This window comes from Paraburkholderia rhynchosiae, from assembly GCF_002879865.1.
In the GTDB taxonomy this organism is placed as follows: Bacteria; Pseudomonadota; Gammaproteobacteria; order Burkholderiales; family Burkholderiaceae; genus Paraburkholderia; species Paraburkholderia rhynchosiae.
In genome coordinates this window covers 111,016-341,701 of sequence record NZ_PNXY01000006.1, presented here as the reverse complement: position 1 = coordinate 341,701, position 230,686 = coordinate 111,016, and the positions used below count along the sequence as shown (strand labels likewise).

The following is a 230,686-nucleotide window of genomic DNA, read 5'->3' as shown; positions in this document are numbered from 1 at the left end:
ACGATCTGATCGCGCAGGCAAAAACCGGCAGCGGCAAGACCGCGGCGTTTTCGCTGGCGCTGCTCGCGCGTCTCGACACGCGCAATTACGCCGTGCAGGCAATGGTGCTATGTCCGACGCGCGAACTCGCCGATCAGGTCACGCAGGAAATCCGCCGTCTCGCGCGCGCGGAAGAAAACATCAAGGTGCTGACCTTGTGCGGCGGCACGCCGATGCGGCCGCAAACCGCGAGCCTGGAACACGGTGCGCATATCGTGGTCGGCACGCCGGGCCGCATCATGGATCACCTCGAGCGCGGCAGTCTGCCGTTGCAATCGCTTAACACGCTCGTGCTCGACGAAGCAGACCGCATGCTCGACATGGGTTTCTTCGACGACATCGCCACCGTCGTGAAGCAATGTCCCAAGGAGCGCCAGACGCTGCTTTTCTCGGCAACGTATCCTGAAGGCATCGTCAAGCTGAGTCAGCAATTCCTTCGGAACCCGAAAGAAGTGAAGCTGGCCGAGCGGCACGACAATACGAAGATCCGTCAACGCTTCTATGAAGTGACCGAAGATGAACGTCTGCATGCGGTCGGCCTTTTACTGAACCACTATCGTCCGGTGAGCACGCTCGCGTTCTGCAATACCAAGCAGCAATGCCGCGATCTGCTCGACGTATTGCGCGCACAGGGTTTTCATGCGCTCGCGCTGCATGGCGAACTCGATCAACGCGAACGCGATCAGGTATTGATCCAGTTCGCAAACCGCAGTTGCTCCGTGCTGGTCGCTACCGATGTTGCCGCGCGCGGTCTCGACATCGCGCAACTGGAAGCGGTGATCAACGTCGACGTGACGCCGGACCCTGAAGTGCATGTGCATCGTATCGGCCGCACCGGTCGCGCCGATCAGGAAGGCTGGGCGTTGAGCCTCGCGAGCATGAACGAAATGGGCCGCGTCGGCAGTCTGGAGCAGGCGCAAAAGCGCGACGTCGAATGGCACAAGCTGTCGGAACTCACCGCAGCCAGTAATGAGCCGCTCTTGCCGCCGATGGAAACGCTGCAGATTCTCGGTGGCCGTAAGGAAAAAATCCGTCCTGGCGACGTGCTCGGCGCGCTGACCGGCGACGCTGGTTTTGCCGGTTCGCAGATCGGCAAGATCAATGTGACGGAGATGTCGACGTATGTGGCGGTCGAACGCAGCGTTGCGCGCGACGCGGTGCGCAAGCTCAGCGCGGGCAAGGTGAAGGGCAAGAAGGTCAAGGTCCGTTTGATGGATGACGCCTGACCTCGCGGTCGCGGCGGTGAAGGCGGCGCGCGCGACCTTCACCGCATTTGCCGCGTCTTTTACCCTCGCAGCCGCCCACTGGCTCCATCACATTCCGTCATACCTCCGCAAGTTCCCTCCGCCTCCGCGGGTTCGTCTTTCCTCCCCTGACGCCTCGACAGTCCAAGCCCCATCCACGCCTGCCTGCTTTCCCGCGAGCCATGACATAAACGCATGCCGCGCATGACAAAGTTTCGATTGTGACGGTTCTTTGGCTGATGCCTAATCATTCAACCGGAATGGACGGCCACGCACCCGGCGTCCGCGAACCGCTGCCGGATGGAGAAAGGGAGAAGCCTTATGCAGAGCGCCATGCAAGCCCGCTCGAAATTGCCTGATGTAGGCACGACGATTTTCACTGTGATCGGTCAACTGGCCGCGCAACACGATGCACTGAACCTGTCGCAAGGCGCGCCGAATTTCGCGCCGGACGCCAAGCTGATCGACGGCGTCGCGCAAGCCATGCGCGCCGGCCATAATCAGTACGCGCCGATGGCCGGCATCGCAGCCCTGCGTGAAGCACTCGCCGACAAGGTAGAAACGTTGTACGGCGTGCGCTACGACCCGACGAGCGAAGTGACCGTGATCGCCAGCGCGAGCGAGGGACTTTATTCGACGATCAGCGCGCTAGTGCATCCGGGCGATGAAGTGATCTACTTCGAGCCATCGTTTGACAGCTACGGACCGATTGTCCGTCTGCAAGGCGCAACGCCCGTTGCAATCAAACTGTCGTTGAGCGATTTTCGCGTGAACTGGGACGAGGTCGCCGCCGCGATCACGCCCAAGACTCGCATGATTATCATCAACACGCCGCACAATCCGACCGCGACCGTGTTCAGCGAGGCGGACATCGCGCGGTTGAAGGTCATCACGCGTAATACGGATATTGTGATTCTCGCCGACGAGGTCTACGAACACGTGGTGTTCGACGGCGCGAAACATCAGAGCATGGCGTGCCACAGCGAACTCGCGGAGCGCAGCGTGATCGTGTCGTCGTTCGGCAAGTCGTATCACGTCACGGGTTGGCGCGTCGGCTACTGCCTCGCGCCCGCCAACCTGATGAACGAGATCCGCAAAGTCCATCAGTTCATGGTGTTTTCCGCCGATACACCAATGCAGTACGCGTTCGTCGATGCATTGGCCAATCGCGAAAGCTACCTCGGCTTGTCCGCGTTCTATCAGCACAAGCGCGATCTGCTCACCCATGCGCTTTCCGAATCGCGCTTTGAGTTGTTGCCGAGCGAAGGCAGCTTCTTCATGCTCGCGCGCTTTCGCGGATTCTCCGAAGAAAGCGACAGCGACTTCGTGTTACGCCTGATTCGCGATGCGCGCGTCGCAACAATTCCGCTCTCGGCGTTTTACAGCGACGGCACCGATTCGGGACTGATTCGCCTAAGCTTCTCAAAGGATGACGCGACGCTGATCGAAGGCGCGCGCCGTTTGTGCGAAATCTGAAAAGTGCACGCCCGCCCGCGCGCCCATGCGCCGACGGCATTTTTGAACGCAGTATGATCGTCGCGCCGGTAAGCATCGCACGCTGCATATTGGCATTACAACGAAACGGAAGGGAAGGGAGCTGCTATGAAATTGCTCAAACCTCTATTGGCGCTGGCCTGCGCATTCGCAGCGGTGGCGGCATCGTCTGCTGCTGTCGCCGCCGATACATCGACGCTGCGTTTCGGGCTCGAAGCGCAATATCCGCCGTTCGAATCGAAGGGCCCGAACGGCGAGTTGCAAGGTCTCGACATCGACGTCGGCAATGCTGTCTGTGCTGCCGCGCATCTGACCTGCAAATGGGTCGAGACGTCGTTCGACGGTTTGATTCCCGCGCTGCAGGGCCGCAAATTCGACGCGATCAATTCGGCGATGAACGCGACCGAACAGCGCCGTCAGGCGATCGATTTCACGACGGTCGTATATCGCGTGCCGACGCAACTCATCGCAAAGCGCGACAGCGGTCTGCTGCCGACGCCCGCGGCGTTGAAGGGCAAACGCGTGGGCGTGCTGCAGGCGTCGATCCAGGAGACGTTTGCGAAGACGCATTGGGAACCGGCTGGCGTGACGGTCGTGCCGTATCAGGACCAGAACCAGGTGTATGCCGATCTTCTCGCGGGCCGTCTCGACGCAACGCTCGTGTTGGCGCCAGCGGGACAAACGGGTTTTCTGTCGAAGCCGAACGGCAAGGACTACGCTTTCGTCGGCCAGCCGGTGCGTGACGACAAGATTCTCGGCAGCGGTATCGCGTACGGCATCCGCAAAGGCGACACGGCACTGCGCGATCAGTTGAACGCGGCGATTGCGAAGCTGCAGGCCGACGGCACCGTCAAGACGCTCGCCGCTAAATATCTCGGCAATATCGACGTGTCCGCGAAGTGATGACGCGCGGCTCGCAGCTCTAGCGCAGCGTGAGCCCGCTTGTTGATCGAAGGTTTGGCGGCTACGATAAGTGGCTTCGCCAGGGTTGCCGCTATGTTCGCGGCTCAGGCGAAGTCCACGGAAAAATCGGAGGGCGCGCGAATGAGCGGCATCACACAGGCGGCAACTCACGCGAAGCGCGCTTGCGAGCCGCGATTCTGGCGTAGCGAAGCATTGCCGTTCATCGAGGCACGCTCCATCGAGAACGGCCGCGAGACCTGCTACGCGAAACACTCTCACGAAACGTTTTCCATCGGCGCCGTCACCGCCGGACGCAGCCTGTACGTGAATCGTCACGCGCGCGAATGGACCGGCGCGGGCGCGATTGTCCTGATGAATCCCGACGATGTCCACGCGTGCAATCCCGTTGCCGACGAGCGCTGGTCGTATCGAATGCTTCATGTGGACGTTCTATGGCTCACTGGCCTGCAACATGAACTGGGCTTCAGCGAAAACCACGCGTTCCGCGCGTTCTCGCAGACCATGACGACAGACGCGGCACTGTTCAGCGGCCTTGATCGGCTGCATCGGATTCTCGTCGACACGCACGCGGATCTGCTGCGCAAGCAAAGCGCGGCGATTACGTTTTTCTCCGAAGTGCAGCAGCGTCTGAACCCCGCACCTCTCTCGCACGACCACGCAAGTCGCCAGCTCACGCGGGCGGCCGAGTTCATCGCGGAGAATTGCACACGTTCGTTGAAACTCGAGGACGTATGTAACGCGGCCGGCCTTTCGGCATCCCACTTGATTCGCGCATTCAAACAGCGCTACGGCATGACGCCGCACGCGTATTTGATCAATCGCCGGATTCAGTACAGCCGCGCGCAACTCAGACGCGGCCGGCTGATCGCCGACGTCGCGCTCGACGCAGGCTTCGCCGATCAGGCGCATTTGCAACGCACTTTCAAGCGGCTCGTCGCAGCGACGCCCGGCCAATATCGCAGTTGAGTTTGCGTCCGCGTTTGCAGATGTTTTCCGCGTGGCGAGTTAGGACGCAAGCAGGTACAGCGCGCTCGCGGCAAGCAACGCGGCCATGATCCGATTGAATACCCTGACGCGCTTTGGCGCCTGCAGGTATTTGCGCAGGAATGTGCCGGCATAAGCCCAGCTCGCGATCGACACATAACAGATCACGAAGTAAATCACGGTGAATTGCCAGATCAGTTTGCCGTCGCCCTCGGCTGCATAGGCGCCCATGCCGGCCAGCGACGCGAGCCACGCTTTGGGATTGAGCCATTGCATCGCCGCGCCATAAGCGAACGACGGACCGCGAGACGGTTTGTCGGCGCCGAGCTGGCCGTCATCCACAGCGAGTTTGTAGGCCATATACAGCAGAAACGCGACGCCCGCCCATTTGACGATGGCGATGAGGTTAGGGAAATGCACGAGCAATTCATGCAAACCCAAGCCGATGAGCAGAAGCAGCAATGTAAAACCGACGGTCGCGCCGCTGACATGACGCATGCTCGCGGCGAATCCGTGCTGCGCGCCGGCGCTTAGCGCGACGACATTGACAGGCCCTGGCGAAATCGACGAGGTCAACGCGAACGCGGCCATGGAAAGTAAAGCGGACATCGGGTGCCTCGATACGTGAATGCGCGGGATTGGCGCGACTCAACCGTATCGGCGGCGGGGCGGGATGTATTGAAGGAAATTGCTTTGTGACGGCTACATACCGGCGTTTTCGACCACGCGGCCTTCCGCGCGCCAACGCAGCATGCCACCCGCAAGATTGGCCACTTCGTTGAATCCTGATTGCCGCAGTATCACCGTGGCTTGCGCCGAACGTCCGCCAGCGCGGCACACCGTCACGATCGGGCGCTCCTTCGTGAGTTCGGCGGTGCGCCCGGCGAGATCGCCGAGCGAAATCAGTCTGGCTGCGGGAATGCGTCCGAGCGGTCCGTCGAACTCGTCGGGCTCGCGGACGTCGACGATCTGCACCGTGCGGAGATTGTCCTCGAGCCATTGCGGGCTGATTTCCCAGATGCCCGCAAAGGTGTAGACCAGCGGCGCCCAATCGGGCTCGGCTGTCTGCGTCGGATCGGTTGCGGCGACACCGCACTTCAGGTTCGCCGGCACCGCGATGTCGATCTGCTTCGGATGCGGCAGGCGCAGGTTCGTCAAGTATCCGACGAAATCGTCTTCGCACAGCTCACCGCCCAAGCGCGGATTGAAGCGCCGCTCTTCGCCGACACTGGTGACCGTCAAACCGCGGTAGTCGTGGGCGGGATAAAGCAGGCAGGTCTCCGGCTGGGTGAAAATTTCGCTGTGGATTGCGCGGAACATCGCGCGCGCGTCGCCGTGCTGGAAATCGGTCCGGCCCGTGCCTCGGATCAGCAGGCAATCGCCGGTGAACATCATCGTGCCGTCGTCGAGCGCGAGGCTGATGCAGCCATTTGTGTGGCCAGGTGTCGCGCGCACTTCGAGGTGACGTGCGCCGAATTCGCAGCGCTCGCCACGGTTCAGATAGCGGTCCGCGCCTTCCGCGCCGCTTGCCGCCGATATCGCAATCTGACTGCCTGTGCGGCGTTTGAGCATCCACGCGCCCGTCACGTGATCGGCGTGTACGTGCGTGTCGATCGTATAAAGCAGGCGCAGTTCGAGTTCCTGGATCAGCGCGGTATCGCGGCGTACCTGCTCGAATACCGGATCGATCAGGATCGCCTCTCGCGTCGTGCTATCGGCGAGAAGATACGTATACGTGGACGATTGCTGGTCGAATAGCTGCCGGAAGATCAACACGATTTTGCTCCGTGGCTTGCATGGGCGATAAACCCTTCTGCACGCAAGCGATTGGCCGACGCGAGTCAATAGAAACCGGGCGCATGAATGCGCCCGGTTTCGCTTCTGACGCCGGGCTGGGAACTGCCCGGCGTCTTCTTCACTGCAGCGCAATTTTCACTGCGGCTGTGTCACGTACCGCAGATAAGGCTTCACGGTCTTGAACCCTTCCGGATACTTTTTCATTGCGTCATCGTTCGAAACGGATGTCGGAATGATGACATCCTCACCCGGCTTCCAGTTCACAGGTGTTGCCACCGTATGCTTCGCGTTGAGCTGGAGTGCATCGAGCAGGCGCAGCACTTCGTCGAAATTGCGTCCCGCGCTCATCGGGTACACCAGCATGGCTTTGACCTTCTTGTCCGGCCCGATGATGAACACCGAGCGCACGGTAGCGTTGTCCGCCGCGGTGCGCGTGCCGCCGCCCGCGTTCGGGTGAATCATGTCAAAGAGCTTGGCGACAGTCAGGTCCGCATCGCCGATGAGCGGATAGTTGACCGCGTGGCCCTGCGTCTCTTCGATATCCTTCACCCAGTTCTGGTGATCGCTGACCGGGTCGATGCTCAGGCCGATAATTTTCGTATTGCGCTTGTCGAATTCCGGCTTGAGGCCGGCCATGTATCCGAGCTCAGTGGTGCATACGGGCGTGAAGTCCTTCGGATGCGAAAACAGAATCACCCAATGGTCGCCGATCCATTCGTGGAAACGGATCGTGCCTTCGGTGGTTTCAGCAGTGAAATCTGGAGCTTCTTCTCCAAGTCGAATCGACATCGTCATCCTCCATGAGAGTGCGCCGGGCACTGGCGCCGCTTGTCGAAGAGGCGGTCCCCGGGCTGCCTGAATGTTTTGATCAGGCGATTGCTTGACTCACGATCAGCCTCCAGCCGCCTGGACTGTATTTGCGCGGGAGGACCATGCGGACGCAGCGAATCCAGAAGTTCTCGCCAGATTGCTGTGATGCGGGAAAAAACACCGATGCGCTACGCGTCGCGCTTAAAGCCTAGGACAAAAATGCGCATCGCTCTAGCCAGCTTGCAGGGTAAATCCGCCGTTTAGTGCAAATTTACGTATCGCTCCACATGCGCAGCAGGTTGTGATAACAGCCGACGAGCGTGCGGCGCGCGGCGTCGTCCGCGTTCGACGCGTTCAGACGCTGGATCGCGCCGTCGATATCGAACAGCATCGCACGCTGCGTATCGTCGCGCACGAGGCTCTGTGCCCAGAAGAAGCTCGACACGCGTGTGCCGCGCGTTACCGGTCGCACCTGGTGCAGGCTCGTGCCGGGATAGACGATTGCATGGCCGGCGGGCAGCTTCACTTCCTGCACGCCGAAGGTATCTTCGATCAGCAGTTCGCCGCCGTCGTATTCGTCGGGCGGCGTGAGGAACAGTGTGACCGACACGTCGGTACGCACGCGCGCGCTGCTGCCGGGCACGAGGCGAATCGCGCCGTCGACATGACTGCCGAAATGCATGCCGCCTTCATAGCGGTTAAAGAGCGGCGGATACACCTTGTTCGGCAGTACGGCGCTGATGAAAAGCGGATGCCGCTCGAGCGCCGCGATGATCCGGTCGCCCAATTCCAGCGCGATCGGCGAGCCTTCCGCGATCTGCTGGTTGCGCTTGACGGGCGCGCCCTGATAGCCGGCCGTCGCGCGGCCATCCACCCACGCATCCGTCGACGCTTCGAGATGCGCGCGCATCGCGGCGGCGTCGGCGGGACTGAATACGTCCGGGATCGAGACAATCATCGTTAGGCTTTCCTGCGAGACCGTGCGCTTTGCCGCTGCGTGAGAGAGCGGTCAGCAGCAAAGCGCGTGGCGTGCGTGACATGGGTCGCCGGTTCTGGCGCTCAGAAGAACCGATAGTTTAACGTCGCGAGGAACGTACGGCCGTTGCCCGGCACCGCGCGTCCGCCGTCCGATGGAATCAGTGCGTCGTAGTAGTTCTTGTCCGTGATGTTCAGCACGTTGAACTGCACGTCGTACTTTTTCGCGTGATACGCGGCCATTGCATCCCAGCGCGTGTAGCCGCCGACCTGCACGAAGTTGTTGTTTGCCGCGTAGCGCGACGACGTATAAATCGGACCGCCGCCGATTTCCCAATGCGGCGTGAATGCGTAGGTGGTCCACAGCGTCAGCATGTTGCGCGGCGTGTTCGCAGGCGTCTTGCCGGCCGTGCCGTCGAGCGCCTTGAGAATCGTGGCGTCCATGTACGTGTAGCCGCCGAACACTTGCCACTTGTCCGTGATGTGGCCGGCGAGGCCGAGCTGGTAGCCACGCACACGGATGTCACCATCGAGCGTGTAGCTGCCGTCCGCGTTCAGCGTGCGCGCGTTCGTCTTCTCGATATTGAAGAGCGATTGCGTGACCGAGAGACCGCCTCCGAGCAGATCCCACTTCGCGCCTACTTCATACGACTTGTTGTGCTCGGGCGGCAGATTCTGCTGTCTGTTCGTAAGCGTGAGCGCTTCGAGCGACGGGTTAAACGACGTGCCGTACGACACGTAGTAGGACTGCCAGTCGGTCGGCTGCCAGATCACGCCACCGCGCACGCTCGTGAAGTAGTTCGTCTGCGTGGCATACGACGGCAAGTTGATCGAGTTATGAATCGACGCTTCATAGCGATCCCAACGAACGCCGCCCACGACCTTCCAATGTTCGCCGATCGAAACAGTGTCATTCGCATAGACGCCGACGCCGTTCGCGCTCGACTCCGCGAGATTGGTCGCGACGGTTTTCGCATTCGACGGACGCGTCGTATAAGACGGATCGACGAGCGGCACGATCGCAATCGTGTTCGATGGCAGGCCCAGCGTAGTCGTCGCGAAACTCTGGTTGCTGTACGTTTCGTGGCTCAGATCGACGCCCGCAACGACTTCATGCTTGATGAGCCCGGTGTTGAACTTCGCCTGAATGTCCGTCGAGTTGTAGACCGAATGGTCGTTGATGTTGCGGTCCTTGCCCTGCAGCTTCACGAACAGTCGCGACGGGTCGATCGTCGTGTAGTTGCCGTTCGTCAGCGCCGCCGATGTTGGCAACGGACCTGTCAACACCGACGCCGCATTCGTCGCGCGCGCTTCCGTGCTGTAGTGGCTGAACTGGGTCTGGTTGCGCAGCTTCAGATTGTCGTTGAAGCGGTGCTCGATGCGGGCGCTGAGCGTCTGCACGTCCTGGATCGTGCGGTCGTCGGTGAAGCCGTAGAACGTGCCGCGATTGACGGGTGCCGGATGGCCGTTGAGCGCCGGAACGCCGTAGTCGGGCTGATCGCGGTTGTGCTGGATCAGCGCGGACAGCGTGATTTCCGTCGGCGTGCCGATGCCGAATTTCACTTCTGGCGCGACGCCGTAATGCTTGCTCTTCATCACGTCGCGCGACGAACCCAAGCTTTGGCCAAACGCGTTGATGCGAAACGCGGACGTCGATGTGAGCGGTGTGTTGATGTCGACGGTCGTGCGGTAGCGGTCGTGCGTGCCGGCCTGCACCGAGACATCGGCGCGGGGCTTAAGCGTGGGCTGCTTGCTGACCTGATTGATCACGCCGCCGGTCGAGCCTCGTCCGAAGTACAGCGACGACGGACCGTACAGCACATCGATCGATTCGAGGTTGAACGTGTCGCGATAGTACTGGCCGCGATCGCGGAAACCGTCCAGGTAGATATCGGTACGCGCCGAAAACCCGCGCAAGTTGATGTTGTTGCCGATCTGACCGCCTTCCGCTGCGCCGATCGTGATGCCCGGCACGTTGCGCAGCGCGTCTGTGAAGGAACTCACAGCCTGCGATTGCAGCACGGCCTTGGGCACCACCACGGCGGCTTGCGGAATGTCGCGCAGCGCGGTCGGCACTTTAGCGCCCACGCTCGACACGTCAGGCGCGAAATCCGCAGTCGTGTTGTTTTGGCTCGTCACTTTGACTGTGGGCAGAGTCGCGCTGTCGGCCGGCTGGCTGGAAGTCGATTGGCCGGCGACGGGTGTCGATGACGCTGGCTGGCTAGCGGTTTCGGGCGTTGCGGGCGTTGCGGTCGTTTGAGCGTAGAGCGGCGTCGCGAACGCGACCAGAACGGCCGCCGCGAGTGGCGTGTTTCGGAACATCTCGATACCCTGTCGTTGTCGCTATTTTTTCTGATTCGACGGACGCCAGCGCCGTCGCAGCACCGACACAGCGGACTGTCTGCGCGAGGCGTGATGGACCCATCGTCTTGTTCTCAAATGAGAATCAGTATCATTACACGAACGATAACAGTTCGCAATATCTACGGGGCATGGGAAGTTTTTGTGCGGAGGCGGCGGCGGGCGCTTTTGTAGGTTAACGCGGTGTTTGTGGGCGGCGGCGCGAAGGAGGCGTGGCTACAGCACTTGCTCGTGGAGCGCACGCAAAGATGTGCGGAACAAACAAAAAGGCCGGTTAGCTTTCGCTAACCGGCCTTTTAAATTCTTTGGTGGGGCGTGAGTGACTCGAACACTCGACCTACGGATTAAGAGTCCGCTGCTCTACCAACTGAGCTAACGCCCCAACAGAAGCGAAATTATGCAGCATGTTCCCACGGTTGCCAAGTCCCCTTTCGCAGATTTCTTAAAAACACCGCGCTGGCCGGATCGAGTCATCCTTCTCCAAAAGCATGCCGCCAGAAACACGCCGCCTTCGGCGTCCCGGTATCATGTCGCGACACTTGCCGCTCATGCGCCGCGCGGCTTTCGACTGGGAACCGCCATGAATGACAACGAGATCACCGAACTACTCGACCGCGTCCTCGCGCCGTGGGTCCGTGCGCTGACCCTAACCCCGGTCAAGGTCGATGCCGACAGTGCGACGCTTCGTCTGCCTTTTTCCGGCGAATTGCGCCATTCGGGGGGCGTCATCTGCGGACAGGTGTTTATGGCGGCCGCCGACACCGCCATGATTGTGGCCATTTCGGCCGCGCTCGGCGGCTTCAAGCCGATGACCACCGTGTCGCTCAACATCAGCTTCATGCGCGCCGTGCGCAACGGCGATGTGCTGATCACCGCCCGCGTGCTGCGCCTGGGCCGCAATCTGGTATTCGGCGAAGTGGAACTATTCGACGAGGCCGGCAAGATGGCGGTACACGCCACCACGACTTACGCATTGCTCGAATAAGCGGACCGCCAGCCGGCATCAAAGGAAAATCAGAATGTTCGATCAGGTCGTATTCGCGGGCGGGGGCAATCGCTGCTGGTGGCAGGCCGGCTTCTGGGACGTCGTGCAACCGGAGTTGCGCATCCGTCCGCGTGTGATTGCCGGCATTTCAGCAGGCGCAGCCACCGCGTGCATGCTATACACGCGCGATTCCGAATGGGTTATGCGCTATTACGAAGAGGCGCTGCGCCACAATTCTCGCAACGCCTATTGGGGGAACCTGCTGCGTGGCGAGTCGGTATTCCCGCATTACCGGATCTATCGTCAGGCGCTACTCGATATTTACGGCGAGAACTTTTCGTCGCTCGCCGAGGCGCCCGAAATTCGCATCGGCGTTTCGCATCTGCCGCGCTGGCTTGGCGCTCGCAGCGCCGTCGCGGCTGGCCTGATCGCGTACAACATCGAAAAGTATGTGCGCAAGACGTTGCACCCTACGCTGGGTCAGACGCTCGGGTTTCATCCCGAATTCGTTCGCGCGCAGGACTGCGCGACCGTCGAGGATCTCGCGGATCTGATCCTGCAATCGTCGAGTACGCCGCCTTTTACGCCGGTGTTACGGCGCAACGGCCGCCCGGTGCTCGACGGTGGAATGGTCGATAACGTGCCCGTCGGCGCGCTCGATGCCGAGGCGCCCGGCAACGTGCTCGTGATGGTCACGCGCCTCTATCCGCGCCCGCAGATTTTCGTCGTGTCGCACGGTGTGCAGCAACGGCTTTACGTGCAGCCGTCGCGCAAGGTGCCAATCTCAAGCTGGGACTACACCAACCCTTCGCAGATGGTGCATGCGTACAATCTCGGCCGCGCGGACGGCGAGACTTTCCTCGAGCGCATGCCCGATCTGCTCGAAATCGCCGCTTAACGGCGGCGTCCGCCGTGCAACGCTTCGGGATTCGCCACGCTCGCGGTGTCCCCTGCGTCGAAGGCCAGGATGTTCTTGAACGCCGCGCTGAAATACACCTCGTAGCTCTCGCGCTCCACATAACCGATGTGCGGCGTGCAAATCACGTTTTCCATGCGCAGCAGGCTGTAGCCCTGCAGAATCGGCTCGCTTTCATACACGTCGATGGCGACCATGCCCGGACGATTGTGCGACAGCGCGTTGACCAGCGCATTTTCGTCGAGCAACTCGGCGCGGCTCGTGTTCACGAGCAACGCGGTCGGCTTCATCAGCATCAGGTCTTCCTGCTTGACGATGCCGCGCGTGTCGTCGTGCAAACGCAGATGCAGCGACAGCACGTCGCTCTGTTCGAACAACGCTTCACGGCTTTCGGCCACGCCATAGCCGTCGGCGCGCGCCGCTTCGCGCGAATGCTCGCGGCCCCAGATCAGCACGTTCATGCCGAACGCCTTGCCGTAGCCGGCGACGAGGCGGCCGATCTTGCCATAGCCCCAGATGCCCAGCGTCTGACCGCGCAACACCTGGCCCAGGCCGAAGTTCGGCGGCAGCGCCGAAGTCTTCAAACCCGACTGCTGCCAGGCGCCCTGCTTAAGGTTTGCCACGTATTGCGGAATGCGCCGCTGCGCCGCCATGATGAGAGCCCACGTCAACTCGGCCGGCGCGATCGGCGAACCGCTGCCTTCGAGTACAGCGATGCCGCGCTCCGTACAGGCCGCCAGATCGATGTGGCTGGACACTTTGCCGGTTTGGCTGATCATGCGCAAACGCGGCAGTTTATCTAGGAGTTGCGAGCTGATGCGAGTGCGTTCGCGAATCAGAACAAGGGCGTCGACCTCGGAAAGACGGCTCGCCAGCTGGCCAAGCCCCCGGACGGTGTTGTTGAAAACTTTGACCTCATGGTCGGCCAGCAATTGAAAGCAGTCGAGCTTGCGAACGGCGTCCTGATAATCGTCGAGGATGGCAATCTTCATGGTATGTGTCTTGCGCCGCACCAGGGTGGTGCGGAACTGGGTGTTATGCTGACTGTCCCATCATGTGACCCAGGTCACATGCCGGTCTGGCTGAATGCCTTACCGTAGAAACTGCCGTGGAGAACGACAGCTTACGGCAAAGGCCGATTGACATCGTTTTTAACAGTTTGTTGCGTGTTGAGGCAAGCCGCTTTACAGACGGTTGCAGACACCCGTCCCGCTGGCCTGTGCCCGGCAAGCTGTGTTGAAGCCCGTGATGACCTGCGCAATTGCGCGTCGGTTTGTAGAAACTGGCGCAACGGATTGAATGCCTCTCGCATGCAGCGTCACGGGCTTGTACCGTTTTTCTATTGCCTATAAACGGAGACAAGTCGATGAATCTTCCATCATTCGAAGGACAGCCCACAGTCAAAGCGTCCGTAGGGGCGCCCGCGTGGGTCAAACATCGGAAACTGATCGACTGGGTCCAGCGGGTGGCCGCTATGACCAAGCCCGACAACATCGTCTGGTGCGACGGCTCGCAGGAAGAGTACGACCGCCTTTGTGCGCAGATGGTCGAAGCCGGCACGCTCAGGAAGCTGAATCCCGCCAAACGCCCCAACTCGTTTCTGGCGTGCTCCGATCCATCCGACGTGGCGCGTGTGGAAGACCGCACCTTCATCTGCGCGCAACGCCGCGAAGACGCGGGCCCGACCAACAACTGGGTCCCGCCGGATGAAATGCGCTCTACGCTCAACGGCCTGTTCGACGGCGCGATGCGCGGCCGCACCATGTACGTGGTGCCTTTCTCGATGGGTCCGCTCGGCTCACCGATTGCGCACATCGGCGTCGAACTGAGCGACAGTCCATACGTGGTCACCAACATGCGCATCATGACGCGCATGGGTCGCAAGGTGTACGACGTGCTCGGCGAAGACGGCAACTTCGTGCCATGCGTCCACTCGGTCGGCGCGCCGCTCGAAGCGGGCGCGAAAGACGTGCCCTGGCCATGCAACGCGACCAAATACATCGTCCATTTCCCTGAAACCCGCGAAATCTGGAGCTACGGCTCGGGCTACGGCGGCAACGCGTTGCTCGGCAAGAAGTGCTTCGCGCTGCGCATTGCATCGACAATGGGCCGCGACGAAGGCTGGCTCGCCGAGCATATGCTGATTCTCGGCGTCACATCGCCGGAAGGACGCAAGCATCATGTCGCGGCCGCGTTTCCGTCGGCGTGCGGCAAGACCAACTTCGCGATGCTGATACCGCCGGAAGGGCTGAACGGCTGGAAAATCTCCACCATTGGCGACGATATCGCGTGGATCAAGCCGGGCAAGGACGGCCGCCTGTACGCGATCAACCCGGAAGCCGGCTACTTCGGCGTCGCGCCGGGCACGAGCGAAAAGACCAACTTCAACGCAATGGCCACGTTGAAGGAAAACGTCATCTTCACGAACGTGGCGCTGACCGACGACGGCGACGTCTGGTGGGAAGGCATGACCGACGAACCGCCCGCGCACCTGATCGACTGGCAAGGCAAGGACTGGACGCCGGCCAGCGCGAAGGAAAGCGGACGCAAGGCGGCGCATCCGAACGCGCGCTTCACGGCGGCGGCGTCGCAGTGTCCGTCCATCGACGCGGAATGGGAGAACCCGGCGGGCGTGCCGATCGACGCGTTTATCTTCGGCGGACGCCGCTCGACCACGGTGCCGCTCGTCACAGAGGCGCGCAACTGGGTCGAGGGCGTCTACATGGCGGCGACCATGGGTTCGGAGACGACCGCCGCGGCCGCCGGCCAGCAGGGCGTGGTGCGGCGCGATCCGTTCGCGATGCTGCCGTTCTGCGGCTACAACATGAGCGACTACTTCAGCCACTGGCTGAAAACCGGCGAGCGCCTCGCGCAACTGAACGCGAAACTGCCGAAAATCTTCTGCGTCAACTGGTTCCGCAAGGGCGCGGACGGCAAGTTCGTCTGGCCGGGCTTCGGCGAAAACATGCGCGTGCTGGGCTGGATGGTCGGCCGCATCGAAGGCACGGCGCAGGGCGAGGAGCATGCGTTCGGCGTGTCGCCGCATTATGACGACATCGACTGGAGCGGTCTGGACTTTAGCCGCGAGCAATTCGAGCAGGTCATCTCCGTCGACGACGCAGCCTGGCGTGCCGAACTCGCGTTGCACGCAGAGCTGTTTGACACGCTGCAGCAAGGCTTGCCGCCCGCCTTGGCGCAGGCGAGAAGCCAGCTCGAAAGCAAGCTGGCCGCCTGAACATGTGAGTGTTCACTTTGCATCTGGAAGCCGCCTTCGGGCGGCTTTTCGTTTTTCGGCGGCGGCCGGCCGTCAGCGTTCGCGCATTCAGAAGCTCGGAAACGTTGTCGCGGCTGTTCCCGCAAACGCCGCTCTCAAGCTGCATTGCAGCACATTGTTTCTTTTCTCGGAACAATTCGTGGTCCAGCCCCACATTCGGGCGCATAGTCGCATGAAAATTGACGAAATTTCCGCTTTTACGGGCAACTTCTGCACGATCGCGCCAGTCGTAGGAGAATCCCTAGTTCGCTTCACTGGTTATCACCGATTGTCAGGAAGCCGTAACACGGCAGGAGTTGTCATATGGACCATTTGCAGTCGATGCGAGTTTTCGTCAAAGTGGCGGATCTCGGCAGTTTTGCCCGCGCTGCGAGCGCGATGGATATTTCCAACGCAGTTGCCACCCGTCACGTTGCCGACCTCGAGGGACGTCTTGGTACGCGACTGCTCAACCGCACCACCCGGAGCCTGTCTCTGACCGAATCCGGCCAGGTTTATCTCGAGCGCGCGCGCCAGATCCTCGACGAACTCGAAGACGTCGAGCAGATGGTGGTCGCGCGAAACCACGAGCCCGTCGGCACGCTGCGAATCGTCGCGCCGGTCGTGTTCGGCTTGCACAACCTCGCTCCCGTGCTCCAGACGTATGCGGAGCGTTATCCGAAAGTCATTCCCGATGTGACGCTGGTCGACCGCCAGGTCGATCTCGTCGAAGAAGGCTTTGATGTGGGCGTCGTGATTGCTCGGCAAATGCGCAGCGCGAGCATCGTCACGCGGCGTCTGACCACGGGCTGCATGACCGTGTGCGCGACGCCGGCGTATCTGAAGAAGCACGGCACGCCCACGCGTCCTGAGCATTTGCTGGAACATCCGTGCCTGAGCCTGCCCTCCGAGTATTGGGGTGACGAACGCGTGTTCACGGGTCCCGAAGGTGAAGTGCGCGTGCGTCCGTCGAACGTGATCGTGGCGAACAATACGGAGATGCTGCGTCAGTTCGCGCTGCTCGGCATGGGAATCGCGATCCTGCCGAGTTATCTGATCGGCCGCGACATGACGCGCGGCAGGCTGGTGCGGCTGCTTGGCGATTATCGTTTGCCGCAGGTCGAGATCAACATTGCGTATCCGAGCCGCCGTCACTTGCCGGCGAAGGTACGTACGTTCATCGACCATCTGGTCGAGCATTTCAGCCAGACGCCGAACAGCCTGCTTGGCGAACAGTGGATCAAGGACGGCGTCGGGCGGCCCGCGTCGCAGGCGTCGTTCGAATCGGCGGATTCGATGCCCCCGGAAGCGTTCGACGGTGCGGAGCCGTTGTCGCGGCTGCTGGACAGCGAGTTATCGCCGCTGCCAAATGCGTTGGCCAAAACGTCGAACCGCACGCGGCCCACGGCGTTGACGCCGCTGTAAAGCGCGGTTTGCGAATACCGGCCGCGCGATAACAAGCGCGTTCCGGAAGAGCGTAAAAAAGCGCGGTCACCTTGGGTGATCGCGCTTTTTTATCGTGAGGTTTCGATCAAGCAGGCCGGTGCGGAGAATTTGCCGGCACGTCGCCGCCTGCCCGCTCGGTCAAGAGCCCGTTTTGCGTGCTACCGCTTTTTTGGCAGCCGCTTTCTTGGCCGCAGCGGTTTTGGTCGCAGGCGCTTTCTTGGCCGCGGCCTTTTTGGCCGCCGGTGTTGCCTTCACCGCGACCGCCGCTTCATCTTCGTCCGACTCGAATTCCGACCCTGCCTTCGCAGCGGACTTCGCCGCCGCCGCTGCTGTTTTCGCGGCAGTCTTGGCCGACGGCTCTTTCTTCTCGAATTCGAAGCCGATCTTGCCGTCGTTCTGCTTGACGAGGAACGCCTTGAAGTTGCGGCCGGTCCGCGACGACTTGAAGTTCGTCAGCAGGTCGGTGCGTCCTTCTTCGAGCAGCTTTGCCATCTGCTCACGGGCGATTTCCTGCTGCAGGATCACCTTGCCGGAGCGGAAGTCGCACGTCTTCGGACTCGCGACCGAGTTCTCGCAGACGTAGCTCATGCCGTGTTCGAACACGCGGCCTTTGCACTTGGGACATGCGCCCACCGACTCCTGATCGGAGAAATCAGGCGGTTCGCCGTCTTCACCGCCCGCGTCCTGACCGAAGTCGAACTCGAGCTTGTAGTTCTTGATTTCATCGTCGAGCGAAAGCTTGAGGATCGCCGAGAACGGACGGCCCATCTTGCTGCGGAAACCCGACAGCGGCCCGATCGTCTTGTTCTTCAGCAATTCCTCGACCTCCTCGATCTCAAATTGCCGGCCGCCCGGAATCTTCGAAATCGAGAACTCGCACTTCGCGCAGGCAAAGCGACGGTAATTCTCCTTCACCTGGCCACCGCAATTCGGACACGGCGTCTGCAACGTCGCGTAATCGCCCGGGATCGTGTCGGAATCGTATTCCTTCGCGCGCTTGACGATGGTCTGCGTCATGCGGGCAATTTCCTGCATGAACGCGTCGCGCGGCAGATTGCCTCGTTCCATTTGCGAGAGCTTGTACTCCCACTCGCCGGTGAGTTCTGGCGCGGTCAATTCCTTCACGCCGAGCCCGCGCAGCAGTGTCATCAACTGGAATGCCTTCGCGGTCGGAATCAGATCGCGGCCTTCGCGAATCAGATACTTTTCGCCCAGCAGACCTTCGATGATGGCGGCGCGCGTGGCTGGCGTACCGAGACCCTTCGCGGCCATCGCCTCACGCAGTTCGTCGTCTTCCACGAGCTTGCCCGCGCCTTCCATGGCGGACAGCAACGTGGCTTCGTTGTAGCGCGCCGGCGGCTTCGTCACCAGTTGCTGGGCGGCGATCTTGTCGGTCTTGACCTTCTCGTCCTTCTGCACCGGCACGAGGTTGGCGTCTTCACCGCTGATTTCGCGGCCATAGATCTGTAACCAGCCGGGTTCGACCAGCACCTTACCTTCAGTCTTGAAGTGATGGCCGACCACTTCCGTGATGCGCGTCGTGACCCGGAATTCGGCCGCCGGAAAGAACACCGAGAGGAAGCGCTTCACCACGAGGTCGTAAAGCTTTTGTTCTGGCTCCGACAGATTCTTCGGTGCTTGCAGCGTCGGGATGATTGCGAAGTGGTCGCTGATCTTCGAATTATCGAAGATGCGCTTATTCGGCTTCACCCAGCCCTTATCGAGCACCTGCTTGGCAAACGGCAGATAGTTGTTGCTCTCCTTGAGCATGCCGAGCGTCTGCTTGACCGTATCCATATAGTCTTCGGGCAACGCGCGAGCGTCGGTCCGCGGATAGGTCAGCACCTTGTGCTTTTCGTACAGCGCCTGGGCGAGCCCCAACGTATTCTTGGCCGAAAAGCCGAAGCGGCCGTTCGCTTCGCGCTGCAAGCTCGTGAGGTCGAAGAGCGCCGGCGAGAGTTGCGTGGAGGGCTTCGATTCTTCGCTTACCGTGCCGATCTGGCCGCGGCAGGCGGCGACGATCGTCTCGGCTGCGGGCAACGCCCACAGACGCGAGTCCCGCTTCTCCGGGTCGAACTCGTCTCGCTTGAACTTCGGATCGAACCAGCGGCCCTCGTAGAAGCCGGCCGCGCAGACGAACTCCGCTTTCACTTCCCAGTAGTCACGCGGCACGAAGCGGCGAATCTTCTCTTCGCGTTCGACCACGATAGACAGCGTGGGCGTTTGCACTCGCCCGACGGTGGTCAGGAAGAAGCCGCCGCCCTTGCTGTTAAATGCGGTCATCGCCCGCGTGCCGTTGATGCCGACGAGCCAGTCCGCTTCCGAGCGGCAGCGTGCTGCGTCGGCGAGCGGTTGCATTTCCTCGTCGCTGCGCAGACGCGCGAAGCCGTCGCGGATCGCGGCCGGCGTCATGGATTGCAGCCACAGGCGTTGCACCGGCTGCTTTGCTTTCGCATGCTGCGCGATCAGGCGAAAAATCAGCTCGCCTTCGCGTCCCGCGTCGCATGCGTTGATGAGGCGGTCGATATCCTTGCGCTTGAGCAACCTGGTCAGCACCTTCAGGCGCGACTCGCTCTTCGCGATCGGATTCAGATCGAAATGCGGCGGAATAACGGGCAGATTGGCGAAACTCCACTTGCCGCGTTTGACCTCGTATTCTTCGGGCGCGGCGATTTCCAGCAGGTGACCCACTGCCGAAGAGAGGACGTATTCGTCGTTCTCGTAGTATTCGTCATGCTTGGTAAAACCGCCCAAAGCGCGCGCGATGTCGTTCGCGACGGAAGGCTTTTCGGCGATGATCAGTGCTTTGGACATGACTCGATGTGAGGTTGGTATATCCGGGTTGGTGGCCTTGAGCGCGCCCAATTGGCGCGACCCTCGTTTGCGACCTTGTGACCCATTAACGACCGCTTTATAGCACACGGCGTGAAAGCGGCGTCTCAAGTGCCATAAAAGCGCGCCGTCATAATTGCGCGCTCAGCAATTGGGCAAGCTGCGGCAAACGCGCTGTGCGGCGGCCGCAACCGCCGTGCCGCAAGGGCTCAGACGGCCGTCAGGCAATCCTTAGGCGACCGTCAGCGCGGGCCGCAATTTGGGCGCGCCGCTCACGCCGGGCAGAGCGGTCAGGTCCGACAACATCCGCTCGACGATCGCTGTCTGCGGCAAAACGGTGCCGAAGAATCGTGTCGTTACCGAGTCTTCAATCAGGATGGTCGGAAAATTCTCGACGTCCAGATCGTCGAAGCGGTCCGCGTGCGTCTCGATGTCGATCCATGCGAAACAGATTTCCGGGTGCCGCTCGGCCAGCTTGTCAAACGCATCGCGATACTCGCGACAGGTTCCGCACCATTCCGCGCACAGGCAGGCCACGAACAGCGTGTCGGGTTCGTTGACACGCTCGGCGATCCGGTCCTGGTCGGTGTCGAGGTTCAGCGCGGGCATGGTGGTTCCTTAAGTGCTTTGTCGAATGCTTGGCGCGAATGTAGCATGGCCGATCGCGGAGAGTGGTCGAGCTGCGTCAATGCGGGTCAGCCATGGCTTGCCCGCGCATAGCGGCCGCCGGGCAGTGCGTTGACATGACCGGCGAGTTCCAGTTGGAGCAGCGTCGTTTGCAGGACGGCGTAGTCCATCTCGGTGCGCGTGGCAAGAATTTCAAGGGTCGTGGGGGCGTAACTCAGCGCGGTGAGGAGCCGCTGCGCATCGGGGTCGGACGAGTCAATAGCGTTCGATGCGCACGCCTGAACCGCGGCTTGCTCCGGCTCTCCGCACTCCGCCGACTCCATCGCGGCGCAACCGGCTGGCGCGGTGGAAAACGCCCGCGTCCCCGCCTTTTCCCGGCGGACGCCCGCAGCGACGGGCGCGGGCTTCGCAAAACGCAGCTCCTCCAGCACTTCGTCGGGCGTTTCAACGAGCTTTGCGCCTTGCTTGATCATGCGATGACATCCGCGCGACAACGGCGCATGGATGGAACCAGGCAACGCAAAGATGTCGCGGCCCATCTCGTTGGCGAGGCGCGCCGTGATTAGCGAACCCGAGCGCATGGCCGCCTCGACGACCAGCACGCCGCTCACGAGTCCCGCAATCAACCGGTTGCGCTGCGGGAAGTTGGCGGCACGCGCTGGCGTGCCTAGCGGCCATTCGGAGAGAATCGCACCTTGCACCGCGATTTGCCGTGCGAGCGCGTGATGCGCCGCCGGATAGACGAGATCGGCGCCGGTGCCGATCACGGCGACAGTGCTGCCGATGCCTTCCACCGCGCCCCGATGCGCGGCTCCGTCGATGCCCAGCGCGAGCCCCGACACGACGGTCACGCCCGCCGCCGAAAGCGCCCGCGCAAAGCGCTCCGCATCGTCGATGCCTTGCGGCGTCGCGCTGCGGCTGCCCACCAGCGCGACGGCTGGCGTGTGCAACAGGCCCAGCCGCCCCTTTATATATAGCAGCGGCGGCGGATCGGGCATGGTGAGCAGCGCCGGCGGATAGGCAGGGTCGTCGAGTGTCACGACCTGGTTGCCGGGCAGCGCCCGCCACGCGATCACCGCGTCGAGTTGCGCGTCGAACTCAGGCCCCGTTGGAGCCAATACGGCGCGCGCCGCAGCGTCGCCGACGACGGCAGCAAGCGTTTCATGTTCCTGCTGAAGTATTGCTTCTGGCAGTCCGAAACCAGTCAGCAGATGGCGCAGCGCCGCGGGTTTCAGGCCCGGCGCGAGAGAGAGCCGCAGCCACGCGGCGAGTTCAATGTCGGTTGTGGGCAAGGTGTGCATTGCGGGTCGATCCTCGTACAGGGCCAGCGGGCAGGCGGGCGCCATGCTAAAATTTTCATCATCCGAAATAACTGCAGCGCCGCGCCCACCCGCGCGGGCTCGTCGTCTGGCGCATGTGGCGCGTTGAATCGAACCGGTTCGATACCATCTATCGTGTGCGTATTACGACGGGCCGACAACCTGGCCGAATGGCCAACGCATGCCGTTCCACGGTCAGCGGCGCCGAAAAATCACACTCGAAATCATGGCTTTACTGAACATCCTCAATTACCCGGACAAACGGCTGCATAAGGTTGCGAAGCCGGTGGAAGCGGTCAACGACCGTATCCGCCGCCTGGTGGCAGACATGGCCGAAACGATGTACGCGGCGCCGGGCGTTGGCCTCGCCGCAACGCAGGTGGACGTGCATGAGCGCGTGATCGTGATCGACGTCTCCGACGCGCACGATCAACTGCTCGCCTTCATCAACCCGGAAATCGTCTGGTCGAGCGACCACAAGAAGTTGTCGGAAGAAGGCTGCCTGTCGGTGCCCGGCATTTATGACAACGTCGAGCGCGCCGAGAAAGTGCGCGTGCGGGCGTTGAACGAGAAGGGCGAGATCTTCGAAATGGACTGCGAAGGGCTCCTCGCCGTGTGCATTCAGCACGAGATGGATCACCTGATGGGCCGCGTGTTCGTCGAGTATCTGTCGCCGCTGAAGCAGACGCGCATCAGGAGCAAGATGAAGAAACTCGCCCACGCGATGTAATGCGCGCCCGTTCCGCTCCCCGCTTCCTGCCCCGCTCATGAGCCATTCGTTGCGAGTTGTCTTCGCCGGTACGCCGGAATTCGCCGCGGCTGCGTTGGCCGCCATCCATGGCGCCGGCTTTCCGATACCGCTCGTGCTGACAATGCCCGACCGCCCCGCCGGGCGCGGCATGAAACTGCAGGCGAGCCCCGTCAAGCGTTACGCCGAAGAGCATGGACTTGCCGTCGCGCAGCCGACTTCGCTGCGCCGCGCCGGCAAGTATCCCGCCGAGGCGGCAGCCGCCATCGACCAGTTGCGCGCCACGCCGCACGACGTCATGGTGGTGGCCGCCTATGGCCTGATCCTGCCGCAGGAAGTGCTCGACATCGCGCCGCTCGGCTGCATCAATATTCATGCTTCGCTGTTGCCGCGCTGGCGCGGCGCGGCGCCGATTCATCGCGCGATCGAAGCGGGCGACGCCGAAACCGGCATCACGCTGATGCAAATGGATGCCGGCCTCGACACCGGCGCGATGATTTCCGGAATACGCACACCCGTTTCCGCCGACGACACCACGGCCACCTTGCACGACCGCCTCGCGCAAGACGGCGCGAGGCTGATCGTCGAGGCGCTCGTCGAACTGGAGCGCAGCGGCAAGCTGGCCTCCACGCCACAACCAGCCGAGGGCGTGACCTACGCCGAAAAGATCGGCAAGCACGAGGCCGCGCTCGACTGGCGTCGCCCGGCTGCAGTCCTCGCCCGCCAGGTACGCGCGTTCGATCCATTCCCTGGCGGCGTGGCTACGCTCGAAGACGGCACGTCGGTCAAGATCTGGGCGGCCGCGGCTGAACCCACGCGAGGCGGCGATGCGCCCGGCACAATCACCAGCGTTTCACCCGAGGGTGTTGTGGTGGCCTGTGGCGAAGGCGCGCTGCGTCTCACGCAATTGCAGAAACCCGGCGGGAAACGTCTGCCGGTGCGCGAGTTCCTGGCCGGCTCGGCGCTGGCTGCCGGGCAGCGTTTCCAACTTCCGGAAGCAAAGTAGCATCGATCGGCGGCGGTTGAGCATCGTCCGTTCGGCCGATGTTCAACCGCCCCGCCACACGCTCGCCGCGCGCTAGAATCTTTAATGCAACGGCTCAGGTTTCGAGGATTCCCATGTTCGGCATCACCCATTTCGAGCTTTTCGTCGTCGCGGTTTTTCTGCTGAACGTCACACCGGGGCCAGATACGGCTTATATCGTCGGGCGCAGCGTCGCGCAGGGCCGTGGGGCGGGACTCATGTCCGCGCTCGGCATTTCGGCCGGCTGCTGCGTTCATTCGCTGGCTTGCGCGTTCGGCCTGACGGCGCTGCTCGCCGCGTCGGCCACGGCGTTCACCGTCATCAAGTTCGTCGGCGCGATTTATCTGATTTATCTGGGCGTGCGGCTCATTTTCGCGAAACCTGCCGTCGACGAAGCCCGCGGCGAAGCACGCGCGGCCGGCACCCCAAAATCGTTTCGCCAGCTCTTCCTGCAAGGCTTCTGCACAAATGTGCTAAATCCGAAGGTCGTGCTTTTCTTCGTCTCGTTCTTCCCGCAGTTCGTCACGGCCGCCACCGACCACAAGGCGCTTGCCTTTCTCACGCTCGGCGCCGTATTCGTTGCGATGAGCATGGTGTGGAACAGCTTCGTCGCGTGGATTGCGGGCAGCGTGACGCGCCGTTTCTCCGGCAAGCCGTCGGTGAAGAAGTGGCTGGACCGCGGTGTCGGCAGCGCCTTTGTCGGCTTGGGAATCAAGCTCGCCACCGCATCAAGATGATTGAATTTTCCGCGCGCGCCCATATCTAACATTTCGCTTACAATCAGTCGCCGCAATCGTGCGGCACGGATAGGAACCCCGCGCTAGGACAAGGAGTGGCAGACATGTTCAATTGGGTCAAAACCGCGATGTTGATGGCCGCGATCACGGCCCTTTTCATCGTGATCGGCGGAATGATCGGTGGGTCGCGCGGCATGATGATCGCGCTCGTCATCGCTCTCGGTATGAATTTCTTTTCGTACTGGTTCTCGGACAAGATGGTGCTGCGCATGTACAACGCGCAGGAAGTCGACGAAACCAGCGCGCCGCAGTTCTACCGGATGATGCAGGAACTCTCCACGCGCGCCGGCTTGCCGATGCCGCGCGTCTATCTGATCAACGAAGACGCGCCGAATGCGTTCGCTACGGGCCGCAATCCCGAGCATGCAGCGGTTGCCGCAACCACGGGCATTCTGCGCGTGCTGTCCGAGCGCGAAATGCGCGGCGTGATGGCGCACGAACTGGCGCACGTGAAGCACCGCGACATTCTCATTTCGACGATTTCGGCCACCATGGCCGGTGCGATTTCCGCGCTCGCGAACTTCGCGATGTTCTTTGGCAGCCGCGACGAAAACGGGCGTCCTACGAACCCGATCGCCGGCATTGCGGTCGCGTTGCTTGCGCCTATCGCCGGTGCGCTGATCCAGATGGCGATCTCTCGCGCGCGTGAATTCGAAGCGGACCGTGGCGGCGCGCAGATTTCCGGCGACCCGCAAGCGCTCGCGTCGGCGCTCGACAAGATTCATCGTTATGCGAGCGGAATTCCGTTTCCGACCGCGGAGCAGCATCCGGCTACCGCGCAGATGATGATCATGAATCCGCTCGCGGGTGGCGGCATAGCGAATCTGTTTTCAACGCACCCGGCCACGGAAGAACGCATCGCGCGTTTGATGGAAATGGCCCGCACAGGGCGTTTCGAATAACGACCGATGCGAGCGGCATAACGAAAGGCGAGTCCGCGTACTCGCCTTTTCTATTTGGCCAAACGCACGCGCACCGACTGCCGACGCGCGGTGGCGGCCGGCACGCCGCGCCACGCTACAATGTGTGCTCAATGTGCCGCGCGCACCGCGCGGCCTGCCTTTGCCTTCCCATGATCTCAAAGTCTTCTTCGCGTTCTGCTTCCCCGCCGGCGCGTCCGCGCGAGTCCCGTTTGTCCGTATTGCATCTGGCGCCGGAATCGCTCGGCTTTGCGCTCGATTGCGCCGCGCAGGCGGTTGGCGCCGTGCGCCTCGGCGCGGCTTTGCCGGCTGCGTTGCAATCCGTTTTCGTATCCGCGCCCGAGGGCAGCGCCGCCGCTGCGCGCGGCGCGGTGCAGGACATCGCCTATCGAACAATGCGGCGTCTCGCTACAGCCGAATGGCTGATCGCGAGGTTGGTCAAGAAGGCGCCGCCACCGCATGTAGGCCATGTGCTCGCCTGCGCGCTCGCGCTTTTGATCGACGACGAAGCCAGCGCCGCGTACACGCCCTTCACGGTGGTCGATCAGGCGGTCAGCGCGATTTCCTCGCGTCGCGAGTTCTCGTTCGCGAAGGGTCTCGTCAACGCCGTGCTGCGCAACTTTCAGCGTGAACGCGCGGCGCTGCTGAGCGAGGCGCAGGCCGATGAAGTCGCGCGCTGGAACTACCCGTCATGGTGGATCGACGCGGTAAGACGCGCATGGCCCGACGCATGGCAAGACGTGCTCGCGGCCGGCAACACGCAAGGTCCACTGACGCTACGTGTGAACGCCCGTCATTCGACTGTCGAAGCGTATCTGCAGGTTCTTGAGGACCATCACATTGCCGCCAGCAAAGCCGGCGACTACGCCGTGAAGCTCGCCACGCCGATGCCGGTCGACCGCATTCCCGGGTTCAACGAGGGCGTGGTCTCCGTACAGGACGCCGGCGCGCAACTCGCGGCGCAACTGCTCGGCGTGCGCGACGGCATGCGCGTGCTCGACGCGTGCGCGGCGCCGGGTGGCAAGACGGGGCATCTGCTGGAGCTGGCGAACCTGCAACTGATTGCGCTCGAAAGCGACGTGTCGCGCGCGCGGCGCATCGGCGAAAATTTGCAGCGGCTCAAACTCGAGGCGGAAGTGCGCATCGGCGACGCTGGCACGCCGTCGAAATGGCATGACGACATCGACCAGCCATTCGACCGCATTCTCGCCGACGTGCCGTGCTCGGCGTCGGGCATCGTGCGGCGTCATCCAGACATTCGCTGGTTGCGCCGCGCGTCCGATATCCCTGCGCTCGTCGACGAACAGCGGCGCATTCTCGACGCGCTGTGGCCGCTCGTGAAGCCGGGCGGCGAACTGCTCTACGTTACCTGCTCGATCTTTCCGGAAGAAGGGGAGTTGCAGGCGCAGTGGTTTGGAAACAAGCATCAGGATGCGGTACGATTGGACGCGCCGGGGCAACTTTTACCCTCAGTCGCCCGCGCGCCCGCCGACACATCGGCCGGTTCCCATGCCGGAGAATTCGCTGACATCAGCGCCGGCGCGAACTCAGACCACGACGGATTTTTCTACGCGCGCTTTCAGAAACGGTGACCATCAAACGCTTCTTCCCGCTTCGGCTCGCTGCCGTGCTATGGATCGCGCTGGCCGTCTGGCTTGTCGCGCCTGGCGCGGCGCACGCTGACCCGATCGCCGTGCAGCGCGCTTCGCTGCAAGCCGACAATACCGGTTGGAGCCTCGACGCGCGTTTCGACTTCGAGTTGAACAGCAATCTCGAAGACGCGGTCAACAAAGGCATTCCGCTTTACTTCACAACCGACTTTGAATTGAGCCGGCCGCGCTGGTACTGGTTCGACGAGCAGCCGGTCAACGTGTCGCAGAGCATTCGCCTGTCGTTCCAGCCGCTCACGCGGGAATATCGCGTATCGAGCGTGTCGTCCGGCGGTTTGCAGCTTGGCTTCACCACGCTCAAAGATGCGCTCGCGGTCATCAAGCACGTCACGTCGTGGCATGTGATCGACCGCAATGAGGTGCATGCCGGCGAGACGTATAACGCGTCGGTGCGCATGCAACTCGACATCGCGTTGATGCCCAAGCCGTTCCAGATCGACGCGGTGAACAACCGCGACTGGAACCTCGCTTCCGAATGGAAGCGTTTTACCTTCACGGTGACTGAACGTGCTAAATAAAGTGCGCTCCGCCACCAGTGTCAGCAGCATCGTCGTGCGCGTGCTGGTGTCGACGGTCGCGGTGACGGCCGTGTTGCTGCTCGTGCTGCTCGCCGCGGCAAGCGCGAATACCGAATTCTTCGACCGCTATTATCAGTGGCTATACGCCGCCAACCTCGTGGTCGCGATGATCTTTCTGCTGGTGGTGGCGACGCTCGTCATCATCATCATTGCGCGCTTGCGAAAGGGTAAGTTCGGCACGCGGCTTCTCGCGAAACTTGCGTTCTTCATGGCGCTGGTCGGCGTGGTGCCGGGCGGCATTATCTATGTGGTCTCGTATCAGTTCGTGTCGCGCAGTATTGAATCGTGGTTCGACGTGAATGTCGAAACCGCGCTCACGTCCGGGCTGAATCTTGGGCGCGGCATGCTCGACGCGTCGCTGTCCGATCTGCAAACCAAGGGCCGACTGATGTCTGAGCAGCTCGCGAGCGCGGATGCCGCCGGCACCACGCTCACGCTGCTGCGTCTGCGCGATCAGTTCGGCGTGCAGGATGCGACGATCGTCGAGCCCACGCGCAGCATGTCCGGTGCGACGCCGGACATGCATGTGGTCGCGCAGGCAACGGGCAATTACGCGATGCTCATGCCGAACGACCTGCCCACGCCGCTGATGATCGACCAGGCGCGCGGACGCGGCTATGCGGCGATCGAAGGCGAAGTCGACGGCGATCCTCACGCGCATGGCAGCAAGGGCGCGCTGCGGCTGCGCGTCGTGCAGCGCATTCCCGATTCGAACGCGGCGCTGCTGCAGCCCACCGAGCGTTTCCTGCAACTCACGCAGCCGGTGTCGCAATCGCTCGCGCGCAATGCCGACGCCGTGCAGCGCGCGTATCGCGAGTATCAGGAGAAAGCGCTCGGACGTACCGGTTTGCGCAAGATGTACATCGGCACGCTGACGCTCGCGCTGTTTCTCGCGACCTTCATCGCGATGATGCTGGCGCTTGCGCTCGGCAATCAGCTCGCGCGGCCGCTGTTCCTGCTCGCGCAGGGCACGAAGGAAATCACCGAGGGTGACTACACGCCGAAACGCGAAATCAAGTCGCGCGACGAACTCGGCTTTCTCACGCAGTCGTTCAACGCGATGACGCGGCAGTTGTCCGAAGCGCGCGCTGCGGTCGAGAACAATCGCATTGCGCTCGAGCATTCGAAGGCGTATCTGGAAAGTATTCTCGCGAACCTGACGGCGGGCGTGTTCGTGTTCGACCGACAGTTCCGGCTCACTACCGCGAATCGCGGCGCCGAGCGGATCTTCCGTCAGCAGTTCCAGGAGGTGCTCGGTTCGGCGCTCGAACAGATCGGCGTACTGAGCGAATTTGGCGGCATGGTGCGCAAGGCGTTTGCCGATCGGGAAGCGGCAAGCGGCGACGGTCACGACGACGGCGGCCATTGGCAGCAACAGTTCTCTGTTCAGGTGGCGGGCGAAAGCGAGCCGCTCACGTTACTCGTGCGCGGCGCGCGCCTCGTGTCGGCGACCGATCGCGACGCGCAAGACATGCAGACGTCCGGCTATGTGGTGGTTTTCGACGACATCTCCGACGTCATTTCCGCGCAGCGTTCTATCGCGTGGGGCGAAGTCGCGCGGCGGCTCGCGCATGAGATCAAGAATCCGCTCACGCCGATCCAGCTTTCGGCCGAGCGTTTGCAGATGAAGCTCGCCGACAAGCTGTCGCCGTCGGACGCGGATGTGCTCAAGCGCGGCGCGACCACGATCGTGAACCAGGTCGCCGCGATGAAGCAGATGGTCGACAATTTCCGCGACTACGCGCGCACGCCTCCAGCGGTGCTCGCGCATCTGCAATTGAACGATCTCGTGAGCGAAGTGCTGACGCTGTACGGTATAGAGGAAGGCAAGGGCGCGATTCAGGTCGAGCTATCCGAGTTGCCCGCCATCCGCGGCGACGCCACACAATTGCGCCAGGTGATTCACAACCTGCTGCAAAATGCGCAAGACGCGGTGGCCGAACTCGAGCGCCCGCGTGTGCTGCTGGAGACGAGGACAGTAGAATACGGAGACCCCGACGCAGAAGGCAAAGCACGCGTCGCGGTACGTCTGACAGTGTCGGATAACGGACCGGGTTTCCCGACGCGTATCCTCACAAGAGCATTCGAACCTTACGTGACGACCAAGGCTAAAGGCACGGGCCTGGGTCTTGCGATGGTCAAGAAGATCGTCGACGAACACGGTGCGCGCATCGACATTCGCAATCGCATGAAAGCGGGCGATGTGATCGAAGGCGCGCAGATTTCGATTCTCTTCCTTCAACTGGCAGACGACGCCGCGGCTCCGGAAACGGGACCGCGTCCTGCGCACGGCGGTACGTCGCAGGGAAAGACAAAAGCAACAGTGCAGACAAGGGCAGCGTAAATGGCAACCATCCTGGTGGTAGATGATGAAATGGGCATCCGGGAATTGCTCTCGGAGATCCTGAGCGACGAGGGGCATGTCGTGGAGGCGGCGGAAAACGCGCAACAGGCGCGCGAATTCCGTTTGCGTCAGGCGCCGGACCTAGTGCTGCTCGACATCTGGATGCCCGATACCGACGGCGTCACGTTGCTTAAGGAATGGGCTGCGCAAGGGCAGCTCACCATGCCGGTAATCATGATGTCCGGTCACGCGACGATCGACACGGCAGTCGAAGCGACGAAGATCGGCGCGCTGAATTTTCTCGAGAAACCGATTGCGTTGCAGAAGCTGCTGAAGGCCGTCGAGCAAGGTCTCGCGCGCGGCACCGCGGCGGTTGCGTCGGGTGGCACGGCGGTGAAATCGCCGTCGCCGATGAGTTCTTCGACGGTGGCTTCCGCGGCGGCATTGCCGATGCTGTCGGCCGACGGCATGGGCGGTAGCGGTGTTCTCGCAGCGCAAACGGCATCGATCTCGTTCGATATTCCGCTGCGCGATGCGCGCGATGCATTCGAGCGCGCGTACTTCGAATATCACCTCGCGCGCGAGAACGGCAGCATGACGCGCGTCGCGGAAAAAACCGGACTGGAGCGCACGCATTTGTATCGCAAGCTCAAGCAGCTCGGCGTCGATCTCGGGAAGAACAAAGGCGAGTGAGCACTGCATCACGTGCGCGGATTTCACCTCGACGGATTTTTTCGGGAAGGGGCTTGCCCAGTTGATGACCCTTTGATATCATTTCGTTCTTCGTTGGCCCGGTAGCTCAGTTGGTAGAGCAGCGGATTGAAAATCCGCGTGTCGATGGTTCGATTCCGTCCCAGGCCACCAGGATTTAGCCCCAGGAAATCGCAAGATTCCTGGGGCTTTTCCTTTTGCGGTGGGTATTCGTTGCTTGCGCGTATGCGTGTGGTGCACTTGGGTGGGCGTCCGGCGAGGTTCGGCGTCGCGTGATAAAATCGCGCCAGTTCAAGGACTTGCATGCGAACGCGTGGCCCGCCGAGTGACGCGGGGTCAAGCGGCGATCCGCACCGAACCCCTCGCCCGACGATTAACGGTATAAGCGCCCAGCGACTTCGTAGGCGGAAGGCGCGGCCTATACTGCTTTGGGCCGGCAACAGTGCCGGCACGCGTCGCGCCGCGTTGCTTGCATGGCGCACCTCGCGCAGCGCGACGTGGCACTCAAATTCACGGAGTTTCACGGTGATCCGCAAAGACGCTAAACGTAGCGCTCTGGTGCTGTTTTCCGGCGGCCAGGATTCCGCCACGTGCCTCGCATGGGCACTTGAACGTTATGAAACGGTCGAGACGCTCGGCTTCGATTATGGCCAGCGGCACCGCGTCGAACTCGAATGCCGCGAAGGCTTTCGCACCGCGGTAGCGCGTACCTTCCCCGCATGGGGCGAGCGTCTTGGCGACGATCATATGATCGATCTGTCCGTGCTCGGCGGGATCAGCGAAACCGCGATGACGCGCGAAATCGAGATCGAGGCTACGGCCAACGGTTTGCCGAATACGTTCGTGCCGGGTCGCAATCTGATGTTCATGACCATCGCGGCGGCCATTGCTTACCGGCGTGGTCTGCAGGTGCTGGTCGGCGGAATGTGCGAGACGGATTTCTCGGGCTATCCCGATTGCCGCGACGACACCATGAAGGCGTTGCAGGTCGCGTTGAATCTCGGCATGGACTCGCGCTTCCTGCTTGAAACGCCGCTCATGTGGCTCGACAAGGCGGACACGTGGCGCCTTGCGCATGAGCTGGGCGGCGACGAACTGGTCGAACTGGTGCGCGTCGAAACGCACACCTGCTATGTCGGCGAGCGCGCGGAATTGCATGCATGGGGCTTCGGGTGTGGCGAATGCCCGGCCTGCCGCTTGCGCAAGCGTGGTTATGAAGCCTATCTGACCGGTCAAAAGGTAACCGAGCCGGTCTGAGAAAACCACGCAGCAGCGGGGCACCAGCAATCATTTGTAGGTACACAAAGTACCTAAGGTACAAATCAGGGCAGAAAGCAGCATGACGTACGCGGTCAAGGAAATCTTCTACACGTTGCAGGGCGAGGGCGCGAACGCCGGACGCCCGGCCGTCTTTTGCCGCTTCGCCGGCTGCAATCTGTGGTCGGGCCGCGAAGACGATCGCGCCGAAGCCGTATGCCGTTTCTGCGATACGGATTTTGTCGGGACGGACGGCGAGAACGGCGGCAAGTACCGCACGGCCGAAGACCTCGCGCAAATGATCGCGTCGCAATGGCCCGAAGGCGAGGGCCAGCGCTTTGTCGTGTGTACGGGCGGCGAGCCGATGCTGCAGATCGACCAGCCGTTGGTCGACGCGCTGCACGCGGCCGGCTTCGAAATCGCCATTGAAACCAACGGTTCTTTGCCGGTGCTCGAGACCATCGACTGGATTTGCGTGAGCCCCAAAGCCGACGCGCCGCTCGTCGTCACGAAAGGCAATGAACTGAAGGTCGTGATTCCGCAGGACAACCAGCGTCTGTCCGACTATGCGAAGCTCGACTTCGAATATTTCCTCGTCCAGCCAATGGACGGCCCGTCGCGCGACATCAACACCAAGCTCGCGATCGACTGGTGCAAACGCCATCCGCAATGGCGCCTGTCGATGCAGACCCACAAGTATCTGAACATTCCCTGATTTGCCGTGCTGACGATTACACGAAAACTCGAATTCGACGCGGGTCACCGCATCCCCGATCACCGCAGCCAGTGTCGTAACCTGCACGGCCATCGCTATGTGCTCGAAATCACGCTGCAAGGCGATCTGGTCGACACGGAAGGCGCGCCCGACCGCGGCATGGTGATGGATTTCGCCGACGTGAAGTCGCTCGCCGTCGAGCATCTCGTCGACAAGTGGGATCACGCGTTCCTCGTTTATGAAGGCGACACGCAAGTGCGCGGCTTCCTTGAAACGATGGAGGGCCACAAGACTGTGGTGCTCGACCGTATTCCGACCGTGGAGAACCTCGCGGCTGTCGCGTTCGACATCCTCGCGAACGTTTATGACGCGCACTATGGCGTGAATCTGCGCCTCTACAAGGTGCGTCTGTACGAGACGCCGAATTGCTGGGCCGACGTGGTCCGCGACTAAAGCTCAGGCTCGTTACGCGGTACAACCGTCGCGTTATTGTCACGGTATGATCGCTCCGATAACCACACGGAGCGAGACATGTCGGTCACCGCATTGCATCGCAGCAGGCACTCGGGCCGTCAGCGTCCGCGCCGGGCTCTTTGCCGGACACGCCTGACAAGCACGCTTTTCCGCCAGTCAGGCAATGAAGTTGGCCATCGTCAAGGACCCCGGCGATGAGCACCTTTACCAATCCCCTCAAGCAACGTCTGAAAGAAGCCGATCCGTTGTTCGGGCTATGGCTGTCCCTCGGCAGCGAGGCCGCCGCGGAGGCGCTCGCGCACGCCGGCTTCGACTGGCTGCTGATCGACATGGAACACGCGCCTAACGACAGCGGCGACGTCACCTCGCAATTGCGCGCGATTGCCGCCGCGCACCTGCCGAGCGAACCCGTGGTGCGCTTGCCGGCGAGCGAGGCCTGGCTGGTCAAGCGTGTGATGGACGCCGGCGCGCGCACGCTGATGTTCCCGAACATCGAATCCGCGGAAGAAGCGGCCCACGCGGTGCGCCTCACGCAATATCCGAGCACGGAGGCGCTCAATGGTCTGCGCGGCGTCGCCGGCGCTGTTCGGGCCGCGGCGTACGGCATGCGGCGCGACTACGTGCAAACGGCCAACGCGCAGATCTCGACCATCGTGCAGATCGAGTCGGCGCGCGGCCTCGACGAAGCCGAAAAAATCGCGGCGACGCCGGGCGTCGATTGCCTGTTCGTCGGACCCGCCGATCTCGCCGCGAGCCTCGGTCATCTCGGCGATTCGAAGCATGCCGATGTTCAAGCGGCGATGGCGCGGATCGTCAGCGCCGCGGACAAGGCGGGCATTGCCGCCGGCATTTTTTCTATGGACGTCGCGAGTGCAAAACAGCATCGCGATGCCGGTTTTCGTTTTATCGCTCTGGCCGCCGACGTCATGTGGATGTTGCGCGCAACCCGCCAGGCGTTGCAGGAGGTCAGGTCATGAAGTGGATGGTGCAAGGCGTCGTCGCACGCATGGTGGTTACGGCTACGTTGATGACGGGTGCGGCAGCGCATGCGCAGGACCGCCTCGCAAAGCCGAACGATCCCGAGACGCAAAGCGCGGTTGCCGATTACAACGCCGGCAATCTGAGCGCGGCGCTTGCCGAATTCCGTAAGGCCGCCGAGCGCGGCAGCCGGCTCGCACAGTTCAATTACGCGATGATGCTGCTCAACGGCGAAGGCACCGCGGTCAACGTCGACGAAGGCAAGAAATGGCTGCGCAAGGCCGCCGACGCCAACATGTCGCACGCGCAATATGTGTACGGCAAGATGTACGACGATGGCGAGTTTGTCGGGCGCGATCCGGTCGAGGCACACCGCTGGTTTCTGAAGGCCGCGCAGCAGGGACACGTGCAGGCGGAACTCGCGCTGGCGAATCAGTTCCTCGATGGCCGCGGCACCGATCGCGACAACAAGCAGGCGTTCGTCTGGTACAAGAAGGCGGCGGAGGGCGGCGACATGACCGCGCAGTACGTGACCGGCTCTTTCTACGAGCGCGGCGGCGACGGCGTCGACAAGAATCTGAACGTAGCGCGGGCTTATTATGCCGCGGCGGCGGCGCAAGGCGATCCGGCGGCGCGGCTGAAGTATCAGCAACTCAGCACGCAGTTGCGGGATCACAAGGAAGTGAAGCCGCAGTAAGCGAAAGGGGCGCACTCAACGATGCGCCCCATCTGTTTTTCAGTTCTTGCTGTGCGGCTTGTTTGCCGCTTTTTGGCCACTTGTCTTGCCGCCCCGGCAGCTAGCTCTGCATCAACCGCTTCTGCCGCGCGACGCTCATGATGAGGCCGATTGCCACGCCGAGCGTCGTCAATGCCGTGCCGCCATAACTCATGAATGGCAGGGGCACGCCGACCACTGGCAAGATTCCGCTCACCATGCCGATATTGACGAACGCGTAGGTGAAGAACGCCATCGTCAACGATCCGGCCAGCAAGCGTCCGAACAGTGTCGCGCCATTTGCCGCGATATAAAGTCCGCGCGCGATCAGCAGCATGTAGAGCGTGAGCAGCACGACGCCACCCGCAAGCCCGAATTCCTCGGAGAACACCGCGAAAATGAAGTCGGTGTGCTTCTCGGGGATGAACTCCAGATGCGCCTGCGTGCCCTTCAGCCAACCCTTGCCGAGCGGGCCGCCGGAGCCGATCGCGATCACCGCCTGAATGGTGTGGAAGCCTTTGCCAAGCGGATCGGAAGTCGGATCGAGCAGCGTGCAGATGCGGTGCTTCTGATAGTCGTGCATCAGCGGCCATTGCACTTCCGGCTGGCAGATCTTGTCCTGGAAGGCCGCGACCGATCCGACAGCGATCACGCCGGCAATCAACACCGGCACGATCAGTTTAAAGCTCAAGCCCGCGAAGTAGATCACGAAGAGACCGGCTGCGAACACCAGCACGGCGGTGCCGAGGTCGGGCTGTTTGGCGATCAGGCCGACGGGCACGGCGAGGATCAGCAGACCGACCAGGTAGTCGTACCAACGCATTACGCCTTCGCGTCGCTGGTAGTACCAGGCGAGCATCAGCGGCGTGGCGATCTTCAGAATCTCCGACGGCTGAATGACCACGCCCACGTTAATCCAGCGCTTCGCGCCCTTGCGCGTGAGCCCGAATAGCGCGACCGCCACGAGCAACGCGATCCCAAATGTGTAGAGCGGAACTGCGAAGCGCATCAGCGTGGTAGGCGGGACGTTGGCGAGCGCCCACATCAGCACGAACGTCAGCAAGATGTTGCGCAACTGGTCTTCCACGCGGCCGGGCACATCGAGACTCGCGCTGTACAACGTGACGATGCCCACGCACAGCAGCAGAAACACGATCAGCGCGAGCGGACGGTCGAAACCCGCGAACATCCGCTTGATGCGGTCGAGCCAGGCGCGCTTGTCGAATTGCATGCCTTTCTCCTTACTCGTCGATGCCGCCGGAAACCGGCTGGCGTGGCGACGCGGCCTGAGGGCCGTTGTCGCGCGATGGTTCCCGAGGGGAATTGCCTCCGGGGCGTGCGGCGGCACCTGGCGCCGGCTCGCTGGCCGGTCGCGGCTGACGCGGGGCGCCGGATTTGCGCGTCGTCGGATTTTTTGATGCTGACGCGGCCATCGCCGCTGTGGCCGATGCGGGCAGCTTTGGCGCTGCCGCCGTCAGCGTGGCGGATGCGGGCGACTTCGATGTTGCCGTAGCGGGAGCCGAAGCCGCCCCCGATGATGTCGCTGCCGCCGATGCCGCATTCGCCGCAGAGGCGGCCGCAGCAGCCGACGCCGCTGCCGCTGCCGATGCCGCGCCAGGCATCGGCAACGCGGTAAAGCCCGCGGCGATCCTGACTGGTTGCCCTGCTTCCTGAGGTTCCGGCGCGCCACCGACTTCCGGCGCGGACGCATCCTGTGTCGCCGATGCCGCCGCCTCGACAGCCGCCGCCTCGGCACCCGGCTTGCTTTTGCCGACGAGGTAGTAGTCGAGAACCTTGCGCGCGATCGGTCCCGCAGCCTCCGCGCCCCAGCCGCCGTTTTCGACCACCAGCGCCAGCGCAATCTTCGGTTGCTCGACCGGCGCGAAAGCGATGAACAGCGCGTGGTCGCGCAGATGCTCCGCAATCGCGTGGCCCTTGTAGTTCGCGCCCTGCAGCGAGTAGACCTGCGCCGTGCCCGTCTTGCCCGCCGCCTGATACGGTGCGCCGATGAACACTTTCGACGCCGTACCGTTGGTGACGACGCCCTCCATCGCATGCTTGATGATGTCTATGTCTGACTGCTTGACGGGGATCTTGTCGCTCGGGTCGCGCACGACCGCGCGCGTGTCTTTCGTGATCGGATTTTCGATGTCGCGCACGAGGTGCGGCTTCATCACTACGCCGTTGTTCGCGAGCGTGGCTGTGGCGTGCGCAAGCTGGAGAATCGTGAACGAGTTGTAGCCCTGACCGATGCCCAGGCTGATCGTTTCCCCTTCGTACCAACGCTGTTGCTCGGGCTTGCGGTATGCCTTGCGTTTCCATTCGGTCGACGGCAGGATGCCGCGCGCTTCGCCCGCAATGTCGATACCGGTGATCTGCCCGAAGCCCCATGGCTTCATGAAGCCGGCGATGGCGTTCACGCCGAGATCGTGCGCGAGCATGTAGAAGTACGTGTCGTTCGACACGACGATCGCGCGGTTCATGTCGACCCAGCCCTGGCCCGAGCGCACGTCGTTGCGGAATGTGTGACCGCCGAACGTGTAGGAGCCCGGATCCTGGAAGCCCCAGCCCGGTGTGCGCTTGTGCAGCGTCAGCGCGGCGAGCGCCATGAACGGCTTATAGGTCGAACCGGGCGGATAGGTGCCGTGCAGCGGACGGTTCAACAGCGGGTGGTCGGGCGAGTTGTTGAGCTCGTCCCAGGTCTGCTGATCGATGCCGTCGACGAACGAATTCGGATCGAAGCTCGGCGCAGATACGAACGCGAGCACGTCGCCGGTGGCCGGCTCGATTGCGACCAGCGCGCCGCGGCGGCCCGCGAAGGCCTGCTCGGCGACCTGCTGCAAGCCGATATCCAGCGACAGCACGAGGTTGTTGCCGGGCGTTGCCTGGGTGCGCGACAGCGTGCGCACGGGCCGGCCGCCGGCCGTGACTTCCACTTCCTCGAAACCGGTCTGGCCGTGCAGCTCCGTCTCGTAATTCTGCTCGACGCCGATCTTGCCGATGTAGTCGGTGCCCTTGTAGTTATTCGCATCGAGCCGCGGATCGTAGTGATCGGAATCGCTGTCGTTGTGGTCGCTGGCGTCGTCGATACGATCCTGATCGCGCTGAGAAATCCGGCCAATGTAACCGATCACGTGCGCGGCCGTCGGCCCGAGCGGATATTGGCGGAACAGGCGCGCGCGCACTTCCACGCCGGGAAAACGGAAGCGCTGCGCGGTGAAGCGCGCGACTTCGTCGTCGGTCAGGCGTGTGCGGATCGGTAGGCTCTCGAAGTTTTTCGAGTCTTCCTGCAGCTTCTTGAAACGGCGGCGGTCGCGTGCGTCGATCGACACGACCGTGGCCAGACTGTCGATGACGTTTTCGAGCGAGTCGTTCAGCTTCGACGGCGTGATTTCGAGCGTGTAGGCCGAGTAGTTCTTGGCCAGCACCACGCCGTTACGGTCGGTGATGATGCCGCGGTTCGGCACGATCGGCGCGACGGAAATGCGGTTTTCGTCCGCCTGCAGCGAGTATTTGCTGTAGTGCCAGACTTGCAGGAACAGGAAGCGGAAGCCGATCAGCCCGAAGCAGACGAACACGAACAGGCCCGCCGCCGCGACCCGCAGGCGGAACTTGGAGAGCTGTTGCTGAGTGTCCTTGAATTCGGTCATGCGATTCTGCAAAAGGCCGTGTCACGGCCATCATGAGTGTGCGCCTGATCCGGCCTGGACCGGAAGGCATGAACGGCGACGCGCGTCGAGCGGGCCGCAAACTTGCACTCCGTCGGAATGGCCGGCGGGCTCGATGCGCGTTTAAATCGGCCGCGTATCGTCGGGGTCGGCAGGGCGGCGTTGCGGCATCAACAGTAAGACGCTGGCGACCGGCCACAGCGCGGCTTCCACAAACCCGTCGATCAGATAACCCCAACCGGGAAACGCCGCGCCCGTCAGCAGACGGATCACGAACGGCACCAGTTGCGCGATGACCAGCAGCGGCATGACCGCGAAAGTTTGCACGCCGAGCGACATCCACAGCACGCGGCGGTGGATGGTAATCGCGCCATACGACAGCAGCGTATACGCCAGCGCGTGCTCGCCGAGGAGGCTGGCGTTGTGCACGTCCATCAGCAGGCCGAGGAAAAACGCGATGCCCATGCCGACTTTGCGCGGCTGATGCACATTCCAGAACAGCAGCACGAGCGCGACGAAGTCAGGCACGCCGATGAGGCGCCCCCACGGCATCAGGTTCAGCAGGAACGCCGCGGCGAGGCTGAACGCGATGAAGTACGGATTGACCGGCTGCAGAATGTATTGCGGGCGGTTCACGGTTTTGCCCCCGGCTTGGCTGGCGGCTTCGCCTTTTCGTCGGCGGGCTTCCTCGGCGCAGCGGATTTCTGATCGGCGGCGGCCGGTTTGCCAGGCGCATTTTCGGCGGGCTTAGGCGCGGCGTTCTTGTCAGCGGCGGGCTTTTCCGTCGACTTTGCGGATTTGTCGGCTGCGGCCTTGCTCTCGGCTGACTTCGCGCTTTTCTTGGCTTTGGCTTCCTTTGCGGCGTCGGGCTCTTCGGCGGGACGCGGCGGCACGTCGTTCACGTAGTGCAGCACCAGCAACTGGCGCGCGCCGCGCACCGGTGCTATCGGCAAGCAGATGACGCGCGCAAATGCCGTGTCGGCCTGTTTGTCGACCCGCACCACCTTCGCTACCGGCAGCCCCGGCGGATACACACCGTCGAGCCCGCTCGTGACGAGTTCGTCGCCCGTCTGGACGTCGGCGCTGATCGGCACGAAGCGCAGATCGAGCGTATCGCCCTTCGGCGTGCCGTAGATCACGCTGCGCAGGCCCGTGCGCACGATCTGAACAGGCACCGCCTGGTCCTTGTCGGTGAGCAGCGTTACTTCGGCTTGCAGCGGGAACACGCGTGTAACCTGGCCGATCACGCCGTCTTCATTGACGACTGGGGAGCCATTCTGGATGCCTTGCTGCGCACCGCGGCTAATCACCACCTTCTGCGTGAACGGATCGCGCGTGTCGTACTGGATTTCCGCAGGCAGCGATTGCGTGGTGGAGCGCTGCGACAGTTGCAGCAACGCGCGCAAATGGACGTTTTCAGCGGAGAGTTCGGCGGCCGTGTTGGCTTGCTGCGAAAGCTGAAGGTTCTTCGTGCGCAGTTTGTCGTTGTCGCCGCGCAGCGTTGCGCTGGTCACAGCCAGATCGGCTGCGCCCATGAAGACGTCGCGCGGCACGAGCGCCGCGCGTTGCAACGGATAAAGACCCGCGCCGAGCACGCCGCGAACGATTTCGAGCGTTTTGAAGCGTGCGTCGGAGATCAGCAAGGCGAGCGCGAGCACGACGAAGAACACCAATCGTGCGAGGGCGGATGGGCCTTGCTTGAACAGGGGCGGCGGACTGTATTCCATGGTCGGCGCCGGGGGCGTAAGCGGTTGGGTGAGGCGGCGGCGCGCTGGAAACGCGGGTTCAGCGCACGGAGGCTGGTTGTACCAGCCAACGGCAAACCGGCCCGCAAGGGGCCGTTTGCCAGATCCGTGCTACTGACATGAACTCGCTCGCTTACTCGTACGAGAAGATGCTGCCGAGCTTGTCCATGCGTTCGAGCGCCATGCCCGAGCCGCGGACGACGCAAGTCAGCGGGTCTTCGGCGACGAGCACCGGCAGGCCGGTTTCTTCGGCCAGCAGACGGTCCAGATCGCGCAGCAGCGCGCCACCGCCCGTCAGCATCATGCCGCGCTCGGCGATGTCCGCGCCGAGTTCCGGCGGCGTTTGTTCGAGCGCGATCTTCACCGACGACACGATCTGGTTCAGCGGGTCTGTGAGCGCTTCGAGAATTTCGTTGCTGGAGATGGTGAAGCTGCGCGGAATGCCTTCCGACAGATTGCGGCCCTTCACTTCCATTTCCTTGACTTCTGAACCCGGGAAGGCCGAGCCGATTTCTTTCTTGATGGCTTCGGCGGTTTGCTCGCCGATCAACATGCCGTAGTTGCGGCGGATGTAGTTGACGATGGCTTCGTCGAACTTGTCGCCGCCTACGCGCACCGAGCCCTTGTACACGATGCCGCCGAGCGAGATCACGCCGACTTCGGTCGTGCCGCCGCCGATGTCCACGACCATGGAGCCGGTAGCTTCCGACACAGGCAGGCCCGCGCCGATTGCGGCGGCCATGGGTTCTTCAATGAGATACACCTGCGAAGCGCCCGCACCGTGCGCGGCTTCCTTGATGGCGCGGCGCTCGACCTGGGTCGAACCGCATGGCACGCAGATGATGATGCGCGGCGACGGCGAGAACATGCGCGATTCGTGAGCAGTTTTGATGAACTGCTTGATCATCTGCTCCGTTACCGTGAAGTCGGCAATCACGCCGTCTTTCATGGGGCGGATCGCTTCGATATTGCCCGGCACCTTGCCAAGCATCTGCTTGGCTTCCTTGCCGACTGCCTGAATGGTTTTCTTGCCGTTGGGACCGCCTTCCTGGCGGATCGAAACCACCGACGGTTCATCAAGAACGATGCCCTTGCCACGCATGTAGATGAGCGTGTTGGCGGTGCCTAGATCAATCGCCAGATCGTTGGAGAAGTAGCTGCGCAAAAAACCGAACATTCAAAATCCTGTCTCGCTTGGGGCCGGGCCTCGCAACGTTGCGCAGGGCGGCAGCGGAAAAAAATAACAGCTTCAACCGGGCGATGCGGCGCCACAGGAGCTTGAAGCTGCGGGGGAGTCTACCGGAGGCCGGTGCAAAGCCACGCCAGAAATATCCGAACTATCTTTACGAATTGTCCAGAAAGGCCTTGGTAAGTCGGTCCGGGTTTGGGTCGAACGCGTAATGATACCTTATAATTTTGGATGTTTTGAAGGAAACGGACGGCACTTTTTGCCGCCGCTGGCCCCTTTTTCCAGGTCTTCCTTCAGCGTCGTAACCCGCTGTCGCAGCGCGCTTTTCCCGCTGCGGCGGTCCGCCACTTTTTCCGGTGACTGCATGGCTTTGACCCTGACCGATGTAAAGCGTATCGCGCATCTCGCGCGGCTCGAACTGGCCGACGCCGACGCCGAACACACGCTTGTCCAGCTCAACGACTTTTTCGGCCTCGTCGAGCAGATGCAGGCGGTCGACACCGCGGGTATCGCGCCGCTTGCCCATCCGATCGAGCAGATCGAAGACGTGGCGCTGCGTTTGCGCGACGACGCGGTAACCGAAACGATCGAACGCGAAGCTTTCCAGCGTCCTGCGCCGGCCGTGCAGGACGGCCTCTACCTCGTGCCCAAGGTGATCGAGTAACGCTCGCGCAGCGGCTCCCGGCGCGGCCTGCGAGCAGCAAGCCGTAGAGCGGCTTGCCGTTGCACGAGCCTATCGCGTGGTTCTTTCGCGTGATTCTTTTTTAGCCGGATTCCTCGGTTCGGCTTGCCGGCGGGCAACCGGACGCCTCCACGGCAGCGCGATCCGCGCTGCCGCGCTCTCCAGGATAAAACGCAATGCATGAAAAAAGTTTGACCGAACTGCGCGCCGCACTGACGGCTAAGGAATGCTCAGCCGTCGAGCTGGCGCAACTCTATCTCAAGCGCATCGACGCGGCCAACAGCCTGAACGCGTTCATCCAGGTCGATCCGGACCTGACGCTCGCGCAGGCGAAAGCCGCGGACGCGCTGCTTCATGCGGGCCACGGCGGTCCGCTGACCGGCGTGCCGATCGCGCACAAGGACGTGTTCGTGACCAAGGGCTGGCGCTCCACTGCCGGCTCGAAAATGCTGTCGAACTACGAGAGCCCATTCGACGCAACCGTGGTCGAGCGTCTGCAGAAGGCCGGCATGGTGTGCGTCGGCAAAACCAACATGGACGAGTTCGCCATGGGCTCATCCAACGAAAATTCGTACTTTGGTCCGGTGCAGAATCCGTGGGATCGTCAGGCAGTGCCGGGCGGTTCGTCGGGCGGCTCCGCAGCGGCTGTCGCCGCGCGCCTCGCGCCTGCTGCGACCGGAACCGATACGGGCGGATCGATCCGTCAGCCGGCGTCGTTCTCGGGCATCACCGGCATCAAGCCGACGTACGGTCGCGTGTCGCGCTACGGCATGATCGCGTTCGCGTCGTCGCTGGATCAGGGCGGCCCGATGGCGCAAAGCGCCGCCGACTGCGCCACGCTGCTCAACGCCATGGCCGGCTTTGACGAGCGCGATTCGACGAGCCTCGTGCGCGACGATGAAGACTACACGCGCTACCTCGGCCAGCCCTGGAAAGAGGACGGCGCCGGCAAGCCGCTCGCCGGCCTGCGCATCGGCTTGCCGAAAGAGTATTTCGGCGCGGGTCTCGCCGACGACGTGCGTGCCTCGATCGACGCCGCGTTGAAGCAATACGAAGCGCTCGGCGCGACGCTGGTCGAAGTGACGCTGCCGAAAACCGAACTGTCGATCCCGGTCTACTACGTGATCGCACCGGCGGAGGCGTCGTCGAATCTGTCGCGTTTCGACGGCGTGCGCTTTGGTCATCGCGCCGCGGAATATGGCGATCTGCTCGACATGTACAAGAAGTCGCGTGCCGAAGGTTTCGGTCCCGAAGTGAAGCGCCGCATCATGGTCGGTGCTTACGTGCTGTCGCACGGCTACTACGACGCGTACTACCTGCAGGCGCAAAAGATCCGCCGCATCATCGCGCAGGACTTCCAGGAAGCGTTCAAGCAGTGCGACGTGATCATGGGACCGGTCGCGCCTTCGGTGGCGTGGGACCTGGGCGCGAAAGGCGACGATCCGGTACAGATGTATCTCGCCGACGTGTACACGTTGTCCGTGAGCCTTGCGGGTCTGCCTGGCATGAGCGTGCCGTGCGGCTTCGGCGCCGGCGCGAACGCGCGGCGTCCGGTGGGATTGCAGATCATCGGCAATTATTTCAATGAAGCCCGGATGCTGCAGGTGGCCGACGCGTTCCAGCGTGCGACCGACTGGCACCGCAAAGCACCCGCAGGAGTGTGAGCACCATGACCAAGCAATGGGAAGTCGTGATCGGTCTGGAGACCCACGCGCAACTGTCCACGCAATCGAAGATTTTCTCGGGCGCCCCGACGCAATTCGGCGCCGCGCCGAACACTCAGGCGTGCCCCGTCGATCTGGCCTTGCCCGGCACCTTGCCGGTAATGAACCGCGGCGCTGTCGAGCGCGCGATCCAGTTCGGTCTCGCAATCGGCGCAACCGTCGCGCCGCGCAGCATCTTCGCGCGTAAAAACTATTTCTACCCCGATCTGCCGAAGGGCTATCAGATCAGCCAGTACGAAATTCCCGTCGTGCAGGGCGGCCAGGTGACGATTCAGGTGCCGGCCAATGAAAAGGCGGGCAATCCAGCGTACGAGAAAGTCGTCAACCTCACGCGCGCTCACCTTGAAGAAGACGCGGGCAAGTCACTGCACGAAGACTTCGCGGGCATGACGGGCATCGACCTGAACCGCGCGGGCACGCCGCTGCTCGAAATCGTCACCGAGCCGGAAATGCGCAGCGCGGCCGAGGCGGTCGCGTACGCGAAAACGCTGCACACGCTTGTAACGTGGCTCGGTATTTGCGACGGCAACATGCAGGAAGGTTCGTTCCGGTGCGACGCCAACGTGTCGGTGCGTCCGGTCGGTCAGGCGGAATTCGGCACGCGCGCCGAGATCAAGAACCTGAACTCGTTCCGCTTCCTTGAGGAAGCGATCCAGTACGAGGTGCGCCGTCAGATCGAACTGATTGAAGACGGCGGCACGGTGGTGCAGGAAACGCGTCTGTACGATCCGGACCGGCGTGAAACGCGCTCCATGCGCAGCAAGGAAGACGCGCACGATTACCGCTATTTCCCCGATCCCGATCTGATGCCGCTCATGATCGACGCGGCGTGGGTCGCGCGCGTGAAGAGCGAACTGCCGGAACTGCCGGAAGCGATTCAGCAGCGCTTCGTGTCGCAATACGGTTTGACGCCGTACGACGCCAACGTGCTGACGTCGAGCAAGGCGATGGCCGCGTACTACGAAGCGGTGGTCGTCAAGCTCGGTGCGGCGAACGCGAAGGTCGCGGCGAACTGGCTGATGGGCGAGGTGTCGTCGCAACTGAATCGCGAAGGTCTCGATATGGTCGACTGCCCGGTGTCGTCCGCGCAACTGGCGTTGCTGCTGCAGCGTATTGCCGACGGCACGATCTCGAACAAGATTGCGAAGGAAATTTTCCTCGCGATCTGGGAAGAGAAGGCCACCGACGAAGCCGCCGCGGACCGCATCATCGAAGCGAAGGGTTTGAAGCAGATTTCGGATACGGGCGCGCTGGAAGCGATCATCGACGAAGTGCTCGCCGCGAATCAGAAGTCGGTAGAGGAATTCCGCGCGGGCAAGGAAAAGGCGTTCAACGCGCTGATCGGCCAGGCAATGAAAGCGACCAAGGGCAAGGCAAATCCGGCGCAGGTGAACGAACTGCTAAAGAAAAAGCTGTCCTGAGCCGGAGCCGGGTTAAAGCCAGATTGAAGTGCGGTTGAAGAATTACGGCTGAAGTGTTCGCGCTTTGGCGACAGCGGGCTGTTGCCGGAAACGAAAGTGGGGCAACGGCCCGTTTTATTTTGCGGCCCCGCTTTTGCGAACCGCTGAACGCAGATCACGGAGTGTGTGGATGGCGAAGCAACCCGAACTCGACGATTTCCGCGTGCCATATTTCGACGGCAGGAAGAAAAGCAAATTTTCGCTCGACGATTTCGATCCGGCCGCGAAGCCATTTTCCACGGGTGCGAAAGACTCCGACCGCGCGCGTCTCTCGGAGATCGGCGCGAAGCTCGACAACTTGCAGGAGTGCCTGCATGCGCAGCAGAAGCGCCGCGTGTTGCTGGTGCTGCAAGGCATGGATACGAGCGGCAAAGACGGCACGATCCGCGCGGTGTTTCACGAAGTGGATCCGCTCGGCTTACGCATCGTGCCATTCAAGGCGCCGACGCAAGGCGAACTCGCGCACGATTTCCTGTGGCGCGTGCATTCGCAAGCGCCCGCGGCCGGCGAGCTGACGATCTTCAACCGCAGCCACTACGAAGATTTGCTGGTGCCGACCGTGCTCGGCGCGCTCGATGCGCCGGCCTTCGACGTGCGCTGCCGCCACATTCGCCAGTTCGAGGAGTTGCTTGCCGACAGCGGCACGACGATCATCAAGTGCATGCTGCATATTTCGAAAGACGAACAGCGCGCGCGCCTGCAAGCGCGGATCGACGATCCGACCAAGCACTGGAAATTCGACGTGTCCGATCTCGACGCGCGCAAGCAGTGGGACAAGTATCAGGCCGCCTATCGCGACGCCTTGGCCGCGACTTCCACCGAATACGCGCCGTGGTACGTGATTCCCGCGGATTCGAAAACGCATCGCAACGTGATGGTCGCAGAGTTGCTGCTGCGAACCTTCGGAGCGTTGAAGCTCGAATATCCGCCCGCGAAAGAATCGCTGAAGGGCGTCGAGGTCGAATGACCTTTGCCCTGAACTCAGGAACGAATCCCATAACGATCGAAGACAAAGGAACGACATGTTGCGTGTGATTACCGCCAACCTGAACGGCATCCGCTCAGCAGCCAAGAAGGGTTTTTTCGACTGGTTCGGCGAGCAGAATGCCGACGTGCTGTGCGTGCAGGAAATCAAATGTTCGCAAGACGATATGACGCCGGAATTTATGGCGCCGCACGATTTCACCGGCTATTTCCAGCACGCTGTGAAGAAGGGCTATAGCGGCGCGGGCGTCTATACGCGTCACGAGCCGGACGAAGTGGTGATCGGCTTTGGCAGCGAGGAGTTCGATCCCGAAGGGCGCTATGTCGAACTGCGCTTCGGCAAGCTCTCGATCGTGTCGGTGTATGTGCCGTCGGGGTCGAGCGGTGAAGAGCGTCAGCAGGCCAAGTACCGTTTCATGGACGAGTTCATGCCGCATCTCGCGGAACTCGCGCGCGAGCGTGAAGTGATCCTGTGCGGCGATGTGAATATCGTCCACAAGGAAATCGACATCAAGAACTGGAAGAGCAACCAGAAGAATTCGGGTTGCCTGCCGGAAGAGCGCGCGTGGCTGACGAAGCTTTTCGACGAAGTCGGTTACGTCGACGTGTTCCGTACGCTCGATCAGCGGCCCGAGCAATACACGTGGTGGAGCAATCGCGGCCAAGCGTATGCGAAGAACGTGGGGTGGCGGATCGATTATCAGATCGCGACGCCGGGCATCGCGAGCAAGGCGAAACGCACTGACGTGTTTCGCGACATCAAGTTTAGCGACCATGCACCGCTGACGATCGACTACGACCACGACGTAAAGAAGTGACTTCGCCTTTCTTTAAGCGGCTTGGAAGCCGGTAGCGGATCTTGAGCGGCTTCTAACGCCATGCGCTCAGGTCGCCCAAGCCGCCTTAATCGCGCACCAGCTTGCGGCGTGGGCGGCCGATGCCGGCATAGTCCGGCAGCGCGTCGACGCTTTTGCCGATGGCCTTCGCGTAGAGCGGCAGCATATCGGGCAAGCGCTTGATGATGTCCTGGCGGCGCGCCGGCGTGTACGGGTGCACGTAGATGAAGCCCTGATCGCGGTTGCTGTGCGTGGCCTGTGCGAGCTTGTCCCACAGCGTGATCGCCGCTCGCGGATCGAAGCCGGCGCGAGACGCAATATCGCTGCCGATCACATCGGCTTCCGTCTCGTCAGTGTTTTCGTACTTCATTTCGAGCAGCCGCGAGCCGATGCCGAGCGGCGCCGCGCCAAGATCCGCAAGACCGAATAGCTGCGGGATCGTGCCGGACGAATCGAGCTGACTTGCCTGCAACTGGCCAAGCCGCTCGCGCGCATGCTCACGCAGCGCATGCGCGATCTCGTGGCCTATCAGCATGCCCAGTTCGTTGTCGTTCAGATGCGCGCGGTCGAGCAGCCCGCCGTACACCACGATCTTGCCGCCCGGCAGGCAATACATGCGAATGTCGGGCGAACGCACCACGGCCACATCCCACTTCCAGCTCTTGGCCCGCTCGTTCCATTTGAGCGAGTACGGCATCATCTTGTCGACGATCGAGCGCACCCGCGTGACGTGCGCGTCGGTGTCGCCATACAGACGGTTTGCGTGCTCCGCGCCGTACGCGATCTGGCTGAACTCTTCGGCGGCTTGCGCCTCTAGCATCGGCGATGGAATCAGATTGCGGAACACCAGATAACCGCCGTAGCGCAACTGGTTGTTAGGACTGTATGACGCGGGTGCGGGCATGGTGGCCGGCGTTGCTGACGCTGACGTGGCGCCGGGCGCTTTTGCCGCGCCAGCGGGCGCCGACGTTGCCGCCGGTGTTTTCGCCGTGACCGGCGGTGGCGTCGATGGAGCGGGCGGCGTGCCTGCGGCCGGCGCGCTGCCGGGGCTCGTCGCGCTGTTCGCGGCCGGTGCAGCCGAAGTCGCGCTGTCTGAATTCGCCAGGGCTGCAGCGGACTTTGCGACCGGCGCAGGCGATTGCGGCGATGCGGCCGCCGTTGCGTTCGCAGTAGCGCTTCCCGGCGCACTGTTACCGACAGCCGGCGCCGCGGCCGCATATGTCCTGGACGGCATGGCGGCACTCACGAAGCTCACGCAGCCGATGACTAACGCAGCACGCAGCGCGCTTCGTCCGAGCGTGCGTAACCGGGCGGGCGAGGCGCCGGGCGCCAGCGGGCGCGTCGGAATAAACGCCTTCACGACCGGGTTCTCCACGGCGCGATGCGCACTAGCAGCAACATGCCGGGCAAGGCCAACGCGGTGCACACAATGAAGTAGTCGAACCAGCCGATTTTCGCGACCACATAGCCGCTCGCCGCAGACGCGAGCGTGCGCGGCACCGAAGCGAGGCTCGTGAAGAGCGCGAACTGCGTGGCCGTGTAACGCGGATCGGTAGTGCTGGCGATATACGCGGTGAAAGCCGCCATCGTCAGACCGGTGGAGAAGGTTTCGAAACCGTAGACGAGCGCGAGCGCGACCGAGCGCGGCTCGAGCTGCACCGCCCAATCGATGCCGACTAGCGCGAGCAGCTTCGTCGTGCCTTCGCTCAGCCACACGGCGATGTCGTAAAGCGCCGTCAGACCGGGCGACGCCGGTCCGAGATGCGCGAGCCAGGCGAAGCCGAGCGTCGACACCATCTGCAGGATGCCGAAAATCCACAAGCCTCGTCCGATGCCAATTTTCATCAGCCAGATGCCGCCGACAATCCCGCCCGCGAGACTTGCGCCGAACGCCGTGGTCTTCGCGATCACGCCGATCTGCGTGCGCGAAAAACCGATGTCGAGGAAGAACGACGTGGACAACGTTGTCGCCATCGTGTCGCCGAGCTTGTACAGAAAGATGAAGCCGAGCACGAACAACGCGCCGCGCCAACCGTCGCGTTCGAGGAATTCGCGGAATGGTTGCACGATCGCTTCGCGCAAATTTTTCGGCGGCGTGCCGTGCACCTCGGGTTCACGCACTACCAGCGTCATCACCATGCCCGGCAGCATGAACGCAGCGGTCACCATAAAAACAGTGGTCCACGGTAAATGATCCGACAGAATCAGCGCGAGCGAACCAGGCACCAGCGCAGCGATCTTATAGGCATTCACATGCACCGCATTGCCGAGCCCTTGCTGCGTATCGCTTAGCAATTCGCGCCGGTATGCATCGATCGAAATGTCCTGGCTTGCGCCGAAAAACGCGACCAGAGCCGTCAACGCCGCGACCGACCAGATTGCATCGCGCGGCGACACGAAACCTAGCGTGGCAATGGCGCCCGCAACCAGAATCTGCGTGACGAGCATCCAGCCGCGCCGCCTGCCTGGACGCCAGCCCGGAAAGCGCGGGACGTAGCGGTCCATCAGCGGCGCCCAGATGAACTTCCAGGTGTACGGAAACTGGATCAGCGCAAAGAGGCCGATCTCCTTCAGATTGACGCCTTCGGAGCGTAACCACGCCTGCACCAGGTAGACGAGCGTGAACAGCGGCAATCCGGACGTAAAGCCGAGAAAGACGCAGATCAGCATGCGCGTATTCAGAAACGCGCGCCAGCCGGGATGTTCTTCGTGAGCGGTAAGTGCAGGCGCCTCGTGCGGCGGGTTCGACATGTGGATAACTTGCGTTAGCTTTTCTTGACGCGATAGACCGCAAGACTACCACGCCAGTTCACCCCCCACCGCACCGTCTGACCGTCGTGCAGCACGACGCGGTCGAGAATTTCGATGCCGACCTCAGGCGCGAGCGCTTCGAAATCCTTGATGGTGAGCACCCGAACGTTCGGGGTGTTGTGCCATTGATAGGGCAGCGACTTCGACACCGGCATGCGCCCTTGCAGCACCGAAAGCCGGTGCGCCCAGTAGCCGAAGTTCGGGAACGACACGATGCATTCCCGGCCGACCCGCACGGTTTCGCGCAAAATCGCGGCGGTCTGATGAATGGTTTGCAGTGTCTGCGATAGAACGGCGAAATCGAAGCTGCCGTCTTCGAAAAGGCGCAGGCCGTCTTCGAGATTCTGCTGGATCACGTTGACGCCGTTTTGCGTCGCGGCCAGCACGCCCGCGTCGTTGATCTCGATGCCGTAGCCGAGCACGTCGAGTTCCTCGGTGAGCAGCGACAGCAGCGAGCCGTCGCCGCAGCCCAGATCCAGCACAGTGGCGCGCGGTTCCACCCAGCGGGCGATCGCACGAAAGTCGGGGCGCAGCGCCAGATAATCGAGTGCTCGCTGGTTCATGCGTTCACCTCGTTCGCAATACGGTCGTAGTAGGCGCGCATCACGTTGTGATAGCGCGCGTCGTCGAGCAGGAAGGCGTCGTGGCCGTGCGGCGCGTCGATTTCCGCATACGTCACGGTGCGCTTGTGATCGAGCAGCGCCTTTACGAGTTCGCGCGAGCGGGCCGGCGCGAAACGCCAGTCGGTCGTGAAGCTCGCAATCAGATATTTGGCGGTGGTGTGCGCAACAGCTGCTGTCAGATCGCCGTCGAAGGCTTTGGCCGGATCGAAGTAATCGAGCGCGCGCGTGATCAGCAGATACGTGTTCGCATCGAAGTAGTCGGCGAACTTGTCGCCCTGATAGCGCAGATACGACTCCACTTCGAACTCCACGTCGAAGTTGAAGTTGTACGCGTCGAGCGCACCTTCCGCGCGGCGCAGTGAGCGGCCGAATTTCTCGGCCATGTCGTCGTCCGACAGGTACGTGATGTGGCCGATCATCCGCGCGACGCGCAAGCCACGCCTCGGCTTCACGTTATGCGCGTAGTAGTTGCCGCCGTGGAAGTCGGGGTCCGAAAGAATCGCCGAGCGCGCCACCTCGTTGAACGCGATGTTTTGCGCGGACAACTTAGGCGTCGACGCGACGACGATGCAGTGCGCGACGCGCGCCGGATACATCATGCTCCACGCGAGCGCCTGCATGCCGCCGAGGCTGCCGCCCATGACCGCAGCGAAGCGTTCGATGCCGAATTCATCGGCGACGCGCGCCTGCGCGTGGACCCAATCTTCCACCGTCACCACGGGGAACGTCGCACCGTACGGATTGCCGGTGGCAGGGTCGATGCTCATGGGCCCTGTCGAGCCGAAGCAAGAGCCCAGATTGTTCACGCCGATCACGAAGAATTTGTTAGTGTCGAGCGGCTTGCCGGGACCGACCATGTTGTCCCACCAGCCGATGTCCTTCGGATTGTCCGCATAGACGCCTGCGACGTGATGCGAGGCGTTCAACGCGTGACACACCAATACCGCATTGCTGCGCCCGGCGTTGAGCGTGCCGTAGGTCTCGACCATCAGGTCGTAGCCGGCCAGCGAGCTGCCGTTCTGCAGACGCAGCGGCTCGGTGAAATGCATTTTTTGTGGAGCGACGATACCGATCGATTCCATTCATTCCGCCATTTGACAAAGACAGGGCGGCTAGATGGCGTCGGCAAAGCACGGGGAGAACGACTTGTGCGCGGCTGACGACCTCTTTAGCCGCATTTATAGTGAACCGCGGAAGTGTTCCAGTGGTTCGCGCGCCCGCAATCGAGTCAGCAAATCGGCGCGTAATATGTTTTCAAGCACGTTTTCAAACGTGTTCTGGATTGCGGTGTTCGGAACCTGGGAGGTTCTTGTTCGAGTGCCGCAGTCAGGCGCAAAGTATAGCGGAAAAATGCGCGCGGCAGCGTTAGACTGCCCGGCTGGCGTGCCTTCTTCGAGCGGACTACTGAAGGATCACTCGCAATTGTGGGTCGGCCTCGTCGGCCGGCATGCGGACAAAGCCGCTGCGAACGAAGCGATGCCAGCGGCCGATGATATAGCTCAACAGCAGGCTAGCCCTCACGGCAGGATCGTAGTCCGCCGGAACCGGGACCGGCACTGATGTATCCTGCGCGGATACATCATCATTCATCGCCCCTAGCCGCAGACATTGCTTCAGTGAAGCTTCGACGCGCTCGAGCATCTGGTTGACACGGTCGGTCAGCCGCTCATGCTCGCCGACTAGCGCTTCGCAGGTCAGCACGCGCGTCATGCCGGGATTCTTCGCCGAAAAATTCAGCAGCATCAACGCGATCGCGCGCGCCTGCAGCACACCGTTGTTCTCTTTGTCGACGATCTGGTTGATCAGCCCGAAAATGGTCTGTTCGATGAACTCGATTAGGCCTTCGAACATTTGCGCTTTGCTCGCGAAGTGACGGTACAGCGCGGCTTCCGACACACCGAGCCGCGCAGCAAGCGCCGCCGTGGTGATCTTTTCGCCCTTCGGCGCTTCGAGCATGACGGCGAGCGTCTGCAGAATATGCACGCGGCGCTCGCCCGGCTTCAGACGCTGCGCGCGCGGGACAGCCGGCGCGGCGGCTTCGTGTTCGGCTACGGCTTCGTCAGGCTTGTCGATCGGCTGCATGGCTGTCGTCCCGTCTGCTGTCCCTTCAATCGAACCGAGCGGGTGCCCAGTCGTAGCGATTTTAACGAACGAATGTTGCGATCGACATAATGCGGTCGCCCCGTGCCTGGCAGCCGCGTGGGCACACCGTCCGCGTGCGGCTTGCGCGGCAGATGCCCGGTGATCCACACCGTGCGGATGCCGAGTCGGCGGTAGTTCTTCAGATGCGAGCGCGTATCTTCGACGAGGATCACGTCCTTCAGTGAGACGTGAGCATCGCGCATGGCCTTGCGCAGCATCGCATGATCGGGTTTCGCGCGCCAGCGGCGCCGGTCGCGCATATGCTCGATGGCGATCACCTGCTCGAACAGACCCTCGATGTGCAGTTCCGCCAGCACCGCGCGCGCATACGCCTCGGGCGCGTTGGTCAGCACTATCTTGCGGCCGGGCAGCGCCGCGACGAGACGCGCGACTCCGCGCTCGTGGCGGATCATCGAGCCGAGATCGGGGAAAGTGTGCACGACTTTCAGAAAGTCGTTTGCGTCGAGCGGATGGTGGCGCGTCAGGCCCAGCAGCGCCGCGCCATAGCGCTGTGTGTAGCCGGTGCGCAGACGGTTGGCTTCGTCGAGCTCCACTTGCAGCGCGTCGATGATGTACTGCGTCATCGCCTGATTGATCGCAGGGAAAATGGCGTGCGACGCGTGATGCAGCGTATTGTCGAGATCGAACAGCCAGACCGGACCACCACCAGCAATCTGCGGACGGCGGCGTCGGGAAGTGGGGGTGCGCATGATGGAAAGGCCGTTCAGGCGCCGTGCGCCGCAACGAGGCCGCACGGCAGATGCAGTATATCCGGCGTGACGGGCACATGAGGCGCCTCAAAGCTGCGCGCCTTATGTGCCGGATTTGCGACAGGGATCAATGCGAGCGGATCATTGTGCCGAACGGCTGTTCGGTGAGAATTTCGAGCAGCACCGAATGTTCGATACGGCCGTCGATGATGTGTACCGAGCGCACGCCGCTCTTGGCCGCGTCCAGCGCCGACGAGATTTTCGGCAACATGCCGCCGGAGATCGTGCCGTCCGCGAAGAGCCCGTCGATTTCTCGCGCGGACAGGTCGGTCAGCAGATTGCCTTCCTTATCCATCACGCCGGGAATGTTCGTCATCATCACGAGCTTTTCCGCATTCAGCACGACCGCCAGCTTGCCCGCGACGAGATCGGCGTTGATGTTGTATGACAGGCCGTCTTCGCCGAAACCGATCGGCGAAATCACCGGAATGAACGCATCGTCTTGCAGCGCCTTCACAACGGCCGGATTGATCGCTTCCACTTCGCCGACCTGACCGATGTCCACGTATTGGCCGGGATTGTCACGGTCCGGCATCAGCATCTTGCGCGCATGGATGAGGCCGCCGTCCTTGCCGGTCAGCCCGACTGCGTGACCGCCGAAATGATTGATCAGCGTGACGATGTCCTGCTGCACTTCGCCGCCGAGCACCCATTCGACGACTTCCATCGTTTCTTCGTCGGTGACGCGCATGCCTTGAATGAACGTGCCCTGCTTGCCGATCTTCTTCAGCGCCTGGTCGATTTGCGGACCGCCGCCGTGCACGATGACCGGATTGATGCCGACCAGCTTCAGCAGAATCACGTCGCGCGCGAAGCCCTGTTTCAGCCGCTCCTCCGTCATGGCGTTGCCGCCGTATTTGATGACCACGGTCTTACCGTGATACTGGCGAATGTAGGGCAGCGCCTCGGCCAGGATTTCAGCCTTCAGGGTGGGCGCAATCTGCGAAAGGTCGGGAAGCTCGGACATGGCGGCTGGCTCGGGCACGGAACAGTTAAAACAGGGCGAATTGTACAGGACTGGCGCGCTGCAACAGGGTTTTCAACATATGCGCGGGCGGCGCGCAACAGCCGTTTTCCGCACCGCGCGATCGCTGCGTGCAGCGCCAGTAGACGGTGAAGCGTACCGCGCTTGCCGCGTGCCTGTGAACTAGCCGAATGGATGACTAACGGCGGCGCGCTAGCCGTGGCATCATTTCCTCGTCGATGCCTCGCGAGACCGTCCGCCCGTCATGAAACCGTCCGCCTCCCGCCCACAAGGCAGCGCGCGCTGCCCGCGCTGCGGCAATGCGTTCGATTGCGCGATGCATGCGCAGCCGTTCGACTGCTGGTGCCGCGAGATGCCGGCTTTGCCGCCGGAGCGACTCGACCCGACCGGCCGTTGTCTTTGTCCCGAATGCCTTGCTGCGGAAATCGCGCGAGCGGCCCAGCCGGAGCCCGGCGCGAATTCACCGTGAAGGCCGTGCGGACCGTTCAGTTGCCGCTGAAGTTTAGCTAGCGTCGCCGCCAGGCGAGGCCGCCCTGTGCCGGGCCGCGAGTGCGCCGAGATCGTGGGCGACGGCCTCGAGCGCCGGCTCCCACTCGCCGAACTGCGCCTGCCGGCACAGCGTCGCGCTCGGATACCACGGGCTGTCGTTGCGGTCGATCAGCCAGACCCAGTGCGGATTGACGTCGAGCAACACCCAGGTGCGCTGTCCAAGCGCGCCGCTGAGATGTGCCGCCGACGTGCACACAGTGATTACCAGGTCGAGCGCGCCGACAAACGCGGCGGTGTCGTCGAAGGTCGCGAATTCCGCCGTGTAGTCGGTTATCGGCAGGCCGGCTGCGTGGGCCGCGCTCACATCTGCGCTCGCGCCCGGTTGCAGCGAATAGAACGCCACGTCGCGCATGCCGCCGAAATGCTTCGCATAACGTTCCCAGCCGACGCGCCGGAACGGATTGCGTTGATGACCGTGGCTGCCGGTCCATGTCAGTCCGACTTTGAGCCGCGACTCGCCGGCAAGCCGCTGTTGCCAGCGCTTCACTGCCGCTGCGTCCGCGTGCAGGTACGGCGTGCTCCCGGGAATCGTCGCCTCGCGTGTGCCGAAGATCAGCGGCAGGCTCAACAACGGAACTTCCAAATCGAACGGCGGAAGCGATTCGACTCCACCGCCCGCGGAGTAGTCGTCTACATAACCGCCAAGACTGCGTGCGAGCAATGCGCCCATCGGCGGGAACGAGTTCCAAGCGAGGCGGCCGCCTTCGCGATGCACACGCTCGGCCAGCATCGGGATATAGCGGCTGAACTGCAGCACATCGCCCATGCCTTGCTCGCCCCACACAAGCAGCGTTTTGCCGGTTAGCGGCTCGCCGTTCCATGTGGGCGCGGGCATCTCCGGCCGGTTGCCGCGCAATTCCGAGGAGCCTGTCCAGCGCGCTTCGTGCGACAGCCAGCCATTAGCATAATCGCCGCTCATGAGTTGCAGCATCGCGAGGTTCGAACGCATGGTGGCGTCAGTGGGCGCCAGCGCGCAAGCTGTTTGCGCGGCTTGCGCCGCCTCGGCCCAGCGTTGCGCTTCACGTAGCGTCAGCGCATAGTTGTTATGAGCCAGCGGGTTTAGCGGCGCGCACTGGACAGCTCGCGCACCGGCTTCGACCGCGCGGGGCAAATCCAGATTCTTGCGGTAAGCGCTTGCGAGATTGATCCAGCCATTGCCATCGCTGGGTTGGTCCTGGACGGCGTCTTCGAGAAGCGCAATCTGTTCGCTCACGTCGCCGTCGGTGAACGCAAGAGCGCCAGCGAGATTACAGCGTAGCGACGGCAATGCCGCGTCCAGTTCCAGCGCGCGGCGATATGGACCGACGGCCTCTGCATGGCGGTCCGCCATCTGCAGCGCGTAGCCGAGACGAAAGTGCGCATGCACGTTCCCGTTGTCGAGTTGCGCAATAATGGCGGCCAGTTCGATCGCGTCGTCATGGCGTTGCTGTTGAACCAGGGTGTGGACCAGCGATGCCAGCGACTCGTCGTCCAGAGGATGGAGTTGCGCGGCGGCACGGAGTGATTGCGCCTCGGATTCCGCTGCACTGTTCCGACGGGCGGTGGCGGCATGCCGCATAAAGTTAAGGAAAGCTGACGAGATGTCAGAGGTGTCCATGGATAATTGAGGCCGCAGGCCGGGCGTAACGGACCAGCCTGCTTTCGCTGTCAGGAAAACGTCCATGGTATCGCCGTATGGCGACGACGTAATTGGGACGATTCCCAACGGGTAAACTGAAGCCATGCATCGTATAACCAACACCGGCCGCGTTAATCTCGGTCATCTGTTCTGGCTGCGCAGTCTAGCGATCATCGGGCAGTTATTGACGATCGCTTTTGTGCAGATATTCATCGGCGTGCATTTGCCGTTGCCGGCCATGCTACTCGTCATCGCGCTCGAAGTGGTCTTCAACGGGCTCACGGGGTGGCGCGTGACGCAACAGCGGCCCGAATCGAACATGGAGTTGTTCGGCCAGATATGGGTCGACCTCGGCGCATTGTCGGCGCTGTTGTTTCTGTCTGGCGGCACCACCAATCCATTTGTTTCGCTCTATCTGCCATCGCTTGCCATTGCCGCTGCGGTGTTGCCGTGGCAACTGATGGCGTGGCTCGCCGCGTTCGCCGTCGCCTGCTATGCAGTGCTCGGCTTCGATTCGGTGCCGCTGAATCTCGACAATCCCGCGAATCTGTTCGACTACTACCGCGCCGGCATGTGGGTCAACTTCATGGTGAGCGTCGGCCTGATCGCGTGGTTCGTCGCGCGTATGTCGCGAGCCCTGCGGCTACGTGACGCAGCGCTCGGAGATGCACAGCAGCGCTTGCTTCACGACGAACGCGCGGTCGCGCTCGGTGTTCAGGCAGCTACCGTCGCTCACGAAATCGGCACGCCTCTGTCTACAATTGCGATGCTGTCCGAAGAATTGCGCGACGCGGCGCGCACCGACAAAGGGCTCGCGCCGTACAGGGCCGATCTCGAATTGCTCGAACAACAGATGGGCTTATGCACGTCGGCGCTTGCCAGATTGCGCAGCCGCGCATCGACCACCACCAATCGTCAGCCGGTCGACGAGTGGCTCGAATCGTTTGCCGAGCAGTGGCGCTTGCGTCATCCGCATGTGAAGTTCGAGCGGATCGGTGCGCCGCCCGCGGATGTCAGTCTTGACGACACGGTTGCCGTGAGTCAGATTCTGACGATTCTGCTCGACAACGCCGCGCGCGCGAGCCGCGATCACGTCACGCTGTCTTGTACGTTGGCGGCGCGCGGCGATCAGGTCGAATTTGAAGTATGCGATGCAGGCCCTGGCATTCCGGCCGCGTTGCGCGGCTCGCTCGGCGCGATGCCGGTGGAGAGCACGCAGGGTGGGCATGGCGTCGGCTTGTATCTGGCTTTTTCGGCGGCGGCGCGTCTGAAAGGGTCGATCGAACTGACCGACGTCAGTGCAATCAAGCCGCGTGGCACGCGCGCCGTTTTACGGTTGCCGCTTACCGCGCGCGAAATTTCCGGCACGGACCGTCAAGGCGCCGCGCCATCCAACACGGAGAAACAGGCATGAGCGAAATGAATTTTCTGGTGATCGACGACGACGAGGTGTTCTCCGGCATCCTCGCGCGCGGCCTGACGCGGCGCGGCTATACGGTGAGCGAAGCCCACAACGCAGACGAGGCGATCAAGCTGGCCAATCAGCAGAAGTTCAGCCAGATCACGGTGGATCTGCACCTTGGCAACGACTCGGGCCTCACGCTCGTCGCGCCGTTGCGCGATTTGCAGCCCGACGCGCGCATGCTGGTGCTGACCGGCTATGCGAGCATCGCCACCGCGGTGCAAGCGGTGAAAGACGGCGCGGACAATTACCTGGCGAAGCCTGCCAACGTCGAAACGATTTTGTCGGCGCTGCAAAGCGAGGCGAGTGCGTTGCAAGCGGAAGAGGCGATCGAGCATCCCACGCCGCTTTCGGTTGCACGTCTCGAGTGGGAGCATATTCAACGGGTGCTTTCGGAACATGGCGGCAATATCTCGGCCACCGCCCGGGCGCTGAACATGCATCGCCGGACCTTGCAGCGCAAACTCGCCAAGCGTCCGGTCAAGCAGTAAGCGCCGCTTTATCGCTACGCATCGCGGAAAAGAAAACGGGCCGCCTCTGTTATAGGCAGCCCGTTTTTTTGCGTCTTGCTACGCTTTACGTCACAGCACGTAACGCGACAGATCTTCGTCTTCCGCGACTTCGTTCAGCGCGCGATCCACATATGCCGCGTCGATCTGCACCGTTTTACCGGAGTGATTGCCGGCAGCGAACGAGACTTCCTCGAGCAGCTTTTCGATGACCGTGTACAGCCGGCGTGCGCCGATATTCTCGGTTTTTTCGTTCACCGAATAAGCGATTTCGGCCAGACGCCGAATGCCGTCGTCGGCGAATTGGAGCTGCACGTCTTCGGTGGCCAGCAATGCCTGGTATTGCTTGACGAGACTCGCGTCCGTCGACACCAGGATCGATTCGAAGTCGTTCACCGACAGCGAATCCAGTTCTACGCGGATCGGGAAGCGGCCTTGCAGTTCTGGAATCAGATCGCTCGGCCTGGCGAGATGAAACGCGCCGCTCGCGATAAACAGAATGTGGTCCGTCTTCACCATGCCGTACTTGGTGTTGATCGTGGTGCCTTCCACGAGCGGCAGCAGATCGCGTTGCACGCCTTGACGGGACACTTCACCGCCGCCGGCTTCATTGCGCGACGCGATCTTGTCTATTTCGTCGAGGAACACAATGCCGTTCTGCTCGACGTTCTGCACCGCCTTGGCTTTCACCTCTTCGTCGTTCAGCATCTTGCCGGCTTCTTCGTCGGTGAGAACCTTCAGCGCTTCCTTCACCTTCAGCTTGCGGCGCGTTTTCTTGCCGCCGCCGATGTTCGCGAACATTGAACGGATCTGCTCGGTCATGTCTTCCATGCCAGGCGGCCCCATGATGTCCATGCCGACTTGCGGCTGCTCGACGTCGAGTTCGATTTCCTTGTCATCGAGCAAACCTTCGCGCAGACGCTTGCGGAACGTCTGGCGCGTGGTGCCGCCTTCATCGGCGGTATCCACGGCGCTCGAACTCGAGCCGAAACCGACCGGACGCGCGCTCGGCAGCAGAATGTCGAGAATGCGGTCTTCGGCCTGGTCTTCGGCCTTGGTTCGCACTTTGCGCATTTCCGATTCGCGCGTCTGCTTGACCGAGATTTCGATCAGATCGCGCACGATGCTGTCGACGTCGCGGCCCACGTAGCCCACTTCGGTGAATTTGGTGGCTTCGATCTTGATGAACGGCGCATCGGCGAGCTTGGCCAGGCGCCGCGCGATCTCGGTCTTGCCGACGCCGGTCGGTCCGATCATCAGAATGTTTTTCGGCGTAATTTCCTGGCGCAGCGGGTCTTCAACCTGCTGACGGCGCCAGCGATTGCGCAGCGCTACGGCCACCGCTTTTTTCGCGCGGCCTTGGCCGATGATGTGTTTGTCGAGTTCCGAGACGATCTCGGCAGGGGTCATGGTGCTCATCGTGGGTCCTTACTCGATCGTCTCGATGACGCGGTTATGGTTCGTGTAGATGCACATGTCGCCGGCAATCTCCAGCGACTTCTCCACGATTTCGCGAGGCGACAACGCGGTGTTGTCGGCGAGGGCTTTCGCGGCGGCTTGTGCATAAGCGCCGCCCGAACCGATCGCGCAAATGCCACCTTCCGGATCGAGCACGTCGCCGTTGCCGGTGATGACGAGCGTGGTGGTCGCGTCGGCCGCGATCAGCATGGCTTCCAGGCGACGCAGCATGCGGTCCGTGCGCCAGTCTTTCGCGAGTTCGACCGCGGCTCGCGTGAGGTTGCCCTGGTGCTTCTCCAGCTTCGCCTCGAAGCGGTCGAGCAGCGAAAAGGCGTCCGCCGTGCCACCGGCGAAGCCGACCAGCACCTTGCCGTTATAAATGCGCCGGACCTTCTTCGCACCGCCTTTCATGACGATGTTGCCGAGCGTCACCTGGCCGTCGCCGCCTAGCGCGACCTTGTCGCCGCGGCGCACGGAGACGATCGTCGTGCCGTGAAATTGCTCCATATGCGTTCCTCTTTGCAAAGCGGGTAGGACGCGGCAGCGCGATGCACTACCGCATGAATCCTGGGAAGCGGACGGCGCGCGACGCGAAAAGTGAGCCACCTCGCGCGCTCGTGCAGCGCATGTCGGAATTATTTTAGGGCGTGCGCGGGCATATCAAGAGCCGGCAAATGGCATAAGACAAAAAACGTGGTTCGGCAGGGGCGATGCCCGCGATCCGCGGCGCAGCGGCGCGCAAAAGAAAAAAGGCGCACGGATCACCGTGCGCCTCTCGACGAAGCAGCGTTTTTTGGGCGCAGCGCCGAAGCCGCGCCGCCGGCGTTCAGTCGCCGAACAGCTTCTGGCGCAGTTCGCGGCGCTCCTGCGCCTCGAGCGACAGGGTGGCCGTGGGCCGCGCGAGCAGACGCGGAATGCCGATCGGCTCACCGGTTTCTTCGCACCAGCCATAGTCGCCAGAGTCGATACGCGCGATCGACTGCTGCACCTTCTTCAGCAGCTTGCGCTCGCGGTCGCGCGTGCGCAGCTCAAGTGCATGCTCTTCCTCGATCGTTGCGCGGTCGGCCGGGTCCGGCACGATTACGGTTTCGCGCAAGTTCTCGGTCGTCTGGCCGGCATTGCGGAGAATGTCCGCCTGCAGCTGTTCGAGCTTGTTCTTGAAGAAAGCGAGCTGATCCTCATTCATGTAATCCTTGTCGCTCATCTTCAGGATTTCGGCTTCGGTCAAGAGTCGTTTCGTCGTCATCTGGCTTACTTCTTCAATGTGAGGCAAAACTCTGCATAGTGCCCGCACTTTCGTATTGCCCGCAAGGCGCCTCGGGACGCTGAGCGCAGGGCGGGCACGGACGATGGACTGTCGTGACGCCGAAGCGCCTGGCGCCCACGTCGGGCGTCGCGACGCCAATGCGGGGCCGAACTCCTCTGGAAACCGATTCTCAAATGCTCCTGAGGTATTGCTCCCGGGCAGCAGGCCTTGTCAGGCTGCGGCGGCGGGCATTGTCGGCGTGTTCCCGGATAAGATTTTCCGGCGCCGCTTCAAGCCCGGCGCGCAGTACGTGATCACCGCGCACTGACCGGGCAAATCGTTCTCATTCTCCAGTGGGCACGTATTGTAACTGAATCACAATCCGGCACCGCAACTGGTGGAAATCCCTCTGCGGCGTCCCGGTATCCCGAAAATATAACGCGCGAACGGTCAAAAAGCGATGGTCGTACACGCATTAATACAGCAGGGTTTTCACGCGTTTTTCACACACGTGCGCCACCGCACATAACGCTGGGGCTATTCGGCCGCCGCGCGATGCTTTTTCGGCAGAAGATTACCGCGCGGCGAACGTCGCGCTCAGGCGAGACAGGCGTCCAGGCCGTCGGTAATCAGGTCTTGCGGCAGTTCAATGCCGATAAACACCATCTTGTTGGTCTTTTTCTCGACCGGCTGCCATTTCGCCGCGAGGTCGCTGCCCATCATCTGATGCACGCCCTGGAACACGACTTTGCGGTCGACGCCCTTCATGTACAGCACGCCCTTATAGCGAAGCAGGCGTTCGCCGTAAATCTGCAAGATGCCGCCGAGGAAATCTTCGAGCTTGTTCGGATCGAACGGGCGGTCGTTGCGATACACGAACGACTTGATCTTGTCGTCGTGATGCGCGTGATGGTGGTGCGCGTGGTCATGGCCTTCGTGATCGCAATGACCATGGTCGTGATCGCAGCTCGCGTGATCGTGATCCTCGTCGTGCGTATGGCCGTGCTCGTCGTGCGCGTGCGCGTGGCTGTGCGCGTGTTCGTCTTCGGCGAGGAAGTCCGGATCGATCTCGAGCTTCGAATTCAGGTTGAAGCCGCGCAGGTCGAAGATTTCCTTGATGTCCGCTTCGCCGAAGTTGACCATCCTGATCGCCGCCTTCGGATTCATATGCAGCAGACGGTGGCGCAAATCGGCCAGCTGTTGTTCGTCGACGAGATCGGCCTTGGTGATGAACAGGCGGTCCGCGAAACCGACCTGGCGCTGCACGACTTCATGCTCGTCCAGTTGATGGTTCGCATGCTTTGCGTCCACCAGCGTGATGATCGCGTCGAGCAGGAATTCGCTGGCGATCTGATCGTCCATGAAGAACGTCTGGGCGACGGGGCCTGGGTTCGCGAGCCCGGTGGTCTCGATCACCACGCGGTCGAAATCGAGCTTGCCCGACTGTTTCTGCGCGGCCAGGTCGCCGAGCACACGCGAGAGATCGCCGCGGATCGTGCAGCAGATGCAGCCGTTGCTCATCTGGATGATCTGCTCGCTCGTGTCCTGCACGAGAATTTCGTTGTCGATGTTCTCTTCGCCGAACTCGTTCTCGATCACGGCGATCTTCATGCCGTGCTTTTCGTTCAGGATGCGCTTGAGCAGGGTGGTTTTGCCGCTGCCGAGAAAGCCGGTCAGGATCGTGACTGGGATCATGTTGTTCGCCTATAGGTCGTGAAACGATGCGTGATCGAATGCGTAATGGCATGCATAAGCGCATGCATAAGCGGGCGCGGCTGGCTCACGGCGCGCAGCCCTGTCTAGCCGGATATTGAAACATATCTGTCAAGCCGGCGCTGGCGAGCGGTATTCCGAAGCCGCCGCGGCGCATGCGTCGATGCGAAATAACCGTGAAGTTATAGGCGATCAGGCAATTTGCAACAGCAGGCCCTTCAGGTATTCGCCTTCCGGAAATGCCGTCAGCAATGGATGATCCACCCCGGCGCCAAGGCGCTTGAGAATCCGCGCATCGACGCGCGCGTCCGCGGCCGCGCTGGCCACGATCTTCTGGAACAGTTCGGAATCGATTGCGCCGGAGCACGAATAGGTGAACAGCAGGCCGCCCGGGCGCAGCAGCTTCAGGCCGGTCAGGTTGATGTCTTTATAAGCACGCGACGCGCGGTCCACATGTTCGCGAGAAGGTGCGAATTTCGGCGGATCGAGCACGATCAGATCGAAGCGCTCGCCCTCGTCGTAAAGGCGGCGCAGCGTCTTGAACGCGTCGGCGTCGAGCCATGTGGCGCGTTCGGCGTCGAAGCCGTTCGCCGCCACGTTCTGCTGCGCGAGCGCCAACGCCTCGCCGGACGAATCGATAGAAACGACTCGCTTTGCGCCGCCTTTGAGCGCCGCCAGCGAGAAACCGCCGGTGTAGCAGAAGCAGTTCAGCACGTCACGATCCTGCGCGAGCTGCTGCACGAGCAGGCGGTTGTCGCGCTGGTCGACATAAAAGCCGGTCTTGTGGCCGTTGCGCACGTCCACGTGATAGCGCACGCCGTTCTCGCTTGCGATCAGCGCTTCCGAAGGCGGCTCGCCCGCCAGCACGCCGGTGATCTGTTCGAGCCCTTCCTTCTGACGAATCGACACGTCCGAACGCTCGTAGACGTTCGGGCAGCGCGTGGCGTCGACCAGCGCCGCGACGATCGCTTCCTTCCACGCTTCGACGCCCGCCGCCATGAACTGGCACACGAGCTGGCTGCGCTGGCCTTCGTCCTCGGCGATGTAGTGATCGACAATCAGGCCTGGGAGGCCGTCCGCTTCGCCGAAAATCAGCCGCACGGCGCCGGTGTCGTGAACCATGGTTCGACGGTGCGCAAGCGCCCGCTGCACGCGGCGCTTGAAGAACGCGTGATCGATCGGCTCGCTTTCGTCGAAGCTCCACACGCGGGCGCGAATCTGCGAGTGCGGACTGTAGGCGGCACGCGCGAGAAACCGGCCGTCGTGCGTGCGCACCAGCACGGTCACGCCGGGCGCGGGATTGCCGTCGATCCGGTCGATTGCGTTCGCATAGACCCACGGATGGCGGCGCAGCAGCGATTTTTCTTTCGACGGTTTGAGCGTAACGGTATTCATCAGGATGTCAGCGAGAGCAAAGGGCCGCGCGGCTTGCTGCGCACGTGCGGCGGATGAAGCGAAGGCGGAGACCAAAAATCCGCAAAAGCGGCGTCAGTCGCGTTTTTTGGCGCGTGGATGCGCCTGGTCGTAGACGTGCGCGAGATGCTGAAAGTCGAGCCCGGTGTACACCTGCGTGGCCGTGATGCTCGCGTGCCCGAGTAATTCCTGCACGGCGCGCAGATCGCCGCTCGACTGCAGCACGTGCGTGGCGAACGAATGCCGCAGTACGTGCGGATGCACATTGGCGGGAATGCCGGCGACGAGGGCCGCGCGCTTGACGCGCTCGCGCACCGCATTCGGCGACAGGCGATTGCCGCGGGCCGACAGAAAGAGTGGATGCGGGTCGTGCTTCACCATCTGGTCCCGCACCGCGAGCCACGCGTTCAGCGCGTCGAGCGCTTTGCTGCCGACCGGCACGATGCGGCGCCGGTTGCCCTTGCCGAGCACTTCAACTTCTGCGGAATCGAGCTTGAGCCAGCCTGCCGAGCGATAGCCGCCGGCATCGGCGAAACGGGCGTCGAGACCGACCAGCTCCGCCAGACGCAGCCCGGACGAGTAGAACAGTTCGAGCATCGCGTGATCGCGCAAACCTTCAGCCGATTCAGCTGCCGGGCTTTCCATCAGGCGGTTGGCGTCGTCGACGGACAGTGCTTTTGGCAGCGTCTTGGGCTGCTTGGGCGCGCGCACCGTCGCGACCGGATTGGCCGGCAAATCGACGCGGCCGGCGAGCCAGCGGTAAAACGCGCGCCACGCCGACAAGCGGTGGCTGATCGAACGCGCCGTCAGTCCGCCCGCATGCGCGCGCGAAACGGCGCCGCGAATATCGACGGCGCTGAGGCTTTCGAGCGGCCGGCCTTTGGCCAGCAGCCGGAGTTCTTCCAGTTCGTGCGTGTAGCCGCGCAAGGTATGCGCCGACAGTCGCCGCTCATGTTCGAGATTCGACAGATAGGCGGCGATGGGATCGGCTTCGGTCACGGTGGGCTTGATCGCTGGCTTTGGCTGGCGGCTAACGCGTGGCGCTCGCTGGATCAGCGCGGCAGAAGACGGCTGAGCGCGGCGCTCGCGAGGCCGCCGATCTGCGTAAGGAAGTCGGTCGCCATGCCCTCGTGGAAACGGCGCGCGTCGGCTGAGCCCATGACCAGCAGGCCGAACGCCGATGCTTCTTCCTTGCCTTCGGGATCGCGCAGCGCAAGCAGCGCAATCGACTCCGTGACATGCGCCGACTCGGGCGCTGCGCCGCCGGACGCGCTTTCGTCGGCAACACTGACCGCCGGCACGAGCCACTGCGCTGCCTCGAAGCCGGTGTTCGCGCCGCAGTAAGGTGCCGTGAGGCTGTTCGCGAAGATACGCACTTCTTCGCCGACGTGGCGCGCGAAGTCGGCCTGAGCAAACGGCTCCGCCACGTCCCACACGCGCAGCGCGGCTTGCGGCACGTCGAAAATGTCGCGCAAACCATTGGCGATCGTGCGGGGCAGCGCGTAGGGATCGCGCTCGGCCATCACGCGCATCGTCCAGCGGTTGAACTTGGAGGCGATGCTGTCGTTCTCGTGGCCGTAGCGCAGCAGTTCGGCGAGCCGGCGTTCAAGATGCTTGTTCTTGTCGCGCAACATTTCCATCTGCCGCTCCTGCAGCGACACTGCGGCCTTGCCGTGCGGGTTCGCAAGCCGGATGGTCGCGAGCATTTCCGCGTGTTCCGCGAAAAAATCGGGGTTGGCGAGCAGGTATTCGGCGACTTCGCGATCGTTCATGGTTTCGGCTAGAGGACTACAGACGACGCCTCGATGCGGCACGTCGGTCAGTCGGTCAATGAGTTAATGGATCATTCATGCGCCATTGAGCTGGACACCTTCAATCGGCCAGTTCGATCTCGCCTTCGAAGACGGTCGTGGCGGGGCCTGCCATCAGCAACGGTTCGTCTTCGTGCTTGCTGTCCCACGAGATAGTGAGCTTGCCGCCATGCGTATGGACGAGCACCGGCGCCTCCAGCAGTCCGCGGCGGATGCCCGCTGCAACTGCCGCACATGCGCCCGTGCCGCACGCCAGCGTTTCACCAGCGCCGCGCTCATACACGCGCAGTTTGATTTCGCTACGGCCGACGATCTGCATGAAACCCGCGTTCACTCGCTGCGGGAAACGCGCATGCCGCTCGATCACCGGACCTTCGACGAGCACAGCAAACTCCTCGACGTCATCGACCACTTGCACCGCGTGCGGATTGCCCATCGATACCACCGAAATCCAGCGCGTGGTGCCGTTCACGTCGAGCGGCCAAAGTGTATCGTCGCCTTCCCGGCGTCCTTCCAGACCTTTGGTGGCGAAGGGCACGCGCTCCGGGTCGAACACCGGCGCGCCCATATTGACCAGCACTTCGCCGTTTTCCTGCATGGTCAGCGTGATCGTGCCATTCTGCACTTGCACGCGGACGCTGCGCTGATCTGTCAGGCCGCGGTCGCGCACGAACTTCACGAAGCAGCGCGCGCCATTGCCGCAATGCTCGACTTCCCCGCCGTCGCAATTGAAGATGCGATACCTGAAATCGACGCCGTCCACCGTGGGCTTTTCGACCAGCAGCAATTGGTCGGCGCCCACGCCGAAATGCCGGTCCGCGAGCGCGCGCACCTGCGCCGGCGTCAGGTTGACCGGTTGGGTGTAGCCGTCGAGCACGACGAAGTCGTTGCCCGCGCCGTGCATTTTGGTGAATTTCAGTTTCATCACGCTATTGTAAGTGACGCGCCCACAGGTGAGCCGAACGGGGCGTTAATTCCACGCTCGCATGCCTGGCGCATGGCGTGCGGCCGAAGGCGCTCCACGTTCAGGCATCAGCTTCAATACACGCTCGGCATGCCAGGCGGCCGCGTCTTGAAACGTTTGTGCACCCAGTAATACTGCTCGGGCATCGACGGAATCTGTTTTTCCAGGAAGGCATTCATGCGCCGTGCATCCGCGTCGTCGTCGCCGGTTGGGTAGTTGTCCCACGGCTCGAACACTCTCAGGCGATAACCCTTGTAGTTCGGCAGCACTTCGCCGATGAACGGTACCACCTGCGCATGACCGACTTTCGCAAGACGGCCGACCGCCGTCAGCGTGCACGTCGGCACGTCGAAGAACGGCACGAAGGTCGAATTGCGCGCGCCGTAGTCCATGTCGGCGCCGAGCATGACCGGCTTGCGTTCGCGCAGCCAGCGCAGCACGACGCGCGCACTGTCGGCGCGGCTCGCCATGTCCGCACCAAAACGCGCGCGCGCCGCCTTGGCGACGTCCTCGAACTCAGGGTTCGACATCGGCTGATAGAGCGAGCCGCAACGGCGCTTGAGCGAGTAATTGAGAAAGATCGAGCCCGCCTCGATGCCGACGAAGTGAAAGCCGAGAAACAGCGTAGGCGGCAGATTCGGGTCGGTCAGATCGATCGCGCTATCGAGCTCAATCAGCTTCTCCAGCTTCTTCGCCGAGCCGAACCATTGCACGCTGCGTTCGAGGTAGCTGCGGATCGCGTGACGGAAATGCTTCTGCGCGACGTCTTTGCGGCGCGCGTCGCTCCACTCAGGGAAGCACAGCGTGAGGTTGATATGGACGATATGCTTGCGCCGGCTCGGAATCTGGTACAGCAGCCAGCCGAGGCCGTCGCCGAGACGGGCGATAAGACCATAGGGCAACAGCGCAAACAGTTTCAACAGGCCGATCGCGAGCCGGGCTCCATAGCGGGTCAGCATGTGGCCTCCGCGGAGGCGCTTCCCGTGACGGGGTTCAGGAAAGCGGAGAAGTTGACGTAATACCGCACTCGTGGACACTCTGTGACAATCAATGGAAGTCGCTATAATAAGGGCTTCGCCGAGTTAATAGACAACTTGCGGGGCGAAGCCGGGCGGTGCGATCCACGTGATAAGTCACGTGATAAGCGCTTGCTGGCAAGGTAATCCGCTAAAGCGTCGCCGCTTCAAGGCTCCCGAAGCTGGCTACGTGAAACTCAACCGTAACCACCAAACAGGAGTCTGCAACGTGGCAAACGACTATCTCTTTACCTCCGAATCCGTTTCGGAAGGCCATCCCGACAAAGTCGCGGATCAGATTTCCGACGCGATTCTCGACGCCATCCTGACGCAGGACAAATACTCGCGTGTCGCGGCCGAAACGCTGTGCAACACCGGCCTGGTCGTGCTCGCGGGCGAAATCACCACGACCGCGAATGTCGACTACATTCAGGTTGCGCGCAACACGATCAAGCGCATCGGTTACGACAACACCGACTACGGTATCGACTACCGCGGTTGCGCGGTGCTTGTCGCGTATGACAAGCAGTCGCCGGACATCGCGCAAGGCGTGGACCGCGCGCACGACAACAACCTCGACCAGGGCGCCGGGGACCAAGGCTTGATGTTCGGTTACGCGTGCGAAGAAACGCCCGAACTGATGCCGTTGCCGATCCACCTGTCGCATCGTCTTGTCGAGCGTCAAGCGAATCTGCGCCGTGACGGCCGTTTGCCCTGGCTGCGTCCGGACGCGAAGTCGCAAGTCACCGTGCGTTATGTCGACGGCAAGCCGCACTCCATCGACACCGTGGTGCTGTCCACGCAGCATTCGCCGGACATCGAGCTCGACCTGCTGCGCGAAGCCGTGATCGAAGAAGTCATCAAGCCGACGCTGCCGGCGGAACTCATCAAGGGCGACATCAAGTTCCTGGTGAACCCGACGGGCCGGTTCGTGATCGGCGGCCCGCAAGGCGATTGCGGTCTCACGGGCCGCAAGATCATCGTCGATACGTACGGCGGCGCGGCGCCGCACGGCGGCGGCGCGTTCTCGGGCAAGGATCCGTCGAAGGTCGACCGTTCGGCCGCTTATGCCGGCCGTTATGTCGCGAAAAATATCGTGGCCGCCGGCCTCGCGTCGCGCTGCCTGATCCAGGTGTCGTACGCAATCGGCGTTGCTCAGCCGACTTCGGTGATGGTCAATACGTTCGGCACTGGCCGCGTGTCGGATGCAACGATCACGCGCCTCGTGCAGGAGCATTTCGATCTGCGTCCGAAGGGCATCATTCAGATGCTCGACCTGCTGCGCCCCATCTACGAGAAGAGCGCGGCCTATGGACACTTTGGTCGCGAAGAGCCGGAATTCACGTGGGAAGCCACTGATAAAGCTCTGGCACTCGCCGAAGCTGCCGGCACTGAACCGGTTGCCGCGCTGGCCGATTAACGCTAGCGGTTGGCTTCTTCAGTGTGAAAAAACCCCGCGCGGCGCAAGCCGGCGGGGTTTTTTATGGCCGTCTGTTTTGGGCGGACAGCGCACGAGGCGCTCGCATCACGCGTCGCTTCAGCGCTGACACGCCACGCTCTAAAAGGCGCAAAGTCAACGCATCGACATCGTGCGCCGGTGGCAAAGCCGCTTAACGGCTCGCGAATGCGAACGCAAACCAGCCCGTGCTGCCGTTCGTCGACATGCGACGCGGACGGCGGCTGGCACTTTGTGCAGGCACGGCGACCGGTGCGCGCTGTATCGCGGTTAGACGCAGCGGCGTCGGTTTGCGCAGCAGCGTGCGCAGCGAAAAGCGGCGCGAACCGCCTCGCGTGCGCAATGCCGAGAAGAAAGTGTTGAACCAGGTGCGGATGCCGTCGACCGCTTTGGTATCGCGCCATTGTTCGCCCAATGCGCGCGTGCGCGTGGCGTGGTGGCGCAGCGCGCGAACCACATGGCGGCGCGCCGGACGCGCGGCTTTGAGTGCGGCGCGGGTAAAACGGGTATTCAGAAGAGTGTGCATGGCTTCACAAGTAGGCAGCGTGTCACGCGACGAAAGGTGCGCCAATGGCAGCACCAAACGTGCCAATGGCGGTATCGCGATAGACGGCGCGGGAGCCCGGGATTCGATGGAAAATTGCGCGGCGGACAGCGGAGCCGGCCTTGATGGCCCGTGCGGCGCGCAAACAGGCGGGAGTAACGATCAACATGCATGCAGGCTACACGTGATTCGTGACGTCAGAAAGTCCGTTTTTACCCTGCGAATACGGGTTTTCACGGACGCGTCGCGGTTCTAGCGCGATTGCGCGCTACGTCCCGCGGCTAACGATTGTCGTGCGTATCTGCCCACTGAGCGTGCTGCGCAATTCGCGTGCCGCATGAAAATAGTGCGCAGCGCACAGACCTGAATCAAGCTTCGTTTCAATGCGCGGGGGTGAAACAGCACGCGGTATGATCGCGCCCGTTTTACAATCGAACATCGGTTAGTCGACGGTCACGGAACACCATGTCACTCCATTCGAAGAAAGAGCAGATTCATACGTTGCGGGAGCAGGGCTTTGTCGTCGTGCCGGGCCTGGTGTCGCCCGAGCGTTGCGAGGACATGAAACAGCTCGCGCAGCGTCAGTTGCAGGAAGCCGCGGCGCCGATCGAGTTTGAAGCGGACTTGCAGTATCCCGGCGCGCCGCCTTCGAAACAGGCGCCCGGCGGTCATACCGTGCGGCGGCTCCTGGACGCGTATGCCCGTGACCCGAGCTTTGCGCGTTGGGCGACGGCGCCGGAGATTCGCGGCTGGATGGAGTTGTACTTCGGTGAAGAACCGCGCCTGTCGCGCGCGCATCACAACTGCATGATGACCAAGCATCCGGCGTACGGCAGCCTGACCGGCTGGCATCGCGACGTGCGTTACTGGTCGTTCGAGCGCGACGATCTGGTTTCGGTATGGCTCGCGCTGGGCAATGAAACCATCGACAACGGCGCGCTATGGTTTGTGCCGGGCTCGCACAGCGCCGCATTTACAGGCGAGCGTTTTGACGAGGCCAAGTTCTTCCGCTCCGATCTCGAAGAAAATCAGGCATGGATTCGTGCCGCCGTATCGCCCGAACTCAAAGTCGGGGACGTGGTGTTCTTCCACTGCAATACGCTGCATTCGGCGGGCAAGAACCTCAGCGACCAGGTGAAGTTCTCGCTTGTGTACACGTATCACGGCGCGAGCAACGTGCCGCTACCAGGCACACGTTCGGCGGCGAAGCCTGAAATCGCCTTCTGATTTTTCGATACTTTTCGACACCGCCGACGCCCGCGCCGCTTCGGTGCTTAACGCTTGGGTCTGGACAAAGCGATGCCCGTAATTCCCGCGAGCGTCGCAACCACGCCGCCTACGATAAGCATGATCGCCTTGTTCGAAGGCGAGCCGGTAAAGACGCGTGAGACGTCGCTGCTTACCGAATTGAATGCCTGTCCGCCGAAATACAGCAACACAATGCCGCCGACAAGCAGCGCGATTGAAATCGCCTTCGTCATTTAACGCTCCATTAAGCTCGATCGGCCAAAGTGTAGGGGACCGGCAAGCACTCGTCCATCCTGCATAGTGGGCGTCTGCAAGCATTACGTCGATTGGCTACCATAGCGGTCTGGCCGGACAAATAAACCAAACCCACAGCAGCGCGCCTCCCGCAGCATGCAATTGCCCACGCCTGTGATCATCGGGCGACATCATCATCAAGGACTCTAGCAATGGCTTACGAAGCAGCTTCAGAACGCTATTCGGACATGCAATACCGCGTGTGCGGCAAGACGGGTCTCAAACTTCCCGCACTGTCGCTCGGCTTGTGGCACAACTTCGGCGATACCACGCCGCTCTCGACTCAACGCGAAATTCTGCATACGGCGTTCGACCTGGGCATCACCCACTTCGATCTCGCGAACAACTATGGGCCGCCTTACGGCAGCGCCGAAACGAACTTCGGCCGTCACTTCAAGGACGACTTCAAGCCGTATCGCGACGAGCTGCTGATTTCATCCAAGGCCGGTTGGGATATGTGGCCCGGGCCGTACGGACAAGGCGGCGGTTCGCGCAAGTATGTGCTCGCGAGTCTCGATCAGAGCTTGAAGCGCATGGGTCTGGACTACGTCGATATTTTCTATTCGCATCGCTTCGATGCGAACACGCCGCTCGAAGAAACCGCCGGCGCATTGGCGAGCGCCGTGCAACAGGGCAAGGCGTTGTACATCGGTATTTCGTCGTACTCGGCAAGCAAGACGCTTGAAATGGCGAAGCTGCTCGCCGAATACAAGGTGCCGCTGTTGATTCATCAGCCCGCGTACAACATGCTCAATCGCTGGATCGAACGTGAGCTGCTCGACACGCTCGAACAGGTCGGCGCGGGCACGATTGCCTTCACGCCGCTCGCGCAGGGTCTCCTCACCGGCAAGTACCTGAACGGCGTACCGGAAGACGCGCGCGTCAACAAGCCGGGCGGCGGTTCGCTGAAGCAGGAGCATTTGAGCGCGGAGAATATCGAGCACGTGCGCAAGCTGAATGACATCGCGCAGCGTCGCGGACAAAGCCTTGCGCAGATGGCGCTCGCGTGGGCGCTGCGCGATCCGCGCGTGACGTCGGTGCTGATCGGCGCGAGCCGTGCTGAACAGGTGCGCGAGAACGTCGGCGCGTTGAAGAACCTCGCGTTCTCGAAAGATGAACTGGCGGAGATCGACCGCTATGCGACCGAAGGCGGCGTCAACCTGTGGGAAAAGCCGTCGACGGATCAGGCGATCTGATTCCGGCGACGCTGCTGCCGCCATGCAAAGGACAAACGAAAGCCGCCCGTCAGGCGGCTTTTTTCGCTATACCAGCGCCGGCAAGCCTTCGACCAGCACGACCGCGAACACCACGCCGAGCAGCGCGCCAAGCACGCGCAGCGCGTTGTGCCGCAATTCCGTTTTGCAAGGGAGTGCGCCTACGAACAATGCCCCGGCCAGCGCCATCGGAATGACCAGAATGAAATCGCCGATCGTGAAATAGGTCGTCATACCCGTCTCCATTTGTATCAGCCGCGAAAGCAGCGGCTCTGTTTTCAGAGTCATGCGCTGCAAACGCTCGCTTTGAGTATAGATGACGGTTCAATCGACGTAGCCGCTTACAGTAGCTTCTGGACGCTTATTCGCAAGCCGCAGAAGCCATTCCCTGCAAGGCTTGAAGCGTTCGCGGCGACGCAGCAAACGCGCACAAAAGTGTGAAGCATTTGCTTACGCACGCCTTACTTTGCTCGCTTCTCCGATGCGGGGTCAATTGCCGCGAGCGGTGTGAAAGACACAGCCGCCGATTCGCCGTTCGCGCTCAAACCTGGTCATATCGACGCAATCTGAAGGTCGCGAGCACGCCTATCGCGAGCAACGCACTTACCAATCCCGCGACGCCGTTCCATCCGTAACCGGCCCACATGTGACCGCCATACGAACCGATCACACTCGAGCCGATGTAATACGCAAGCAGATAGAGCGCGGCGGCCTGACCTTTGGCTTCTTTCGCAAGACGTCCTACCCAGCCGCTTGCGACAGCGTGCCCCGCGAAGAAGCCGAACGTCACGCACGCGATGCCGCCGACAATCGCCGCGAGCGGACTCGACATGGTGAGCGCGAGACCGAAGGCCATCAACAGCAAGCTCGCGGTTAGCACGCGAGCGCGCCCGAACGTATCGGCCATGCGTCCCGACCATGGCGACGCCACGACGCCTGTCAGATACACGACGAAGATCGCGCCAATCTCCGTTTGACTCAACCGGTACGGCGGCGCGAGTAGCCGGTAGCCGATGTAGTTATATAGCGTGACGAAGCTCCCCATCAGCGCGAAACCTAGCAGGAACAGCAAAGGCAGGCCGGGCCGCGTGAATTGCCGGAGCAGCGCGCTGCGGTGATGCATGAAACCGAGCCCGCGCCGCGGCACGAAATGACGCGACGGCGGCAACAGCGCGCGAAACGCGAGCATCGACAGAATGCCGAGCGCGCCGATCGTGCCGATGGCGACGCGCCACGAAAACAGATCCGCGACGACGCCGGTGATTACGCGCCCCGCCATTCCGCCGATTGCCGTGCCGCCGACATACAGGCCCATCGCGAGACCGAGCCCGTCCGGATGCACTTCTTCCGCGAGATAAGCCATGGCGACGGCCGGCACGCCGCCGAGCGCGAGACCTTCGAGCGCGCGCAGCAACAGCAACTGATGCCACTGCGGCGCAATGGAGACACCGATGGTGAGCAACGCGGAGACGGTAAGCGACATGGTCATCAGCTTGTGACGGCTCCAGCCTTCGGAGACAAAGCCGGCCACGAAGATCGCGAGCGCGAGCGCGGCTGTCGTCAGCGAGACGGTGAGGCTGCTTTGCGCAGGCGTTACGTTAAACGCCGAAGAAAACGACGGCAGCAACGGCTGCACGCAGTAGAGCAGTGAGAACGTGGCGTAGCCGGCGAAAAGCAACGCGATGCTGGCGCGCCAATAGGCGCGGGTGCCGCGTTCGAGATAGGGCGTGTCGGAGACGTTGGGCACGGAAAAGGAGCAAAGAGCAGAAAGGCGGAACGAAGCAGATGAACCGCTCGTGGCGATCTATCCGGCACGCCGCGATCAGGACCGGCATCCACGAGACGTCACGCATGCAAAGCAGTTAAGGATACGCTGAAAATGGCGTCCACGCGCGCTGGAACAGGCGAATCGCGCTGACGGTCCACCTTTTTGATATCTCTGCCCGGCAGGGTTTATGATGGTCTGGTTGCGATGCCGCGCATCGTAATGAACAAAGCGAAACGACGGGTGAAGCGCCTTTAGTTCCCGCTTTGCATGGCCCCGTAAAACGGGAAGAATGAGTCGAAGCTCTCACGCGTATCACGCGCAGCAGATTGGGTGCGTACGCAACGTTACCGGCGAAGCGGCGCTTTTATCATCACCTTGACCGGCACGAGTCCATAAAGCCGGCTATGGGAGAACGGGGAAACATCATGCAAATCGGTTCCATTGTCCGATCGGTGCATATCGCCGTGCCGCAAGGCGCGCGCGGAATCGTCATGCGCATTCTCGGCGACATGGCCATGGTGGCGTGGTATGCCGGCGAGCCCGGCGCTTCGCCGCAACTGAACACTGAACCCTTTTTCCTGGAAGACCTGATCGACACGGGCGAATTCGTACGCCCGTCAAGCGCGCAGATGCATTGAAGCGGTGCGGTTTGGCGCGTCTGCGGCTTGCCAGCAGACGCGAGCCGCATGTTTGACTCGCGCTCGTCTTTGACGGCGGCGCGGCGCACAATGCCGGCATGAACGACATTCTCGATCCACAGGACGGCGCAGACCGCGCCGTGCCTTTCGCCCGGCTCCGGCCGGAAATCGTGCTCGACGCGCTCGACAGCGTGCTCGACACAGTCGGCGTGCGCACCGACGGGCGCATGCTGCCGCTGAACAGCTACGAAAACCGCGTGTATCAGGTGGGCGTCGAAGACGGCCCGCCTGTAGTCGCGAAGTTCTATCGTCCCGAGCGTTGGAGCGACTTCGCCATTCTCGAAGAACACGCGTTCGTCGCCGAGCTTGCCGCGCGCGAGATCCCGGCAGTGCCGGCGCGTGCATTCGAGGGCCGCACACTGCATACCTTCGACGGCTTCCGCTTTTCGATCTTCGAGCGCCGTGGCGGACGGGCGCCGGATATCGACCGGCGCGATACGCTGGAGTGGCTCGGGCGTTTCATCGGCCGCATTCACGCGGTTGGGCAGACGCAGAACTACGCGGAGCGTCCCACGCTGGACATTCAAACCTTCGGCTATGAACCGCGCGACTTTCTGCTCGAGCACCGCTTCATACCGGACGATGTGCGAGCCGCCTGGGAAACCGTGGTGAACCTCGCGCTGGAAGGCGTGGAGCGCGCATTCGAGCGCGCCGGCGACATCCGCATGCTGCGAATGCACGGCGACTGTCATCCGAGCAATGTCTTGTGGACCGACGCGGGCCCGCATTTCGTCGACTTCGACGATAGCCGCATGGGCCCCGCCGTGCAGGATTTGTGGCTGCTACTGCCGGGCGAGCGCGTCGAGGCATCGCGCGCGCTGGCGGATCTGCTCGCCGGTTACGAAGACTTCTGCGACTTCGAGCCGCGCGAACTTCATCTTGTTGAAGCACTGCGCACGCTGCGGCTGATTCACTATCAGGCGTGGCTCGCGCGCCGTTGGGACGATCCCGCGTTTCCCGCTGCGTTTCCCTGGTTCAACACACAGCGTTATTGGGAAGAGCGCATCCTCGAAATGCGTGAGCAACTCGGCGCGATGCAGGAAGGGCCGCTGTGGCCGGTCTGAGTTTTTGCTGCACACGTTGAGCGCATGACCGGCCGCTCGCGCAAGCGCGTTGAACGGCGGTCTAAGCGTTACGGCGCGGCTTGCGCTCGTCCATGCCGGCGCCGGCCCGAACCACACTGATCTGAAAGCGGCACTTCCCGCCACGCCGCGATTGAGCAAACGTGCCAGTTGTGTAATGATAGCCATTCTCAATTGAAGGGCATCGCCAGCTTCCTGTCACCTGTCTCCTCCTCTGTGACTGCCAGCCAACCTTTCAACAGGACGGCTCTGGACCGCAGGCCGGACCCGTCCGCTCTCTCGTTTCGATATTTCTTCGCCGCCGGTCTCTGAGCGCCCCCTTCGTCGCGGCGCGGGCGGCGGTCTAACTCATGTGCCTGGAGCTGGATGTGAACGCGCCTGATTGGATCGATATGAAACCCGCCGCCGATGGCGCGACGCGCTATGTCGCGCACGAACAGCCGCCCGGCCATCATTTGATGGACGGCGCCGAGCAGGCGGCGCGGCGTCAGCGTTCGCGGCGCGCGAACTTCATCAAGTGGCTGCGCAACGTGCACGGATGGGTCGGCCTATGGGGCGCGGTGCTCGGACTGATGTTCGGCGCGACCGGTTTCCTGCTGAACCATCGCGCGGGCCCGATGAAGGTCCCCACGGGCCAACCGCAGGTCGAGGAATTGCAGATGGCCGTGCCGGAAAAGCCGTTTCATTCGCCGATGGACATGGCGAAGTGGCTCCAGGGTGAACTGAAAATCGACGGCAAGCCGGGCAGGGTGAAGCGCGAGCCGGCGCATCCGGTGGCGTGGGGCGATCGCAGCACGGTGCAGCCGGAGTTCTGGCAGATCGGATTCGCCGCACCGACGCAGAACGTGCAAGCCGAGTACTGGGTCGGCAACGGCTTCGTCGCGGTGAAAAGCACGCAGAATTCCTTCCTCGCGACGATGACCAATTTTCACAAAGGCGTGGGCTTGAGCATCGGATGGATGCTGCTGGTCGACACGATCGCCGGCGCGATGATCCTGCTCTCGCTGACCGGCGTGCTGCTGTGGACCGAGTTGAACAAACGCCGGGTGGTGGGCGTGGTGCTGGTGGGCGGATCGGTGATTGCAGCGGTGGTTTGCGGGTTGATGTAAGCCCGTCCAGCGCTCAAACATTTAGGCGCTGCAAGCCGCTCCGCCGGAAGCCGCGATTTCCCGCGCCGCCTTCGCGCCCTCAACCTGAAGCAGCGTCGGCAACGAAACGCCATTCTTGGCCGCGGTCACTTCGGCGAGAATGGACACGGCGATTTCAGGCGGCGTCCGGCTACCGATATAAATGCCGACCGGCCCGTGCAAGCGGGCCAACTCGGTCTCGCTCAGATCGAACTCTCTGAGCCGCTCGCGGCGCGCCTGGTTATTGCGCCTGGAACCTAATGCGCCGACGTAGAACGCCGGCGTCTTGAGCGCTTCCATCAAGGCCAGATCGTCGAGCTTGGGGTCGTGCGTAAGTGCGATCACTGCGCAGCGCTCGTCGAGCTTCATGTCGAGCACCGTATCGTCCGGCATGGTCCGCACGATCTTCGTGCCGGGAATGTTCCACTCTTCCGTGTACTCCTCGCGCGGGTCGCAAACCGTCACCTGATAGTCGAGTCCCACGGCGATGTTGCACAGATAGCGCGACAACTGCCCCGCGCCGATCACGAGCATCCGATAACGCGGGCCGTGAATGGTCAACAGACGCTCGCCGTCGAAATGCACGCCGTCCGTTGCCAGCGCCTTGTCGAGCCGCGCCTCGCCCGAGTTCATGTCGAGTTCGCGCGCGACCAGCCGGCCTTCTTCCACCGCGTTGCAGAGTTCGGCGATACCGCTTCGCGGCGTCAGCGGTTCGAGTACCAGTTGGATGGTGCCGCCGCAAGGCAGTCCGAAGCGATGCGCCTCTTCCGCCGAGATGCCATATTTCACCGCCTCGGGACGCGTCTGTTCGATGCCCCGTTGCCGCACGCGATCAATCAGGTCGTCTTCGATGCAGCCGCCCGAAACGGAGCCGACCACGAGTCCGTCGTCGCGTACCGCGAGCATCGCGCCTTCGGGGCGCGGGGACGAGCCCCACGTTTTCACCACCGTCACCAGTAGCGCGCGATGTCCTTCTTCCAGCCAACGTGCGCTGGACTTCAGGACTTCGAGATCCACGCTGTCCATGATTTCTTCCTCTTCGTTGCATCGCCGCCGGACACGTCGTCCGCGGCCTCGGTCGATGCCGTATTGTGCCCCGCCGCGTCGGCGGCTGCAGCGTCGGTGACATCTTCAGCGCTCTCATCCTCGACGGCACCGGCGCCTTCACCGACCTGCGCGCCGAAGCGCTTGAAAAACTCGCTGGCAATCTTGCGTGCCGCGCCGTCGACGAGCCGCGAGCCGATCTGCGCGAGCTTGCCACCGACTTGCGCGTTCGCGGTATAGCTCAGTTTTGTCGCAGCTTCGCCGTCGGCTTCGAGCATGACGCGCGCGTTGCCCTTGGCGAAGCCGGCCGCGCCACCCTGGCCTTCGAACACGATGTTGTAGGCGTTCGGCGCGTCGATGTCGGTCAGTTGCATGCGCCCTTTGAAGCGCGCCTTGACCGGACCGACCGCGGCGCTCAACGCGACGAGATAGGCATTGTCACCGTCCGGGTCGATGCTTTCACAGCCGGGAATGCAGGCGCGCAGAATCTCAGTGTCGTTCAGCGCATCCCACGTACGCTGTTGCGAAACCGGCAGCGTATGAGTTTCGGTCAGTTCCATGGACTTGCTCCTGCGGTTGGCGTGGCAGAGGCTTTCGGACGAGGCGCGCGCGTGAGTTGCGCGAGATCGCGGCCGAACGCGGCCAGGCTGTCTAGATTATGAACCGGACGATGCGCGTCGACATACGGCAGGATCGCCTGCACGCCGCGCGCCTTCGGAGAGAAACCGCTGAAACGCAGCAGCGGATTGAGCCACACGATACGGTGCGCAAAGCGGCGCAGGCGGGCCATTTCGGCGTCGAGCACGTCGATCGCTTCGTGATCGAGGCCGTCGGTCACGAGCAGCACCGTCGCGCGGCCAGTGAGCACGCGCCGCGCCCAACGCCGGTTGAATTCGGCGAGCGCTGCGCCGATTCGCGTTCCGCCCGACCAGTCGACAACCTGTTCGGTGAGCGCGGCAATCGCCACGTCCGGGTCACGCTCGCGCAGCGCGCGCGTCGCGTTGGTGAGTCGCGTGCCGAACAGAAAAACCTGCAAGCGTTCACGCGACTGCACGAGCGCGTGGCAAAAGTACAGCACCGCGCGCGAATAACTGCTCATCGAGCCGGAGATGTCGAGCATCAGAACGAGCGGCGGCTTGCGTTCAACCACCGCGCGATATTTCCACACGGTCCAGTCGCCGCCCGCGCGCACCGCTTGCCGCGCGCTCGCGCGCAAATCCGCATGCGTGCCGTGCGAAGCGGCCTTGAGGCGCCGCGTCGGCTCCTTTGCGAGCGGCAGACGCTGGCCGCGAATCAGATGACGCAGCGTGCGCCATTCATCGGCGGAAAGGGTGTCGAAATCGCGATGACGCAGCCGCTCTTCGGCGCTGAAAGTGATGTGCGCGCGCAATTCATGCTGTTCGGTTTCTCGCGGCGTCTGCGTGCGCGGCGAGGGCGGCGCGCGCACCGCAAGCGCATCGGCGAGACGGTTGTTGCGTCTGGGCGGCGGAAGGCCGTCGCGGACTTTCGGCAGAAGCAGCGCGCGCAGCTTGCCCTCCCAATCCGGATCGCGCCAGAAAAGCTCGAACGCGGCATTGAACAGCTCGCGTTCATCGGGCGCGGAGACGAGCGATGCGGCCAGCGCCGCGCGCACGTCGTCGCGGCGGCCGAGGTCGATCCAATGCAAGGCGGCGAGCGCATCGACGGCTTGCGCCGGCGACATCGGCAACCCCGCGCCGCGCAGCACGCGCACAAAGTGCACGACGTTGCGGGCGAGTGTGGGCGTGTCGGTGGAAAGCGGCGCGACTGGTTCTGCCCCGGCGGCTGTCATGCGTTGAGTGCGCGGCAAGCTGACACGTGAGGCGGGGCCCGTTGGGTCGGCGCCGTCCACACGGCCCTCGCTGCCTGGCGTCGTCATGCTCGCTACCCCGGCGCGGCGAGACACTGCGCGATCTGCCCGGCGTCGAGACGCGCCAGATCGTCTTGATACTTGAGCAGCACGCCCAGCGTGTTCTGCACCGATTGCGGATCGAGTTCCGTCACGGACAACGCTTCGAGTGCGCGGCACCAGTCGATTGTTTCGGCGATGCCCGGCGCCTTGAACAGATCCATGCCGCGCAGCCGATGCACGAAATCGACCGCGCGCCGCTGCAATTCCGCCGACGTCTGCGGCGCGCGCGCCGCGACAATCTCGAGTTCGCGATCGCGCTCGGGATAGCCGATCCATTGATACAGGCAACGGCGCTTCAACGCATCGTGCACTTCGCGCGTGCGATTCGACGTCATCACGACGAGCGGCGGCTGCATCGCGCGCACCGTGCCATATTCGGGAATCGACACCTGGAAGTCGGAAAGCAATTCGAGCAGGAATGCTTCGAACGGCTCATCGGCGCGATCGATCTCGTCGATCAGCAATACACGCCGTGCGCCAGGATAATTTTCGTCGGGCATCAGCGCTTGCAACAGCGGGCGCTTAAGCAGAAATTCACCGCGATACAACGTGTCGTTGTCAGGCCGTTCGCCAGCGGCTTCAGCAAGACGCAGCGCCATGATCTGCCGCGGATAGTCCCATTCGTACAGCGCGCTCGCCGTATCGAGTCCTTCATAACATTGCAGCCGCAACATCGACGTGCCGAGCATCCCCGCTGCGGCTTTCGCGAGTTCGGTCTTGCCGACGCCCGGCTCTCCCTCGACGAACAAGGGCCGCTCCATGCGCAGCGCCAGGTACAACGCGGTCGCGAGTTCGCGGCTGGCGAAATAGCGTTGGGCAGCGAGTTGCGCAAGGGTGTCGTCGATAGAAACGGGTTGCATGGCGTTCCTGAAACTCCGCGCTGTCTGACCGTGAGGTGGGGCGTCATGGAATGCGGCGCCAATGACGGTGAAGCGGGAACGGGCCCGTTGCACCGCACTGCGTGTATCGGCGAACGCGACGACTGACTGGCGTGTTCATGCAAAAAACACGACATGTCAGCCGCCAATAGCAAGCATCGCTAACCGTTCGCCTTCGCCACCGCTCGCGCGGCCAGAACGGGAATCAGATGCGCTCGGTACTCGGCGCTTGCGTGCATGTCGGTATTCAGATTTGCCGCCGACAGACTGACCGCCCGCGCGGCTTCAGGTGTGAAATTCGCCGACAACGCGCTTTCCAGTTCGGGTACGCGAAACACGGAAGCCGCGGCGCCCGTCACCGCGACGCGCACGCCGCTCGCGAACTTCGCGACGAACACGCCGACGAGCGCGAAATGCGATGCAGGATTGCGGAATTTCTCGTAGGCGGCGCGCTCGGGCACGGGAAACTCGACGGCGACGATCAGTTCGTCCGGTTCCAGCGCGGTCTCATACATGCCCACGAAGAAATCGCTCGATGCAATGCGCCGCCGCTGCGTGACGATGGTCGCGTCCAGCCCCATCGCCGCTGCCGGATAGCAGGCGGCCGGATCGTTGTTGGCGAGCGAGCCGCCCAGCGTGCCGAGCGCGCGCACCTGCCGGTCGCCGATATGCGCGGCCAGTTCCGCGAGCGCTGGCGACACGCGCCGCAATTCCGCGTGTTCCGCGACATCGGCATGACAGACAGCCGCGCCGATGGTCACCGTTTTCGCGTCGACGGTGATCGATTTGAGCGCGGGAATACGTGTTACGTCGATCAGCTGCGATGGCTGCGCGAGACGCAGCCGCATGGTCGGCAACAGGCTTTGTCCGCCGGCGAGGAACTTGGCGTCGCTGTCGGCGGTGATGGCTGCGGCGGCCGTTTGCGGATCCGTCGCGCGTTGATACTCGAATGAATACATGTCGAATGCTCCGCTCAGGGTCTCAGTGGGCTGCCTGCCTGGCCGCGTGAATCGCCGACCACACGCGATGCGGCGTCGCCGGCATTTGCAGATCGGTCACGCCAAGTGGCGCGAGCGCGTCGATGATCGCGTTGATCACCGCCGGCGGCGAGCCGATCGCGCCCGCTTCACCGCAGCCTTTGACGCCGAGCGGGTTATGCGTGCAGGGCGTGCCTTTCGCGGTTTCCACGGTGAAGTCCGGCAGGTCCGACGCATGCGGCATCGCGTAGTCCATATAGGAGCCCGACAGCAACTGGCCGCTTCCGTTGTCGTACACGCAGCGCTCCAGCATGGCTTGTCCGATGCCTTGGCCGAGGCCGCCATGAACCTGCCCTTCGACGATCATCGGATTGATCACGTTGCCAAAGTCATCCACGGCCGTGAACTGCTGGATCTGGCACACGCCCGTATCCGGATCGACTTCGATCTCGCAGATGTACGCGCCTGAGGGATATGTGAAGTTGCTCGGATCATAGAACGCACTTTCCTCCAGACCCGGTTCGAGCACGTCGAGCGGATAGTTGTGCGGTACATACGCGGCCAGCGAAATTTCGGCGAAAGCCTTCGTGCGATCGGTGCCCGCGACGCGGAACACGCCGTCTTTGAACTCGATGTCTTCCGCTGCGGCTTCAAGCAGATGCGCGGCGATTTTCTTCGCCTTGGTTTCGATCTTGTCGAGCGCCTTCATGATCGCCGAGCCGCCAACCGCAATCGAGCGCGAGCCATATGTTCCCATGCCGAACGGAATGCGCCCGGTGTCGCCATGCACGATCTCGACGCTTTCGAGTGGAAGGCCCAGCCGATCCGCGACTACTTGCGCGAAGGTCGTTTCGTGCCCCTGGCCGTGACTATGCGAACCCGTGAACACGGTGACTGAACCTGTCGGATGCACGCGGATCTGGCCGACTTCGAAGAGACCCGCGCGGGCGCCCAACGCGCCGGCAATATTCGACGGCGCGAGACCGCACGCTTCGATGTAGCACGAGTAACCGAGGCCGCGCCGCTTGCCGTTCTTCTCCGATTGCTGCCTGCGCGCTTCGAAGCCTTTGACATCGGCGAGTTCGAGCGAGCGCGCGAGGATCGTCTCGTAGTCGCCGGTGTCGTAGGTGAGGCCGACCGGCGTCGCATACGGGAATTCGCGGATGAAATTGCGGCGACGGATTTCCGCCGGGTCGAGCTTCATCTCGCGCGCGGCGGTTTCCACCAGACGCTCGACCACGTAGGTCGCTTCTGGCCGGCCCGCGCCGCGATAGGCATCGACGGGAACGGTGTTGGTGAAAACGGCTTTCACTTCGGCGTAAATGGCGGGCGTTGCGTATTGGCCGGCGAGCAGGGTCGCGTAGAGGATGGTCGGCACGCTCGAGGCGAACGTGGACAGATACGCGCCCATGTTCGCGATGGTGTGAATGCGCATGCCGAGGAATTTGCCGTCGGCGTCGAGGGCAAGCTCGGCTTTCGTCACGTGATCGCGGCCATGCGCGTCTGAAAGGAAAGCTTCTGAGCGCTCCGCGGTCCATTTCACCGGCCGGCGAATCTTTTTCGATGCCCACGTCAGCGCGACGTCTTCGGCGTAGAGGAAAATTTTCGAACCGAAGCCGCCGCCGACATCCGGCGCGATCACGCGCAATTTCGACTCCGGCAAGGACAGCACGAAGGCGGCCATCAAGAGGCGCTCGACATGCGGATTCTGATTCGCGACGTAGAGCGTGTAGCTGTCGTCCTGCGACGAATAGCTTGCATTGACCGCGCGCGGTTCGATCGCGTTCGGCACGAGGCGGTTATTGACGATGTCGAGCGTGGTGACATGCGCGGCTTTGGCGAAGGCGGCGTCGGTGGCGGCTTTGTCGCCGTGGCCCCAGTTGTAGCAGACGTTGTCCGGCACTTCGTCATGAACGGCCGGTTGCCCGGCGTCAGCTGCATGCGCGGTATCGACCACGGCCGGCAGCACGTCGTAATCGACTTCGATCAACTCGGCGGCATCTTTCGCGGCCTTGATCGAATCGGCGATCACGAGCGCGACCTGATCGCCGACGTGACGCACTTTCGTATGCGCGATGATCGGATGCGGCGGCTCGTTCATCGGCTTGCCGTCGGTGCTGTGGATCAGCCAGCCGCACGGCAGGCCGCCGACGTTTTCCGCGGCCATGTCCGCGCCGGTGAAGATCGCGACTACGCCGGGCGACTGTTTGGCCGCAGTCGTGTCGATGCTGTTGATCTTCGCGTGCGCGTGGGGCGAGCGCACGAACACCGCGTAAGTTTGCTGGGGCAGCAGGATGTCGTCGGTGTATTGGCCGTTGCCAGTGAGAAACCGATAGTCTTCCTTACGTTCGACGGAAGCGCCGATCAGGCCGTGAGTTTCGGGTGCGTTCATCGTCGGCTCCTCAGGCGGTGGCCGCTGCGTTTGCGTTTGCGTTCCCATTGGCAGTGCCGGAGGACTTCATGCCTTCGGCGCCTTCGAGCACTGCTTTGACGATGTTGTGATAGCCGGTGCAGCGGCACAGATTGCCGTCGAGTTGGGCGCGCACGTCGTCGCCGGTGAGGTTGGGTTGGCGCTGCACGAGCGAGATCGCGCTCATTACCATGCCCGGCGTGCAGAAGCCGCATTGCAGGCCGTGGCAGTGTTTGAAGGCGGCTTGCATGGGATGCAGCGCGCCGTCTTTGGCGAGTCCTTCGATGGTGGTGATCTGCGCGCCTTCAGCCTGCACGGCGAGGATGTTGCACGACTTGATCGCGCGGCCGTCGAGGTGGACGGTGCATGCGCCGCATTGGGCCGTATCGCAGCCGATGTGCGTGCCGGTGAGCCGGAGTTGATCGCGAAGGAACTGGACAAGCAGGGTGCCGGGCTCGACTGAAGCGCTGATGGGCGCGCCGTTCACCGTCAGACTTATGCTGATCGCCATGAAGTTGTCTCCTTATGGGGTGAAACCGGACCGTTTTGCTTTTGCCTTCAGCCTGCCTGTTCGTGGGCCCGATTAGGGTGCTGCGGTTTTTATGAGTCTGCCGAAAAGTAAAGCACAAATTGGGCGGGCGCGCTATGAGGGGTTTTTGCCTGCGGCGGGGTTTTTTTGTTTGTCTGGTTGCGGGTTGTTGTTGGCCTTTCCTTCAATTCGTAGTGGTCTGTTGGTGTTGCCCCGCAAAGGGCAACCCAATAGACCACCACGAATTCAAGAAAAGGCCAACGAATCAAGAAAACCCGCCGCAGCCGAAAAACCCCCTACTTAGCCAAATGCGATCGCCGCCGCGAATACCCAAAATAAACCACCATCCCAACCAGAAGCCAAACCACAAACGCGACCCACGTCACAGCCTGAAGATTCGCCATCAAAAACAGACACGACGCGACAGCGAGCACCGGCACCACCGGCACACCAGGGCACCGGAACGCGCGAGGCAATTCCGGATGCGTCTTACGCAAAACGAGAACCGCAATCGACACCATCGAGAACGCCGCCAACGTGCCGATGTTGATCAGTTCAGCCAACACATTCAGCGGCACGAGTGCCCCAATCAGCCCGAAGAAAATGCCGACGAGCCACGTGGTGAAAAACGGCGTCGCAAATCGCGGATGCACCCGCGAAAGCCGCGCCGGCAACAAGCCATCGCGCGACATGGCGAAGATCACTCGCGTCTGGCCATACGCCATCACCAGGATCACGGTCAGCATGCCCAGCACCGCCCCAAGGTCGATGAAGCCCGCCACCCACTTCTGCCCCGCGACCTGCAATGCGTACGACACCGGGTGCGAAACATTTGCGAACTGCGCCGACGGCACAATGCCTGTCACCACCGCCGCGACCGCCACGTACAACACCGCGCACACGCCGAGCGACGCAATGATCCCGATCGGCAGATCGCGCTTCGGGTCCTTGACCTCCTCCGCAGCGGACGACACCGAGTCGAAGCCAATGAACGCGAAAAACATCACCGCAGCCGCGCCGAACACGCCATTCCAGCCGTTCGGCATGAACGGATGCCAGTTCGCTGGCGTCACGTGGAACACGCCCACGGCGATCACCAGCAGCACCACAACCACCTTGATCGCGACCATGATGTTGTTGATCCGCGCGGATTCGCGCACGCCGACCGACAACAGAGCGGTGATCGCCATCATCACGAGGAACGCGGGCAGATTGAAGAGAGTTTCATAGCCGGGTAATGCGCCGGGCGCAGCCGTCAGCGCGACCGGCAACGAAACGCCGAAACCGGACAGCAGCGATTGCAGATAGCCCGACCAGCCAACGGAAACCGCCGAGGTCGCGAGCCCATATTCGAGCATCAAATCCCAGCCGATGATCCATGCGGCCAGTTCGCCAAGCGTCGCGTACGAGTAGGTGTAGATGGAACCCGCGACAGGAATCGTCGACGCAAATTCCGCATATGCCAGCGCCGCAAAGCCGCACGCGACGGCCGCGATCAGGAAGGAGACCATCAGCGCCGGGCCAGCCTGAACCGCGCCCGTGCCGGTCAGCACGAAAATGCCGGTGCCGATAATGGCGCCGACGCCGAGAAACGTCAGATCGAGCGCACCGAGCGCCTTCTTCAGGCCGGCGTTCTGAGCGCTCGTCGCGATCATGTGCTCGACGCTTTTCTTGCGGAACAGGGACATTGGCGGGGGTCTCCAGTAGTGCACGCGTGTCGCGCGCCGAATGTCGGGAAACCCGCGATTTTAGCGGATGCGAGCGCGTGCACCTTTTTGGGACGCGCTATTGGACTGATGTAATCAACGGATGTCGCGCGGTGGCGACAGAGCGGCAGGACCCAAGCCGCAGCGAAGCGGCAACAGCGCGGACCTTAACCGGCCATCGCCGGATTCAGGTCGACGAGACGGTTGCTCATCACATAGAAGGTGAGTTCGGCGTTGTTGCGCAGCTTCATCTTCTCGAGCAGGCGCGTGCGGTACACGCTTACCGTTTTCACCGACAGCGACAGCGCTTGGGCAATGTCGGTCAGGCGCTTGCCCGATGCCAGCATGCACAGCGTCTGATATTCGCGGTCGGAGAGCTTTTCGTGCGGCAATTGCTCGCCGTCGAATGAGACGTAGTCGGCCAACGCTTCGGCCATCGCCGGGCTCACGTATTTACGGCCGGCCGCGACCTGCTGGATCGCGCCGATCATCTGCGCGGTGTCGACGGTTTTCGACAGATAGCCTGCGGCGCCGGCCTTCAGCGCGCGTACCGCGTACTGATCCTCGCGGTACATCGAGAACATCAGTACCGCCACGCGCGGCGCCTTGCGCTTCAGGCGCTTGAGCACTTCCACGCCGTTCATGTCGGGCAGCGAAATGTCCAGCAGCACCACGTCGTAGCTGTGTTTCACGACTGCGTCGAGCGCTTCGGCGCCGGTTTGCGCCTCGGTGACTTCACGCGCCACGCCGCGATCGAGCAGCAATTGACGGACGCCCTGGCGAACCACGGCGTGATCGTCGGCGAGCAGGATGCGCAGGCTCATGACGGCTCGCTCACAAGCGCACTGCGCGCAGTCCAGCGGGCTGCGAGCCGGCGAGCATTGCGTCCCAGGCGAAGCGGGCGCGCACGAGCGTGCCTCGCGCGCCGTCGCCGATATCGCCACGGCGGGACACGGTCAGGGTCTGGGTCTGAGTCAGGGCGCGCCGGGCGCTCACGCGCAGTGTGCCGTCGAACGCGGCGCAGCGCGCCTTCATGCCGCTCAGGCCGAAATGGCCACGGCGCCGATACGCGTTGCGCGAAACGCCGATGCCGTCGTCGCTGACGAGCAGCGTGAGGTGGCGCCGGCTTGTCTCGATCCGCACGTCGGCCGATTCGGCGCGCGCGTGTTTGGCAATGTTGTTCAGCGCTTCCTGCGCGACGCGGAATATGGCCAGCGCGGCCTCGGCGGGCAGGCGCGTGAGGCGCACATCGGCCGCGCAGACGAAACTCGTGCGCAACTGGGTGCGCGCCGCGAAGTCGCCGGTCCACTGTGCCAACGCGCCGACAATGCCCGCGTCGAGCGACGGCGCGTGCAGTTCCGCCACGGCCTGGCGGGCCGCGGTGCAAACGGCATGGAGCGAGCGGTTGGCGACAGCGAGCGCCGCCGAGCATTGCGCTGGGGCGTCGGCGGGCAGCCATGTTTCGACGCCGGCGAGCGCGAAACGCGTCGCGGTCAGCTCGGCGCCCATGCCGTCATGCAACTCACGCGCGACGTGGCGGCAGGCCGCTTCCTGTGCCTGAACCACTTCGGCGGACAGTTCGCGCACCCGCGCGCGCAGCCGTGCAAGCTCGCGCTCACAGGGTGACGCAGGTGACGCCGGAGAGCCGGCCGCCTCGGAACCGTCGCGCGGCAACGGCGCGGGACCCGGGGCGGTAAATGGGACGACAGTCGACGTATCCATGGCTTTCCTCTCAGAAAGCGGCGCGGACAGCGAAACGGTGACGCAGCGGCGCCGCGAAGACGAAAGAACGCATAAGGGTCTCTGGCCTCCATGTATTGGCCGTGTCAGATAGGTACGACGGGCAAATCACTACGAAGCAACGTAACGAAATTTACATTCAGTAACAATTGGGTCGTACCGTGAGCGGCTGCGAACTCGGCTGACGGTGCGCCGCGATCATATCTCAAAAAAAGAAAAAATACAGGCCCACCAAGGGTTAGCGCCAATAGTTCGCGCAATGGTTCAGGTCGACAGCAGCTTCCTGTAGGAAGAACGCTGACGCCAAATGTCAAACATACGACGCCGGTTTGTAACGGCCAAAAAAAAGGAGCCGGAAGGCTCCTTTTACTCGGCTCGCGGTGCGGGCCCCGAACGGGAACGCGGCCTAACCGACGAACGCCTTTTCGACAACGTAATGGCCCGGCGCATTGTTGCTGCCTTCCTGAAAGCCCAGATCGTCGAGCAGCTTGCGCGTGTCGCGCAGCATGTGCGGGCTGCCGCACAGCATCACACGGTCGTCTTCGAGCGAAAAGCCCGGCACACCGAGGTCAGCGAACAGCTTTTCCGTTTCGATCAGCTCGGTGATGCGGCCACGGTTCTGGAACGCTTCGCGCGTGACCGTCGGGTAATACAGCAGCTTTTCCTGCACCAGTTCACCCAGGTGCTCGTGCGCCGGCAGGTGGTCGGTGATGTATTCCTTGTACGCGAGCTCGTCGACGAAGCGGCAGGTATGCGTGAGGACCACGCGCTCGTAGCGGTCGTAAATGTCCGGATCTTTAATGATCGACATGAACGGCGCGAGGCCCGTGCCGGTGGACAGCAGCCACAGCGTTTTGCCCGGCAGCAGGTTGTCGGCCATCAGCGTGCCGACCGGCTTCTTGCCGATCAGCACCTGGTCGCCCACCTTCAGGTGCTGCAAACGCGAGGTGAGCGGGCCGTCCTGCACCTTGATGCTCAGGAATTCGAGATGTTCTTCGTAGTTCGCACTCGCAAGGCTGTAAGCGCGGATCAGCGGCTTGCCGTCGACTTCGAGGCCCACCATCGTGAACTGGCCGTTTTCGAAACGGAACGACGGATCGCGCGTGCAAGTGAAGCTGAAAAGCGTATCGGTCCAGTGGTGGACGCTCAGGACGGTTTGTGAATTCAGGTTGCTCATGGCTTCTTGGATAGTGCGGAAACAAAGGTGGCCAGTCGTTCAAGCCGGCCGGCACGGCAAGGGCAATGCTGCGCTAACCCGCGGGCGGGAACCGCGCGCAATCGGTCATTTTACCGCGCCTGCTGCCGATGGGCCGAAGCGCGGCGATTGGGCGCGAGAAACGCGACGAAAACGCGGCGACAAACGCAATTAAAGCGGGCAAATAAAGCGGTCGAGCGGCGGTGATGAACCGGCGGTCATCAAACAGGTTACCGACCTGGAAACGCCGGCGCCGGATCTGATCATGATCCGCGACGGGGAATACCTGGCGTGGTTGCGGCCGGGCTTCAGCAAGGGTGCGGCGGCGGGCGAAAGCCGCGCAGCGCAGCTGGCATCGGCTGTCCGGCTTGCGCCGGGTAGGCGCGCCGCAGGGCAACATTTTCGAGATGATACCCAAACCTGCCGTGCGGTGCAGCATAGACCCTGCCATTAAAGCAGGCAAAGATTCAGGCAGAAGCGCGACGAAAACGCCTGGAAACGGCGTGCGATGCAAAATAAAAAGCAGGTAGGCGCAGCCGGCGAGCGACCTTTGCGCCCCGCGACGCCTGCGCCTACGCCCACGCCTACGCCTGCGCCGTCATCCGCTTATTGCCGCGCTGCTTGAGCACTCTGGCTTGCAGAACGATTACCAGTAGCAGGAACACACCTCGAATTACCGATTGCCAGTACGCCGACAGGCTGATGAAGCCGAGGCCATTTTCAAAGTTGAGCAGATTAAAAACCAGACCGAGCAGCAACACGCCGGCAATGGTCATGGCAATCGAGCCTTCGCCGCCCGTGAGCAGGGTGCCGCCGAGCACCACTGCTGAAATTGCGAAGAGCTCCCAGCCGACGCCTTCGTTCGGCTGCCCCGCGCCGAACTGCGCCGCGAGGATCACGCCTGCCATGCCGGCCAGCAGTCCGCTGACCGCATAGGCCGTCACCAGCGTGCGGTCGACGTTCAGGCCCATCAGCCGCGCCGCTTCCTCGCTCCCGCCAATGGCGAGCGAGTGGCGTCCAAAGCGTGTGCTGCGCAGCGCCAGCCAGCCGGCGACGGCGGCGACCGCGGCGACGATCCCCGGAATCGGCAAGCCGAACAGGTCGCCCTGGCCGAAGTTGGCGAAATTCGAATCCGACGCGATCGACACTGCATCGTTCCTGCCGAGCAGCAGCGCTACGCCGTGGGCGCCGAGGCTGGTCGCGAGCGTCACGATGAAGGGCAGGATTTTCAGCCGCGTGATGATGAGCCCATTGAGCACGCCGACGGCGAGCCCAGCCGTGCATCCGGCGACCACGGCGACCCAACCACCGTGCGCGCTCGCCAGCGCTGCGACGACGCTCGACATGGCTGCAACCGTGCCGACCGACAGATCGATGCCGCCGGTGATGATCACGAACGCCATGCCGACCGAGATTAGCGCGAACATCGAGTTGTAGCGCCAGAACGAAGTGATGTTGTACGCCGACGCAAAGTGCTCGTAGCGCACGAGGCCGAGCACGACGAGGCCAACCAGCGCGAACAGGATAGGGAGATTCTTTTTCATCGCGGGAAAGCTCCTTTGGGCGTTAGCGCGAGCTCCGCTGCACGTACACCGCCGCGACGATAATGCCGGCCTTCACGACGAGTGCCGCCGCATCCGGAATGCCGTGCGCGAGCAACGTGTAGCGCAGCAACTGGATGATCAACGCGCCGATCAGCGTGCCGCCGATAAACGCCTTGCCGCCCGTTAGCGCAGTGCCGCCGACGGCGACCGCGGCGATCGCATCCAGCTCGATGCCCAGCCCGACCACGTTCGCATCGGACGACGAATTCACCGAAATCGAGATCAGCCCCGCCAGTCCCGCGAGCGCCGCACAGAGCGTGTAGGCGATGAGCTTCACGGTGGCCGTCGGCACGCCGGACAGATAAGCCGCCTTCTCGTTGCCGCCGGTGATCAGCAGATACTGGCCAAACAGCGTCTTGCGCACTACCCACGCGAACACAGCGACCAGCGCCAACATCAACAGCACCTGAAACGGCACGCCCGCGATCTTGCCGAGCGCGATCCACTGGAAAGCGGGCGTGTTGAACGCTTGCAGGCTGCCATCGGTGACGACCTGAGCAATGCCTCGTCCGGCGATGAAAAGCACGAGTGTCGCGACAATCGGCTGAACGGCGAGCCTCGTTACGAGCAGGCCGTTGAAGACGCCGCACAAGGCGGCGGCCAGCACGGGAAGCACGAACGCCAACGCAATGCCGCCAGGTCCGGGGATATTCAGGAACAGCATCGGCGCGAGCGCGCCTGAGATCGCCATCGACGCGCCGACCGACAGATCGATGCCGCCCGTCGCCACCACCAGCGTCATGCCGATGCCGACGATCACGATCGTCACCACCTGCGTGAGATTCACGTTGAAGGTTTGCAGCGACCAGAAATGCGGCGTGAAGATCAGATTGAACAGGACCATGGCGAGCAGCACGATAATTTCGCGTTGCATCGCGAGGCGCCGCCAGTTGCGTACTGTCGTCGCTTGCGAAGGGCGCGGCGCGTTTGCCGATCCGGGCGCGACTTCGCTGCTGGATTGCGGCTCGCGCTGGGGTTCGCTTTGCAACGACTCCGTGTGCAGCTTAAACGCCATGACGGTCGCCCTCCAACGCGTCTTCGATATGTGCGGCGCTCGCTGTCTGCGCGGCCTCGGCCAGTTCCGAACGGCCGTCGCCGCCGTAGGCGATCGCGTCCATGATCGCGCTCTCGCTCATGTCCGCGCCATTCAGTTCGGCGACCGTCCGGCCGTCGCGGATCACGACCGCGCGGTCAGCGACCGCCGTCAGTTCTTCCAGTTCGGACGCGGACATGAGCACGGCGAGGCCCGCGTCGCGCAGTTCGCGCACGATCTTCGCGACGTCCGCTTTCGCGCCCACGTCGATGCCGCGCGTCGGTTCGTCAAGCAGCAGCAGGGCCGGCTCGGCGGCCAGCCACCGCGCGAGCAGCACCTTCTGTTGATTGCCGCCCGAGAGCTCGCGGATCGGTTGATCGGCGGAGCTCAGCTTGATGCCAAGCGACGCAATGAAACGCTCGACAATCGCCTGCTGCTTCTTCACATCGACCACGCCATTTTTCGCGAGCGTGCGCAGACAGACGAGTGTGAGATTGTCGCGCACGGACAGTTCGGGGACGATGCCTTCGGCCTTGCGATCCTCGGTGAGATACGCGAGGCCGCGCGCGATCGCGTCCTGAGGCGATTTCAGCGCCACGGCTTCACCGCCGATGGAGAGCGAACCTCGTTCCAGCGGATCGGCGCCGAACATCAGCCGCATGGTTTCCGTGCGACCCGAGCCGAGCAGGCCGGCGAGACCCACGGCTTCGCCCGCGTGCACTTCGAGCGACACGTCGCTCACTTTGGGATGTGCGGCCAGATCGTGCGCAGCGATCGCCTGCTTGCCTCGACGCGCGAGATTCGCTTCACGTGCAGCGGGATCGTCGTGCACGACGGCGGCGAGCGTGCGGCCCAGCATCGTCGTGACGAGTTGCAGCTTGTCCATCTCGGCCATCGTGCTTTGCGCGACGGTCTGCCCGTCGCGCATCACCGTGACGCGGTCGCACAGCGCATACAGTTCGTCCAGCCGATGCGACACGAAGATCACCGCGCGGCCATCGTCGCGTAGTTTGCGCACCACGGTGAACAGCAACTCGACTTCGCGTTCATCGAGCGACGAGGTCGACTCGTCCATGATGACCATCTTCGCGTCGGACGAAACGGCGCGCGCGAGCGCGACCATCTGCTGGATCGCAGTCGAATAGCGGCCCACCGGTTTCTTCACATCGATATGCAAGCCGAACGATTCGAGCAGCGCGCCAGCGCGTTGCTGCACCGTGCGCCAATCGATCAGACCGAAGCGGCGCGGCTCGCGGCCAAGAAAAATGTTCTCGGCCACCGAGCGGAACGGTACGAGATTGATCTCCTGATAGATCGTGCTGATGCCGGCTTCGCGCGCCTGTTTCGGCGTGCGGAAATCGACGTCGCGCCCCTCGAAGCGCACGCTGCCCGAGCTGCGCCGATAGGCGCCGGTCAGGATCTTGATCATGGTCGATTTGCCCGCGCCGTTCTGGCCGATCAGCGCATGCACCTCGCCGGCCGCGACGCTCAGATTCGCGCCGCGCAACGCGGGTACGCCGCCGAAGCTAATGCCGATGTCCTGCATCTCGAGCAGAACCGCACGGGTACCAGGAGATTGCGCACTCTGCGCGGAGTGGGGCGTGTGCATGCCGGATTGCGTCACAGGTGTCCTCCTGATGCGCGTGCTGCGGTCGACCATCTGCAGTTGACCATGAGGTTGAGCATCTGCGGTTGACCATATTACGCCGCATAAAAGCGAAGCGACGGTCCGTGGATTCACGGGCGCGTCGCTTCGAACCCTGCCCGTCATCCGCCTTCACAGGAGACTGTTTTCAAGGCGGAGACTTCCTGCTGCCATGGTTGCGCGGTTCCGCTCAATAGCCTCTCGATAGCCGCTCAGTAACCGTATTGCATGCTCTGCTGCACGTTGCTCTTGTCGTAGAAACGGTCCGACACCTTGACCCACGTCGGGATCTTTTCACCCTTCGCGAAACGCTGCGCGACGTCGCAGGCGAGTGGGCCGAAGAACGGGCTCGACTGCACGCTCGCGCCGAGTTCGCCGGCGGCAATTGCCTCGAGCCCGCCCTTGGTGCCGTCGATCGTGACAATCTGGATGTCTTTGCCGGGCTGCTTGCCCGCCGCCTTGATCGCGGCGATCGCGCCGAGCGCCATTTCGTCGTTATGCGCATAGACGGCGGTGACGTCCGGGTGCGCTTGCAGCAACGTTTCCATCACCTGACGGCCCTTGTCGCGCGCGAAGTCGCCGCTTTGCGACGCGATGATCGTCATGCCCGGATTCTTCGCGATGATTTCGTCGAAGCCCTTCTTGCGATCGTTCGCCGCCGACGCGCCCGTGGTGCCTTCGAGTTCGATGATCTTCGCCTTGCCGCCCGTTGCCTTGATTAGCCAGTTCGCCGCGCGATGCCCCTGATCGATGAAGTCCGAGCCGATGAACGTGATGTAGTCGCGGCCCGCCACGGCCACCGATTGATCGACGTTGCGGTCGACCAGAATCACGGGAATGCCGGCCTTTTTCGCCTGAAGAACGACGGGCGCCAGCGGCTTTTCCTCACGTGGCGGGAACACCAGCAGATCGACATGCTGCGCGATCATGCTTTGGATGTCGGAGACCTGCTTGGAATTGGAGCCGTTGGCGTCGGTCATCACGAGCTGCCAGCCGCACTTCGCGGCCACTTCCTTGAAGCTGCGCGTTTCTGCAAGACGCCAGGGGTTATTGCTTTCGGTCTGCGCAAAGCCGACCTTCAGCGGAGTCTTGGTTACCAGCTTCGGCAGGCCGTCGTCCGCGTGGGCCGCGAGCGCACCAAGCCCCGCGCCGAGACCCATTGCCAGAGCCAGCAGCGAACCCGCCAGCGGACGAATCTGCCGCGTGCGCGCGTGCCCGCGCGCCTCGTTGTTGAGCAACGCCATGTCTTCCTCCAGTACCTGGTGAGATGTATTTGCTTTTTGATTTCTCCTGCCAGCCGGCACTTCACAAGGGCCGGACGTGCCGATTATTTCATCGCTAATTATTATCGGTCAATCACTAATAATATTAGTCATTGGGTTTTTTGCCTCGGTAATTACCCGCACCGAGGCGCGCTCCACGAGGGGCCCGTCGAGCTTCACCATTCGATGCCGGACAGGCGCGCCCGCCGCGCGGTTATGGTCTTCCTGAAGCAGGGTTTCGACGGCCCAGCGTCCCAGTTCATAGTTCGGCAGCACGACCGTGGAAAGCGGCGGATGCGTGTGGCGCGCAATTTCCTGGTCGTCGTAGCCGAGCACCGATACATCTTCGGGAACGCGAAGTCCAAGCTGCTTCAGCGCTTCGATCGCGCCGATCGCCGTCAGGTCGTTCGCACAGAAAATCGCGGTTGGCGGATTCGGTTCGCGCATCAGCGAAAGCGTGAGTTCGAATCCGAGTCCCGAACTCCAGTCGCCGTCGCGCACGAGCTCGGGCGCGTACGGCAGGTCGGCGGTGGCGAGTGCGGTGCGGTAGCCCTTGAGCCGGTCTTTCGACGCATCCTGCCAGGGCTCGCCGTTGATATAACCGATCCGCCGATGCCCGGCTTGCAGCAGATAATCGGTCGCCAGATGACCGCCTGCGACTTCCGCTGGCACCACCGACGAAAAGCCGCTCTCGCCCGTGTAGCAGTTCAGCAGCACGGTCGGCACGCGCGAGAGCGCCGCGGGCGGCGTCACCTTGCGCGTATAGACGGTCGCGTAAATCACGCCGAGCACATGCGGGTTCGACAGAGTCGTGTCGAGCACCTGCTTTTCGATCTCGGCGTTGCCGTGCGTCGAATACACCGCCAGCATTTTGCCGCTCGCGTAGGCCGCGTCGCGAGCGCCATCGACATTGACCACTGGATGCGGGCTAGTCGAGATTTCGTCGGCGAGATAGACGATCAGATTTCGCTCGTCGCTCGACGCCGCCACCGGCGCGCGCGGCGAAAGGTGGTAGCCGAGGTCGTGCGCCGCCTTCAGCACTTTCTTGCGGGTGTTCTCGGAAAACTTCGCGCCGGTCGCGTTGTTCAGGACGAGAGAGACAGTCGATTGCGACACGCCCGTGAACTTGGCGATGTCGGTCATGGTGGGACGGCGTTGAGTCGATTTTTTCATTGTGCGGGCCGCGCTGCAGCGGCGTTAAAACAAAGACATGCCGTGGCATCCTGCTGCTGACGGTACCACTAATAATATGCGCGCGGCAACGCGCGCTAACCCGTCACTGACTGCGCTCGCCGGGCTTTTATGTCGGCGCCACCACATGCAATTATTACTAATAATATTGACCCGCAACCTTTGGCGTGCGATTCTGCGACGCGCGGACCTTACGACCGGCCAGGACCGCGCGCCTTGTGCGGCACATCGACGGAGACTGCATGCGCATCGCCGCCGCCCTCTGCCTGACACACGTTTTCTGACCATGCCCGACGCTTTTCCGAATCTGACATCGCCCGTTGCAGCGGAGCTTACGTGGCTCGACGATCCTTCCATCGCGCCGCAGCTTGTGACGCTGACGGCGGGCGCGTTGCGGCTCGTCATCGCGCCCGGGATAGGCGGCGCGCTGGCGGCTTTCTACGAGAGCACGCCGGATGGCCCGATGCACTGGCTGCGTCCGGCTTCATCCGCCGCATTCAGCGAGCGCGACCCCTTGCGCATGGCGAGCTTTCCGCTCTTTCCGTATTGCAACCGGATCCGCGATGCGCGCTTCGCATTCGACGGCGCTACCGTCGATCTCAGCGGCAATGACCTTCGCTTTGCACACGCGCTGCATGGCAACGCGTGGCGGCGTCCGTGGCAAGCGGCAGCGCTCACGCCAAGCTCGGTGGACTTGCACTTCGAACATGAGCCCGATTCGCAAATACCCGGCGACTGGCCGTTCCGCTACCGCGCGCGGCAGCGCATCGAGTTGAGTGGCGAAGCGTTGCGCATCACGCTATCCGCGCAAAACCTTGGCGAGCGGCCGATGCCTTTCGGCATGGGTCATCACCCGTACTATCCGCGCACGCCGCAAACGCGCGTCTATGCCGAAGTACAAGCAATGTGGCACGCCGACGCCGACGTACTGCCGACGCATCTCGGCCCGCATCCCGCAGTCGATGCGTTGCGCGAGGGCCTGTCGCCGGACGCTTTCGAGCTGGACAACAACTTCGCAAACTGGGCGCGTGGAGCGACGATTGCGTGGCCCGACGAACATCGTCAATTGACGATGACCGCGGAGGCGCCGTTCGATCATATGGTGATATTCGCGCCCGCCGACGACGCGCAGCTATGTGTCGAGCCCGTGACGAACACCACCGATTGCTTCAACGCGGAGGGCCCGCATGAGCATGTGGGCGGCTGCGTGTTGCAACCGGGCGAGGAGATTGCCGCCACGCTGACGTGGACGCCGAAGCGAAGCTAGCGGCGTCGCTTCAGTTCAAGCCCTGACGTAGCCCACAAATAAGGGCGGTCACGCCGCCCCTGCATCATCGGCATGCACGCGCCTCACTCAACGCGCAAGCGAGCCATATACGGCAGATGATCGGAGAGCCACGCCGTCTCCTGCGTCGGCTGGATCCATTCGACGGGCTTCATCCCGCGGATGAACATCTTGTCGAGCGCGAGGGCGGGCGAGAACGCCGGAAACGTGCGGCCGGATTCGCCAAGCAGCGTGGCCACTTCATGCAGTCCATGCTCGCCGAAAAGCGGCACCGAATCGTTGCGCCAGTCGTTGAAGTCGCCGGCCAGCACGAGCGGACCGTCGGGCGCTTCCTTCGCGATCCAGTGCGCGATCCAATGCATCTGACGCAAGCGCGCCGAGCGCGTCAGCGCGAGGTGCGCGCACAACAGCGTGACCGAGTGTCCGCCGAAGGTCGCGCGCGCGACCAGCAAACCGCGTTTCTCGAAGCGATGCGCTGAGATGTCCCAGCGTCCGCCGAGATCGAGCGGATGCGGCGACAGGATTGCATTGCCGTGCCGCCAGGACGGCTTGAATACGTTGGGCCCGAGCGCGATTTCCAGTTCGAGCGCGCGCGCGATTTCAGTGGCCTGGCAATGCCAGACATCGCTCACAGGATCGGCAACCGGCGCGCCGAAATTGCTTGCCAGTACCGGCGACGGCATGCGCCGCGCCATTGCTTCCTGCAAAAAGTAGGCGTCCGCGTGGGTCGACTGAACCCAGCGCTGCATGGCCTGCCAGGCTTGGAAGCCAAGCGGCGTTCGGCCTTTGTGCAGGTTCCAGCTGACCGCCACAAAATCCTTGGGTGCTGCGCTTTCGCGGATCAATTCTTCGGGGTTTCGCATGCCGCGTTATCCACGTGTTCTGTTTTCGGGGCTTCGATTTTTCGTGCGTTGTTCGTGCGTGGTTCCTGCATCGTTCGCGCGTCGTTCAGGTTGGCTCTTCCGCTTCGCTTTTCAACCCTCCGCTTTCAGCTCAATTCGCAGCGTTGCTGCCGTTCGTGAGACTTGCGCGCACGCGATAGACCAGCACCGGATTTTTGTCGACGATCGTCCAGCTCGTCCATTGACCCGACGCCATCTTCAAACCCGGATGGCTCGCGCTTACTTTGCGCGGCTGCGGCGGGAGCTTGCAGCCGGTGTCGGTTTGCCGTGCGGCGTCGTCCTCGAAAGTCTCCTGTGCGTCGATCGACAGGGTGATTTCGTTGCCGTCCGCCTGCAGCGGCGACACCGTCAGCGTGCGCGCCAGGTCAATGCTGCCGGCCGGCTGATCCTTGCAGCCGACGTTATGCTGGACCACCTTGTGATGCGTATCCGTGCGCGCCTGGCCGACCGTGGTCGTGCCGTCGAACGCATCGATTTGCTGGCCGTCGCGCAACACTTGCAATTCCCACTGCACGACCTGCGGGGGTCGTTGTTGTGCGTGTGCAAGCAACGAAGTGCCAAGCAGCACGGCCACGATACTGGTTTTCCACATAGAGCGAATCTCCGGTGACTGCATCCGGCGGCGTAGTCAGATGGCCATCTTACGCCTGATACGCTGAACGCTTTTCTGACACGTTAAACGGGGCCGGGTTCTGCAACAATCCATTTCGGACTGGGTCGGTAATCGCGACGGAACTTCTCGCAGGCGTTGTCGAAAACGACCGGTTATTCCCCCGTTGGCGAGCGATTGTTAGCAGCAGAGCCACAGGACTGCTGGCTTGCGTGCGGTTCTGTCCTCGTTAAACTGGACCTGAAACGGCGCCCATCAGGTGCCGCCAGGCAAGGCCAGTCAGACGGGGTGAGCAATGACAACTGCAATGGTCAAACAGGAAATCGCCGTGGCGTCTTTCAGTCGGGTGTACGACCTCGATCAGGTCGAGACCGCACTGAACGATCTCGGCGAAGGCGCGAACGAGGCGTTGCGCACAACCTACGAAAAGATGCTGAAAACCGGCAATCTGCGCTTCTGCGTCAAGCCGAACCGGATGCCGTCGATCGACGATCTGATCGACGCGCTACCCAACTTTGCCGGTCCGCTCGACGACATCCGCAAGCAGGTCGCCCTCTGTCTCGAGACGGAAGACCGGCTCGAGCTGATGCCGATTCTGCTGCTCGGCGATCCCGGCATCGGCAAGACGCACTTTGCGAAGCAGTTAGCGCGCCTGCTCGGCACGGCCTATCAGTACGTCGCGATGAGTTCGTTGACGGCCGGGTGGATTCTTTCGGGTGCGTCGTCGCAATGGAAAAACGCGAAGCCGGGGAAGGTGTTCGACGCGCTCGTGAACGGCAGCTATGCGAACCCGGTCATCACCGTCGATGAAATCGACAAGGCCACGGGTGACTCGCAATACGATCCGCTGGGTGCGTTGTACGCGCTGCTGGAGCACGACACCGCGCAGACTTTCATCGACGAATTCGCCGAGATTCCCATCAACGCCGGCCACGTGATCTGGATCGCCACGGCCAACGACGAGCGTGCAATTCCCGAGCCGATCCTCAACCGGATGAACGTGTACGAGATTCCGCCGCCGGATCGCGACGGCGCGCGCCGCATCGCACAATCCATTTACGCGGAGATTCGCGGCGCGCACAACTGGGGTCTGCGGTTTCCCGAACTGCTCGGCGACGACGCGCTCGATGCGCTCAAACACGCGTCGCCCCGCGAAATGCGCCGCTCGATTCTGAATGGATTCGGCGCGGCGCGGATCGATGGACGCGACCAGATCGGCGCGGCTGATATTCGGCTCGACTACGGCAACCGGCGCAGACCCATCGGCTTCTGAGCGCTCCTGTCCGTTCTTGCGGCGCCCGCTGAGCTGCTTTTAAGCTCCCCGGAGCTGCCCTTTATCTGGCCATTCCCGCCGCCGGCAACGACGGCGGGCATGGCTGTCTGTGCGGCGTCGTACAATTCCACGCAGCGGGTTGCGAAACGGCAGTGCGTTCGGCAGCGAGCGGTGTAGGGAGTTCGTTGGCTGCATGCTGTCGTCATCTATATTGGTGGACGAGGCAGTGCGCGGCGAAGTCGGCCGCGTCAAGGGACATGGACCAAATCGAATGTGTCGTGATCGGCGCGGGCGTGGTCGGGCTCGCGGTGGCGCGCGCGCTGGCCGCGCGCGGGCGCGAAGTGATCGTGCTGGAAGCGGCCGAGGCGATCGGCGTTGGCACCAGTTCGCGCAACAGCGAGGTGATTCACGCGGGCATTTACTATCCGCGCGGCTCGCTGAAGGCAACGCTGTGCGTGCGGGGCCGCGAGATGCTTTACGACTATTGCGTCGAGCGCCACGTGCCGCATTCGCGCTGCGGCAAACTGCTGGTGGCGACGTCGACCAATCAGATTCCGCAGCTCGAAAGTATCCTGGCGAAGGGCCGTGAAAACGGCGTGCTCGACCTGATGCGCGTCACCGGCGACCAGGCGCAGGCGCTGGAGCCGGCGCTCGAATGTGTGGCGGCCGTGTTCTCGCCGCAGACGGGTATCGTCGACAGTCATCAGTTGATGCTCGCGTTGCAAGGCGATGCCGAACGCGATGGCGTGGTGTTCGCGTTTCACTCGCCGGTCGAAGCGATCGAAGCAGGCAACGGCCGCTTCATCATCAAGGTCGGCGGCGACGCGCCCACTACAATCAGCTCGGCTTGCGTGATCAACAGCGCCGGCCTGCATGCGAACGCTCTGGCTCGCACCATTCGCGGACTTGACGCGCGCCACGTGCCGCCGCTCTATCTCGCGCGCGGCAACTATTTCAGCATCTCCGGACGCGCGCCGTTCAGCCGCCTGATCTATCCGATGCCGAACGAAGCGGGACTCGGCGTGCATCTCACCATCGATCTCGGTGGCCAGACGCGCTTCGGTCCCGACGTCGAATGGGTCGATACGATCAATTACGACGTCGATCCGCGGCGCGCAGAATCTTTTTACGCGGCGATTCGCGCCTACTGGCCCGCGCTTCCGGACCATGCGTTGCAACCTGCTTATGCGGGAATTCGTCCGAAGCTTTCCGGTCCTGGTGAACCCGCCGCCGACTTCGTGATTCAAGGACCGGCCGCCCATGGCGTGCGCGGACTCGTGAATCTGTTCGGTATCGAATCGCCGGGATTGACGGCGTCGCTTGCAATCGCACAGCGTGTCTGCGAACTTAGCGGGCGCGCGTGAGGGAGCTGGTTTCGGCCCGACTCGACAGTGCGCGAAGTTGTACCAATTCGCTTATCTCTAGCATTTGAGCCGTCACGCGCGACGGCTTCATTGCTATGCTTGGGGACCGCTGTCATCAGAACGGCGATCAGTTCAATATAAATGGAGTGAGTCCCCATGAAATCTTCCCGTCGCACATTTTTGATTACGAGCATTGGTGTTGCCTCGTCGCTCGCGCTGTCGCGCCAGGCCTTCGCCGATGCACCGAAGGTCGCCGAAAGCGATCCCACCGCACAAGCGCTCGGCTACAAGGAAGACGCCAGCAAGGTCGACAAGGCGAAGTTCGCCAAGTACGCGCCGGGCCAGGACTGCGGCAATTGCAGCTTCTATCAGGGAAAGGCGACTGATCCCTACGCACCGTGCCCGATGTTCGCCGGCAAGCAGGTCGCAGCCAAGGGTTGGTGCAGCGCCTATAACAAGAAGGCCTGATCGTGTCCCGAGGGCGCCGCCCTTGTGTGTTGCGCGAAAAGCGCTGCAACATTGCAGCGTTCATTTGAAGGGCAATGGCCGGGTGTCTGCCGCCACGCGCGACAGGCGCCCTTTTGCGGCCTTAAAACGGCCGGCGCGGTCTTTACGCTCCAGGTCGATCCCGACGCGTCTCGCAAGGCGCTTGAGCCGTCCACATCATGGCTCGCCTAACTGCGCGCATTCATCAGCGGCGGCCGTTTGTCGAACCACGGCCGCGCCGCTTCGAGTTGCGCGGCAAGGCACAACAGCGTCGCTTCGCCGCCGTCGCGCGCCGCAAACTGGACGCCGATCGGAAGTCCGCGCGCGTTCCAGTAAAGCGGTATCGACATGGCGGGTTGACCGCTCAGATTGAACAGTTCCGTGCAACCGGCCCAAGCGAACGCTTTGTTCGACGCTTGCGCAAGCAGCTTCTTCAGCAGCGGCTCGAGCGGCATCGCGGTCACGGCGCGCATTTGCATGCGTTCCGTCGACGTCGGCTGCATCTCGCCAATCTTGAGGGGCGCGCCCGCGAGCGTCGCGCACAGAATCACGTCGTAGCGCTGCAACAGATCTGTGAGACGTTGGGTGATGCGGCGCTGTTCTTCAAGCGCGGCGGGCAAGCCGCGCTCACCCAGTTTGCGGCCTACATGCGCCATCGCCCATGTCGCGATTTCGAACTCGTCGCGAAGCGGTTTGCGTCCGGTGATGCGCTCGGCGTTCAGCACGAGGTCTTCCGCGGTCACGGACCACAGCGTGAGAAACGCATGCCGGACCGCCGCGAAATCGATGCCAAGCGAAATCGGCTCGATGTTGTGGCCGAGCGAACTCACGAGCTGCGCCGCGTCGTCGAGCGCGGCGCGCGCGTCGGCGGAAAGGGACGGCGCGAGCATTGGTTCGGTAATGTAAGCGATGTTCAACGGCTTGCACGGCTCGCGGCTCGCGCCGAGAAACGTTCCCGGCGCGCCGACCGGACGGTCCGCGTTGCCCGCCAGCAGATCGAGCAGCAACGCGCTGTCACGCACGCTGCGTGATACCGCGTGATCGACACCGAGTTCACCGGCCGCAACGGCGGCGCTCACGCGCGGCACGCGTCCGCGCGAAGGCTTGAGGCCGAATAATCCGCAACACGAAGCCGGAATGCGGATTGAGCCGCCGCCATCCGACGCATGCGCGAGCGGCACAATGCCGGCCGCCACTGCCGCCGCCGCGCCGCCGCTGGATCCGCCGGGCGTATGGTCCAGATTCCACGGATTGCGGCACGCACCGAATAGTTCGGGCTCCGTATAAGGCATCTGCCCGAGTTCGGACGTGCTGGTTTTTGCGAAGATATTGAGGCCGGCCGCTTTCGCGAGCGCGACCACGGGCGCGTCTTCGCCGGGAATGAAATGACGATAGTGGCGGCTGCCCATCGTCATGCGCAGTCCGGCAATCGGCGCGCCGAGATCCTTGATCAGATACGGCACGCCGGCAAGCGCTGTTTGCGCGACGAAAGCACCGTCGGCATTCGCGCCAGTCGCGCGGTTGGCGCCGTTCGCCTGGCTCGCGTCATAACGCGACGCGCGTTCGCGGGCGGCTTCGTAGTCCTTCAGCACGATTGCGTTGATCGCGGGATTGACCGCTTCGGTGCGCGAGATCGCGATGTCGAGCAACTCGCGAGCGCTGGCTTCGCGCGTTCGCACCAGTTCGGCGAGGCCGATGGCGTCATGGGCGAGATAGTCTGATAGCACGACGGAGGAGCCCTCGGTGCGGGGTGTGGAATGCCGGTTGTTCATGCGCGCGACGAACGGCGTTATGGCACGGGCACGCCGTGATCGTCGAGCCGCGTCTATCGGCGTGCATGAAAGAAGACAGCGCGCTGGCGGCACGCCGTCTTTGACAGGGTAACTGACTTACGCGCACGCGTGACGAGACGCGTAAGTCACGGTCACTTACAAACGCTCGCCGAGGAAAGTCAGCGTGCGGCCGTGCGCGAGAGCGGAAGCACGCTGGTTATACGACGCGCGGTCCGAGCAGTTGAAGCCGTGATCGGCGTTGGGGTAGATGTGGAACTCGGCGTCCGTGCGTCCGGCAAAGCGTTCCTGAATCTGACCGACGGCCGACAGCGGAATATGCTGGTCGAGTTCGCCGTAGTGAAACTGCATCGGCACCTTGATCTTTGCGGCTTCATCGAGCTGGTTCTGGATGCCGCCGCCGTAATACGCGACCGCGGCGTCGACGCTGCCTAGCGCCGCCGCCATGTACGCGAGCCGTCCGCCGAAGCAAAAGCCAATCGCGGCGACTTTGCCGGTGACTTCGGGCATTGCGCGCAATGCGGCGGCCGCGGCACCAATGTCGCTGGCGGCTTGATTCGCGTCGAGCTTCTGCATCAGTTCGACGCCCTTCGTGCGGTCAGCGCCTTCATACGTGAGTTCGACGCGCGGCTGCACACGCCAGAACACGTCCGGTGCGAGCGCGACGTAGCCGTCTTGCGCGTATTGATCCGCGACCGAGCGGATATGGCTGTTCACGCCGAAGATTTCCTGAATGATGATGACGGCCGGCCCCTTGCCGCCTTTGGGCAGCGCGAGATAGCCGCCGAACGTGTCGTTGCCGGCAGGGATGTCGATCCATCGGGACGTCGTGCTCATGGTGTTCTCCATAGTCGCGCGCGGCTGCGCGAGTTTCAGTCTGAATGAAGGCCAGAGGCTACAGTGCCTGGCGGGCGGTCAGTGTGCCATCAAAAGAAAGGTATTGCAGCGAGGCCCCTTGAAGCTTGCGTGCAGCTTCCAAAGCCCGTCCGGCACGCGTGAGCAAGGCGATGCAAGACAACCCAAGCAATCTCGTAGGACGATTGAAACGTTCTCGATAATTCATTTTTCCGTTGCGCAGCGCACCGGTACAGTCCACCGTAATAGTTCGTCGGGACGGCGAACGGTTGCGCGAAGGAGAATCGATTATGAGTGAAGGCAATTGTGTGACGCCGTTTGCCGAGCGTTTTGAATTGCGAGTGCCGGTCGTGCAGGCGCCAATGGCGGGCGCCACCACGCCCGAACTGGTGGCTGCGGTGTCGAATAGCGGCGGCCTGGGTACGCTGGCGGGCGCGGCGCTGTCGCCCGAGAAAATTGGAACGGAGGTCGCGGCGATTCGTGCGCTGACGGATCGTCCGTTCGGCGTCAATCTGTTCGTGCTGGAGCCCGCCACGCCGGATGACGCCACCGTGAGCCGCGCGCTAGAAGCGATTGACCCGCTGCGAGCCGACCTCGGCTTGCCGCCGGGCCGGCCGCTCGAACGCTACGCGCCTGACTTCCGCGCGCAACTGGAGGCGCTGATCGAGCTGCGCGTACCGGTGGTGAGCTTCACGTTTGGGCTGCTCGCACGCGAGGACATCGCGCGGCTGCATGCCAACGGCCAATATGTAATCGGCACAGCGACGCATGTCGCCGAAGGCGTCGCGTGGCGCGATGCCGGCGCCGATGCGATCGCCGCGCAAGGCTCGGAGGCGGGCGCGCATCGCGGCACGTTCATCGGTTCGTTCGAAGAGGCGTTGGTCGGCACGATGGCGCTCGTGCCGCAGCTCGTCGACGCGACCGGGCTTCCGGTGCTGGCCGCGGGCGGCATCATGGACGGACGCGGGATCGTCGCGGCGCTCGCCCTTGGCGCGCAAGCCGTCGTCATGGGCACCGCGTTTCTGAGCTGTCACGAGAGCGCAATACCGCAGGCGTGGAAAGACCGTCTGCGCTCCATCTCTGATACGTCGACCTCGGTGACGCGCGCGATCACCGGCCGCCATGCTCGCGGCATACGCAATCCATTGATGCAGCGTTTGAGCGAAGCGCCGCAAAACATCGCGCCGTATCCCGTGCAAAACGCATTGACGCAGGAGCTGCGTCAAACCGCGGGCCGCGCGCAGAACGGCGACTATCTCTCACTGTGGTCGGGCCAGGGCGCGCCTCTCGGACGCGTGCGGCGCGAAGACTTCGGCGCCGCGGAATTGATGGGACAACTCGAGCAGGAATGGCTTGCGGCAAGCGCACGCATCGCCGCGTTCAAGCGCTGATTGCGCGTAAGTCAGGCACGCCTCGCCCCCGCTTGCGGCGCGCGTCGTTTTCACCATCAAACCCCGCTTAAACCCCATTCGAACCATTAACGGTTTAACCCGCTAAAAGCTTCGGGTTTTTCTTCCTGAACGAACGCCGCACATAGCGGAAACCCGCATGGGCTGGTGTTCTCCGAGGCGTCGTCCAAGCCGGAATTGGTCGCTGCTGGATAAACGCTATTAGTGTTCATCCCACTTCCTCAAAAAAGTCCCACAAATTAATTTGATAGCCTACACTTGCGCGCAAGTACGGGTCGCCGCCTGCCACAAACAGTCCGGCGGACGTACTGGCCAAGTGCATGAACGATGCAACCGGCGTGGTCGTCCACGGGACTGAGCGACACGTGTTGGGGAAGCGGGGGCACAGGGCGATTACGTTGTTTTTGGGACCGAAACTGGAGACTTACATGAACATCAAGATTCAAAAGCTGTTGCCGATCAGCGCTGCGGCGATGCTGTTCGCAACGTTGGCAACAACGGCCGCGGCCGATACGGTAGTCAAGATCGGTCACGTTGCACCGCTGACTGGCGGTATCGCTCACCTGGGGAAAGACAACGAAAACGGCGCACGCCTGGCAGTTGAGGAAATCAACGCGAAAGGCCTGACGATCGGCGGCCAGAAAGTCACGCTGCAACTCGACGCGCAAGACGACGCGGCCGACCCGCGTACCGCTACGCAAGTCGCGCAGAAGCTGGTCGACGATAAAGTCGTCGCAGTGGTCGGCCACCTGAACTCGGGTACGTCGATTCCGGCTTCGAAGATCTATAGCGACGCAGGCATCGTGCAGATCTCGCCGTCGGCAACGAACCCGGCCTACACGCAACAAGGTTTCAAGACGACGTACCGCGTCGTCGCGACCGATGCGCAGCAAGGTCCGGCACTGGCGAATTACGCAGCCAAGGGTCTGAAAGTGAAGAGCGTCGCGATCGTCGACGACTCGACCGCTTATGGCCAGGGTCTCGCGAACGAATTCGAAAAGACGGCAAAGTCGCTGGGCCTGAACGTGATGTCGCATGACGCGACGAACGACAAGGCTGTCGACTTCCGCGCGATTCTGACGAAGATCAAGGGCGAAAACCCGGACGCGATCATGTACGGCGGCATGGACGCCACCGGCGGCCCGTTCGCAAAGCAAGCCAAGCAACTTGGCCTGCGCGCGAAGGTGCTGGCAGGCGACGGCGTCTGTACCGACAAGCTGTCCGATCTGGCCGGCGACGCAACCGACAACATCGTCTGCTCGGAAGCCGGTATGGCGCTCGAGAAGATGGCTGGCGGCGCGGCGTTCCTCGCCAAGTATCAGAAGCGTTTCGGTCAGCCGATCCAGATTTACGCTCCGTTCACGTATGACGCTGTGTACATCATCGTCGACGCTATGAAGCGCGCTAACTCGACCGATCCGGCGAAGATCCTGGCAGCCATGCCGGCGACCGACTACAAGGGTGTGATCGGTGAAACGACATTCGACTCGAAGGGTGACCTTCAGCACGGCGTGATCTCGCTGTACAACTACAAGTCGGGCAAGAAGACGCTGCTTGACGTAGTGAAGATGTAAAACCGCATGTGTGCGGACAGCGTCGCGCTGTCCGCGAATCGCATGGTTAAAAAGGCACGCGTACCTTGGGTCGCGTGCCTTTTCTTTTGAGCGTTGCAGTGCAGTGTGTTCTGGTGTGCTCGCGCAATCGTTGCGGACGTGCGGACCGATCGGGTCCGTGTATGGTGAGTCGGATTGCATGGGTCGCGGACGAATTCCTACACATCATGGACCGTGATGTGCGGACGAAGTTGCCCGGCAGGCCGCGGTGGCTTGCCGCTAGATCTTCAATCGCCGCAACACCTTCGGACCGGCGATCGCAATCAACGCACAGCACAGGGCGACCAAGGAGAGTCCGATCGACAGATTGGTCACCTGCGCCACCGCGCCGATGATCACCGGCCCGAACAACATCCCGAAGTACGCGAGCCCCGCGACGTGCGCAAGGCCCTCGGCCGCGTGAATGCCCTTCACGCTTGCCGCCGCCGCGAACAGCACTGGCATCATGTTGGCGAGGCCGAGGCCCATCAGCGTGAAGCCGATGAGCGCCGTGACTGGATTCGGCAGCAGAAGCGCGCCGATCATTCCCGCCAGTGCAAGCGTTGCGCTCGCCATTACCAGCTGCGGCGCGCCGAAGCGGGCGCGCACGGCATCGCCGGCGAAACGCGCAGCGGCCATGCCGCCGGAAAACGCCGCATAGGCGGCGCTGGCGAGAGCCGGCGTAGCGAGGACGACGTCGCGCATATAGACAGTCGCCCAGTCATACATCGCACCTTCCGCGATCAGCGCGACGAGAGCTACGGTGCCGAGCGCCCACAACGCCGGCGAGCGCCAGCGGTTGGCGCGCGGCGTTGCGGAGTCTGGGTGTTCATCATGCGGCACGTGCGGCAGCACGGCCGGGCACGCGGCGATCAACACGAGCGCGCTAACCGCGCCGGCCAACGCAAGATGCACGGCCGGCGCCATACCATGCGCGAGCAGCGCGCCGCCGGCCGCCGCGCCAGCCATCCCGCCGACGCTGAACATGCCGTGCAACGACGACATAATCGGTTTCGCCAGCGCTTTCTCGACGGCGCTCGCTTCGGCGTTCATCGCGACATCGAGCGTGGCCATGCCCGCGCCGAAGATGGCCAGCACGATCAGCAAGAGCCAGTAAAACGGGACCACGAGAATCAACGAGGCGCAGGCCGCCATCACGAGGCCGCCGGTCAGGCAGGCGCGGCGCGTGCCGACGCGTGCAATCCACGAAGCATTGGCCGCCATCGCGCCGATCGAGCCGCCAGCGACGGCCAGCAGCGCAAGGGACAGCAGCGCCGGGCTAAGGTGGAAGCGGTCGCGCACGGTCGGCACGTGCACGCCCCACGACCCGTACACCATCCCTGCGATGAAGAACACCGCCATCGTGGCGATGCGGGCTCGCTGACGAGCGGTGTCGGACAGGTCCCGGTGAGCGGCGGGGATGGCGGCGAAGTCGGAAGAACGATCGGACACGGAAGTCTCGTGAGGAAGGTGCGAAAGAAAGCGCACTGAAAGCGAATTTCCGATTCTAACGAAGCGCGCTGTCTTATGCTTGAAGGCGTGGAATCGCACCTCGGAGACGGGGTGCGCGGAGCTTGTTTTGTTCCGGCAATCTCCGCCGATCAGAATTCATTCACAAGGAGGGCGCAGTTGAACATTCCCGCTCACGCTCCATTGCACCTGCTGCACAGCACCGCCGTCGGCACGCTCGCCACGCACGCGCGTCAGCCGGAAGGCTTTCCGTATCCGTCCGTGCTGCCCTTTGCGCCCGACCCGCTGCATCGGCCGACCATTCTGGTGAGCCGGCTCGCCGAGCATACGCATAATTTGCACGCGGATCCGCGCGCCGGGTTTCTGGTTGTCGATGCGCCCGACGGCGACGTGCTGAATGGTCAGCGCGTCACGTTGCTGGGCACCTTCGAACCGGTCGATCCCACGCCGGAACTGGTCGCGCGTTATTTGCGCTATCAGCCGGACGCCGAGCGCTATCTGGCGCTCGGCGACTTCACGTTCTGGACGATGAAGCTGGACCGCCTGCGATATATCGGTGGCTTCGGTGCAATGGGATGGCTCGACGGCGACGAGCTAGATCCTCTGCCTGCGCTCGACTCCGGTGAAGAAGAGGCGCTCATTGCTAAGTTCGCCGACGCGGCTTCAAAATCCGGCGGATATCAGCTCATTGGCGTGGATCGGTATGGCGCCGATCTGAGGCTGAACGGCGCGCGCAAACGTCTTGCCTTCGATAGTGCCAAGCCGGACATGGAAAGCTTGCACGCCACGCTAGGAGATTGCATCTGGAGCCAAACCAATTAGGCGTTTATTGCCGATTGGGGAAAACCTTATCGCGGAAGCCCATGGCGAAAGCGCGGTTGCAATATGTTACGACGTTTCATGTGAAACCTCTCATGAAATGAAATGTTGGCTTCCCAAGTCTGTCTTAATTTTCATGCGCTGATAATTAATCCCATATTTACCGATCCAAACTCCGATCTTTCCGCAAATGGCGGAAGCAGCCAAATGAAAGGCAACGCGTGACAGCGCCGCTCAACGAAGTTTTCGAAACACGCTCGTATTAGTTTTACGCCGACGCATTTGTAGTCTTTCTATTTTGTGTTAATCTCGCGTTCAAATTCCGAGGCATGAACATCTTCAAAGGGCAAGCCGGCTTGAGACTGGCAGTCATTAATCCAAACCACAAGGGAACCTATGTCTTCCTACAAGGAACTACTCGCGCAGCGAGAGAAGCTGGAAAAGCAGATCGAAGAAGCGAAGTCGCGCGAATACGCGGAAGTGCTGAACGAAATCAAACAGAAAATGGCCGACTACGGCATTTCCCTAAACGAGCTGGGCGGCGGCCGTGCTCCCAAAGGCGCCAAGGCCGCTCGTCCGCGTGCGGGCGTCGCGCCGAAATACCGCGATCCGGAAAGCGGCAGCACGTGGTCGGGGCGCGGCAAACCGCCGCGGTGGATTGCCGGCTTGGATCGCGAGAAGTTTCTGATTCAAAAGTAATTCGCGTGGGAATTTTCTCAGGCGCTGTAATGCCTCTCGCATTAAAGGTAATATGAATGCTGGCCTCAGTCGCGTGAGCGCGCTCACGTCACCTTGAAGGCCGCGTACCGTTTCGGACGCGGCTTTTTCATTGCGGCACCCATCTCGCGGGAGCCTTCGCATCGGACGTTCGGTGTAACTCGAATGCGAATGCTTTTCGTTTTCATAACCACCTGATTTAAAAGATGTTTTGCAAATTCGCGCGCTCGTTTTCGAGACGTGGCGGGTAGAATAGAGGAATCGAACTTCTGCTTCTTCTTCCCAGATGCCTTCCGCTGCCATCGAGTCCGCCGAGAAACACCGCGTTGCGCGCAAAAGTACGTTTGTCAGTATTGCGCTGAATACGGTATTGATGGCGCTGCAAATCATCATCGGCGTGTTTGCGCACTCGCAGGCACTGGTGGCCGACGGCATCCATTCGCTTGCCGATCTGATTTCCGATCTTGTCGTGCTGTTTGCCAATCGGCACAGCGGCGCGAAGCCGGACGCCGATCACAATTACGGACATAGCCGTTACGAGACGGTCGCTTCGTTATTTCTAGGCGCGCTGCTGATCGCGGTCGGCTTCGGCATGTTGTGGCGTGCCGGCACGCGCCTCGCCGATCTCCACAGCATCCCGGCTGTCCATTTGAGCGCGCTCGTTGTGGCCGTGCTCGTGCTGATTTCGAAAGAGAGCCTGTTCCGCTATATGCTGCGCGAAGCGCAACGCGTGCGTTCAGCCATGCTGATTGCGAACGCGTGGCATGCGCGTTCGGACGCGGCGTCGTCACTGGTGGTCGCGCTCGGTATTCTCGGCAGTCTTGCGGGCGTGCGGCTGCTCGATCCGATCGCCGCCGCGATTGTCGGTTTCATGGTGGCGCGCATGGGCTGGATGTTCGGATGGGACGCGCTGCAGGATCTGTCCGACCGCGCGCTCGACGAAGCCGCCACCGCCGACATGCGTGCGCTGCTGCTGTCGACGCCTGGCGTGCGCGACGTTCATGAAATGCGCACGAGAAAGATGGGTGACTTCGCGCTCGTCGACGCGCACATTCTGGTCGATCCGCTGATTTCAGTGTCGGAGGGGCACTACATTGCGGAAACGGCGCGCTTACGCGTGCTGAGCGACAACCGGGTGCTCGACGCGCTGATCCACGTCGACCCGGAGAACGATGCGGTGGCTCATCCACCCGTTGGTCTGCCTCTTCGTGAGCGGGTCGTCGCGGAAGTCAACGCTGCATTGGCGGCAGGCGGCGTGAAGGCCGCGGCGGTGAACATCCATTATCTGAGTACAGGACTCGACGTCGAAGTCGTACTGCCGGCACAGTCGTCGCAGGTTCCGGACAACGACGCGCAAGGGCTCGCGCGCATCGATTTCGCCGCGCTGAAGCGCCGCCTGGGTGCCCGTAAGCTCGATGTCTTGCGCGAACTGAATGCGACCTCGGCGCCATCCCGCGCTGCAGACGATCCGCGCAAGGCCACGGCCCCGCACAGCGCCACCTGATTGCGCACAGCGGCGCGCGCGCCGGTTCTGCGCGTGACGGCAACCGGCGATCAACGGATCACAGCGGCAATTGCGTATCGAATTTGATTTCGCGCAGCACGACGCTTGTGCGGACCTGAGCGACGGCCGGAATCTTGAAGATGCGTTCGTGCAGAAAAGTGTCGTACGCCTTGATGTCGGGCGCGACGATTTTCAGGATGTAGTCCGACTCGCCGGTCGTGCTGTAGCACTCGGTGACTTCCGGGCAGGTGGTGATTTCCCGTTCGAACTGTTCGACGCCGCCTTCCGTGTGACGGGTGAGATGGATGTGCGCGAGCGCGCACACGTGCAGCCCCAGCTTCTCGCGATCCAGCAACGCCGTGTAGCGCTGGATCACTCCCGATTGCTCCATGTCCTTGATGCGCCGCCAGCAAGGCGTGCTCGAGAGGCCTACCTGATCGGAAATTTCCTGCACCGAACGGCGTGCGTCCAACTGCAGAAGGCGCAGAATTTTTTGAGAGAACGTATCGAGTGTCAACTGCGCCTCCGTTTGCGTCGCCATATCACCGCATGGTAGAGGGCGCGAAAACGAAACGCAATCAAAAACGCCTCAGGCGAGGGAGATTACCTAATTTGCCGGTTCCTCAGCGGGATTTTGTCCTGAGTCGTCCCTTTCCTGGCTTGCGGCGAGGCCGGCCGCCTGCATGGTGCGCAAATCCTTCAGCATGTTGCAAAAAAGCGCGCCCTGTTCGATCGCGTCGTCCAGCGCGACATGCGTATGCGGATGCTCGTCGAACCAGTGTTTCGGGAAGCGCGGCTTGATGTTCTTGCGATACGGCAGGCCGGTCATCGCGAAGGCGAGCGTCTTGATGTCGAGCGCGGACCACGAGAACGGGCAGCGGCCGACGAAGCGCATCATGTACCAGAACATATGGGTGAAGTCGAAGCCGGCCGGCATCGCGACGAACACGGGCTTGCCGGGCAGCGCCTCGACCCAGTCGACGTAAGCCGCCAACGCCGTCTCAGGACGCTGCAGGTCTTTGCGGCAAGCCGCCCACGCTTCGGGCTGCGTCTTCCACCACGCTTCCTGCACGGGATGCGGCGCCGCGCCGTCGAGCAATTCCAGATTCGCGGAAAAAGTGGCGATGAGCTGCTTGTCTTCCGTGTAAGCGGCCGAGGCGAAGCTGAGCATCGAATGCGGGCCAGGAATCGGGCCGTCCGCTTCCACGTCGGTGCTCACGTAGATTTCGCTACTCATGCCTCGACTCCGTCGGCAACGTACGGATTGCTGAGCCGCTCGGCACCGAACGTCGAAGTGGGGCCGTGGCCGGGCACGAACGTGACGTCGTCGCCGAGAGGCCAGAGCTTTTCGCGAATCGAACGCACCAGATCCGCGTGGTTGCCGCGCGGAAAATCCGTGCGGCCGATCGAGCCGGCGAACAGCACGTCGCCGACGAGCGCGAGCCGATGCGCGCGACTGAAGAACACCAGGTGGCCCGGCGTGTGCCCCGGACAGTGATAGACCTCGAGCGTTTCGTCGCCGAATTGCACGGTGTCGCCATTCTGCAGCCAGCGGTCCGGTTCAAACGCTTCAGCTGCCGGAAAGCCGAAGCGCGTGCTTTGATCTGGCAGCTTGTCGAGCCAGAAGCGTTCGTCCGGATGCGGGCCTTCGATCGGCACGCCATAGTGCGTGGCGAGCGTCTTTGCGCCGGCGCAGTGGTCGATATGGCCGTGCGTCAGTAGCACTTTTTCGACGCTCACGTTCTGGCGCGCGATCTCGCCTTGAATGATGTCCAGATCGCCGCCCGGATCGACGACGGCCGCACGTCCAGTCGCCTGGCAAACGAGCAGGGAACTGTTCTGCTGAAACGGCGTGACGGGGATCAAGGTGACTTTCATGGGTGACGGCGCCGCGGGGAAAACGTTGATTGTACCGGCGTCTTAGCCGCGTGCGCCGAGGCTCGCTGCAGATGGCCAAGCGCTTGAGCCACGGCGTTTCGTCTGGCGATTTTTGCAGCAAAGGTGAAGATTCATCAAGGTTTTCAGTCGCTTAGCAACCCAGAATTCTGTTTTAGGTATAATGGACCCCATGCACGAGGAATCGTGCTGCCACAAGGCGATGCGTCCCCATCAAAAATGGGAGCGCGGATCGCCACTCAAGTATGGGCTGTCGCACTTTTGGACGGCCATCAGGTATCGATGCATTCGATGCACACGTCTTGCCCAGCCAGGCGCCGCGCGCCTGCTACGACTTTAACGGTCGTGACGCTGGGTGGGGCCTACGCCGCCGTTCCTGCGCCCTGATCTTCGCGCGCAAGAACGTGTTTGCCACGTTCGATGGCGGCATGTGGGGTCTGGTCAGGCTGCCGGGGACAGGTTGCGCCAGACGTGAAAATTAACCGTGCGGTAGCGGCTGAATGAGCCGCATCCGGGCTTCGACGTACTGCGCTCGTCTGCGCGGCGCGCTGTCGTCCATTGCCGCCGGAGTCGCAGGCAACACGCTCAACTTACGCGTGATGCGGCTCGACAATGTGATTGCACGTCTATGAAAACTCGGTTATCCCGTGGTCTGGGGACTCTTTTTGCCTTTTTTGTGCTGGCCGGCTGCGCCACACCGCCGGGCGCCGACAGCAATGTCGCAAGCGCTGTGCCGCTTCGCACGAAGAATGCGCAGGCAGGCTCCTTCGGACCGCAAGCCTACGGCAGCGCACCGGCCTCCGACGCCGCCGCCAAGGGCCCCTCGCTGGCCGATGCAAAGCCGCTCTCGGATGACGGTTCTGGCGTCTCGGACTTCCATCAGATCGGTCGCGCCTCTTGGTACGGCCGGGGCTTTCATGGCCGCCGCACCGCCAACGGCGAACGTTACGACATGCACGCGTTGACCGCGGCGCATCGGACGCTGCCGCTCGGCTCGTATGTGCGCGTGACGAACCCCGCGACTTCTCGCTCGGTCGTCGTGCGAATCAACGACCGCGGCCCGTACGCGCGTGGCCGCGTGATCGACCTGTCCATGGCCGCTGCGAATGTGCTTGACATGCGTCACGCCGGCACGGCGCGCGTCAAGATTGAAGGTTTGACGCAGGAAGAAGCGCGCGCTGCCCGTGACGAAACGCTGGCGTCCAACTCGGGATCGACCGCTCAGAGGTAATGAATTGGCGGCGCGTGTAGCGTCGTTCGGCATGGTGGAATGTCATGCCTTGTCCGCCGGAAAAATGAAGGGCCGCTCATCTGCATGGGCGGCCCTTTTGCTTTTGCGCGGCTCTATGCACCGGGTCACCGCTTCCCTTCACTCCTCTTCTTTTTTGAGCGCCAGCGCACGCGTGTACAGCGCGTTGCGCGACGCGCCCGTAATCGTGGCCGCGATCCTCGCCGCGCTGCTCACCGTCAACTCTTCCAGCAGGATTTCGAGCAGCGCGTCGTGATCGTGGTCGCCGGCCGTTTCCTGCTGCGCGCCTTCCACCACCAGCACGAATTCACCGCGTTGCCGGTTGGGATCGGCGGCGAGCCACGTTGGCCCTTCGGCCAGGGTGCCGCAATGCAAGGCTTCGTGTAACTTCGTCAATTCGCGCGCGATCAGCAGCTTGCGCTCGCCGCCCAACGCATCGGCCAGCGCCTGCACGGTTTCGACGATCCGGTGCGGCGCTTCATAGAACACCAATGCGTGCGGATGCTTCGCGAGCGTTTGCAGCGCGGCGGCGCGGGCTTTTGCTTTCGGCGGAAGAAAGCCGATGAACGAGAAGGTCGCGACCCAATCGCCGGCCGCGCTCAACGCGGTCGCGAGCGCGCTCGCGCCGGGTAGCGGGACGACGGCAAAGCCCGCTTCGCGCACGGCATCGACGAGCTTCGCGCCGGGGTCCGAGATACCGGGCGTGCCTGCGTCCGACACATAGGCCACGCGCTCGCCCGCCTGCAGATGTTCGACGATGCGTTGCGCGGCGGCTCGCTCATTGTGTTGATGAACCGCAATGAGCGGCTTCGAGATGCCATAGCGCGCGAGCAACTGGCCGGTGTTGCGCGTGTCTTCCGCGGCGATACGATCCACGAGTCCGAGAACATGCAACGCGCGCAGCGTGATGTCGGCAACGTTGCCGATCGGCGTGGCCACCACATACAGCGCGGCGGCGGGGTACTGCTGTCCTTGCGCGAGTTCAGAGAGAGGAGTCATGAGGCAGAAATCGCAAACGGACGGAATGAGGCCGTCATTGTGCCACGCAGCGCCATGCGGTCCGGTCGACGCGCGAAGCGCGAATTCGCCTCGTGCGAGATCCAAGCTGGGAGGCGCCACCTTCGACAACTTTTCTGGGCAAGCCGGGTCCAAACTCGTCGGCGCGGCTTTCGAGGCGCGCGCGCAGGAGTTTTTGCAGCGCCAGCGTTTGCGGTTCGTCGCGCGCAATGTGTCGTGCCGCGGCGGCGAGATCGATCTCGTCATGCGCGAGCGCGACGGCGCGCTGGTATTCGTCGAAGTTCGTGCGCGCGCCCAATGCAACTACGGCGGAGCGGCGGCGAGCATTGGGTGGCAAAAGCGGCAGCGAATCGTGCGCGCCGCGCAGCACTATCTCGCGACCCAGCGTTCGCATTCGCGCGAACAGCCCGCTTGTCGGTTTGACGTGATCGCGTTCGAAGCAGGGCGGCTCGTCTGGTTACGCGATGCTTTCCGTGCCGACGAAGTCTGACGCAATGCGCGGAGAACGCGTGTGAGTGCGATAAACTTGCGCTCGCATGCGGGTTACCGGGCTACGGGGCGAGCGTCGATGAAGACAGAACGCCCGAAAGCGCATTTTGTGAGGTGTTCGCGCTCACGCACGGCATTGCCCTTTGAGTGGCACGGCTCGCAGCACGACTTCATTAACATGACTTCACAACACGGCCGCACACTGCGGCCCACTCGCGGTAAAAGATAGAGACTCGATGTCAGTCGAACGCATTCAACAACACTTCCGCGACAGCGCGGCAGTCAAACTCGAAGCTCTGGAAACCTTGTCGATGCCGATTGCCGCAGCGATCGACACGATGTTCGCCGCGCTTGCCAACGGCAATCGTATTCTGGCGTGCGGCAATGGCGGCTCGGCGGCGGACGCGCAGCATTTCGCTGCCGAACTGATGGGCCGCTTCGAACGCGAGCGGCCAGGCTTGCCCGCGATTGCGCTCAGCACCGACACGTCTGTGCTCACCGCGATCGCCAACGATTATTCGTTCGAGCAGATTTTCGCCAAGCAGGTGTTGGCGCTGGGCCAGCCCGGCGACGTGCTGCTCGCGATCAGCACGTCGGGCAATTCGGCGAATGTGGTTGCCGCAATCGAGGCCGCGCACGAGCGCGAAATGATCGTCGTTGCGCTGAGCGGAAAGGGCGGCGGACGCATGCAGGAAGTATTGAGCGATACCGACATCCACGTGTGCGTGCCGTCCGATCGCACTGCGCGTATCCAGGAAGTGCATTTGCTGACCATCCATTGTCTGTGCGACGGCATCGATGCCATGTTGCTGGGCGAAGACTGAGACCGATCCGAAGGAGAGCTAGTTGATGAGCGCATTACGCGTCAAGAAGACACTGGTGAGAACCGTGCTGGTGGTTGGTTTTGCGGCGGGGTTGTCCGCGACGTTGCAGGGTTGCTTTCTCGCCGTTGCCGGCGCGGCGGGCGGTAGCGCGTTGATGGCGACCGACCGACGCACACTCGGCGCGCAGACGGAAGACCGCGAGATCCAGGTGAAGGCGCTCGCGCAGATTAGCCAGAATCTGCCGGATTCGGCGCACGTCAACGTGACGGTGTTCAACCGCCGCGTGCTGCTGACCGGCGAAGTCGCGGGGAATGCGTCGAAGCAGCGCGCGGAGAGCATCGTGCGTGGCTTGAACAACGTGAATACGATCGTCAACGAACTGGCGATCATGCCGGCGAGCTCGTTCTCGTCGCGCACGAATGACACTTACCTCGAGACGCGCGTCAAAACCGCGCTGATCGCCGAGAAGAACATTTCGGCGAACGATTTCAAGGTCGTGGCAGAGCGCGGTTCGGTGTACCTGATGGGTCTCGTCACGATGGACGAAGGGAATCGCGGCGCGGACGTCGCGAGCCGTGTGCCGGGTGTGACGCAGGTCGTGAAGGTGTTCCAGTATATCCAGCCGCAAGAAGCCGCGGCGGCGGCCGCTGCGGCGGCGACGGCGCCGGTTGCCGCTTCGCAGCCGGATGCAGGTGCGGCGACGGTGGGCGCGATTCCGGATTCGTCGGTGAGCGCGCGGCCGCTCGAACAACAGTCGCCAGCGCCGGTCACGAACTCGAACGCGGTGCATCCGGGCAACCCGAAGGCGACGCAATGAAGCGTGGGGTTGCCGGTGTTGTTATCGCTCTGATGTTGGGGGCGTCGGCGGCCTGGTTTGCATCGATGGCATATGCCGCCGATGCGCCTCGTGGCCGGATAATCGCCAACGCGAATGCCTGCATGGGGTGTCATGCGGTTGACCGCAAGCTGGTGGGTCCATCGTTTCAGCAGATCGCCGCCAGGTATAAGGGCGACGCTCAAGCGTCGGTGAAGTTGTCGCGCAAGGTGAAGGACGGCGGCGCTGGTGTGTGGGGCATGATTCCAATGCCCGCGCATCAATCGATGAGCGATGCGGATATTCGCGCGGTGGTCGATTGGGTGCTTGCTGGGGCGCCGTCGAAGTGAGGTTTTGCCGGGCAGTGTGGCTTGGCAAAACGGAAAATGCTTGTGCTAGAATTATTTGCACGTTGGGGGGGTAGCTCAGCTGGGAGAGCGTCGCGTTCGCAATGCGAAGGTCGAGGGTTCGATCCCCTTCCTCTCCACCAATTCTTTATGCGACGAAATTCGCAGACGTCCGGAAAATTCCGAAAAACCCCGTAAGATCAACGCTTGCGGGGTTTTTTATTGCCGGTAACGTCCCGGCATATCCGTTGACATCCGGGCGTAAAGAGGGATAACTTTCGGGGCAACTGTCCAAACAGTCTCTCCAGTATTCCCCAAATGGCGTTGACCGAGCCCACCATCAGGAAAGCGATGCCTGCCGACAAGCCCCGAAAGCTCTTCGACGGCGGCGGCTTGTATTTGCTCGTCTCCCCGAACCGAGGGAAATACTGGCGACTCAAATACAGGTTCGGCGGCAAGGAGAAAACTCTGCCGTTCGGCGTCTATTCCAGCGTGACGTTGGCTGATGCGCGGAATTTCCGGGATGAAGCCCGAGCGCAACTTGCCGCAGGAGTCGACCCCGGAGATTTACGAAAGGAGAGGCGTGCCACCCGACGACACGAAGCCGTTCGCTTAAAAGCGGAAATGCGCTTTTCCGTGGGCAGTGACGGCGCACTGTCGATCCGACTTGGCGCAGGCAGCGTGCATCTGAATCCATCGGAGACGGCCCAGCTTCGCGCCTTTCTGGACGAAACGCGCGCCGTGCTTCTCAAGGAGTAGCAAGCATGGCACTGACTGACGTAGGAGTTCGTAGCGCGAAGCCGACCGGCAAGCTCTATCGTTTGTTCGATGAGCGGGGAATGTATCTTGAGGTTTCCGCTACTGGAGGCAAGTGGTGGCGCTTTAAATACCGTTTCCAGGGCAAAGAGAAGCGGTTATCGCTCGGGGTCTATCCGGACATCGGGCTCAAGGACGCGCGCGAGCAACGAGATGAGATGCGCAAACTTCTCGCGAAGGGCGTCGATCCCGGTGAGCACAAAAAGGCAAAAAAGGCGGCAACGCTCGAGCGGGCCACCAACTCGTTCGAAGTAGTCGCTCGCGAGTGGTTTGCCCGCCAGTCGCCGGGCTGGGCTCAAAGTCACGCAGATAAGGTCGTCCAGCGTCTGGAAAAGGACATCTTCCCGTGGCTCGGCGGCCGACCCATCGAGGAAGTAGGAGCTCCCGAGCTGTTGACGGTCATTCGGCGAATCGAAGAACGTGGGGCGAAAGACACGGCGCATCGAGCGATGCAGAACTGCGGACAGGTGTTCCGCTACGCTGTGGCCACAGGGCGAGCAGAACGTGATCCTTCTGCCGACTTGAGAGGCGCTCTCCCTCCCGTTAGACGCGAGAACTTCGCATCCATCACGGAGCCAGCGAAGGTCGCAGAGCTTCTTCGCGCGATCGATGGCTTTCGCGGTACGTTTGTAGTGAAGAGCGCATTGCTGTTGGCTCCTCTCATATTTGTGCGCCCCGGTGAATTGCGCAAGGCTCAGTGGTCGGGTTTTGATCTCGAAAAGGCTGAATGGCGTTATCTCGTGACCAAGACGAAAACGGAGCATCTCGTACCGCTAGCCGTACAGGCCGTGGAGATTCTAAGAGAGCTGCATGCGCTCACCGGGCACGGGACCTATGTATTCCCTGGGCGAGACCCGAAGAAGCCGATGAGCGAGGCAGCCGTCAATGCTGCTTTGCGGCGAATGGGTTATGACACAAAAACTGAGATCACGGGGCACGGATTCCGGGCGATGGCTCGCACAATCTTGCACGAGGAACTGCATTTCCGGCCTGAGGTGATCGAGCATCAGCTTGCACACAAGGTTCCAGACTCCCTCGGTTCCGCCTACAACCGCACTAAATTCCTGAAAGACAGACGCGTTATGATGCAGCGATGGGCAGACTATCTCGTAGCGCTCAAGGCCGGAGGGCAAGTCACGTCGATTGATAAGTGCACGTAGATGTTGACGGGGTAGCAAAGCGCAGTGGGAACGAGTGGACTGCTTCGACTCCGCTGTGCGGGGGGCGAGCGTGGTTTCCTCGGAGTTCGGGCATCCGCGTATTAGGAAGTGACACTGCTCGGATATTTGCTTCCGCGAATTACGATGGCGCGACACGCCTAAGGTCGGATTGATAGCGATGAGCCGGGTTGGATTGCCTCCGACCCGGCATGCAGGCATTTTAGTCACCGCGCAGAACGAAACCCGTCCAGCCGTTGAACGTGCTGCGGCGAACATGGCGGCCACCAAGCGTTACGAGCCTCGCATTGAATTTCGGCATCGGTAACGGAGTGCGGTTGCTACTCCGGGTGTAAGTCACATAATTACGGTACACGTCGTTGGCTCCCTGAATTGCAGCGCCATCGCGTTTAGTGCAGCAATGACGGAACCAGGTCCGCACCGTATCGGAGCGCTCGCGAAGCTTACTGGTCGCCTCGTGCACCTTCTCGCAGTCGCCGAGACCGTCTTTGTGATACATGCGTGCGCCCTCGATTAGCCAGTTCAGAATACCCGGCAGTTCGGCTGCGAGCTTTGCATCAAGATCGTTGTCGCGCTCGCTTCCCGTAAAGCTACGCATCAGCGGAATGACGCGCAAGCGACGCCACATTGCAGCGTTGTCGTACGCGATCTCCGGATCGGAATTTAACGACAGCCAGAGCTTACCTACCGGCGTAAACGTCTCCTGTTCGCCGAAGTTGCTGCGAGCCGTGAGAGCGTCGCTGCCGCTGATTTGCTTGATGAAGGCGTCGTCGAAGCGCTTCTTGCCGTCAAACTCCGTACAGGCATACAACCGTGAACCCTTCAGCGTCATGACAGCCGGGCTCGGTGCGTTCGGATTGCTTGCATACGCACTTTGCAGGAGATTCGGCGCTACAGTTTTCGCGTAGTCGCCGAGTGCCTTGATAATGGTGCGCAACAATACGCCCTTGCCGTTCGCTCCAGGCCCCAAAATCACGAAAAATACCTGCTCTTTCGTGTGGCCGAATGCGCTATACCCCAGTGCGCGCTGAATGATATCGGCGAACGGGGCATCTTCCTCCGTGATGCTGGCGATGAATTTGCGGAACTCGGGACACTTTGCCGCAGGATCGTGGCTGGTGCCGCACTGGAGTGTGACGAAGTCTTCCGCCCGGCCAAGGCGATGCGTGCCGCTGGCCAGTTCCACGACGCCATTTTGTACGCCGAGCAGTTCGGGATTGCTGTCGAACTTTGATGTAGCAATTTCGATTGCCTCGTCAATCGATGCCTGGCGCAAGATGTTGCCTAGGCTGGATGTCGTCATATGCCGCTGCACAATTTTCAGCAAGTCATTGCGTGCGTCCGGATTGCAAGAACTGACGGTCTCAACGATGGCCTCAACCATTGCTTTGCAACGCCGCATTGCTAGATGAGGCGCTTTCTTCCAGATGTCGTCCCACACCCACCATGCTGAGGCGGTGTGATCGTACGCAATCTCGTTCTTGTAAGTTGCGACGAACAGCTTCGCGAAGTCAGATTCGGTCGTCGGGGTTTCGGCCTTCTTGGTCGATGCGTAGGTTGCCGCCAGGTGGAACAGCGTTCCTTTCGTGATGCCGCGGTTAGGCCTGAAGCCGCGCCACGCGCGATCCTGATCCTTCTGGTCGAATACGTCGTGCGCCTTCCGTGACCACTGGTCCCAGAGGTCCTTGCCGACACAGCCCGGATAGATCGAGTGCAGTGCCATACCAACACGCAGCCAGACCATACGTTCATCTGCCGGAATTTTCGCCAGTGCGTCGTTGATGTCCGCAAGATCGACCGGCACAGGAGCCGCAGGCGAAGCCGGACGGGGTAGCGCGGCCTTCTGCTTAGGCTTGATGCCGAACGCGCGAACAAACGCTTTGAATTCGATCGGCTTTGCATCATCGCCTGTCTTGATTGACACGATGCGTACGCGGTGCTGCTGACCGTTCTTCCGGTTAATGGTGCCAGCGAGGCGCATGGTGCGCGTCACGTCGCATACGTTGGGGTCGCCGCCAAATTTCGCGGCCAAAATCTTCTGTATTGCACGGTATGCCTTGGCGGGGCAGCCCGCGATCAGCCAGAGCACGTGGAAGTGGCCAGGCGACGTCTCGGTCACCAGATGCGGCTGGATGACAAAGTTCTTAATGTCTTCGAGCGTGACGCCGCCGTCGCAATCCAGAAAGAAGCCGTTGATGCGATCCAGGTTGTCGCTAGAGCGTTTGCCGTTGCGGAACGTATTGATCGCAATACCCACCGCACCACCAGAACGAACATGTTGATCGATTTCTCGACCATGTTGTTTTAAGGTGCCGGAAAGCGCGCGTGCTGTTGCGCTAGTGCCTTTTTCCGCGAAGAGTTGAAATATCGCGGGAGCTTGATCGTGCAACAGTCGTTTATGCGCACTTGCATCTTCCCTGATAACATTCATATTTAGGTATCCTTTGTACAAGCGATAGCACCTCTCCCTTCGACAAAAAAACAGGAAGGGCTTGGGAAGAAGTGGAGGATATTTCGATATTGATCGAAGGAAAGCTATGCTTTTTTCTGATCAGAAATAGAAAAACGGTTCCACTGCTTCCACTACCGGGAGGGGCGCGGTTTGGGGTAGGAGGTGAGACGGGACCGCGGTTAGGCGTTCACCTCGTTCGCGTCACGCAGCGCGATGCACGACGCGATGTACTGATCGACTTCCTCCTCAACCCATGCGGAAGCGCGGCCACCGGTGGGTTTGACGGGCTGCGGGAAGCGGCCTTCCGCGATGAGCTGGTACATGACGGTGTTCGACAGGCTCGTGCGGTCGAGTACCTGCTTGCGCTTCAGTAAGCGGCGGTAAGTGCGATTGCCGTGGGGCTGATCGTTCGAGGTCGGTAGGGACTGCGGGTACGCCATGACATTCTCCTTTTGGACATTCCGCTACGGCAGCGGACTGGTAAGGATTATTGGCGTCGCCGAGATTGTTGAAAATCGGATTTAGTTGTAGGCGTTAGCTCAGTATCGAAGTTAACTCGCGCTGCTAACCCCGATCCTTTACATGCGTGACGACGCTTCACTTCACTGTCGGAACCTTGTTGCCGATTGCCGCAAGCGAAAGGTATCCTTCTTGAGCCATGTCCAACGCGCTCTTCATTGCGTCAACGAATTTTTTCTCGGATGTATCGGGACCCCAGACAAGGTTTGCGTGATGGGCGTGCGTAGCTTCAATTGCGAGGGCGTCGAGGATTCTCAGCTGCAGGAGAACCTGCGCCCTCTTGCGATTGCGTCCCGCCTTCTCCGATATGCCCTTGGCTTTGCGAAATTTGCTAAGTTGCCTTTCCAGGACTGCTGCTGCGGCGTCAATTTGCCCTTTTAGAATCAGATCGTCTTGGACGGCTAACCCTAGATCAAAGCGGATTGCGATCTGGCCGGGTCGGATATTGACGGGCTGAAACCAACTTTTGTCATCAGAACGCTTAGGTCTGATCGGCACAACAGCCTTTGAGCGGAACATTGGAGGGGGAGAAGTTCCGTCATCGGATTCGTAAGGGTCGTTATAGTGTTTGAAGCGAGCAAGGTGGAATTTTTTTGCGATGGCGCGCCGTTGGCGGGGCGTCGCATCATGTGCTAGGGCGTCACATGCTTCCCTGAATTTTACGTTGCGGCATAAAAATTCCCAGGCCCATCGCTTATTGTTCCACTCCGCGTGCCCGTCATACCGACGCTCATCAAGTGGAGGAGGTGGAGGGGATTTTCTTATTTGACGTGCTGCCAAGGCCTGGCTCCAAGGTTGTTAGTGGAAAACACCGGAGTCTTTAACGGATTTATCCTGCGACTAATATGCAATAGACGCGGCCCGCCTGCCGGGAGCTGACGGTGAATGCCATTGTAAATTGTTGCAGGTTCAAGTGTGGATACCCCTGAACCGCGAGCTCACAAACGTGAAACCTAGTTGTACGAGTTGGCGGCAATCAGCATGATCTTCATTACATCGTCAGCCTGATCATCGTAGCCCACGCCCAAGGCGAGGGTAGCGCCTGCGGCGGTTTCGGCTCTGACGGTGTGCATGGCTTTTGCGAATTCGCGAAGCCGCATCTTTCGGCCCCCGGATATTAAGACCAGTACGCCAGAGGCGCGTGTCAGGTGCTCAACGCCTATGTCGTCCATGGCCTGCGTCGCGGCTTTTACCGCCCGGTCTTGATCTGACGACTGCCCGAACCCAAGGCGTGCCCGTCCGCATTGCCCGAGAATTGAGCGAACGTCTTCGAAATCGAGGCAAACTGGAGCCATCGGACTGAATGCGCTGGACAACGCCGCGATGATCGGGACGAGGTATTCCGCGACTGCCTTACGCACTGGCACTTCGGGCGGCAAGTGCGGCAACGGGATGAGCGCGTCCGTACAACCGGCGAGGCGGAGAGAAGCGTTCATTGTCCCCGCTCGCGACGTCTGTGGCGCCACAATCATGACGATCGTCAGCGCACCTGTAGTGCGTGCCGCTTGAGCAATTGCCTCCGCGACACGTCCGTCCGTCACTTCTTGTCCGCAGACAATGACGACAAGTGCCGTGTCGGAGAAAGTCTCGACGATCTGAGCTTCTCCCCCCGGCGAGGCGGGTTCTTGCGGCAGGCATTGAGGGCTAGTCAACGCATGGGCGAACTCGACGTTCCCCTGAATCTGCTCGCTTGCCACTAGGACATCGAGGATGTCTGCGCCAACGTCACCGACGCCGATGACCTTCATCGCGAGATACTCATCCGGCGGCCCGTTCATTTCTGCGCGGGCGACACTTCGCAATTGAAGCTTTTCTGCGGGGTCCGGACTACGGAGTAATGTCATCGGCATAGGCATATCCCTTGTGCACAGTTACCACTTCGGGCGGGCACACGGCGCACCGCGCTTGTAGCACGCATCGTAGTAGTCTGAAATTGCCTTGCCCCTGCCCGGATTAGTGATGTCGTCCTCGTAGATGTCCTGCACCATCGAAGCCGCGTACGCCTGCGCCAGCAGCGGCAAACCACCCACGACCGTCATTTGTTGCGCCTCCGTCATACCCTTGTTCCGGCAGCGGATGATGCGCTCCGCAGTATTGAACTTAGAGTTCGTCAGGTCGGGACACATGCCCACAATCGTCCTTGCAGCATTGAGTTGCTGCTGCCCCTGCTGCTGGTCGCGTTGCTGGGTCACGAGTCGCTGGTCATCCTGCATGGAATCCTGTCCCGACTGCTGGGGTGGCGCCTGCGTCGCTTGCGTGACAGCGCTTTGAGCCGAATGGAGCACGCCAAGAATCTGGTTTATCTGGGCATTCGCAACAACAGGCGATAGCACTGCTAAAGCAATGATTGAAATTCGAGCAATTCTCATAACGTGTGATCTCCGTCGATTGCATTTGCATATCCAGCGTTTGACCATCGCTGGATATGCGACAGGTTTTTTGATCCCCGCTTTCTGCCAGTTGCCTTCGTAGCAACTTTAAGCGCGGTGAGTTTATCGTAAACATGATGTTTATAAGCGTCGTATAAATAAGCTTATAAACCGTGGTTGTTTAGGCGTCACGGAAGCATTCTGTGCGCCATGAGCACAAAACCGAAAATCCATGACCGGCGAAACGCGGTGGCAACAGCCGTGGGCAAGCGGGTCAAGGCATGCCGGATTGAGGCGGGCAAATCCCAAGAGGAACTGGCGTACGAGGCATGTCTGGATAGAACCCGCGTCAGCGTCATTGAACGGGGTATCGGCAACCCCACGGTGGAAACACTGGCGACCATCTGCTACGTACTTGGCATCACACTTTCGAACCTGTTTGAACCATTGACTGTTTCGCTCAAACCGTCGGATGAACACCGTACGGGTACGCCGCCACCTAAACGTCGGCCATTACGCTAGCTACGGCGACTTTCGCGGCGTGCTTGAGGCAATCGAGATTGCGCCGTTCAGGACCACCGCATATGTCGCGCTGGCCGTGGCGTACTTCGCGTACCGCGGCCACTTGCCTGGTTCCCTGCCCGCGTATCGGAGCCGCGCGTTGCACAGGGTCATCGTCGCCGGTGGCCCCTCCGCCGGATCGATAACTAGCAGGGTATGGGCGTCTATGTGACGAGTGCGCTGGGTACCTTCGACACCAATCGCCAGCACGGCGTGGCTATGCGATTCACCAACTGCGCGCCAACTGCAGATCACCAGCCGCTTTCTCGCCAGTTCGCGCTCAATGAATGCTATGACTTCCCGGTGCGAACCATTTTCTGCGACCTTCGTCCGCAGACCGCACTCAAGCTCTGCTATGAGCGTTGCAAGTTCCCGGAACGTCACTCCTGTGAAGAAGTAGTGGACCGCTCTCTTCCAGAATGCGGCTTCAAGCCGCCGCCGGTACGTGGCAACGCGCGATGTGTCGGCAATCAGACCGCAAATCTGCAGCGCCATCGCGAGGCAGTGCAGCGCACATGTCGAATCCCAATGGCTTTGCTGACTATGAACGGCGCGCTTCGAACTGACAGACCCGAGGTTGAGTCCGGGACGGATGCGGGGATCAAATCGCTGGACGACGAAGCTCACGGGTCAGTACTCGCTTGGCAGGAGGATCGTGCTGATGCTTCTATCCGACTCTGTAATGACCCAGATTTTTTCCTTGCCCGCGCCCAGTTCGTAGGCGCTGAGAATGCGAGTTCCGTCAGTAATCGCCCGATTGTTCGACTTCGCGTCGGCGGGACAGACGATGCCCCAATCACCCCACTGATGCCGGTTCAAGAGGCCAGAGCTATCGGTACTGGTTCGATCCAGAAGGTCGAGCGCGCCGGGCGTTGCTACCGTTCGTCCGAGAGAGAACAGTGGTGCAGGATTTGTCGTATTCATGATCAGGTATCCGAAATTATTGAGGCGAGTACCATCCCGGATGGATATCCGGTGAAAGCTAAGCAGGTGGCAAAAATCGAAACGCGGGGTTACCGCTATGCGTTTCAGGAACGTCAATATGCTGCGAGTACGATTTGCGAGGCGCGTTGGTGCGTAGCACTTAGGCCGTGGAGAAAATCACGCAGGTAAGGGCGAGGCCGACGTCTTGGAGCGGAATCTGATCCGAAAATGGGCGAGAATCACCCGAAAACACCGATATGGTGGAAAAAATATAGCACAGACCGGCCGGACTGTACAAAGGGGCAGATTGAAATACAAATCGGTAATTTCTACCCGCTTGCCCTTATCAGTGGCTTTCGCCCGCTCTCCCGACACCGGGAATCCCTTTCCTGCCCATTTTCCGGCCCGCTGACGGGTTCTTGCGATCCGGGCAGGGAATAAAACGGCCCCGACCCGTCGGTCGCCATCAGGGCCACACGTCTCAAGCAGAAAGTTTTGTAATGTACGTTGCACCGCAACATTGGCGTTTCCGTGGCGTTGCGGGGTCCGGACCGGTGTATTTTGCTCATTTCTTAAGCGGATTGGTTATTTCAGGCGCTTGGCACTCCGAAACTTGTGGCGCGACGCCGCCGGGCGCCGATTTGCAGTTGACACTTGGCGTCGGCGGGGTGAGCGACCAGACGGTCACACAATTATTCGGAATATCTTCGCCGACTGTAATCTGCCGAGCCCAATGTTGTATGCGGCCACCGCGCCTACTCCTCGAATTCCGCGCTCTTAAACCGAAGCACGTTGCAGTTCTCTTTCACAGCACGCTGCAAGCTATCGTCAAAGCCGATGGTCGCGTCTGCCTGAATCTCGATAGCGATCTTGACCTTCACGCCGGGACGGGAAGTAAATTGCAGGACTACTTCATCGACGAGATCGGCAAACTGCTTCTTGGCTTGGATGGCGTCAAGCTCAATGCTGCCGTAGAACTGCTTCTTGACAACCTGCGGAGCGGCGTCTCCGCCAGGTCGGTAGGTTGGCTTGGCCGAATCGAAGGCGCGCGGTGTCTCACCGCGGCCGGGCTCAGTGGTACCTGTGGCCGCATCACTCGGATTCGCTCGCGCGGCTTCCTCGGTAGCTCGCTCAACTTCCAGATATGCTGCCGCAGTAATGGGTTCGATCAGCTGCAGCGAGGAATCCATGATCAGCGAAGTGTTCTTGCCGTAGCTGAAGCCAAGATAGTTGTCACCTTCCTTGCCGTACGCAAAGCCGAAAAAATCTCGACTAACAGCGCCTGCCGCCAACGTCGCTTGAAATACCGTGTCATCTTTCAGCCGCGGCAGGTATAGCTGCTGGCAACTCTGTTGCCACACGTTGATTGCATTGGCTTCCTTAACTTCGTCTTTCCAGAACCAGTTCTTGAGAACAGTGGCCAAGTGAATGGGAGCCCATTGCGTAATCAGGAGTTCGTTCTCCTTAAGCACGCGCTCGATTTCCTGAGACAGATTCTGGGCTCCCGAGTTGACCGGGAAATGCTCCCATTGGATGTCGGACAGCCCCTTGCCTGGACGCGCTTCCTGCATTGGCGCGACCATCCACTTGTACGTCTCACGGATCATCCGACGCAGGGCCTCGTTGGCATCATCAAGGCTCTTGCTTGCCTGCCGCGACTGGAACTGATCGAGATTGAGCTTCATCTCCTTGATGTCACTCACGATAGACTGCCATGCAAGGGTCGAACGCACCTGATCCTTCAGTCGGCTCACGCTATCGTAGTCGGCGGCTAGGAAGATCAACCGGTTCTGTTTGAAGCGCGGCTGGTCGCCGCGGGTCTTCAGAATCTCGGCGGCGCGATCGATGGCAAGGCTTTGGCCGCTCCGGCTGAACGCCGAGTCGGGCGGCAGCACCACTAGGCGCAATTGCCAGTCGTCGGGGACGTCGCTGCTCGCCGTGAAAATGTGGATGCCGCCGAAAACTCCGCTGGCAAAGGTCTTTTGCACACGGTCACGGATGGCGGGGAACACGTCCTCCTTGTCTTGGAAGCGGCGTTTGCGATCCTCCATCTCGCGGCGCAGGTTTGGTCGAGTATCGAACCAGAAGCGATTGTTGCCACTGTTCAAATAGTGAAGGCGGTCGCCCAAACGACGCAGGGCATCCTTGTAGATGCCAACCTGCTGTCCCGGCTGCGCGACACCCAGAGCGATGCGCTCCAGCTCAATGCCACGCACCATCTGGTTGGCGGTGCTTGGCGCGCTGCCCAGAAAGATCGCTCGTGCTGAGCGGCGGCAGGCTTGCACGCTACCAAGGCGTGTGTCGCGGTTCTCGATCTCTGTGGTTTCGGCCCGCTCGCCATCAACATCACGCTCGACGACCGGGTCCCAGCCCTGTGGCAGGTAGTAGATCATCTCGTTCCGCGTGTCGGCGTCCTGCAGTGGGAAACTGCCCGGCATGATCAACGGGTCTTTGTCGTTGTCCTTCCATAGCCGATGGATGACCTTCGCCATCAACTTCAGCACGCCACGGGTGCGCTGGAAGTTGTCGAGCGACGACCAGTCTTCGTAAAGACGGTTAAACACCTCCGGGTGGATCGGGTAGGCATGCATCAAGCGCTCAAAGTAGCGGCTCTCCTGCGTCTCACGCGGGAAGTCTTCGCTATTCGCCGTGTAGTAGTCGGCGAACGCCCGACATACGGATTCCGCTGCCAGCTTGTCGTTGATGCTCGTGAATAGGCGGCGGCGGACGATCTCAAATGCTTCATCTGTGCCCACTGGCTTCCATAGCGACTGAATGCGACCAAAATAATGTGACAGGGAGGCAAGTGCTTTGACGCCGCGCTGGCTGCCCGCTTCTTTGTCAGATTCGGGCAACGAGGCCAGCAGTACAGCCGTAGGCACAGCCTTCAACGCTTCGGTCAGCGCCTGCACAAAGCTCAGATTCGAATCAAAGCTGCCGCCGGTCAGCGTCTTGCCCTCCTCGAACTGGCGTACATAGGCCACCAACTCGTCGATCAGGATTACGCAGGGCGCGTACCGACTGAGCAGCGTTTCCAACACCGCCTTGCCCGGTGATGTGCCCGATGCATCGGCGTCGGCGACCAAGGAGTAGCCTTCGGCGCTGCCCAACTGCCATGCGAGATCGCCCCACAGGGTACGAATGGGTTGCCCATTGCGAATTACAGGTTGGTTCGGCGACGACTTGATGCCGTCCAGCACAGCGATCCGTGCGCGTGGCAGTTCCGTGACGCCCGCAGCATCAAGAATGGCGGGGATTCCGGGCAGATTACTGGCCGGAGATTCACCGTTAGCTATGTGATAGACGGCCAGCATCGTATGAGTCTTGCCCCCGCCGAAAGCGGTCTGCAGCTGAATCACCGGGTCGCCCCCCTTGCCAGACAAGCGCTTGACCACCGAATCGAGCAGGAGGCGCATTCCTTCGGTGATGAAAGTGCGCTGGAAGAACAGCGTCGGATTCTGGTACTCGACCGTTGCCGAACCCTCATGAACTCGAGATAGGTCGGCTGCGAACTCGGCTTGCTGAAATGTACCCTTCAGGACATCTTCATGCGGGACGGCAATCTCACGCCACGGTTTGAGACTCATCTTATATTCCCCCGTTCAAATGTCCAGTTGCGGTTGCGAGCCAACAATGCCCGCATCTGCCGATGCTTGTTCGATGCCAGACCACGCTGCAACGAGCTCGTTATAGGCACGTGCATCTTCAGCCCAGCCCTTGCGTTCGCAAAGGGTGTAGAGGCGGTAAGCCAGCGCGCGAATCGATTCGGCGCGGGCGGGCATGCGAGCGAGGAGAGCGCCAGCGGCGAACTCCCCATCCTGATTAAGCGCGCGAATCATTTGATGCAGAGCCTCCCACTCGGGCGTGCGGATGTCGGTCTCGGGCGACCAATCTTTTGGCAATTCCGCCCAACGTAGCAGACGTACCTGGCCCTTACTTGACTCCACAACACCGGAGACCTGCAGTCCGCCAACGCTGGTCCCCTTCGCGCGGGCAAGCACGTCCGCCTCCCCGAACTTGCCTATCGCCCAGCCTTGCTGCTCAAACCAATGGAGACAAAACTGGGTGTCGTGGTCAAAATCGTCTTCGCCCAAGAAGCGGTTGATTAGTTGCAGCGCGGTCTTCACGCGCATCGGTGCTCCGTCTGCCTCCAGCACAGCGGCATACTGACTAAAGATCGCCATGCCCGGGCCAATGATGGCTTGCGACAAATCCACAGGCGCTACCGGCGAGTTCACCCCTCCACGGGTCATCTCGTCGAGCGCTTCAGGTAGCACCGAGTTCAACTCGCGGATGAATTCACGCCGGCTTACCGTAGGTGCATCTGATGCACGTTTTCGGCAGACGAGAACGATGCTGGATGCGAGAGCGTTAGTTCCAGCGCCGACCATCCGATTTCCAAGTTCGGTCCGGATCGGCCATGTGCCTGTAAGCCCAAAACCGGCCTTGATTACCGCTTCGAGGAAGGTTTCCCAGCCCGTGCTTGAAGTACCGGCATCACCTTTGGTCTCGCTCTGCTTGAAGGCATAGTAGATCGTGACTGGGAAGGCTGGATGCGCTTGTTCAGCCAAGTTGTGCATCGCACGGGTCATCCCCTCTAAGAAGAATGCCTCGGCTTGCTCTTTGCCGCCATGGCGATACGGAGCGGCTATCAGTTCTTCCCCTTTCGGGGCTGCAAGCGTTGCATAGAGAGCAGGGAATACCGGCCTTAGGCTTCGGCGGAGCCAGACGTAGAAATAGTCCGAAAGATCGGCATATCCGATATTGTCATAGTACGGCGGATCAGTTGAGATCACCTTGCCACTGCTAATTGCTTGGCTCTGGGCATCTGCCTGTATCGCAATCCCTTCTGCACTTGCATTTCCAAGAGATTTTTCGCAAACGGTTTGGATCAGCTCGATCTGCCGGAAGAAATTGCCTGTTGAATCAGAAAGAGGATTGCCTTCAGCGTAATCCCATGTCATTGGAAGAGCTTGTCGGCCGAATGTAGCGCGGATTTTTTGGTGTGCTGCACCCGAGTGCCACGAGCACAACGACGACGCGTTATCGGCGAACTTGCCAACTGCCAATGCAAGATAAACCCCGACTGCCTCCGCGTATGCGTTAGCACCCGAACCTCCCGCCTCGAGTCCACTTTCATCGCCAGGAACACCTGCATCACGAGCGTCTCCTCTACATTTCGCAATTGCTTCGTCCACTAGACTCGAGAAGGTAACAAGGGCATAGAGCTGGCGAGGCGTGAAAAGTTGCGAAGGTGTCAGCAGCCCGAAATTCCTACACCATACATCGCGCGGATTCTCAGCGAGTTTGATATCAAGTCCTGCGAGATCAACATCCGGGATCGCTTGGACTCCATTCGAATAACGAGCTGGAAGGTAGATTCGGCCATTCTTGCCTTCACAAACAAGGGCGGTAGGCATCGACCCCAGACCGACTTCCAGACTCTGCTCGGCCGTGTAATTGCGCGTTGTGACAGTCTTGCAGTGTGCGCATTCAAATATTCCAGACATTCCGCGCTTGAAACCTTTAGCCGGGTCCCCAAGTTCAGTCGGAAACGTCCGCGAAACGTCAAGGTTGAGCTGCCCCTGGCGCTGTACGCTTGGTACCAAGTAAGCTTCAGCCCCTTCTTTTGACGAGAGCACGAAAGAAGATAGTAGAGGCATTGTTTCGCCACATGCCGGGTTCGCACACTTAATAGTCCGTGTCCACAACCATGCGATTACGGTAAGCTCCCGATCAACCAACTCTTTCAGATCGGGTCGTTCGGCGGCCATCTCCTCTGTTATCCTTACTTTCGGATAGAGATGCCCAATGCGTTTCGCCGCTTCGGCTCGCATCCATGCGCCGTAGCGCCGAATGTCTTCAGCAAGCCCCCTGGTTGCTGACCAATCCTGGTGGAGTTCCTGTTGTTTTTGATCAGAAGGAATCGGCCCGACTGGTGGTCGTCCCGCGAACTTCGGCGGAATCTCGATCATGGCCTTGTTGATCGTCACCGCCACGGGGTTGAGGTCTGAGGCGTAGCTTTCCAGCCCCAAGCGCTGTGCCTCAAGAGGAATCGCGCCTCCCCCGGCAAACGGATCGTGGGATGCAGGCAGCCTTTCAGGGTCGAATAGTTCAGCTGCTTGCGGGTGTCCCTTGTTGAGCTCGCAGGTTTCGCGCCAACTGCGCCGAATTTCCGCCCGCGCACGCGCGAGCACCTCCTCGTTGTTGGTGTTCTCCCATTGCACGAGGTCTTCGATGATCTTGAACAGCCGTTCGCGCTCGATGGCGGCCTTTTCCTTATTCACACCGTACCGGAAACCGCTACCTTGCTGGTAGCCCGGGTCATTGACCATCTGCGCAAAGATGACCGCCCGCGCCGCTGCCAATGGACGGCGCGCCCACCACAGATGCAGAGTCGAAGGATGGCCGTGGCGGATCGACTTTTCCCGGGCCGCGGCGGTATTGATGGCATCAAGAGGTAGTGCAACTTCAATCAGCTTTTTTGGTGTTTTGATGTTCATTTAATCGTCCTTCTCCCAGCCCACCTTGCCATCACAATGGCTGCAGCCTGTCGAGTAACTGTGTTCCATATCGCCGGTGTTCGGCTCGTTGCACCACTCGCACTGCTCGACGTGATCGCTCGTATCGAAGCAGTTGACGCAAAAGTAGATGTCGCCGCGTCTGACGACGGTGTGGTATCCATCGCAGGTTCCGCAGTTGGCAGGTTCCCAGCGGTCGTCCCCGTCTGCGATACCGATGTGCACCGCAGCGTGATCGGTCAAAGTATCCGCCAAGTGTTCGGGTTCGATTGCGCCACCACAGTGCTCACACACCGCGTAGCCTTCGTTCGCGATGACGACAGGTTGATTGCAGTGCGGGCAATCGATCTCGACTTGGGTCTCGGTGTGATCGCACACCAAACAGAGTAGCGATGCAATCTGGTCGTCGAAGGCATCGGGTATCGCCGCCTTGAAACCGCAAGCGCTGCAGGCTTTCGGCTTGCTGCCAGCGCTACGCGCTGCGTCCAACTCGGGCTTGAGGGCCTTGAATTTCGTGCTCAGGTACTTTCGATGCCCCTTCATCGAGCGGTCAGCTCGTGTGATTTCCGCACTGAAGCCATGAAAGTAGGCGTCCCACCGATTCAACAGTCTGTGGAGGTGAAACCAAGAGCGGCAGTGCTCGGCAACGATCTGCGCTTTGGCTTGGCCGTCGCCGTCGACGTCGGCGTGGAAGAAATGGATCATCTTGTTGCGATGATTCGCTAGGGTTCGAAAGCTATTGAACGCATCGTCCGCGATGTCCTCGCCCGCGATATCACGAATGCGCGCTCGGGCCTCATCCATAGTGACCGAGGCAAAGTCCCCAGCCATGAACTTGGCGAGGTTGGCTTGTTCGGGCTTGGAGACGATCAGCGACCAGTGCTCCCTCATCAGCCGAGCCTTAAGCAGCATCTCCACCGCAGCGCAGAAATGGATTACAGAGTACTTGGGCGCCTTGTCGAACTCTTCGATTCCGCGTTCCAGAAAATCGAACGCATTTCGGGCCAGCGAGTCGAAGATGTCCTGTTGATTCATAGTGCACGCTCCGCCCTTGCAAGCAACTGGTCGAGATCAAGATTGATGCTGGTGACGGCCCAATCCGGCTCTTGGGTAAAAGGCTTGGTCACGTAGAACGGCCCCTCGTGCTGATCGCCGTCGACCAAAACAAGGGCTAGAATGAACTTGTCCTGCTGGTTCAGTCCGTAAAGGATTTCGTTGCGGGTGACGGTGACTGTTCTGTTGCCCTTGGCGCGGCCTTTGACCTCGATATGGCGCGACGGCGGAATCTTTCCGTCCAGCGCTTTCGGCTGACTGGTCACGTCCCATCCGCATTTCTGCGCAGAGACATCGATGACTTCATGGCCAAGAGCGCGCTCGGCGTCCATCACCGCCTTCATCGCTACCCACTCCACGCGCGCCCGCGCGTCCGCGTTGGCAGTCCAGCCCGGCGCGCCCTTGCGCTGTGCCAGCAGACCAGCCGGAATCACCAGCGCACCGCCGACCACTACCGGCGTGGCCGAGATGACGTGGCGCATCGCCAGCAGTTCTTTCTCGCGTGACTCGCGGCGCGCGGTCAGGTCGTCAATCGTGCGGCGAACGTTTTCCAGCGTGAGACGGACGTCCTTGCCCGCCGCAATGTCCTCCTTTAACTTTATGTAGCGGTCCGACCAGTAGTTAATCTCCTTGACCAGACGTTCATGAACAGCGGCAAGCGTCTTGTCCACGTTTTTTTCACGCCGACTGCGTACCTCATCGAAGTGTTCCGGAACAAGGTGCATAGAGGCGTGGGCCAGAGCAACCTGCTCAAGGTTCTGCGTGATCCACGGCGCGTCCAGAACGTCCTCGATCAAGGCCGCGTCGGGCTTCCCGATTGGTTCCAGATCAAGATGAGGAGCCCAGCCTGCATTGATAGCGCAGCCCTGCGGGTCGATCTCGACAAATTGCATTCGGCGGGAGACGACATGGGTCGAGTCGGCACCTTCCTTCACTGAATGGTCGATGATCAACATCACCTTGGGTGTGATGCCCATGTCGCCGAGGTCGACCAGAACCGCGCCCTGTTTAAGCTTGCTTCGGTGCTGCTCCATCACGAGGTCAGTGACCGACTGCATCAGCGGATGGCCCGGATGCATCAGACTGGCCATCGGGGCACCAATGCGGTCAGTGAGACGCACGTACTGCTTCTCGAAGCAAACACGCTCGTAGCGGCGCAGGACAGGGTCTGCATTGCGGCGATCGCGTCCTGTGATCTGGCGGTCACGCTCGCGGATATTGGCCGGAACGTGGGTAATCTCGTAGCGGCCCTGTTCGCGGGGGCGCAGATCGCCACCAAGTTGCTGGAATGCTTGATTGAAGAAGGATCGCATGAAGTACGGTTGAAGCTTGCGGGCTTCGGCCTTTTCCATTTCTTCCTTGACGGCGAACAGGCGGCGCTCGTCCATCACCTCTTCGCATAGAGCATTGCGCTTGATAATGGTTTCGAGGTGTTGAGTGTCAAGCGCGCCCTCCACTCGGTGCAAGAGCCGGGCACGGACCTCTGGGTCTGCACCATAGCGGATGGCTTCGATCAGTAAGTCCTTCAGGCTCCTCTCTTCGAACACCTCGCCCAGGATATCGAACACGCGTCCACCCAGCGCATCACGTTCCACTTCCAGCTTTTCGAACAGGCGCTGAAACACGTCACCCTCGCGGGTCTCGGAGGCCACCATATTCCACAAATGGCATACCTCTGTCTGGCCAATGCGATGAATCCGGCCGAAGCGCTGCTCCAGGCGGTTGGGATTCCAGGGTAGGTCGTAGTTGACCATCAGGTTTGCGTTTTGGAGGTTCACACCTTCGCCCGCCGCATCGGTGGCCAGCAACACACGGACGGCGGGATCGTTGCGGAACAGCTCCTGCGCCTTGCGCCGCTCCTCACGCTTGACGCCGCCATGGATCACGACCACGGACTCGTCGTTGCCAATCAGGCCGCGGATTTTGACGGCAAGGTAATTCAGCGTGTCTCTGTGCTCGGTGAAGATGATGAGCTTGCGCTGACGGCCATCGGCGTCATGCATCTCGGGTGTGTTCTGCAGCAGTTTGGACAGTTCGTCCCATTTGCGGTCTTGCTCGGAGTGGACAACCTGCCGCGCCTGTTCCTCCAAGGCTTCGAGACTGATAATTTCAGCCTCGAGCTCCTGGATCGTCTGTGCTGCGGTGGCCTGATCAACCACGGACTCTTCGAAATTCTCGTAGTCTTCCGGCGAGAGCACGTCGGCCGACTCCCAAATGTCTTCAGGGATGTTGTTCGAGCTGTTAGGGCTTAGGGTCTCGGCCAGAGACTGGCCGCGCTGGCGCAGTTTTTCCTCTTCGACGCGGCGTTTGAGTTTGTGACGACGACGCTTGAGTGACTGATAAATGGCTTCCGGGCTGGAGGCCAGACGGCGCTGTAACGTAGTCAGCGCGAAACCCACCGTGCCCTTGCGTGCTCCGTCCTGGAGTTGATCCGCGCGGTTCATTTCCTCCTTCACGTACTCGGTGACGGCGGCGTACAGGGCGCCCTCAAGATCAGACAGTTTGTAATTGAGCGTGTAGGCACGGCGCTCCGGAAAAAGACGCGTGCCGTCGAAGCGCAGCATGTCTTCCTTGACCATCCGGCGCATCAGATCGGAGACATCGACCTTGTGCGCGCCATCGCGAAACTTGCCGTAGAAGCGGTCGGAGTCCAGCAAGGACATGAACAGCTGGAAATCCTCCTCCTTGCCGTTGTGTGGGGTAGCGGTCATCAGCAGGAAGTGGCGGGTAGTCGAACCCAGCAATTCACCAAGCTGGAAGCGCCTTGTCTTGTTGACCTTGTTGCCGAAGTAACTAGCCGAGAGCTTGTGCGCTTCATCTACGACGATCAGGTCCCAGCGCGAGAGGCGCAGTTTTTCTTGGAGGTCTTCGTTGCGGGACAACTGATCGACCCGGGCAACCATAAGGTCGATGTCGTCGAAAGGGTTGCCGCTGCGCGACTGCTCGACCTGATCGCGCGAAAACAGCGTGAAGGACAGGCCGAATTTCTCGAACATTTCGTCTTGCCACTGCTCGACCAGACTGCCGGGTGCAACGATCAGCACACGCTTAGCGTCGGCCCGCATAAGCAGCTCGCGAATGAATAACCCTGCCATAATGGTCTTGCCTGCCCCCGGGTCGTCGGCCAACACATATCGCAGCGGTTGACGTGGCAGCATCGACTCGTACACCGCCGTGATCTGGTGCGGAAGCGGCTCGACGTTGGACGTGTGGACGGCCATCATCGGATCAAACAGGTGAGCCAGACTGATCCGGTAGGCTTCGGCCGCGAGTTTGAATTCTTCGCCTGGGGCATCAAACGCCCACGGACGGCCTGCCTCGGCCAGCGACAAATTCGCCTCGTCGGTACGGAACAGCATCCGCTCCATCAGCTTACCGTCCGAGGTCTTGTAATAGACCGTGAGTGCATTGTCGCCAACGGGCTCCGTTGTGACAATTCTCACCACATGCCCGGGTTCAATGCCTGAGATGACTGCGTTGTTCTTGATTTCTTCAAGTTTGAGCATGTAAACCTCTCCGCGCCAAGCGCTTAGGCCTTTTCCTGAGGCTCGTATCCCGGAGCGAGCACGAGATTGGTTACGCCGTAGAGCGCTTGCCGATTCCGCAACCAGAGGTGGAACTCTGCGCCCTTGAGGCTATGGTCTTCCGTGCAGTCCACATTCCAGTGACGCATTAGGTACCCAGCCATTGCAGCGCGCACGCGCATCCGCAACACGCCGCTGTCCATCCCGTATTCGGCTTCAATGGTATCGGGATGTTGTACGTTGGCCGGGTGAGGAACCAACTCGATTTCCGCGACCCGGTTCCATTGAATGTCCTGATCGGCAGCCTCGCACTCCTCCACGGCACTGGCGAGCAGCCTTGCGTCCGCAATCCGGGGCAGTGCGAAATCACGAAAGTCGCCGCTGCGGCGGTCGTAGCCCCGGACGTGCCAGCGCTGGCCGTTGTCAGCCAGCGCGAAGGGAACGATCTCCCGGGTTGTCAATCCGCTAGATAACGCGCGGTATGAGATTTCGACTGCTGCCTTCTTGTGGATGGCGCGCGTCAGCACGGACAACATCTCGAGATCGAGCTTCGCCGACAGGGTCGATTGCTCACAGGCGACCAATGAGCGAAGCCGCAAAGGTTCGCTGTCTCCGAAGCCCTGCGACAACCACGTGAGCACCCTTTGGGCAGGGAAGTCAAACACTGGGCGGAACCACTCGCCACGGACATACACCTTGCCCTTGGTATCGTAGTCGAGGTTTCGCGGGCCAATCTCTTTGTACGTACCCAAATCGCGCGTCGCAGCGGCAGCCTGGATGCCAAAGCGCGTCACCAGGTCCTGGCGACTAATCTCCCCGATGAAGCGCAGGCGCATCTCGATGAAGGCGAGACGGTCGCGTTGTGCTTGAGTCAGCTGTGAAAGTTGGCGGCTGGACACTTGCTTTGGCTTTGAATATCTATCTGCATGGTGTCGCGGAGTGTATGCAGCTCAAGAAGCAGAGTCAACCGTTGCTTAATGCAACTCAATCCAAGCGCAAAATGATGATGACCTGCCATGGGTCGAGACGAACTCAGCCTCTCGATCGGGACGGTTACTTCACGCCAACCCGACTGCGCAGATGGCGGGTTGGGCGATGCCCCAAGCCGCGTCTAGCGGCGACGGTCCGAAAACATGCTCATGGTGTCGCTCGATCACGGGGTTCGATCGTTGCCCTCGTGTCAGGATGGATCACATGGGTACACCGTAACGGGCCACGCGCCGGGTCGTCTGAGGGTGGATCAACAGGATCAACCGTTTATCTGATCGGTGGTAAAATCGATCCACAAATTCAAATGATCCACACAAAATCATGCGCAAACTCTATTACGGGCGGATTTCTACCACGGACGGCCAGTCAGCCGCGAGTCAGTACGAGGATGCGCGTGCCCACGGCGTGCAGGATAGCGACGTTTTTATTGACGAGGGCGTAAGCGGCTACCACGTGGCCCCCGATGCCCGTGAGCAGTGGCGCAAAGCCGAACACGATCTGCGGCACGGCGGCGTTCTCATCGTGCGCTGGCTCGACCGCATCAGCCGTCGCTATGACGAGCTGCACGCGACCATGCGCCGGTTATTGGAACTGGGTGTGCGCGTTGAATGCACGCTCAACGGGATGACCTTCGACGGAAAAGCCAAAGACCCGATCGCGAAAGCCACGCGCGACGCGATTCTGGCATTTATGGCCGCGCAGGGAGAAGCGGACTATCTAAACCGCGCCGAGATGCAGCGGCGCGGTGTGGCAATCGCGAAAGCCGAAGGGAAGTACAAGGGGCGCACGCGCTCACACGACTACACAGCGATCAAGGCCTGGCGAGCGGAGCACGGTGCGAGCATTCGGGAGACCGCCGAAAAATTCGGCGTTGGAACGGCTACAGTCAAGAGAGCCTGCTCCGAAAGCACGAAAGACGCATAACGAGGGGAGTTACTCCGCCGCAGAAGCAACAGCAATTCGTTGTTGAACTCGCTCACGAATTTGTTGATAGACAGGAACATCGATACCTTCTGCGACTTCCAACGAGACGCAGAGCGCAAAGTCTACGGGCTCGGTCAGTGGCCCGGCGTCGGCCAAACAGTTTACCCGCAGTACCATGTCCTGATCGGCAACAATCGGGACCGCGCCCCCACCTTCAAATATCTCATGTTGAAGTGTTCCCAGCCGGGCTTGTCGAGCCTCTATGTCGAGTCGCTCGAGTCTCAGCGGATCGTCGGGTAGGTCGACCCATAGTCGGGCCGTTCGGTAGTGGGAATGACGTGGATTCACCGGGGACAGCCATGCGAGGGTCACGGTCAGCCGTCTCATTACCACGCGCGCGTTGAGTGCTTCCGGAAGCGGAACGCGAAACTCCAACGCTTTTTCGTTGCGCAGTTGGCCCACCCCGAGGAGGGTCGCGCGCTGTTCGGTGCATGTCAGCGCGCGGACAATATCCGCCGTGCCGTAACCGATGTAGCGGCTTATCAAGCGCCTCTGCGAGTGCCAATGGTCAACATCCGGCCGGGCTCTAAGTATCGGATTCCCGAGATCATGCCAGCGAGCCCCGTGCGCAAGAAGAGCCTTGATCAAAACAGCGTCGAAGCGCGACGGCAGGGAAGTTGCGTCAGCTGCACGTAACTGCTCAATAATCGAATGTGCGAGAGCGGCCCCCCTCGTACCCAACGCAGCCGCGTTACTGGTACCCCTCGTATAAGCGGTATCTCCCGCCTCTCCTGGCAGAGCCGTACGTTGCCCCGGAGCCCTCGGAGTCCGCCAGTAACCCGTGACTTCAGTCTCGTTGGGCAAAGACATCGGGCGCTCGCCATACAATCCGCGGCCACCGGGCAGCAAGATGTCAGGTTTTACAGACCGTCGATACCCCGGTCCGATCGAAGAATACGGCGCGACACCTTGCTGCGGGAACAACGTATAGCGAGTGGGAATCCCTGCGAAATTTGCGTCGTCACTATAGCTTGCGCCTACCGTTAACGCGTTAACCGACTCGGCTGGCGAAATCAGCCTGCGATGACCATCGGCTCTGAGCAAAGCGTTCATCGCGGCCGATTCGCGCGCTGCGGGCGTAGCATCCGAGAGTGTCCCTCGGGGTACGTCGAGTACGAGATCGTCTGCTCGATTTCCTGTGCTGACGACGAAAAGCACCCGGTAGCGATATGCCAACCAATCTATGAGCCGCGCCCAGGGCGATAGCGCACCGTTGAAGGGGCGCGTACCATCTCCAACAGACAGGTTAATCACCTTGACGGTCGGAGCGGAAGGGGCAGCGGTCGGCGAGCGTTCAAACATGCGCCGCACCGCTTCATGAACAACGTCAATCAATAGCCGGTCGCCCGGAGTACGCTCTTCCCTCAGTTCGCCGTTCGGATGCGCGGCTCCATCTGGGCGCAAAATTGGCCGCACGTAAATCGGATTTGGCAGCGCAATGGAACTAGAATCGAGATCGCCCCATGCAATAAGGGAAGCCATTGCCGTTCCGTGCAACCGCTCATTCACGGAGTAATCCGCAGCCCAACCATCCGGGTCTTCGATCTGCACCCGCCCCTGTAATCGCGGATGATTTTCCATCGGGAGTCCGTCGAGCAAGGCGACTATAGGTGTCCCAAAGGTTTGAGTGGCTGGCAGGCGGGTATCGGGGACGCGCGTGTCGACGTCAATACCGACGGAGTAGCTTTGGCCTTGAGGGCGCAAAAACATCACGCACTCCGACATCAGGAGAGGCGAACGCGTATCGTTCAGCAACAGCTGTACGCTTGCCGCGGGCATTTCCACTAAGAAACCGTGATAGGCGATTTCCGAAATCAGTCGCGCGCTCAATATCGCCCCGTTCATTTCCCGAACGACGGCGCGAACCTCCTCTGCGGCCTGCGCATTTTTGGCGGCGGACTGAAAACACCAAACTTCCACCTCAAAGCGAATGGTCTGAGCGTCGTGTGCAAGCCGCTCCTCCCAGATATGTCGGAGGCTCGCGTCCAGCCGGTCCGCTGGCCCCCAGAAACGCACGTCTCGGAGGTGTGCGAACAGCTGCTTCCAAGCACTAAGGCCGGCCCCGAGGTTTGCAGAACGATCTTCCTGGTAGCGAGTCCATAGCCGTACCAGCTCATCAAGCGCCTGACGGTTCATACCAACCAAGAACAGCTTTCCCTTGATTGATCGATCGTGGTCGTCCGTATGGTAGAAGTCCTCGTCCGGGGCGAACTCAACGTCCAGCATGCCGGTCAGCCATTCCATGCCGGTAATACGTTGAGCCGTTGAAATAAAATCGTTGATGCTGCCGACGGTTTCGAACACGACGACTAAATCCGGGTCATCGTTCAACACCGCAGCCTGCAGTTCCAATCGGCGGGCCGCAAACGCCTCCTGTAGCAACTGAAACTTCGGTGCCAGTCGTTGCCCTTGACGCGGGCCGCCGGGCACATGCAGAGTGGGCGGAACCGATGATCCTGGTTCTCGCCGAATCGGAGCTGGATTTGGAAAGAGAAGTAACGGAAGCGGTCCCGTACTCATGTGGTCGCGTTGTTTTTGATAGCTTTAGGCTACTCGCCAGAAAGGCGATGCGCCCATTGCTCGATTCGCGTCGCCACAATGTCCTTGATATTACCAGATGGTAAAGAAAGCACGTAACGCCTATGAACGTCTTGGCAAAACTGCTCCAATTCTGAAAAACTGTTCGCTTTCAGGCGCGTGGCGAGCGTTTTAGGCGACACGCCTAACGATGTACCGATTCGCTCTTGAAATTTTTCGAACCATGCAGTGCGCTGGGCGTGCGTTGGTATGGGCAACTCCAAGCGCAACTGGAAGCGACGCCATACCGCACGATCTAGTAGCTCGGCATGGTTCGTCGCAGTGACGACAACTACATGGCTCGGTAGGGCGTCGATTTGCAGCAGCAAGGAGCTGACTACGCGCTTGATCTCGCCGGTTTCGTGCGTGTCTCCGCGCTCCTTTCCTAGCGTATCGAACTCATCAAAAAACAGCACGCAATTGTGGGTTCTTGTGAAGTCGAAAAGCCGTTTGAGGCGACCGCTCGTTTCCCCTAAAAAACTCCCCACCACGGCCTCATAACGAACGACAAAGAGCGGGACCATCAGCTCGTATGCGATAGCTTCGGCGAGAGTAGTCTTTCCATTCCCCGGCGGGCCGGAAAGAAGCACGCGGTGTCGCGGCTCCAGTCCGTAAGAGCGCAGTAGATCGCGACGGTGCTGCTCTTCGATCAACTCGCGCGCGGCCTGATCAACATCCTCGGGCAGGAGCATTGCCTCGAGCGGGCGACGTGGTTCGATTTCGTACAACAGGCCGCCGTGACCACCATCAAAGCTGCGAACTACCTCCGCCGCACGCTGCGGAGTCACTGCGGCTCGCAAATTCTCTTCCAACTTTTCCGCAAGCTGCGTGTGGCGTTTGGCGCGCTCGTCGGCAGCGAGCGCCTCGACCGTCGAGCGGAAAAGTTTTTGATCGCCCTGAGTGCCTGCGCGGACAAGATTAACGAGAAGATCGGCCCGGGCCATGACCATATGTGTAAGGTGGATGCTGCGCTGAGTATACAGGAGTGGCCCCGCCACTACGTGCAGTCGTTTGGCATCACCACCCTGTTTCCACTCAATCAACAATGTTGATGTGGTCGTCGGTTCGGTCGGTGCGGACTGGAGAGGGTGGCGTGGGGCTCGACCAGAACCACGTCTGAGGGGTATGTATTGACAATCTGCCCCCTTTTTAGGTAGTGTGGAAGCTGGCGTGCGAGAGCGCCAGCCAGCCCGCATTGGCGAAGCCCATGGCATCTCCTCAAAATCAAACGTCTTACTTGTGTTTAACTTTTCCGAGCACCTCGGGATTGCGGGCTGTCCTGTCACGCGTGTGCTCGTTTAAGGTTAAGCCATGTCTATTAATTCGGGTTTACCGCACGATCGTGCGGAATCTGTTGAGCTCCTTAAACGCGTTGCGAAGCGCCTCAAGACGCAGGGTCCTGAACAGCCGTTGTCCGTGTATCAGGATGAGATTGCGAAGGAGTTCGGCTATCCCAACTGGTCGGTGATGCATAAAAATGTAGCAGCTATGGCGCAGCACCAGTTTGCCCTGTTTAAGGAGCGAGTCGAGGCACACCCGGAAGTTCAAGCGATTCTTTTCGCTTCGCCGCGCTTTCTGGCGGCCGCGAAAGTCGAAATGGAAGAATGGGTTCGGGCGAACTACACACCGCTCATCGAATTCGCCTTCTATGACAACGAGTCCGAGAATGGTTTCTCGCTTCCGAGCGAGGATATCAACAACTTGCTGCAAGAGGAATTCGACCACCGGTTTCCTTTCGATCTGATCGAGAGCGTCGCTGCCGAATTGGAACTTGAAGGCCCCTGGGGAGACGAAGATTACTGGTTGGGCGGGGACGAACCGCCGCCCGAGGCAGACGCTGCCGAAGGCTAACCCGCCCGAAGTGCCAGCCCGTCAGACATGCTTGACGGGCTGTTTTTATATCGGACATGACTTCGAGGCAGGCGGAAATCGCTCGAAGTGCTTCCCCTGCAATCGCCTGCTCTCCAGCTTCGCGTCATCGGCCGTAGCCAAACCAGCCAACTGTAACATCGCAGTGGCGGCCGTCTCCATCGAGCTACGAGAAGGCTCTATCAAGAGACGTACATAGATTGCGCTAGTCTGCGTCGACTTGGGATTCAGCGGTCGGCCGACTACCGACAGACTCGCGCCGGTCCCAGCCTGCCGCGATCCCATCATGTGGCGGAGATCGCGCAGCCACCCGGTCGGCGACGTCAGCTTGGTCGAGGGCGCGAGGTATAGACATGCGAATCTGCTTTCCTCGCGGTAGGTAAACGTGGAAATCATTTCAAACGGTAGTCATCTCTTTTACCTGCACTTGACTACCGCTGGCAGGCCGATGTTCCGGGCGGCAAGAAATCGGACGATTGATTTCCAATGGTGGTAACCGTGTCCAACGCACCCGCCACTGCGCAGATTGTGTGTTGCGACAAAACATTCGAGTCAAATACGGGTCAAGCCGCCAAAGATTTGGCCGTAAACAGAGGTAAGGCCATTTAGCTATGAGTGAGGGTCATGATGCCGCTCTTCGGAGCGGCTGCGCGCCATTGTGTAGCAGTTCTCGGTATCGCGACGACGGACTTGATCGAGACAATTCACACAACAACCGACGCGAGATGCGCGGCTGCACTATAAATGCGGTTCAGCAGGTTGATTTGCGTAAGGATTGAGTTTGTGTTTTCTAAATGCAATTTCCAGCGAGGCAGATATCAAAATGAAGTTTGAGCGATTCAAAAAATATGACAAGCTCTCTTGGGCAATGCGAACGTTTCGAAAGCATGAGACCGAGGTAAACGACTTGTATTGGTCAAATGCCCCCGCTTACCACAACGCCTCATACTTGGTTCGTCAATCGCGGTCTTCATCAACACCAGTTTCTCCAGCAAATGTACTTAACGCGACGGGACCTGATGCAAAGCGCATCCCCGCGACGGTTGCATCATGGCAGCGCTCAATTAAATCATTTCAAGTCTGGGCTCGGTCAACACTTATTGTGGGCGCTACCGGGGCATTGGAAACGTATATTCAACGTGCTGTACTTACCGCCCTGCGATCTGATCCCGCTGCGCAACATGGTAAATCACGTGCAATTGACGGAATTTCTTGGCTCAAGCTTGATATCAAGCCACTTTACAAGGAGGAGTTAAAGGCGTTTGAAAAGGGCACGTGGCAGCAGCGAACCAGCGCGATAGCTGGGTTGTTTGGCGAGGTGCCTGGGCTGTCTATTCATATTGAAGAGCTTGATAAAATTCGGATATTTCGGAACTCGGTCGGGCATGCCTTTGGGCGGAAATTAAATGAAGAACCCAATCTGCTAAGCATTGCGCCCGAATCGATGAACCCTATATCTGAGACAAATTTCAAAGATTGGCTTAACACGCTATCTAAGGTCGCTAACGCGGTAGATAAACATCTCGTCGAAAACCACATCGGAGAATACGAATTGTTGCATCACTTTCATGTGTGGTGTAAGAGAAATCGTATCAACCCGGCTACGATGAGGACGGACACCCATAGGAAATACCTCGATATTCTTGGTGGGCTTACGAGCGGCGTACCGGGAAGAGATTTCATTGCAGAAATGATCGATTACTATAATCGAGTGTAAGAAGCGGCCTAGCAGGCTGCTGAAGTACCGACCGGGCAATGTCATCGCGGAAGGCCCCTGAAGCGTTGATAGAAGGACCTTACTTGCCCCCTGGAGATCATGCGAGGCGCCGACACGTTCACCGAGAGTTTATTTTCGATGCGCAAGCTGGATGACTTCGTTCCGAAGTCGCATCCGTTGCGTTCGATCCGCGTGATGGCGAACGAAGCGCTGGCCAAGATGGATCGGCTGTTTGCCGGGATGTACGAGGCGGACCTCAAGGGTGGGCGGCCGAGCATCGCGCCGGAGAAGTTGCTGCGAGCCATGCTGATCCAGGTGCTCTACAGCATCCGCTCGGAGCGCCAGCTGATGGAGCAGGTGCAATATAACCTGTTGTTTCGCTGGTTCATTGGCTTGGCCATGGATGACGAAGTGTGGGTTCCCACAGTCTTCACGAAGAACCGCGAGCGTCTGATCAAGCACGATGCGGTGATCGAATTTTTCAACGAAGTGGTGGCGATCGCGGAGAAGAAGTGCCTGCTCTCAGGCGAGCACTTTAGCGTGGACGGCACGCTGATCCAGGCGTGGGCGGGACACAAGAGCTTCGTGCGCAAGGGCAAGGACAGCGACGATCAAGGGAGCGACGGCGGCAGCGCCGATGATTTCAAGGGCGAGAAACGCAGCAACGAGACGCATGAGTCCAGGACCGATCCCGATGCGCGGCTCTATCGTAAAGGCAAGACAGCCAGCGAGTTGCGTTACATAGGCCATACGCTGACCGACAATCGGCATGGCCTGGTGGTCAACGCGCGCGTGACACGTGCAGACGGACATGCCGAGCGAGATGCGGCCAAGATCATGATCGACGACGCGCGGCAAGCGGCAGACGATGCGAGCGCGGAGATCACGCTAGGTGCAGACAAGGGTTACGACGCACAGGAATTCATCGAGGCGTGCCAGCAGATGAAGGTCGCACCGCACGTTGCGCAAAATACCTCGGGGCGGCGTTCGTCCGTACCCGATACGATTGCCTCGAGCGTGGGCTACGCCATCTCGCAGCAGAAGCGCAAGCTGATCGAACAAGGCTTCGGGTGGGCGAAGACCGTGGGGCGCATGCGCCAGGTGATGGTGCGCGGGTTGAAGAAGGTGGACCAGCTGTTCGTGTTAAACATGGCCGCCTACAACCTCGTGCGCATGCGCTCATTGGCACAAGTCCGTCCATAGTGGCGAAAAACGCCGCAATGAGGCCGGAAATTGGCCTCAAACCGCTGAGAAGACGTTGAATTCGCGTTGAAATTGCACAATGCGATAAAGCTGCAGGCAGGAGCGGCGCAAGCGCAAAACGGCTGCTTATGACGACGTGTATTTCAGCATCCTGCTAGGTCAGACGTGTGCCGCGATCGAAAAAGAAATTATTTCGATCGCGGTGATAGCTGCTTTCAGGCTTGGATGTCGAATGTTAGTGCGCCGCCAACAATCAAGAAACGCGCGATAAATGCCCAATAGTACAGCTGCTCGAGCTCAGCGGTCAGAGGAAATGATTTTCAATACTTGGGAAAGCGGGCTATCCATGTACTGCGGCGTGAGAAAACTCGCTTTCCAGCCGTTGGACAATGCCATGAATTTCATCCAACGCGTTTTCCCGGCATGACTCCCGCTTCGCGATCGCTGCGCGGGAAAACAGGCGATCCATTAGGCTTGCCTCTCCGTTGACATCGGTAGCTACCCTAGCAATCCAGTCTATCGCTGGGAACGGAATCAGTTGCCGTGCGCCCTTCTTATATGCATATGACTTCAGCGGATATAAATCAATCACCTCGACCAAATCTTTGTCGCACGTGAGCAAACTCGGAAAGAAGTAGCGGGGCGTCTGCTTGGCATTTTTAGATATTGCCCCCTCTAATGTCGCGGCACCTTCCACATATCGAACGTGAAAAAAGTCCCATGCCATGTTTTTCAGAGCTTTGAATAGCCTTGGAAGGTGGTTCGATGGCGATTTATGCAATCTGCTAAAGAAATTAAGTTTTTGTCCCTTTGCAAAGTATTCTGCAGCAACTACCGTCTCTCTGGCATGTATGGTGCATAGCGTTTTATCGAGAAATTCAGTGAACTCATAGAGTTTGTCCACCAAAGCCATCTTGGGATTCCGGAGTTGAATCGTCGCCATTTTGAGCAGCACTGCGTATTGGCGCGCAAGCTGTGCATCCAGATAATTTCTTACGTCTGGGTCAGATGCATCGTGGATCATCTGAGACAGTAACTCATCAACATTTTGACTTTGCTCAGCCTTAGTTGAAGCCGAACGTATTTCGCCTGTGGTACGAAAGTGGGGCAGATCGATCGTGCGCAGTGTTTCATAACCTTCAAGTCGCTTCTTAACTGGTCCTATGTTCTCCGTGTGCGCTATGTTTGGTAAATTTTCCAGCATGTAGGGAACCGCATCCACGAAGACGCGATCGTCTGCGATAAAAGAGAAAATTTCTTGGAAGTCGTCCGGGAGCTTGGACGATTTCCCATCGATAAATGGTGCGAGGTAACTGAGCGCCTGAGTATCTAGAGAAATGGAGTAATCGATAGGAAAGACTGCTTTTCGACCGCCATTCATATCCTCTCTAGTTTCTGGGTCAAGAACGATGACTGATTTCTTGGAAAATAATCCGCGCACGACCGACCCGTCCGAGAAAGTGCGGTGTGTCGAAAGTCCCGGCATTGCACCGCCATCCGAGGCGAAGACAAATTTCCAGTCGGGAATAAGCCCAGCATAGTCATCATATGCGCCTATTGCCTCGGGCAATGAATCAGCATTTGCAATCGATGCGACAACGATCCGTTCGATCTCCGGGAATGACGGATTACGCTTCGCCATATCGAACATGTTTGGCACTTGCTTTACCATGTTGGCAAGTAATTTAATTGTGCGGTCAAGATCGCTGTTGTCCATTGGAGGCAAATTAAGGTTTAGATTTTTCTGACGACCGAATCGACTATTTGTCTCTTCGGGCACTGTGCGCGCATCGGACGTCTGCGAGGTGATAGCAGCAGCGGAGCTTAATTTGCATCGGTCATAGACAGGTAGCGCAAATTTCGTCCGATTTTGCTTTCAACTAGAAGTACACTTCCCCGGTGGCATATGGTTTTGTCGTGGGCGCACCACTCGTATATCGTCAATTCTGCGTCGAAATTTAGTACTTTTGAGGCTGAAACGCGTAAAGCCGTATTCCGCTAGTGGTCCGTTCGCGCGGCGAGCCCAGTCCGTCGATTGTTTGGCTTGCAGGCGCATTCGAGTTTTTGGATTTGGATTGATCTGCAATTGCAGTCGCGAGGTGCTCCAAAGCCTCGGGCTGCTGCCTTGTTGCGACGTTCGGTGACGCGGACAGAAGAGTCGAAGCCGACCATAAGTGAGCTTAGATCGACGAGAAGCGTCACTGCTTCTGGCGAGCCGTCTGTGGTCGTCCTTACGGCTCCGTTTATGTCTGGCGCATGTTGGGGTGAGGGTTGGTGGGGCAACTTTGGGGGCAACTGTTTTGGAATTCCCGAAATTGTAGTTGATTTAACTGCGTTTTTATCCACAGTTTGGTAGTCCTCCTCCCACCAAACGGATTCCACGCAACAACACCAGCTTCAATCAAAACCCCGGCAGCCTAACGCTCCCGGGGTTTTTCATTACACGCCTCGCAACACAAAACTTATCCCACCCATCATCACCGCTGGTGTTAGCAACAGACAGCGGCATGCAACCCGTCCTCAGCAAACGCGGGTGCTTCAACAGGGCGCGTAGCTCCCGCATAAGCCGGTAAAGACCCGTCTTTTCCAGCATTCGGACGAGGAGCACCTCTGGTACGCTACCGGTTTGCCATACGCGCCCCGGCGGGTGCGTCCACTTGCTCGCGCGCGAAGACCGCGCATGCCCGAATCGAACACAATGGTCACGCGTCGTCCCAACTTCATCATTGCGATCAGTGGCATCCTGGCCAGCGCGATCCTGGCCATTGCGGTGTGGGTGCTGGCGCAGATGCACGACGACGCCTTGCGGCGCGCGCAAGATTCCGTGTTCAATGTCTCGCTGCTGGTCGAACGCGACGTATCGCGCAATCTCGAGATTTACGACCTGTCGATACGAGCAGTCATCGAAGGGCTGAAGCGGCCGGGCGTGCTGGAGCTGGAGCCCTCGCTGCGCCAGATGCTGCTGTTCGACGGTTCCGCATCCGCGAAAGACATGGGCTCGATCCTCGTGATCGACGAAGCCGGCAAAATCAAGTTCGATTCGCAGTCTGTCCCGCCGCGCCGTGTCTACCTCGGCGACCGCGACTACTTCAAGGTTCATCGCGATTCTCCCAACGTCGGTTTGTACGTCAGTCACCCGTTCATGCCGCGAGCGACGGGCGCGGACATCAGCATCGGCTTGAGCCGGCGCATCTCGCGGCCGGACGGCAGCTTCGGCGGCGTGGTGGTCGGCACCATGCGCCTGAAGTACTTTCGCAGCCTGTTCGAAGGGATGAACCTCGGCGCCGGCGGATCGATGGCGCTGATGCTCAGCGACGGGACGATGCTGATGCGGCGTCCGTACGACCCTAAGACCATCGGCATCAATCTGACCGGCACGTCCAACTATTCGCGCTTTCTCGAGCAGCCGAGCGGGGACTTCTTCGGCACGGCGGCGATCGACGGCGTCGAGCGCTGGTACGCGTTCCGCCATATCGACATGTATCCGCTGATCCTCGATGTCGCGCTCTCCACACGCGACATCTATGTGGAGTGGCGGCGGCGCGCATGGATCATCGGCTCGCTGATCGGCGCGCTCGACCTGACGATGATCGCGCTGGCCGTGCTGTTTTCGCAGCAGATGCGGCGGCGCCTCGCAGCTGAAGAAGAGTTGCGCATGCTTGCGCGCACGGATGGTCTCACTGGCGTCGACAACCGCCGCAGCTTCGAGGAATCCGCGGAGAACGAGTGGCGCCGCGCGCAGCGCAACGGCGGGCCGCTTTCCTTGCTGCTGATCGATGTCGACAGTTTCAAGGGCTTCAACGACCTTTACGGCCATTCCGCCGGCGACGACGCGCTCATCGACGTGGCTCGCTGCATCACCCAGAACGTGCGGCGTCCGGGCGACACGGCGGCGCGCTACGGCGGCGAAGAGTTCGCGGTCCTGCTGCCGGACACCGACCAAGCTGGCGCGACTTGCATTGCCGAGAAAATTCGCGCGTCGGTCCACGTGCTCGGGCTGGGTCACGTGGCCAGCTCGCATCACGTGCTGACGGTTAGCATTGGCGTCGCGACCGCGCAGGGCGACGCATTCGCTACGAGCCGCGCGCTCGTCAACGCCGCCGATCAGGCGCTCTACGGCGCAAAGGACGCCGGCCGCAATCGCGTGCTCGCGTATCGGGCCATGGCCGGTGCGGCGGGCAACACCGTCGTGGTCGTGCCGGGGTCTTAGCGTACGTCGCATATATTTACCCGGATAATAACTTGCGCCGATATTTAACCCGGGTATAATTCGACAACTTCTCGAACTGGAGTTTGTCGTGACCGCTCATTCCGCTACCTGCAGCGCCTTCGAAGGGCACCGCCTCATCGCATCGGGCGCGTTGCCCGCAGTCGCCCTCGCGGTGAAAGAAGTGATAAAGCGCGGCGAACAGGCACCGGTCCTGATTTTCGACGATGCCACGGCGGCCCCGGTCGAACTTGACCTGCGTGGCACTTCGGAGGAGATCGTCGCGCGCTTGACCCGGACCGAGTCGAACACCGAGTCCAACACCGAGTCCGAGAACGAATCCACCAACGATTCGGCCCGCGATTCGGGCAACGATGCGGCTGCGACCGAAGCCGGCGCGCCGCGCGGCCGCGGACGGCCCAGGCTTGGCGTCGTCGCGAGAGAGGTGACCTTGTTGCCACGTCATTGGAACTGGTTGAACGCGCAACCAGGTGGCGCGTCGGTCGCGCTGCGCAAACTCGTGGAGACGGCGCGCGCCACCGGCGAGCAGCAGGATCGCAAACGCGCGGCGCAGGAAGCGGTGTATCGCTTCATGACCGCGTTGGCCGGCAATCTACCGGATTATGAGGATGCCACCCGCGCGCTTTATGCCGGCGACCGGCCGCGCTTCGAAGAGAAAATCGCGCGATGGCCCGAAGACGTTCGCGCCTACACATTGGAGCTTGCCGGCAACGCGTTCGAAACGCCAACGTGAATCCGGCTGAATGCAATTGAGCGCAACCGAACGCAACGATAGGCAAAAAAAACCGCTCACACTGGGGAAGCGTGAGCGGAAAGTCGGAGAGTTACAACAACATCGCCTGCGCTACAAGAGGTCAACGCAGGCAAAGAAGTCTAAGAGCCGGATCAGCGCTCTCCTATCAGACGAATCTCAAACGCGCTTGCATGCGGTTCGGGCTGCCAGGCATTCTTGCATCGTCCTGTCCTGGTTATTTCCCGCATTTATCGCTTCAAGTACGCGCCGTCAACGCCGTAAAGCGAAGTAAGCACACGCGACGTGTCCGCGTCTCCACGCGCACGAGCCACTCGCAAGGAATCGTGAAATGTTTTGCCTGATGCGGTCGCGAGCGTTCCGTTGAGACTTGTGAAGGTTGGTGAAATGAGGCGCTGAACGCAGCCGTCGAAGCAGTCTCGCCGTGACGGCTGTTCGCCCTTGCCACGTCTAATGGCACTCCGTACACTCGCGCGTAATTCCCGGACGGCGCGTTCTATTGGACTCGCGCCGTCGTCCACGAATAACGCCGAATAGAGGAGAACTCCCCGCGATGGCCGATTCCTATTTTCCCCGCTGGCGCGTGCAGCCTGACGCCGTCGAGGGGCGCATCGTCGGTACCGACGAACGCCTCGCCTGGCCGCAGATGTTCGCGATGGGCGTTCAGCACGTCGTCGCCATGTTCGGTTCGACGGTGCTCGCGCCGTTGCTGATGGGCTTCGATCCGAACCTCTGCATCTTCATGTCGGGTATCGGCACGCTGCTGTTCTTCGTGCTGGTCGGCGGGCGCGTGCCGAGCTATCTCGGGTCGAGCTTTGCGTTCATCGGTCTCGTGATCGCGGTCACGGGCTACGGCGGCCACGGGCCGAACATGAACATTCCGGTCGCATTGGGCGGCATCATTGCGTGTGGCGTGGTGTACGCGATCATCGGCCTGATCGTGTCGGCGGTCGGCACGCGCTGGATCGAAACGCTGATGCCGCCGGTCGTGACCGGCGCGATCGTCTGCGTGATCGGTTTGAATCTCGCGCCGATTGCGGTGCGCGGCGTGAGCGGCAGCAACTTCGATTCGTGGATGGCGCTCGTCACCGTCCTGTGCGTCGGCGCGGTTGCGGTGTTCGCGCGTGGCATGCTGCAACGCCTGCTGATCCTGGTCGGCCTCCTGATGGCGTATGTGATCTACGCGATCGTCACGAACGGCCTCGGCATGGGCAAGCCCGTCGACTTCTCGATCGTTGCGAACGCGGCGTGGTTCGGCATGCCGCACTTCACGGCGCCAGTGTTCAACATGCAGGCCATGACTTTGCTCGCGCCCGTCGCGGTGATTCTCGTCGCCGAAAATCTCGGGCACATCAAAGCCGTAAGCGCAATGACCGGGCAGAACCTCGACCGCTACATTGGCCGCGCCTTTCTCGGAGACGGACTCGCCACAGTCGCCTCGGGCTTCGCCGGCGGCACGGGCGTGACGACGTACGCGGAAAACATCGGCGTGATGGCCGTGACCAAAATCTATTCGACGCTGGTGTTCGTCATCGCCGCCTTGATCGCGCTCGTGCTCGGTTTTTCCCCGAAGTTCGGCGCGGTCATCCAGACCATTCCGGGTCCTGTGCTCGGCGGCGTGTCGATTGTCGTGTTCGGGCTGATCGCGGTGACCGGCGCGCGCATCTGGGTCGTCAACAAAGTCGACTTCTCCGACAACCGCAATCTGATCGTGGCCGCTGTGACACTCGTGCTCGGCGCCGGTGATTTCTCGCTGAAGCTCGGCGGCTTCGGGCTTGGCGGCATCGGCACCGCGACCTTCGGCGCGATCATCCTTTACGCGCTCCTGAGAAGGAAGCCGGCGCAAGGCCCGGTGGCCTGATGCTTTCGCAGGGCGGCGTGCCTGCTTGAGATATAGAGCCCGCCGCCGCAACCGTAGAACAAACGCGCGCTATTTTTTGCGCGCGGTCAGCGCCGTCTCGGTCAGATCGACTTCGCGCATGAGCTTGTTGAAGGTTTCGTCGTTGATTGCCTGGCTGCTCCGCAAGCCGAGCAGTATCTCGCGCTCGGCGCGCATTGCGGCGACCTTCATGCGAAATTCCAATGCGTCCGCGCGGCGCGCCATCTCGCGCGGTTCGCGATCTTCGCCGAGCGCCGTCAGCCTGCGGCGATAGATGTCCATCACGCGCGCAGTCACATCGGCCGCATACGCCGACGCCGATTCGTCGAGATGCATGCACTCCTTGTCGTGCAGGTCGTCGACGGCGCGAATCGCGGCTTGTGCCGCCATCGTGCGCGCGAGCGCTTCTTCCGCGGCGTGCGGATCCTTGCCGCGGCGCCATCCGCGCAACAGCAACGGCAACCCGACCACCGCCACGAGCAGCGACAAGAGAATCACGCCCGATGCGATGAATATCGCGAGATCGCGCCCCGGCAACGGTGCGCCGCCCGGCAAGGTCTCAGGCAACGACAAGACGCCTGCGAGCGTCACCGCACCGCGCACGCCCGCCACTGTCGTGACACCTACGGTGCGCAATCCCGGCACGGCATTGGCCACGCCCTGTCTTGCCGCGCCCCGGCTCGCGAACCAGCGCAGCAGCCACACCCAGACGAACCGCATCGCGTACAGCGCCGCCGCAACGGCCGCGATATAGCCGATCAGCCGGCCCACTTGCGCGTCGCTGGTTTCGTGCGCGTCGAGCAGCGCGCGGCCAAGAATATGCGGGAATTGCAGTCCCAGCAGAATGAACACCATGCCGTTGAAGACGAACTCGATCATCATCCACGTGTTGCTCGCACCCACTCGCGACGCCACGGGCCCGGCGGTCGCGAGCGTGGTGTAGTTCATCATCATGCCGGCGGCGACCGCCGCGAGAATGCCCGAAAGTTCGAGCCGTTCCGCGATCAGATAAGCGGCGAACGGAATCAGCAAGGTCATGATGACGCCGGGCGCGGGGTCGCCTTCTTCCGCGAGATTCAGAAAGCGCACGGACACGAAACTGAACAGGCAGCTCACGGCCGCGCCCGTCGCGAGACCGCCCGCGGCGATGATCACGAAGCTGATCGACGCGTCGCGCAATGAAAACACGCCGGTCAGCGCGGCGGCGATCGCAAACTTCAGCGCGACGAGCCCCGACGCGTCGTTCATCAACGCCTCGCCTTGGAGGATATGCATCAGCCGGCCGGGGATTTTGCCTTTGCCTGCGATGCCGCCGAGCGCCACCGCATCGGTCGGCGACAGGACCGCCGCGAGCGCGAAAGCGACCGGCAGCGGGATCGACGGCACGAGCGCGTGCACGAAGTGGCCGACGGCGAGCACCGTCATGAAAACGAGGCCGAGCGCGAGCATCAGGATCGAGCGGCGCGCCATGAAGAATTCGCGCTTGGGAATGCGCCATCCGTCCGCGAACAGCAGCGGCGGAATGAACAGCATCATGAAGATTTCCGGATCGAAGGTGACGTGCAATCCGAGCCTGGGCAACGCCAGCATCGCGCCGATTGCGATCTGCACCAGCGGCAAAGGCAAGGGCAGCAGGCGCGTCACGACGCCCGACGCGGCCACGGCAAGCAGGAGGATCAATACGGTAAAGACAATGTCCATCGGTTCAAGGCTAGGGAGGTAACCAGGATGCTGGCAAGGTTTCGCGATGCCGCCTCGTCTCTCGCGCACCAGGTGCATAAGGTGCATAGGGTGCATCAGCAGCATAAGGCCTATCAGACGGATGCGGGATGCGCGCGAACACGAAGTTCAGCGGCGAAGCTGAACCGCGAAGTGTAGCCCGATCATGCGCGGCGCTTCAGCGAACCCGGCAGGGCCGCGACGCGCGCAGCCACCGTCGATCGCAGTGCGATGCACGGTATCAGTGCGTGTGCGCCCCGACGTGGCGCACACGCTGTGCCGCCGGTGCAATCTTTCGCGCGAGTTACATCGCTATGTGCGCGAGCGTGCGCATGGAGCTTGCTTAAGACATATCGATGACGCACATTTTGGAGCGATGGCGCCGTGGTTGTTCGCATCCGCGTTCGGACCGGCCCGGCTCTCGCGTGAGAGGATTGCATGACGATTGCGCAACAGGAAAGGACGGCCACCGTGCCGCACGGCTTCGAGGTCGAAGTGACGTCGGGCCTCGAACGCTTCTCGGCGCAGCATGGCGAGCTGACGCTGACGAGCGTGTTTCAACCCATCTTCAGCCTGTCGCATATGCGGGCCGTCGGCTACGAGGGCCTGCTGCGCGCGCACGACCTGCTCGACCGGCCCGTGTCGCCGCTCGACGTATTCGGCGAGGCCGCGCGCGTCGGCGATGTATTGCAGGTCGACCGGCTCGCGCAGACGCTGCATCTGGAAAACTTCAAGGTGCTCGGCGCCGAGCGCGAGTGGCTGTTTCTCAACGTGCATCCGGGCGCGCTGACCGATCCGTATTTGTCCGCCGCATTGCTGGCTACGCTCAAGCGGCTCGACTTGCCGCCGCGGCGCATCGTACTCGAAGTGCTCGAACAGCGCGCGGAAGACCTCGAACGTCTCGCGGATGCCGTGCGTCAATTCCGAGAGCGCGGCTTCCTGATCGCACTCGACGATTTCGGCGCCGGCCACTCGAACGTCGAGCGGATCTGGCAGCTGAGTCCGGACATTGTGAAGCTCGACCGCATCATGCTGTCGCACGCCGCGCATCGCGCCGACATGGGAACGATCCTGCCGGGCCTCGTCGCGTTGCTGCACGAAGCGGGCAAGCTGGTGCTGATCGAAGGCGTGGAAACCGAGCATGAAGCGCAGATGGCGCTTGCCTGCAACGCCGACTTCGTACAAGGCTTTTTCTTCGGACGCCCGAACCCGGGCGCCGCGGACGCGACGCACGCGACAGCCTGCATCAGCGAACTCACCGAGCGGTACCGCGATCAGGCCGAAGCGCGCGAGCGCCGCAATGCGAGCCGCCTCGCGCCCTATCTGCGCGCCTTCGAACGCGCGGCCGAACGGCTTGCGGCCGGCGAGCCGCTGGAAGAAGTGTGCTGGAACTTTCTCGCGCTCGATCACGCCGCGCGCTGTTTCCTGCTCGACGCTAAAGGGCGGCAGGCGGGCCGCAACGTCGTGCTGCGCGCCGACCGCGCAGCGCATGAAACGCGCTTTTTGCCGCTCGCCGACGCGCAAGGCGCGAACTGGCTGCGTCGTCCGTACTTTCGCGATGCGATCAACTCGCCGGAGCGCGTGCATGTGACGCGCCCGTACCTGTCGATCAACGAGGCGTTGCCGTGCGTGACGTTGTCGGTGGCGACGCGCGTGGGCCCGCAGACTTGCGTGCTGTGCGGCGACATCGACTGGATCGATGAATAGCGCTTCTGAGATGATGTCGTTTTCAACGACACCCGGTTGCCCTCATGTCCGTTCTGCTCGAAGTCATTGCCACTACCGTTGCCGACGCGCGGCTCGCCGCGCAAGCGGGCGCCGATCGTCTCGAACTCGTGACCGCGATGGGCGAGGGCGGGCTTACGCCCAGCATCGGTTTGATAGAAGCCGTGGTGGACGCTGTCAAGATTCCGGTGAACGTGATCGTGCGCCCGCACAGCCGTTCTTTCGTCTATGACGCCGACGATTACGCGGTGATGCTGCGCGACGTGCGAGCCGTGAAAGCGGCGGGCGCGAACGGCGTGGTGATCGGCATGCTGAACCCTGCGGGCGAGATCGACCGCGAACAGCTCGCGCGTGCAATCGACGTTGCCGAGGGTCTCGCCATCACCTTCCATCGTGCGTTCGATGAAGCGCGCGATCTGCAAAAAGCGCTAGACGTGCTGCTTGGTTTCGATGCGGTGGCGAATGTACTGACGTCGGGCGGAAAGCCGTCGGTGCTGCAGGCGGAGGCGACGATCGGCGAACTGGTGCGGCAAGCATCGGGATCGCCATGCACGGTGCTGGCCGGCGCGGGTTTGACGGTCGAGGCAGTCGCCGGCTTCGTGAGCAGAACGCAGGTCGGAGCCGTGCATTTCGGTTCGGGCGTTCGTGTGGGGGGCAACGGCCTCGCGCCGGTCGATAGTAAAAAGGTGGCGCGAGTCAGGGCATTGCTGGACGAGACCATCACGCCAACCGTTTGAATCGGCAGCCAAAGAAAAAGCCGCTTCGTGCAATAAATACGAAGCGGCTTTGCTTATTCAAGCTGCACACTGAAACGCGCGATTGCGACTACTTCGCGACAACCACCGGAATCCCGCGTAACTGTCCGGCGCCTTTCACTTCCTCCAGCGATTTCTTCACCGACGCCCCCGTAGCCGCTTCAATCTGCAAGCGCGCAGCGAGATCGCGCTCGCCGCGCTTCACGCCAGCCAGATTCGCAAGCTTCACATGACCGTAACCGCGCACACGGGCATGCAGATCGGCGAGCTTCGCGACGTCTTCGAGATTGTCAGCGTCGAGCTTCGTTAGCGCGCGCTGCAACGTGGTTTCATAATCGTCGGCGAGTTCACGCTCCATCTTGCGTTCGAGTGTACGGCTAAACGGATCGAGCATCGTGCCGCGTAAGCCGCGCACCTTCGCGAGCACGCCGAGGACCGGCCACATCCATTGACCGAACGTTTTCTTGGTCGGATTCACGCCGGCATGGGGACGGGTGAGCGTCGGCGGCGCGAGGTTGAACTTGATGCCGAAGTCCTTGCCCGCTACGCCTTCGAATTGCGCCTCGAGTGCTTCGCGGAACGCGGCATCCGTATGCAGACGCGCGACTTCGTATTCGTCCTTCACCGCGAGCAGGCGATAGAACGTTGTGGCCACCGCACGCGTCACGCGTTCGCTGTTGGCGTCGACCGCGCGTTCCGCACAGCGCGCCGCATCGACCAGCGCGCGATAACGCTTCACATAGCTCGCGCCGCCATAAGTTTGCAGACGGCCTTCGCGGTGCGCGATGAGTTCGTCGAGCGTATCGACGCGCACCGCTTGCTTCGCGACATGCCGCGCCTGCCACAGCGCTTCAAGCGAGGCTGGATCTTCCGCAGCGAGTCGGCCGATCGAAAACGCCAGTTGATTCATCTGCACGGCGACGTTATTAAGTTCGATCGCGCGCATCAACGCGCCGAACGACACGGGCACGAGACCAAGCTGCCACGCGTAGCCGAGCATCAGAATGTTCGCGCCGATGGTATCGCCTAGAAAACGCGTCGCGAGCGCCTGAGCGTCGCAAGTCGACATGCGTTCAGCGCCGGCAGCATGGCGCATCTTGTCGATCAACGCGTCGGCATGCAGCGTTGCGTCCGGGTTCTGCACGAATGTGGCGTTCGGAATCGCATGCGTGTTGACGACGATGCGCGTGCGGCCATGACGCACCGTTTGCAATGCGTCGGCGCTGGCGCCCACCACCATGTCGCACGCAAGCAGCACGTCGGCCTGTTGCGTGTCGATGCGCACCTGGTTGAGCCACTCGTCGCGCGCCGCGAAGCGCACGAACGACAACACCGAGCCGCCCTTTTGCGCAAAGCCCATGAAGTCGAGCACCGACGCGCTCTTGCCTTCAAGATGCGCAGCCATGCTGATCAATGCGCCGACCGTCACGACGCCCGTGCCGCCGACGCCTGTCACCAGAATGTCGTACGGCGCGGCATCGAGATGCGTGGCGGGAAGCCGCAACGCGTTGACGCGCTCAGCCAACGCTTGCGGATCGAACGCGACGCCCGCGGCTTTTTTCAGCTTGCCGCCTTCGACCGTCACGAAGCTCGGGCAGAAACCGTTCACGCATGAGTAGTCTTTGTTGCACGACGATTGATCGATGCGGCGCTTGCGTCCCAAGGCTGTTTCAACCGGTTCCACCGACAAACAGTTTGACTGCACGCCGCAATCGCCGCAGCCTTCGCAGACTTCCTCGTTGATAAAGAGGCGCTTGTCCGGATCGGGGAATTCGCCTTTTTTGCGGCGACGCCGTTTTTCGGCGGCGCACGTCTGGTCGTAGATCAGCACGGTCACGCCGTCGGTGTCGCGCAATTCGCGCTGCACAGCGTCCAATTCGCTGCGGTGATGGAACGTCGTGCCCTTCGGGAAAAGATCGTGATGGCCGTCGTATTTCTCCGGCTCGTCGCTGACCACGACGAAGCGCGACACGCCTTCGGCTTCCACCTGCCGCGCGATCTGCGGCACGGAGATGCTGCCGTCGACCGGCTGGCCGCCGGTCATCGCGACCGCATCGTTATAGAGAATCTTGTAGGTGATGGTGGCATTCGCGGCGACCGCCTGACGGATCGCGAGAATGCCGGAGTGAAAATACGTGCCGTCGCCGAGATTCTGGAATACGTGACGCGTTTTCGTGAACATCGAATGCGACGCCCAGTCCACACCTTCGCCACCCATCTGGATGAGTCCGGTCGTGTCGCGCTCCATCCACGAAGCCATGAAGTGACAGCCGATGCCCGCCTGCGCGATGGAACCTTCCGGTACTTTCGTCGACGTGTTGTGCGGGCAGCCCGAGCAGAAGTATGGCGTGCGCTTCACGCTGTCCGCGGCGTTCGAGAGAATCTGCGGCGCGACCAGATCGACCACGCGTTCGCGGCGATCGAGCTCCGGCTTGTGCTTTGCAAGCCAGTTCGCGAACACGGGCAAAATGCGCGAGGGCCGCAATTCACCGAGCGACGACAGCAGCATGCTGCCGTCTTGCGCATGCTTGCCGATCACGACCGGCCGCGCGCCTTGCGTGCGGTTGTACAGATAGTCCTTGATCTGCTGTTCGATGACCGGGCCTTTTTCTTCGACCACCAGCACTTCCGAGAGGCCGGACACAAACGCGTCGATGCGCGTCATTTCCAGTGGAAACGACAAGCCCACTTTGTAGATACGCACGCCGGCCGCGTCCAGATCGGCGACAGTCAGATCGAGTCGGCGCAGCGTTTCCATCAGATCCAGATGCGCCTTGCCGCACGTAACGATACCCACGTTCGCATGCGGGCTTGGCGCAATCCATTTGTCGATGCTGTTGGTCCGCGCGAAGTGACGCACAGCGTCGAGTTTCGCGTGCATCCGCGATTCGATGGTGAGGCTTGGCAGATCGGGCCAGCGATTATGCAAGCCGCCCGCGGGTGCTTCGAAATCGTCGGGCATGCTCCATTCGGTTCGGAGCGCATCGAGATCGACGGTCGAGCCGGATTCGACTGTTTCGGAAATCGCCTTGTAGCCGACCCATGCGCCCGAGAAGCGCGACAACGCCCAGCCGTACAGCCCGAATTCGAGCATATCGGCGATGTTCGACGGATTCACGACCGGCATGTGCCACGCCATCAACGCGAAGTCGCTCTGATGCGGCATCGACGACGACACGCAGCCGTGGTCGTCGCCGGCCACGACAAGCACGCCCCCATGCGGCGACGAACCGTACGCGTTGCCGTGTTTCAGCGCGTCGCCCGCACGGTCCACGCCGGGGCCTTTGCCGTACCACATCGCGAACACGCCTTCGACAGTGCGCTCGGGATCCGCTTCCACGCGCTGTGTGCCGAGCACGGCCGTGCCGCCGAGTTCTTCGTTGATGGCGGGCAGGAAGCGGACGTCGCTTGCGGTGAGCAGTTTCTTCGCTTTCCACAATTGCTGATCGACCATGCCGAGCGGCGAGCCGCGATAGCCGCTGATGAAACCGGCGGTGTTCATGCCGCGCGCTCGGTCAAGCGAGCGCTGCATCAGAGGCAGGCGCACCAGCGCCTGCGTGCCGGTCAGGAAGATCCGGCCGCGCGTCGCGGTGAGATTGTCGGACAGCTTGTAGTCGGCGAGAGCGGGCGTGCCGTCGATGGGCAGGCGAGCGGTCATGGGTGAGTCTCCATTGTTTCGCATTCGCGCGCTGTGGGGACCACGAAGGTGACGCAGCGAAAGAGACTCTATTTTTTAGCGCCAATCAGAGTGGATTTTTTCTAGTTTGCCGGCACGTCAGCGAATGAGCGCGAAGAGCGACGCGTTTTCGCTGAGTTTTGAGATGGATATGCCACGCGAAGAGCGGATTCGGGTATGCCCTGGTGCGTTTCCACGTGGCCGTGGCAGAAGCGATGGGTTACCGCGCGGTCTGCGCCATGTGTGCGTTCGGCACGGAGTCGGTGACCGGCGCTTCATCGAGCGGCACGATCTCGTGGAAATGCGAATAGTCGATGTGACTCACGCCGTCGCGCTCGCTCATGATGTCGACGAAACGGTGCTGCCAATAGATCTGATCGCACGTCCACATGTGGCGCGCGTGCATGGTTTGCGAGGTCGATTCATCGACCCCTTCGAGCGTGAGGAGCAGCGACGTATCGCGCGCTTTCAGTGTCTCAGCGGTCTCGCCGAACAGCGGACTGTTTTCGTCGATCACGTGCATCAGGCTCCAGCCGAGCTTGAATACCGGATGCTGATCGCGCAGCAGCCTGAGGTCATGAAGCCTGCGCAGCGTATAGCCTTCTGCTGTGGTTTCCCGGCGCAGAATACGCAGCCTTGCATGCGCTTCGGCAATCACGTTCTGACGGCCGTTGGCCGAACGCACCATCAGCGTCATGTGGCCGTCGAGCGGCCGGACAATCGCGTAGCGCGCGAACATGATCTTCGCGTGCGGCCGCGAGAAGCGCGCAAAAATGAGCCCCGTCGCCAGCGCAATGCCCGACATGCCGACGAAGATTTCCAGCGTCGCTATCCAGTGCGCGTAGATCGTCTGCGGATGCATGTCGCCATAACCGACGGTGGCGAGCGTTTCGACGCTGAAGAAGAACGCGCCGTTGAAACCCGGCGGATACTGATTCGCAATCGGCGCGTCGCCGAGCATATAAAGCGCGGCGAACGTGGTGTTGAGAAGCACGAAGAGCACCGCGAGCGAGACGAAAAACATCGGCCAGCGAACCACCAGCGCGCGGTGATAGAGATCCTGCCAGAACCGCGTGGGCATGCCATGCGCAATCACCACGCGATCGTCCAGACGCAGTTCGCGGCTGCCGCGCGAGCGGCCCTTTGGCGGGCTGAGTTCAGCATCGCCGATGCCGGGAAAACGGTCTGACGGTTCGTTGGCCATCGCGTGCTCATGGAAATGAAAACGGCGAAAGCGTAGCACGCGGCGTCACTCGCGAAGAGCGATTCCCAGCGCTTCAAAGGGAACCGGAAGCGGTGCGCTTCCGTGTCGTTAATCGCCAGGCGGTAATCGCTAAAAGGACGGTCACGCGCCGTAGTGGACGACCAGGGTCTTGCTGGGTCTTGCTGGGTCTTGCTTTACGGGAAGGCTCGCGGCTTCGGGATGCCCGCGCCGTGTTCAATGTCGTCGACGGCTTGCTGGTGTGCCGCGGCGATCGCTTCTGCTTCGTCGGTATAACCGTCGTCGCCGCCGACGGTCGTCCACGGCTTGACCGCTTTCTCCCGATGCCGGATTTCGTATTCCGCGTCCCAGCGCGCGCCGCTGAGTTCGAGTGGGCGGACGTGAATCGAGTACACGCCGTAAAGGAAGAGCTGTTCAACCATGATCGCCTCCGACCATTGCGTTCAGGTGGCGCGGCGCGACGGCGCGGCGCCGGTCTGCCTACAGTTCGATTTCCCCGAGTATGCGATGAGCGAGCGCCTTAGCTTCTTCGAGCGCTTCTTCCGGCGTGGATGACGTGGCTTCGACTTCGTAGACGGTGGTTTCCTGGTCCTGGCTTGCTTCGCCTTCGTCGCGCGCCAGTGTGACCACACCTTGCCACGTGTCGCGATCGAGCTCTCTTACCGACGCGGTGGCCGTATAGATGCCTTTGGTGTAGGTGATGTCCTCCATGGCGTCGCTCCTCGTTCCAAAGGTTGAGGTCTTTTCATGCTAGCACGGTGACGGCGCTTCGGCTCACAGCCACCGGCGGCGCGACAGCGTTATGACGATGCGCGCGCCAGCACGGCGAAGATAAAGCGGCAGCGTTACAGCAGTGCGACGACTTCATCGAGCGATGGTGCGTGCGCGCCCGCGTGCCGGCATGCCGCCGCGCCGGCCGCGAGCGCAAACGCCAGATGTTCCGGCCACGCGCGCTGCGAAGCGGTCATCAGGCTGAACAGCAAGCCGCCGATCGAAGCGTCGCCCGCGCCGACCGTATCCACGACCTCGACGCGCGGCGGCCGCGCTTCGGCCGTCATCGCGCCGTCGATCAGCAACGCCGTCTCCGGTCCGCGCGTGACGAGCACGGTGGCGGCCGGATTCATTGAGCGCAACTGGGTGAGCGCGTGCGCTTCGTCGTCGGTTTTGAAGAGCAGGCGCAGGTCTTCGTCGGAGACCTTGATCAGGTCGGCGAGCGCGGCCATTTTGCGCAGCGTCGGTTCGTAGCGGTGCTCCATCAGGTTCCGATAGTTCGGATCGAAACTGATCTTCACGCCATGTGCGCGCAAGTCGGCGGCCAGCGCGGCGAGCGTGTCCCCGAGCGGTTGCCGCACGAGGCTGATGCAGCCGAAGTGCGCCCACTTCACCTGTTGCATCCAGCCAGCCGGCAGACGCGCGGGATCGAAGGCCAGATCGGCGCCGTTCTCGCCCATGAAAAAGTAAGCAGGCGGATGCGTGCGATGAACGATCGCCAGCAACGGCGGCCGCTCCACGCGCTGCATGAAGCGCATGTCGAGGCCTGCCGCGACGCTCGCGTCCCATAGCTCATCGGAGAAATTGTCGGTGCCGAGCGAACCCGCGCACGCGGTAGGCAGGCCAAGCCGTGCCACGCAGCGCGCCACATTCCAGCCGGCGCCGCCAGGACGCGACAGCCATTGGGATGGGCCTGTGCGCACGAGATCGGTGAGGATATCGCCCGCCGAAACGAAGACGGGCAGTTCATTGTTCGCGCTGATTGGACTCATTTTGCCTGCTCCGCGGAGACGGCTGCGGCGGTCGCACCGTCGGGCAGCGCGTGCGCCAGCACCTCGTAGCACGCGCCCATCGTGTGATAGTCGGTCTTGCCGGCCGGACTCTTTTCGTCGCTGTACTTGCGGTTGTCGCACGTGAGGATGCGATACCACGCGCCGTATTTGTGATCGACGAAGTGCGCCCAGCTATAGCGCCAGATCTCGTCGTACCAGTCCCAGAAACGTTCGTTGCCCGTGCGCCTACCGAGCAGCGCGGCAGTCGCGAAGGTCTCGGCCTGGACCCAGAAGTACTTGTCGTGATCGCACACGGTGCCGTCGGGGCCGAAGCCGTAATAGAGGCCGCCGTGGTCTTCGTCCCACGCGTGCGCCATCGCGGCGTCGAACAGTTCAATTGCGCGCGGCAACAGCCACGGCAACGGACGATAGCGCTCGAGAATCAGCAGCAGCTTCGCCCATTCCGTTTGATGCCCCGGCTGAAAACCCCACGGACGGAAAATGTTCGAACTGTCCTCTTCGTTGTAGTGCCAGTCGACCGACCAGTCCGCGTGAAAGTGCTCCCACACGAGCCCTTGCGACAATTTCGCCTGACGCAGCGTGATATTCGACGCCACACGTTCGGCGCGATCCAGATAGACGAGGTGGCTGGTCGCTTCGTGTGCGGCGAGCAGGGCCTCAGTGGTGTGCATGTTCGCGTTCTGCCCGCGATACGAACTCACGCGCCACTCCGGCGATGCTTCGTCGGCATAGAGACCCGCGGCGGCGTCCCAGAAGCGGTGTTCCATCAACTCGAAGGTCGCGCCAATCATCGGCTTGGCTTCTTCGATGCCCGCCATCGCCGCATGCGAATACGCGAGTAGCAGGAACGCGAGGCCGTAGCAGTGGCGCGTGGCGTCGAGCGTGCGCTTTTTGCCGTCGCGCCATTCAATTTCCCAGTCATAGCCTTCCTGTTGCGCGTCCCAATGCGCGTCGCGCAGAAAGCGCAAGCCGTGGCGCGCGTACTCGAGATGCCGCGGGTCGCCGAACTGGCGATAGGCCATCGCGTAGTTGAAGACGTAGCGGCAACTGCTTACCAGATGCCGCGTGGTTTTGTCGTAGACGGAACCGTCGTCGCGAAAAAAGTGGAAGAAGCCGCCGCTCGGATCAAGCACGTTCGGCGCGTAAAAGCGCAGCGTGTCCTGGATATGCGAGAGCAGAAACTCGGGGCTGCGAAAACTCGCGACGGGCGGCACGGCAACGGCGCCGTTGGCGGAATTGGGCGTAGCGGATTGCGTCATGGCGTTTTCACCAAAGTACTGGCACGGGCAATGAGATGAACGGGCAATCGGACTTCTGCTTCAGCGGGGGCGTCTTCGAGCAGTAACTCGACGCCGCGTCGGCCGAGCGCTTCCTTGTCGACCGAGATGGTGGACAGCGGCGGCGTGGCGTGAGCGGCAGCGGGAATGTCGTCGAAGCCGATGACCGCGATGTCCTCGGGCACACGCACGCCGCGCGCGAAGCAGGCGCGCAGCGCCGCGAGCGCGGCGGCGTCGTTGTAGGCGAACACGGCGTCGGGGCGCGGGCCCGGCGCATCGAGCAATTGCTGCATCGCGCGCGCGGCGCCGGTGTCCGGATCGAGTCCGGCGTCGATCGTCACTTCCAGCGAAGGATCGAACAGCAGCCCGGCTTCAAAAAAAGCGCGCCGATAACCGAGCGCGCGCTGCGCGATGCTGAAATGCGCCAGCGATCCGCCGATGAACGCGACCCGCTTGCGTCCCTGCTCGAACAGATGCCGCATCGCAAGCGTAGCGCCGGCGGCGTTATCGAGATTCACGGAACGCAGACCTGGCGCCCACAGGTCGATCAGCACGAGCGGGCGCTGCATGGCGACGAGCGTGGCGAGCGTCTCTGGTTCGACGAAACCGGCGATCGCGACGGCGTCGGGCGCATGCACGCGCATCTGCTGGATCACGTCTTCAGTGGGGCCTGCGGTCAGCACGGACGGCACGATGCCGCGCTCGCGGCACGCGTCTTCGACACCATGCAGCACGTGCGAGAAGAACGGGCTGACCGCGAAGTTATTGTGCTGACGGTGCAGCAGGAACGTGAGACGGCGGATGCGTGGACGCAGTTGAGCCGCGTCGTAGCCGAGTTGCCGCGCGGCTTCGACCACGCGCACGCGCGTAGCCTCGGAAAGGCCCGGCTGGTTTTTCAGTGCGCGTGAGACGGTGCCGATCGACACGCTGGCCGCGCGGGCGACGTCGCGGATGGTTGTGGCCATCTAAGCAGGCGGCCACGGGAGGGCGACCGCACGGTGTTTGGGTTCGGGCGATTGTATAGTAAAACCGCTCAGAAACAGCCTGCAAAAGACGCGTCAAGCACCCGTAAATACCCGTAGATGCAGGTTATTTATGCGATTTAGACGTTTAGTAAAAACGACTAAACATGCGCCGGCACCGGTGTTTGGCGGAGGTCCTCAGTCGACGGGCAGCGCCGCCGCTTCTGATTGCCCGCGCAGCAAGGCCACGCTTTCATCCGCGTCGATCAGCACGAAGCCGCCCGTCTCCAGCTTCGCGCGCCGCTTCGCCAGCGCCGCGACGGTGGCGATTTCCTCGCTGTTGTAGAGCGACGCGCCGTCGGCCGGCTCCGGCTCCACGCGCACGCAGCCGATCGCCATTGTCACGAAACCGAAGAAGGTCGGATTGCCGCGCCGGTCCTCACCGTGGATGCCGCCAGCGAGACGGTCGGCAGGCGCATAGAAGCGTTGCGCGCCTTCGTTGAACACGTGAATCGCGCGCAGCACGCGCTCGCGCCAATCGTCGCTCTGAAACAGGATCAGGAAATCGTCGCCGCCTACGTGGCCAAGAAAATCGCGCATCGGATCGCACACGTCGGCGAGCACTGCGGCCGCGAACTTCAGCACCTCGTCGCCTTGCCAGTAGCCGTACTGATCGTTGAAGGGCTTGAAGTGGTTCAGGTCGACATAGCAGGCGTAGAAACCGGCGTGATTGCCGACGAGCCGCGCAATGTGCGAACTGATTGGAATGTTGCCCGGCAGGAAAGTCAGCGGGTTCGCGTAGCGCGCCGCTTCGATGCGCACTTCTGTCACCGCGCGCACCAGATTCTCGCCGGTGCCGAGGCCGGCATACTTGCCGTTTTCGGTGATGACGAAGCCATCGGCGAGATAACGCTGATCGTCGCTCGCGAGGAGCTTGGCCATCTGTTCGACGGTCATCGATTTCTCGATCACGACCGGCGAGGCGTTGGCGAACAGCAAACAGGGCCGCTTGCCGAACAGCTCGCGGTGATACGGCAACGCGTAGCGGTCCATGAAGCTGCGACGGTTGATCAGCGCAACCGGCTCGTTATGTTCGACCACCGCGACCGCGTGCAGATCTGGGAGACGGTTGAAGAGTTCGAGCACGTCGTTGTTGGTCGCCTGGCGCGGTAGTGCTGGCGCGTGCACGAGCATCTTTTCTGAGGCCATGCCGCCCGACGGCGATGCGCCGCCGAGCGTGCGCGTTGCCTCGGGAAACACGGCGATGTGGCCGGCTCGCAGCGCGTCGCGGGCGTCGTCGGTGACTTTACGTGCCGGCTGCGCATGCGGACGGCCGAAGAAAAAGCCTTGCCCGCAGCCGATTCCCATGTCGCGCACCACGATCAGATCCGCCTCGTTTTCGATGCCTTCTGCCACGAGACGCGCGCCGCTAGCGCTGGCGAAGTGCTGCATCGCGCGGACGGCTTCGAACTTGAGCGGATCGCAGGCGATGTCGTGAATGAAGAAGCGGTCGATCTTCACGACGTCCGGTTGCAGCCGCACCCACAGATTCATGCTGGCGTTCGCGGTGCCGTAATCGTCGAGTGCGAACTGCGCACCTGCCGCGCGCAGCGCCGCGATCACCGGCAGAAAGCTGCCGACATCGGGAATCGTGCTTTGCTCCGTCAACTCGATCACGATGCGCTGCGGCTCGACGCCGCGATGGCGCAGCAGCGCGAGCGTGTCGTCGGGCGCCTCGGCCAGACGCCGGAGCGCGCCCGCGCTGAAGTTGAGGAACAGCTTGCCGTCGTAGCCAAGCCGCGCGAACGCGTCGATGCAGGCGCGCGCGGCGGCCTGTTCGAGTTCGATCGTGCAGCCTTCGGCGAGCGCTTGCGAGAACAGCGCGAACGGCGCCTCCAGTGACGTGCCGGCTGGCCCGCGAATCAGGCCTTCGTAGCCGAGAATCGCGCCGTCTTCGAAGTCGACGATTGGCTGGAACACGGCGGACAGGTCGCGCCGGGCAATCAACTCTTCGACGCGCGGCGCGGCGGATCGGGAGGGCAAGCGAGGTTGCATGGCAGGTCGGCGTAGCGATGGACCTTCGGCTTATCGACCTGCCGTGCCGAGAATTAAGTGAACTTTTGGTGAAGCGTTGCACCGAGATGGTGCGTGGTGCGCGTCCTTCAGTGCTACCAGGAACCGGCTTATGCCATCCGGCCGAGGCGACAACGGCGGCGTTTGCGCGTGAAATAACAAAAAGCCGCGCAAGGCGGCTTTTCGAAAACGACGCTCAGGGAGGGCGCTTATGAATGTCCTATTTGCATTGCGCGCGTATTCAACGGCGAGCGACGGCGGCGGCAGTCCGCTCGCGCGCGGCGCGAGTCTCCCCGGTGGTGTCGCGGGCGCCCCAGCGCTGCGCGAGCGCGGCGCATACCATCAGCTGGATCTGGTGGAACAGCATCAGCGGGAGAACGACGGCGCCCACCGCCTGCGAGGCAAAGATGACTTTGGCCATGGGCACGCCGGCGGCAAGGCTTTTCTTCGAGCCGCAAAAGATGATGGTGATCTGGTCCGCGCGGCTGAAGCCGAGCCGCTTGCTCACAAAAATCGTGACGGCCAGCGCGAGCGCGAGCAGCACGACGCTGATCAGCACGATCCCGCCGAGCGCGGAGAGCGGAATCTGATGCCACAGGCCTTCGGTCACGGACTCGCTGAAGGCGCCGTACACCACCAGCAGAATGGAGCCTTGATCCACGAATTTCAGCACGCCGCGATGCCGCTCGATCCACTTGCCGATCAACGGGCGCAGCAGTTGGCCGGCCACGAACGGCACCAGCAATTGCAGCACGATATTGCCCACGGTGTGCCAAGGGGAGCTACCGCCCGCCGCCTGATTCGTGACGAGAACGCTGACGAGTGCGGGCGTTATGAAGATGCCGAGCAGGCTGGAGGCCGACGCGCTGCATACGGCGGCCGGCACATTGCCTTTGGCAATGGACGTGAACGCGATAGAGGACTGAACCGTCGATGGCAAGGTGCAGAGGAAGAGGATCCCGGCATAGAGCGCAGGCGTGACAAGTGGCGAAAGGAGCGGTTTAAGCGCGAGGCCGAGCAGCGGAAACAGCGCGAACGTGCTGAGCAGCACGACTACATGCAGGCGCCAATGCGTCGCGCCCGCAACAATCGCTTCCCGCGAAAGCTTCGCGCCGTGTAGAAAGAACAGCAGGCCGACCGCCACGTTCGTCACCCAGTCGAACCCCACGGCGGCCTGCCCCCGAACCGGCAGCAAGCTGGCGAGTATCACGGTGCCGACGAGGCACAAGGTGAAGTTGTCGGGAAGCAGTTTCGGACGGGCCATGTCGGGGTCTCAAATCGGTGATGCGGAATGGCACGCAAGGCGCGTGCGCGAAGCGCCGCGTCGCTTTGCGTGCCGTCGCTTCATGCCAGGGAAAACGACTATTGTCCTGCCAAAGCGATTAAAAACGCAAATTCATTTACTGAATCGATTGATGACCGGCGCGCATTCCGGAGGAACTGCGCGAATGGGAGCAGTGCGCGGATGGTCCCGCATTCAGCTGTCCCGAGCTCTTGCGTTTTCGCTCTCTGACAGTCGGCCAGCCGCCACGTCGGCAGCTCGGCTCCCGGCCTTGTCCGCTACGCGTTCCGCGAACGCGAGGAGTCCCGGTCAACGAGCGGCTTCAGGCGGTTTACGCAAGGGTTATGTCGTAGAAAAACGTCGCAGTAACAAGGTGTTACAACGGCGGTCGAGGCCTAACACTTTTTGGCTCGACACCCTTTGCCAGTGCCCATAAATTACCGTTTCAGAGGCCGTCGGGATGCCCCCGCGCCGCGACTTGTGCGCAGCGCCCGTGCCAGTCCCACAACAAGTCCATCGCAGCTCGAACGGTGGGCTTCAGGCAAGTCTTCGGGCAAGTGAGTCACTGGTGGACGGGTTGTCGAGAACGAAGCACTGGGCGTGGGGCGCGTTTATCGTCGCGCTGTGCTCGTTCGCCTACGCGAAAGGGCCGGGCCTGCCCCACGGCGGCGCGCAGTTCATCGCGGACAGCTATGGCCATGGCAATTACGTCAACCGCGACGTCGGCCGCGACGGCGCGCCGAGCGTAGGCCTGCATCGTGTCGCCGGACCGGGTGCTTATCCCGGCGACGGCCGCGGCGGCATCCCGTCGTATGCCGGCGCGTTGACGCCGGTTAGCGCGGAGTCGCGCCCAGGACCGCGGCCCCAAGGCAATGCGCCAGTTCGCTCCGGTTCGATCCGCGCCGACGTCGCTCGTTATAACGAAGAACGCGGCTCGATGCGCGCGATTCAGCGCCAAGGCGACGACGCTCGTCCGCCCGAAGGTTCTCCCTACCGCAATTAAGCTTGATTCGCGCGCGGCGTTTTTCGCTTGTGCTCAATACCGGGCAACGCTCGTTGCTCGCGGCGCTTTTCACCTTCGTATCTTTCAATCCGCTTGACACCGGCATCACGCGCTAGCGCGCTTCGAAAGCAGGCGCGCAATCTGACGTTTCGACGCCACACTTTTTTGAAAACATTCGGCAGCGCGCCGCGTCCCGTCGTCAAATTTGAATGTGTATGCGGCGGCGCGTCAGCGGCGCGTCGTTTGAAGCGTTATGAACCGACAGGCGCCGCGCGAGCGTGGCTTCGCGCGACATCGTGGCTTTCGCGGCGGCACCGCGAACAGGCTGACCACACAGTCTTTAGCAGGCCGATAAGCGACAAAACTAATCAGACCGATATACCGGCAATAACCAGCGTTATTTTTGTTTATAAAAATGGTCCGCAAAGATGATCCCGCCCAGATTAGCTCGATGACTGAACTGACAAGAACCGACAACAACAACCGGACAACAACAATAGTTCGCGCGAGTTCCCCCTTTCGCACAGCCACACCCTTTTGACAAAGACAGGAGAACCCATGAAAACAAGCATCAGCCGTGCGCTGAAAACCGCCGTCAAGGCAACCGCGTGTGCCGCTTTGCTGGCCAGTGCATCGTCTGCTTTTGCGCAATCGAGCGTGCAACTTTACGGTCAGGTCGACGAATGGGTCGGCGCGCAGAAATTCCCCGGCGGCAAGAACGCGGTGCAGGTGTCCGGCGGCGGGATGTCGACGTCGTACTGGGGTTTGAAAGGGGCCGAGGATCTGGGCAACGGCTACAAGGCGATCTTCACGCTGGAAGGTTTCTTCCGCGCGCAGAACGGTCAGTACGGCCGATTCACGGGCGATACGACGTTCTCGCGCAACGCGTACGTCGGTATCGAATCGCCGTACGGCACGGTCACGGCCGGCCGTCTGACCACCGAACTGTTCGTGTCGACGATTCTGTTCAACCCGTTCATCGACTCGTACGTCTTTTCGCCGATGGTCTATCACGTGTACCTCGGCCTCGGTACGTTCCCGACGTATTCGACCGATCAGGGTGTGACCGGCGACTCCGGCTGGAACAATGCGGTGCAGTATCAGTCGCCGAACTTCAACGGTCTGTCGGCGAGCGCGATGTACGCGCTCGGCAACACGACGCAGAACGGCGCGAAGAAATGGAGCGGCCAGGTGCTGTATTTCCACGGCCCGTTCGCAGCGACCGCGGTGTATCAGTACGTGAACTTCAACAACACACCGGGCGATCTGGGCAGCTTCGACTCGTCGGGCGTGCCTGGCCTGAAGGCGCAGAGCGTGGCGCAGGTCGGTGTGTCGTACGACCTGAAGTACGTGAAACTGTTCGGCCAGTACATGTACACCCACAACGACCAGACATTGACGAGCTGGCACGTGAACACGGCGCAGGGCGGCGTCTCGGTGCCGGCGGGTCCGGGCACGGTGATGGCGTCCTATGCATACTCGCGCGACGGCGGCGGCTTCGACCAGACGCGTCAGACGGCGGCGATCGGCTACGACTACCCGCTGTCCAAGCGCACGGACGTCTACGCGGCTTATCTGTACGACCACATCAGCAGCCAGTCGAGCGGCAACACTTATGGCGTCGGCTTGCGCGCGAAGTTCTAGGCGTCGCTGCGTCGCTCGACATGCCGCGCGGCGGCCCGGCTTGCCGGGGCGCCGCGTTTGACGGCTGGATGCGAGCGTGCGGGACAGTGGCCGCAAGCGGTGCCGCAGTCGCCAACTGCAGCCGTGCCGCGGTCCAGCAGCAGTCGCAGTCGCAGCCCAGCCGTGCCGCGAGGTATGCGGCAAGGGCAACCGCAAGGTATGTCGCAACGACTGCCGCAACAGACTTCGCCAACCCTTCGCAACAAACTCCGCCAGAACCGCAAGCCCGCTTCCTCTTGAACGCGGGCTTTTGCGTTCCGACATTCCGCCACGCTCGCACGCTACCTTTGCCTACCGGCTCTTGATAAACCGTGCAAAATGACGCCGATTAAATCCTTGAGCGAGCGATTCGGATGGACACCCTCGTCAGCATGAAAGTGTTTCGGCAAGTGGTCGAAGTGGGCAGCTTCGTCGGCGCGGCTGACCGGATGGAGATGTCGGCGGCGATGGCGAGCAAGCATGTGATGCATCTCGAACAGCAGCTCGGCGCCCGCTTGCTGAACCGCACGACGCGCCGCGTCGCGCCGACCGAGGCGGGCCGCGAATACTATGAGCGTCTGAGCCAGGTGCTCACCGAACTCGAGGAAGCCGAGCAGGTGGTTGGCGCGGCGAGCGTCGTGCCGCAAGGGCGTTTGCGGGTGTCGTCGCTATCGGCGTTCGGATTGAGTCACGTCATGGCTGCCGTCGCCGACTACGCAGCGCAGTATCCACAGGTCACCGTCGATATAACGTTGTCGGACCGCGTGGTCGAGTTGATCGACGAGGGCTTCGATGTCGCGATCCGCGCTTCGCCGAGCGGCTTGAAGTCGTCTTCGCTGATCGCGCGGCAGATCGCGATGGCGCATCTGCTGCTGTGCGCGTCGCCGGACTATCTGCGCCGGCGCGGCACGCCGAAGACGGCCGCCGATCTCGCGCGCCACAACTTTCTGCAATACGCGGGCGTGTCGGCGCTCGACGTCGTTCAGGCGACCGGCGACGCCGCGCGCGTGCGTCTGTCGGGCAATCTGATCGTGAATCACCTGGAAGCGCAACGCGTGATGGTGCTGCAAGGCGCGGGCGTCGCGCTGCTCGGCACGGAAGTGATTGGCGCCGATCTGGCCCAGGGGCGTCTCGTGCCGATACTCGTCGATGAAGTGCCGCCGCGCGAGCTACCGATCCATGTGGTCTACGCGAGCCGCCGTCATCTGTCGGCGAAGGTGCGTTCGTTCGTGGATTTCCTTGCTGACCGGTTCGCGAACGAATCGCTGTGGCCGTCGCTCGAACAGATCAAGGCGCTGGCGGGACGGTAGGCACAAAAGGGCGTCGGAGCCTAGCGAGCGTCCGGCGTGTGAGAGGCGGCCCAAACAGCCCAAACAGCCCAAACAGCCGAAACAGCCCAGGCGACTCGAACAGCTGTTCAGGCGGCTAAGCGGCCAAAGCGTCCCACTAGCCCCAAGCCCACTCCCCGTGCGGCGGTGCGCGTAAGCCGCCGCGACCCATTTCGCTATACTGGTTGCCAGCACCCATACACGCATACAGCGTAACGATCTGGGGGAGACATGACCGATCTGTCCACGCCGCGGCGCGCCGTCAGCCACAAGCTGCCCGCGGGCCGGCGACTGCGCTTCGTCACCGCCGCGGCCCTGTTCGACGGGCACGATGCATCGATCAACATCATGCGGCGCATCCTGCAAGCGAGCGGCGTCGAGGTCATTCACCTGGGCCACAACCGTTCCGTCGATGAAGTCGCGACCGCCGCGTTGCAGGAAGACGCGGACGGCGTCGCGGTGTCGAGTTACCAGGGCGGCCACAACGAATATTTCCGCTATCTGGTCGATCTGTTGCGAGCGCGCGGCGGCGAGCGCATCAAGGTATTCGGCGGCGGCGGCGGCGTGATCGTCCCGGAAGAAATCGTCGAACTCGAGCGGTACGGCGTCGAAAAAATCTATTCGCCGCACGACGGTCAGCGGCTCGGTCTGCAAGGGATGATCGACGACATGATCGCGCGCTGTGCATCGGTGGCGCATGAGAGCGCGGCAGCGCGGGTCGGTGCGGTCGGCGAATGGATCGACGGATTGAACGTGCAACCGCTGTCGCGTCTGGAGTTAAACGCGGAACACGGCGTCGGCGTCGGCGTCGGCACAGGCACAGGCACAGGCACAGGCACAGGCACCGTCATCCGCGACGAAGCGAGCGGTGCGCGAGATATTTTGAGCAAATCGGGCGCCGCAGATTCCCAGGACCCAACCTCCCTCGCTTTCCGCCGGCTCGCACAACTGATCAGCGCGTTCGAAGCAGGCAGCATTGCGTCGTCCGAGCGCGACAGGCTTTCCGTCTTGTCGAAGGCGGTCGATGTCCCCGTGCTCGGCATTACTGGCACGGGCGGCGCGGGCAAATCGTCGTTGACCGACGAACTCATCCGCCGCTTTCGGCTCGATTACGGCGACGCGCTGACCATCGCGGTGCTCGCCATCGACCCGTCGCGCCGCAAGTCGGGCGGCGCGCTGCTCGGCGACCGCATCCGCATGAACGCGATCGGCGATTGGGGCGGCGGCGCGCGCGTCTATATGCGCTCGATGGCGACGCGCGAGGCGTCGAGCGAAATCTCCGACGCGTTGCCCGACGCGCTGATGCTGTGCAAGGCGGCCGGCTTCGATCTGATCGTCGTCGAGACGTCCGGCATCGGTCAGGGCGACGCGGCGATAGCGCCGTTCGTCGACGTATCGTTGTATGTGATGACGCCCGAGTTCGGCGCGGCGAGTCAGTTGGAGAAGATCGACATGCTCGATTTCGCCGACTTCGTCGCGATCAACAAGTTCGACCGCAAGGGCGCGCCCGATGCTTTGCGCGACGTCGCGAAGCAGGTGCAGCGTAATCGCGCGGACTTCGCGAAGTCGCCGGACGCGATGCCGGTGTTCGGCACGATCGCTTCGCGCTTCAACGACGACGGCGTGACCGCGCTTTACCTGCATGTCACCGAAGCGCTGCGCAAGCACGGCCTGCGCGCGGGCGGCGGCCGTCTGTCCGTGTCCGCCGACGCGCGGTTTTCCAGCAGCCGTCATGCAATCGTGCCGCCCGCACGCGTGCGCTATCTGGCGGAGATCGCGCTGACCATCCACGCTTATCGCGAGCGAGCCGATGAGCAAGCGCGGATCGCGCGCGAGCGCTGGCAACTTGTCGAAGCGCGCCGGATGCTTGCGGAGGCGAGCACAGAGGCACGAGCTAGCTCGGGCCCAGGTCCCAGTCCAGGCGTCGGTGCAAACCCGAGCTCAAGCGTCACAGTTGCGCATGCAACCGGCGCGATTGGCGCAGACCAGGAAGCCGCCCCCACCACTGCTTCAACGCACCGCGCGCAATCCACCGAATCCCAGCTTGACGCGCTCATCGCCGACCGCACCGCCGCCCTCGGCGAGCGTGAGCGCAAACTGCTCGACGCGTGGCCGCAAACCGTAGCCGCTTATTCCGGCGCTGAACACGTGGTCCGTATTCGCGACCGCGAAATTCGCACCGCGCTCACGGTCACGACCTTATCCGGCTCCGAGGTCCGCAAAGTCGCGCTGCCGAAATTCGCCGATCACGGTGAAATTCTGCGCTGGCTGATGCTCGACAATTTGCCCGGTTACTTCCCGTTCACCGCAGGCGTGTTCCCATTCCGCCGCGAGAACGAAGACCCGACGCGGATGTTCGCCGGCGAAGGCGATCCTTCACGCACCAACCGGCGTTTCAAGCTGCTGTCCGAAGGCATGCCGGCCAAACGTCTTTCGACCGCGTTCGATTCAGTCACGCTGTACGGCGAAGAGCCGCATGAGCGCCCGGACATCTACGGCAAGGTGGGCAACTCGGGCGTATCGGTCGCGACGCTCGACGATATGCACGCGCTCTATGACTGCTTCGACCTGTGCGCGCCGGAAACATCGGTGTCGATGACGATCAACGGCCCCGCGCCGACCATCCTCGCGATGTTCTTCAATGTGGCTATTGATCAGCAGATCGCACGCAAGGAGCAGCAACTAGCGCGTCCCCTGACCGAAGACGAATTCGCCGCGACTCGCCGCATGGCATTGCAAAACGTGCGCGGCACAGTGCAGGCCGACATCCTGAAAGAAGATCAAGGCCAGAACACGTGCATCTTTTCGACCGAGTTCAGCCTCAAAGTGATGGGCGATATTCAGGCGTACTTCGTCGAGCACAGCGTGCGCAATTTTTATTCGGTGTCGATCTCGGGCTATCACATTGCCGAAGCCGGCGCGAATCCGATCTCGCAACTCGCTTATACGCTCGCGAACGGCTTCACCTATGTCGAGGCGTATCTGGCGCGCGGCATGTCGATCGACGATTTCGCGCCGAACCTGTCGTTCTTCTTTTCTAACGGCATGGACCCGGAGTACACGGTGCTCGGCCGTGTGGCACGGCGCATCTGGGCCATCGCGATGCGCGAGCGCTACGGCGCGAACGAACGCAGCCAGAAGCTGAAGTATCACGTGCAGACGTCGGGGCGCAGCCTGCACGCGCAGGAGATCGACTTCAACGACATCCGTACGACGCTGCAAGCCCTCATCGCGATCTACGACAACTGCAACTCGCTGCACACCAATGCGTTCGACGAAGCGATCACCACGCCCACCGAGGAATCGGTGCGCCGCGCAGTGGCGATTCAATTGATCATCAACCGTGAATGGGGGCTCGCGAAGAACCAGAATCCGAATCAGGGTAGCTTCGTGATCGAGGAACTAACAGATCTCGTCGAAGAAGCCGTGCTCGCCGAATTCGACCGGCTAACCGAGCGCGGCGGCGTGCTTGGCGCGATGGAGACGGGCTATCAGCGCGGGCGCATCCAGGATGAGTCGATGCTGTATGAGCATCGCAAGCATGACGGCTCGTATCCGATTGTCGGCGTGAACACGTTTCTGAGCACGCATCCGCATGAAGCGCCGCAACCAATTGCGCTTGCCCGCTCCACCGAACAGGAAAAGCAAAGCCAGTTGAAACGTCTGCGCGATTTTCAGGCGCGGCATCGCAAAGCCGCGCCTGCCGCGCTCGAGCGTCTGCAACGCGCGGTGATCGACGACGAAAACGTCTTTGCGGTGTTGATGGATGCGGTGCGCGTGTGTTCGCTCGGACAGATCACGCACGCGCTGTTTGAAGTGGGCGGGCAGTATCGCCGCAATATGTAGGTAGAAGCAGGAGGTGCAAGCAGGACGTGCAAACGGGAGGCGCAAGCAGGCGAGCAAGGCTCGCCTTTGCAAACGTCCGAAACCCTCAGCGCGCGATGCCCAGTCGCGCCTTCGCGTCGTCGTATTCCTTCGACAGACGCTTGACCAGTTCGCTCACGCTCGGCACGTCGTCCATCAGGCCGACGCCCTGGCCCGCGCCCCAGATGTCTTTCCATGCCTTCGCCTTGTCACTGGCGAAGTTCATCCTGGTCTTGTCGGATTCGGGCAGCGCTTCTGGATCGAGCCCGGCATTGACGATGCTCTCGCGAATGTAATTGCCGTGCACGCCGGTGAACAGGTTCGTGTAGATGATGTCCGATGCGGTCGAGTCGACGATTGCCTGCTTGTAACTATCGACCGCATGCGCCTCTTTCGTCGCAATGAAGCGCGTGCCCATGTAGGCGAGGTCCGCGCCCATCGCTTGGGCGGCGAGAATCGAGCCGCCGTTCGCAATCGAGCCCGACAGCACGATCGGGCCGTCGAAAATGCGCCGCACTTCGCCGACCAGCGCGAACGGCGAAGTCGTGCCCGCGTGGCCGCCCGCGCCCGACGCCACCAGGATCAAACCGTCGACGCCCGCTTCGAGCGCCTTCTGCGCGTGACGCAGATTGATCACGTCATGCAGCACGATGCCGCCGTAGCTATGCACCGCATCGACGATCTCGCGCGCCGGCGCGCGCAGGCTCGTGATGAAAATCGGCACCTTGTGCTCGACGCACACGCGCACGTCGTGTTCGAGCCGCGTATTCGATTGATGGACGATCTGGTTGACGGCAATCGGTCCGACGACCGCATCAGGATGCGCCGCCTTGTATTCGGCGAGCTGCGCCTGGATCTGCGTAAGCCACTCGTCGAGCAGTTCGGCGGGGCGCGCGTTCAGCGCGGGAAACGATCCGACGATACCGGCCTTGCACTGCGCCAGCACGAGTTCGGGATAGCTGACGATGAACATCGGCGAGGCGACGACAGGCAGCGCCAGATTTTGCAGGACGGCGGGCAATGCCATAGTGCGGGTCTCCTGATTGACGAACCGGTGCATGCGAAGCGCCCGGCTATTGATGAGTTTAGCGACATGCGGCTCGCGCCGCGTTGAAGCGGGCAGCCGGACAGGGCCGCTCGAACGTTTAAGAACGGTCGTTCGATTATAGGCGAAGCATACGGCTGACATTCGCCGGTTCGCCTTGAACGGTTGGAAGGAGTGTTCAGCTTCTATGCTTGCGTGGGTTATCCCACCCGGTGCGGACACATTGGGCTTTTACAATGCACTGACTGCAAACGACACGAGACCCTGCTATGTCCTTCGAGAATTTCACGCCCTTTCGCGTCGTCGCGGGCGATGCGGATATCTTCGGAGTGAAGGGCGGAGCAGGGCCGCCGCTTCTGCTGCTGCACGGTCATCCGCAGTCGCATCTGATCTGGGCGCGATGCGCGGCGGAATTGGCCCGGCACTTCACGGTCATCGCCACCGACCTGCGCGGCTACGGCGCATCGGGCAAGCCGCCGAGCGACGCGCAGCACATGCCGTATTCGAAACGCGCGATGGCCGCGGATCAGGTCGCCGTGATGCGCCACTTCGGCTTCGAGCGTTTTCTTGTCTGCGCGCACGATCGCGGCGCGCGCGTCGCGCACCGCATGGCGCTCGATCATGCCGACGCCGTCGAACGTTTGATGCTGCTCGACATTGCGCCGACGCTAGCCATGTACGAAGCGACCAACCGCGCGTTCGCCACGCATTATTTCCACTGGTTCTTCCTGATCCAGCCCGAGCCGCTGCCCGAAACGCTGATCGGCGCGAACCCGGCCGCTTACGTGGATGCGGTGATCGGCGGCCGTCACGCGGGCCTCGCGCCGTTCGATCCGGCCGCGCTCGATGCCTACCGCGCGGCGCTCGCGCAACCGGGCGCCGTGCATGCAATGTGCGAGGACTACCGCGCGTCGGCGAGCATCGACCTGGAGCACGATCGCGCGGACATCGAGCGTGGGCACAAGATCGGTTGCCCTTTGCGCGTGCTGTGGGGCGACAAAGGCGTGATCGAAAAATGCTTCGACGCGCTGACCGAATGGCGTCACGTGGCGCGCGACGTGAGCGGCCGTTCGCTGTCTTGCGGGCACTACATACCCGAAGAGGCGCCGGACGAACTGGTCGCCGAAATGCTGTCCTTTTTCGAAGCGCTCGAACGGTAAGCGTTGCGCGCTTAAGCGAGGGGCGGCAGGCGGCGCGCGACCGGCGTCGACTTGACGATCGCGCTGCTGGTCTCCGCGCGCTCCGTCACCTTCGACAGAATCTCGTCGAGTTGTTCGATCGAATGCAGATAGAGGCGGCAGATGAAGCAATCGTCGCCCGTCACTTTGTCGCATTCGACAAACTCCGGAATCCGCCGGATCACTTCTTCCACCAGATGCAACTGGCCGGGCAACGGCTTCACGCGCACGATGGCTTGCAGCGTGAAGCCGAGCGCGCGCGGATCGAGCTGCACCGTGAAGCGCTCGATCACGCCTTGCGCTTCGAGCTTCCGGATGCGCTCGGCCGTGCTCGGTGCGGATAGCCCAATCAGGCGCGCCAGTTCGCTGACCGGGCGGCGCGCGTCTTCGGCGAGCGCGGCGAGGAGCGCGCGGTCGGTTTCATCGAGCGACGCAGGCGCTGAGGGGGCAAGGCGTTTCGTCATAACGGCCTTCGATTATGAGGTTTGGTCGCAGTAACGCTTCAGTTTAGCCATGTATTCGCGCCATTGGATTAATTACACTGCTTCGCATGCAGGAATCAATTCGAGGATCGAATCATGGCTTCAAACGAAATTCGACGCGGCGCGGCGGAGATGAGCATGGCGATGCTGATGTCGGGCACCATCGGCTGGCTGGTGGTGTCGTCGCAGCAAAGTGAGTTCAACGTGGTGTTCTTCCGCTGCATTTTCGGCGGCGCGACGCTCGCACTCGTGTGTGCCGTGCTCGGCCTCTTCAGGCGCAAGCTCTTCTCATGGAAGATGCTCGGGCTCGCGCTGCTCGGCGGCGCGGCGATTGTCATCAACTGGGTGCTGCTGTTCGCGGCGTATTCGCGCGCGTCGATCTCGATGGCGACGGCGGTCTACAACACGCAGCCGTTCATGCTCGTCGCCCTCGGCGCGCTGGTGTTTCGCGAGCGCATTAGCGCGTCGACGGTGGTCTGGCTGCTCGTCGCTTTCGTCGGCCTCGTGTTTGTCGTGAAGGTCGAGCCGGCGGTGCTGGCGGTGCCGGGTCAATACCTGGTCGGCGTCGCGTATGCGGTCGGCGCCGCGGCAATGTATGCGGTGTCGTCGATCATCACCAAGCGATTGAAGGGCACGCCGCCGCATCTGATCGCGTTGATTCAGGTGTCGCTCGGCGTGGTAATGCTCGCGCCGCTCGTGCGCTTCGACGCGCTGCCCGCCACTGGCATGCAATGGCTCGAGCTCATCGTGCTGGGCGTGGTCAATACCGGCATCATGTACGTGCTGCTGTACGGCGCGATCCAGAAGCTGCCCACTTCGATGACCGGCGCGCTGTCGTTCATCTATCCGGTGGTGGCGATCATTGTCGACCGGATTGCGTTTGGGCAGACGCTTGCCTGGATTCAGGTACTGGGCGCGGTGCTGATTCTGATTGCCGCAGCCGGCGTGAATCTCGGCTGGCGGATCGTCCCGCAAAAGCGCGTGCCGTCGGTCTAGGCGCTGCATTTCCCGTCGATGTGGCGGGTTCCAATGCTACGGATTGCAAAGCAACTGGCGCGCGGTTTGTTCATATCAGCGGATTAATGGTGGGGCAGACGCCTGGCTCACGCCGCCTCTATCACGCTGGCGTTTATGCGGGTTAACAGCCGCCGTCAAGCATCTGTAGGGAAATCACTGATGCGGTCAAAAATCGCGCGCGCGTATCATTCAAGCAGACGCTGATCACGTCCGACAGAATTTCCGCCGCTCGCCTTGACAGGTCGAGCGGCTTTCTTTTTGCGGCGACGATTTGCCCGCTCCGCTTCCAGCCTGATCGCTCAAGCCCGTTGCACCGCGTCCCGCGCGACGACACGTGAGCCGTCCACCGTTAGCGGCCCTTTCCCGGCGGCCAGTTCCTCAACAATTGCTTGCAGCAACGCGGGCCAATCTGCCCGCGGTTTGAGCATGGAAGCAGCCGCGCGCATCGCCGCGGCGTCGTCGAGCATTTGCAGCAGTGTGGCGAAACTCATCTCGCGGACTTCGAGCAGCTTGAAGACGATCAGCACCTTGAGTGCGTTCTTCGCGTTGCGCGCGGGATCGGCGCGCAGCCAAGCCACGCGCGAAAAAGCCCGCTCCAGCGCCTGTTCGACATTCGTAAAAGGCGCGCCATGGCCGGGAATCACGACGCGCACGTCCAGCGCTGCAATGGTTTCGAGCACCGCCTGTTCTTCGGCAAAACCGCTTTCGCCTTCCAGTTCCGGGAAAATCACGCCGAAGCCGTTTTCCCACAATGCGTCCGCGCTGATCAACACGCGTTGGTCCGCACAGTAGAGCATCAGCGAATGTGGATCATGGCCGGGTGCGCCCAGCACCTGCCAGTCGAGCGCGCCGAGCCGCAGCGTCGCGCCTGGGGCAATCGTTCCGGTGAACCCGAAGCGCTCGCAGGTCTGCCCGGTCGCGCGAAACGTCAGGCGCGCTTCGTCCCAAGCTCGTACGGCATCGGCTTCAGAGGCGGGAATGACGGTGCGGCACGGCCAGGCCGACTGCAAGAGCGCATTGCCGCCGCAATGGTCCGAATGCAGATGCGTGTTGACGATCAGATCGAGCGGCCGGTCGCCGAGCGCCTGCCGCACAAGCGCAAGCGTTTGATGCGCATGCGTCGCATAACCGGTATCGACGATGGCCGTGTACTCGTCGTCGATCAGCAGCACATTGTTCGACGAAAGCCAGCCGCGCTCGAAGACACGGATCGATTCCGGGAGCGGCGTCATAGCGTGCCGGTGCCTGCATCGGCGCCCGCGGGCGTTTCCACCGATGCTTCGGGTTTCGGCATCACGAGAATGGTCGACGTGCCGATCAACGCGAGTTCGCCGCGCTGGTTCACCACCGTTCCTTCGAGACGCGTCAGATCGCCGTTCAAGCTCGGCTTCCAGTAGGCATCGCGCACGTGCCAGGTGATGGTGAGCGTGTCGTTTGCGTGCGCGGCCTTCTTCAGCTTGATATCGAACTCGAGCCCGAGCGGCTGCGCGTAAGTCGAAAAATGCGTGGCGAGCAGCGCCATGAAGTGCGCTGTGGGCTGCGTGCCGGACGCAATGAGACCGCCGAAGCGGCTTTGCGCGGCATACGCTTCGTCGTGATGCAGCGGGTTCAGATCGTTGACGAGCGTGGCGAACGATTTCACAGAATCCGCCGACAACCCGAGCGTCGCGCTGAAGGTCTCGCCGATGCGGACAATGCGCGGCGGCGCGTTCATCGTTGCACCTTCGCCTGCTTTAACGTGAACTCGGCATGACGCGCGTCGAGCGCGTCCCAGACCGCGCGCTTGGCGTCGTCGTCGAACATCGACCAGCCCGCGATTTCGTCGATGGTGCGCAGGCAACCTTCGCACCATCCCGTCGACGCATCCATCCGGCACACGTTGATGCAAGGCGACGGCACGCCGCCATCCGACGCATTCGCCGTTGCACTCGCCGTTGCCCCTGTTGTCTTGTTAGCGCCCGCTGTCATCGCGTCAAGCCGTCTCACGCAGCGCCACATCGACCACCGGCGCGCCCGTCAATGCCAGCAACTCCTGCGCGGTCAGATTGAACACCGCATGCGGATGGCCCGCGGCGGCCCACAGGCTGTCGAGTGCGAGCAGGTCTTCATCGATCAGTGTGACCGGTTCGACCGCATGACCGACCGGGCACACGCCGCCAATCGCATAGCCGGTTTTTTCGCGGACGAACTTCGCGTCGGCCCGCCCAATTTCACCGACTTGCGCGGCCACCTTCTTTTCATCGACGCGATTCGCGCCGCTCGCGACCACGAGCACCGGCGCATCGTCTTCGCGTCGGCGAAACAGGATCGATTTCGCGATCTGCGCGACCGAGCAGCCGAGCCCGGCGGCGGCTTCGGCGGAAGTCTTGCCGGTTTCCGGCAGCATCACGATCCGCCCCGCGTGACCGCGCTCGCGTAGCAACAGCGCGACGCGGCGTGCGGAGTCCGGCAATGCGGTGAAGTCGTCCGAGTCGAGGAATGCGTGGTCCGTCATCGTGTCAGATCCTGATTGTCTGAATGTCTAGCCATTGTCTTGAGCGAGGCGTTCGAAGCAAGCTCACACGCAGTTGGCCGCCTCGCTGCGCGCCTTGGCGAGCAGCGCCTTGCCGGCGCGCGAGACATTCGGCCGGCCGATTGCCGTCGAAATAAAATCGCCGATTGCCACGACTTGCGCGAGGTCGATGCCGGTCTCGATGCCGAGGCCGTTCATCAGATACAGCACGTCTTCGGTCGCGACATTGCCGGTCGCGCCCTTCGCATACGGGCAACCGCCGAGCCCCGCCACCGAAGCGTGATAAATCTCGATGCCTTCTAACAACGCCGCGTAGATGTTCGCGAGCGCCTGGCCGTAGGTGTCGTGAAAGTGGCCCGACAGACGTTCACGGGGAAACACGGCGGTCACGGCTTCGAACACTTCGCGCGTGCGCTTCGGCGTGCCGACGCCGATCGTATCCGCGATGTCGATCTCGTCGCAGCCGAGCGCTGCGAAGCGCTGCACTACATCGACCACCGACGAGACTGGCACGTCGCCTTGATATGGACAGCCGAGCGCGCAGGAGACGCTGCCGCGAATCCTCAGGCCATGCTCCTTGGCCGCTTGCACGACCGGCGCGAATCGATCGATGCTTTCCGCGATGCTGCAATTGATGTTCTTCTGCGAGAACGCTTCGCTCGCTGCGCCGAAGATCACGATCTCGTCGGCGCGCGCGGCGAGTGCGCCTTCGAAGCCGCGCAGGTTCGGCGTGAGCACCGAATAGATCGTGCCGGCCCGGCGCTCGATGCCAGCCATCACGTCGGCGCCGTCGGCCATCTGCGGCACCCATTTGGGCGACACGAATGAGGCCGCTTCGACGTTGCGAAAGCCGGCCGCGGACAGCCGGTTGATCAGTTCGACCTTGGTGGCTGTCGGGACCAATTCCTTCTCGTTTTGCAGGCCGTCGCGCGGGCCGACTTCGACGATTTTGACTTGCTGCGGCAGAACCATGATTGCCTCCAGTGTCGACCAGAGTTAGCGCTTCAGCGCTTACTCTGGTCCCATACAACGTAGTCGACCAGAGTTAGCGCTTCAGCGCTTACTCCGGTCCCATATAAACTCACCATCGCGGTGCTCCGTCAATGTAACCGACGATGTCAATACCCGCGTTCGACATTCACCACACCGCTGACAGTCCCACCGCGTTTCAGCGCAACGATCTTCGCCGCGACCTGCGCGACGCTTTCTTCGCGCAACGTCAGCGCGGACGTGTGCGGCGTGATCGTAATGCGCGGCTCCTGCCAGAACGGATGATCCTGCGGCAGCGGCTCCTCGCGGAAAACGTCGAGCGTGGCCGCGGCGAGCTGGCCGCTCGCGAATGCATCGAGCAGATCACCTTCGACAAGATGCCCGCCACGCGCAACGTTGACGAGATACGCGCCACGCGCGAGCTTCGAAAACGCGCGCGCGTTCAGCACGTCGGCGGTATCCGGCGTATGCGGCAGCAGATTCACGAGCACCTTCACGCCATCGAGAAACGCATCGAACTGCGCTTCACCGGCAAACGTGACGATACCTTCGACTTGCCGCGCGCTACGGCTATAACCACGCACCGGCAGGCCGAATGCCGCGAGCGTTTGCGCGACGTGTGCGCCGAGCACACCGAGTCCCAGCACCCCAACCGTGAATGTCTCGCGCGGATGCGGGTCGAGCACTTGCCAGCGGCGCTCGCTTTGGAGCGTCTGATATTCGTCGAAGCGACGCAGATAGCGCAGCACTGCATGCGTCACATACTCGGCCATTTGCGGCGCCATGCCGGTGTCTTCGAGCCGGATCAACTGCGCATTGCGCGGCAACGTGCCGGGTTGCTCGCGTTCGAGCGCGAGAATCGCGTCCACGCCCGCGCCGAGATTGAAGATCGCGCGCAGGTCGCTGCGGCCGGCGAGCATTTCACGCGGCGGCCGCCATACGACGGCGAAATCGGCGGGTGCCGTGTCGCCCGGCTGCCATTCACGGAGGTCGGCTTCGGGCAGCGCACGGGCGAAGTCGTGCAACCAGACAGCGGCTTCGGCGTTCGGCATGTAGAAGAGGATTTTCATGCTGCCCCGCAGATGCGTGCACGCTCGTGCCCGTTCGCGCAACAGGCGCAACAGGCGCAACAGGCGCGGCATGGCGGCTGCGAGAGTTTCGACGGCTGCGGCGCGGCGCACGGCGCTGACGACATGAGGCCTCCTCCTTTTCTGGGTAGGCTTCATTCTACTTTTTCGCCAGAAATCTCGCGCGATTGCGCACGACCGTGCATGTTATGCGCTTCATACCCCGATGCGGCTCGCGCGTTGCCGTTGGCAACCCTCACGCATTCAACCCATAAACAAAGCACAAAAACTTGGTTCGTAGACGCGAAGCACGGCGAGACAATGGCCATCCGGTTTCCCGTTGCGAGGGACAGACATGCTTTCATGCACCAGATCGCCCTGGCCGCCGCGGCTCGTGACGGTTCCCGGCCTGCACGGCAGCGAGGGCGCACATTGGCAAACATGGCTCGAGCGCCAGTTCGCGCGCTCGCTGCGCGTCGAACAGGCGGACTGGGACGCGCCGGACGTCGCGCGTTGGGCGAAGTCGCTGCGTGATTTGCTCGCGCGCGAACGGGGGCCGTTCGTGCTGGCCGCACACAGCTTCGGTTGCCTCGCGGCCGCACATGCGCTGCAGCATGCATCGTACGCAAACGATGTGGTCGGCGTGCTGTTCGTCGCGCCCGCCAGCCCGCAAAAATTCGCCTTCGCGGGACCGTTCGAAGCGCGCCGCCTGGGCGTGCCGTCCATTCTGATCGGCAGCGAAACCGATCCGTGGATGCCGCTCGCCGGTTCGCGCGAACTCGCGCAGCGTTTCGGCAGCGCGTTCGTCAATCTGGGCGACGCGGGGCATATCAATACCGCGGCCGGATTCGGACCGTGGCCGCGGGCCAAGTATTTCATCGACACGCTGGTGCACTGCGCGGCGCCGCTGCGTTTTCGCGACGAAGCGTTCGAGATTGCGCAGCACGCATTCGTTTGACGCGTTGGTTTGACGCGTTGGTTGCCCGCGCGGGTCAATACTTGCGCATGGGTCCTCAACCGCGCGGCGCAGCCGGCGTAAAACCGGCGGTCCGCTAGAATCCCGCTTCACGCTGCGCGATTGCGCGGCCACAGGTTATTCATCGATAGCGGGGACAACATGGCAGGCAAGACCGGGACATCGCGCTGGCTGGCGGTCGGCTTTACGGCAATCACATTCGCGCTCGGCGGCATGTCCACGGCTCACGCGGATGCGTCGCTGTTGAACGTGTCGTACGACGTGACGCGCGAGCTATACAAGGACATCAACGCCGGCTTCATCGCCGCATACAAGCAGAAGAGCGGCGAGAGCGTGTCGATCCGCCAGTCGCATGGCGCGTCGAGCGCGCAGGCGCTGTCGGTATTGCAAGGCTTGCAGGCCGACGTCGTGACGATGAACCAGCCGAACGACATCGACCTTCTCGCGGAAAAAGGCCAACTGGTACCCACGAACTGGCGCACGCGTCTGCCCGACGATAGCGCGCCGTACACCACCACGATGGTGTTCCTCGTGCGTAAGGGTAATCCCAAGCACATCAAGGACTGGGACGATCTCGCCAAGCCTGGCGTGCAAGTGGTGATCGCGAATCCGAAGACCTCGGGCAACGGACGCTACACGTATCTCGCCGCGTGGGGTTATCGCAAGCAGCACGGCGGCACCGACGCGCAGGCGCTTGACTTCGAAAAAGCCATCTTCAGAAATGTGCCGGTGCTCGACACGGGCGGCCGCGGCGCGACGACGACCTTCACGCAGCGCGGCATCGGCGACGTGCTCGTCACGTTCGAGAACGAAGTCGCGCTGATGAATACCGGCGTGGGCGCGGGTAATTTTGAAGCGGTGTATCCGTCGGTGAGTCTGCTCGCGGCGCCGCCGGTGTCGATTGTCGATAAGGTGGTCGACAAACGCGGCACGCGTAAGGAAGCGCAGGCGTATCTCGACTACCTGTGGTCGCCGGCCGCCCAGGAGATCATCGCGCAGCATCATCTTCGTCCGCGCGACAAGAACGTGCTCGCGAAGCACGCGGCGGAGTTCAAGCCGATCAGGACGTTCACCGTCGAAGAGATGTTCGGCAACTGGCAGAAAGCGCAGCAAACGCATTTCTCCGATGGCGGAACGTTCGATCAGATCATCGTCGACAGGAAGTGATTTTCGACGGTCACCAGTTAAAAAGCCGCTTCAACTTCGAAGCGGCCTTTTCTATTGCGTGCATTTCACTGCGCGCGATGCATGCGCTCAGTTCGGCGCAGCAGCGGGTGCGCTTTTCCCATGTTCGCAACCATGCTCGCAGCCGCTGTTATCGAGCGGCATTTGCTGCGCGGCCTCGGCGCGAATTCCTAGACGTTCGAGCAGCTTGCGGTCCGCTTCCGCTTGCGGGTTGCTCGTGGTGAGCAACTGATCACCGTAGAAAATCGAGTTCGCGCCGGCGAGAAAGCACATTGCCTGCAATGCTTCGTCCATCTGTTCGCGGCCGGCTGAGAGGCGCACCATCGCACGCGGCATCGTAATGCGTGCAATCGCGATCGTGCGGACGAACTCGAACGGGTCGATCGCTTCTGTGCCCGTGAGCGGCGTGCCTTCCACTTGCACCAGATTGTTGATCGGCACCGATTCCGGATACGGCTCCATGTTCGCCAGCTGCGCGATCAGGCCCGCGCGTTCGCGGCGCGACTCGCCCAGTCCGACAATCCCGCCGCAGCACACGTTGATGCCCGCGTCGCGCACGCGTTCGAGGGTGTCGAGACGGTCCTGATACGTGCGCGTCGAAATGATCTGACCGTAGAACTCGGGCGACGTGTCGAGGTTGTGGTTGTAGTAGTCGAGGCCCGCTTCGCGCAGTTGTTGCGCCTGATGCGTTTCGAGCATGCCAAGGGTCACACAGGTTTCGAGACCCATCGCCTTCACGCCGCGGATCATGTCCTTGATCGGCTCGAGATGTCGGTCTTTCGGATTGCGCCACGCGGCGCCCATGCAGAAGCGCGTCGCGCCATTGTCCTTCGCGACCTTCGCGGCGGCGAGCACTTCGTTGACGGGCATCAGCTTGTCGGCTTGCAAGCCTGTATCGTGATGCACCGACTGCGGACAGTACGCGCAATCTTCCTCGCAGCCGCCGGTCTTGATCGACAGCAGCGTCGACAACTGCACGGTGTTCGCGTCGAAATGCTCGCGATGCGTTTGCTGCGCGCGGAACATCAGGTCGTTGAACGGAAGCTCGTACAACGCGACGATGTCGGCAACGCGCCAGCGCGCGACCTGCTTGCCCGCTGCTGCGTGTGGGTTGGCATTGGCATTGTTGTTTGCGACGGCCGTATCGGCAGGCGCCACAGCGATGTTCAGTTGCGTCATGTCGTCAATCCTCATGAGTGGATGTGATGGTCGATTCAGCGCTGCGCGTGACGCAGCGTCTGCAATAGCTGGTTGATGTCGAGCTGATCAGCCGCGAGTTCCGGCGATGCCGGGCTCAGATTCGGCACGATGCCGAGCAAAGGTGCGTCATGTTCACGCGCGAGATGCTCGCGGATCGACGCGATGTTTTCGTCGGGGAAAGTCATGTCCGGATCGATGCGATTCGCGACCCAGCCGGCGAGCGTGAGCCCGCGCGCGGCGATGGCTTCGGCGGTGAGCAATGCGTGGCTGATGCAGCCGAGGCGCATGCCGACCACCAGCACCACCGGCAGCTTCAGCGCGACGGCGAGATCGGCGGTGTCGTGCGTAGCAGTCAGCGGCACGCGAAAACCACCGACGCCTTCCACTACGACGACGTCCGCGCGCTTCAGCGCCTGCGCATGGCAAGCGACGATATGCTCGATATCGAATGTGACGTTCTCCAGCGCCGCCGCGATATGCGGCGCCGCGGGCTCCTTCAGCAGATACGGCGTGCGGATCGCCGGCGGCAGCAACACGTTCGATGCCGCGTCGAGTTGATCCGCGTCTTCATTGTGCAGTTCGCCGTTCAGCTCGAACGCGCCCGCGGCGATGGGCTTCATCGCGGCGGCTTGCAGGCCCTCGCGAACGAAGCCGCGCAACAATGCGGAAGAGACGAACGTCTTGCCGATTTCCGTGTCGGTGCCAGTGACGAACAGGGACAGTGCGGAATTCGTGGACGTCATGCGGCTTGCGCTCCTGCCTGTTGCAAGCCCGCCTGGAGCCGGTCGAGATCCGCATGCGAATGCGCGGCCGACAGCGATATGCGCAAACGCGATGTGCCGGTGGGCACGGTCGGCGGACGGATCGCCGGCACCCAGAGACCTGCGCGATCAAGCGAAGCCGCGATGTCGAGCGTAGCCTCGTTCGCGCCGATGATGAGCGGCTGCACGGCGGTATGCGAATCGACCGGAATCCACGGCGTGCTCCTGAGCATCGTGCGCGTGCGTTCGATCAATTGCCGAAGGTGCGCGCGACGTTCATCGCCTTCATCGCCCCCGATAATGCGCAGACTCGCCGACACCGCATGCGCGGCAGCGGGCACGGAAGCCGTGGTGAAAATATAAGGACGCGCGCGCTGCACGAGCCATTCGATCACCGTCTCATGCGCAGCAACGAATGCGCCGGAGACGCCTGCCGCTTTGCCGAGCGTACCGATTGAAATGAGATTCGGCGAGCGCAACGCGGCTTCTGCGACCGCGCCGCGGCCTTGCGGACCGAGCACGCCGAATCCGTGCGCGTCGTCGACGATCAGCCATGCGCCATGCTGTTCCGCGAGTTCGACGAGACGCGGCAGTGGCGCAATATCGCCGTCCATGCTGAACACCGTGTCGGAGACGATCGCTTTGACATTCGCGTCCGACGCGTCGAGCATCGCGCTCAATGCTTCGGTGTCGCAGTGCGGATAGATCTGCACATCCGCTCGCGACAAACGCGCGCCGTCGATCAACGACGCATGATTCAGCGCATCGGAGAAAAGCGTGGTGCCGCGGCCCGCGAGCGCGGTGAGCGTCGCGAGATTCGCCATGTAGCCGGTGCTGAAGTAGAGCGCGCGTGGTGCATCCACGAACCCGCCGACGAATTCAGCCAGGTCTTCTTCGAGTTGCGCATGCGCGCGCGAGTGGCCACCGAGCAGATGCGAACCGCCGCTGCCCGCGCCATAACGTTGTGCGCCTTCGGCGATGGCCGCGATCAGTTGCGGATGCGCGGCGAGCCCAAGATAGTCATTGCTCGCGAAGCCGATGATCTCGCGGCCGTCGACCGTCGTGTGGGCGGCGCAGGGCGTGTCGGCCGTGCGGCGTCGGCGGCGCAGACCGCGTTCGTCGATTTCCTTCAGGCCTTGCGCGAGCTTGTCGAGAAGATGCATTAGCGGATCTCCGCGAGCGTTGCGTCGAACGTTTCGCGCGTGCGCGAGGCGAGTAGCGCGAGTTCTTCGTCGTCGAGAATGTATGGCGGCATCAGATACACCGTGGTCGAAATAGGGCGCAGCAGCAGCTCGCGTTGCAACGCGTTTTCGAAGAAGCGGCGCGAGAATGTTTTGGCATGCTGAAGGTTTTCTATCGCTGCGTCGAAGGCGAAGATTGTGCCGCACTGACGCAGATTGCGCACGTGCGCGTGCTCCGCGAGCGGCGCGAGCGCGGCTTTCAGCTTTGCCGACTTTTGCGCGTTGACTGCCAGAACGTTGTCACTCGCGAACAGATCGAGCGTGGCGAGCGCCGCGCGGCACGCGAGCGGATTGCCGGTGTACGAATGCGAGTGCAGGAAGCCGCGAGCGGTGTCGTCGTGATAGAAGGCGTCGAAGATTTCATCGCGCGAGAGCACGATGGAAAGCGGCAGATAGCCGCCGCTAATGCCTTTCGACAGACACAGAAAGTCCGGCCAGATGCCCGCTTGCTCGCACGCGAAGAAGGTGCCCGTGCGCCCGCAGCCGACGGCTATTTCATCTGCGATCAGATGCACGCCGTACTGGTCGCAGAGCGCGCGCAAACCGGCGATATATGACGCGTCGTGCATGGCCATGCCGGCCGCGCATTGCACGAGCGGCTCGACGATCAGCGCGGCGATTTTTGTCGCGCGTGTTTCAAAGAGTGAGCGCACGTGTTGGAGCGCGCGACGGGCGACGTCCGCAGCGGTTTCGCCCGCTTCGGCGAGACGCGCGTCGGGCGACGCGACGACGTGGGCGTTGCGGATCAGCGGATCGTAGGCGTCCTTGAACAGCGCGACGTCCGTAACGCCGAGTGCGCCGATGGTTTCGCCGTGGTAGCTGTTCGCTATGCAGACGAATTCCTGCTTGTCGGCGAAGCCCCGATTGCGCCACGAGTGGAAGCTCATTTTCAGCGCGATTTCGACGGCGGATGCGCCGTCCGAGGCGAAGAACGCGTGACCCAAGGTGTTATGAGTGAGCGCGCCGAGGCGCTCCGCGAGTTCGATAGCGGGTTCGTGCGCGCAACCGGCGAGCATGGCGTGCTCGAGCGTATCGAGCTGATCCTTGAGGGCCGCGTTGATGCGCGGGTTCGCGTGGCCGAACAGATTGACCCACCACGAGCTGATCGCATCGAGATAGCGATGACCGGCGCGGTCGTAGAGCCATGCGCCTTGACCGCGCGCGATGGGCAAGAGCGGCAGGCGCTCGTGATGCTTCATCTGCGTGCAGGGATGCCAGACCGCGCGCAGGCTGCGGGCGATCCAGTCTTCAGTCGATTTCGATGATGTTGCTGAGTTTTTCAAGGGGTGCTCCGGGGTGCTTTTCTGCCGCCGCCGTGTGGTCTTTTTATGGGTTTTTGGGGCGCGGCGCGTGGTTGCTTTTTGCGCTGCGCGCGGCCCCTCGGCTAGCGTGCGGGGTCGAGATTAGCTGTTTATTTCGGGCTTTGCACTAGGGCTGTCCGGGCGGATTTCGCTTGCGGTCGAGGGGTTTGGCGGTGTTCGCGGCAGGTGGTTTGTGTTTGCGGCCGAAGGTCGCGGATCGGCGGAGTTGACGACGGAAAAGTATTGGTGGGTGGTGGGCGGGAATTGCGCTTGGGGTGGGGGCTTTCTTTGGTGTTTTTGGCCTTTCCTTGAATTCGTACTGGTCTATTGGGGTTGCCCCTGTGCGGGGCGGCACTTACTTTCTTTGCCGCCGCAAAGAAAGATAAGCAAAGAAAGCGGCTCACACCGCCAGCTCATAAGTGGGTCCCCCGGCTTGCAGGGGGCAGTGGTGCATCTGGAATCTGTGTTCTCGCGCACTCTGCCCTCGTGACAAGGCAGTCATACTTCCCGCCTCGCGCCGTGCGCTCGCCGGAATGGTCCGCTGTGGAACCACGCGCTCGCGTTTCGCGCCGAGGGGCCGTCGGCTTTGCCTCGGCGAAGCGCTGCAATGGCGCGTGATTCTTTGCGTCGCAGCGGGAGGCCGCCTGCTGTCGTGCGGTGAGCGTTTGTCCAGGAGGAGGCGGCTTGGCAATGCCATGCACTCGAAGAAACGGACTGAGTGGCGGTACCCAAGGCAATGTGACGCCGGCGATTTGATAAGCACGACGGAGCAAACACAACACTCACGGATGACGAGCGCTGGGAGAGAAAGAAAAAAGCCGGCGGTTGAAAGAAGTACCGCTTCGGCGAGCGAAGCGCCGCCGGAGGAATGACTGCCTTGTCACTGACGCGGAGTGTGCGAAGGCACTGATTCCAGGGGGGTGTCAGCATTTCCGTGTTCAAGGCGGGTTGAGAATCACACGGAAGGCCGAACGAATCGATCTGCGTAAAGGATAGCGAATTGGTTCATGGCCGTCTTCCAGTCATGAGCGGCACTGCCCCAGTTCGCCGTGATGTTGCGCAGGGCCAGCCAGATGAGTTTAGTGGCGGCCTCGTCGGTCGGGAAGTGCCCACGGGTCTTGATGATCTTGCGCAGTTGCGAGTTGATATTTTCAATCGCGTTTGTCGTGTAGATGATCTTGCGTACACCCGGCGGAAACGCAAAGAACGGGATCACGCGATCCCATGCGTTGCGCCACGCGCTACTGACGGTCGGGAATTTCTGGCCCCACGGCCCATCCGCAAACGCATCGAGTTCGGCCTGAGCCGCTTCGGCGCTTGGGGCTGCGTAGATTGGTTTGATCGCAGCGGCCAATCCTCGACGATCCTTCCAACTGGCGTAATCCAGGCTGTTGCGAATCAGGTGGACGACGCAGGTTTGCAGCGTGGTCGCCGGAAACACCGCCGCCAGGGCCTCGGGCATGCCCTTGAGACCGTCGGTGACAGCGATCAGGATGTCGTGAACGCCACGCGTCTTCAAGTCGTTGAACACCTTCATCCAGAACTTGGCACCTTCGGTATTCTCGATCCACAGGCCCAGGATATCCCGAGTCCCGTCGGGTAGTACGCCCAGCGCCAGATACACCGCCTTGTTGCGCACGACGGCGTCTTCGCGAATCTTGACCCGCAGTGCGTCGAAGAACACGACCGGATACATCGGTTCAAGCGGCCGGGCCTGCCAGGCAGTCACTTCGGCCATGACCTCGTCCGTCACGGAGCTGATGAAATCGGGCGAGACCTCGGTACCGTACTGCTCCAGCAGGAAGCCCTGAATCTCGCGCACGGTCATGCCGCGGGCATACATGGCGACGATCTTGTCGTCGAAGCCCGTGAAGCGGCGTTCGTGTTTGGGAATCAGAATGGGTTCGAAGCTGCCATCGCGGTCGCGCGGCACCTCGATGCGAATCGGGCCATCTTCGGTCAGCACAGTCTTGGCACCACGGCCGTTGCGCTGGTTCATGACGCTGGGCGGCTTGGCAGCGCCCGATGCATAGCCCAGATGATGGTTCATCTCGCCGCCGAGCGCGCGCTCGATCAACGCCTTCTTCAGAGCCATTGTCGCGGCGTTGATGGATTCGGCCGTCATCGGGCCGTTGCCGAACTGCTCAAGCAGTTCGGCTGGAATCGCCGGCAGCTCTACCGGTGGGGTCTTGGGTTTGCGAGGCATATTTTCTCCTGCGGAGCATCATATGCCTTGAACACGAAATTACTGACAGACCCGATTCCAGATGCACCACTACCCCCTCCAAGCCAGGGGACCCGCTTATGAGCTCGCGGTGCGAGCCGCTTTCTTTGCTTATCTTTCTTTGCGGCGGCAAAGAAAGTAAGTGCCGCCCCGCACAGGGGCAACCCCAATAGACCACTACGAATTCAAGGAAAGGCCAAAAACACGAAAGAGCCCACCACCCCACAGCAAAAGCCAAAAATCCCGAACCCTATTCCCGACTAGCAACAGCCCGCCGCACTTCATCGGAAGAAGAAAGAGAAGAAACGGAAGAAACGGAAGAAACGGAAGAAACGGAAGAAACGGAAGAAACCCCAGGCTCACCACTATCAGCCGTCCGCGCCCCCTGATCCCCCCAAACAACCGAGTTATCAACCGCATACAACCGGCAAGGCGCCGAACTCTGCTTCTGGCAATTGGCGATCGCCACCGACATCGGATCGTCGCCGCCTTCGGCCCACGACCATGCGCCCGTATCCGACACCGCGAACGCCCGGCTCGGATACTGATGCAGGAAGTTCCGATATCCATTGCGCCCGGCTTCGTCGACGTAGGGCACAGAGTCGACGGCATCGACTGAAGCAAAGCCGCTCGCTTTCGGCGACGACGGATCTGACACCCGGTATTGCAAGCCCGTAGGCATGCCCACGCGCGCGAGGAACGCTTCGACGGCCGGCCACCACACATGCACGCCATCGCGGTCGCCGACCAATCGGTGTGCGTCGTTCTTGTAGCTGCCGTAGTCCACCATCTTCGCGCTCGCGCCATGTGCAACGTACGCCGCATACATGCCGGTCACCAGCGGTGCGTTCCATACCGAATCGTTGTCGCCGTACATCCACAGCGACGGCACCTTCGTCTTGTCGCCGTACTCGCCGAATGCGCGCGTCAGATTGCCTTGCCAGTCGGCACATGAGTCCTGCCGCAAGCCGCCCGAAAAATTGATCAGCGCCCGCACGCCCGGCGCGGCCTCGGTGCCGTAGGCCATCGTCGCAAGACCGCCATGCGACGTGCCGGCCACCACGATGTGCGCGGCATCGACGTAAGGCTGCTTCGACATGTAGCCGATAGTGGCCGCGACATCGCTGGCCTGCGACATGCCGTTGCGTTCGACGTCGCAACCGTCCTGCTGATAGACGCCGCCCGACTGGCCGAAGCCCTGGCGGTTCGGCGCCACCACCACGTAGCCGCGGCGCACGAATTCGCGCGCGAACGGCAGCGGGTCGCTGCGCTCCTGCGTACGCGGATCGCCGGGAATCTTGCCGTGATTGAAAACGATCATCGGAAACGGGCCTGCGCCGTCCGGTTTATAGATCGTCGTTTGAAGAGCGATCTCGCCGCCGGCATCGACGGGAATGCGAATGATCTGCTCGTTCATGCGCGCATTAGGCAGATAGACGTCGTCCTGGAGTGCGATGCGCGGCACCTGAGCGCGCGCCAGCGGTCCCGGCGGGGCTTCCGCGAGCGGCTTCGCCTGCGCGATTGCGACAGCGCACGTGGCCGCTGCACAAATCCCCGCACACGTTGTCAGAACCTTGCTCAACACCATTCACGCACCTGCCTGAAAAAACCGCCTGAACACCTCATGTCCGTTCGTCGAAACACGCGGCTGACATTTGCCTTTCGGCCACGTTGCGACAAACAAAAACATGCTCACGTACGCATTGCGCGAAGCGCACGCACGCCAAACGAGATCGCACGGGATAAACCCAACGGCCGACGCGACCCCACGCGCCGATGATGAACGCCACGTCTGCAGCCGGAAGCCGTTGCCGAAACTCTCACTATCTGGTTATCGGCAGGTGCCGGCGCAACTTGCGGAGCCCTTTACCGGCTGGCCCTCGCATCGTGACGTCATGAAGCTACGGCCTCATCTTGGCACGACAATTTTGTTTTGTGCAATCAAGGAGAACCCGCGACGAAAAAATTGCCGCGTGCCGCCGGCACGCCGTGCGCCCGGCGCGGGCCGCCATGGGGCGTGCATGCGTTCGTGAAGGGGGGACGTGAATCAGGAGCTATCGCACGATTAGCGAGATCGCGGCTGTGGCGTCGAGCCAACAAGAGAAAATGGCCCAGCTATAGGGCCAAATGTGACCGCGGCACGTTGTCCGACACCGCGCGATGTAAGCCGACGAAACGCGGTGCGAAGGCAACTAGACACTATCGCTGACGTCGCCGTCGGCATACAGCCAGCGCCCGGTGTCATCGCGAATGAAGCGGCTCAACTCGTGCAACCGATGCGCACGGCCGGCAACCTTATACCGCGCGACGAACTCGACCGTCGCGTGATGTGGATCTGTTTCCGCAAACGCCTTGATTTGCAGTCCGAGCCAACGCGGTGCGTCGGGCGCGGCCGGGTCCGCGTCGAGATCGGCGGGGCAGGTCTGCGGCGCCCAGGTGGCGCGCAAATAATCCGTTGCGCCGACAACATACGCGCTGTAACGCGAGCGCATCAGTTCGAGCGCGCGCGGCGCTGCTTCGCCGCCGTCGATATAACGGCCGCAGCACTGCGCGAAACGCGGCGCTTTTGCGGCACTGGGTTGACCGGGAACAGCGCCGCCGCATGGACAGTCGGCGGGTCGCTGCGTGGATGACGTGTGCTGACTCATCGGATTCCTAGCCAAGACCGCGAGCGATCAATATTTTCTGGATGTCGCTGGTGCCTTCGTAGATCTGGCACACCCGCACATCGCGATAAATGCGTTCGACGGGGAAGTCGCTCAGATACCCATAGCCGCCATGAATTTGCAGCGCCGCCGAACAAATGCGCTCCGCGGCTTCCGAGGCAAACAGCTTCGCCATTGCGGCTTCGGTGAGACAGGGCTGGCCCGCGTCTTTTAGCGAAGCCGCGTGCCAGATCAACTGACGCGCGGCTTCGAGTTGCGTCGCCATGTCGGCGAGACGGAATTGCACGGCCTGGTGCGAAAAGAGCGGTTCGCCGAAGCTCTCGCGCTCCTTCGCGTAGCTCAACGCTGCTTCGAACGCGGCGCGCGCCATGCCGACGCTTTGCGCCGCGATGCCGATGCGCCCGCCTTCGAGTCCGGACAGAGCAATGCGATATCCCTCACCCTCGGCGCCGATCAGGTTCGCGGCCGGCACGCGGCACTCCTCGAAAATGATCTGTGCGGTGTCCGACGAATGCTGGCCGAGCTTATCTTCGACTCGCGCGACGACGTAACCCTTGCTGTCGGTGGGCACGATAAACGCGCTGATGCCGCGCTTACCCGCGGCCTTCTCCGTGACGGCCATCACGATCGCGACGTTGCCGTTCTTGCCGCTCGTGATGAACTGTTTGACGCCGTTCAGCACGTACGCGTCGCCGTCGCGTGTCGCTGTCGTGCGCAGCGCCGAAGCATCGGAGCCGGCTTGCGGTTCGGTCAGGCAGAACGCGCCGAGCATGTCGCCGCGCGCGAGCGGCGTGAGCCAGTCGCGCTTTTGCGCGTCGTTACCGTAAGTCAGCAGGATGCTGCATACGGGACAGTTATTCACGGAGATTGCCGTGGATGTACCACCGTCGCCCGCGGCGATTTCCTCGAGAATCAGCGCGAGCGCAAGCGCGTCCATGCCGGCGCCGCCGTGGGCTTCGGGCACCAGCACGCCGTACGCGCCGAGTTCCGCGAGTTGCCGGTGAACGTCCTTCGGGAAAGTGCGCTCGCGGTCCCACGCTGCCGCGTACGGCGTGACGGCTTCGCGCACGAAGGTGCGCAGCGCATCGCGGACCATCAGGTGATCCTGATCAAGCACCATGAGCGTGTCTCCATGCGAAGTTGTCGTTATTCGGCCTTACCAGTCAAGCTGCGTGCCGTCGTATTGATAGAAGCGGCCATTGAACGCTTCGCGCGAGGCAGCGGCCTGCGCGAGCACTTCACGCATGCCGGCAACGCTGCGCGTGGGATCGATCGCGGCCTGCGCGCCGCCCATGTCCGTTTGCACCCAGCCGGGATGCAACGACACGCACGTGGCGCGCTGTGCTTCCAGCGACGCGAGCTTCAGCGCATCGTTCAGCGCCGCCTTGCTCACCCGATACAGCCAGCCGCTCGTGCCGCGAGTGCCGCTCGTGTCGCCGATGCTGCCCATCCTGCTCGAGATCACCGCCAGCACACCGCCCGTTTCTTCGACGAGCGGCAGCAGGATCGGCATCAGTTGCATCGGGCCGCGCACGTTGGTGTGCATCACGTGATCGAAGTCTTCGGCGGTGATGGTTTCGATGCCTTCCGTGCGCGGGCCGTACACGCCGGAGACGACGATAGCCACATCGACGTGTTCACCGTCGAGCTTCCAGCCGAGCGCGGCGATGTCCTCGGGTTCGGTCACGTCGACGGAATAGGTTTGCGCGCCGAGCTGGGTCAGCGCGTCGAGCGCGGCGCCGTCGCGCGCGGTGGCGAGCACACGCCAGCCACTACTTTTGTACTGCCGGACAAACTCCTGACCGATGCCGCGCGATGCACCGACGATCAGCACTGTCTTCATGGAATCACCTCGGACGTTAGAACGCGCCACCTCACAGACGACGCGTCAAACCAGTTCGATACCCATGGCGGTCGCTTCGCCGCCGCCGATGCACAACGTCGCGACGCCGCGTTTGCCGCCGCGCTGTTTCAGCGCGCCGATCAGCGTGACGAGAATGCGCGCGCCCGATGCGCCAATCGGATGGCCGAGCGCACACGCGCCGCCGTTCACGTTGACCTTCTCGTGCGGCAACTTGTGCTCCTTCATAGCGGCCATAGTCACCACGGCAAACGCCTCGTTGACCTCATACAGATCGACTTCGTCCGCGCGCCAGCCGTTTTTGTCGAACAGCTTGCGAATCGCGCCGACCGGCGCCGTGGTGAACCTCGCCGGTTCCTGCGCGAAAGTCGAATGGCCGACCACGCGTGCAATGGGCTCGACGCCAAGACGCTTCGCCGTCGATTCGCGCATCATCACGAGCGCCGCGGCGCCGTCCGAAATCGACGACGAGTTCGCCGCCGTCACCGTGCCGGTTTTGCTGAACGCGGGTTTGAGTGTGGGAATCTTTTCGAGGTTGGCCTTGTACGGTTGCTCGTCGTGATCAATGGTCACTTCGCCCTTGCGGCTTGCCACTTTCACCGGCGCGATTTCCCATGCGAACGAACCGTCTTCGTTCGCGCGCTTCGCACGGTTGAGCGACTCGATGGCGAACGCATCCTGCGCGTCGCGCGTGAAGTCGAACGAGGCCGCGCATTCTTCCGCGAACGTGCCCATCAGGCGGCCTGTTTCATAGGCGTCTTCGAGGCCGTCGTAGAACATATGGTCGATCACCTGGCCATGGCCCATGCGCATGCCGCCACGCGCTTTGGGCAACAGATACGGCGCGTTCGTCATACTCTCCATGCCGCCCGCGACGATCACGTCGACCGAGCCGGCGGCCAGCATGTCGTGCGCGAACATGGCCGCGCGCATGCCGGAGCCGCACATCTTGTTCACCGTGGTGCTGCCCGTGCCAAGCGGCAAGCCGGCGCCGAGCGCAGCCTGCCGCGCGGGCGCCTGGCCGAGGCCGGCGGGCAGCACGCAACCCATCACCACTTCGTCGATCTGTTCTGGCTTCAGGCCCGCGCGCCGCACCGCGGCCTCAATGGCGACCGAGCCGAGTTGCGGCGCGGTCAGCGACGCGAAATCGCCTTGGAACGCAGCCATCGGCGTGCGCGCAACGCTCACGATCACAATGGGATCAGCTTTTGTCTCGCTCATGTTTGCCTCACTCATGTTTTAGCTCCTTGATCACACCTTCGACGATAGCCGGCACGTCGCCCAGCTGGGCCGCATCGGAAGCGACCACGTCGTTGTCCGCCTGATGCGCGCGGCTCGCCGACACCGCCGCCACGCAATTGCGGTACGTCGCATCGAGCGCGGCCGCATTGTTGATCGTCATGCCGAGGTCGCGCACCTTGCCGTCGTGCACGCCATATGCCCAGCCGTGCACGGTCAGCTCCTGGCCGCGCGCCCATGCATCGTTGATGATGGTCGTGCGGCACACGTTCACCACTTGCTCGAGAGCATTCAATTCGACGAGACGCCGGTGACGCGCTTCGCCAAGCGGCCATTCGTCGAGCAGCGCCGCATGTTTGGTCCGCACGTCCTGCACGTGATGCAGCCAGTTATCCGCGAGACCCACGCGACGGCCGTGCAGCGCCGCGCCCACGCCCGAGCAGCCATAGTGGCCGACCACCATGATGTGCTTGACCTTCAGCAGATCGACGGCGAACTGGATCACCGACAGGCAGTTAAGATCCGTATGCACGACCACGTTCGCGATGTTTCTATGCACGAATACTTCGCCCGGCGGCAGGCCGATGATCTGGTTCGCAGGCACGCGAGAATCGGAGCAGCCGATCCACAGATATTCGGGCGTCTGCTGGTGCGCGAGGCGCGAGAAGTACTCCGGATCTTCGGACAATTTGCGGGCGACCCACGCGTCGTTGTTGTCGAACAGATGCGCGAGCGGATGGGCAGAGTTGGAAGCGTTCGTGTTCATGATGCGTCTGGGCGGTTAGTCGACCGTTTGAGCGGCCGGTCTCGTTACGTTGGGTTCGGGTGATGTAGGCAGCATGCAGGTGGCGTATGAGCGGCGTGTAAGCAACTATGCGACTTTTACGCTGCGCTCGTCCGCTTGAGCATCGGACGCATCCAATGCATCCGATGCAGCCTCGACAAACCGTTCCGGATAGCGGATGCAGAAGCGCACGTTGCTGTCATACGGAAAAAAATCGGGCAATTCGCCTTTCAGTAGATGGTCCTTGTGCCGTTGCCATAGCGCCGGGTCGAAGAAGTCGGCGTGATGCTGCATGAATGAGCGGCGCACGCGTGGATCGCCGAGCAGAAAAGTGCCATACGTCTCCGGGAAAATGTCGTGCACGCCGACCGAGTACCACGGCTCGCCCGACATTTCGTCTTCCTCATTGCGCGGCGCCGGCACCGCGCGCACGTTGCAGTCGGTCAGATATTCGATTTCGTCGTAGTCGTAAAACACGACGCGGCCATGGCGCGTCACGCCGAAGTTCTTGTAGAGCATGTCGCCGGGGAAGATGTTCGCCTGCATCAGCTCTTTCACCGCGTTGCCGTATTCCTTGATGCCGTGATCGACGTCGCTGTCGTTGCCGTTTTGCAGGAACAGGTTCAGCGGCACCATCCGGCGCTCGATATACATATGGCGAATCACGAGACTCTCGCCGTCGTATTCGAGCAGCGACGGCACCTCTTTTTCGAGTTCGCGCACAAGCGCTTCGTCGAGCCGCGAGATGGGCAGCGCGACGCTTGAATACTCGAGCGTGTCGGCCATGCGACCCAGGCGATCATGCCGTTTGACGAGTTGATACTTCTCCTGGATCTTCGCGCGCGTGGTTTCCTTCGGCGGCGGAAAGTTGTCTTTGATGAGCTTGAACACGTACGGGAAAGAGGGCAGCGTGAACACCAGCATCACGAGCCCCTTGATACCCGGCGCGACGATGAACTGATCGCTCGAATGCGAGAGGTGATGCAGCAAGTCGCGATAAAACAGATTTTTGCCCTGCTTTTGCAGACCCACGGAGGTGTAGATTTCCGCCTTCGGTTTGCCCGGCATGATCGTGCCGAGAAATTCGACGTGAGCAGACGGCACTTCCATATCAACCAGAAAATACGAGTGCGAAAAGCTGAAGATGATCAGCAACTGCTCGCGCTTGAGCAGCACGGTGTCGAGTGCGAGCACGCCAGGCCTCGCGTGACGCAGCGGCACGGCAAACGGCAGCAGCAGATCGCCGTTGATGATTCGCCCGACGATATACGCCGACTTGTTCCGGAAGAACAGCGACGACAGCACATGAATCTGGAAGTTGGGCGCCTCGTCGAATGTGCCGAACGCGTCGTGAAGCGCTTGCATCACGCAGCCGACGTCGCGGGTCAAATCTTCGAACGGCGGCTCGAGCTGGAAGTTCGTGACGATGCGTTCGAGGGTAGCGGCGAGACCGTCCTTGCCGGGATAGTACGCACGATACGTTGGCTTCGCGGCGGGTTCGTCGTTCTCGATGTATTCCGTCGAGATCGCCGGGCGCACGAAAATGAAGGCGTTGTTGAAATACGAGCGGTGCAGGATCTTGCAGCACACCGAATTGAAAAACGTTTCCGCGCACTCGGGCTGACGGTGCGTGGTCAAGAGGCCAATGTAGTGCAGCTTGATCTGCTGCCACACTTCGCTGTCGATGTTTTCCGCGTCGTATTCGTCTTCGAGCAGCTCGACGCATTCTTCCACGCGATCGTCGTATGACGTAATGCGCTCGCGCGCGAGCTTTTGCAGACCATGCCAGTCGCCGCTTTCGAACAGCGTCTTGGCGTGAATCGCCGCGTCGCGAAAGATCCGGTAGTGCCGGTTGAATCCTTCGAGCATCGTCTGTGCGACGTCAAAGCCGATTTGCGACGACAGCAGTTTGGGAAAGTGATTCATGTCGACCGTGCATTCGTCCCATGTCGTGAAGACACCCGTGATTGTATCGTTCGGGTGGGCCCGCGACGCATTGCGCCGCTCGACTCGTGTTCTCGCGCCTCATCGGCGCTACCCGGCGTTTGCCGACTTTTCCGGCTAACTCCGCTCAATCCTCAGTTTGGCACGCCTTAAACAACTCATCTTTCAGCAAAAAATCTGTTCGTTTGTCGCTCCGCCCGGTTGTTCGTTCCTGCTCACGCGGGCTTGGCCTCGCGCGTGCTCTTATCGAGCAGCGAGCGCGCCTGAGTTTCGTATTGCGCGAGGTCTTCGAGCGTCGCGTTCAGGTCTTCCAGTTGACGCTCCAGCACCTCACGATGACGCGCGACCGTGGCGAGAAACGCATGCAGTTGCGGCACGGTGTCGGTCGGCGATTCATACACATCCAGCAGATCGCGAATCTCCGAGAGCGTGAAGCCGAGCCGCTTGCCGCGCAACGTCAGCTTCAGACGCGTGCGGTCGCGGCCCGAATAAACGCGCCGCAAGCCGCTCGAACCTTCGCGGCTCGGTGAGAGTAAACCCTGGTCTTCGTAGAAACGGATTGCGCGCGGCGTGACGTCGAATTCCCGCGCGAGCTCGGTGATCGTGTATTGCGTGTTCATCGGGGCATTCCGTGGCCGGGCAGAAAATCGGATTGAACGATAGAATCGACGTTTACGTTATCGTCAACCTGGGTTGAATGCAACCTGCGGCAAATACGCGGAAAAACGTGGAGGAAGACATCCCAAATGAATGCACTCGAACATCAACTCGACTATCCGTTCAACGACACGTTGCCGGAACCGGGCCACGCGATGGAAGTCACGCCCGGCGTGTTCTGGCTACGCATGCCGCTGCCCTTTGCGCTCGACCATATCAACCTGTGGCTGCTGCGCGATCAGATCGACGGTCAGCAGGGCTGGACGGTGGTCGACTGCGGGATCGCGTCGGACGCGATCAAGGAGAACTGGGAGAAAGTGTTCGAGTCGGTGCTCGACGGTTTGCCGGTGCTGCGCGTGATCGTCACGCATTGCCATCCGGATCACATCGGGCTCGCGCACTGGGTGTGCGGCGGCGGCGATAAGAAGCGCTGGGACGCGCGGCTGTGGATGACCCTCGGCGAATACATGCAGGCTCGCGTGATGGCCGCCGGCGACGGCTCCAACGCGGGCGGCGAGGGCGCGGCGCGGCACTTCGCGCGGCACGGCGTGACCGACGAGGAATCGCTGGAGAAACTGCGCAATCGCCAGAGCTACTACTCGAACCTCGTGCCGGCGATTCCGGGCCAGTATCGTCGCTTGCGCGAAGCGGACGGCGTGAGGATCGGCGGCAAGACGTGGCGCGTGGTGACGGGCTTCGGCCATTCGCCGGAGCACTGCGCGCTGCATTGCGAAGAAAGTGGTGTGCTGATTTCCGGCGACATGGTGCTGCCGCGCATTTCGACGAACGTGTCGGTGTTCGACATGGAACCGGAGGGCTCGCCGCTAGCGCTTTATCTTGAGTCGCTTGCTCGCTATGAGGCGATGCCCGCCGACACGCTCGTGTTGCCGTCGCATGGCAAGCCGTTTCGCGGCGTGCGCACGCGCGTGAGGCAATTGCGCGAGCATCACGACGCACGTCTCGCCGAAGTGCGCGAGGCGTGTGCGTTAAAACCGCAAAGCGCAGCGGATATCGTGCCGCTGATGTTCAAGCGCCAACTCGATATTCACCAGATGACTTTTGCGATGGGCGAGGCCCTCGCGCATTTGCATCTGCTGTGGCTGGCGGGTGCATTGAAGCGCACGCAGGATGGGGATGGGGTGATCCGGTTTACGGCGTGACCGACTGCTGATTTGATGTGCCGATAAAAAAGCCCGGTGCGTGCTTTCGCAACCGGGCTTCGTGATACGCCTTAAAGACTCCAGCGCTATTACTGCACCGCCACCGCCCCAAAATTCTGCCGTCCAAACGGACTCACGTGATAGCCGCTCACGTTGGTCCGCGTGATGGCCGCGGCGGTCGGATAGCCGAGCGGAATCCACAGCGCCTGATCGTGGATGATCTGCTGCGCGGCCTGATACGCTTTCGCGCGCTTAGCCTGGTCCGGCGTGGACTTGCCGTCGGCGATCAGCTTGTCGAGGTCTTCATTGCAGAAGCGCGCAAAGTTGATGCCCGACTTCACCGCGTTGCAACTGAAGAGCGGCGACAGATAGTTGTCCGGATCGCCGTTGTCGCCGGCCCAGCCCATGAACAGGGAGTCGTGCTGGCCCTGCTTGGCCTGCTTGATCAGTTCGCCCCATTCGATCACTTTCACGTCCGCCTTCACGCCGATCTTCGCGAAGTCCGCTTGCAGCAGTTCGGCGCCGGCCTTCGGATTCGGATTCAGCACACTGCCGTTGGGGCGCACCCAGATCGTCGTTTCGAAGCCGTTCGGAAAGCCCGCGTCCGTAAGCAGCTTCTTTGCCTTCGCCGGATCGTACGGCCACGCCTTCACTGCCTTGTCGTAGCTCCACGTGTTCGGCGGATACGGATTCACGGCCGGCGTCGCGGTGTTGTCGAAGACGGTCTTCAGATACGTGCCGCGATCGAACGCCATGTTCAGCGCGGCGCGCACTTTCTGGTTGTCGAGTGGCTTCTTCTGCGTGTTCAACGCGACGAACGCGGTCATGAACGCGGGCGTCTGCACGATGGCGAGTGACTTGTCGCTTTTGGCGTCGGCAAGATCCTGCGGCTTGGGCGACAACGCAATCTGGCACTCGCCCGCTTTCACCTTCTGCGCGCGCACCGTCGCGTCCGGCGTGATCGCGTAGATCAGGCGGTCGATCTTCGGTTTCGGGCCCCAGTAGGTCGGGTTCACGTCGTAGCGAATGACCGCGTCTTTCGTATAGCTCTTCAGTTCGAACGGACCCGTGCCGACCGGCTTCGAGTTCAGGTCGACCTGCTTGCCGGCCTTCAGCAACTGATCGGCATACTCAGCCGAATAGATGGATGCAAAGCCCATCGTCAGGATCGATACGAAGGTCGCATCAGGCGCGTTCAGTTCGAACTTGACGGTGTTGTCGTCGACCTTGCTGATCGACTTGATGAGCTTCGGCAAGCCCATCGACTGCGCATGCGGGAAGCCGCTCGCCCCCGTCACCTTGTGCCACGGGTTGCTGTCGTTGAGCATGCGGTCGAACGTGAACACGACGTCGTCGGCATTCAGCGGCCGGGTTGGCTTGAAGTAGTCGGTGGTCTGAAACTGTACGTTCGGGCGCAGATGGAACGTGTAGGTGAGGCCGTCCGCGCTCACGTCCCACTTGTCGGCTAGCGATGGCGCCACTTTTTTGGCGGCCTCGTCGTATGAGACCAGCGAATTGAAAATCACGTCAGCCGACGCATTGGTCGTGACGAGCGAGTTGAACTGCACGACATCGAAGCCGTCGGGGCTCGACTCGGTGCAGACGGTCAGCGGTTTGGCGAGCACGAGCGCGGGCGCCGTGAACAGTACGGCGGCTGCGAGCAGTTTGAAGCGCATAAGATCTCCGTTAACAAGCGCAGTCAGGCAGTGCGTCTGGTTTGTGGTTATGTTCCGTTGACGAGCGACCGGCGACGGGCAGCCGTGGCGTGGCCGTCGTCTTCATTTTGATACGTTTCCAGCGCTCGCGCATGGTCGCCATTAATCGCGGCCACGCGCACGTCGGCCTTGGCGAAAGCTTATCGAAGGGCCGTTACGGCGACAACAACATAATCCGCATATTCATATGGAATGCACGCGTGCGGCCAGACGCCGCGCGTTCATTCGCCCGCGGCGCGCTTCAGCAGATAAGCGATGCCTTCGATCGCGCGCACGCCGTACCATGAGACCATTTCTCCATCGATCAACTCGATGCGCTTGCCGGCCACGCGCGCATCGCGTTTCAGCGCATCGCAATGAGCCTGCGTGAAGCGATACGGCTCGCTCGAAAGCAGAATCCGATCGACGCCGGCAAGCCACGGCGCGTGGTCGAAATCGAAGGTGGGATAGCGCGCGGCGCCTGCCGCTCCGCCTTGCACGTCGGGCAGGGTTTGCCAGTTCACGAGGCGCAGCATCGCGGAGATGTAGGTGTCGCGCGCGACCGTCATCCACGGTTCGCGCCAGATCACGTACAGCACGTTTTGCGCGGCGAACGCATGCGAGGCGGCTTCATCGAGACGCGCCTGGAAGGCGTCGCTGAGGCGTCGCGCTTCCTGCTCACGCTCGAAAATCGCGCCCAGCAGCGCGTATAGCGAATGGTTGTCTTGCGGTGTCTGTGGATGCGTCACGACGACATGCGGCACGAACGCGCGCAGTTGCTCGACGGTATCGCGCTCGTTCTCGTCCATATTGACGATCAGATGCGTGGGTTGTAGCGCGCGAATTGCGTGGATATTGACCGCTTTGGTGCCGCCGACCTTGGGCACATTGCGAACCTTGTCGCGCGGATGCACGCAGAAGCCGGTACGTCCGACGATCTGCCTCTCGAGGCCCAGAGCGAACAACAGCTCGGTGACGCTCGGCACCAGCGAAACGATGCGGGCGTCGGCGCCCGCTTTCTCGTGCGCGACGCCGGTTGCATCGACCGCACGCGGCTGCATGATTTACTCGGCGGCAGCGCGCGGCTTGCGCGGCGCGCGTTCGAATACCCGGTCGTAAAGCCAGCGCGGCGCCACATGCAGCAGCATGGCCACCACGCGCATCTGCCACGGGAATACCGCGAACGCCGTACCGCGCTCGATTGCCTGCGCGACCTTCGCCGCGAAGCGGTCCGCGTCCATCAGGAAGGGCATGGTGTACGGATTGTGCTCGGTCATCGGCGTGCGGATATAGCCGGGCGCGATGGTGATCACGCCTACGCCATGCGGGCGCATTTCGACGCGCAACGCTTCGAGATACTTGAGCGCCGCCGACTTCGACGCGCTATAGGCGCCCGAGCCCGGCAAGCCGCGCACGCTCGCGACGCTGGCAATGCCGACCAGCGCGCCGTGTTTGGCCGCGATCATGGCGGCGGCGAACGGCTCGAACGTGGCGACCATGCCGAAGTAGTTGATGTCCATCACTTCGCGGAAGGTGCGCAGGTCGCCCTGTCCTGTGACGGCGCCGCGGCTGACGCCGGCATTCGCAATCACGACGTCCGGCAAGCCATGCTGCGCGATGAACTGCGCGGCCGCTTCGGCGAGCGCCTCGGCATCGCGGACGTCGACGGAATGAATGGAAATGGAATTTTGCGGATGAGACCGCTGGAAGGCGGCGAGGGCGTCGCCGCGGCGGGCAACGAGGCCGAGAATCGCGCCGCGCCGCGCATATTCGGCGGCGAGCGCGAGGCCGATCCCACTCGAAGCGCCGGTAATGAAAACTTTTAGCGGTGAGCTCATTCCGGCGCCTCAGCTTTACATCTTCTTGGCGCGAACCTGCTGGACCAGGTAGTCGAGCACCTGGAGCGTGCCCGGCAGGCTGTTGGTCGCGGCCGGGCCGGTCTCATACTTGCCCTGCACGGCGAGCGTCGGCACGCCGTCAATCTTGTAATCTTCCAGCAGCTTCTTGTCTTTCTGCAACGCGCTTTGCGTCGAGAACGAGTTGTACGCTTCCATATACTTCTTCGGATCGACGCCGTTCCTGGCGAGGAACTTGGCCTGATCTTCCGGCGTCAGCAGGTAGTTCTTGTTGACGTGAATTTCGTTGAAGACCTTCGGCGTGAGCTGCGAGACGACACCGAGCGCGTCGAGCGCGTGGTACATCTTCGAGTGTGGAATGAAGTCGTCGCGGAAGGCGACCGGCACGCGCTTGAACACGATGTCCGGACCCTGCTTCTTGACCCATGCTTCGAGGTACGGCTCGAATTCGTTGCAGTGCGGGCAGCCGTACCAGAAGAACTCGGTGACTTCGATCTTGCCGGTCGGTACGTCGGTAGGCTGCGTGCTGGACAACACCGTGTAGTCCTTGCCCGAGACCGGCGCGGACGGCGATGCATGAGCCGTGGCGGCAACCAGGCCCAGCGAGAGGAACAGAATACTCAGCAGCTTTTTCATGTTGTGTTGACCCAGGTAGGCGGTAAAAACAGTGGCGCCACGCAAATGCCCGTCACTGTTTTCAAAATCGGCTTGCACGGTTCTATCGTCTGTCGTGCTCAATCATGCTTATCATGCTTGCGATTCTTGTGACAGGCGCCGCGCACCGATAGTTCGGCGGCGGCGCGTGTCGGCGAATCACTGGCTATCTATTGTTTGGTGAAGCGGATGACGGCTGTATCGACGCCCGCGTCGGACAGGCGCTGACGGTTCGCGTTCATGTCCTCGAACTTCGAGAAAGGTCCGATACGCACGCGGTAGTACGTGACGCCGCCCGCATCGCGCTGCGTGACCTTCGATTCGAAGCCCTGGAACGCGAGACGCGCGCGTTGCTGTTCGGCGTCGGCGGCAGTCTTGTAGGCGCCCACTTGCAGGAAGTAGCCGGTGTTTGCGTCGCCCGGCGCCGGTGCCGCCCCTGAACCTGGCTTGACGTTCGCAACCGTGGCCGATGACGTGCTCTTCGGCACGGAACCTGCCGCGGTGGCGGCCGGCGCGCTCGTGCCTTGCGGCTTCTTCGCGGCGGCCGTGGCGCTGCTGCCGTTATCCGGCGCGGGCTTCGGCGCGACCGCCGTGCCGTTGGCATTGCCGCCTGCATTGTTGTTCGCGTTGCCGATGGTCGGCGGCACTTCGATGATCTGCGGCTGTTCCAGCATGCCCGATTGCGTCTGCGAGTTGGTCTGGCCGGGCGCGGTGTTCGGCGGCGCGGGTTGCGCCGCTTGCGGCACCGGTAGGCCAGGCGTCTTGCCTTGCAGCGGACGGTTCGGATCGTATTGCGCCTGGCTCGCGCTCGAATCGGATGCGGCGGGCGGCGCGACCTTCGAGACGAACGGCGTGGGCGCACGGGTGATATACAGCGCCACCACTACCGCGATCGCAAGGCCAACGATCAGGCCGAGCACGATGCCGAGAAAAGTGCCCCCGGTTTGTTTCGATTGCTTTGTTGTGCGGCGTGGTTTTGCCATCGTATGAATCACCTGCAAAAAGAATCCTGGAACGGCCGTCGATTATAACGACGGCCGCATGCATGTTGCGTCGGAGGACTTACATCTTGACGGGAGCGGAGACGCCGATGGTCGCGAGACCGTTGGCGAGCACCTGACGCGTGGCGGCGAGCAGCGCGACGCGTGCATTGCGTTCGGCTGCATCGTCGACCAGCACGCGCTCGGCTCTGTCATTGTAGAACGAGTGGAATTCCCCGGCGAGGTCGCGCAGATAGAACGCGACCGCGTGCGGGGCGAGTTCGTCGGCGGCATGTTGAAGCATGTCCGGGAACTCGGCGAGCTTGTTCAGCAGGGCCATTGAGCGTTCGCTCGCAAGCGGCGCGAGGTCGACACCGCTAAGCGTGCTTTCGTTCGCATCCTGGTCCATGCCATAGCGTGCCTTGCACTCGGCGATGACCGAGCAGATGCGTGCGTGCGCATATTGCACGTAGTGCACGGGGTTTTCGTCATTTTGTTTCAACGCAAGATCGATGTCGAAGACGAATTCGGTGTCGGCCTTGCGAGAGATCAGGAAGAAGCGCACGGCGTCGCGGCCGCGGCGGATCGTCTCTTCGTCGATCAGATCGACGGCGGCTTCCGAGCCGGGCGTCGCGCCGCCCGACCATTCGATCAGGTCGCGCACGGTCACATAGCTGCCCGCGCGCTTGGAGATCTTCACCTCTTCGCCGTTGCGCATGACTGTGACCATCTTGTGCAGGATGTAGTCCGGATAGCCCTTCGGAATGCCGACGCCGAGACCTTGCAGGCCGGCGCGCACACGCGCGATCGTGCCGTGGTGGTCGGAGCCCTGAATGTTGATGACCTTCGTAAAGCCGCGTTCCCACTTCGCGACGTGATACGCGACGTCCGGCACGAAGTACGTGTATGTGCCGTCGCTCTTGCGCATCACGCGGTCTTTGTCGTCGCCGTCGTCGGTGGTGCGCAGCCAGAGCGCGCCTTCCTGCTCGTAGGTCTTGCCGGCGGCAACAAGCGCTTCCACCGTCTTCTCGACGCGGCCTTCCTTATAAAGAGACGACTCCAGATAGTACTGGTCGAACTTCACGCCGAACGCCTGCAAGTCCATGTCCTGCTCGCGGCGCAGGTACGCGACCGCAAAGCGGCGGATCGCCTCGAGGTCTTCGACGTCGCCCGCGCCGGTGACCGGCTCGCCGTCGCTGGCGGATACCGTGACGCCGTTCAGATAGTCTTTCGCGATGTCGGCAATGTACTCGCCGTTGTACGCCGAAGCCGGCCAGCCCGCATCGCCGGGAGCGAGGCCGCGCGCGCGCGCCTGAGTGGACAGCGCGAGCGTGCCGATCTGCACGCCGGCGTCGTTGTAATAGAACTCGCGATGCACGTCCCAGCCTTGCGAGGCGAGCACGTTCGAGAGCGCGTCGCCGAGCGCGGCCTGGCGGCCATGGCCGACGTGCAGCGGCCCTGTCGGGTTAGCCGACACGAATTCGATCAGCACATGCTTGCCGGCGTCGCGTTGCGAGCGGCCATACATGTCTTTCTCCGCGAGCACGGCGCCGATTACCGCCTGCTTGGCGGCGGCGGCGAGGCGCAGGTTGATGAAGCCGGGGCCCGCGACTTCGGCGGATTCAATGAGCCGCTGCGCTTGTGGGTGAGCCAGCAGCGTGTCGACGATCTGTTGCGCCAACTGGCGCGGATTGGCGCGCAGCGGCTTGGCCAGCTGCATTGCCACATTGCACGCGACGTCGCCGTGCGCGGCGACCTTGGGACGCTCCAGCGCGATGGTGGGCGACACGAACGCAGCTTCGGTCGCGCCTTGTGAAGCAAGGGCTACCTGCTTCACCGTGTCGGCGAGCAGTGTTTCGAGAGTATGTTTATGTGCGGGCAGCATGCTTGTTGCGAGTCCAGTGAGGCAATCCGGTGATGCGGAAGAGGCGTCGGCCGCGCGTCAGGCTTGGCCGATTCGTCAGAAGCGTGGACAGCGGCGGTTCGCCCGCGGCCCCCGTTATCACGCATCGGCATGGCGGGCGCGCCATCGGGCACGTTGCCTGCAACGCAATGAGCGCGGTGCGCGGCGACCTGCAGAGGCATGGCTGCTGCGGCCGCGAGGCCAGCCAGCCGGGCCAGCCGCGCCGCTTGCGCATTGCCGCGCGCGGCGCGCTTTTCCGTCCAGACGGATTTTAGCAGGTGCTAATATGTTCAATGAGATGCCCAGCAAGGGCCGAGGCCGCCGCGTCTCTTTGGCGAGCTAACGGAGCGCGCGCTGGCGGCGGCGTTGAGCACCGTTCGCGCGTCAATCCAACATAACGAAAAAGGGAACAGTCATGCTGATTACTTTCAAATGCCGCGCTTGCCCAGACGTGATGATGCTCGAGAATCTGGCACAGTACCTGGTCGGCATTGTCGGCAAGCGTCTCGGTGAACGAGGCGTCATTACGCACGACGAACTCGACGAGGCGATCACCAAACTCGAGGCGGCCATCACCGTGGACAAGCAGGAACGGGCCGAACACGACGGCCACTTCCATGAAGGCGAAGAGGGCCACGAGCATCATGAGATTCCGCCCGGACTCGCGCAGCGCGCTTATCCGTTCCTCGACATGCTGCGCGCCGCGCAGAAAGAAAACGCGGATATCGTTTGGGGGCTGTGATTCCCGCAAGCCGGGCCGGTCAACGGGGCCCGAACTGTCGCGTGATATTTGCCGCGGCTTCGATGCCCGGCGGCGCGAGTATGACGCGCCCATGAAAAGAGCCCGCAACGCGGGCTCTTTTTCGTTGCACGGCCTGAAGCGGCTTGCGCCGTTCAGTTGCTTACTGGCTGGCGGCTTCCGGAGCGACTGCGGGAGCTGACGCACCTTTTTTCATTTTTTGCTTCTTCGGTTTCTTGACGTGTTTCGCCGTGGGCGGCGAGTAGGAGCTGACTGAGCTCGAGCCGGACGGAGCGGCGGTTTGCGCGAGCGCTGCCGTAGCGCCTGCGGCAAGCGAGACAGCAGTCAATAACAGCGTCAGCTTCTTCATAGGATTCTCTCCGTTGACGATTGCAGTTAGATAAGCCGACGCGTTTTGGCCGCGTCTGGCGGGTCAAGCCGCCTCAGTCTACAAAGCCGAAAATTACGTTGCCGCAAATATTCAGTCTTTGTCGCGCGATATAGTCGGTTTCCCGCTATGCCGGCTCGTCGGCTGTTATCGGCTTATAGCAACGGCGCCAACGCCCGCTCGGCATCCGCCTTCGAGAGTGACATGCGCTTCGCGTAGTCTTCCAGTTGGTCCTGGCCGATCTTGCCCACCGAGAAATACGTGCTGTCCGGATGCGCGAGATAGAAGCCCGAGACGCTCGCCGCGGGCAGCATCGCGAGCGATTCGGTCACGCTCATGCCGATCTCGCCCGCTAGCAACACCTCGAACATGTCGCGTTTCACCAGGTGATCCGGGCACGCCGGATAGCCGGGCGCGGGGCGAATGCCGCGATACTTTTCAGCGATGAGGTCGTCGTTCGTGAGATTTTCGGCGTTCGCGTAGCCCCACAGGTCGCGCCGCACGCGCGCATGCAGTGCTTCCGCGAAGGCTTCGGCGAAACGGTCCGCGAGCGCCTTCAGCATGATCGCGCTGTAGTCGTCGTTATCCTTTTCGAACTGCTTTTCCTTTACGTCGACTCCGAGACCCGCCGTGACCGCGAACATGCCGATGTAATCGGCCACGCCCGAATCTTTCGGCGCAATGAAGTCGGCGAGCGACCGGTTCGGCCGCATCACGCCGTCGACCACCGGCCGCACGCTTTGCTGACGCAGGTTGCGCCATGTGAGCGCGACTTCGCTGCGCGATTCGTCCGTGTAGATTTCGATGTCGTCGTCGTTGACGGTATTCGCCGGCAAGAGCGCGATCACGCCGTTGGCTTGCAGCCAGCGGCCCTGAATGAGGCGCGCGAGCATCGACTTGCCGTCGGAGAACACACGCCGCGCCGATTCACCGACCACCTCGTCGTTCAGAATCGCCGGATACGGGCCGGCCAGGTCCCACGTCTGGAAGAACGGACCCCAGTCGATGTACTTCGCCAACTCGTTCAGATCGAAGTTCTTGAACACGCGGCGGCCGATGAACTTGGGCTTGACCGGCTCGTAGCCCTTCCAGTCGATCGGCGTCCTGTTCGCGCGGGCTTCGGCGAGCGTGACCATCGGCAGCGCCTTTTTGTTTGCGTGCTGAGTGCGGATACGGTCGTAGTCGGCCTTCAGTTCGTCGAGGTACTTCGTCGCGCCTTCGTCGGACAGCAGGCTGGAGGCGACCGACACCGAGCGCGACGCGTCCGGCACATACACCACCGGGCCTTCGTAATGCGGCGCGATCTTCACCGCGGTATGCACGCGCGAGGTCGTCGCGCCCCCGATCAGCAGCGGAATCTTCTTCACGCGGAAATAATCGTCGCGCTGCATTTCCGATGCGACGTAGGCCATCTCTTCAAGACTCGGCGTAATCAGACCCGACAGTCCGATGATGTCCGCGCCTTCGACTTTCGCCTTCGCGAGAATGTCGTTGCACGGAACCATCACGCCCATGTTGACCACTTCGAAGTTATTGCACTGAAGCACCACCGACACGATGTTCTTGCCGATGTCGTGCACGTCGCCCTTCACGGTGGCGATGACGATCTTGCCCTTCGCGCGCACGTCGCCGCCCGCGGCTGCGAGCTGCTTCTTTTCTTCTTCGATGAACGGGATCAGATGCGCGACCGCCTGCTTCATCACGCGCGCCGACTTCACGACTTGCGGCAGGAACATCTTGCCCTGGCCGAACAGGTCGCCGACGATATTCATGCCGTCCATCAGCGGGCCTTCGATCACGTTGATCGGGCGGCCACCTTGGGCGGCGATTTTCGCGCGCACTTCTTCGGTATCTTCGACGATGAAGTTCGTGATGCCGTGCACGAGCGCGTGCGACAGGCGTTTTTCGACCGGCTGATTGCGCCACTCGAGATTTTCTTCCTTCTTCGCAGCGCCGGTCTTGAACTTGTCGGCGATTTCGAGCAGACGGTCGGTGCCGTCTTCGCGACGGTTCAGCACGACGTCTTCAACACGTTCGCGCAACTCGGTGTCGAGATCGGCATACACGCCGAGCTGCCCCGCGTTGGCGATGCCCATGTCCATGCCCGCCTGAATCGCGTGATAGAGGAACACCGTGTGAATCGCCTCGCGCACCGGATCGTTGCCGCGAAACGAGAACGACACGTTCGAGACGCCGCCGCTCACCTTCGCGTACGGCAGGTTTTCCTTGATCCAGCGCGTCGCGTTGATGAAGTCGACGGCGTAGTTGTTGTGCTCTTCAATGCCGGTTGCGATGGCGAAGATGTTCGGATCGAAGATGATGTCTTCCGGCGGGAAGCCCACTTCGTTCACGAGAAAGTCGTACGAGCGCTTGCAGATCTGCGTCTTGCGCTCGAACGTGTCGGCCTGGCCTTGCTCGTCGAACGCCATGACCACAGCCGCCGCGCCGTAGCGGCGAATCAGATTCGCGTGATGGCGGAACGCCTCCTCGCCTTCCTTCAGCGAGATCGAGTTGACGATTGCCTTGCCTTGCACGCACTTCAAGCCGGCCTCGATCACTTCCCACTTCGAAGAGTCGATCATGATCGGCACCCGCGCGATGTCCGGTTCCGACGCGATCAGGTTCATGAAGCGGACCATCGCCGCTTTGGAGTCGAGCATCGCTTCGTCCATGTTGACGTCGATCACCTGCGCGCCGTTTTCGACCTGCTGACGCGCGACGGCGATTGCTTCGTCGAACTGGTCGTTCAGGATCATTCGCGCGAACGCCTTTGAGCCGGTCACGTTGGTGCGTTCACCGACGTTGATGAAGAGCGTCCCGGACGTGACGTTGAACGGCTCGAGGCCGGCAAGGCGCATGGTGTGATCGGTCATGGCGTATGTGCGAGTCGATTGCGTGCGTTTAGGTGTCGCTTGGGTGCGGCCTGGATGCGTCTCAGATGCGTCTCAGATGCGTCTCAGATGCGTCTGAAGTGCGTCTGCTTCGACGCCGTTTACGCGGCGTCGCGATATTGCGTCGGCCATTGGCGCGGCTTCACTTCGGCGAGCGCCTTGGCAATTGCCGCAATATGCTCCGGCGTCGTACCGCAGCAGCCGCCGGCAATATTCACCAGACCTGCCTGCGCAAATTCCTTGAGCAGTCCGGACGTATCGGCCGGTAATTCATCAAAACCCGTATCGCTCATCGGATTCGGCAAACCCGCGTTCGGGTAGCACGACACATAAGTGTCGCAGAGCTTCGCCAGTTCGGCGATGTACGGACGCATCAACGCCGCGCCCAACGCGCAGTTCAGACCGAACGTGAGCGGCTTGGCGTGACGCAGCGAGTTCCAGAATGCCTCGACGGTTTGCCCCGAGAGAATGCGCCCCGACGCATCCGTAACCGTGCCCGAGATCATGATCGGCAGACGCTCGCCGGTGTTTTCGAACAACTCGTCGAGCGCGAACAGCGCGGCCTTCGCATTGAGCGTATCGAAGATCGTTTCGACGAGGAACAGATCGGCGCCGCCGTCGAGCAACGCCTTCGCCTGCTCATAGTAAGCGGCACGCAGTTCGTCGAACGTGACGTTGCGCGCGCCGGGATCGTTCACGTCGGGCGAAATGCTCGCGGTCTTCGGCGTCGGTCCGATGGCGCCAGCGACGAAGCGCGGCTTGTCGGGCGTCGAATACTTGTCGCACGCGGCGCGCGCCAGTTTCGCCGACTCCAGATTCATCTCGACTGCAAGCGCTTCCATGCCGTAGTCCGCCTGCGCGACCGTAGTTGCGCCGAACGTATTCGTCTCGATGATGTCCGCGCCCGCCGCCAGATACTGCTCGTGAATTTCGCTGATGATCTGCGGCTGCGTGATGGACAACAGTTCGTTGTTGCCCTTGATGTCGCGCCCATAGTCCTTGAAGCGTTCGCCGCGATAGCCTGCCTCGTCGAGCTTGTAGCGCTGGATCATCGTGCCCATTGCGCCGTCCAGAATCAGGATGCGTGACTTGAGCAGTGTGGACAGCGCCGTGCCACGCGTGTAGGCGGGCTCGGGACGGACTGGCTTGGTGGTTTGAGCAGGCTGGTTCATGGCGGATGAGGGCTTGCGCCGGCTTTTGCAGGAAACCTGTCATTGTAGCCGCAGCCGGGCGACTTCGCCGGGCGCGGGCGGGGCGGAGGCAAGCGTGGCCCCGGCGGACGAAACAAGTGAACTCTGGATGCAGCACGCTGCAAAAGAAAACGGTCCAACAGGCCAAAGCCCGCCGGACCGCTTCTATCATTGCCGACCGTCTTATGAAAGCCGCCGGTAGGGCCGGACGGCGCGGTCGATATATGTCGCCAAAAACGCTGAAAAGATTCCAAACGCCAAAAACGTCGAGCGTGACCTTGTGCTCAGTGAAGAATTACCGGTTGATGCATCAAACTGTCGAATTGGCCGAGGAATTCGTCCACTTCATCCAGCGACGGCTCCTCTTCAATCAGCTTTTGCACGTTCTCACGAAAGCGCGCCGCCATTGCACCGTCGATGTAGATCTCGCGCTGCATGTTTTTGTCGACGATCTCATAGCCACCCGACTTCATGGCCAGCGGACCTTCCTGTGGCGGAAACTCGACGACACAATAGTTTGGGCTGTTGTAGATCATTTGCATGGCGACACTCCTTATTTCCGTTGGCTCCTGGCCGTTCCTGCGCCATACGTGGAGCTTGTGGTTTGGAATTCAAGGGGTGGGTCCGGATTGACGCTTGTAAAAGTTCCGAACCTACCGGTTAGACCGGCCTTTCAAGAAACGTTTCAAGCAGTGCGGCAAAACGTTGAGACTGTTCGACAGGCGCAAGATGCGCGGCGTCGAGCAATTCGAACTGAGCGCCCTCAATGGCATCTGCTATCGCCTGACTAGCAGCAGGCGGCGTGCCCGTGTCGTGGTGCCCGGCCACGACCAGGGTGGGGCAGCGAATGGTTCCCAGCTTACTGCGTACATCGAAATCGCGCAGCGCTTCGCACGCCATTGCGTAGCCTTCTGGCAACGTGCGGGTCAGCGCCTCGCGTATCGGCTCGACGGCTTCGGGATGCGCGGCCCGAAAAGTCTCCGTCAGCCAACGGTTCAGCGTGGCCGGCGCAAGCGCCTCCATGCCGTCCTTGCGCGCGCTGGCGGCCCGTTGATCCCATGTCGCGCGGGCCTCGGGCAGATTGGCGGCGGTGCTGTCGGCAATCGTCAGCGTGTCCACGCGCGAGAGGTGATCCAGCGCGAACTGCTGCGCGATCATGCCGCCCATCGACATGCCCACCAGATGCGTGCTCGGCGCGCCCAACGCGTCGAGCAGCGCGGCGAGGTCGCCCGCGAGATCGGCAACCGCAAACGGCTCATTCGATACCGCCGTCTCGCCGTGGCCGCGCACGTCGTAGCGCAGCACGGTGTAGTCGTCGCGGAAATAGCCGGCGAGCTGGTCCCAGATGGACAGATCGCCACCAAGCTGATGAATGAATGTCAGCCAAGGGCCGCCGCCTTCGTTGGCGAGCACATAGCGCGTCTCGATACCATTGATGTTCACTTGCATGCGGGCTCCTTCAAGGGAACGCAGTGGAAGAATTCGCCGGCGCTTATCGCTTGTACGCTGTGGCTCGCCGAACGGTTGCATCAGATGATGCTGAGTCAGCGTCGAGACGGAAGTTTCACGAGACGTGCGAGGCACTATTCGAGTGCAGAGCTTGCCTGTGGGACCATTGTGGCCCACTTGCGAGTCAGTTGTTGCTTACGGCTTGATGTTGCCGGAATTGTCGTCGAGCCCGGGCGAATCGACAGGCGAAGTTGGTGCAGGTCCGGGCACAACCGCCGGCGCACCAGAAGGCGAAGTATTTGCCGAAGTATCTGATGAAGCCGCGCCAGCGTCGTTATCCGCATTGAGCTTGCCGCGCCACACGAGTTCGAATTGTGTGCCGTTCGGCTCCGTCTGCACGAGTCGCGCGGGCAGCCAGCCGAGGGAGGGCGCAAGCCACACGTCGATGCGGCGTTGATCGCCGTCGCGACGAGGCAGGCGTTTGAAGTGACGCGTTTGCACGTAGCCTTGCGCCGTGCGGATGGTTTCGTCGCCGATCGTCTCGACTGGCCAGTTCTCGCCGCTGTCGCTATCCACCACGAAGAACTGCCGCGTGACGCCCGGTTTATACGCAGCCGGGTCCCCGCGCACGAGGCTCGCGAGTTGCATCACCATGCTGAAACGGTCCTGCGCGCCCTCGGGCAGTGGCAGCGTGGTCGGTGTGCGCGTGAAGGCGATCTTCTTGTCGGTGCGATTGAAGATGGAAACGTCTTCCGCGCGATGGCCGCGCTTTTCGATGTATTGCTCCGGCGCGAGGCCGAATGCATCGATACGGCCATGGCTCGAATAGACGAATGTGCCCACGAAAGGCAATGGCACCGAAACCACCATTTCGTAGTTCTGCGCGCTGCTCATCCAGTGGATCGTGCCGGGCTGATTGCGCACGCCGTTGTAGAACGTGTCGTACTGAAGATCGCCGGATGGCGGGACCGAAAACTTCGCGCCGGGCGACGCCTGCTGGGCGCTCGCGGTTGCGGTTGCGTTTATGTTCGCAGATGCGCTGGCAGCCGAGCCCACCGAGCCCGTCGAGCCCACCGATTCCGCGCTGGCTGCGGCGGGCGCGCTCGCAGCGGCGTCCGATGCGGCGTTTGCCGGTTGCGCGGTGGGTTTTTCGGCCGGTTGCAGCGCGGTCAGCACATGTTCGCGCGGCTTGCTGGCGGCGGGCTTGCGTTTCTGTTCCTGCGCGGGCGAGGCGGAGGCCGCCGCCGGATTGCGCTCGACACGTTCCGGCTTTAATAGCGCCACCTGCACGGGCACGTGATCGTCATTCGGAGGATTCAGCGTGGCGCGGTTGCGCTCGACCCACTGCGCGGCGATCCAGTGAAGAATGCCCACGACGACCAACACGACGATCCATCGCCACGTACGCCAACGGGCGCGCGGCGCGCCGGGCGGCGGGAGATCGGAATGGCGTGCGGCGGAAGGTAAGGCCATCGGCGAATGAGGGCGGCAGTTCGAAGTTGATGTAGGCGGCGCGTTGGCGCCTGGGCCTTTAACGGGGCGTCGGACTATATCCGAGTTCATACGACAGCTTTTGCGCGCATTCACGCAGCGCTGTATCGATCTCGCCGCCCCAGCGAATGTCGAATGCGCCTTCGTGACCGAGCGCGACGAGGCCGAGCGAGAGCTCGCCGGTCGAGTCGAACACCGGCATGGAGAACGCGTGAATGGTCGGCAGCAACATGCCTTCCACGCGCGCCGCTTCGCGCTCGCGCACTTCCGCCAACGCCCGTTCGACCTCTTCCCGCGTGCGCGGCACGCCGATATGCGATGAGCGGCGCGTGTCGGCCAGTTCGGCCAGTTCGCGCTCGAGCATCGCCGCGGTCTTGCCCGCAGGCAGATACGCAGCAAACAGCAAGCCGGTAGCGGAACTGAGAAGCGGCATGACATCGCCGAGTTTCAGGGACGCCTTGGCCGGGTGACTGGACTCCATCCAGTGAACCATGGTCGGCCCCTGATTGCCCCACACTGCAATGCCGACCGTAAGGTCGAGACGGTCGCGCAATTCGGCGAGCGCAATACGCGCGAGCTTCACCCCGTCGACGCGTGCAAGCCGCGCGAGTCCCAGTTGCAACGCGAAGCCGCCCAGTTCGTAGCGCCCCGACAGAGGGTCTTGCGCCACGACACCGAGGCGCAGAAAGCTCACCAGATAGCGGTGCGCTTTCGCCGGACTCATACCGGCGCGTTGCGCGAGATCGCGCAGCATCATCGCGCGCGGCTCGTGCGTCAGGACGTCGAGCAATCTGAAGCCGACCTCGATCGACTGAATACCCGAGCGCAATTTTTCCTCGCCGGCTTCGGCGGTTTCGTCGTCGATTTCAGACGCGCCGAGTGCTTCGGCGGACTCGGCGTCGTTGGTGATGACGCCTGAGCGGGCAGTGTGCGGCATGAGCAAGGCGCGCGTAGCGCATTCAAAGACAATGTAGGAAGAACCGGCGGCAGAGCTTACAAAGAGGCTCACAGCAGCCCGCAGCGGCTCGCAGTACCCCCGCAGCGACGCGTGCGGCAAGCTAAGCTTGGGCCGCGCCGATTCACCATCGTAGAATAGATTCCCTCTATCGTCACTAACACGGTTCATTCCTCCATGAAACTTGCCACGCTGAAGGACGGCACGCGCGACGGCCAATTGATCGTCGTGTCCCGCGACCTGCATACCGCGGCCGTTGCCGACGCGATCGCGCCCACGTTGCAGCGCGTGCTCGACGACTGGACGTTCTACGCACCGCAACTGCACGATCTGTACGACGCGCTCAATCAGGGCCGCGCGCGCAACACATTTTCGTTCGACGCCAAGGACTGCATGGCGCCGCTGCCGCGCGCGTTTCAATGGGCCGACGGGTCGTCATATGTGAATCACGTCGAACTCGTGCGGCGCGCGCGCGGCGCGGAAATGCCGCCCGAATTCTGGACCGATCCGCTGATGTACCAGGGCGGCAGCGACGACTTCATCGGCCCGAAAGACGATGTCATTTGCGCGTCGGAAGCGTTCGGCATCGACTTCGAGGCGGAAGTGGCCGTGATCACCACCGACGTGCCGATGGGCGCCACGCCCGAACAGGCGCTCAGAAGCGTGCGTCTGATCACGCTCATCAACGACGTCTCGCTGCGCAATCTGATTCCCGCCGAACTTGCGAAGGGCTTCGGCTTCTTCCAGAGCAAGCCGGCCACGTCGTTTGCGCCCGTCGCCGTGACGCCTGACGAACTCGGCGAGCAGTGGCGCGAAGGCCGCGTGCACCGGCCGATGATCGTCCATTGGAACGGCAAGAAGGTCGGTCAGCCAGACGCTGGCACCGACATGGTGTTTCACTTTGGCCAACTAATCGCGCACGCCGCGAAAACGCGCAACTTGCGTGCGGGCGCGATTGTCGGATCGGGCACCGTGTCGAACAAGGACGCTAAGCGCGGCTATTGCTGTATCGCCGAGAAGCGCTGCCTCGAGACCATCGAGCATGGCGCGCCGCAGACGGAGTTCATGAAGTACGGCGACACGGTGAAGATCGAAATGTTCGATGAAGCGGGCAAGTCGATTTTCGGTTCCATCGAACAGGGCATTGCACCGCTGGATTGACGCGATTGTCTTGCACGGTCCGAAAGGGTTTCGCCCGATGCCGCTGTTGCCGCGCGCCGCTACACTGACTGGCGCGGCGGCATCGGCGGTACATCAGAATGAAAAACTCGTGCGAGGAGACACCATGCGACGTGAATCGTTTGGAGCGGGAATGGCAAGCGCTGTTTGCGTGCGGAACGGGGATGCGGGCATGTGGCGTGAGCGGTTAGAGCTGATAACCCCGCTTGAGAAGTTCAAGCGTATGGCGCGTCGTCCCGCCCTTGTATGCGCGACGCTTGCATGCCTGTCGCCCGCCATCGCATTGGCTCAGGTAAGGATTGGCCTCGTGCTGTCACTGACCGGGCCGGCTGCGTCGCTCGGCATTCCCGCACGCGACACGGCCACGTTGCTGCCGAAACAGATCGGCGGCCAGAGCGTCGAATACATCGTGCTCGACGATGCGTCCGACACCACGCAAGCCGTGCAGGACACCAAGAAGCTGATCTCCGAAAATCACGTCGACGCGATCATCGGTTCGTCGATCACGCCGAATTCCCTTGCGATGATCGACGTGGTCGCCGATGGAACAACGCCGATGATCTCGCTGGCGTCGTCGGCGAAAATCATCGAGCCCGTGGATGCTAAACGTCATTGGGTATTCAAGACTCCGCAAACGGACGCGATGATGGCCTCGGCGATTGCCGAGCACGCGAGCACGCGCGGCGTGAAGACCGTCGCGTTTATCGGCCAGGCCGATGCGCTCGGCGAGACCTTTTACGCCGAAGTCGCGAAGTTCGCGCAACTGCATCACATGCAGATGGTGGCCAGCGAGCGCTTCAATCGCACTGATCCGAGCGTGACTGGCCAGGTGCTGAAGATCCTCGCGACGCATCCCGATGCGGTGGTGGTCGGCGCGGCCGGCACGCCCGCCGCACTATCGCCGAAGACACTCAGGGAACGCGGCTACAAAGGGCTGATCTATCATAATCACGGCGTGGGCAATAACGACTTTCTGCGTGTGTGCGGCGCCGATTGCACTGGCACGTTCCTGCCCGCGAGCCCGGTGCTGGTCGCGGCGCAATTGCCCGCCGACCATCCGGCGAAGCGCCTCGCGCTCGATTACATCGCGCGCTTTGAAGCGCTGCGCGGACCGGGCAGTGTGTCCGCATTCGGCTCGTACACGTGGGACGCGGGCATGCTGCTCAACCATGCCGTGCCGGTTGCGTTGAAAGCGGCCGCGCCGGGCACGCCGGAATTTCGCCGCGCGTTGCGCGATGCGCTGGAAGCCACCCGTGGTCTCGCCGATACGAATGGCGTCGTCAACATGAGCGCAACCGACCACCTCGGGCTCGATCAACGGGCGCGCGTGATGGTCGAAATAAAAAACGGGAAATGGGTTTATCAGCCGCGTTGAACGACGCGCGGATTTACGGACACACCGGATCGCTCACCATGCCTCAGCAACCCCACAGTAACGACGCGTTTTACGCGCATTATCAGTCGCTTCAGTTGCATCGCCGTCCGCACGGCGTGCTCGAAGTGGTGATGAGCGGCGAAGGCGCGAACAAAAGCGGGCTCGCCACCGCAAACGCGCGTATGCACTATGAGCTCGCGGAAATCTGGCGCGATATCGACCGCGATCCGGATACGCGCGTCGCCATCATTCGCGGCGAGGGCAAGGGCTTTTCGGCGGGCGGCGATCTGCAACTGGTCGAGGACATGGCAACGGATTTCGAGGTGCGCGCGCGCGTGTGGCGCGAGGCGCGCGACCTCGTCTACAACGTGATCAATTGCAGCAAGCCGATCGTCTCGGCGATGCATGGTCCCGCGGTCGGCGCGGGTCTCGTCGCGGGGTTGCTCGCCGATATCTCTATTGCGGCGAAGACGGCGCGCATCATCGACGGTCATACGCGGCTCGGCGTGGCCGCCGGCGACCATGCGGCGATCGTCTGGCCGCTGCTGTGCGGGATGGCAAAAGCCAAGTATTACCTGATGCTGTGCGAGCCGGTGAGCGGCGCGGAGGCGGAGCGCATCGGCCTCGTGTCGCTTGCCGTCGACGAAAACGATCTGCTGCCCAAAGCAGTCGAAGTCGCGCAGAAGCTCGCCAATGGCTCGCAAACGGCGATCCGTTGGACCAAGTACGCGTTGAACAACTGGCTGCGCTCGGCGGGGCCCGCATTCGATACATCGCTTGCGCTCGAGTTCATGGGCTTCGCCGGGCCGGACGTGCGCGAAGGCGTGAACTCGCTGCGCGAGCGGCGCGCGCCGGACTTCGGCGGCGCCGACCCGTGGCGCGCACGATAACGATGCGGCGCGATGCAATTCGATGCAGCGCGCGGTGCGCGTTCCCGGCGTATCGCGCGGTATGATCGAATTCAGACGCGCGCAAAGCGCTGTTCCTGGCGCGCGCTTTCTTTTGCGCTTTTTCTTTCGTTCAATGCAGCGAGGCGACAAGCATGACCGACACACCTGGCTCAACGCCGCCGTTTCCCGGCTTTCCTGGTTTTCCGCCTGCTGAAATGCTCGACCGCATGTGGGGCATGATGCGGCTCTCGCCGTTCGGCTCCGCGTTTTCCGGCGCTCAGCCGGGCGCGGGCATCGGACCGTCGCTCTCGATGATGTCCGACATGATGGCGCCGCTTACCAACGTCGAAGAACTCGACAAGCGGATCACCGACATGCGCGCGGTCGAGCAATGGCTCAAGCTGAATCTGAGCATGCTGCAGTCCGCGATTCAGGCACTGGAGGTACAGCGCGCGACGCTTGCGACGCTGCGCGCGTTCGGCGCATTCGCGCAACAGTCGATGGCACAGCCGGCTGCGGAGTCGCCCGCGCCCGCGCCGAGTCCGTCGCCGCCAAGCGGCTGGCCGCATCGGGAGCCGGCGGCTTCGGCTGAGAGTTCGACTAGCGCCGAACCTGCGAGCGACGAGGAAGCCGCGTCGGCCACGCCGCCGTTCGATGCATCGGCCTGGTGGAATCTGTTGCAATCGCAATTCAACCAGATCGCGCAATTTGCAATGACGCAGCCGACGGCCGGCCCAACTGATGCATCCGCGACTGGCGGCGCGCAGCCGGATGCTGCGAGAGGCGCAGCGGAAGAGGCGGATGGGGCGGACGACGCAGTCGAGGCGGCGGGCGGGGCGACAGATGTGCCGCGAGCATCCCCTGCAGACGTTGCAGCCGCTGCGTTCACCACGAGGCGCCCAGCGGCGAAGCGGGCGCCTGCCTCGACGAAGCGCGCAGCCACGGGCGCACGCACGGCACCCGCCGGCTCGAAGCCCCCGAAAAAATCGCTGTGACGGCGCGCGGGAAGCGGCGGTGCGATTCGACTGTCGGCGGCAAACAACAAACACGAAATCGCCGACTGTCACCGTTTTGACCTCGATCGCCCGCCACACTCCGCGGATCGTGCAATTCGTTGAGACAGGTCAACCAGGCACCCGAATTGCGTCCGTCGCTGCGCGGGTTTAGAGAAGTCAGCGTGCTATCATTGGAAGGTCTTTGTTTGGCTTTTGGGCGTGCGCTGAAAACAACCAATCCAGCCGCCCTGGCTCCATTCATCGCCGGCACGATCGGCGCAGGGCTGGACGGTGCGGTTTTCATCGCAAACTGGCTCGACCTCAGGCATAGGGTATCCCTCACCCACGGTTGGCCGCGCAGGGCGTAACTTCGAGCGTGTAACCTCAGGTTAGTCGCGTCTGCGCAAGCGCCCGGACTTCTACGCCGCCGGTGCATCCAGGCGGCCGGTTACCGCGTAAAATTGACGGCTTGGCCAGCGAACGGCGGACACTCGGGCAGACCCGGTGCGCTTCGTTCGCGGTCGGCAAAAGTGCTACACGTAGTAGTGACAGACACACACAGTATGTGCAGAACAGGGGCGGGACTATGAACACCATGCTTTATCCGGAACTTTATAAATCGCTCGAATCCGTTCGATGGGACATGGAGAAAGACATTCCCTGGGACAAGTTCGATGCATCGCTATTGACCGACGAGCAGGCCGCGACGATCAAGATGAACGCGATCACCGAATGGTCCGCGTTGCCCGCCACGGAAATGTTTCTGCGTGACAACCATCACGACAGCGATTTCTCCGCGTTCATGAGCGTGTGGTTCTTCGAGGAGCAGAAGCATTCGCTGGTGCTGATGGAATACCTGCGCCGCTTCAAACCCGAAATGTGCCCCACCGAAGAAGAGCTGCACGCCGTGCGCTTCGAATTCGATCCGGCGCCGCCGCTTGAAACGCTGATGCTGCACTTCTGCGGCGAAATTCGCCTGAATCACTGGTATCGTCGCGCTGCCGAATGGCACACCGAGCCGGTCATCAAGCACATCTACGAAACCATTTCGCGCGACGAAGCGCGGCATGGCGGCGCGTATCTGCGCTACATGAAGAAAGCCATGTCGCAAACCGGCGACATCGCACGGGCCGCTTTTGCAAAGATCGGCGTGCTGATGGCGTCGGCGCGCCGCACCGAAAAGCCGCTGCATCCCACCAATCTGCACGTGAATCAGGCGCTGTTCCCGCGCGACACCATCCAGTCGCGTCTGCCGGACCCGGAATGGCTCGAACGCTGGCTCGACGAGCAGATCCGTTTCGACGACGGTTGGGAAAAGAAGGTGGTCGAGCGCATTCTGCACAACCTGTCGCTGCTATTCGAGCGCACGTTCAATACGGCGCAGGAACTGAACCGCTATCGCAAGGAAGTGGTCGCGCGTCTGCAGGCCGATCAGAAGTCGGCCGAACAGCCTGCTTGATGATTTCAGTTTTGTGAATGCAGATTCGCGGCTCTGAGCATGCATGATGCGATGCTGGCGCCGCGAACCGGTTCTACGCTTAAGAACGGTCCGGCAGGCGAAAGCTTGTCGGGCCGTTTCGCTTGATGCCGTTCACGCGGTATCGTGACGGCATTTCTCCTGTTTCTTCCACGTCCCTCATGGCTGCTATTTTCGAACGCAAGATTTTCACGCGCGACGCACTCGCGGCGCTGCGCCCTTCGCTGGAGGCACCGGTCGTGTTCACCAACGGTGTCTTCGACATCCTGCATCGCGGGCATGTGACCTATCTCGCCGATGCAAAAGCGCTGGGCGCTTGCCTGATTGTCGGCGTGAATAGCGACGCGTCGGTTCGCATGCTGGGCAAGGGCGACGATCGGCCGATCAACAACGAAGCTGACCGGATGGCTTTGCTCGCGGCGCTGGAAAGCGTCGACTACGTGGTTTGCTTTGGCGAGAAAACGCCGGTCGAACTGATTTCGGCGCTGCGCCCCGACGTACTCGTCAAGGGTGGCGACTACGACATGGATGCGCTGCCGGAGTCGGCCGTCGTGCGAAGCTGGGGCGGCAAGGCGTTGGCGATTCCGTTCGAGCATGATCGCTCCACCACGGCGCTGCTGAAAAAGGTTCGCACGCACGGCTAAGCGTAGGCGGGCGCGTGTGGCGTATAGCGCCGCCAGACGTTGGCTGCTTTACTGCGGTAACGCAGACGCCGCGATCGGCGTGGCTGGTGCGGGCGCGCCCACGACCGCCTGATCGGCGGCTTCGGCGGCATTGACCGGGCGCACTTTCAGCGCGTCAGGATGGACTTCCCCGCCCAGGTGATTCGGTTCGCGTCCGCTCGCGGTGGGCGTCGGGCCGAACGCGCCGCGCACTGCGACGAATGCCAGCAGGTTGGCAAAAAACAGTATGGCGATCAGCCAGCGCAGCATCGTTTTATTTTCCCATCCAGAAGTTGAGTAGCCGATATCGTTCGGCCATGCGGCCATGCTTTATGCGCCGTCTTCCGAAGCGCGCTGTGAGGCTATCAGCGCAAGCCCG

General features: G+C 61.9%; 199 protein-coding genes, 3 tRNA genes and 1 pseudogene (2 of these 203 running past the window's edge). 79 read left to right on the top strand and 124 right to left on the bottom strand.

Annotated features, from left to right (window positions below):
- From dbpA to C0Z16_RS11590, 4 genes are all read left to right on the top strand, one after another.
- Window positions 1-1,265: the 3' portion of an ATP-dependent RNA helicase DbpA gene (dbpA, locus tag C0Z16_RS11605; protein ID WP_102632269.1), read on the top strand. The gene continues 142 nt to the left of window position 1, outside the view; only the last 1,265 of its 1,407 coding nucleotides appear in the window; its start codon lies off the left edge, out of view; its stop codon occupies window positions 1,263-1,265.
- 339 nt (window positions 1,266-1,604) lie between these two features.
- A complete protein-coding gene (locus C0Z16_RS11600; RefSeq protein ID WP_102632268.1) occupies window positions 1,605-2,759 on the top strand; it encodes a pyridoxal phosphate-dependent aminotransferase in 1,155 nt (384 codons plus the stop codon).
- Window positions 2,760-2,885: 126 nt separating this feature from the next.
- Complete coding sequence (locus C0Z16_RS11595) at window positions 2,886-3,680, top strand: ABC transporter substrate-binding protein (protein WP_102632267.1); 795 nt, start codon at window positions 2,886-2,888, stop codon at window positions 3,678-3,680.
- Between the two features lie 141 nt (window positions 3,681-3,821).
- On the top strand, window positions 3,822-4,667 hold the full coding sequence (locus tag C0Z16_RS11590) for a helix-turn-helix transcriptional regulator (RefSeq protein ID WP_102632313.1): 846 nt from the start codon (window positions 3,822-3,824) through the stop codon (window positions 4,665-4,667).
- Between the two features lie 39 nt (window positions 4,668-4,706).
- On the opposite strand, the gene C0Z16_RS11585 is transcribed toward C0Z16_RS11590, so the two are convergent.
- From C0Z16_RS11585 to C0Z16_RS11560, 6 genes are all read right to left on the bottom strand, one after another.
- Window positions 4,707-5,294, bottom strand: coding sequence for a LysE family translocator (locus C0Z16_RS11585; protein WP_102632266.1), 588 nt, complete (start codon window positions 5,292-5,294; stop codon window positions 4,707-4,709).
- Between the two features lie 93 nt (window positions 5,295-5,387).
- Window positions 5,388-6,458 (bottom strand): MBL fold metallo-hydrolase, encoded by a 1,071-nt coding sequence (locus C0Z16_RS11580; protein WP_102632312.1) that lies wholly within the window; start codon window positions 6,456-6,458, stop codon window positions 5,388-5,390.
- A 159-nt stretch (window positions 6,459-6,617) separates the two neighbouring features.
- Window positions 6,618-7,271 carry a peroxiredoxin gene (locus tag C0Z16_RS11575; RefSeq protein WP_102632265.1) on the bottom strand — a complete coding sequence of 218 codons (654 nt, stop codon included), beginning with the start codon at window positions 7,269-7,271 and terminating at the stop codon, window positions 6,618-6,620.
- A 292-nt stretch (window positions 7,272-7,563) separates the two neighbouring features.
- On the bottom strand, window positions 7,564-8,250 hold the full coding sequence (locus C0Z16_RS11570; RefSeq protein ID WP_102632264.1) for a Fe2+-dependent dioxygenase: 687 nt from the start codon (window positions 8,248-8,250) through the stop codon (window positions 7,564-7,566).
- Between the two features lie 101 nt (window positions 8,251-8,351).
- Window positions 8,352-10,589 carry a TonB-dependent receptor gene (locus tag C0Z16_RS11565; RefSeq protein ID WP_102632263.1) on the bottom strand — a complete coding sequence of 746 codons (2,238 nt, stop codon included), beginning with the start codon at window positions 10,587-10,589 and terminating at the stop codon, window positions 8,352-8,354.
- 345 nt (window positions 10,590-10,934) lie between these two features.
- A tRNA-Lys gene (locus tag C0Z16_RS11560) sits at window positions 10,935-11,010 on the bottom strand.
- 198 nt (window positions 11,011-11,208) lie between these two features.
- On the opposite strand from C0Z16_RS11560, the gene C0Z16_RS11555 reads away from it, so the two are divergent.
- Window positions 11,209-11,613 (top strand): PaaI family thioesterase, encoded by a 405-nt coding sequence (locus C0Z16_RS11555; protein ID WP_102632262.1) that lies wholly within the window; start codon window positions 11,209-11,211, stop codon window positions 11,611-11,613.
- Between the two features lie 34 nt (window positions 11,614-11,647).
- On the top strand, window positions 11,648-12,511 hold the full coding sequence (locus C0Z16_RS11550; RefSeq protein WP_102632261.1) for a patatin-like phospholipase family protein: 864 nt from the start codon (window positions 11,648-11,650) through the stop codon (window positions 12,509-12,511).
- Here the strand turns inward: C0Z16_RS11550 and C0Z16_RS11545 are convergent.
- Entirely contained in the window at window positions 12,508-13,521 is a 1,014-nt protein-coding gene (locus tag C0Z16_RS11545) for a D-2-hydroxyacid dehydrogenase family protein (RefSeq protein ID WP_102632260.1), read from the bottom strand. The two genes, C0Z16_RS11550 and C0Z16_RS11545, sit on opposite strands and share 4 nt — an antisense overlap.
- A gap of 374 nt (window positions 13,522-13,895) precedes the next feature.
- On the opposite strand from C0Z16_RS11545, the gene C0Z16_RS11540 reads away from it, so the two are divergent.
- Both C0Z16_RS11540 and C0Z16_RS11535 read left to right on the top strand, forming a co-directional pair.
- The gene (locus tag C0Z16_RS11540) at window positions 13,896-15,764 is read left to right on the top strand and encodes a phosphoenolpyruvate carboxykinase (GTP) (RefSeq protein WP_102632259.1); all 1,869 of its coding nucleotides are present in this window, start codon (window positions 13,896-13,898) and stop codon (window positions 15,762-15,764) included.
- A 342-nt stretch (window positions 15,765-16,106) separates the two neighbouring features.
- Window positions 16,107-17,207: a LysR family transcriptional regulator gene (locus C0Z16_RS11535; protein WP_102632258.1), complete on the top strand. Its 1,101-nt coding sequence runs from the start codon at window positions 16,107-16,109 to the stop codon at window positions 17,205-17,207.
- A gap of 159 nt (window positions 17,208-17,366) precedes the next feature.
- On the opposite strand, the gene C0Z16_RS11530 is transcribed toward C0Z16_RS11535, so the two are convergent.
- The 3 genes from C0Z16_RS11530 to dprA all read right to left on the bottom strand — a co-directional run bounded on the left by C0Z16_RS11530 (window position 17,367) and on the right by dprA (window position 21,988).
- On the bottom strand, window positions 17,367-20,042 hold the full coding sequence (locus C0Z16_RS11530) for a DNA topoisomerase III (RefSeq protein ID WP_102632257.1): 2,676 nt from the start codon (window positions 20,040-20,042) through the stop codon (window positions 17,367-17,369).
- Window positions 20,043-20,291: 249 nt separating this feature from the next.
- Window positions 20,292-20,669 (bottom strand): thioredoxin family protein, encoded by a 378-nt coding sequence (locus C0Z16_RS11525; protein ID WP_102632256.1) that lies wholly within the window; start codon window positions 20,667-20,669, stop codon window positions 20,292-20,294.
- Between the two features lie 86 nt (window positions 20,670-20,755).
- On the bottom strand, window positions 20,756-21,988 hold the full coding sequence (dprA, locus tag C0Z16_RS11520; protein ID WP_102632255.1) for a DNA-processing protein DprA: 1,233 nt from the start codon (window positions 21,986-21,988) through the stop codon (window positions 20,756-20,758).
- 244 nt (window positions 21,989-22,232) lie between these two features.
- Between dprA and def the strand changes: the two genes are divergently transcribed.
- The 14 genes from def to C0Z16_RS11450 all read left to right on the top strand — a co-directional run bounded on the left by def (window position 22,233) and on the right by C0Z16_RS11450 (window position 34,919).
- Window positions 22,233-22,736 (top strand): peptide deformylase, encoded by a 504-nt coding sequence (gene def, locus C0Z16_RS11515; protein WP_102632311.1) that lies wholly within the window; start codon window positions 22,233-22,235, stop codon window positions 22,734-22,736.
- Window positions 22,737-22,773: 37 nt separating this feature from the next.
- Window positions 22,774-23,760, top strand: coding sequence for a methionyl-tRNA formyltransferase (fmt, locus tag C0Z16_RS11510; RefSeq protein WP_102632254.1), 987 nt, complete (start codon window positions 22,774-22,776; stop codon window positions 23,758-23,760).
- Window positions 23,761-23,873: 113 nt separating this feature from the next.
- Complete coding sequence (locus C0Z16_RS11505) at window positions 23,874-24,515, top strand: LysE family translocator (RefSeq protein ID WP_102632253.1); 642 nt, start codon at window positions 23,874-23,876, stop codon at window positions 24,513-24,515.
- 104 nt (window positions 24,516-24,619) lie between these two features.
- A complete protein-coding gene (gene htpX / locus C0Z16_RS11500) occupies window positions 24,620-25,477 on the top strand; it encodes a zinc metalloprotease HtpX (protein WP_102632252.1) in 858 nt (285 codons plus the stop codon).
- Window positions 25,478-25,647: 170 nt separating this feature from the next.
- Window positions 25,648-27,087 carry a 16S rRNA (cytosine(967)-C(5))-methyltransferase RsmB gene (gene rsmB, locus C0Z16_RS11495; protein WP_102632251.1) on the top strand — a complete coding sequence of 480 codons (1,440 nt, stop codon included), beginning with the start codon at window positions 25,648-25,650 and terminating at the stop codon, window positions 27,085-27,087.
- Complete coding sequence (locus C0Z16_RS11490) at window positions 27,084-27,683, top strand: DUF4390 domain-containing protein (protein WP_102632250.1); 600 nt, start codon at window positions 27,084-27,086, stop codon at window positions 27,681-27,683. Before rsmB ends, C0Z16_RS11490 begins: the two co-directional genes overlap by 4 nt.
- Window positions 27,673-30,087, top strand: coding sequence for a sensor histidine kinase (locus C0Z16_RS11485; protein ID WP_102632249.1), 2,415 nt, complete (start codon window positions 27,673-27,675; stop codon window positions 30,085-30,087). Before C0Z16_RS11490 ends, C0Z16_RS11485 begins: the two co-directional genes overlap by 11 nt.
- Entirely contained in the window at window positions 30,088-30,780 is a 693-nt protein-coding gene (gene esaR, locus C0Z16_RS11480) for a response regulator transcription factor EsaR (RefSeq protein WP_102632248.1), read from the top strand.
- 95 nt (window positions 30,781-30,875) lie between these two features.
- A tRNA-Phe gene (locus C0Z16_RS11475) sits at window positions 30,876-30,951 on the top strand.
- A 372-nt stretch (window positions 30,952-31,323) separates the two neighbouring features.
- Window positions 31,324-32,055 (top strand): 7-cyano-7-deazaguanine synthase QueC, encoded by a 732-nt coding sequence (gene queC / locus C0Z16_RS11470; protein WP_102632247.1) that lies wholly within the window; start codon window positions 31,324-31,326, stop codon window positions 32,053-32,055.
- An 82-nt stretch (window positions 32,056-32,137) separates the two neighbouring features.
- On the top strand, window positions 32,138-32,770 hold the full coding sequence (queE, locus tag C0Z16_RS11465; protein ID WP_102632246.1) for a 7-carboxy-7-deazaguanine synthase: 633 nt from the start codon (window positions 32,138-32,140) through the stop codon (window positions 32,768-32,770).
- A 9-nt stretch (window positions 32,771-32,779) separates the two neighbouring features.
- Window positions 32,780-33,223 (top strand): 6-carboxytetrahydropterin synthase QueD, encoded by a 444-nt coding sequence (gene queD / locus C0Z16_RS11460; protein ID WP_102632310.1) that lies wholly within the window; start codon window positions 32,780-32,782, stop codon window positions 33,221-33,223.
- Window positions 33,224-33,438: 215 nt separating this feature from the next.
- Window positions 33,439-34,221 (top strand): HpcH/HpaI aldolase family protein, encoded by a 783-nt coding sequence (locus tag C0Z16_RS11455; protein ID WP_102632245.1) that lies wholly within the window; start codon window positions 33,439-33,441, stop codon window positions 34,219-34,221.
- Window positions 34,218-34,919: a tetratricopeptide repeat protein gene (locus C0Z16_RS11450; protein WP_102632244.1), complete on the top strand. Its 702-nt coding sequence runs from the start codon at window positions 34,218-34,220 to the stop codon at window positions 34,917-34,919. Before C0Z16_RS11455 ends, C0Z16_RS11450 begins: the two co-directional genes overlap by 4 nt.
- Before the next feature lie 100 nt (window positions 34,920-35,019).
- Here the strand turns inward: C0Z16_RS11450 and rodA are convergent, their stop codons facing one another.
- The 6 genes from rodA to C0Z16_RS37725 all read right to left on the bottom strand — a co-directional run bounded on the left by rodA (window position 35,020) and on the right by C0Z16_RS37725 (window position 41,905).
- The gene (gene rodA / locus C0Z16_RS11445; protein ID WP_102632243.1) at window positions 35,020-36,168 is read right to left on the bottom strand and encodes a rod shape-determining protein RodA; all 1,149 of its coding nucleotides are present in this window, start codon (window positions 36,166-36,168) and stop codon (window positions 35,020-35,022) included.
- A gap of 10 nt (window positions 36,169-36,178) precedes the next feature.
- On the bottom strand, window positions 36,179-38,587 hold the full coding sequence (gene mrdA, locus C0Z16_RS11440; protein WP_102632242.1) for a penicillin-binding protein 2: 2,409 nt from the start codon (window positions 38,585-38,587) through the stop codon (window positions 36,179-36,181).
- 141 nt (window positions 38,588-38,728) lie between these two features.
- Entirely contained in the window at window positions 38,729-39,241 is a 513-nt protein-coding gene (mreD, locus tag C0Z16_RS11435) for a rod shape-determining protein MreD (RefSeq protein WP_025598047.1), read from the bottom strand.
- Window positions 39,238-40,332, bottom strand: a complete 1,095-nt coding sequence (gene mreC, locus C0Z16_RS11430; RefSeq protein WP_102632241.1) for a rod shape-determining protein MreC — start codon at window positions 40,330-40,332, stop codon at window positions 39,238-39,240. The genes mreD and mreC overlap by 4 nt, the downstream gene beginning before the upstream one ends.
- Window positions 40,333-40,483: 151 nt before the next feature.
- Window positions 40,484-41,527: a rod shape-determining protein gene (locus C0Z16_RS11425; protein ID WP_004189550.1), complete on the bottom strand. Its 1,044-nt coding sequence runs from the start codon at window positions 41,525-41,527 to the stop codon at window positions 40,484-40,486.
- A gap of 231 nt (window positions 41,528-41,758) precedes the next feature.
- Window positions 41,759-41,905 (bottom strand): hypothetical protein, encoded by a 147-nt coding sequence (locus C0Z16_RS37725; protein ID WP_158244484.1) that lies wholly within the window; start codon window positions 41,903-41,905, stop codon window positions 41,759-41,761.
- Here C0Z16_RS37725 and gatC point away from each other — a divergent pair.
- The 5 genes from gatC to C0Z16_RS11400 all read left to right on the top strand — a co-directional run bounded on the left by gatC (window position 41,904) and on the right by C0Z16_RS11400 (window position 47,207).
- Entirely contained in the window at window positions 41,904-42,203 is a 300-nt protein-coding gene (gene gatC / locus C0Z16_RS11420) for an Asp-tRNA(Asn)/Glu-tRNA(Gln) amidotransferase subunit GatC (protein ID WP_102632240.1), read from the top strand. The two genes, C0Z16_RS37725 and gatC, sit on opposite strands and share 2 nt — an antisense overlap.
- A 194-nt stretch (window positions 42,204-42,397) precedes the next feature.
- The gene (gatA, locus tag C0Z16_RS11415) at window positions 42,398-43,885 is read left to right on the top strand and encodes an Asp-tRNA(Asn)/Glu-tRNA(Gln) amidotransferase subunit GatA (protein ID WP_102632239.1); all 1,488 of its coding nucleotides are present in this window, start codon (window positions 42,398-42,400) and stop codon (window positions 43,883-43,885) included.
- Between the two features lie 5 nt (window positions 43,886-43,890).
- The gene (gene gatB / locus C0Z16_RS11410) at window positions 43,891-45,366 is read left to right on the top strand and encodes an Asp-tRNA(Asn)/Glu-tRNA(Gln) amidotransferase subunit GatB (protein ID WP_102632238.1); all 1,476 of its coding nucleotides are present in this window, start codon (window positions 43,891-43,893) and stop codon (window positions 45,364-45,366) included.
- A 169-nt stretch (window positions 45,367-45,535) separates the two neighbouring features.
- On the top strand, window positions 45,536-46,372 hold the full coding sequence (locus C0Z16_RS11405; protein ID WP_102632237.1) for a PPK2 family polyphosphate kinase: 837 nt from the start codon (window positions 45,536-45,538) through the stop codon (window positions 46,370-46,372).
- A 55-nt stretch (window positions 46,373-46,427) separates the two neighbouring features.
- Window positions 46,428-47,207: an exodeoxyribonuclease III gene (locus C0Z16_RS11400; protein WP_102632236.1), complete on the top strand. Its 780-nt coding sequence runs from the start codon at window positions 46,428-46,430 to the stop codon at window positions 47,205-47,207.
- Window positions 47,208-47,292: 85 nt separating this feature from the next.
- Here the strand turns inward: C0Z16_RS11400 and C0Z16_RS11395 are convergent, their stop codons facing one another.
- From C0Z16_RS11395 to argB, 7 genes are all read right to left on the bottom strand, one after another.
- Window positions 47,293-48,585, bottom strand: coding sequence for a M48 family metallopeptidase (locus C0Z16_RS11395; protein WP_407070666.1), 1,293 nt, complete (start codon window positions 48,583-48,585; stop codon window positions 47,293-47,295).
- Window positions 48,582-49,976, bottom strand: a complete 1,395-nt coding sequence (locus C0Z16_RS11390; protein ID WP_102632235.1) for an AmpG family muropeptide MFS transporter — start codon at window positions 49,974-49,976, stop codon at window positions 48,582-48,584. The genes C0Z16_RS11395 and C0Z16_RS11390 overlap by 4 nt, the downstream gene beginning before the upstream one ends.
- A 14-nt stretch (window positions 49,977-49,990) precedes the next feature.
- The gene (gene metW, locus C0Z16_RS11385; protein WP_102632234.1) at window positions 49,991-50,599 is read right to left on the bottom strand and encodes a methionine biosynthesis protein MetW; all 609 of its coding nucleotides are present in this window, start codon (window positions 50,597-50,599) and stop codon (window positions 49,991-49,993) included.
- Window positions 50,596-51,741, bottom strand: a complete 1,146-nt coding sequence (metX, locus tag C0Z16_RS11380; protein ID WP_102632233.1) for a homoserine O-succinyltransferase MetX — start codon at window positions 51,739-51,741, stop codon at window positions 50,596-50,598. The genes metW and metX overlap by 4 nt, the downstream gene beginning before the upstream one ends.
- Window positions 51,742-52,060: 319 nt before the next feature.
- A complete protein-coding gene (slmA, locus tag C0Z16_RS11370; RefSeq protein ID WP_102632232.1) occupies window positions 52,061-52,741 on the bottom strand; it encodes a nucleoid occlusion factor SlmA in 681 nt (226 codons plus the stop codon).
- Window positions 52,708-53,511 (bottom strand): pyrimidine 5'-nucleotidase, encoded by an 804-nt coding sequence (locus C0Z16_RS11365; protein WP_102632231.1) that lies wholly within the window; start codon window positions 53,509-53,511, stop codon window positions 52,708-52,710. Before C0Z16_RS11365 ends, slmA begins: the two co-directional genes overlap by 34 nt.
- A gap of 127 nt (window positions 53,512-53,638) precedes the next feature.
- On the bottom strand, window positions 53,639-54,538 hold the full coding sequence (gene argB, locus C0Z16_RS11360) for an acetylglutamate kinase (protein WP_007179687.1): 900 nt from the start codon (window positions 54,536-54,538) through the stop codon (window positions 53,639-53,641).
- A 262-nt stretch (window positions 54,539-54,800) separates the two neighbouring features.
- Between argB and C0Z16_RS11355 the strand changes: the two genes are divergently transcribed.
- Complete coding sequence (locus tag C0Z16_RS11355; RefSeq protein ID WP_102632230.1) at window positions 54,801-55,025, top strand: cysteine-rich CWC family protein; 225 nt, start codon at window positions 54,801-54,803, stop codon at window positions 55,023-55,025.
- Between the two features lie 33 nt (window positions 55,026-55,058).
- Here C0Z16_RS11355 and C0Z16_RS11350 read toward each other — a convergent pair whose 3' ends face one another.
- Window positions 55,059-56,702: a tetratricopeptide repeat protein gene (locus tag C0Z16_RS11350; protein ID WP_102632308.1), complete on the bottom strand. Its 1,644-nt coding sequence runs from the start codon at window positions 56,700-56,702 to the stop codon at window positions 55,059-55,061.
- A 124-nt stretch (window positions 56,703-56,826) separates the two neighbouring features.
- On the opposite strand from C0Z16_RS11350, the gene C0Z16_RS11345 reads away from it, so the two are divergent.
- Together C0Z16_RS11345 and C0Z16_RS11340 are read left to right on the top strand one after the other, a co-directional pair.
- On the top strand, window positions 56,827-58,137 hold the full coding sequence (locus C0Z16_RS11345; protein WP_102632229.1) for an ATP-binding protein: 1,311 nt from the start codon (window positions 56,827-56,829) through the stop codon (window positions 58,135-58,137).
- On the top strand, window positions 58,134-58,676 hold the full coding sequence (locus C0Z16_RS11340; protein ID WP_102632228.1) for a response regulator transcription factor: 543 nt from the start codon (window positions 58,134-58,136) through the stop codon (window positions 58,674-58,676). The genes C0Z16_RS11345 and C0Z16_RS11340 overlap by 4 nt, the downstream gene beginning before the upstream one ends.
- A 90-nt stretch (window positions 58,677-58,766) precedes the next feature.
- Here the strand turns inward: C0Z16_RS11340 and hslU are convergent, their stop codons facing one another.
- The 9 genes from hslU to C0Z16_RS11295 all read right to left on the bottom strand — a co-directional run bounded on the left by hslU (window position 58,767) and on the right by C0Z16_RS11295 (window position 68,258).
- Window positions 58,767-60,113: an ATP-dependent protease ATPase subunit HslU gene (gene hslU / locus C0Z16_RS11335; RefSeq protein WP_102632227.1), complete on the bottom strand. Its 1,347-nt coding sequence runs from the start codon at window positions 60,111-60,113 to the stop codon at window positions 58,767-58,769.
- 9 nt (window positions 60,114-60,122) lie between these two features.
- Window positions 60,123-60,659: an ATP-dependent protease subunit HslV gene (hslV, locus tag C0Z16_RS11330; protein WP_102632226.1), complete on the bottom strand. Its 537-nt coding sequence runs from the start codon at window positions 60,657-60,659 to the stop codon at window positions 60,123-60,125.
- Window positions 60,660-60,978: 319 nt separating this feature from the next.
- The gene (gene dksA / locus C0Z16_RS11325) at window positions 60,979-61,398 is read right to left on the bottom strand and encodes an RNA polymerase-binding protein DksA (protein WP_012431412.1); all 420 of its coding nucleotides are present in this window, start codon (window positions 61,396-61,398) and stop codon (window positions 60,979-60,981) included.
- 597 nt (window positions 61,399-61,995) lie between these two features.
- Window positions 61,996-63,093, bottom strand: a complete 1,098-nt coding sequence (locus C0Z16_RS11320) for a CobW family GTP-binding protein (RefSeq protein WP_102632225.1) — start codon at window positions 63,091-63,093, stop codon at window positions 61,996-61,998.
- 210 nt (window positions 63,094-63,303) lie between these two features.
- Entirely contained in the window at window positions 63,304-64,506 is a 1,203-nt protein-coding gene (locus C0Z16_RS11315) for a class I SAM-dependent rRNA methyltransferase (protein WP_102632307.1), read from the bottom strand.
- A gap of 93 nt (window positions 64,507-64,599) precedes the next feature.
- Entirely contained in the window at window positions 64,600-65,523 is a 924-nt protein-coding gene (gene xerC / locus C0Z16_RS11310) for a tyrosine recombinase XerC (RefSeq protein WP_102632224.1), read from the bottom strand.
- A gap of 53 nt (window positions 65,524-65,576) precedes the next feature.
- Window positions 65,577-66,296 carry a DUF484 family protein gene (locus C0Z16_RS11305; RefSeq protein ID WP_102632223.1) on the bottom strand — a complete coding sequence of 240 codons (720 nt, stop codon included), beginning with the start codon at window positions 66,294-66,296 and terminating at the stop codon, window positions 65,577-65,579.
- Between the two features lie 100 nt (window positions 66,297-66,396).
- Window positions 66,397-67,260, bottom strand: a complete 864-nt coding sequence (gene dapF, locus C0Z16_RS11300) for a diaminopimelate epimerase (protein ID WP_102632222.1) — start codon at window positions 67,258-67,260, stop codon at window positions 66,397-66,399.
- A 113-nt stretch (window positions 67,261-67,373) separates the two neighbouring features.
- A complete protein-coding gene (locus C0Z16_RS11295) occupies window positions 67,374-68,258 on the bottom strand; it encodes a lipid A biosynthesis lauroyl acyltransferase (protein ID WP_102632221.1) in 885 nt (294 codons plus the stop codon).
- A gap of 286 nt (window positions 68,259-68,544) precedes the next feature.
- Here C0Z16_RS11295 and metK point away from each other — a divergent pair, with 286 nt between their 5' ends.
- Entirely contained in the window at window positions 68,545-69,735 is a 1,191-nt protein-coding gene (gene metK / locus C0Z16_RS11290; RefSeq protein ID WP_102632220.1) for a methionine adenosyltransferase, read from the top strand.
- Between the two features lie 190 nt (window positions 69,736-69,925).
- On the opposite strand, the gene C0Z16_RS11285 is transcribed toward metK, so the two are convergent.
- Window positions 69,926-70,297, bottom strand: a complete 372-nt coding sequence (locus tag C0Z16_RS11285; RefSeq protein WP_102632306.1) for a hypothetical protein — start codon at window positions 70,295-70,297, stop codon at window positions 69,926-69,928.
- A gap of 483 nt (window positions 70,298-70,780) precedes the next feature.
- On the opposite strand from C0Z16_RS11285, the gene C0Z16_RS11280 reads away from it, so the two are divergent.
- Window positions 70,781-71,542: a phytanoyl-CoA dioxygenase family protein gene (locus C0Z16_RS11280; RefSeq protein ID WP_102632219.1), complete on the top strand. Its 762-nt coding sequence runs from the start codon at window positions 70,781-70,783 to the stop codon at window positions 71,540-71,542.
- 47 nt (window positions 71,543-71,589) lie between these two features.
- Here the strand turns inward: C0Z16_RS11280 and C0Z16_RS11275 are convergent, their stop codons facing one another.
- Complete coding sequence (locus C0Z16_RS11275; RefSeq protein WP_102632218.1) at window positions 71,590-71,796, bottom strand: DUF3185 family protein; 207 nt, start codon at window positions 71,794-71,796, stop codon at window positions 71,590-71,592.
- Window positions 71,797-72,009: 213 nt separating this feature from the next.
- Here C0Z16_RS11275 and mgrA point away from each other — a divergent pair, with 213 nt between their 5' ends.
- The gene (gene mgrA, locus C0Z16_RS11270; protein WP_102632217.1) at window positions 72,010-73,053 is read left to right on the top strand and encodes an L-glyceraldehyde 3-phosphate reductase; all 1,044 of its coding nucleotides are present in this window, start codon (window positions 72,010-72,012) and stop codon (window positions 73,051-73,053) included.
- A gap of 66 nt (window positions 73,054-73,119) precedes the next feature.
- Here mgrA and C0Z16_RS11265 read toward each other — a convergent pair whose 3' ends face one another.
- Together C0Z16_RS11265 and C0Z16_RS11260 are read right to left on the bottom strand one after the other, a co-directional pair.
- Entirely contained in the window at window positions 73,120-73,305 is a 186-nt protein-coding gene (locus C0Z16_RS11265) for a hypothetical protein (protein ID WP_006050504.1), read from the bottom strand.
- Window positions 73,306-73,612: 307 nt separating this feature from the next.
- Window positions 73,613-74,818 (bottom strand): MFS transporter, encoded by a 1,206-nt coding sequence (locus tag C0Z16_RS11260; protein WP_102632216.1) that lies wholly within the window; start codon window positions 74,816-74,818, stop codon window positions 73,613-73,615.
- 446 nt (window positions 74,819-75,264) lie between these two features.
- Between C0Z16_RS11260 and C0Z16_RS11255 the strand changes: the two genes are divergently transcribed.
- From C0Z16_RS11255 to C0Z16_RS11245, 3 genes are all read left to right on the top strand, one after another.
- Window positions 75,265-75,477 carry a hypothetical protein gene (locus C0Z16_RS11255; RefSeq protein WP_102632305.1) on the top strand — a complete coding sequence of 71 codons (213 nt, stop codon included), beginning with the start codon at window positions 75,265-75,267 and terminating at the stop codon, window positions 75,475-75,477.
- 98 nt (window positions 75,478-75,575) lie between these two features.
- Window positions 75,576-76,601, top strand: coding sequence for a serine/threonine protein kinase (locus C0Z16_RS11250; RefSeq protein ID WP_102632215.1), 1,026 nt, complete (start codon window positions 75,576-75,578; stop codon window positions 76,599-76,601).
- Between the two features lie 386 nt (window positions 76,602-76,987).
- Complete coding sequence (locus C0Z16_RS11245; RefSeq protein WP_102632214.1) at window positions 76,988-77,728, top strand: PepSY-associated TM helix domain-containing protein; 741 nt, start codon at window positions 76,988-76,990, stop codon at window positions 77,726-77,728.
- Window positions 77,729-77,749: 21 nt separating this feature from the next.
- Here C0Z16_RS11245 and C0Z16_RS11240 read toward each other — a convergent pair whose 3' ends face one another.
- From C0Z16_RS11240 to C0Z16_RS11165, 17 genes are all read right to left on the bottom strand, one after another.
- Complete coding sequence (locus C0Z16_RS11240) at window positions 77,750-78,772, bottom strand: XdhC family protein (protein ID WP_102632213.1); 1,023 nt, start codon at window positions 78,770-78,772, stop codon at window positions 77,750-77,752.
- Complete coding sequence (locus C0Z16_RS11235) at window positions 78,745-79,350, bottom strand: CoxG family protein (protein ID WP_102632212.1); 606 nt, start codon at window positions 79,348-79,350, stop codon at window positions 78,745-78,747. The genes C0Z16_RS11240 and C0Z16_RS11235 overlap by 28 nt, the downstream gene beginning before the upstream one ends.
- The gene (locus C0Z16_RS11230) at window positions 79,341-80,687 is read right to left on the bottom strand and encodes a vWA domain-containing protein (RefSeq protein ID WP_407070665.1); all 1,347 of its coding nucleotides are present in this window, start codon (window positions 80,685-80,687) and stop codon (window positions 79,341-79,343) included. Before C0Z16_RS11230 ends, C0Z16_RS11235 begins: the two co-directional genes overlap by 10 nt.
- A 5-nt stretch (window positions 80,688-80,692) precedes the next feature.
- Window positions 80,693-81,580, bottom strand: coding sequence for an AAA family ATPase (locus C0Z16_RS11225; RefSeq protein WP_102632211.1), 888 nt, complete (start codon window positions 81,578-81,580; stop codon window positions 80,693-80,695).
- Between the two features lie 179 nt (window positions 81,581-81,759).
- On the bottom strand, window positions 81,760-82,557 hold the full coding sequence (locus tag C0Z16_RS11220) for an FAD binding domain-containing protein (RefSeq protein WP_102632210.1): 798 nt from the start codon (window positions 82,555-82,557) through the stop codon (window positions 81,760-81,762).
- A 22-nt stretch (window positions 82,558-82,579) separates the two neighbouring features.
- Complete coding sequence (locus tag C0Z16_RS11215; RefSeq protein WP_102632209.1) at window positions 82,580-84,967, bottom strand: xanthine dehydrogenase family protein molybdopterin-binding subunit; 2,388 nt, start codon at window positions 84,965-84,967, stop codon at window positions 82,580-82,582.
- A 10-nt stretch (window positions 84,968-84,977) separates the two neighbouring features.
- Window positions 84,978-85,496: a (2Fe-2S)-binding protein gene (locus C0Z16_RS11210; RefSeq protein WP_102632208.1), complete on the bottom strand. Its 519-nt coding sequence runs from the start codon at window positions 85,494-85,496 to the stop codon at window positions 84,978-84,980.
- 314 nt (window positions 85,497-85,810) lie between these two features.
- The gene (locus tag C0Z16_RS11205; RefSeq protein ID WP_102632207.1) at window positions 85,811-87,202 is read right to left on the bottom strand and encodes an amino acid permease; all 1,392 of its coding nucleotides are present in this window, start codon (window positions 87,200-87,202) and stop codon (window positions 85,811-85,813) included.
- Between the two features lie 185 nt (window positions 87,203-87,387).
- On the bottom strand, window positions 87,388-88,044 hold the full coding sequence (gene rqpR, locus C0Z16_RS11200; RefSeq protein ID WP_102632206.1) for a response regulator transcription factor RqpR: 657 nt from the start codon (window positions 88,042-88,044) through the stop codon (window positions 87,388-87,390).
- Window positions 88,045-88,054: 10 nt separating this feature from the next.
- Window positions 88,055-88,942 (bottom strand): sensor histidine kinase, encoded by an 888-nt coding sequence (locus C0Z16_RS11195; protein ID WP_102632205.1) that lies wholly within the window; start codon window positions 88,940-88,942, stop codon window positions 88,055-88,057.
- Window positions 88,943-89,366: 424 nt separating this feature from the next.
- Window positions 89,367-90,137 (bottom strand): ferredoxin--NADP reductase, encoded by a 771-nt coding sequence (locus C0Z16_RS11190; RefSeq protein ID WP_102632204.1) that lies wholly within the window; start codon window positions 90,135-90,137, stop codon window positions 89,367-89,369.
- Between the two features lie 73 nt (window positions 90,138-90,210).
- Entirely contained in the window at window positions 90,211-90,594 is a 384-nt protein-coding gene (locus C0Z16_RS38135; RefSeq protein ID WP_167403507.1) for a hypothetical protein, read from the bottom strand.
- 145 nt (window positions 90,595-90,739) lie between these two features.
- A complete protein-coding gene (locus C0Z16_RS11185) occupies window positions 90,740-91,699 on the bottom strand; it encodes an ABC transporter permease (protein WP_102632203.1) in 960 nt (319 codons plus the stop codon).
- A gap of 22 nt (window positions 91,700-91,721) precedes the next feature.
- Window positions 91,722-92,774, bottom strand: coding sequence for an ABC transporter permease (locus tag C0Z16_RS11180; protein ID WP_175130642.1), 1,053 nt, complete (start codon window positions 92,772-92,774; stop codon window positions 91,722-91,724).
- Window positions 92,764-94,416, bottom strand: coding sequence for a sugar ABC transporter ATP-binding protein (locus C0Z16_RS11175; protein ID WP_407070664.1), 1,653 nt, complete (start codon window positions 94,414-94,416; stop codon window positions 92,764-92,766). Before C0Z16_RS11175 ends, C0Z16_RS11180 begins: the two co-directional genes overlap by 11 nt.
- 233 nt (window positions 94,417-94,649) lie before the next feature.
- A complete protein-coding gene (locus C0Z16_RS11170) occupies window positions 94,650-95,681 on the bottom strand; it encodes an ABC transporter substrate-binding protein (RefSeq protein WP_102632202.1) in 1,032 nt (343 codons plus the stop codon).
- 108 nt (window positions 95,682-95,789) lie between these two features.
- Window positions 95,790-96,872 carry a LacI family DNA-binding transcriptional regulator gene (locus C0Z16_RS11165; protein WP_244201212.1) on the bottom strand — a complete coding sequence of 361 codons (1,083 nt, stop codon included), beginning with the start codon at window positions 96,870-96,872 and terminating at the stop codon, window positions 95,790-95,792.
- A 304-nt stretch (window positions 96,873-97,176) separates the two neighbouring features.
- Here C0Z16_RS11165 and C0Z16_RS11160 point away from each other — a divergent pair, with 304 nt between their 5' ends.
- Window positions 97,177-98,157: an aldose 1-epimerase gene (locus C0Z16_RS11160; protein WP_102632200.1), complete on the top strand. Its 981-nt coding sequence runs from the start codon at window positions 97,177-97,179 to the stop codon at window positions 98,155-98,157.
- A gap of 83 nt (window positions 98,158-98,240) precedes the next feature.
- On the opposite strand, the gene C0Z16_RS11155 is transcribed toward C0Z16_RS11160, so the two are convergent.
- Both C0Z16_RS11155 and C0Z16_RS11150 read right to left on the bottom strand, forming a co-directional pair.
- Window positions 98,241-99,038, bottom strand: coding sequence for an endonuclease/exonuclease/phosphatase family protein (locus C0Z16_RS11155; RefSeq protein ID WP_102632199.1), 798 nt, complete (start codon window positions 99,036-99,038; stop codon window positions 98,241-98,243).
- A 130-nt stretch (window positions 99,039-99,168) separates the two neighbouring features.
- Window positions 99,169-99,669, bottom strand: a complete 501-nt coding sequence (locus C0Z16_RS11150) for a hypothetical protein (protein WP_102632198.1) — start codon at window positions 99,667-99,669, stop codon at window positions 99,169-99,171.
- A gap of 313 nt (window positions 99,670-99,982) precedes the next feature.
- Here C0Z16_RS11150 and C0Z16_RS11145 point away from each other — a divergent pair, with 313 nt between their 5' ends.
- The 3 genes from C0Z16_RS11145 to C0Z16_RS11135 all read left to right on the top strand — a co-directional run bounded on the left by C0Z16_RS11145 (window position 99,983) and on the right by C0Z16_RS11135 (window position 102,792).
- Complete coding sequence (locus C0Z16_RS11145; protein ID WP_102632197.1) at window positions 99,983-100,960, top strand: AAA family ATPase; 978 nt, start codon at window positions 99,983-99,985, stop codon at window positions 100,958-100,960.
- Window positions 100,961-101,217: 257 nt separating this feature from the next.
- Entirely contained in the window at window positions 101,218-102,324 is a 1,107-nt protein-coding gene (locus C0Z16_RS11140) for an NAD(P)/FAD-dependent oxidoreductase (RefSeq protein ID WP_102632196.1), read from the top strand.
- A gap of 156 nt (window positions 102,325-102,480) precedes the next feature.
- Window positions 102,481-102,792, top strand: a complete 312-nt coding sequence (locus tag C0Z16_RS11135; RefSeq protein ID WP_102632195.1) for a high-potential iron-sulfur protein — start codon at window positions 102,481-102,483, stop codon at window positions 102,790-102,792.
- A 206-nt stretch (window positions 102,793-102,998) separates the two neighbouring features.
- On the opposite strand, the gene C0Z16_RS11130 is transcribed toward C0Z16_RS11135, so the two are convergent.
- Both C0Z16_RS11130 and C0Z16_RS11125 read right to left on the bottom strand, forming a co-directional pair.
- Window positions 102,999-104,537, bottom strand: coding sequence for an amidase (locus C0Z16_RS11130; RefSeq protein ID WP_175130643.1), 1,539 nt, complete (start codon window positions 104,535-104,537; stop codon window positions 102,999-103,001).
- Between the two features lie 201 nt (window positions 104,538-104,738).
- A complete protein-coding gene (locus C0Z16_RS11125; RefSeq protein ID WP_102632193.1) occupies window positions 104,739-105,437 on the bottom strand; it encodes a dienelactone hydrolase family protein in 699 nt (232 codons plus the stop codon).
- 308 nt (window positions 105,438-105,745) lie between these two features.
- Here C0Z16_RS11125 and C0Z16_RS11120 point away from each other — a divergent pair, with 308 nt between their 5' ends.
- Window positions 105,746-106,846, top strand: coding sequence for an NAD(P)H-dependent flavin oxidoreductase (locus C0Z16_RS11120; RefSeq protein ID WP_102632192.1), 1,101 nt, complete (start codon window positions 105,746-105,748; stop codon window positions 106,844-106,846).
- Window positions 106,847-107,292: 446 nt separating this feature from the next.
- On the top strand, window positions 107,293-108,438 hold the full coding sequence (locus C0Z16_RS11115) for a branched-chain amino acid ABC transporter substrate-binding protein (protein ID WP_102632191.1): 1,146 nt from the start codon (window positions 107,293-107,295) through the stop codon (window positions 108,436-108,438).
- 258 nt (window positions 108,439-108,696) lie between these two features.
- Here C0Z16_RS11115 and C0Z16_RS11110 read toward each other — a convergent pair whose 3' ends face one another.
- Entirely contained in the window at window positions 108,697-109,908 is a 1,212-nt protein-coding gene (locus tag C0Z16_RS11110) for an MFS transporter (RefSeq protein ID WP_102632190.1), read from the bottom strand.
- 177 nt (window positions 109,909-110,085) lie between these two features.
- Here C0Z16_RS11110 and C0Z16_RS11105 point away from each other — a divergent pair, with 177 nt between their 5' ends.
- From C0Z16_RS11105 to C0Z16_RS11095, 3 genes are all read left to right on the top strand, one after another.
- Window positions 110,086-110,748: a HugZ family pyridoxamine 5'-phosphate oxidase gene (locus tag C0Z16_RS11105; RefSeq protein WP_102632189.1), complete on the top strand. Its 663-nt coding sequence runs from the start codon at window positions 110,086-110,088 to the stop codon at window positions 110,746-110,748.
- A gap of 393 nt (window positions 110,749-111,141) precedes the next feature.
- Complete coding sequence (locus tag C0Z16_RS11100; RefSeq protein WP_102632188.1) at window positions 111,142-111,444, top strand: H-NS histone family protein; 303 nt, start codon at window positions 111,142-111,144, stop codon at window positions 111,442-111,444.
- Window positions 111,445-111,748: 304 nt separating this feature from the next.
- Window positions 111,749-112,966 (top strand): cation diffusion facilitator family transporter, encoded by a 1,218-nt coding sequence (locus C0Z16_RS11095; RefSeq protein WP_102632187.1) that lies wholly within the window; start codon window positions 111,749-111,751, stop codon window positions 112,964-112,966.
- Between the two features lie 58 nt (window positions 112,967-113,024).
- On the opposite strand, the gene C0Z16_RS11090 is transcribed toward C0Z16_RS11095, so the two are convergent.
- The 3 genes from C0Z16_RS11090 to C0Z16_RS11080 form a co-directional block, all read right to left on the bottom strand.
- Window positions 113,025-113,483, bottom strand: a complete 459-nt coding sequence (locus C0Z16_RS11090; protein WP_011486528.1) for an Lrp/AsnC family transcriptional regulator — start codon at window positions 113,481-113,483, stop codon at window positions 113,025-113,027.
- A 90-nt stretch (window positions 113,484-113,573) separates the two neighbouring features.
- The gene (locus C0Z16_RS11085; protein WP_102632186.1) at window positions 113,574-114,203 is read right to left on the bottom strand and encodes a 3'-5' exonuclease family protein; all 630 of its coding nucleotides are present in this window, start codon (window positions 114,201-114,203) and stop codon (window positions 113,574-113,576) included.
- Entirely contained in the window at window positions 114,200-114,844 is a 645-nt protein-coding gene (locus C0Z16_RS11080; protein ID WP_102632185.1) for an MBL fold metallo-hydrolase, read from the bottom strand. The genes C0Z16_RS11085 and C0Z16_RS11080 overlap by 4 nt, the downstream gene beginning before the upstream one ends.
- A 646-nt stretch (window positions 114,845-115,490) precedes the next feature.
- Between C0Z16_RS11080 and C0Z16_RS11070 the strand changes: the two genes are divergently transcribed.
- The gene (locus C0Z16_RS11070) at window positions 115,491-116,093 is read left to right on the top strand and encodes a septal ring lytic transglycosylase RlpA family protein (RefSeq protein WP_102632183.1); all 603 of its coding nucleotides are present in this window, start codon (window positions 115,491-115,493) and stop codon (window positions 116,091-116,093) included.
- 138 nt (window positions 116,094-116,231) lie between these two features.
- Here the strand turns inward: C0Z16_RS11070 and rsmI are convergent, their stop codons facing one another.
- Window positions 116,232-117,110: a 16S rRNA (cytidine(1402)-2'-O)-methyltransferase gene (gene rsmI / locus C0Z16_RS11065; RefSeq protein ID WP_102632182.1), complete on the bottom strand. Its 879-nt coding sequence runs from the start codon at window positions 117,108-117,110 to the stop codon at window positions 116,232-116,234.
- On the opposite strand from rsmI, the gene C0Z16_RS11060 reads away from it, so the two are divergent.
- The 7 genes from C0Z16_RS11060 to C0Z16_RS11030 all read left to right on the top strand — a co-directional run bounded on the left by C0Z16_RS11060 (window position 117,109) and on the right by C0Z16_RS11030 (window position 121,578).
- Window positions 117,109-117,618: a YraN family protein gene (locus tag C0Z16_RS11060; protein WP_167403509.1), complete on the top strand. Its 510-nt coding sequence runs from the start codon at window positions 117,109-117,111 to the stop codon at window positions 117,616-117,618. The genes rsmI and C0Z16_RS11060 overlap by 2 nt on opposite strands.
- Window positions 117,619-117,853: 235 nt before the next feature.
- A complete protein-coding gene (locus tag C0Z16_RS11055) occupies window positions 117,854-118,441 on the top strand; it encodes a phosphoheptose isomerase (protein ID WP_102632181.1) in 588 nt (195 codons plus the stop codon).
- A gap of 25 nt (window positions 118,442-118,466) precedes the next feature.
- Entirely contained in the window at window positions 118,467-119,258 is a 792-nt protein-coding gene (locus C0Z16_RS11050; protein WP_102632180.1) for a BON domain-containing protein, read from the top strand.
- Window positions 119,255-119,605 (top strand): c-type cytochrome, encoded by a 351-nt coding sequence (locus C0Z16_RS11045; RefSeq protein ID WP_102632179.1) that lies wholly within the window; start codon window positions 119,255-119,257, stop codon window positions 119,603-119,605. Before C0Z16_RS11050 ends, C0Z16_RS11045 begins: the two co-directional genes overlap by 4 nt.
- Before the next feature lie 64 nt (window positions 119,606-119,669).
- A tRNA-Ala gene (locus C0Z16_RS11040) sits at window positions 119,670-119,745 on the top strand.
- A gap of 175 nt (window positions 119,746-119,920) precedes the next feature.
- The gene (locus C0Z16_RS39460) at window positions 119,921-120,361 is read left to right on the top strand and encodes an Arm DNA-binding domain-containing protein (RefSeq protein ID WP_102632178.1); all 441 of its coding nucleotides are present in this window, start codon (window positions 119,921-119,923) and stop codon (window positions 120,359-120,361) included.
- 5 nt (window positions 120,362-120,366) lie between these two features.
- On the top strand, window positions 120,367-121,578 hold the full coding sequence (locus C0Z16_RS11030) for a tyrosine-type recombinase/integrase (protein WP_102632177.1): 1,212 nt from the start codon (window positions 120,367-120,369) through the stop codon (window positions 121,576-121,578).
- 220 nt (window positions 121,579-121,798) lie between these two features.
- Here the strand turns inward: C0Z16_RS11030 and C0Z16_RS11025 are convergent, their stop codons facing one another.
- The 5 genes from C0Z16_RS11025 to C0Z16_RS11005 form a co-directional block, all read right to left on the bottom strand.
- Window positions 121,799-124,027, bottom strand: coding sequence for a phage/plasmid primase, P4 family (locus tag C0Z16_RS11025; RefSeq protein ID WP_102632176.1), 2,229 nt, complete (start codon window positions 124,025-124,027; stop codon window positions 121,799-121,801).
- Window positions 124,028-124,227: 200 nt separating this feature from the next.
- A complete protein-coding gene (locus tag C0Z16_RS11020) occupies window positions 124,228-124,488 on the bottom strand; it encodes a helix-turn-helix transcriptional regulator (RefSeq protein ID WP_102632175.1) in 261 nt (86 codons plus the stop codon).
- A gap of 157 nt (window positions 124,489-124,645) precedes the next feature.
- Window positions 124,646-125,347 (bottom strand): hypothetical protein, encoded by a 702-nt coding sequence (locus tag C0Z16_RS37385; RefSeq protein ID WP_146014303.1) that lies wholly within the window; start codon window positions 125,345-125,347, stop codon window positions 124,646-124,648.
- 173 nt (window positions 125,348-125,520) lie between these two features.
- Window positions 125,521-126,417 (bottom strand): FtsZ/tubulin family protein, encoded by an 897-nt coding sequence (locus C0Z16_RS11010; protein WP_158244483.1) that lies wholly within the window; start codon window positions 126,415-126,417, stop codon window positions 125,521-125,523.
- 21 nt (window positions 126,418-126,438) lie between these two features.
- Window positions 126,439-126,936, bottom strand: coding sequence for a hypothetical protein (locus C0Z16_RS11005; protein WP_102632172.1), 498 nt, complete (start codon window positions 126,934-126,936; stop codon window positions 126,439-126,441).
- A 210-nt stretch (window positions 126,937-127,146) separates the two neighbouring features.
- On the opposite strand from C0Z16_RS11005, the gene C0Z16_RS11000 reads away from it, so the two are divergent.
- Window positions 127,147-127,458 (top strand): helix-turn-helix domain-containing protein, encoded by a 312-nt coding sequence (locus tag C0Z16_RS11000; protein ID WP_102632171.1) that lies wholly within the window; start codon window positions 127,147-127,149, stop codon window positions 127,456-127,458.
- Here the strand turns inward: C0Z16_RS11000 and C0Z16_RS10995 are convergent, their stop codons facing one another.
- From C0Z16_RS10995 to C0Z16_RS10965, 7 genes are all read right to left on the bottom strand, one after another.
- Window positions 127,459-128,124, bottom strand: coding sequence for a hypothetical protein (locus tag C0Z16_RS10995; protein WP_146014302.1), 666 nt, complete (start codon window positions 128,122-128,124; stop codon window positions 127,459-127,461).
- 3 nt (window positions 128,125-128,127) lie between these two features.
- Window positions 128,128-128,421 (bottom strand): hypothetical protein, encoded by a 294-nt coding sequence (locus C0Z16_RS10990; protein ID WP_102632300.1) that lies wholly within the window; start codon window positions 128,419-128,421, stop codon window positions 128,128-128,130.
- 755 nt (window positions 128,422-129,176) lie between these two features.
- On the bottom strand, window positions 129,177-132,008 hold the full coding sequence (locus C0Z16_RS10985) for an ATP-binding protein (protein WP_102632169.1): 2,832 nt from the start codon (window positions 132,006-132,008) through the stop codon (window positions 129,177-129,179).
- A gap of 15 nt (window positions 132,009-132,023) precedes the next feature.
- Complete coding sequence (locus tag C0Z16_RS10980) at window positions 132,024-134,924, bottom strand: DUF1156 domain-containing protein (protein WP_102632168.1); 2,901 nt, start codon at window positions 134,922-134,924, stop codon at window positions 132,024-132,026.
- Window positions 134,925-135,977 carry a hypothetical protein gene (locus C0Z16_RS10975; protein WP_102632167.1) on the bottom strand — a complete coding sequence of 351 codons (1,053 nt, stop codon included), beginning with the start codon at window positions 135,975-135,977 and terminating at the stop codon, window positions 134,925-134,927.
- The gene (locus C0Z16_RS10970; protein ID WP_102632166.1) at window positions 135,974-139,501 is read right to left on the bottom strand and encodes a helicase-related protein; all 3,528 of its coding nucleotides are present in this window, start codon (window positions 139,499-139,501) and stop codon (window positions 135,974-135,976) included. Before C0Z16_RS10970 ends, C0Z16_RS10975 begins: the two co-directional genes overlap by 4 nt.
- 23 nt (window positions 139,502-139,524) lie before the next feature.
- Window positions 139,525-140,418 (bottom strand): helix-turn-helix transcriptional regulator, encoded by an 894-nt coding sequence (locus tag C0Z16_RS10965; RefSeq protein ID WP_102632165.1) that lies wholly within the window; start codon window positions 140,416-140,418, stop codon window positions 139,525-139,527.
- Between the two features lie 412 nt (window positions 140,419-140,830).
- Here C0Z16_RS10965 and C0Z16_RS10960 point away from each other — a divergent pair, with 412 nt between their 5' ends.
- Window positions 140,831-141,433, top strand: coding sequence for a recombinase family protein (locus tag C0Z16_RS10960; RefSeq protein WP_102632164.1), 603 nt, complete (start codon window positions 140,831-140,833; stop codon window positions 141,431-141,433).
- A 9-nt stretch (window positions 141,434-141,442) separates the two neighbouring features.
- Here C0Z16_RS10960 and C0Z16_RS10955 read toward each other — a convergent pair whose 3' ends face one another.
- Both C0Z16_RS10955 and C0Z16_RS10950 read right to left on the bottom strand, forming a co-directional pair.
- Complete coding sequence (locus C0Z16_RS10955) at window positions 141,443-143,827, bottom strand: S8 family peptidase (RefSeq protein ID WP_244201211.1); 2,385 nt, start codon at window positions 143,825-143,827, stop codon at window positions 141,443-141,445.
- A gap of 215 nt (window positions 143,828-144,042) precedes the next feature.
- Window positions 144,043-145,014 (bottom strand): AAA family ATPase, encoded by a 972-nt coding sequence (locus tag C0Z16_RS10950; protein ID WP_102632299.1) that lies wholly within the window; start codon window positions 145,012-145,014, stop codon window positions 144,043-144,045.
- A 367-nt stretch (window positions 145,015-145,381) separates the two neighbouring features.
- Between C0Z16_RS10950 and C0Z16_RS10945 the strand changes: the two genes are divergently transcribed.
- From C0Z16_RS10945 to C0Z16_RS10930, 3 genes are all read left to right on the top strand, one after another.
- Entirely contained in the window at window positions 145,382-145,921 is a 540-nt protein-coding gene (locus C0Z16_RS10945) for a hypothetical protein (protein ID WP_146014301.1), read from the top strand.
- A gap of 841 nt (window positions 145,922-146,762) precedes the next feature.
- The gene (locus tag C0Z16_RS10935) at window positions 146,763-147,656 is read left to right on the top strand and encodes a hypothetical protein (protein WP_146014300.1); all 894 of its coding nucleotides are present in this window, start codon (window positions 146,763-146,765) and stop codon (window positions 147,654-147,656) included.
- 99 nt (window positions 147,657-147,755) lie between these two features.
- Window positions 147,756-148,859, top strand: a complete 1,104-nt coding sequence (locus C0Z16_RS10930; RefSeq protein WP_102632159.1) for an IS5 family transposase — start codon at window positions 147,756-147,758, stop codon at window positions 148,857-148,859.
- Between the two features lie 340 nt (window positions 148,860-149,199).
- Here C0Z16_RS10930 and C0Z16_RS10925 read toward each other — a convergent pair whose 3' ends face one another.
- Entirely contained in the window at window positions 149,200-150,639 is a 1,440-nt protein-coding gene (locus C0Z16_RS10925; protein ID WP_146014299.1) for a hypothetical protein, read from the bottom strand.
- 900 nt (window positions 150,640-151,539) lie between these two features.
- Here C0Z16_RS10925 and C0Z16_RS10920 point away from each other — a divergent pair.
- The 3 genes from C0Z16_RS10920 (at window position 151,540) to C0Z16_RS10910 (ending at window position 155,699) form a co-directional block, all read left to right on the top strand.
- Window positions 151,540-153,069: a sensor domain-containing diguanylate cyclase gene (locus C0Z16_RS10920; RefSeq protein ID WP_102632157.1), complete on the top strand. Its 1,530-nt coding sequence runs from the start codon at window positions 151,540-151,542 to the stop codon at window positions 153,067-153,069.
- Between the two features lie 88 nt (window positions 153,070-153,157).
- Window positions 153,158-153,820 (top strand): DUF2239 family protein, encoded by a 663-nt coding sequence (locus C0Z16_RS10915; RefSeq protein WP_102632156.1) that lies wholly within the window; start codon window positions 153,158-153,160, stop codon window positions 153,818-153,820.
- A gap of 571 nt (window positions 153,821-154,391) precedes the next feature.
- Entirely contained in the window at window positions 154,392-155,699 is a 1,308-nt protein-coding gene (locus C0Z16_RS10910) for a solute carrier family 23 protein (protein ID WP_102632155.1), read from the top strand.
- 69 nt (window positions 155,700-155,768) lie between these two features.
- Here C0Z16_RS10910 and C0Z16_RS10905 read toward each other — a convergent pair whose 3' ends face one another.
- Window positions 155,769-157,418 carry a Na+/H+ antiporter gene (locus tag C0Z16_RS10905; protein ID WP_102632154.1) on the bottom strand — a complete coding sequence of 550 codons (1,650 nt, stop codon included), beginning with the start codon at window positions 157,416-157,418 and terminating at the stop codon, window positions 155,769-155,771.
- A gap of 456 nt (window positions 157,419-157,874) precedes the next feature.
- Between C0Z16_RS10905 and C0Z16_RS10900 the strand changes: the two genes are divergently transcribed.
- The gene (locus C0Z16_RS10900; RefSeq protein WP_102632153.1) at window positions 157,875-159,143 is read left to right on the top strand and encodes a sensor domain-containing phosphodiesterase; all 1,269 of its coding nucleotides are present in this window, start codon (window positions 157,875-157,877) and stop codon (window positions 159,141-159,143) included.
- A 44-nt stretch (window positions 159,144-159,187) separates the two neighbouring features.
- Window positions 159,188-159,898 carry a copper homeostasis protein CutC gene (locus C0Z16_RS10895; protein WP_102632152.1) on the top strand — a complete coding sequence of 237 codons (711 nt, stop codon included), beginning with the start codon at window positions 159,188-159,190 and terminating at the stop codon, window positions 159,896-159,898.
- An 88-nt stretch (window positions 159,899-159,986) separates the two neighbouring features.
- Here the strand turns inward: C0Z16_RS10895 and C0Z16_RS10890 are convergent, their stop codons facing one another.
- The 9 genes from C0Z16_RS10890 to C0Z16_RS10850 all read right to left on the bottom strand — a co-directional run bounded on the left by C0Z16_RS10890 (window position 159,987) and on the right by C0Z16_RS10850 (window position 172,174).
- A complete protein-coding gene (locus C0Z16_RS10890) occupies window positions 159,987-163,574 on the bottom strand; it encodes an indolepyruvate ferredoxin oxidoreductase family protein (protein ID WP_102632151.1) in 3,588 nt (1,195 codons plus the stop codon).
- Between the two features lie 238 nt (window positions 163,575-163,812).
- Complete coding sequence (locus C0Z16_RS10885) at window positions 163,813-164,796, bottom strand: ion channel (RefSeq protein WP_102632150.1); 984 nt, start codon at window positions 164,794-164,796, stop codon at window positions 163,813-163,815.
- Window positions 164,797-164,990: 194 nt separating this feature from the next.
- On the bottom strand, window positions 164,991-165,236 hold the full coding sequence (locus C0Z16_RS10880; RefSeq protein ID WP_102632149.1) for a hypothetical protein: 246 nt from the start codon (window positions 165,234-165,236) through the stop codon (window positions 164,991-164,993).
- A gap of 58 nt (window positions 165,237-165,294) precedes the next feature.
- Window positions 165,295-165,525, bottom strand: a complete 231-nt coding sequence (locus C0Z16_RS10875; protein WP_102632148.1) for a hypothetical protein — start codon at window positions 165,523-165,525, stop codon at window positions 165,295-165,297.
- 134 nt (window positions 165,526-165,659) lie between these two features.
- Window positions 165,660-166,577, bottom strand: a complete 918-nt coding sequence (locus C0Z16_RS10870) for a carbohydrate kinase family protein (RefSeq protein WP_102632147.1) — start codon at window positions 166,575-166,577, stop codon at window positions 165,660-165,662.
- Complete coding sequence (locus tag C0Z16_RS10865) at window positions 166,574-167,857, bottom strand: AGE family epimerase/isomerase (protein ID WP_102632146.1); 1,284 nt, start codon at window positions 167,855-167,857, stop codon at window positions 166,574-166,576. The genes C0Z16_RS10870 and C0Z16_RS10865 overlap by 4 nt, the downstream gene beginning before the upstream one ends.
- On the bottom strand, window positions 167,854-168,840 hold the full coding sequence (locus C0Z16_RS10860; protein ID WP_102632145.1) for a LacI family DNA-binding transcriptional regulator: 987 nt from the start codon (window positions 168,838-168,840) through the stop codon (window positions 167,854-167,856). The genes C0Z16_RS10865 and C0Z16_RS10860 overlap by 4 nt, the downstream gene beginning before the upstream one ends.
- A 195-nt stretch (window positions 168,841-169,035) precedes the next feature.
- Window positions 169,036-170,892 carry an EAL domain-containing protein gene (locus C0Z16_RS10855; protein ID WP_102632144.1) on the bottom strand — a complete coding sequence of 619 codons (1,857 nt, stop codon included), beginning with the start codon at window positions 170,890-170,892 and terminating at the stop codon, window positions 169,036-169,038.
- A gap of 259 nt (window positions 170,893-171,151) precedes the next feature.
- A complete protein-coding gene (locus C0Z16_RS10850) occupies window positions 171,152-172,174 on the bottom strand; it encodes a bile acid:sodium symporter family protein (RefSeq protein ID WP_102632143.1) in 1,023 nt (340 codons plus the stop codon).
- A gap of 586 nt (window positions 172,175-172,760) precedes the next feature.
- Here C0Z16_RS10850 and C0Z16_RS10845 point away from each other — a divergent pair.
- From C0Z16_RS10845 to C0Z16_RS10830, 4 genes are all read left to right on the top strand, one after another.
- Window positions 172,761-173,195 carry a hypothetical protein gene (locus tag C0Z16_RS10845; protein ID WP_102632142.1) on the top strand — a complete coding sequence of 145 codons (435 nt, stop codon included), beginning with the start codon at window positions 172,761-172,763 and terminating at the stop codon, window positions 173,193-173,195.
- A gap of 558 nt (window positions 173,196-173,753) precedes the next feature.
- A complete protein-coding gene (locus C0Z16_RS10840) occupies window positions 173,754-174,839 on the top strand; it encodes a porin (RefSeq protein ID WP_102632141.1) in 1,086 nt (361 codons plus the stop codon).
- Between the two features lie 392 nt (window positions 174,840-175,231).
- Window positions 175,232-176,167 (top strand): LysR family transcriptional regulator, encoded by a 936-nt coding sequence (locus tag C0Z16_RS10835; RefSeq protein ID WP_102632140.1) that lies wholly within the window; start codon window positions 175,232-175,234, stop codon window positions 176,165-176,167.
- A 249-nt stretch (window positions 176,168-176,416) separates the two neighbouring features.
- Window positions 176,417-180,031 carry a methylmalonyl-CoA mutase family protein gene (locus C0Z16_RS10830; protein WP_102632139.1) on the top strand — a complete coding sequence of 1,205 codons (3,615 nt, stop codon included), beginning with the start codon at window positions 176,417-176,419 and terminating at the stop codon, window positions 180,029-180,031.
- A gap of 85 nt (window positions 180,032-180,116) precedes the next feature.
- Here the strand turns inward: C0Z16_RS10830 and C0Z16_RS10825 are convergent, their stop codons facing one another.
- On the bottom strand, window positions 180,117-181,076 hold the full coding sequence (locus C0Z16_RS10825) for an NAD(P)H-dependent flavin oxidoreductase (RefSeq protein WP_102632138.1): 960 nt from the start codon (window positions 181,074-181,076) through the stop codon (window positions 180,117-180,119).
- A 287-nt stretch (window positions 181,077-181,363) separates the two neighbouring features.
- On the opposite strand from C0Z16_RS10825, the gene C0Z16_RS10820 reads away from it, so the two are divergent.
- The gene (locus C0Z16_RS10820) at window positions 181,364-182,254 is read left to right on the top strand and encodes an alpha/beta fold hydrolase (protein ID WP_102632137.1); all 891 of its coding nucleotides are present in this window, start codon (window positions 181,364-181,366) and stop codon (window positions 182,252-182,254) included.
- 11 nt (window positions 182,255-182,265) lie between these two features.
- Here the strand turns inward: C0Z16_RS10820 and C0Z16_RS10815 are convergent, their stop codons facing one another.
- Window positions 182,266-182,736, bottom strand: coding sequence for an Lrp/AsnC family transcriptional regulator (locus tag C0Z16_RS10815; protein WP_102632136.1), 471 nt, complete (start codon window positions 182,734-182,736; stop codon window positions 182,266-182,268).
- Between the two features lie 114 nt (window positions 182,737-182,850).
- Between C0Z16_RS10815 and C0Z16_RS10810 the strand changes: the two genes are divergently transcribed.
- Window positions 182,851-183,750 carry a DMT family transporter gene (locus tag C0Z16_RS10810; RefSeq protein ID WP_102632135.1) on the top strand — a complete coding sequence of 300 codons (900 nt, stop codon included), beginning with the start codon at window positions 182,851-182,853 and terminating at the stop codon, window positions 183,748-183,750.
- Between the two features lie 320 nt (window positions 183,751-184,070).
- Here the strand turns inward: C0Z16_RS10810 and C0Z16_RS10805 are convergent, their stop codons facing one another.
- The 6 genes from C0Z16_RS10805 to C0Z16_RS10780 form a co-directional block, all read right to left on the bottom strand.
- Complete coding sequence (locus C0Z16_RS10805; protein ID WP_102632134.1) at window positions 184,071-185,003, bottom strand: MBL fold metallo-hydrolase; 933 nt, start codon at window positions 185,001-185,003, stop codon at window positions 184,071-184,073.
- The gene (locus C0Z16_RS10800) at window positions 185,000-185,485 is read right to left on the bottom strand and encodes a MaoC family dehydratase (RefSeq protein ID WP_102632133.1); all 486 of its coding nucleotides are present in this window, start codon (window positions 185,483-185,485) and stop codon (window positions 185,000-185,002) included. The genes C0Z16_RS10805 and C0Z16_RS10800 overlap by 4 nt, the downstream gene beginning before the upstream one ends.
- Entirely contained in the window at window positions 185,482-185,739 is a 258-nt protein-coding gene (locus tag C0Z16_RS10795; protein ID WP_102632132.1) for a DUF1289 domain-containing protein, read from the bottom strand. Before C0Z16_RS10795 ends, C0Z16_RS10800 begins: the two co-directional genes overlap by 4 nt.
- Before the next feature lie 4 nt (window positions 185,740-185,743).
- Complete coding sequence (locus tag C0Z16_RS10790) at window positions 185,744-186,265, bottom strand: YbaK/EbsC family protein (protein WP_102632131.1); 522 nt, start codon at window positions 186,263-186,265, stop codon at window positions 185,744-185,746.
- A 63-nt stretch (window positions 186,266-186,328) separates the two neighbouring features.
- The gene (locus C0Z16_RS10785; protein WP_102632130.1) at window positions 186,329-187,255 is read right to left on the bottom strand and encodes a hydroxymethylglutaryl-CoA lyase; all 927 of its coding nucleotides are present in this window, start codon (window positions 187,253-187,255) and stop codon (window positions 186,329-186,331) included.
- 146 nt (window positions 187,256-187,401) lie between these two features.
- On the bottom strand, window positions 187,402-188,343 hold the full coding sequence (locus C0Z16_RS10780) for a 2-hydroxyacid dehydrogenase (RefSeq protein WP_102632298.1): 942 nt from the start codon (window positions 188,341-188,343) through the stop codon (window positions 187,402-187,404).
- Between the two features lie 352 nt (window positions 188,344-188,695).
- Here C0Z16_RS10780 and C0Z16_RS10775 point away from each other — a divergent pair, with 352 nt between their 5' ends.
- The gene (locus C0Z16_RS10775) at window positions 188,696-189,298 is read left to right on the top strand and encodes an RBBP9/YdeN family alpha/beta hydrolase (protein ID WP_102632129.1); all 603 of its coding nucleotides are present in this window, start codon (window positions 188,696-188,698) and stop codon (window positions 189,296-189,298) included.
- Window positions 189,299-189,457: 159 nt separating this feature from the next.
- Entirely contained in the window at window positions 189,458-190,483 is a 1,026-nt protein-coding gene (locus tag C0Z16_RS10770; protein WP_102632128.1) for a sulfate ABC transporter substrate-binding protein, read from the top strand.
- Between the two features lie 87 nt (window positions 190,484-190,570).
- On the opposite strand, the gene bioB is transcribed toward C0Z16_RS10770, so the two are convergent.
- The 13 genes from bioB to C0Z16_RS10700 form a co-directional block, all read right to left on the bottom strand.
- Window positions 190,571-191,680 carry a biotin synthase BioB gene (bioB, locus tag C0Z16_RS10765; RefSeq protein ID WP_102632127.1) on the bottom strand — a complete coding sequence of 370 codons (1,110 nt, stop codon included), beginning with the start codon at window positions 191,678-191,680 and terminating at the stop codon, window positions 190,571-190,573.
- Between the two features lie 35 nt (window positions 191,681-191,715).
- Window positions 191,716-192,444, bottom strand: coding sequence for a dethiobiotin synthase (bioD, locus tag C0Z16_RS10760; RefSeq protein WP_102632126.1), 729 nt, complete (start codon window positions 192,442-192,444; stop codon window positions 191,716-191,718).
- Window positions 192,441-193,625, bottom strand: a complete 1,185-nt coding sequence (gene bioF / locus C0Z16_RS10755; RefSeq protein WP_102632125.1) for an 8-amino-7-oxononanoate synthase — start codon at window positions 193,623-193,625, stop codon at window positions 192,441-192,443. The genes bioD and bioF overlap by 4 nt, the downstream gene beginning before the upstream one ends.
- Window positions 193,625-194,986 carry an adenosylmethionine--8-amino-7-oxononanoate transaminase gene (gene bioA, locus C0Z16_RS10750; RefSeq protein ID WP_102632124.1) on the bottom strand — a complete coding sequence of 454 codons (1,362 nt, stop codon included), beginning with the start codon at window positions 194,984-194,986 and terminating at the stop codon, window positions 193,625-193,627. Before bioA ends, bioF begins: the two co-directional genes overlap by 1 nt.
- 973 nt (window positions 194,987-195,959) lie before the next feature.
- Window positions 195,960-197,210 (bottom strand): IS256 family transposase, encoded by a 1,251-nt coding sequence (locus C0Z16_RS10745; protein ID WP_102632123.1) that lies wholly within the window; start codon window positions 197,208-197,210, stop codon window positions 195,960-195,962.
- A 268-nt stretch (window positions 197,211-197,478) separates the two neighbouring features.
- Window positions 197,479-198,816 carry a dienelactone hydrolase family protein gene (locus tag C0Z16_RS10740; protein WP_102632122.1) on the bottom strand — a complete coding sequence of 446 codons (1,338 nt, stop codon included), beginning with the start codon at window positions 198,814-198,816 and terminating at the stop codon, window positions 197,479-197,481.
- 604 nt (window positions 198,817-199,420) lie between these two features.
- Window positions 199,421-199,876: a YchJ family protein gene (locus tag C0Z16_RS10730; protein WP_102632120.1), complete on the bottom strand. Its 456-nt coding sequence runs from the start codon at window positions 199,874-199,876 to the stop codon at window positions 199,421-199,423.
- Window positions 199,877-199,883: 7 nt separating this feature from the next.
- The gene (locus C0Z16_RS10725; protein ID WP_102632119.1) at window positions 199,884-201,014 is read right to left on the bottom strand and encodes an acyl-CoA dehydrogenase family protein; all 1,131 of its coding nucleotides are present in this window, start codon (window positions 201,012-201,014) and stop codon (window positions 199,884-199,886) included.
- Window positions 201,015-201,050: 36 nt separating this feature from the next.
- Window positions 201,051-201,737, bottom strand: coding sequence for an SDR family oxidoreductase (locus C0Z16_RS10720; protein ID WP_102632118.1), 687 nt, complete (start codon window positions 201,735-201,737; stop codon window positions 201,051-201,053).
- Window positions 201,738-201,782: 45 nt separating this feature from the next.
- A complete protein-coding gene (locus tag C0Z16_RS10715) occupies window positions 201,783-202,991 on the bottom strand; it encodes an acetyl-CoA C-acetyltransferase (protein ID WP_175130645.1) in 1,209 nt (402 codons plus the stop codon).
- Window positions 202,984-203,760 carry a carbonate dehydratase gene (can, locus tag C0Z16_RS10710; RefSeq protein ID WP_102632117.1) on the bottom strand — a complete coding sequence of 259 codons (777 nt, stop codon included), beginning with the start codon at window positions 203,758-203,760 and terminating at the stop codon, window positions 202,984-202,986. The genes C0Z16_RS10715 and can overlap by 8 nt, the downstream gene beginning before the upstream one ends.
- A gap of 105 nt (window positions 203,761-203,865) precedes the next feature.
- Window positions 203,866-205,704, bottom strand: coding sequence for a bifunctional isocitrate dehydrogenase kinase/phosphatase (aceK, locus tag C0Z16_RS10705; protein ID WP_102632116.1), 1,839 nt, complete (start codon window positions 205,702-205,704; stop codon window positions 203,866-203,868).
- A 233-nt stretch (window positions 205,705-205,937) separates the two neighbouring features.
- Complete coding sequence (locus tag C0Z16_RS10700; RefSeq protein ID WP_102632115.1) at window positions 205,938-206,342, bottom strand: MerR family transcriptional regulator; 405 nt, start codon at window positions 206,340-206,342, stop codon at window positions 205,938-205,940.
- A gap of 126 nt (window positions 206,343-206,468) precedes the next feature.
- Between C0Z16_RS10700 and C0Z16_RS10695 the strand changes: the two genes are divergently transcribed.
- A complete protein-coding gene (locus C0Z16_RS10695; protein WP_102632114.1) occupies window positions 206,469-207,539 on the top strand; it encodes an MBL fold metallo-hydrolase in 1,071 nt (356 codons plus the stop codon).
- A gap of 89 nt (window positions 207,540-207,628) precedes the next feature.
- On the opposite strand, the gene C0Z16_RS10690 is transcribed toward C0Z16_RS10695, so the two are convergent.
- The 6 genes from C0Z16_RS10690 to argS all read right to left on the bottom strand — a co-directional run bounded on the left by C0Z16_RS10690 (window position 207,629) and on the right by argS (window position 214,608).
- Window positions 207,629-209,215: an ABC transporter substrate-binding protein gene (locus C0Z16_RS10690; protein WP_102632113.1), complete on the bottom strand. Its 1,587-nt coding sequence runs from the start codon at window positions 209,213-209,215 to the stop codon at window positions 207,629-207,631.
- A 260-nt stretch (window positions 209,216-209,475) separates the two neighbouring features.
- Entirely contained in the window at window positions 209,476-210,294 is an 819-nt protein-coding gene (locus C0Z16_RS10685) for a helical backbone metal receptor (RefSeq protein ID WP_102632112.1), read from the bottom strand.
- 3 nt (window positions 210,295-210,297) lie between these two features.
- A complete protein-coding gene (locus tag C0Z16_RS10680; protein ID WP_102632111.1) occupies window positions 210,298-211,071 on the bottom strand; it encodes an SDR family oxidoreductase in 774 nt (257 codons plus the stop codon).
- Between the two features lie 15 nt (window positions 211,072-211,086).
- Complete coding sequence (locus C0Z16_RS10675; protein WP_102632296.1) at window positions 211,087-211,725, bottom strand: thiol:disulfide interchange protein DsbA/DsbL; 639 nt, start codon at window positions 211,723-211,725, stop codon at window positions 211,087-211,089.
- 188 nt (window positions 211,726-211,913) lie between these two features.
- On the bottom strand, window positions 211,914-212,744 hold the full coding sequence (locus tag C0Z16_RS10670; RefSeq protein ID WP_102632110.1) for an SPOR domain-containing protein: 831 nt from the start codon (window positions 212,742-212,744) through the stop codon (window positions 211,914-211,916).
- 61 nt (window positions 212,745-212,805) lie between these two features.
- On the bottom strand, window positions 212,806-214,608 hold the full coding sequence (argS, locus tag C0Z16_RS10665) for an arginine--tRNA ligase (RefSeq protein WP_102632109.1): 1,803 nt from the start codon (window positions 214,606-214,608) through the stop codon (window positions 212,806-212,808).
- Between the two features lie 433 nt (window positions 214,609-215,041).
- Here argS and C0Z16_RS10660 point away from each other — a divergent pair, with 433 nt between their 5' ends.
- The gene (locus C0Z16_RS10660) at window positions 215,042-215,368 is read left to right on the top strand and encodes a DUF1840 domain-containing protein (RefSeq protein ID WP_102632108.1); all 327 of its coding nucleotides are present in this window, start codon (window positions 215,042-215,044) and stop codon (window positions 215,366-215,368) included.
- Between the two features lie 160 nt (window positions 215,369-215,528).
- Here C0Z16_RS10660 and C0Z16_RS10655 read toward each other — a convergent pair whose 3' ends face one another.
- From C0Z16_RS10655 to C0Z16_RS10625, 7 genes and pseudogenes are all read right to left on the bottom strand, one after another.
- On the bottom strand, window positions 215,529-215,735 hold the full coding sequence (locus tag C0Z16_RS10655) for an acid-shock protein (protein ID WP_102632107.1): 207 nt from the start codon (window positions 215,733-215,735) through the stop codon (window positions 215,529-215,531).
- Between the two features lie 173 nt (window positions 215,736-215,908).
- A pseudogene (metH, locus tag C0Z16_RS10650) lies at window positions 215,909-218,635 on the bottom strand (methionine synthase); the annotation flags it as partial.
- 110 nt (window positions 218,636-218,745) lie between these two features.
- The gene (locus C0Z16_RS10645) at window positions 218,746-219,816 is read right to left on the bottom strand and encodes a homocysteine S-methyltransferase family protein (protein ID WP_102632105.1); all 1,071 of its coding nucleotides are present in this window, start codon (window positions 219,814-219,816) and stop codon (window positions 218,746-218,748) included.
- A gap of 302 nt (window positions 219,817-220,118) precedes the next feature.
- Window positions 220,119-220,376, bottom strand: a complete 258-nt coding sequence (locus tag C0Z16_RS10640; RefSeq protein ID WP_013337859.1) for a BTH_I0359 family protein — start codon at window positions 220,374-220,376, stop codon at window positions 220,119-220,121.
- A gap of 118 nt (window positions 220,377-220,494) precedes the next feature.
- Window positions 220,495-221,283, bottom strand: a complete 789-nt coding sequence (pcaD, locus tag C0Z16_RS10635) for a 3-oxoadipate enol-lactonase (protein ID WP_102632104.1) — start codon at window positions 221,281-221,283, stop codon at window positions 220,495-220,497.
- Between the two features lie 195 nt (window positions 221,284-221,478).
- Window positions 221,479-222,756, bottom strand: a complete 1,278-nt coding sequence (locus tag C0Z16_RS10630; RefSeq protein WP_102632103.1) for a DUF3108 domain-containing protein — start codon at window positions 222,754-222,756, stop codon at window positions 221,479-221,481.
- Window positions 222,757-222,814: 58 nt separating this feature from the next.
- Window positions 222,815-223,711 carry an IclR family transcriptional regulator gene (locus tag C0Z16_RS10625; protein WP_102632102.1) on the bottom strand — a complete coding sequence of 299 codons (897 nt, stop codon included), beginning with the start codon at window positions 223,709-223,711 and terminating at the stop codon, window positions 222,815-222,817.
- A 195-nt stretch (window positions 223,712-223,906) separates the two neighbouring features.
- Between C0Z16_RS10625 and C0Z16_RS10620 the strand changes: the two genes are divergently transcribed.
- The 6 genes from C0Z16_RS10620 (at window position 223,907) to rfaE2 (ending at window position 230,289) form a co-directional block, all read left to right on the top strand.
- Window positions 223,907-224,890: a fumarylacetoacetate hydrolase family protein gene (locus tag C0Z16_RS10620; RefSeq protein ID WP_102632101.1), complete on the top strand. Its 984-nt coding sequence runs from the start codon at window positions 223,907-223,909 to the stop codon at window positions 224,888-224,890.
- Window positions 224,891-225,131: 241 nt separating this feature from the next.
- Entirely contained in the window at window positions 225,132-226,283 is a 1,152-nt protein-coding gene (locus tag C0Z16_RS10615) for an ABC transporter substrate-binding protein (RefSeq protein WP_407070667.1), read from the top strand.
- Window positions 226,284-226,321: 38 nt separating this feature from the next.
- The gene (locus tag C0Z16_RS10610) at window positions 226,322-227,173 is read left to right on the top strand and encodes an enoyl-CoA hydratase/isomerase family protein (RefSeq protein ID WP_102632294.1); all 852 of its coding nucleotides are present in this window, start codon (window positions 226,322-226,324) and stop codon (window positions 227,171-227,173) included.
- 152 nt (window positions 227,174-227,325) lie between these two features.
- Window positions 227,326-228,168, top strand: coding sequence for a PhaM family polyhydroxyalkanoate granule multifunctional regulatory protein (locus tag C0Z16_RS10605; protein WP_102632100.1), 843 nt, complete (start codon window positions 227,326-227,328; stop codon window positions 228,166-228,168).
- A 586-nt stretch (window positions 228,169-228,754) separates the two neighbouring features.
- Window positions 228,755-229,627, top strand: a complete 873-nt coding sequence (locus tag C0Z16_RS10600) for a ferritin family protein (protein ID WP_102632099.1) — start codon at window positions 228,755-228,757, stop codon at window positions 229,625-229,627.
- Window positions 229,628-229,806: 179 nt separating this feature from the next.
- A complete protein-coding gene (rfaE2, locus tag C0Z16_RS10595; protein WP_102632098.1) occupies window positions 229,807-230,289 on the top strand; it encodes a D-glycero-beta-D-manno-heptose 1-phosphate adenylyltransferase in 483 nt (160 codons plus the stop codon).
- Between the two features lie 48 nt (window positions 230,290-230,337).
- On the opposite strand, the gene C0Z16_RS10590 is transcribed toward rfaE2, so the two are convergent.
- Window positions 230,338-230,577, bottom strand: coding sequence for a hypothetical protein (locus C0Z16_RS10590; RefSeq protein WP_102632293.1), 240 nt, complete (start codon window positions 230,575-230,577; stop codon window positions 230,338-230,340).
- A gap of 60 nt (window positions 230,578-230,637) precedes the next feature.
- A protein-coding gene (locus tag C0Z16_RS10585; protein ID WP_102632097.1) for a type III pantothenate kinase crosses the window boundary here: on the bottom strand, window positions 230,638-230,686 show its final stretch. Its footprint extends 779 nt past the window's final position; 49 of the gene's 828 nt are visible here — the last part of the coding sequence; the start codon falls outside the window, past its right edge; its stop codon occupies window positions 230,638-230,640.

Coding starts and splice junctions, on each gene's coding strand:
- C0Z16_RS10820 (WP_102632137.1), top strand. CDS start 181,364: ATGTCCTTCGAGAATTTCACGCCCTTTCGCGTCGTCGCGGGCGATGCG.
- C0Z16_RS10625 (WP_102632102.1), bottom strand. CDS start 223,711: ATGCCGCACACTGCCCGCTCAGGCGTCATCACCAACGACGCCGAGTCC.
- C0Z16_RS10590 (WP_102632293.1), bottom strand. CDS start 230,577: ATGCTGCGCTGGCTGATCGCCATACTGTTTTTTGCCAACCTGCTGGCA.
- C0Z16_RS10795 (WP_102632132.1), bottom strand. CDS start 185,739: ATGACAGCGGGCGCTAACAAGACAACAGGGGCAACGGCGAGTGCAACG.
- C0Z16_RS11170 (WP_102632202.1), bottom strand. CDS start 95,681: ATGGCGTTGCTCAACAACGAGGCGCGCGGGCACGCGCGCACGCGGCAG.
- C0Z16_RS10945 (WP_146014301.1), top strand. CDS start 145,382: ATGTCTATTAATTCGGGTTTACCGCACGATCGTGCGGAATCTGTTGAG.
- fmt (WP_102632254.1), top strand. CDS start 22,774: ATGAGCCATTCGTTGCGAGTTGTCTTCGCCGGTACGCCGGAATTCGCC.
- C0Z16_RS10805 (WP_102632134.1), bottom strand. CDS start 185,003: ATGACGCCGCTCCCGGAATCGATCCGTGTCTTCGAGCGCGGCTGGCTT.
- can (WP_102632117.1), bottom strand. CDS start 203,760: ATGAACACGAACGCTTCCAACTCTGCCCATCCGCTCGCGCATCTGTTC.
- C0Z16_RS11055 (WP_102632181.1), top strand. CDS start 117,854: ATGTCAGTCGAACGCATTCAACAACACTTCCGCGACAGCGCGGCAGTC.
- esaR (WP_102632248.1), top strand. CDS start 30,088: ATGGCAACCATCCTGGTGGTAGATGATGAAATGGGCATCCGGGAATTG.
- C0Z16_RS11010 (WP_158244483.1), bottom strand. CDS start 126,417: ATGCCGATGACATTACTCCGTAGTCCGGACCCCGCAGAAAAGCTTCAA.
- hslV (WP_102632226.1), bottom strand. CDS start 60,659: ATGGAGCAATTTCACGGCACGACGATCGTCTCCGTGCGCCGCGGCGAC.
- C0Z16_RS11540 (WP_102632259.1), top strand. CDS start 13,896: ATGAATCTTCCATCATTCGAAGGACAGCCCACAGTCAAAGCGTCCGTA.
- C0Z16_RS11365 (WP_102632231.1), bottom strand. CDS start 53,511: ATGCGCACCCCCACTTCCCGACGCCGCCGTCCGCAGATTGCTGGTGGT.
- rsmB (WP_102632251.1), top strand. CDS start 25,648: ATGATCTCAAAGTCTTCTTCGCGTTCTGCTTCCCCGCCGGCGCGTCCG.
- C0Z16_RS11275 (WP_102632218.1), bottom strand. CDS start 71,796: ATGACGAAGGCGATTTCAATCGCGCTGCTTGTCGGCGGCATTGTGTTG.
- C0Z16_RS11400 (WP_102632236.1), top strand. CDS start 46,428: ATGTTGCGTGTGATTACCGCCAACCTGAACGGCATCCGCTCAGCAGCC.
- C0Z16_RS11340 (WP_102632228.1), top strand. CDS start 58,134: ATGAGCGAAATGAATTTTCTGGTGATCGACGACGACGAGGTGTTCTCC.
- C0Z16_RS11195 (WP_102632205.1), bottom strand. CDS start 88,942: ATGGATACGTCGACTGTCGTCCCATTTACCGCCCCGGGTCCCGCGCCG.
- C0Z16_RS11265 (WP_006050504.1), bottom strand. CDS start 73,305: ATGACGACCTATTTCACGATCGGCGATTTCATTCTGGTCATTCCGATG.
- C0Z16_RS10675 (WP_102632296.1), bottom strand. CDS start 211,725: ATGAAAAAGCTGCTGAGTATTCTGTTCCTCTCGCTGGGCCTGGTTGCC.
- C0Z16_RS11000 (WP_102632171.1), top strand. CDS start 127,147: ATGAGCACAAAACCGAAAATCCATGACCGGCGAAACGCGGTGGCAACA.
- C0Z16_RS11250 (WP_102632215.1), top strand. CDS start 75,576: ATGAACGACATTCTCGATCCACAGGACGGCGCAGACCGCGCCGTGCCT.
- pcaD (WP_102632104.1), bottom strand. CDS start 221,283: ATGCAAGTGAACATCAATGGTATCGAGACGCGCTATGTGCTCGCCAAC.
- C0Z16_RS10885 (WP_102632150.1), bottom strand. CDS start 164,796: ATGGCCAACGAACCGTCAGACCGTTTTCCCGGCATCGGCGATGCTGAA.
- C0Z16_RS10865 (WP_102632146.1), bottom strand. CDS start 167,857: ATGACGCAATCCGCTACGCCCAATTCCGCCAACGGCGCCGTTGCCGTG.
- C0Z16_RS11550 (WP_102632261.1), top strand. CDS start 11,648: ATGTTCGATCAGGTCGTATTCGCGGGCGGGGGCAATCGCTGCTGGTGG.
- metX (WP_102632233.1), bottom strand. CDS start 51,741: ATGGAATCGATCGGTATCGTCGCTCCACAAAAAATGCATTTCACCGAG.
- C0Z16_RS10860 (WP_102632145.1), bottom strand. CDS start 168,840: ATGGCCACAACCATCCGCGACGTCGCCCGCGCGGCCAGCGTGTCGATC.
- C0Z16_RS11005 (WP_102632172.1), bottom strand. CDS start 126,936: ATGAGAATTGCTCGAATTTCAATCATTGCTTTAGCAGTGCTATCGCCT.
- C0Z16_RS11155 (WP_102632199.1), bottom strand. CDS start 99,038: ATGCGAAACCCCGAAGAATTGATCCGCGAAAGCGCAGCACCCAAGGAT.
- C0Z16_RS10645 (WP_102632105.1), bottom strand. CDS start 219,816: ATGAACCAGCCTGCTCAAACCACCAAGCCAGTCCGTCCCGAGCCCGCC.
- C0Z16_RS11575 (WP_102632265.1), bottom strand. CDS start 7,271: ATGTCGATTCGACTTGGAGAAGAAGCTCCAGATTTCACTGCTGAAACC.
- C0Z16_RS11535 (WP_102632258.1), top strand. CDS start 16,107: ATGGACCATTTGCAGTCGATGCGAGTTTTCGTCAAAGTGGCGGATCTC.
- C0Z16_RS10790 (WP_102632131.1), bottom strand. CDS start 186,265: ATGACGGACCACGCATTCCTCGACTCGGACGACTTCACCGCATTGCCG.
- rqpR (WP_102632206.1), bottom strand. CDS start 88,044: ATGAGCCTGCGCATCCTGCTCGCCGACGATCACGCCGTGGTTCGCCAG.
- C0Z16_RS11600 (WP_102632268.1), top strand. CDS start 1,605: ATGCAGAGCGCCATGCAAGCCCGCTCGAAATTGCCTGATGTAGGCACG.
- C0Z16_RS11225 (WP_102632211.1), bottom strand. CDS start 81,580: ATGCAACCCGTTTCTATCGACGACACCCTTGCGCAACTCGCTGCCCAA.
- C0Z16_RS10620 (WP_102632101.1), top strand. CDS start 223,907: ATGAAACTTGCCACGCTGAAGGACGGCACGCGCGACGGCCAATTGATC.
- C0Z16_RS11210 (WP_102632208.1), bottom strand. CDS start 85,496: ATGGCGATCAGCATAAGTCTGACGGTGAACGGCGCGCCCATCAGCGCT.
- C0Z16_RS11190 (WP_102632204.1), bottom strand. CDS start 90,137: ATGAGCAACCTGAATTCACAAACCGTCCTGAGCGTCCACCACTGGACC.
- argB (WP_007179687.1), bottom strand. CDS start 54,538: ATGTCCGAGCTTCCCGACCTTTCGCAGATTGCGCCCACCCTGAAGGCT.
- C0Z16_RS11525 (WP_102632256.1), bottom strand. CDS start 20,669: ATGCCCGCGCTGAACCTCGACACCGACCAGGACCGGATCGCCGAGCGT.
- C0Z16_RS10700 (WP_102632115.1), bottom strand. CDS start 206,342: ATGAACACGCAATACACGATCACCGAGCTCGCGCGGGAATTCGACGTC.
- C0Z16_RS11450 (WP_102632244.1), top strand. CDS start 34,218: ATGAAGTGGATGGTGCAAGGCGTCGTCGCACGCATGGTGGTTACGGCT.
- metW (WP_102632234.1), bottom strand. CDS start 50,599: ATGAACCAGCGAGCACTCGATTATCTGGCGCTGCGCCCCGACTTTCGT.
- C0Z16_RS10985 (WP_102632169.1), bottom strand. CDS start 132,008: ATGAGTCTCAAACCGTGGCGTGAGATTGCCGTCCCGCATGAAGATGTC.
- C0Z16_RS11405 (WP_102632237.1), top strand. CDS start 45,536: ATGGCGAAGCAACCCGAACTCGACGATTTCCGCGTGCCATATTTCGAC.
- C0Z16_RS11235 (WP_102632212.1), bottom strand. CDS start 79,350: ATGGAACTGACCGAAACTCATACGCTGCCGGTTTCGCAACAGCGTACG.
- gatC (WP_102632240.1), top strand. CDS start 41,904: ATGGCTTTGACCCTGACCGATGTAAAGCGTATCGCGCATCTCGCGCGG.
- C0Z16_RS11095 (WP_102632187.1), top strand. CDS start 111,749: ATGCCTTCCGCTGCCATCGAGTCCGCCGAGAAACACCGCGTTGCGCGC.
- C0Z16_RS10800 (WP_102632133.1), bottom strand. CDS start 185,485: ATGAACGCGCCGCCGCGCATTGTCCGCATCGGCGAGACCTTCAGCGCG.
- C0Z16_RS11165 (WP_244201212.1), bottom strand. CDS start 96,872: ATGAAAAAATCGACTCAACGCCGTCCCACCATGACCGACATCGCCAAG.
- C0Z16_RS10850 (WP_102632143.1), bottom strand. CDS start 172,174: ATGGCCCGTCCGAAACTGCTTCCCGACAACTTCACCTTGTGCCTCGTC.
- C0Z16_RS10690 (WP_102632113.1), bottom strand. CDS start 209,215: ATGCGCTTCAAACTGCTCGCAGCCGCCGTACTGTTCACGGCGCCCGCG.
- C0Z16_RS11585 (WP_102632266.1), bottom strand. CDS start 5,294: ATGTCCGCTTTACTTTCCATGGCCGCGTTCGCGTTGACCTCGTCGATT.
- C0Z16_RS11145 (WP_102632197.1), top strand. CDS start 99,983: ATGACAACTGCAATGGTCAAACAGGAAATCGCCGTGGCGTCTTTCAGT.
- C0Z16_RS10840 (WP_102632141.1), top strand. CDS start 173,754: ATGAAAACAAGCATCAGCCGTGCGCTGAAAACCGCCGTCAAGGCAACC.
- C0Z16_RS11185 (WP_102632203.1), bottom strand. CDS start 91,699: ATGAAAAAGAATCTCCCTATCCTGTTCGCGCTGGTTGGCCTCGTCGTG.
- C0Z16_RS10895 (WP_102632152.1), top strand. CDS start 159,188: ATGTCCGTTCTGCTCGAAGTCATTGCCACTACCGTTGCCGACGCGCGG.
- C0Z16_RS39460 (WP_102632178.1), top strand. CDS start 119,921: ATGGCGTTGACCGAGCCCACCATCAGGAAAGCGATGCCTGCCGACAAG.
- C0Z16_RS11215 (WP_102632209.1), bottom strand. CDS start 84,967: ATGAACGCACCCGAAACTCACGGCCTGATCGGCGCTTCCGTCGAACGT.
- C0Z16_RS10960 (WP_102632164.1), top strand. CDS start 140,831: ATGCGCAAACTCTATTACGGGCGGATTTCTACCACGGACGGCCAGTCA.
- C0Z16_RS11505 (WP_102632253.1), top strand. CDS start 23,874: ATGTTCGGCATCACCCATTTCGAGCTTTTCGTCGTCGCGGTTTTTCTG.
- C0Z16_RS10830 (WP_102632139.1), top strand. CDS start 176,417: ATGACCGATCTGTCCACGCCGCGGCGCGCCGTCAGCCACAAGCTGCCC.
- C0Z16_RS10715 (WP_175130645.1), bottom strand. CDS start 202,991: ATGAGTGAGGCAAACATGAGCGAGACAAAAGCTGATCCCATTGTGATC.
- C0Z16_RS11050 (WP_102632180.1), top strand. CDS start 118,467: ATGAGCGCATTACGCGTCAAGAAGACACTGGTGAGAACCGTGCTGGTG.
- C0Z16_RS10695 (WP_102632114.1), top strand. CDS start 206,469: ATGAATGCACTCGAACATCAACTCGACTATCCGTTCAACGACACGTTG.
- gatB (WP_102632238.1), top strand. CDS start 43,891: ATGACCAAGCAATGGGAAGTCGTGATCGGTCTGGAGACCCACGCGCAA.
- C0Z16_RS11070 (WP_102632183.1), top strand. CDS start 115,491: ATGAAAACTCGGTTATCCCGTGGTCTGGGGACTCTTTTTGCCTTTTTT.
- C0Z16_RS38135 (WP_167403507.1), bottom strand. CDS start 90,594: ATGCTGCACCGCACGGCAGGTTTGGGTATCATCTCGAAAATGTTGCCC.
- rfaE2 (WP_102632098.1), top strand. CDS start 229,807: ATGGCTGCTATTTTCGAACGCAAGATTTTCACGCGCGACGCACTCGCG.
- C0Z16_RS10680 (WP_102632111.1), bottom strand. CDS start 211,071: ATGAGCTCACCGCTAAAAGTTTTCATTACCGGCGCTTCGAGTGGGATC.
- C0Z16_RS10600 (WP_102632099.1), top strand. CDS start 228,755: ATGAACACCATGCTTTATCCGGAACTTTATAAATCGCTCGAATCCGTT.
- C0Z16_RS11530 (WP_102632257.1), bottom strand. CDS start 20,042: ATGTCCAAAGCACTGATCATCGCCGAAAAGCCTTCCGTCGCGAACGAC.
- C0Z16_RS11180 (WP_175130642.1), bottom strand. CDS start 92,774: ATGGCGTTTAAGCTGCACACGGAGTCGTTGCAAAGCGAACCCCAGCGC.
- rodA (WP_102632243.1), bottom strand. CDS start 36,168: ATGCAATTCGACAAGCGCGCCTGGCTCGACCGCATCAAGCGGATGTTC.
- C0Z16_RS10935 (WP_146014300.1), top strand. CDS start 146,763: ATGAAGTTTGAGCGATTCAAAAAATATGACAAGCTCTCTTGGGCAATG.
- gatA (WP_102632239.1), top strand. CDS start 42,398: ATGCATGAAAAAAGTTTGACCGAACTGCGCGCCGCACTGACGGCTAAG.
- C0Z16_RS10745 (WP_102632123.1), bottom strand. CDS start 197,210: ATGCCTCGCAAACCCAAGACCCCACCGGTAGAGCTGCCGGCGATTCCA.
- C0Z16_RS11085 (WP_102632186.1), bottom strand. CDS start 114,203: ATGAGTAGCGAAATCTACGTGAGCACCGACGTGGAAGCGGACGGCCCG.
- C0Z16_RS10610 (WP_102632294.1), top strand. CDS start 226,322: ATGCCTCAGCAACCCCACAGTAACGACGCGTTTTACGCGCATTATCAG.
- C0Z16_RS11345 (WP_102632229.1), top strand. CDS start 56,827: ATGCATCGTATAACCAACACCGGCCGCGTTAATCTCGGTCATCTGTTC.
- C0Z16_RS11135 (WP_102632195.1), top strand. CDS start 102,481: ATGAAATCTTCCCGTCGCACATTTTTGATTACGAGCATTGGTGTTGCC.
- C0Z16_RS11555 (WP_102632262.1), top strand. CDS start 11,209: ATGAATGACAACGAGATCACCGAACTACTCGACCGCGTCCTCGCGCCG.
- C0Z16_RS10740 (WP_102632122.1), bottom strand. CDS start 198,816: ATGGTGTTGAGCAAGGTTCTGACAACGTGTGCGGGGATTTGTGCAGCG.
- hslU (WP_102632227.1), bottom strand. CDS start 60,113: ATGAGCACCATGACCCCTGCCGAGATCGTCTCGGAACTCGACAAACAC.
- C0Z16_RS11030 (WP_102632177.1), top strand. CDS start 120,367: ATGGCACTGACTGACGTAGGAGTTCGTAGCGCGAAGCCGACCGGCAAG.
- C0Z16_RS10605 (WP_102632100.1), top strand. CDS start 227,326: ATGACCGACACACCTGGCTCAACGCCGCCGTTTCCCGGCTTTCCTGGT.
- bioB (WP_102632127.1), bottom strand. CDS start 191,680: ATGACGCAACTGAACATCGCTGTGGCGCCTGCCGATACGGCCGTCGCA.
- C0Z16_RS10870 (WP_102632147.1), bottom strand. CDS start 166,577: ATGAGTCCAATCAGCGCGAACAATGAACTGCCCGTCTTCGTTTCGGCG.
- C0Z16_RS11590 (WP_102632313.1), top strand. CDS start 3,822: ATGAGCGGCATCACACAGGCGGCAACTCACGCGAAGCGCGCTTGCGAG.
- aceK (WP_102632116.1), bottom strand. CDS start 205,704: ATGAATCACTTTCCCAAACTGCTGTCGTCGCAAATCGGCTTTGACGTC.
- C0Z16_RS37725 (WP_158244484.1), bottom strand. CDS start 41,905: ATGCAGTCACCGGAAAAAGTGGCGGACCGCCGCAGCGGGAAAAGCGCG.
- C0Z16_RS11455 (WP_102632245.1), top strand. CDS start 33,439: ATGAGCACCTTTACCAATCCCCTCAAGCAACGTCTGAAAGAAGCCGAT.
- C0Z16_RS11280 (WP_102632219.1), top strand. CDS start 70,781: ATGTCACTCCATTCGAAGAAAGAGCAGATTCATACGTTGCGGGAGCAG.
- def (WP_102632311.1), top strand. CDS start 22,233: ATGGCTTTACTGAACATCCTCAATTACCCGGACAAACGGCTGCATAAG.
- C0Z16_RS11025 (WP_102632176.1), bottom strand. CDS start 124,027: ATGAATGTTATCAGGGAAGATGCAAGTGCGCATAAACGACTGTTGCAC.
- queE (WP_102632246.1), top strand. CDS start 32,138: ATGACGTACGCGGTCAAGGAAATCTTCTACACGTTGCAGGGCGAGGGC.
- C0Z16_RS10730 (WP_102632120.1), bottom strand. CDS start 199,876: ATGAGTCAGCACACGTCATCCACGCAGCGACCCGCCGACTGTCCATGC.
- C0Z16_RS11565 (WP_102632263.1), bottom strand. CDS start 10,589: ATGTTCCGAAACACGCCACTCGCGGCGGCCGTTCTGGTCGCGTTCGCG.
- C0Z16_RS10900 (WP_102632153.1), top strand. CDS start 157,875: ATGACGATTGCGCAACAGGAAAGGACGGCCACCGTGCCGCACGGCTTC.
- C0Z16_RS11390 (WP_102632235.1), bottom strand. CDS start 49,976: ATGTCGAACCCGCCGCACGAGGCGCCTGCACTTACCGCTCACGAAGAA.
- C0Z16_RS10855 (WP_102632144.1), bottom strand. CDS start 170,892: ATGCAACCTCGCTTGCCCTCCCGATCCGCCGCGCCGCGCGTCGAAGAG.
- C0Z16_RS11220 (WP_102632210.1), bottom strand. CDS start 82,557: ATGTATTCATTCGAGTATCAACGCGCGACGGATCCGCAAACGGCCGCC.
- C0Z16_RS10725 (WP_102632119.1), bottom strand. CDS start 201,014: ATGGTGCTTGATCAGGATCACCTGATGGTCCGCGATGCGCTGCGCACC.
- C0Z16_RS11240 (WP_102632213.1), bottom strand. CDS start 78,772: ATGGACAGCGTGGATCTCGAAGTCCTGAAGTCCAGCGCACGTTGGCTG.
- C0Z16_RS10980 (WP_102632168.1), bottom strand. CDS start 134,924: ATGAACATCAAAACACCAAAAAAGCTGATTGAAGTTGCACTACCTCTT.
- C0Z16_RS10950 (WP_102632299.1), bottom strand. CDS start 145,014: ATGGCCCGGGCCGATCTTCTCGTTAATCTTGTCCGCGCAGGCACTCAG.
- C0Z16_RS10785 (WP_102632130.1), bottom strand. CDS start 187,255: ATGGTTCTGCCGCAGCAAGTCAAAATCGTCGAAGTCGGCCCGCGCGAC.
- C0Z16_RS11355 (WP_102632230.1), top strand. CDS start 54,801: ATGAAACCGTCCGCCTCCCGCCCACAAGGCAGCGCGCGCTGCCCGCGC.
- C0Z16_RS10875 (WP_102632148.1), bottom strand. CDS start 165,525: ATGGAGGACATCACCTACACCAAAGGCATCTATACGGCCACCGCGTCG.
- C0Z16_RS10970 (WP_102632166.1), bottom strand. CDS start 139,501: ATGCTCAAACTTGAAGAAATCAAGAACAACGCAGTCATCTCAGGCATT.
- C0Z16_RS10835 (WP_102632140.1), top strand. CDS start 175,232: ATGGACACCCTCGTCAGCATGAAAGTGTTTCGGCAAGTGGTCGAAGTG.
- C0Z16_RS11570 (WP_102632264.1), bottom strand. CDS start 8,250: ATGATTGTCTCGATCCCGGACGTATTCAGTCCCGCCGACGCCGCCGCG.
- C0Z16_RS11315 (WP_102632307.1), bottom strand. CDS start 64,506: ATGAATACCGTTACGCTCAAACCGTCGAAAGAAAAATCGCTGCTGCGC.
- C0Z16_RS11020 (WP_102632175.1), bottom strand. CDS start 124,488: ATGGCGTACCCGCAGTCCCTACCGACCTCGAACGATCAGCCCCACGGC.
- C0Z16_RS10630 (WP_102632103.1), bottom strand. CDS start 222,756: ATGGCCTTACCTTCCGCCGCACGCCATTCCGATCTCCCGCCGCCCGGC.
- C0Z16_RS10660 (WP_102632108.1), top strand. CDS start 215,042: ATGCTGATTACTTTCAAATGCCGCGCTTGCCCAGACGTGATGATGCTC.
- C0Z16_RS11545 (WP_102632260.1), bottom strand. CDS start 13,521: ATGAAGATTGCCATCCTCGACGATTATCAGGACGCCGTTCGCAAGCTC.
- C0Z16_RS11115 (WP_102632191.1), top strand. CDS start 107,293: ATGAACATCAAGATTCAAAAGCTGTTGCCGATCAGCGCTGCGGCGATG.
- C0Z16_RS10815 (WP_102632136.1), bottom strand. CDS start 182,736: ATGACGAAACGCCTTGCCCCCTCAGCGCCTGCGTCGCTCGATGAAACC.
- C0Z16_RS10770 (WP_102632128.1), top strand. CDS start 189,458: ATGGCAGGCAAGACCGGGACATCGCGCTGGCTGGCGGTCGGCTTTACG.
- C0Z16_RS10655 (WP_102632107.1), bottom strand. CDS start 215,735: ATGAAGAAGCTGACGCTGTTATTGACTGCTGTCTCGCTTGCCGCAGGC.
- C0Z16_RS10890 (WP_102632151.1), bottom strand. CDS start 163,574: ATGACCGCTCGCCTGCCCATCGACGGCACGCCCGCTCTCGCCGACTAC.
- C0Z16_RS10905 (WP_102632154.1), bottom strand. CDS start 157,418: ATGGACATTGTCTTTACCGTATTGATCCTCCTGCTTGCCGTGGCCGCG.
- C0Z16_RS11045 (WP_102632179.1), top strand. CDS start 119,255: ATGAAGCGTGGGGTTGCCGGTGTTGTTATCGCTCTGATGTTGGGGGCG.
- dprA (WP_102632255.1), bottom strand. CDS start 21,988: ATGCACACCTTGCCCACAACCGACATTGAACTCGCCGCGTGGCTGCGG.
- C0Z16_RS10975 (WP_102632167.1), bottom strand. CDS start 135,977: ATGAATCAACAGGACATCTTCGACTCGCTGGCCCGAAATGCGTTCGAT.
- mreC (WP_102632241.1), bottom strand. CDS start 40,332: ATGGAATACAGTCCGCCGCCCCTGTTCAAGCAAGGCCCATCCGCCCTC.
- C0Z16_RS10775 (WP_102632129.1), top strand. CDS start 188,696: ATGCTTTCATGCACCAGATCGCCCTGGCCGCCGCGGCTCGTGACGGTT.
- C0Z16_RS11150 (WP_102632198.1), bottom strand. CDS start 99,669: ATGTGGAAAACCAGTATCGTGGCCGTGCTGCTTGGCACTTCGTTGCTT.
- C0Z16_RS11255 (WP_102632305.1), top strand. CDS start 75,265: ATGCAAATCGGTTCCATTGTCCGATCGGTGCATATCGCCGTGCCGCAA.
- argS (WP_102632109.1), bottom strand. CDS start 214,608: ATGCTGCCCGCACATAAACATACTCTCGAAACACTGCTCGCCGACACG.
- slmA (WP_102632232.1), bottom strand. CDS start 52,741: ATGCAGCCGATCGACAAGCCTGACGAAGCCGTAGCCGAACACGAAGCC.
- C0Z16_RS11285 (WP_102632306.1), bottom strand. CDS start 70,297: ATGCACACTCTTCTGAATACCCGTTTTACCCGCGCCGCACTCAAAGCC.
- htpX (WP_102632252.1), top strand. CDS start 24,620: ATGTTCAATTGGGTCAAAACCGCGATGTTGATGGCCGCGATCACGGCC.
- C0Z16_RS11425 (WP_004189550.1), bottom strand. CDS start 41,527: ATGTTCGGTTTTTTGCGCAGCTACTTCTCCAACGATCTGGCGATTGAT.
- C0Z16_RS11595 (WP_102632267.1), top strand. CDS start 2,886: ATGAAATTGCTCAAACCTCTATTGGCGCTGGCCTGCGCATTCGCAGCG.
- C0Z16_RS11305 (WP_102632223.1), bottom strand. CDS start 66,296: ATGAACGATCGCGAAGTCGCCGAATACCTGCTCGCCAACCCCGATTTT.
- C0Z16_RS10930 (WP_102632159.1), top strand. CDS start 147,756: ATGCGAGGCGCCGACACGTTCACCGAGAGTTTATTTTCGATGCGCAAG.
- dapF (WP_102632222.1), bottom strand. CDS start 67,260: ATGAAACTGAAATTCACCAAAATGCACGGCGCGGGCAACGACTTCGTC.
- rsmI (WP_102632182.1), bottom strand. CDS start 117,110: ATGACTCCTCTCTCTGAACTCGCGCAAGGACAGCAGTACCCCGCCGCC.
- C0Z16_RS10720 (WP_102632118.1), bottom strand. CDS start 201,737: ATGAAGACAGTGCTGATCGTCGGTGCATCGCGCGGCATCGGTCAGGAG.
- C0Z16_RS11205 (WP_102632207.1), bottom strand. CDS start 87,202: ATGTCCCTGTTCCGCAAGAAAAGCGTCGAGCACATGATCGCGACGAGC.
- C0Z16_RS10920 (WP_102632157.1), top strand. CDS start 151,540: ATGCCCGAATCGAACACAATGGTCACGCGTCGTCCCAACTTCATCATT.
- C0Z16_RS10825 (WP_102632138.1), bottom strand. CDS start 181,076: ATGGCATTGCCCGCCGTCCTGCAAAATCTGGCGCTGCCTGTCGTCGCC.
- C0Z16_RS10990 (WP_102632300.1), bottom strand. CDS start 128,421: ATGAATACGACAAATCCTGCACCACTGTTCTCTCTCGGACGAACGGTA.
- C0Z16_RS11320 (WP_102632225.1), bottom strand. CDS start 63,093: ATGATCCCAGTCACGATCCTGACCGGCTTTCTCGGCAGCGGCAAAACC.
- C0Z16_RS11060 (WP_167403509.1), top strand. CDS start 117,109: ATGAGGCAGAAATCGCAAACGGACGGAATGAGGCCGTCATTGTGCCAC.
- C0Z16_RS11295 (WP_102632221.1), bottom strand. CDS start 68,258: ATGCTGACCCGCTATGGAGCCCGGCTCGCGATCGGCCTGTTGAAACTG.
- C0Z16_RS11350 (WP_102632308.1), bottom strand. CDS start 56,702: ATGGACACCTCTGACATCTCGTCAGCTTTCCTTAACTTTATGCGGCAT.
- C0Z16_RS10810 (WP_102632135.1), top strand. CDS start 182,851: ATGGCTTCAAACGAAATTCGACGCGGCGCGGCGGAGATGAGCATGGCG.
- C0Z16_RS10780 (WP_102632298.1), bottom strand. CDS start 188,343: ATGAAAATCCTCTTCTACATGCCGAACGCCGAAGCCGCTGTCTGGTTG.
- C0Z16_RS10880 (WP_102632149.1), bottom strand. CDS start 165,236: ATGGTTGAACAGCTCTTCCTTTACGGCGTGTACTCGATTCACGTCCGC.
- C0Z16_RS10640 (WP_013337859.1), bottom strand. CDS start 220,376: ATGCAAATGATCTACAACAGCCCAAACTATTGTGTCGTCGAGTTTCCG.
- bioF (WP_102632125.1), bottom strand. CDS start 193,625: ATGCATCTTCTCGACAAGCTCGCGCAAGGCCTGAAGGAAATCGACGAA.
- C0Z16_RS10685 (WP_102632112.1), bottom strand. CDS start 210,294: ATGCAGCCGCGTGCGGTCGATGCAACCGGCGTCGCGCACGAGAAAGCG.
- C0Z16_RS10910 (WP_102632155.1), top strand. CDS start 154,392: ATGGCCGATTCCTATTTTCCCCGCTGGCGCGTGCAGCCTGACGCCGTC.
- C0Z16_RS11125 (WP_102632193.1), bottom strand. CDS start 105,437: ATGAGCACGACGTCCCGATGGATCGACATCCCTGCCGGCAACGACACG.
- mrdA (WP_102632242.1), bottom strand. CDS start 38,587: ATGACCGAATTCAAGGACACTCAGCAACAGCTCTCCAAGTTCCGCCTG.
- C0Z16_RS11080 (WP_102632185.1), bottom strand. CDS start 114,844: ATGAAAGTCACCTTGATCCCCGTCACGCCGTTTCAGCAGAACAGTTCC.
- mgrA (WP_102632217.1), top strand. CDS start 72,010: ATGGCTTACGAAGCAGCTTCAGAACGCTATTCGGACATGCAATACCGC.
- dksA (WP_012431412.1), bottom strand. CDS start 61,398: ATGACGACGAAACGACTCTTGACCGAAGCCGAAATCCTGAAGATGAGC.
- C0Z16_RS11120 (WP_102632192.1), top strand. CDS start 105,746: ATGAGTGAAGGCAATTGTGTGACGCCGTTTGCCGAGCGTTTTGAATTG.
- C0Z16_RS11140 (WP_102632196.1), top strand. CDS start 101,218: ATGGACCAAATCGAATGTGTCGTGATCGGCGCGGGCGTGGTCGGGCTC.
- C0Z16_RS11230 (WP_407070665.1), bottom strand. CDS start 80,687: ATGACGACGCCAGGCAGCGAGGGCCGTGTGGACGGCGCCGACCCAACG.
- C0Z16_RS11100 (WP_102632188.1), top strand. CDS start 111,142: ATGTCTTCCTACAAGGAACTACTCGCGCAGCGAGAGAAGCTGGAAAAG.
- C0Z16_RS10615 (WP_407070667.1), top strand. CDS start 225,132: ATGGCGCGTCGTCCCGCCCTTGTATGCGCGACGCTTGCATGCCTGTCG.
- bioD (WP_102632126.1), bottom strand. CDS start 192,444: ATGACGTCCACGAATTCCGCACTGTCCCTGTTCGTCACTGGCACCGAC.
- C0Z16_RS11160 (WP_102632200.1), top strand. CDS start 97,177: ATGCCCGACGCTTTTCCGAATCTGACATCGCCCGTTGCAGCGGAGCTT.